Below are 222,562 nucleotides of genomic sequence, written 5' to 3' on the forward strand. Positions count from 1 at the left end.
CACATCGAGACGAACAGGATCGCTCAATTTCAGCACGTGGTCGGAGGTTTCGGCTTGTTGATGCAGTCCGCTGCCAAGTCGCATTTCCGTCATTCACCCAGGCCCCGGTCCTAAAAACATGTAGGCGGCGTTATCTATACCTAAATTCGCAGTAAAAAAGAGAAAAGATCCGGAACAGTTAAGCCCCGGGTCTAGATGTTTGCTTTCTGCTTCGTCTCTGGCAACCTTTTGTAGGTCAGCTTGAACGTCCTCGCACAGCGCGCATGATCAATGCACCGACGAAAAGAATCAAAAACAAGACGAATAGAATCTGGGCCACGCCTGCCGAAGCAGAGGCGATACCGCCAAACCCAAAGATCCCCGCGATCACGGCGACCACGAAAAACATTATTGCCCAATACAGCATATCTTTCTCTACCTTCTGTTGATGCGTTGTGATCGTTCAACCTTTATCGGGTCGTGGAAGTTCCCTTCAACGTGACGCGAAGAGACCGGCGCGCAGCGGAGTTCGGCCTTTGGCGTTTGCAAGTGGTCGCGGAACCTTTTCGCCCTAGCGGTGTTGAGCAAACGAAAAGGAGATACATCATGAGTGCTTCGAAAAACCCTATTCGCAATGGCTCTGGCATGGAAAAAGCCACCGCACATGCCCGCGACGCTGTTGACAGTGCACGTGAGTCGCTCGAGGGCGGCTACACAGAGGCCCGTGAGCACGCCGCACGTGCATTCGATGCTGCAAGTGAAAGCGTCGAGGCCGCATATGAAGAGAGCGCGCTCGCTGTGCGAGATGCGCACGGTCAGCTTGAAACCATGGTGCGTAACAACCCGACCACGGCGTTGCTTGGCGCGGCCGGTGTCGGCTTGCTCGTCGGCCTGGCGTTGAAAGCGCGTCGCTGAGTTTGGCTCTCGCCGTGGACCGTTGACGCGGTCTGCGGCGCAACCCTTTGATAACAGACCGCTAACGGCAAAAGGGGACACGCACCCGAATGACACATCACAATCCATCTGCCGCCGGAATTCCGGCCTATATCGTGGCCCTCATGGAGGAGCTGCGTTCTCTTGTTCGGGTCGAGCTTGCGCTGGCGAAGGCTGAAATGTCGCGCGGCGCGGCGCGCATGGCTGTGGGCGCCGTGATGTTGGTTGTTGCCGCGATCTTCATGTTCGTGGCTTTGATGGTGCTTTCGGCCGCCGCCGTGATCGCCTTGTACGAGGTGCTGGGCTGGACGCTGATGTGGTCGGTTTTGACCGTCGGCTTGTCCGCGCTGGGTCTGGCGGTGATCTTGGCGCTGGTCGGCGCTCACAGGATCAAGCCAGGCGCATTGGTTCCGCATCGTGCCATGGCCAATTTACGGGCCGATCTGTCGGCAACGACGGAGGCCCCTCATGCCAAACCGTATTGATGAACTGGAAGCCCAGGCTGCCGTACACCGCGCTGGCTTGGCTGCGGCTCTGGCCGGGCTTACTCAAAATGCACAACCTGCGGCCTTGATGGGCACGGACATTGCGCAGACGGTGGCTCAAACGGCCCTGAAGACTGCCAAACGAAACCCGCTTGGCGCGGCCTTGATGGGCGTTGGCCTTGCCATGCTGATCGCCAAAAGCAGCCAAGCGAAACCGCCCACGGCGGCAGAGGCCGGGACCAAGGCCCCGACGCCGGATACCGCGCCAACCGCTGAAACAATGCGGCTGACGTTGCACGAGGGGCTGGGGCATTTGCCGCCAGAGGCCCGCAAACGCGTCATTCGTAAGCGGATCGAGGCGATGGAAGCTCAGGAAGAGGTGGAAAAGCGTCCGACCGACCCCTTGGGCGTCATCAAAGAACACAAGATGGTGACCTTCCTGGCCATTGCGGGTATCGGCCTTGCGGCGGCAAGGCTTTGGCCGAGCAAGGGTCTGAAAGCCCAGGAAAAACGCGACCAACACATGCGCGCCGCCGAAGCCCAGCTTCAGGTTGAAGAGGCGCGCACTCAGCCCTTTCCGGGCACGAACCCCGCTGCGAAACCCGCTGCTCAACACGATTTACACGACAGGATCTGATATATGTGGCGGCTCACCAATCGCGAGACCCGAATTGCGGCGCAGGCGTTGATTTTGATTGCAGCGCTCGCAACAATCGCGGCCATGAAACTGGCCGGAGATCTCGTTGCGCCCGTTGCACTTGGTCTTGTTGTGGGCGTCGTGTTGGCGCCCTTCGTAAACCGTCTTGGCAGGCTCGGCGTACCTCGCGCGGTCAGCGCCTCGGTTGCGTTGTTCTTGGCTGTTGTTCTCTTGCTTCTGTTTATTTCCGCTCTTGGCCCGGTCATGTCCGGGCTGATGGAGGAAATCCCGAAGATCCAGAGCGAAATCCGTGACTGGGTCGATGAGATTGTCCGCATGGTTCGCGGGGCAGAGGCCTTGGGGCGTGAGATCGAGGAAACCATTGCCGAAGGCGGTGATGAGGCGGTGAAGGCTGCCGTGCCGACTTTGATCGACGCGCTTTGGATGGCGCCGAACTTTGCGGCACAGGCGTTGATCTTTGCCGGCACGCTGTTCTTCTTTGTTCTGACCGCTGACGAAATCTACAAGTTCATTCCGACGCGCGCTGCCGCACTTCGGGACGCGGACCGCGCGGTTTCGCACTACTTTGTGACCGTTACGTTCATCAATGCGTGCCTTGGCCTTGGGACCTTTGGTGTGATGACCCTGATTGGCTTGCCCAATGCGATGCTTTGGGGCGGTGCGGCCTTCATCCTGAATTTCGTGCTCTACCTCGGGCCGGTCATGATGATGGCAGCCCTGCTGGTCGGCGGCGCGATGCATTTCACCGGGGCGATGGTCGTGGTGCCGTTGGTGGGTTTCCTCTGTCTTAACATGATCGAGGCACAGTTCGTCACACCGTCCTTGGTCGGTCAGCGCCTGCACCTGAACCCGCTGCTGGTCTTTCTGGCGATCCTGTTTGGCTTGTGGCTTTGGGGGCCGGTAGGCGGTATCGTCTCCTTGCCGATCTTGGTCTGGGTGCTGGTGTTCAGTGGTCACAAGACCGAGGCAAGCGAAGAGCCCGCGCCCGATCCTCTGCCGGATGCTGTATAACGCGTCGCACTAGGGGAGCATTTGTGCTGTCTTGAACATCGGATCGCCTCCGGGACTGACGAAAGGTCGCTGAATGACATCGCACTATCCACCCCTTGCTTTGACCGAAACTGCCGAAGGAGAGCCGCGCCGAACGGGTGTCGAGATCGAATTTGCCGGTCTGAATGAGGTCGAGGCGGCGGATGTTGTGTTCCAGACCTTCGGTGGGCACATCGAAGAAGGGGAAAGTCACGAACTCACCGTGACCGGGACCGAGATTGGCGACATTCGGGTCGAACTGGACACGGTTCTGCGGAAGAAAAAGAACATTCCGCTTTTGCAGATGGGATTGGACTTGGCCACGGGCCTTGTCCCGGTGGAAATCATCACAGGGCCCTTGACCCGCGAGAAAGTCGCGCGGCTTGACGCCTTGACCGATGCTTTGCGTCAGGCGGGTGCGACAGGCACGCGCGACGGAATCCTGCTGGGATTTGGCGTGCACCTGAATCCGGAGGTGGTGTCGCTGGATGATCCGCATACCATGCAGACAATCCTTGCCTATGGACTGTTGGAACCTTGGTTGCGTCGTCAGGAAGATCTGAATGTGACACGCCGGCTGATGCCGTTTGTAAACCAGTGGCCATCGGCCTTCGTTACGGAATTGGCGCGGTCGCGACCGTCGTCGCTTGCGGATTTGATGGTTGTGATGGCGCGGCACGTGCAATCGCGCAACCACGGGCTGGACCTGTTTCCGCTCTTTGCGCACGCGAACGAGAGCCTTTACAACCGCATGTTTCCGGAACCGGACAAGACCGCGGCGCGCCCGACGTTTCACTTTCGTTTGCCCGACTGCCGCATAGACGAGGCCGATTGGTCATTGGCGCAAGCGTGGAAGCTGTGGTGGACTGTCGAGGACGTGGCGCAGAATGGCGCGTTGCTGGACTCGTTGCGCAAGGCGTGGATCGACCACATGCACACGGCACCGGGTGCGGACAAGCGCTGGTCTGATAAAGTTGACCGCATGATGAGGGATCATGGCGTCGAGGCTGTACTATGACGCGACCTATCATCGGAGTGACCGTCTCTGACCGTAGCGGATGGCGTATCTTTCCGCTTATCAATTTGAACATCTGGCTGGCGGGTGCCCGTGGCGTGCGTTGGGGGGCCAAGCGGGACTGCGATTTGTCCAAGGTCGACGGTATCGTCATCGGTGGCGGCGACGATATCGGCCCGGAGCTATATGGCGGCACGCTTGGGGTATCTGCGCGGTTGGACCACGACCGCGACGAGTTGGAACGCTCGCTGGCAGAGCAGGCCGCGGATCTGAACATGCCGGTTCTGGGCATTTGCCGTGGCGCCCAGATGCTGAACGTGGCGCTCGGCGGCACGCTGGACCAGAATGCGTGGCAAACCTTTGGCATGGACAACAAGATCAAGACGATCCTGCCAAAACGCGAAATCTGCGTCGACAATGATACGCTACTGGCCAAACACACTGGACCGGAACCGATGAAGGTCAACGCCTTACACACCCAAGCGGTGAAGGAGCTGGGCGAGGGGCTGCAAGTCTGCGCGCGGGACACGGCAGGCATGGTGCAAGCGATCGAGCGGACCTCGGACCCGTTTGCGATCGGCGTCCAGTGGCATCCGGAGCATCTGTTTTACGCCCATCGGCAACGCGCGATCTTTCACGCTTTGGTTGCTGCGGCGCGTGCACGGCGGGAACGTCGCGGCCAGAACGAGGCCGCCCGGGCGGAGGCGCGGCTGGCGTAAGAGCGCCTGGCGGCCACATCCCTGTGATCCTTTGGAATTCGGCGTGGAAATCCGCGTCGAATCCTGTATATGAACCCCTTCTTCTCCCAGAGGATGGCTCTTATGACCGACGCTCCCATCACACAGGACGTGTTGACGATCCCGCGCAAGCAGCCCGAAGGCGGCAAGCAAAATATCATCGGCCTGACCCGTGTCGCCCTGCGCGACGCGCTGATTGCGATGGGCACGCCTGAAAAGCAGGCCAAGATGCGGGTGAACCAGATCTGGCAGTGGGTCTATTTCTGGGGCGTGCGTGATTTTGCCGAGATGACCAACCTTGCCAAAGGGTATCGTGAGCAGCTTGACGCGGCATTCATCATTCAATTGCCAGAGATGGTGTCCAAGCAGGTCAGCGCCGACGGAACGCGCAAATATCTGGTTCGGATCGCTGGCGGGCATGAGGTCGAGGTCGTCTATATTCCCGAGACGGACCGCGGCACGCTGTGCATTTCGTCTCAGGTCGGCTGCACGCTGACCTGTTCCTTCTGCCACACGGGCACGCAAAAGCTGGTGCGTAACCTGACGGCGGGCGAGATCGTCGGCCAGATCATGATGGCGCGCGATGACTTGGGCGAATGGCCCGAGCACGGCATGGGCACCGGAGATCAGGGGCCGCGCCTGTTGTCCAACGTCGTGCTGATGGGCATGGGCGAACCATTGTACAACTTCGACAATGTGCGCGACGCGATGAAGATCGCCATGGACAATGAGGGCATCGCCCTGTCCCGACGTCGCATCACGCTGTCCACCTCTGGCGTCGTGCCCGAGATCACCAAATGCGCCGAAGAGATCGGCTGCCTGATGGCGGTGTCTTTCCACGCAACCACAGACGAGGTGCGCGACAAGCTGGTGCCGATCAACAAGCGCTGGAACATCGAGACGTTGCTGGACACGCTTCGGGAATACCCGCGGTTGTCGAATTCGGAACGCATCACCTTTGAGTATGTGATGCTCAAGGACGTGAACGACAGTGATGCTGATGCGCGCCGCTTGGTGCGATTGATCCAGGGCATCCCGGCCAAAATCAATTTGATCCCCTTCAACGAATGGCCAGGCTCGCCCTACCAGCGGTCGGATTGGGAACGGATCGAGAAGTTCGCTGATATCATTTACAAGGCTGGCTACGCGTCTCCGATCCGCACACCGCGCGGCGAGGACATCATGGCCGCCTGTGGTCAGTTGAAGTCCGCCACAGAGCGGGAGCGCAAATCCCGCAAGCAGATCGCAGCAGAGACAGGCACTGCCTGATCTTGTCCCTGATTGCTGCCTTTGATCCTTTGCGGACGGGTATTTCGTCCTAAGGCGATGAGGCCGTTTATCAGCGATATGTGCTTCGAAGGGGCGGGCATGACCTGCGGCGGCTGCACTGTTCGGTTTCAGTGCTTGACGCCGCGGGTGTAATGACCGGCCTTTGTTTTAATCTGCGGCCTCACGGAACGAAGAATGCATCGGCTTTTGCTCCGTGCTGTGCCGGTCGCTTGATGGCGGACTCGGCACCTCTCCCTTTGTCGGCGTGCGTGGTGGGGGTGCGGCATCGACCGCGCGCCGCACAATACGCGCGATCAAGAGTCGCAAAGGGCGCGGCAGGGCGCCGATTGTTCGCCCGCCGCGCCCTTGCGCAGTTCAATTGCGACGCAGTGCCTCGGCGACTGGCGTGCGAGCAGCCCACCACGCGGGAATCAGCGCAGCCACTGCGGCGGCGGACAGAAAACCGGCCGCAAGGCGCAACTCGGTCACGCCCAAGGCCGCGGGCACGTGCACCCCGGTGCGTGCCGTGAGCACGCTGCTCAACACAGCCGCCGCGCCGTAGCCCAGCAGAACGCCCAGCACGGTGCCGATGCTCAGAAGCACAGCGGCATGCCCCCAGACGACGCTTAGAACAAAGCGCATGGGCGCCCCCACCGCGCGCAGCATTGCCAGCTGGCGCTGGAACAGTCGCGACAGAATCATCAGGCTGACCAGCACTGCGAGGACAACCAAGCCTTGGGTCACGCTGGTCAGAACGGTCACGGCCTGCCGCGCGTCCCCCATCAGTCGGTACAATTCTGCCTGTACCGCGCCGGGCAGGATTGCCATCATGTCGTCAGCTTGGTTCAGCGTGGTGCGCAGGCCGTAGGCCGCGCCCATGCCGCGCGGCACCACCACCACAGCGGGTGTGCCGGGGAAAAGCGCGGGATCAAACGGCGCTCCGATGCGCGTGCCTTCCTCGGCGCCGTGTCCGTTTGCAAGGCCATGTGTCTCCCACACGGCTTCGATAGGCACGATGACGGCTTGGTCCCACGGCGTTCCGGTGAGGGGGAGACGACCGACCACCTGGAATTCAACTTCTTCGTGCGCATCGTGGTCTGCGCCGTGGCCGTGCCCGTGGCTGGGGTGAAAATGGTCACCGATGTGCAGGTCGGATCTTGCGCCCACGACCGCCTCAGAGGTGTTGGCGAACAGGCGTCCTTGCACCGCGCCGCGCGCAAGGTGGGTCACGAAATCCGCCACCGTGCCAACGACGGGGGCGCCGTCATGGCTGTCGCCGAAAGCCAGTGGTGCGGCCAGTTCTGCCCGTGGATCTTCGGCAATACTGGCAAAGCGGTCGCCGTCCAGCAGCCCCACGCGGGAGGGTTGAAGGTATACGCTTGCCAGCATCAGATCCATCTCCGATCCCGGCGTGCCGACCACCAGATCAAAGCCGTCTGCGGCCTGTGCGCTGCCTTCACGGAGGCCGCGCTCTTGCGCCAGCACGGCAATGCCCATGGCCAGAGCCACGGCAATCAGCCCGCCAAACAGGCAGTTCACCAACCGATACCGCCACAGCAGCGCGCGAACCAAGGGACCCGGCGCATACCCGCGGCAGAGCAGAACGGCGACCAGAACAATAGGCGTCAGCAGAAGAACAATCATGCCGGAACCTGTGCCGCCAAGTGCCCATCTGTCACATGCACAACCCTGTCCATGGCGTCGAGCAGATGCGTGTCATGACTGATGGCGATCAGTGTGCGCCCCCTTTCGCGACACGCCGCGACTAGGTCGTGGATGACGCGGTCCGCAGCACGACGGTCCAGTGCGGCAGTGGGTTCATCGGCCAGAACGACAGCGGGATCTGCTGCCAAGGCGCGTGCGAGAGCGACGCGTTGCCGTTCTCCACCAGAGTAGCTGGCGACGTGGCGTTCCGGGTCGGTCAGGCCAAGTTCACTCAGGTGCTGTTTTGCCCGGACGGTGATCTCTGCGCGTTCGGCGCGTGGCGCAAACATGGCCGCGAGACGGGCGTTGTCGTGGGCAGAGAGGTCGTCGAACAGCAGGAAATCTTGAAACACCATACCCATGTTGCGTGCCCGAAAGGCGGTGCGGGCGTGGTCGGATAGTTTGGAAAAATTTGTCTCGCCCCAACGAATGCTGCCTTCCGACGGCACAATCCCGGCAATTGCATGCAGCAGCGTTGTCTTTCCCGCCCCGGATGCGCCGGTGATCCCGAGTAAGGTGCCCGGTGGCACCTTCAGGTCTGCGGCTTGGACCAGGACACGGCCACCGGAGCCATTCACGCAGAGGTCGGTCAGAGTTAGTCCGAGTGTCATCGGATATCCTTTTGTCTCATTCAGGGGCGGCTGCAAACCGGTCGCCCGCTTGTCGCGTTGCCGCAGTATTGAATGGGAACAACGCGACGAAAGCGGTCGGACGATCCGTTCAGCGCCCAAATCATGGACGACATGTACTGTTATTTCATAACGCGCTGCAAGCGAGGTGATGTCCCCGAGCGGCGAAGTTCAGCCTGCTTTGAAAGCGGTGACCAAACCGGCCAATGTCACGCCCTCGGTGGCCGCACTGCGCACCACTGCACCCTGCGCGTCCAAGGCCGCGACATAGGCTTGCCCCAACGAATCGTCGCTCAGCACGACAACGTCCTGGCCCAGCCAGTAGGGGCGGGATCCGGCCAGCTCCAGCCCGATCAAAAGACCGGACAAGCGGGCGCGGGCGTGGCCCTTTGGGGGGTCTTCCAGCAAGTCGCGGGCGCGCAGGCTGAACAGCTCCGCCGCGAACCCCGCAGGGCGGCCCATGCCGTCGGCAACGCCGTCAAGAAACGCGGCCTTATCCCAGCCATCGGCCGTGGAAAACCGCAGCACCGATTGCTGTGACAGCAGGGCAAACATCTCTCCCGTCATGAACGTCCGGAAGGAGACAACCTCGCGCGCGCTGATATGCGCCCATTTGGTGTGCGTGCCGGGGAGGCAAAGCACACCGTCGAAGTCCGCTTGACTGGCCAGAAAACCGCCGATCTGGGTTTCTTCGCCGCGCATCACATCGGCGGGTTTGGCTTGTGACAGACCCGGCAGAATGCGCACGTTCAGGCGCGCATCCTTGGTGGGGACCGCCACGCCATGAACCGGCACTTCGCATGGAACAGGGATGTATGGCGCTTCATGCCAGCCCTGACGTGCCCCGGCCATTCCGCAAATCACGACAGGCAAAGGCACGGGCGCAGTGTCCAGCCAATCGCCGAGCAGGGTCAGCAATGCGGCCTCGAATTCAGAGGCGTGCAGGCGGCCCATGCCCTGATCGCTGTCGCGCCGGGCCAGAATGGTCGCGCCATTCATGGCCCAGACCCGCACATGCGAGGTGCCCCAATCGACGGCGATCCACTCTGGCGCGGTCATGTCGTGTCAGCTGCAGCGTTTTTCGGCGTCTTCAACCGCGGCGGTGAAGCCGAGCAGAGAGAAGGTGTCCTGCGTCTTGGTCCCACGCGCCGACACGGCGGTGAGAACGGCAGATGCGCCGCGCTTCATCTGCGTGATGAGCTTTGAGTCGTCTTGCGGTGTCGCAGGCCAGGCCCATTCGCCCTCTGTGTACATTTCGAATTCGCTGTCATCGACTTTGACGTTCACAGTCGATCCCGGTGCAAAGGGATAGCCGCCGGTAAAGGCCACCTGTCCCTGCACATCAGCGCCGGGGCGATAGAACACCATCAACAGGATTTCGCCCCGCGTCACGGCGACCTCGCGGCCATCCTTGGTGTTGAGCATTTCCTTGTAGGTGGTCACAGCCCAGCATTCGCGCGGGTCTTGTCCTTCGAACACCGACCAGTCGGTCATGGCGTCAACGCGGTTCGTGCTGCTTTCCTGTGCCTGCGCAAAAGAAGCGACCAGCGTCAAAGCAGCCGCAGCAACCATCCGACCAAAGTGAGATTTCATTCGTGCAGCCTCCAGCTGTCTTTAGCCCCAAACCAACCGCGTGCCTGGCCCTGTCCCGACCTTGTCCGACACTGTGGCGGTATATTCTCTCGACGGCGGGACTTTAGCCTGAAAAAACGGAAATGAGAAAGCCCTGTTGGCAGAAACTCGCTCAGGGTTCTAAGGTGCATCGTTTGTTCCCCGGATATGGGGGCGCACTCGGAAAAAAGGGGCAGATCATGAGCGCAGTGGAGATGGTAGAGGTCCTCCGGGGACCATTGGCCGAAAGCCGGCATTTCGGCCATGCGGTGATTTGCGATGCCAGCGGCGAGGTGGTCGAGTCGTGGGGCGATCCCGACCAGCAGATCCTGCCGCGCAGTTCGGCCAAGATGTTGCAGGCGTTGCCTTTGGTGGCGTCAGGCGCAGCGGATGCGCACAGACTGTCGACCGAACGGCTGGCCCTGTCATGTGCGTCCCACCAGGGCGCACCGCTGCACAATGAGGCCGTGGCCGCGTGGCTTTCCGACATTGGCCGCAGCGAAGAGGATCTGATCTGTGGTGCAGAACCTTCCCGCGACAAGGATTTGCGTCTCGGCATGATCCGGCGCGACGAAGCGCCGCGTCGCCTGATGAACAACTGCTCCGGCAAACACGCGGGTTTCCTGACGCTGGCCAGGCATTTGGGCGCCGGACCTGACTATTGCTGCCCGGACCACGCTGTACAGCGTGCGATCAAATCGGTGTTCGAGGAGGTCACAGGGCAGGAAACACCGGGTTACGGCATTGACGGCTGCTCGGCGCCGAATTTTGCCACAACGATGCATGGCATGGCGCGCGCGATGGCGTTCTTTGCCAGCGCCGAGACGCGCGGGGATGTGCTGTCGCGCGCGGCCTCGCGGCTGACGCAGGCGATGATTGCGCATCCGGTGCATGTGGCGGGCCAAGGGCGCGCCTGCACCCATTTGATGCAGGCGGCCAAAGAGCCTGTAGCGATCAAAACCGGTGCCGAGGGCTATTTCATTGCCATCCTGCCGGAGCGCGGGCTTGGAATTTCGCTGAAGATTGTCGATGGCGCGACGCGCGCTTCTGACTGCGCCATTGCGGCGCTGCTGGTTCGCCTTGGTGTGCTGGACGCCGACCATCCGGATGTGAAGCGCTTCATGAACCCCGAGATCCGCAATTTTGCCAAGACCGTAACCGGCGAGATCCGCCCCAAGGCTGATGTGTTCTGACTGCGTCAGCCAAGCCGGACAATCGGATATGTTTTATCGCCTGAAGGCGCAATAAGCCTTAGGGTCCCTTGGTCGGGGGAGGTCTCATGGCACCCCTTGGATCACGGGAGTGCTTTGCCGACCCCCCGTGAGGCGCTTAACGCAATCGCTGTGGCCCGACGTTAAGGTTTTGCGTAGCCTTGGAGGTAAAGCAGCGCGGTGAGATCGCCGTGATTGATGCGCAGATCGCATTCCGCCTGAACCGAGGGTTTTGCGTGCAGGGCAACCCCCATGCCCGCACGGTTCAACATGCCAAGGTCATTGGCCCCGTCGCCCACCGCGATCACGTCGGCCTCGGTGATTTCGAGCCGTTCGGTTATCTGCTCCAGCGCATCGACCTTGGCTTGTTTGCCCAGGATCGGGCGCACGACCTCGCCCGTCAACTCGCCGTCCGCGATGACCAACGTGTTGGCGCGGTTTTCGTCAAACCCCAACAGTGCGGAAACCCTCTGTGTAAAGGCTGTGAAACCGCCAGACACCAACGCCGCGTGGCCGCCGTTTGCATGCATCTGCGCGATCAATTCCTTGCCGCCGGGCATGAGAGTGATGCGGTCGGCGACAACCTTGTCGATCACGCTTTCGGGCAGGCCCTTGAGCAGGGCGACACGTTCGATCAGCGCGCCTTCGAAATCCAGTTCGCCGTTCATGGCGCGCGCGGTGATGTCTTTGACATGCGCGCCGACGCCCGCTTCCTCGGCCAGTTCGTCGATGCATTCCTGTTGGATCATGGTGGAATCCATGTCCGCCAGCAGCATCTTCTTGGCGCGATTTTCGATGGGCACGATGTTCAGATCGGCCTGAGCAGCGACGCTGTCGCGCACCTCGTCAAAGTTCGAAGGACGCGCGGGCAGGGCAAATTCCGCCGCCTCGTCCGGCGCCAGCCAGACCACATCGGCCCCGCCAAAAGCATTGCGCAAGCTTTCCACCAGCGCGGGGTCAAGTGTTCCGGGTTTGGCGATCAGCGAGGCAATGAACATGACGGGCTCCATGAGGCGTTTGCGCCGCATCAAGCACAGAACGCGACAAAGGGCCAGAGGCGGTCACTGCCGCGTGACGCAGCATGTTGCGGTCCCGGTCAGTCGACCCGACGCAAAAGCAACTGGCTGTGCTCGGTGCGCGTCTCAAACACCTTGAGCGCCTTGACCAGATCCGACAGCTTGCGCTTACCATAGGTGCGCGTGTCGAAGTCCGGGTTGGCCGCTGTAATCACCTGCCCGATGTCGCCCAGACGGTACCATTCATCGTCGCCGTCGATGCTGTCCATGGCCCGAAAGATCAGGTCGCGCGCTTCTGTCAGCGGGCGCTTGTCGGTCGTCTTTTCCTTGGCTTCCTCGGGCGTGTTATCGATGTTCTCCAGGTAGATGAAGCGTTTGCACGCCTTTCGGAACGCGTCGGGCGTTTTCTGCATTCCCATGCCGAAGACATCGAGCCCTTGTTCCCGGATGCGGCTCGCCAGACGGGTGAAATCGCTGTCCGAGCTCACCAGCACAAAACCGTCAAAGCGCCCGGTGTGCATCAGATCCATTGCGTCAATCACCAAAGCGATGTCAGAGGCGTTCTTCCCGACCGTGTTGGCAGGTGAGTGCAGAGGCACGAGGCCATATTCTGCGGCAACCCGGCTCCACCCGTTCATCTGCTGGCTGGCAAAATCGCCGTAAACCCGCCGGACCGAGGCTTCCCCCATGGAGGCGATCTCTTCGAAAAGCGACTTGGCGTATTTCGGCGAAGCATTGTCGCCATCAATCAGAACGGCCAGCAGTCTGGTATCTTTGGGCATGAAGCCTCCGTTGGGTGTCGTGTCAATCGGGCAGGTAGCACGTCCACGGGGATTAGCGAACTGGTGTTGTTATAATCGGCGGTACATCACGAGCGCGTCTATGTCGCCCTGGGTTGGATGTGCGAAGGCGCCGGGCAGGCGGCCCACAGTCTCGAAGCCGGCGCGCAGCCACGTTTCGACGGCGCGTTTGTTGCTTTCCAGCACGAAGTTGTACTGCATCGCGCGAAAGCCCAGCTGCGGCGCGATCTCCAGCGAATGGGCCAGCATTGCACGGGCAATGCCTTTGCCCCGCGCCGCGTCTGCGGTGACATACCCACAGTTGCAAACATGCGAACCGCCGCCCTTCTGATTCCTGACGATGTAATAGGTGCCGAGGATGTCCCCGTCATCATAGACGAAAACACGCCGTTCCGGTCCGAACCAATAGCTCAGCGCGTCTTCGCGGCTGATGTCAGGGTCGACCGCATAGGTGTCGCCCGCTCGAAACACGGGTTCAAGAATGGACCAGACGACATCGCGGTCCGCGGTGGTTGCTTCGCGGATCATACGACCCCCTCGGTCTTGATGTTCATGATCTCTCCGCAGTGTTTGCAGTGAACTGCGTCGGCGTCATGCAGGATCAGCCCGCAGTTCTCGCATTCGCAGCGCACCTTGTTGGGGCGGAACAGCACCTGCACCAGCCGCAAGAACAAGGTGATCCCGAACAGCATCACCAGGACAGAAATCATCCGACCCACCGTGCCGGGCAAGGTGATGTCGCCAAATCCGGTGGTCGTCAGCGCGGTGACCGTGAAATACAAAGCATCGGCGTAGTTTTCGATCTCCGGATTTACCCGGTACTGTGTGGCGTAGACCAGACCGGTCATGACAAAGATGAACACGCCAAGGTTGGTGACAGCCAACGCCACGTCAGCATGTCTTCGAATGTAGGGAATATCTCGGCGCAGCTGTTCGCCCAAATGGTAGGTGTGCAGCAGACGCAGGGTGCGCAGAACGCGCAGGAAGCCCAGGCCCTCCCCGGCCAGTGGCGCAAGAAAAGAGCCAATCGCTATGATGTCTGCCAAGGTGGTCAGCCGTGTGAACAGCCGCATCCGGTTTCTCGAAATCCAGACCCGCAGGCCAAATTCGGATAGGATCAGCAAGCCGAAAATGACGTCGATTGCCTCGACGACGGGCCCATGCTGGCTAAAGGATGTGGCGATCACGAAGAGGATCGTGAGAATATCGAAGGCAAGCAGCGCGTATCGGAAACGGTGGGCCGCATCGCTTTCCCCCATATAGAGGGCGCGAATCTTGTTTCTCATGTGGTCCTCCGGTCCTGATGGCGCGCGGCCCGAACTTTGGTTGGTCCTGCGGCAGGTTTCAATGCGCTTCTGCCGGGCGCGCAGTGGCATGACCATTCGGTCGGCACGAAGCTGACTGGCCGGATCATACGTACGGTCCAACGGCGCTTCGCCAATGCCTGCCGTCAGCAGGCCTGCGTTTGGAACGATGTGTCAGGCACTCTACATCGGTCTTTGTGCGCTGCCATTGTGTTTCTGACCCTGCGCATAGGTGCTCAGCTGGGCAACCGCGTCGGGATATGTGCGCCAAACCTGCTGTGAATATCGGCGAAGCCCTTCATCCTCACGCGCCTGCCTTTGCCGGATTGGGGCAACTGGTCGTGACCTTATGGAGAGTGCTGGCGGTATCACATCTGGAATGGCCGACGGTTCAAACGTACAGCCGTTGTGTTTGGGGCAGGTTGCCCTGCCCCAAACGTGCAGGTGTCCTCAGAACTCGACGACGGCGCGGATGGATTCGCCTTTGTGCATCAGCTCGAAGCCGTGGTTGATCTCGTCCAATGTCAGCTTGTGGGTGATCATCGAGTCGATCTCGATCTTGCCGTCCATGTACCAATCGACGAATTTCGGCACATCGGTCCGGCCCTTGGCGCCGCCAAAGGCTGTACCCTTCCAGACGCGGCCAGTGACCAGCTGGAACGGACGGGTCGAAATCTCCGCGCCCGCCGGGGCCACGCCGATGATGACCGACACACCCCATCCGCGGTGCGAGCATTCCAGCGCGTCCCGCATGACCTTCACGTTGCCGGTCGCGTCAAAGGAATAATCGACGCCGCCGAGGTGGTCTTTCTCCGTCTTGGTGAGGTCGACGATGGCCTGCACCGTGTTGTCTACCTTGGAGGGGTTAACAAAATGCGTCATGCCGAATTTCTTCGCCATTTCAGCCTTGTCGTCGTTCAGATCGACGCCGATGATCTTGTCACAGCCCGCCATGCGCAGGCCCTGAATGACGTTCAGACCAATCCCGCCGAGGCCAAAGACCGCCGCCGTTGACCCAATCTCAACACCTGCCGTGTTAATCACCGCACCGATGCCGGTGGTGACGCCGCAGCCGATGTAGCAAATCTTGTCGAAGGGAGCGTCCTCGCGTACCTTTGCCAGGGCGATTTCCGGCATCACCGTGTGATTGGCGAAGGTGGAACAGCCCATGTAGTGATGAATTGGCGTACCATCCAACATCTTGAAGCGCGTGGTGCCGTCGGGCATCAGGCCCTTGCCTTGCGTGTTGCGGATGGCGGTGCACAGGTTGGTCTTGCCTGACAGGCAGGAGGCGCACTCGCGGCATTCCGGAGTGTACAGCGGGATAACGTGATCTCCCGGCTTCAGCGTGGTGACGCCCTCGCCGACCTCAAGCACGACGCCTGCGCCTTCATGGCCCAGAATCGCCGGAAAGATGCCCTCCGGATCGTCGCCCGAGCGGGTGAATTCGTCGGTGTGGCACAGGCCGGTGGCCTTGATCTCAACCAGAACCTCGCCCGCCTTCGGGCCATCCAGTTCAACTTCCATAACCTCAAGCGGTTTGCCGGCCTCCAGGGCCACGGCGGCGCGTGTACGCATGCGATTTCTCCTGTCACATTCTTTCGGGCGGACAATGCGTCACCGGACTGGCAGTCGCAACCGGTTGACCGACCTCTGTGGGGTTCTTTCCGGCATGCCCGCTTGCTGCGCCCGAGACCATTAACCGAATCTTTGAACTTGCCGAGGAGTGTCGAAGGGCAACCAGTGCCGGAGGGGCCATGACCGTTTCATCCCGTATTCCTGTTGACAGCGCGCATACCTGTTCAGAAGAGGCGGCCGTCCATCTGGCCCAGCGGCTTTCCGTGGCCAATCGACCTGATACACTGCGTGAGGATGTCGCGGCGCATTGCGATGACGCGGCGCGTTTGGGAGTGCTTTACGCGTTGCTGATGTCCGATTGCGGGCCAGAGGAACGTCTGTACGCCCGAATTGCCCGGCGACGGGAGGCCATGTTGGCTCTTGATCATGCGGAATTGCACTTCAGCATGCAGGCACGGCAGGCCAGCGACGTGCTATCCAGGCAGTTGGCCGATGCGATGCGTCACGCGGCTAAATCCGGGCGTCAGCAGCTTTCGCAAGAGATTGATGATCTGTCTCACCGCCATGCAGAAGAGGCCGCGTTGCGCGACAGTCTATCTGGCATGACACGTCGCTCGGCCTGATTGGGGCATTTAACCGCAGTTCAATCGTTCGATCAGGTCATTCTCATCAAGAAACACGTTGGTGCGGTGTGGGCGGAAATCCTCTGTCTTCATAGCGCCGCGCGGCAGGATGCGCTTCGGATCGGGGATGTCCTCGGCGGCGCTGGCGGGTTGCCCGACAAGATCGGAAAAATTGCCGGCAGGGCAGGTGGCGTCTGGCAGCTTTTCGCTTTGCTGAGCACCCATTACGGGCAGCACGTTCTTGCCATTCGGGGCATCAAGGTTCGGCAGTAGCGTTGCGCCAATCAGAAGGGCAGCCAAGCTGTGGATCATCTCGTTTCTCCTTTGGAAACAGAAATGCGCTGGTTTGGTTAGCTTGCCAAGCTGCGCGGTTCATCTTGGCAGGAGTTTGCCTGTTGTACGCTCACACCAGAACGGAGTGCTACGGTCGGGACTCGACTCGTAAGTGCGAATTCGTATAGAACAAATAGGGAACAAATTGCTGCCGCCATGTCTGAACGTCGTATCCTTTCGCTCTGGTTTCCTCGCCTTGGTGCCGAGCGCTGGCAGCGGTCGGAGCCTCATCTGCGCGCGGTGCCGCTTGCTACAATTCTGCATGAGGGCAACGCCCAGACCGTGGGGGCGCTGAACGAGGTTGCCAGTTCGGCGGGGCTCTACCCGGGCCAGCCGTTGCGGGATGCTCACGCGGTCTGTGCCGGGCTGCTCACGCGCCCCGCCTGTCCTCATAGAGAAGAGGTCTTTCTTAGCGCGCTGCATCGCTGGGCCGGCAAGTTCTCGCCCTGGGTGGCGGCGCAGCCTCCAGATGCGCTGGTGATCGACCTCACCGGCTGCACGCATCTGTTCGGTGACGAGGTGCAACTGTGCGATCAGGTCACGCAGGAGTGTAGGGATATGGGGCTGACGGTGCGCACCGGACTGGCGGATACGCTGGGAGCGGCCTGGGCCTTGGCGCGATTTTCCAAGGGGGATCAAAGCCATGCACGTAGCGGAGATGCCATCGACCAAGAGGCCCCGGCCACCCGTGCCAAGGCTGGAAAACGACGCCATTGGGAGCGGGGCGGCACCCCGCCGGGCCTGACTACGCGCCTTGCGGGAGATACGCGCATTGCCGGATCTGGCGCCGCTTGGTCGGCGTTGGCCCCCTTGCCCGTTGCCGCATTGCGCCTGTCCCCGCATATGCAGGAGGGATTGATCCGTGTGGGCCTGCGTCAGATTGGCGATTTGCTGAAACAGCCGCGCGCCAGCCTCGCGCGGCGCTTTGGCCGCGGGCTTCTGGAACGTTTGGATCAGGCCGTCGGCAGCGCGCCTGAGCCGATCACCCCGGCTGCCCCGACGGAGCGGTTCACCTTTCGGCTGTCCTTTCCTGATCCCATCGGGTTGGAGGCGGATGTGACCGAAGGTTTTGCCCGAATGGTCGACCGTCTGTGTGCGCGGCTGACAGTGCGAGGGCGCGGCGTGCGCGTCCTGCGGCTGGAGGTCTATCGCTGTGATCACACGATGCATTGGCAGGGGCTGACGCTGGCCAATGCCGTGCAGTCGTCGGACCGGATCATGCCGCTGATCCAACTCAAGATCCCGGAGCTGGAGGCCGGGCCCGGCATCGACATGCTGCGGCTGGAGGCGGTGCAGACCGAACGGATCCATGCGCGCACGGTGGCAGGTCACGCCGAGGCCACCGCGCAGGCTATGCACCGTCGCGATGGCATGCGGGGGATCGAGGATCTGATTGGCCGCCTTGGTGCACGTCTGGGGATGGAGGCGATTACACGCCATCACCCGGCTGACAGCCAAATTCCCGAAAAGATGTGGAAAATCGTGCCTGCCGCGTGGACGGATCCGACAGAGGACTGGCCGAAGGATGACCGTCCGCGGCCTTTGCTGATGTGGCGGCCAGAGCCTGTGACCGCCCCGGACAGTCCGCATATTTCAGAGCAGTTTCGCTGGCGGGGACGAGACTGGAAGACGGCCACTGCGCGTGGCCCTGAGCGCATCGCTCCGGAATGGTGGCTGGAGGACCCGGATTGGCGGTCGGGTCCGCGCGACTACTGGGATGTGATCACGACTCGCGGCGACCGGCTTTGGCTGTTCTACGCCCATGGCGGGGCACTGTCGTCGGGCTGGTTCTGTCAGGGCACTTTTGCCTGAGCGGGTCAGGGCGCCTGCACCGCGACAGCGGCGATGATGGCGCTGACCGTCACGATGCTGGCGGCGGTGGAGATCAGAATGGATGCAGACACGCGCTGCGGCGCGACACCATAATGCTGGGCGAGGATGAACACATTCCCCGCCACCGGCAGCGAAGCGGCGGCGATCAGAACCGAGGCACGATACGCATCCACCGGGAACAGGATGTAGACGCCGATGGCCACGAACAGAGGGTGCAGGATCAGCTTGGCAAAGGACAGCCAGGCGGCAACTTGCAGCTTTTCAGCGCTTTTTCCCGCAAGCGAAGCTCCTATCGCGAACAGCGCGCCCGGCGTAGCGGCGGCGCCCAGCGTGGCAAAGAAGCTGTCCAGCACATCATGTAATCCCAGCCCCGTCGCCGACACGCCCAGCCCCAGTGCAATCGAGACAACCATCGGGTTTTTCAGCAGGCCAATGCCGAGATTGCGAAAGACCCGCAGGGACATGGTGCCTTCGCGTGCGCCGGTGACGATCAGCGTCAGCGCCGAGGAAAACACGATCAGGTCGATGGATAGCACCAGGATGATGGGGCCGACGGCCTCTTGTCCCAACAAAAGCGCCAGCATGGGCACGCCAAGAAAGCCGGTGTTGCCGATGGCCGCACACTGTGCCTCGATCGCGGCAGTGCAGGCATCTTGTCGCCGCCAGAACGCAACGCCCATCCCGATGGCATAGGCAAAGGTCGTGCCCCAGAGGTAGGCGCTGGCCAGTTTAGGGTCAAAGATCTCGTCGATGGTCAGGTTGGCGGAAAACCTGAAAAGCATGGCCGACAGGGCGAAATAAAACACGAACTTCGTCAGGTGAGCCGTGGCCTCCGGGCTGAAAAAGCGTGTGCGCGCCGCGCCGTAGCCCAGCCCGATCAGGCCGAAAAAAGGCAGTGTCTTGAGGAAAATCGCCAACATGGATACGTCGATAGCATGGGGGAGGGCGGCGTCAATGCGCGCCGCGCGGCCTCAGATGATGCTGGGGGCGGATGAGGGCAGAAAGATCACGCCGGTCAGCACATAGCGATGCCGCCCGGTGTCATCCGCGACAGGCAGGAGCACGTCACATGTTTTGTCGTACGCAGGGTCTGGCCCAACGTAGGGAAAGCTGGCGCGCAGCGGCACGCCATCGGTGATGCAGGCTGCAAGCGCGCCCCAGATGCGGGAGCCGGGACCTTTGCCCGGCAACTGTGCGAGTCCCTTGCCGGGGATCTGTTGCGTTCGCCCATTGCGCAGATGCGTGTCGAGGAACAAAAATATAAAGTCGCTGATTGCGCCATCCGCGTCGAAAATGGCTTCGGTCAGGATTGTGCTATGCTCGGAGCCTACGAGGTGATGAACCTGTAACTCGGTCATCCTGGGTGAGCGGCCGTCGATCTGAAGTTCGCGCCATTGGAAATAGAGATTACGCAAGGCCATAGGCAGGGTCGAGGGGCGGACGTCCGGTGTGTGCATTCTTCGCCCTCCTCTAAGTCCCAGTACATCAGGACCCTCGTAAATCAGGCAAGAAAACCAGATTCCCGGTTTTGAATGCAATACTGCCAAGGTCGCAGACACCGACCCGGCGTCAATACACGCAAAGATTGACAGGCCGCCGCCCGCTCTGGATCATTCCCGGTGGAGGACCCGCCATGACCCGACAGCCAACCGCCACCGACCTGCTATCTCGCGGGGAAATTCGTGCTTTGTCGCAACGCTCCGATGTGTGGGGCGTATGGCTTGTTTTCCATGCCTGGGGTCTGATCCTTGGGTCGGTGTGGATGTTTACCTTGTGGCCGAGCGTGTTGACCTTTGCATTGGCGGTCGTGGTGATTGGGTCGCGGCAGCTTGGGCTGGCGATCTTGATGCACGAGGCGGCGCATAACGCCCTGTTTCGCACGCGGCGCTGGAACGAACAGGTCGGCGCGTGGGTCTGTGGGCGACCGATCCTTGCGGATCTGGCAAGCTACCGGCACTACCATCTGCAACATCACCGCCACACGCAAACGGACCGCGACCCGGACCTGAAACTGTCCCGGCCCTTTCCCACCACGCGCGCATCCCTACGGCGAAAGCTGATCCGTGATCTCACTGGACAAACGGGGGTCAAACAACGTGCCGCCCAGATCGCCTTTGCCTTCAGGCTGGTGGGGGAAACGGACGGCGTGTCGAGCCAGGATCTTGCGCAGGCGTTCTCCGGCCCTGTTCTGGGGCGCGCGTTGATGGTGAACGTCGGCCTGTTTGCACTGTTTTGGGCGATGGGGGCATGGTGGTACTGGCTGGCCTTCTGGCTGTTGCCATTGCTGACGTGGTTCCAGCTGGTGCTGCGCGTGCGCAACATCGCCGAACATGGTGCGGTAGAGGCCTCGGACGATCCTTTTCGGAACACGCGCACCACTTTGGCCAATCCCTTGGAGAGGTTGCTGGTCGCGCCTTATTGGGTGAACTATCATCTGGAGCATCATCTACTCATGCATGTGCCTGCCTATCGTTTGCCGCGCCTGCATCGCATCTTGCAGCAAAAGGGGCTGAGCACGCGTATGACTGTTGCACCGGGATATATCGACGTACTGCGTCAGGCGAGCGCCCGCAGGCCTGCGCCGCCCGCATGAACCACCAGCGCTATTCTCGATATGCCATTCTGACCGCACCGGCGCGGCCGTCCCGCGCGTTGTGGCGTCTTGCTTTGGGCTTTGTGCTGGCGGCTGTGGTAATGTTTGGCTTGGCCCGTGGGGTAATGGCGGTGGTCGGCGTTGTTCTCAGCCCCGATGCCGCGTTCGCGCTTGCCACGGCGATCGAGACCTCTGACACGCCCTTCGGCCTTTTGGCGCTGCTCTTCCTGATGGGGGCCATGGGCCTTGGCACCATCGTTGCGACAGAGGTGGTGAACCGTCGCTCTGCCGCCAGCTTGTTCGGTCCGCTTGGCCTGTTCTGGCCACAGTTCCTGCGTGTCGCGGCCGCGTTGATCGTGTTGAATGTCTTGGTCGCCCTGCTGCCGCCGTGGGCATACTATTCGGATACGACACCGGGCGTGCCTTTGGGGAGGTGGGTGGTACTACTTCCGCTGACGATGCTTGCGCTTCTGGTGCAGACTGGCTCCGAAGAGTTGCTGTTTCGCGGTTACCTGCAAAGCCAACTGGCGGCGCGATTCAGCCATCCGGTTATCTGGCTGACCGTACCCTCGTTGATGTTCGCATTGGGCCACCACGCGCCGGAGACTTACGGCAGCAATGCGTGGCTGATCACAGGCTGGGCGTTTGTTTTCGGGCTGGCCGCAGCGGATCTGACAGCGCGCTCCGGCAGCTTGGGGCCTGCCATGGCGTTGCACTTGGTGAACAACTTCGGCGCCATTGCAGTGGTTTCGATGCAAGGCGATATGTCGGGGTTGGCACTGGCGAGGCTGCCATTCGGGCCACCGGATGAGGCCGCGGTCGCCGCGATCCTACCTGTGGACCTTGCCATGATGCTGGCTAGCTGGCTGGCCGCGCGGCTGGCGCTGAGGCTCTGAAACGAAAAACGCGGGGCAGCCGAACTGCCCCGCGTCTGTTTGATCCGAACATTGTCGAAATCAGAAGTCGTAGCCGACAACCGGCTCGAACACGCCGGTCAGGCGGTCAACCGTGGTTTCGCGCGAGGCGGCCTTGTTGCCGATGCTCATGTTGATGCCCACGCGCATGTTGTTCACGTTGTCATCCAGGCCTTCAACGTTGATCGTGCCAAGGTCGGCGAACAGTTTTGCATTTGTACCAACGGAGTAGGCACCGCCGACACGCAGCGATTTCGCCGTCACGGGCGCGCCGATGCCGTCAGCTTCGAGCTTGGACGCGGAACCGTAGGCCATCCACTGCGTGTTGAACGCATAATCGCCAGAGAGGCTGAGTGCCGACAGATCGACGTCTTCGATCGACATGTGCGCAGCATCAAGGTTCGCGGACCAGTTCGACGTGTCGTAGGACACCGACAGGATCGTCAGGGGGTCGAAGTCAACGTTGAGGTCTTCGTTCACGATGTGAGTCGAAAGAGAAGCGGTCACGCCGTAGGTGCTGACGTAGCCGACATGCAGACCGGTCAGGCTGTCGATACCAAGGGTGTCGTTGTTGTCCAGGCGAGTGTAGCTCAGGCGACCGAAATAGGTGCCGTTGTCATATGCGACGCCCAGTTCCTGTGCGCCCAAATCGAGACCAACGCCGCCAAGGCTGATGGACGCATTTGCTTGCGACAGGTCGGCACGGAACGCGGAGCCAAAGGTGTAGCCTGCGCCGATCTGACCGAACTTCAGCGACAAGGAGCCATTGGCATCTTCGGGGTCGATGGTCAGGCTGGTGCCGGACACCCAGGCGTCGGCGGCGCCAAAGCCGATACCGACTTCACCATGGACAGTCGTCAGGCCGAAATCGCCCGCGTCGTCGTTCCGGAATTCGCCGTAGGAGGCTTCGAACTCACCAAAGGTCAACTCTTGGGCGGACGCTGCTGTGGTGCCAAGTGCCGTCGCGGCCAAAAGAATGTAAACAGATTTCATTAGTCGTACTCCATGCGCAAGTGAACGTTGGATGCGCTGTATCGCGGGCCTCTAGATCCCTGAGGGGGCGTGCGGAAGAGATTTTGGGCGGTGGCGCAGGTCAGGCCGCTCTTGGTGTGGCAAATAGGGCGCGATTTAATTTCCGGCGGGTAAACGCGTGTTCGATATGTGCGAATTGCATTTTGTCGCAGGCAGGCATACATGCGGGGCCAAGCTGAACCATCGGGGTCTCCATGAACTGGATCACCAACTACGTCCGTCCGCGCATCAACTCGATTTTTTCCCGTCGAGAGATACCAGAAAACCTGTGGTCGAAGTGCGACAACTGCGGCACGATGCTGTTCCATCGCGAGATCAGCGATAATCTGAACGTCTGCACGAATTGTTCACATCACATGAACATAACGCCGCGCGACCGTTTCCTGTCGCTGTTCGACGGCGGTGTCTTCGCAGAAGTCGCGGTGCCGGAGCCTGTCGCCGACCCGTTGCAGTTCCGGGATTCCAAAAAGTACCCCGACCGGATGCGTGCCGCGCAAAAATCCACTGGCGAGAAAGAGGCCATGCTGGTCGCCGCCGGGGAAATCGGGCGCACGCCCGTTGTCTGTGCCGCGCAGGATTTCAGCTTCATGGCCGGGTCCATGGGCATGTATGTCGGCAACGCGATCGTTGCCGCAGCGCAAGAAGCTGTAAAGTTGCGCCGTCCGTTGATCTTGTTTTCTGCCGCTGGCGGCGCGCGGATGCAGGAGGGGATCTTGTCCCTGATGCAGATGCCGCGCACGACCGTGGCCGTTCAGATGCTGCGCGAGGCGGGTTTGCCCTACATCGTGGTGCTGACACATCCGACGACGGGTGGGGTGACGGCGTCTTACGCGATGCTGGGCGACGTTCAGATCGCAGAGCCAAACGCGCTCATCTGCTTTGCCGGGCCGCGCGTGATCGAACAGACCATCCGTGAAAAGCTGCCCGAGGGGTTCCAGCGGGCGGAGTATTTGCTTGAGCACGGGATGCTTGACCGCGTCACCGACCGTCGGGAGATGCGCAAGGAGCTGATCGTTCTGTGCCGGCAACTGATGAAGATGCCGCCGCCCACATGGGGTGACCTGCCCAAACCCGGCTCGGAAGAGCTGTCCCCAGAGGCCAATATCGCGCCGGACCCCGCCCCGAAGGCCTGATATCGTCAAGGATTTCCAGAGATGGACACCCAAGGGTCTGACCTGATCCTCGAGCGTCTGATGACGCTGCATCCCAAAGTCATTGACCTTGTGCTTGACCGTGTCTGGCGCCTGCTTGAGGCGCTGGATCACCCGGAGCGCAAGCTGCCCCCAGTGATCCACCTCGCAGGCACCAATGGCAAGGGGTCGACCCAAGCGATGATCCGAGCTGGGTTGGAAGCCGCAGGTCAGCGTGTGCATGCCTATACCTCGCCGCATCTTGTGCGCTTTCACGAGCGCATTCGTCTGGCGGGCGATCTGATTTCCGAAGATGCGCTGATGGCAGCGCTGGACGAATGCGAGGCGGCCAATGGCGGTGCGCCGATCACGTATTTCGAGATCACCACCTGCGCCGGGTTGCTGGCCATGTCGCGCGTGCCTGCCGATTACACGCTGTTGGAAACAGGGCTTGGTGGGCGGTTGGACGCGACCAACGTGGTGGCGCAGCCCGCCATTACAGTTCTGACACCGATTTCGATGGACCATGAGCAATTCCTTGGTGATACGCTGGCCAAGATCGCAGGCGAAAAGGCCGGCATCATCAAGCGTGGCGTTCCTTGCGTGGTTGGACCGCAACCCGATGAGGCGCTCGAAGTGATCGAGGCGCAAGCGGCACGGCTCGGTGCGCCGCTGTTGGTGCACGGCCAGCACTGGCACGCGTTCGAAGAGCGTGACCGCCTGATCTATCAAGACGAAACCGGACTGCTGGACCTGCCTTTGCCCTCGCTGCCCGGCGCGCATCAGATCGAAAACGCGGGCGCCGCGCTGGCCGTTCTGCGCCATCTGAACGTGGGCGAGGCGGCCTTTGAAGGGGCCGTGACGGATGCGAAGTGGCCTGCCCGAATGCAACGCTTGCGCCACGGGCCTTTGTCTGAGGCCGCCCCGAATATAGAGCTTTGGCTTGACGGCGGGCACAACCCAGCCGCGGGAGAGGCGATGGCCCGCCATCTCTCAACGCTGAAAAAACGCCCGACCTATTTGATCTGCGGTATGCTGAATACCAAGGATGCGCGCGGATTTCTGCGGCCAGTCTCCCCACAGGCAGAAGGGCTGTTCGCCGTTTCGATCCCCGGCGAAGCAAACACTCTTTCGGCGGAGGACACGGCTGCAATCGCTGCCGAGGTTGGTTTTGACGCTAGGATTTCAGAAAGCGTAAACAGTGCTTTGGCGCATATTTCCGGTGTTTCGCCCTATGCGCGTGTGGTGATCTGCGGCTCGCTTTATCTAGCCGGGCAAGTGCTGAGGCGTAACGGTTGACACATCAAGGGTGATACAATAGCCAGAAATACGTATTTACTGAACTAAGCAAGGGATCGTACCGAAATGCCGTTCCGCCTTGCTTGTTTCTCAGACGCCATGATGCTCGTAACGCACTGGGATGGTCGTGTCACCGTTGGCGATCTGGCGCGAGGCTACGATGCCTACCGGCAACATCCCGAGGTCGACCACGTTACCAAGCATCTGCAGGATTTGCGCAGCGTCGAGGATCTGGCCGTGTTTCGAGACGGGCTGATGATGTTGGCGGATGTGGTGCGGCAAGACAGTGCCAGCAGAGTCATTCCATGCATGACCGCCTTCGTCGTCCGGGATGTGCGTTTTCTTTCCGAACTTCTCAACTACGCCGCTGATTTGTCGCGCGCTCCGGCGCTGACCGCCCGTGTGTTTGACGACCTGGCCGTCGCGCTCACATGGCTTGGTGTTTCCCCGGATTTCGACATCGTTTCCATTTGAGGTCGGCGGAGGCAGGCGGTAGGCATCATCAAATGGTGTGTATGTTGACTGAATCCTGTGCTTTGGCCTATATCTGTGGACAAATACAAGGGTTAGTGGCCTGCCAAGGGCCCGCAGAGGACGAGCAGTAATGGTGAAAGGTCTTTTTCCGACCGTTTGTGCCGCCATGGTCTTGGCGCTGCCCGCCTATGGTCAATCCAGTCGTATCACGCAGGACATGGCCGATTTCGAGACATCGATGAATGGTCACGCCTTGCGTATTCAGCGAAATGGCGCGGCCTGTCCGCCGTCCTGTGTTCAGCCAATGCAGGCGGCCTCGGGCGTTGTGACTGTGGCCGAACTCGAAGTGTTGGATTTCCTCGATCTATTTGTCTCCTCGGGGCAAGGCCTGTTGGTGGACGTGCGTTTCCCCGATGGATTTGCGTCTGGGACCGTTCCGGGCGCGGTCAATGTGCCGGAAGCGACGCTGCGGTCGGACAACCCCTACCGGGAGGATCTGCTCAGCGCGCTGGGCGTGCGCAGTGGGGACTTCTCCAGTGCTTTCGATCTTGTGATCCTTGGCGGTGGTCCGGACGATGCGCAGGCCCCCGAAGCGGTGCGCGCCTTGCTGGAGGCGGGGTACCCAGAGACCAAGTTGAAGTACTACAGGGGTGGCGTTGCCGCATGGCGAGGGCTGGGTCTGGACCTGGCGACGGGCCAATGATGTCACGGTCGGGACGGGGGAAGCAGGCATGATCCGTATGGTCCTTTTCGCACTGGGGTTTTTGGCAATCACGTTGACATTGCTCGTTCTGCAGCCGGGCGCACAGAAATCCGCGAATGATCCGACGTCTGGTCAGGTTGCGGTCACACGCGCGCAACCGGCGTTGACGGCTGTAGAGACTGACCTTGAGGACGCTGTTGCCGCTGCTTTGACACGGCAGGGAATAGCAGACTCCGCGCCAGAGCCAGAAGTCGCTCGTGTTGCGCCCGCCACGCGAAGTCCGCTCCCCTCCGCCGTCGTGCCGGTGGATGATCAGGAATTGCGGCGCATGACATGGGAAACGCTGTCCAGCCTGAACCATGCTACTGGACGTGACAGCGCTCCGGGCCAGCCGGGCAGCCTCCTGCACACGATCGTGCGTCGCTCGCTCGACGGGACATCTGCCAAGGGCAGCACCGCGGAGTCCGGTGTTTACGTGGTGCAGTCGGGGGATAGCCTCGTGTCGATCGCGGAGCGGATCTACGGTGACGTCAACATGACCGGCCCGCTGTTCGCGGCCAATCAAGCGATTCTGTCTCGTCCCGATGACCTCCGCACAGGCCAGACCTTGGTGTTGCCGGAGCGCTAGGGCTCTGCCCTTCGATCAGCGTGATGCGTAATTGGGCACATTTAGAACTTGCATCTATATGTTGACGCGTCACGGGTGATTCGCCTATGCTGTTTGAAACCATGCGGACTGCCAATCATCGCGTGGATTTCGAGGGATGTTTACCATGATTTCGCGCTGCGAATTGTCCGGTCTTCTGGCCGGTGTCGGGCTTGTTGCGAGCTTCGCCACATGATCAGGGCCATTCTCCTGACCGTCGGATTCGCTGCCTGCACCTTTGCGCTGTTGTGGACGGTTGGCGATCTGACTGACAGCGAGCCCCCCACCGATCAAGTCAGCCGCGCCACGCCGGACGTCATGGGCCTTCAGCCTGCTAAAACACCTACAGCCGAGGCCAGCTATACCGAACAGGCTGCGCCATCCGATGTCCGTCCCATGGCGCAGCCGGATCTTCGCCAGCCGCTGCCTGTTCAAAATGCGACCCAAGTGTCTGTTGCGCCACAAGTCGACAACGTCATCGAAGCCATGGGCTACGGTATTCTCGAAGAGCTCAAAAAGCCGTCAAGCCGCACGCTGGCTCGGGTACAGCCACAAGAGGTTGCCGTTGTCGGTCCTGTAAATTCTGTAGACCCGATCAGCGCAGCGCGCAGCTATACTGTCAAACCCGGGGATAGTCTGCCCGGCATCGCCTTTCGGTTTTACGGCACCACTGTCGCTTACTTGCAGATCCTCGACGCGAACCAAGATGTGGTGCGTGATCCGGCCGCGTTGCGCTCCGGCATGGTGCTGACCATTCCAGACTAAATTAGATTAGGCAGAAGAACCTATATCGAGCAAGGACCAAGCAGGGCTCTTCGGAGCCCTGCCGCTCGTTTCAGCCCTCATTTGCGCCCCACTCTGCGGCTTGCATTTCCCGCAAGCGCGACGCCGTGCGCTCAAATTCGAAACTGCCGGCGCCCTCTATATAAAGCGACTCCGGTTGCGCTGCGGCGGAGGCGATCAGGCGCACCTTTGCCTCGTACAGCGCGTCGACCAAGGTCACGAAGCGTTTGGCCTCGTTGAAATTGTGGCGCGACAGTGCGGGGATGCCCTCGATCACCAGCACGCGCAGCGCGTCCGCCAAGGCGAGGTAATCCGCAGGGCCAAGCATCTTGCCGCAAAGATCGTAAAACGACGCCCGAGCCATCGCATTATGATAGCGCGGAAGCTCCAGCTTGCGGCCCTTCACGTGCAGGGTCAGCGTCTCTTCGCTGCCGTGGGTCAGCTCTTCCCAGATGGCGTCTATCTGCTTGCGGGACTCCGCGTTTGCAGGGGTAAAAAACACCTGCGCCCCGGCCAGCCGATCTTGTCTATAGTCGGTCTCGGAGGCGAGTTCACGCACCTCCAGCCTGTCCTTTATCAACTCGATGAAGGGCACAAACAGCTGCCTGTTCAACCCATCCTTATACAGGTCATCGGGGACCCTGTTCGATGTGGTGACAAGAACGGTCCCGGCCTCGAACAGGTGCTCGAAAAGGCGACCCACGATCATCGCATCGGTGATGTCCGTGATCTGCATCTCGTCAAAGGCCAGAACCTTTACGCTGTCAGAAACAGCCTTGGCCACCGGTTTGATGGGATCAGCCACGCCTTCGCCGCGCAGACGGTGCATTTCGGAGTGGATTTCCTGCATGAAAGCGTGGAAGTGCGCGCGCCGGGCCGGAACGTTCAACGTGTCAACGAACAGATCCATCAGCATGGATTTGCCGCGCCCGACGCCGCCCCACATATACAAGCCCTTCGGAGGCTCAGGCGCCTTGCGGAACAATCCGCGCTTGGGCGGCTCCGCCAAGGCGGCGCGGATGCGTTCGAACGCGGGCAAGGCCTCGCGCTGTGCGGGGTCCGGTTTGATCCGGCCAGAGGCGACGCGCGCCTCGTAGTGGTCCTGAACAGTCTTCATGCGCGATCAGATAGCCCGGCGCACTTTGGTTGTGTAGGGGCCTTCGAACAACATATGGCAGATGCTGATGGCATGCATCACATCACGGACTATTGACCAACGGCGCATCAGGCCCGATGCAGGGGCCAATAGCGCGAGGACCGCACGATGGACAAACCTGCCCCAATCATGACCCCGGTGCTGATCGTTGGTTGCGTCATCATCATGATCAGCTTTGCGATCCGCGCCAGTTTCGGTGTCTTTCAGATCCCAATCGCAGCGGAATTTGGCTGGGCGCGGTCGGAGTTTTCCCTTGCCATCGCGATTCAGAACCTCGCGTGGGGCATCGGGCAGCCGCTGTTTGGCGCGTTGGCGGAAAAGATCGGTGACCGGAAGGCCATCATTGGTGGCGCATTGATCTATGCGGCCGGTCTGGTGCTGTCCTCCGTTTCGGAAACTCCTTTCGCCATGCAGGCGTGGGAGGTGCTGGTGGGCTTTGGCATTGCAGGCACTGGCTTTGGGGTGATCCTGGCGGTCGTTGGCCGAGCCTCAAGCGCCGAGAACCGCTCCATGTCGTTGGCCATCGCCACGGCCGCAGGCTCCGCCGGACAAGTGTTCGGTGCACCGGTGGCCGAGGCGCTGCTCTCCATCATGTCTTGGCAAGGTGTTTTCGTCGTCTTCGCCGGGACAATCATCGCCGTCTTGGCCGCGCTGCCGCTGATGCGCGCCCCGGTGGCCAGCAAGACTGAGATCGAGGAAAGCATGGGGACCATCCTCAATCGCGCCTTCCGCGACCCTTCGTTCACTCTGCTGTTCCTTGGCTTCTTCTCCTGTGGTTATCAGCTGGCCTTCATCACGGCGCATTTCCCGGCCTTCGTCACTGAACTCTGCTCCCCCATTATGGCGGGAAGCCTGTTGTCGAACATTGGCATCACCACGACCTCAGCCCTCGGCGCGATAGCCATCTCGCTCATCGGCCTGTTCAATATTGTGGGAACGCTGACGGCTGGCTATTTTGGCAAGCGGTTGCCAAAGAAGTATCTTCTCGCAGGCATCTACACGGCGCGTACCATCGCCGCGGGTGCTTTCATCTTGCTGCCGATTACACCCACATCCGTGTTGATTTTCTCTGCAGTGATGGGTGGGCTGTGGCTGGCAACTGTGCCGCTGACCTCGGGGCTGATCGCGCATCTCTACGGGCTGCGCTATATGGGCACGCTTTACGGGATCGTCTTCCTGAGCCACCAGATCGGAGGCTTCTTGGGTGTCTGGCTGGGCGGGCGCATGTACGACGTGTACGGGGATTACACCCTTGTCTGGTGGTTTGGCGTGGGTGTTGGCGCGTTCAGCGCGCTTGTCCACCTGCCTATCCGTGAAAATCGACCGGCGCCGCCTGCAAGCCCGCTGGCCGCCTGACACTTGTCTGCTTTGCTTTGAAAACACTCGGCGGGTGGGGGAGCACCACCGTCATCCGCTCGCCGAAAGGGCTGGGAAACCGCTCAGCCAGCGTGTCTGTGCCAGAGCAATCTCGTTGTATGTGTGCGTGTAGTACGATCACGGCACGCATCCGGATTTTGACCAATGCCTGACGCCACCAGCCAGAGGCTCACCGCGCCTGCTCGGCGCTCAACAGACCCTCTGCGACCAACCGGTCCGCCCAGCCTTGTGGTCCATCGAACACATGTGTCTGCCAGCCACGCGCCTGCGCGGCATTGATGTTGTCAATCCGGTCATCGGTGAACAACAGCCGCTCCGGCGCGATGCCGCTGTCCGCTTCGACTTGGCGATAGATCTCTGCCTCAGGCTTGATCACGCCCATATGACCGGACACATAGGCCTTCGAGAATTCGTTGAGGAATGCATAGACCGGCGTTGCGATGGCCCATGTGCCGATGCCGAAGTTGGTCAGCGCCAGTGTCCTCACACCCGCTTTGTTCAGCGCCCGCAAAAGGCGAACAGACTGCGGAATCTCAGGCTTGGCCATCTCCAGCCAATCGTCGTGCCACATCCGGATCTCTTTGCGCCATTCGGGGTATTTGTCGGCCCAGGCATAGACCACCGCCTGAAAATCACCGCCACGGTCGATGTCGTCGTTCATGCCGTGCAGATCGACCTCGGCGAACATGGCGCGGCGGCGGTCGGCCCCGATACGCGGATCGTAGTATCGCTCTGGCTGCCATTCAATCAATACGTTGCCAACGTCGAACACCACGGCCTCAACTGCCATCACACAGCCCTCGCAGCTTGCCTCATCACCCGATCCAACGAGTCAAGGAAACGGCTCCGGTCGGCCTTGGAGAACCCCTTGCCGCCGCCTTGGCGAAAGGGGTCGGCGGCCCGAAGATCCGTCATCAGATCGCGCATCGCCAGTTGTTGTCCGATGTTGGCCTGCGTCAGCGCGGACCCGTCGTGACGCAGGACCAAGGCCCCGGCCTCGACACATTTTGCGGCGAGGGGAATGTCGTTGGTGACCACCACATCCCCTGTGCCAGCGCGATCCGCGATCCACATATCGGCCACATCCGGCCCGGCATCGACCACGACGATCTCCACCAGCGGATTGCGCGACGGGCGCAGCCCACCGTTGGATACCAGTTTCATCGGGATCTTGTGCCGGGTGGTGACCCGCTCAGCCTCGTCTTTGACGGGGCAGGCGTCACCGTCGATGTACAGCGTGGTCATCAGGCGAACAGGTATTCCGCGTGAAAGGACACGTGGTCCTCCATAAAGGATGACACGAAGAAGTAGCTGTGATCGTAACCTTGCTGCATCCGGAAGATTCCGTCCTGCCGCTTGGCCATTATCGCTTCGGCCAGTGCTTCGGGCTTGAGGAGGTCAAGGAAGTTGTCCGATCCGCCCTGGTCGATCAGAACCGGGCCGTCAAAGCCCTTTTCCCGCATCAGCAACGTCGCGTCGTGCTTGGCCCATGTGGACCGGTCCGACCCGAGGTAAGCGCCAAACTGCTTCTGTCCCCAATCGGACTCCGTGGGGTTGGCGATCGGCGCAAAGGCAGACACCGAGGTGAAGCGCCCCGGCAGGTTCATCGCCAGCGTCAGCGCGCCATGACCGCCCATGGAGTGCCCGGTGATCGCCTGCCGCTCCATATCCAGCGCAAAGTTATCGCCCAAAAGCGCAGGCAGTTCTTCGGCCACATAGTCCCACATCTTGAAATGCGGCGCCCAGGGGTCTTGCGTGGCGTTTACATAAAACCCTGCGCCCTGGCCCAGATCGTAGGCTTCGTCATTGGCCACGCCGTCGCCGCGCGGCGACGTGTCGGGGAACACCAGCGCGACGCCATATTCCGCGGCCCAGGCCTGTGCGCCCGCCTTGGTCATGGCGTTTTCGTGGGTGCAGGTCAGGCCCGACAGATACCACAGCACGGGCACCGGAATGTGCTTGGCTTCTTCGGGCAGGAACAGGCCAAAGGTCATTTCGCAGTTCGTTGCCGCACTGTCGTGGCTGTACACACCTTGTGTGCCGCCGAAACAGCGGTTCTCGGATATCGTTTTCATGGGTCTCTCCCTAAGGTCTTGTGCGCCACCAACACGGGTCACGCGATGTCACTTTGCGCCGTACCGTGCCATGAAGGTCTGCAAGGCGCCATCAACAATTCGGCTACGTTCCTCGGGGGAGAATTCCGTCTGAATGCCGAACATCAGCTTTACCCAAAGGTCCGCTTTGCACAGCTCTGCGAACTGGTCGGCGGCCAAAGTGAGGTCGTCTGCGACGATTTCGCCCCGTTGACGCGCCACTTCGAGATAGCTGCCAAGCGCGCGGCGGACCATCATCGGCCCGCTTTCATAGAAACGGCGGCCCAGTTCGGGGAAGCGGTCGGCCTCGGCCACGCAGATGCGAAAGATATTCTGCCCGTTGTCTGACAGCATGAAACCCAGCAGCTTGTGGCCAGCGATGGGCAGCACCTGCTCAGGGGGGCGGGCAAAGTCGATGGACAGCAGCGCCTCGTCCGCCTGTGCGTTGCACTGGGCGCAGGCGCATTCCATGAACAAAAGGCGCTTGTCGGGGAAGTAGCTGTAGAGCGTCGCTTTGGAGACACCGGCATTGCGCGCAATCTCGTCGACAGACGCGCCTTCAAAGCCGTCTCGCATGAACACCTCCTGGGCGCCCGCGATCACTTGATCGTATTTGCGTCCCTTGCGGACGTCACGGGCCGCGGGGCCTGCGTCGGCAAGGGATGCTTTGTCGGCGGTCATGCGCGCTCTCCCACGAGTAGGAGGCCTGTATAAACCGTACAGTTCAGTCCGGGCAAGCATTGCCCGTGCGTCGTGCGAGTTATTGCGCAGGATACTGGCAGACATCATGCGTCGGTGCGACGCAGCCTTGGGTCGAAACGTCGGGCTGCTGCACCGGTGCGGGGAAAGTCAGCTCCGGAAGAAAAACAGGGGTGGCGCTGGCAATAGAGGGGGCAAGTGCCATCAGGGACAGGGCAAGCGGGGCGAGGAAGCGGGTCATCGGGATCTCCTTTAATCAAACTAAACCGTATAGTTCATTTAATTGGACCGATGAGTCTGATTTGTCAAGCGCTGCGGTGCGGCAATTTTGGCTGTTTCAACTTTTTCCCTTGCAATAAGGGTGATGCTGCGTACTTTAGAACTGTTCTAAATGTCTGTGATCCCGGGGGTGATCCATATGCGATTTTTGATGCAGCGCCGCAGGTTTGACGATCTTTCCGAACAAGAAGTGCTTGCCCTTGCGATTTCCTCTGAGGAGGATGATGGACGGATTTATCGCAGCTATGCGGAACGGCTGCGCGCCGATTATCCGGACACGGCCAAGGTGTTCGATGGCATGGCCAAGGAAGAGGATGGGCATCGGGCCTCTCTGATTGAGCTGCATCAAAAACGTTTTGGAGAGGTCATTCCTCTGATCCGTCGTGAGCACGTCGCGGGTTTTTACGCGCGAAAGCCGGTGTGGCTGGTGGAAAACCTGTCGCTGGAGCGCATCCGCGCCGAGGCTGAAGCGATGGAACGGGATGCCGAACGCTTTTATCTCGCCGCGGCGCAGCGCACCACGGATGCAGGCACGCGCAAACTGCTTGGCTTTCTGGCTGCCGCCGAAGCGGGTCACCAGAAGGCCGCAGAAGGGCTGGATCAGGCCAATCTGGACGAAGCCGCCCGCGAGAGCGAGGCGGACAGTGAGAAGCGTCAGTTCCTGTTGACCTGGGTGCAACCGGGACTGGCAGGGCTGATGGATGGGTCTGTCTCGACCCTCGCCCCGATCTTTGCCACGGCCTTTGCAACGCAAAACACTTGGACCACCTTCCTTGTGGGGTTGGCGGCATCTGTCGGCGCCGGTATCTCCATGGGCTTTACCGAGGCCGCGTCGGATGACGGTCAACTGTCCGGGCGCGGCTCCCCTGTCAAACGCGGTATCGCCTCTGGCGTGATGACGACGCTGGGCGGCTTGGGACACGCTCTGCCCTACTTGATCCCACATTTCTGGACCGCGACGATCATTGCCTGCGTCGTTGTGTTCGTGGAGCTTTGGGCCATCGCATGGATCCAGAACAAGTTCATGGACACCCCCTTCTGGCGCGCGGCCTTTCAGGTGGTTCTGGGGGGCGCATTGGTGTTTGGCGCGGGCGCATTGATCGGCGCGGGCTAGGGCCGGGACCGGCGCTCGTCGCCTGCGGCAACATCGCCCCGCCCACCGTCCCGTCCGGCGCGCTTGCGCCCCTTGTCGCACTCGGGGTATTCCTTTGGACAAGTCTTTGGGAGGAAGAGGCGCGTGTTCAAAAACGGACAAGACAAGCTGACCGTCCTGCCCTTTCGTGACCGGTCGACGGCACTGGTGGCCCGCTGTGCCGTTCGTCGGTGCGCCGCGATGATATTGGCCGGCGGTGTTGCTGTCTCGCTGATCGGTTGCGAGGCAGTGCCCCCGGCAAAGGGTGGAGGGAAAAAGGCGCTGATCTCGTCCGCGGCAACGCGCCCGCCGCCACTGGCGAAGGTCTCACTCGCGGGCGGGGAGGTAATCGTCGCGGGGCCGAGTGGCTACTGCCTCGATCCGGAAACGTCGAAGTCCGCAGCCGGGCGTGGCTTTGCCGTCATCGCCTCGTGCATGATCTTGTCCGGCGGACAGGTGGGCGAGAATGTTGCCCCGGTCATGGTCACGGTCACGGTCGGCCCGCGGGGCACTGCCAGCGACCTGCCCGATGGCAAGGCACTCGCCGCTGCCGCCGAAGCGCCATTGCTGGCCGCTGGGCATGAAGATGGTTTGGTCATGGCGCACCTAGGGGCAGGCGGCGCCAGCGTTCTGGAGGGCGGCGACACCCGCTACTGGCGCGGCGCGTTCCTGCAAGGCGATCGCGTGGTTGGACTTGCACTGTATGCACCTGACGGAGACGCTTTGGCGGGCAAACGTGGAGCCGCCATGTTGGTCAGCGTCCGCGACAGCATACGCCACGCCAGCGAAGGCGGGTCGGTCACAACCCTGACCACGGCCACCGCTCCGACAAAACCAGCCACGAACAATTCGCTTTCACGTTTATTCGGCGGGTAGTGTTTGCCATACTACTTCCGAATCCGAAAAATATGGTCGGAATCGAGATCGAGGGGTGAAACGTGCTGAAAACAGGCCGCCCCTCAGAGGCGTCGTGGCGGGGAGCGGGATGGCAGTTGGACAACGGAACGGGTGGTTGGACAGGGCGGTCTTTCTCGCAGTGCTTCGACGGTGGTCTGCAATGGCGCGCCGCGCTGACAGTATGGACCTTGCGGCGCTTCGTGAGCACCGTACCCGCGCCCGCCGCCTGCGCACGCAGCTCGATAGATTGATTCACGTCGCAGAGAAGCGCTTGGCCTTGCCTGCGATCGGAAATCAGGCCTTTCCGCGCCCGGTGGATGCGGATTGGGCGTGGCGGCCTGAAGTGTGGTGTGGCCCGCTGCCGGTGCAGGGCATGTCGACGGTGCAATCCAATTCCACGTTGGGGGGCGAGGCCACAGTGTTTCATGACTGCGCCCATTCCGAACTGACCCTTCGCCAGATCCGCAACATGCGCGAGGCGGATCTCGCCGCCTATGGTTTGCGGTTGGACGTGTTTCGCTTTGACGGCTCCTATCTGTCGCTGGCCATCGACCTGCCGGAGGAGGCGTCGAACGGTCTGAAGCGCAACCACCTGATCCGTATCGAAACCATCGTCGAGATGGAAAAACCGATTGAGATCTTCGCCCGTCTGAACATCAAGCATGGGCCAAACACAGAACAGATCGTCCGTGAACTGCCGTTAAACGCGGAGGAAATTCACGTGGAGTTTGATCTTGCCTACACCAAGCTGAACGAAAAGCGCGTCGAGAAGATGTGGCTGGATCTGATCTTTGAGGGGCCTGAAATGAACCAGGTGGTGCTGCGCGATCTGACCTTCAGCCGCCGCAAGCGCGCGCCTTTTTAATGGACGCCAGCAAAGGGAAACTGCACGGATGAGCGAATTCACATTGACCAAGACCCGCTTTGTCGAAGGCGTCTGGGAAGGCTTGTTGACCACGCAGAACGCCTCCGCCGTGCCGGATGTGCAGGTCTCGCTGCGCGATTTTCCGGTGGCCGGCGTGACGGTGACAGAGGTGGCGCCGGACGCCTCGAACCCCGGTCGGCGCTGGTTGGTCAGCATCCCCGTCCCGGCAGAGGCAGTGGGCGACGGCGTGCAAACATTTCTGATCCTCGACGCGAGCGACGACACGGCGCTGGGCAGCTTTACACTCGTCGCCGGGGAGGCTTTGGGCGACGACATCCGCGCAGAGGTCGAACTGCTGCGCGCCGAGTTGGACATGCTCAAACGTGCTTTCCGCCGGCATTGTCTGGAAACGGCCTAAGACGGGCCAACGCCGACGATAACGGAATTTATCCCTTTGGATCGGTGTCTTGTCGAACATCTATAGACTTTAAGCCCGGTGCGGGCCCATGCACCCGGTTCACAGCCCTGAGCACGTGTGGCTGCGACATCCCGGGCAATCAAGGCCAATTTCATGAAGCGTCGCCCGGCCTATTTTGCGTCTCAACGAAGCTGGTTTGACTGCGGATAGAATGAGAGCCGTTCGCCGGCCTGGCGATTGACGAACGTTCACTGACGATTTCGGTGACCTGCAATTTGTGCGTCATTCAACAGGGCAGTGTGATTGACCTTTATCAGGGATCGGTTCACGGTGGCGCTCTAACGAAAGGGTCTTTTGTTATGTCTCCGATGCGCGGCATTGCGCTGAAATTGGCGTCCGTCTTTTTATTCACCATCATGGCTTCACTGATCAAGGCGGCCTCTGACTTTGTTCCCGCAGGCGAGGCGGTGTTCTTTCGCTCGGCGCTGGCGATGCCTGTAATCATCGCATGGTTGGCCATGCGCGGTGATCTGAAAACAGGGTTGAAAGCCAAGCGCCCCCTCATGCACGGCTGGCGCGGATTGATCGGCGTGTCGGCGATGGGCTGCAATTTTGCTGCGCTGGGCCTGTTGCCGTTGCCAGAGGTGACAGTGCTGGGCTACGCCGCGCCAATGCTGACGGTGCTGCTGGCGGCGGTGATGTTGGGGGAGCGGCTGCGGCTGTTTCGCATGACCGCCGTGCTGCTGGGGTTGGCAGGTGTGGCGGTGGTGATGTGGCCCCGGTTGGCCTTCAATGACTTGAGCGATGCGGCATTCTGGGGCGTGGTGCTGATCCTGGTGTCCGCGGTTATGCGCGCACTGGCGCAAATCCAGATCCGGCGTATGGTCGCGGTGGAGGAAACATCGGCCATCGTCTTCTATTTCTCGCTCACGGCCACGATGTTTTCGCTGCTGACGCTGCCGTTTGGCTGGAGTTGGCCGGAACTGCCGGTGCTTGGAATGCTTGTGGCCTCCGGGCTGATCGGGGGCGTCGCTCAGATCTTTCTGACCTCCTCCTATCGCTTTGCGGGTGCGGCCGTTCTGGCCCCGTTCGAATATGCCTCGATCCTTTTTGCCATAATTTTTGGCTATATGTTCTTCGGCGAGGTGCCGACAGTAAACGTGCTGGCGGGCGCGGGGATCGTGATTGTCGCCGGGATCGGGATTATCCTGCGCGAACGGCAGTTGGGACTGAAACGCGGCAAAGCGCGTCCCAATATGACACCGCAGGGGTGAGCGCCGATTTGCGAGGCCATGAAGGATCCGGCGGACCACCCGCCGGGTTGGAGCGCCGGTCGGCGAAGCACGTCTCTACAGATCGAAGGTTTCCGCAAACATATAAGCCGGCCGCAGCAATTGGCGGCGGTATGCCCCGAACGGAAAGCGTTTGGGTGGCTTGGACAGGAAGGCGGGCAAAGCCGGGTCTGCGTCGCCGATCATTTTCTGAGCCAGTCCATGCCCAAGGTAGCTGCCCATTGCGACGCCATTGCCGTGATAGCCGAGCGAAGCAAACAGCCCTTCGTGTTCTGGCACAGCCCCGCAAAAGGGGTGACCGGACGCCATCAGGCACACAAGGCCTGACCATTCATGGGTGATTTCGACATCGCGCCAAGCTGGAAAGGCCGCGTTGAAATCCCGCCGTATGTGCTGCGAAATGCGCATCTGTTCCGCCGGTCTTGCGGTCAGGCCACCACGCATTCCGAACAGGAACCGATTGTCGGGCAATTTGCGAAAGTAGTGCAGCAATTGGCGTGTGTCATAGGCCATCTGCTCGGAGGTCCAGTTGGCCTCCGCCAATTCCGCGTCAGTCAGGGGGCGCGTGACGATGACCGAGCTTTGCACTGGCAGGGTTCGCGCGCGCAGCCATGCGGGCAGGTCCTCGGACGAATAGCCATTGGTGGCGAGGATGACCTGTCGGGCGCGGATGGTGCCCTTGGGCGTCTGCAAATGCCAAAGTCCGTCTCGGTAAAGTTTGGTGACCGGGCTGTACGCGTGGAGGGTCGCGCCCGCGTCGAGGGCCGCTTGCGCCAACGCGCTATGATATTTGCGCGGGTTCAGGGCAAAGCCGGTCGGAATGTGCAGCCCACCATGCCACGTTGTGCTCAAACCTTCGGTCCTCAGGTCCTCGGGCGACAGCAGACGCGCACCGGAATGATCCTCGGCTTCGGCCCTCAGCGATTTGAAGGCGCGGGGGGTATGGGCCAGCACGGTCTCTCCGTGGGAATGCCGATCGACCTTGGCCCCGGTGTGCGACAGGAAGGCATCTACGTGGTCGATGGCCGCCTGTTGTGTCGCCTGCCAGGACGCGGCTTGTCCTGCGCCATGGCGGCGGGCGAGGGTTGAGTCGCCAACCAGCGCGCCACCGATGCAGCAGAAGCCTCCGTTGCGGCCAGATGCGCCCCATCCGGGGTGCTCCGCATCCAGCACGCGCACGTCCCGTCCCGCGCGCGCAAGCGTGATCGCCGCATTTAGCCCTGTGAAGCCTGCGCCGATGATCGCCACATCGCAGTTGGCGTCCTCTGCCACCGGCCACTCCAGCGGTGGAGTGGTGTCTTTCCAGAATGCCCCGGCATCCGCCGCGTAGGCCTGCGCCTCATACAGTCGTTTCACGCGCTGGCAGCTCCGGCACGTTCTTCCTCGGCGCGGCGCACGGCATTGCGTTTGGTCACCAGGGAGGCGGTGATCACACCGATTGTCACCACAACGATCATAAGCGTCGACAGCGCGTTGATCTGCGGGCTGACGCCCAGGCGCACCGCCGAGAAGATCTTGATCGGCAGGGTTGTCGCCCCCGGACCCGTGGTGAAGGATGCTATCACCAGATCGTCCAGCGACAGGGTGAAGGCCAGCAGCCATCCAGAAATCACCGCCGGCAGGATGATCGGCAGGGTCACCAAACGGAACGCCTGAAAGGGTGTGGCCCCCAGATCCCGGGCCGCTTCCTCCAGTGCGGTGTCGAAGGTGGCCAGCCGCGACGACACCACGACAGAGACATAGCACATCGCGAATGTCGTATGCGCCAGCACCACCGTCATGATGCCCCGGTCGATGTTCAGGCCGATGAACAGCAACAGGAGCGACAGGCCGGTGATGACCTCTGGCATGACGAGCGGCGCGTAAATCATACCGGAAAACAGCGTGCGACCCGGAAACCGTCCGGCGTTGATGATCACATGCGCGGCCATCGTGCCCAGCACCGTCGCGATGGTCGAGGACAGGAACGCCACCTGCACAGTCACCCAGGCGGCATCAAGGAATTCCTGATCCTGCAAGAGTGTACCATACCATTTGGTCGAGAACCCCGCCCAGACGGTCACCAGACGGCTTTCGTTGAAGGAGTAGACGATCAGAATGATCATCGGCAGGTAAAGGAACGCAAAACCGAGTGTCAGCGCCGTGACGTTGAACCATGACAGACGTTTCATGCGCGGCCTCCCTCGAGTGTGGACGCGTGGCACATCGGGGTCGGGGCAATCTTGACGCGGATCATTGGCCAGCCTCGCGGGATTTTTCCTCGGACCGCTGGAACAGCACGATGGGAATGATGAGGATCAGCAGCAGGATCACCGCCACTGCAGAGGCTACCGGCCAGTCGCGATTGTTGAAGAACTCCTCCCATAGCACCTTGCCGATCATCAGCGTGCCAGAGCCGCCGAGTAGCGAGGGAATGACGAATTCGCCAATTGTAGGGATGAAGACAAGGAAACAGCCCGCGATGATGCCGCCTTTGGACAAGGGGAACGTCACTAGCCAGAAGGCCTGAAAGCGGGAACAACCGAGGTCTTCGGCGGCTTCCAGAAGACTCTCGTCCAGCTTTTCCAAAGACGCGTAGATCGGCAGGATCATGAAGGGCAGGTAGGTGTAGACGATGCCGATGTAGACGGCGAGCTTGGTGTTCAGGATCTGAAGCGGTTCACCGATCAGCCCGGTCCATAGCAAAAATTGGTTCAGAACACCGTCGTTGCTCAAGATCCCCATCAACGAATAAACGCGGATCAGAAAGGAGGTCCAGAAGGGCAAGATCACCAGCATCAGCAGTGTGGCGTGCCATTCCTGCGGTGCGCGCGCCATGCCATAGGCCACCGGATAGGCGATCAGCAGCGTGCAGGCCGTCGCCACAAACGCGATTTGCAACGAGCTGAGGTAGGCTTTCCAATACAGGTCATCGGAGGTGAGAAAGGTGTAATTCTCGAAATCCAGATCCGACAGGAACGCGGTCAGATTGCTCCAGCCCTCGGACAGATCAAGTTGCGGCATGTAGGGCGGGCGGGCCAGCGCCACGTCCGATAGCGAAATCTTCAACACGATCAGAAAGGGCACAAGGAACAGCGCCAGCAGCCAGACATAGGGCAGGCCGATCACCGTCGCGCCGAGAAACCCGGTGCGCCGGTCCTGATCCATCTTGCTCATGGCCGACAGAGTGCCAGCCGCCAGCGCGATGAAGATGGCCAGCGTCAGGGGAAACCCGGTCGCAGAGGTCGCGTCCCAGCCGTCAGAGGCGAACAATATTGCCAGCCGCGCTGCAAAGGCCGCCAGCGCCAGCAACATGAAACCCAGCGCAAAGTTCATGGCACGAATGGAGGGGGTGTCGCTCACGCCTCGTCCTCCAGCACCACGCCTGCGGTGGCGGTAAAGGACAGCCAGACCTTATCCTCCCATGTGATGCCCCGATTTGCGATCCGGCGGGTGTTGGAGGCCTGCGCCTTGACCATCGTGCCGTCGGCGAGTTTCACATGATAGGTGGACATGTTGCCAAGATAGGCGATGTCGATCACCTCACCTTGCAGGATGTTGACTGCATTGGGCTGGTTGGTGGGCCGTTCCTTCCAGATAGAGACCTTCTCCGGGCGCAGCGAGAGCACGACCTTGTGCCCGGACAGTGTTTCCGGCCCGTTTGCAGCGATCAAAGGCGGCTGCCCCTCGGCCCAAGCGATGTCCAGCCCGCCCTGCGGTACCTCGGAGGCGGGCGGCGTCGGCGCGGGGGCACGGGCCGCTTCGGCCTTCGCTTTTTCGATCGGATCGGGCATGGGCAGGGCTTTTGGTTCGTCGATCCATTTGCCGAATACCGGGGCAAAGAGCTTGTCATGCAGTTTCATCCCCAACGCATTGGGCTGAGGTGTGCGCGCGTCTCTGGTGGCTTGGTCGTTCAACGCTTTTTCGGCCTCGGGGGAGGTGGGTTCCGGGAGAGGTTGAGCCACCGGGTCGATGGCAGGCGGAGGCGTGGTGTCACGGGCCTGCGCCATGCCACGGAACAGGTTCACATCGCCGATGAAACCGGCCACGTAGACCGAATTGGGCGCCTCGTAGATGCGGTCCGGCGTATCGACCTGCACGATCTGGCCGTGATTCATGACCGCCACACGGGACGCGACAGTCATCGCTTCCTCCTGGTCGTGGGTCACGATGATGAATGTGGTCCCGGTCTTCTCCTGGATGTCCATCAGCTCGAACTGGGTTTCTTCGCGCAGCTTCTTGTCCAGAGCGCCAAGCGGTTCGTCGAGCAAAAGCAACTTCGGGGCACGGGCAAGAGACCGCGCCAAAGCCACACGCTGCCGCTGACCGCCTGAAATCTGGTGCGGCTTGCGTTTGGCGAATTGTTCCAGCCGGGTGAGGCGCAGCATTTCCTGCACGCGGGCCTCTATCTTATCCTTGGGCTGCTTGGCGCGTTTCAGGCCAAAGGCGATGTTGTCCCAGACCGTCAGGTGCGGGAACAGCGCGTAGCTTTGGAACATCATGTTCACGCTGCGCTGGTTCGCCGGGATTTGCGACAGGTCCTGCCCGCCGAGCAGGATCTGCCCTTCGGTGGGTTTTTCGAACCCGGCCAGCATCCGCATCAAAGTTGTCTTGCCACAGCCGGACGGGCCAAGCAGCGCGAAAAATTCCTTGGCGTAAATGTCCTGTGTCAGGTCGTCGATGGCGGTGAAGTCGCCAAAGCGTTTGGTCACGCCCTTGAACTGGATCAGGGGCTTTTCGGTCGGGTCGGCCCACGGGGCGAATACATTCTGGCTCATAGCGCCATCCTCAACACGGGGTTAAAAAAAGGCAATATGTCGATTGATGAGCACGTTGGGTTTTTTCGCGGATGCGACTGGCGGTGCGTGATCTCTGGGCGCTCTTTGGACAGCTTGGTGATCTTTGAAAGTAAGTCGTTGACTGCCGGCAAGCAAAGAAGCGTGAGGGGTATGTGTTTCCCCGTAGATGAATTTTGCGTCGCATTCTGCGGTGTTAGAGACGTCATAAGACCCAAGGGACACAGGCGACCATCCCATCCATCGAAGGCAACGAGGGTCAAGAGGCCGACCCAAGGCTGATGGACTTCGACACTGAATATTAGGTCGAGCAAGACAACCTTCGGCACATGATAACCACAACCACGGTGAGCTCGACGCGTCTGTGCCGCAGCTAGTCTTCTGGTGCCTATTCGAGGGGCTTGTTTGCACCGCGCTGCTGCTCGGCGGAGGATTGAAAGCCCTGCTAGGCACTCCGGTCGGAACGCCACAAGCTTTGATTCTGATATATGACCAACGAAAAGGCCCCGCCGATTGGCGGGGCCTTTTGGGTCCATTTGATAGCGCCGCATCTATCGTGCCGTGGCAGCGGTCGGACAGGTGCGACGCTGCGGTTCAGGTGTGCTCAGCACGCGCGTAACAGGATTTGTGCATTGAACCATTCACAGAGCCAAGCTCTTGGTCCGCCAGTGATCTGGCGGCAGCGATCTGCTTTCGTGTCGGCCCCGTGCCCGAAGTTGCTTGGGCGTGGCTGGCCATATCTGTCAGCAGGCACATGACTTTGTCGTAGGTGGTGTTCACGGCGAGTCTCCCAAGGCAGCTTCGGTTTCACGGGAGTTAGCCTAAATTTGGTTAACAGGTCGTGAACACACCTGTCGTATCGGTCAGCCTGTCGCGCAGAAATACGAGGGTTGTTCCGTTGGAAAGCCATGCCGGGACGAAGACATTCGATATTGGTCCGCCAAAAGCCGCAGCGCCCGTGCCGTGGCGCTGAACCCCAATGTCTCGCATTCCATGGCGGCCTCAGACGCGCGTTGCGCCAGGTCCATGTCTCTCAACTGTTCAGTCATCTCCGCCTCATCTTTTGTTAATTTTATAAGATGGTTTTGAATCATATGGGTTAAGTTTGATTTAACGCTCACGGCGACAACGGCACAATAATCTGTGTGCTGGCAGAAAGTTGCCGCTAGATGATGCCCGCCAAAAGGTGATGCCGAAAATGAAAGGGCACGCCAAAATGGCGCGCCCTTGGTGTTCTGTTGAGACGCCTTAAAATTCAGGTGCCAGATTTGATCTTGGTCCACAGGCGGGTCACCACACGCTGCACCTTCGGCGGGTAGGGCGTGGTCGTGTAGGTGTTGTTCATGGTTTCATCATCCGGATAGACCGCAGGATCGCCGATCACATCCTCGTTGAGGTATTCCTGTGAGGCTTTGTTGCCGTTGGCGTAATAGACATAGTTCGACGCGGCAGCCATGTTCTCGGCGTTCATGATGAAGTTGAGAAACTTGTGCGCTCCTTCAGGGTTCGGGGCATCGACCGGAATCGCCATCTGGTCGAACCACATCTGTGCCCCTTCACTGGGGATGATATATGCCACCTCGACGCCGTTGTCTGCCTCGGCCGCACGGTCGCGGGCCTGAAGAATGTCGCCGGACCAGCCGACTGCCACGCAGATATCACCGTTGGCCAGTGCGTTGATGTATTCCGAGCTGTGGAATTTCTGGATATAGGGACGGATCGGCATGTAGACGGCTTCGGCCTTTGCGATCACGTCGGGATCGTGGCTGTCGGGATCTTCGCCAATGTAGTTAAGCGCGGCGGGCAGCATTTCAGCGGGCGCATCAAGGAAGTGCACGCCACATTCAGCCAGTTTTTCCATGTTGGCGGGATCAAAGACCAGATCCCAGCTGTTGAGCGGCGCGTCCTCGCCCAGCAGTTCCTTCACCTTCGGAAGGTTCACACCAATGCCCGTGGTGCCCCACATGTAGTTGATGGCATGGGCATTATCGGGGTCATATTTCGCGGTACGGTCGGAAATCACATCCCACATGTTGTCAATGTTCGGCAGCTCGGATTTGTCCAGCGGCTGGAACGCACCAGCCGAAATCTGGCGTTGCAGGAAGGTGCCGGTGGGCACAACCACATCATATCCAGATCCGCCGGCGAGCATCTTTGTCTCCAGCAATTCGTTGGAATCAAAGACGTCATAGATGAGGTCGATCCCGGTCTCTTTCTCGAACTTCTCCAGCAAGGATTCGTCGATGTAATCGGACCAGTTGTAGACTCGCACCTCTTCGGCGGTGGCCATGCCGGCCATCAGCGCCATTGAGGCGGTCAGGGTCATCAGTGTCTTGGTCATTGGGGTCTCCCGTTGGTCGCGGGCTCTGTCGGCCCAGTGTCAGAATTTTGATCATAAGTTGCAAGCGGAGGCAACTTCGGCGATGGTTTCTTCAGGGCCTGGGGTGCGAAAGTGAAAGTCAGATGGTGAAAACCGAGGCAGTGACCGTGGGGGCCGGGGTGCCGGTACACGAGCAGGTCTACCGTGATCTGCGTGAACTGGTGTTGTTTGGCGTGCTGGCGCCGGGCGAACCGGTGACGATACAGGGGGTGGTGGACAGGCTCGGCGCGGGCATGACCCCGGTACGCGAGGCGCTGCGCCGCTTGACGGCAGAAGGGGCGTTGGAATCGTTGGGAAATCGGCGCATCGTGGTGCCTGTGCTGGATGCGGCGGCGGTAGAGGACCTGACCGAGGCGCGCCTGGCGATTGAACCGCGTCTTGCAGCGCGCGCAGCGGAACGGGTGACGGCGCAAGCCGTTGCCGACCTTCGTAAGATCGATGCCCGGCTCGACCGCGGCATTGCGCGGGGCGACGTGGAGACCTATTTGCGAGAGAATCATGCCTTTCACGCTGCGCTGAATAGCTGGGCGGCAGCGCCTATCCTGACGTCTTTGACCGAGAGCCTCTGGTTGCGATTCGGACCGTCGTTACGTGTGGTCTGTGGGCAGGAAGGCACGCGGGCGCTACGCGATTTGCACAAGGAGCTGTTGGAGGCGTTGCACGATGGCGATGCCGAGGCGGCGTCCTCAGCCATTTCCGGTGACGTCCGTCAGGGCATGGAAATGATTGCAGCGGCGGTCTGACACGGGCGGCGCGGAGCTGTTTGCCAGAGGCAAAAGCGCCCCGCCCGCCCGATGCGATCCCGTCAAGGGCCCCTCGACCCTATTTGCCAAAACCCTGAGAGCAGCACAGCATCTCGCGCTTTCCTGCATGTTTGCCGCCTAAAGAAGGAGTTGTAAGACGGTCTGATTGACTTCGCATAATTTGATCATATTCTGGGGCCAACCTGACGGAGGCGCCCTTTATGACTATCCTGACCCCGAATTCCCCCACTGCTGAACTGCAGGCGCTGGACGCCGCGCACCACATGCATCCCTTTACACACGGCGCGGGCCTTGGCGAGAAGGGCGCGCGGATCATCACCCGTGCCGAAGGCTGCTGGCTCAATGACAGTGACGGCAATCGCATCCTTGATGCTATGGCGGGGCTGTGGTGCGTGAACATCGGCTACGGTCGCGAAGAGCTGGCCGAGGCCGCCGCCCGCCAGATGCGCGAACTGCCCTTTTACAATACGTTCTTCCAGACCTCCCATGTGCCTGCGATCAATCTCGCCGCGCGGCTGGCAGAGCTGGCGCCGGGCGATCTGAACCACGTCTTTTTTGCCAACTCCGGCTCAGAAGCGAATGACACCAATCTGCGGATGGTGCGCACTTACTGGCAGGAGAAGGGTCAGCCGCAGCGCCAGCACGTCATCTCCCGCTGGAATGGCTATCACGGATCCAGCGTCGGTTCCGGCTCTCTGGGCGGGATGAAGGGGATGCACGCGCAGGGCGGCATGCCGATCCCAGGCATTCACCATATTGATCAGCCCTATTGGTATCTCGAAGGTGGCAATATGAGCGAGGACGACTTCGGCCTCGCGCGCGCGCAACTGCTTGAGGAGAAGATCCTCGAACTTGGTGCCGACAATGTGGCCGCCTTCATAGCCGAACCAATCCAGGGGGCGGGCGGCGTGATCGTCCCGCCGGCAACCTATTGGCCCGAAATCCAGCGCATCGTGGACAAATACGGCATTCTCCTGATCGCCGATGAGGTGATTTGCGGCTTCGGGCGCACCGGCGAATGGTTCGGTTCGCAGACCATGAACATCCGGCCCGATATCATGACCGTGGCAAAGGGACTGTCCTCCGGCTACCAGCCCATCGGGGCCTCAATCGTGTCTGATGGCGTGGCAAAAGTCATCGATGGCGTCGAGTTCAATCATGGGTACACCTATTCGGGTCACCCGGTCGCCTGCGCGGTCGCGCTTGAAAACCTGCGCCTTTTGGATGAGGAAGGCATCGTCACACGTGCACGGGATGAGACGGGACCCTATCTCAAGGCGCAGTTCGAAACGCTTACCGACCATCCCTTGGTGGGTGAAGCAAAGATCGTCGGCCACATGGGCTCCATCGCGCTGACCCCGGACAAAGCCTCGCGCGCACGCTTCGCCGGAGAGGCGGGAACCGCTGGTTTCATCACCCGCGAACGCTGCTTTGCCAACAACTTGATCATGCGCCACGTCGGTGACCGTATGATCATCTCGCCGCCTCTGGTGATCTCCAAGGAGGAAATCGACACACTGATCGAGCGAGCGCGGCGCAGCCTCGATGAGGCCCATGCGCAACTCCAGGAGCAAGGCCTGATGGCGGCTATCCCCACAGTTTAAGCGCGAAATCCGGCACTAGGAAATCGCAGGGGCGTCGTGGTACAGGCACCGCGACGCCCCTTTTTTTTGCGGAGACCGCCCATGTCTGACAACAAGCGAATCGTCCTGTCCAGCGACCATGCAGCGATCGAGCTGCGCCAGCAGATCGCCAAGCATATCGAATCGAAGGGCTGGGAAGCGGTCGACATTGGCCCCACCACCCCTGAAAGCACGCATTACCCCAAACACGGCGAAGCCGCTGCGCGTCAGGTAGCCTCGGGCGACTGCCGCTTCGGCATCATCCTGTGCGGCACGGGACAGGGCATCATGATGGCGGCCAACAAGGTCAAAGGCATTCGCTGCGGTGTCTGTGCTGACGAGTTTTCCGCGCGTATGATCCGCGCGCACAATGACGCCCAGATCCTGTCCATCGGCGAACGTGTTGTGGGTCCGGGCCTCGCACTTGCCATAGTGGACGCTTTCTTGGACACGGAATTTGAAGGCGGGCGTCACGGCACTCGGGTCGATATGATCAAGGCGCTGGAAGACTGAGATTTCCAGTCTGAGAGGCCAACAATTGAAGCAGGCCGCGCGCTTGCTTCTTTGCTTTCCAAATTCTCCGGGGAGCGCGAGGGGCCAGCCCCTCGTACGCCTCAATCGCCCAGCTTGGCGTGCACTTCGTCCAGATCGATTTCAGCGGTTGGCATCTTGTTGGCTGGGTTCTCGAAATCGTATTTGAACAGGTCGAAGTCGCGTTTGTAGATCTCGTACATCAAATGCATCGACATATCGTCAAAGTAATCTTCCACAGGGTGCGCGCGCTTGGGTCCATGCCCTTCGCTTTCATTGAACCGAGGGATCGTGCCTAGATCAACGGCGTACGGCGTGTCGATGGCATCCAGCACTTGCTGCATCCCGTCGTTGAACTGTTCGGTCCAGAAAATCTTGTTATAGCGCCCGCCGTTAACGATGAACGTGCTCACATGACCCGACATGGCCGACCAGTGGATATCCGGGTCCATCGGTCGCCGCCAGCGGATCGTGTCGCGCGCGAACAGCAAAAACCGGCGAAAGCTGCGAATCTGGTCGAACTGGTCTTTACCGTCATCGCCGCCCACCTCGATGCCGTATTTCTGCGTCAGGAGCGGCACCAGATTGCCTCGATAACGACGCCCATTCCGCTGAATTCCACAGATCTTGTCAAAGAATGAGGACAGGATTCGTGTGTACGGATTGCGCACGCAGGTAAAGGTGTAGGAGGTCCGTGTCTTGACGTTTGCCTTGATCTTCGGTTGGCTTTCCTCGATGCCCCATTTGTGCAGACCGCTGGTGGCATCGTGGATGTCGCCGTCGAAAAATTTGCCGTGATCGGAATAGTACATGATTTGACCGATGGTCGAGCAAGCGCATTTCGGGACAACCCGATATACCACGCTCTCGCTTTCGGTCATCCAAGTTCCGGGAAACCCCATGAAATTCTGCCTCTGGCTGCTGGCCTCGTGATGGCTGCGCCTGTCTGTTAAGCGCAACAACGCAACCGGGTCAAAAAACCAAAGAATTGTGGTTTATTCAACGCCCGTTCACCTCTAATACCGTAAACAATAGGGCGAAAATGGGGCGAACCGTTTCCTGAATGGCGAAAATTGCCTTCATCCTGCTGTGTCATAAAGACCCAGAAGCCATCATCCGCCAAGCGCAAAGCTTGACCGCGGCGGGCGATTGCATGTCCATCCACTTCGACGCCTCGGCTAAGTCTGAACATTACGACCGGATCCGCGAGGCATTGCGCGACAACCCAAACGTCACCTTTGCCAAGAAACGCATCAAATGCGGCTGGGGGGAATGGTCCCTTGTCGCCGCCACGCTAAATGCGGTCGAAGCGGCCATTGAGGCTTTCCCGCGCGCCACGCATTTCTACATGCTGTCAGGCGATTGCATGGCAATTAAATCGGCCGAATACGCGCACGATTACCTTGACCGCCATGACCGCGACTTTATCGAAAGCTACGATTACCTCAATTCTGACTGGATCAAGACCGGGTGGAAAGAAGAGCGGTTGATCTACCGTCACTGGTTTAATGAACGCACTCAAAAGAAGCGCTTTTACGCTATGTTTGAACTGCAAAAGCGGTTGGGACTGACGCGAGAAATTCCGCATGACATTGATGTCATGATCGGCTCGCAATGGTGGTGTTTGCGCAGGCAGACCATTGAGGAGATCATCGACTTTTCCAAGAAGCGCCGCGATGTGATGCGCTTCTTTGCCACCACATGGATTCCGGACGAGACGTTTTTTCAGACGCTCGTGCGCCATCTCGTTCCCGAACAAGAGATCGAGAGTCGCACACTGACCTTCCTGATGTTTACCGAATACGGGATGCCGGTGGTTTTCTACAACGACCACTATGATCTGCTGCTGTCTCAGGACTTTCTCTTTGCGCGTAAGATCAGCCCGGAGGCGTTGGAATTGAAACGCCGCCTTGGCGTGCTGTTTTCGACAGAAGGGGTAACGTTCCAGATCTCCAACGAAGGGCGCACTCTGTTCAATTTCCTGTCCAACAAGGGCCGGATCGGGCGCAGATTCGCGCCACGCTTTTGGGAAAAAGAAAGCTCCCTTGGTCGTGAGCGCGAGTTGCTGATCATTGTATGCAAGAAGTGGCACGTCGCTAAGCGCATGGTCGAACGTATCCGCCAAATGACGAACATCCCCTGTGTCGAATACCTGTTCAACGACGAAGCCTGCCACCTGCCGGACCTCGGTGGAATTCAATCAACCATGGGCAAGCGGCATCGCCACCGACGTGCGCTTATGCGGATGTTGTTCGATTATTACAAAACCGACCGACTGGTCGTTTGCATGGATCCGGCCAATCTGGACCTGCTGGAGGATTTCGGGCGCGACCGGTCAACCACGAGATTGCTTGAAATCGAGTGTCAGTTCTCCGACGAGTATCTGATCGATCATATCGTGCGCGCCGGGTTGGCAGGGGCGTGTACCCCGCGCGAGAAGGTCGAGCGCCTGTTGCCCACAGTGCGCAACGACATGATCCATGAAAGCGACCAGATGCGCGATGCGGAGTTCGAGAACCATCACCATCTGCGCGAGATGGATCCGAGTGAAGTCGGTGTTCGCGCGGTCGCCGATTTCCTCACTGTGCCAAGCGCCACGGCAGAAGCCATCGTAAACGTGGAACAGTTGTTCGCAGACTGACTGTCTTCAAAGCGCCCCGCTACAGTCGCGGGGCGCTGTTGTCAGGTATCAGCCGAACAACCGTCCTTTTGCGCGCACCAAGGCCACCATAATCACCGCCAGATAGGCCGCGTCCATAATCACCAGCAGCAGCCATGGCCGGGTAAAGATCAGGCCCATGGCAATCACCGTCGCAAAGAACAGAACGGCGACCATCCGACGGGGGACTTTGACACCTTTCGGCGACGGTGTCTTGAGGTTGGAAATCATCAACGCCCCGACGACAGCCAGCCAGACGCAAACCAAAAGCGGCGCGCTGCCCGGATCAATCAGGCCAAGGTTTGACAGAAAGACCGGGAAAAGGCCGAGAAACGCGCCAGCCGGCGCCGGAACGCCAACAAAATAACGCTTGGGCGCTTCACCAGGTTCAGCTTGGCCCGACATCACGTTGAACCGCGCCAGACGCAGGCAGGCGGAAACTGCAAAGATCAGGGCAAAGATCCAGCCAAGCCCGCCGAAATCGCCCAGATGCACTTCGTAAACCAGGATCGCGGGCGCGACGCCGAAGCACAGGAAATCCGACAAGCTGTCAAGCTGTGCGCCCATTTCGGACTGTGCGCCCAGACGGCGGGCCAGCAGCCCGTCAAACAGATCTGCCAGGGCCGAGAGCATGATCAGGATCACGGCCCATGTGAAATAGCCCTCCATGGCAAAGCGGATGCCTGTCAGGCCAAAGGACAACCCCATCAGGGTAACCATATTGGGGATCAACAGGATCAGGCTGACATCACGTCCGCCGGATGTGTCCTGCTCTGGCTCTGTCGGGTCGATCATGGGTTATCCTTCGGACTGGGTGCCGGTGAGGTCGGCGATGACGGTTTCGCCAGCGACCATGGTCTGACCGATGCGCACCGTTGGGGTGACGCCTGCGGGCAGGTAAACATCAAGACGGGAGCCGAAGCGGATCAGTCCAAAGCGTTCGCCGCGGGTCAGCACGTCGCCCTCTTTGGTCCAACACATGATACGACGCGCCACAAGACCCGCGATTTGCACAACGCCGTAACGGCGACCATCGGGCAGGGCGACGGTCAGGCCGTTGCGCTCGTTATCAGCGGACGCCTTGTCGAGCGAAGCGTTCAGAAACTTGCCTTTGCGGTAGGCGATGGTTTCCACGGTACCAGCTGTGGGCAGGCGGTTCACGTGGCAGTTGAACACCGACATGAAGACGGAGATGCGCATCAGAGGCTGATCGCCCAGACCGAGTTCCGCAGGTGGCACCGCAGGTTCCAGCAACGACACAAGGCCGTCTGCCGGGGAGACCATGACATCATCACGCATGGGTGTCGCGCGCTCCGGGTCGCGGAAGAAGTAGTAGACCCAGACCGTCAGGCCGACCCCGATCCAGCCCAGCGGCTCCCAGATCAAAAACAGAACCAGTGTGATCGCGGCTGCAATAGCCACGAACTTGCGCCCCTCAGGGTGCATCGGCTTGACGAAGGTGGACATCATGGAAACGGACATGGGCAGGCCTTTGCATTGGTTGGGGTTGTACCTAGAGGCTGACGCGCCGGATGCAAAGCAAACCTTTGAGCAGCGGAAAGGTTCAGATGCCGTCGCGTGCTTGCGCTGGGGGTGAAATTGCGCCTTCATGCGCGCAAATCCAAGAGGGAGACCCCCATGGCGCATAGCTACGACGACCAGAACATCTTTGCCAAGATCCTGCGCGGCGACATTCCCAACGATACCGTGCTGGAAACAGAACACACGCTGGCGTTTCGCGACATCCAGCCACAAGCCCCCCTGCATGTGCTGGTTATCCCGAAGGGCCCTTACGTTTGCTTTGATCACTTCGCACAGGAGGCATCGGATGCGGAGATCGTCGACTACGTCCGAGCCGTGGGCGAGGTGTGTCGGATGGAAGGACTGGAAGAAGACGGTTGGCGTCTGATTTCCAACGCCGGGGCGCATGGCGTGCAGGAGGTGCCCCATTTACACGTGCATGTTCTGGCGGGCCGCCGTCTGGGCAGAATGCTGCAACCCGCCTGACGGAAAATTCAGCGGAGCGCGCTGTGCGCGCGCTTCGCCTCTTGTCGCTGGGCTGGTGCCGGCGCCTTTCAAAACGCTACGCGCGGCGGGTACTTTCAAAGCAAGGAAACCTGAAGGTTCCGTGCGGTTCTGTGGGCTTGCCTCGGTTGCGGGCTTGGCGCATATAGGCGTCAGAGCATTGCGAAAGGGACATTCATGACCATCGAGGCCCCCGAAACCCGGATCGTTCAGGCCTATCGCATTCCTTGCGACGGTGGCGGCGTGGCACTGGGCCACCCCCGCGTCTGGTTGCAGATCCCCGAAGATAAGGGGTTTGTCGAATGCCCCTACTGTGACGCAAAGCTCGTCCACAAGGATTTCGAAGGCAAGGTCTGAGACTGGCGCGCAAGGCTTGTTGGTTGTCACGGACGGCCTTTGCGCAATTGAAAGTGGAGGGGCCGTCTTTCGGACCCGCCACGGGTGTGCCGGTCAGCCTTGAGGACTGCGAAAGTGCTGCGCTGCCAAACGAGATGTACCGTGCCAATGGCGCGGGCTAAGCGCAGACCCACAGCTTTTGATGGCAAGCCAAGGGGCCGCTTCCAGGACACGTCCGGATCATGGATGTCACTTTTTTCATGTCGTAAGCTTCCTTTCAGGCACTCTCGATACCCCGCTCTGCCGGGAGGTTTTGCAACGAGGCGACGCGCTGCGCACCGCATGGTTATTGCGACGGCGGGCATCAGGAGCCGTTGGGCAAGCGGAGCGTGAGGCGAGCGACGCAACTGGCAGAACGTGCGGTGATCTTCGGGCTGGAAATCACGCTGCCGATTCAGAACATCTCGCCAAGGTGCTTGGCGGAAAGTCCCTGACCGGCCATTCCGCTCTGGCAGCGCAGCGCGTTGCGTGGCACATCATGAAATGGACTTAGAGGAGCGCGCGCCATGGCTTTCGGCAAGGGTTGTCACCTGCATCTGATCGACGGATCGGCTTATATCTTTCGTGCGTTTCACGCGCTGCCGCCGTTGACGCGCAAATCCGACGGGCTGCCCATCGGGGCGGTCAGCGGGTTTTGCAACATGTTGCAGCGCTACGTAGAGGAAAACGCCGGTCCCGATGCGCCGACCCATGTGGCGGTGATCTTTGACAAGGGCTCGCATACCTTCCGCAACGATATGTACGACCAGTACAAGGCCAACCGAGAGGCCATGCCAGAGGATCTGCGCCCGCAGATCCCGCTGACCCGCACCGCGACCGAGGCGTTCAACATCGCCTGTAAGGAAATCGAAGGTTTCGAGGCCGACGACATAATGGCGACACTGGCCTGTCAGGCACGTCGCGCAGGGGGGCGTGTCACGATTCTGTCGTCCGACAAAGACCTGATGCAGCTTGTGGGTGACGGCGTCGAAATGCTTGACCCGATGAAGAACAAGCGCATCGACCGCGAGGGCGTCGAGGAAAAATTCGGCGTCGGTCCAGAACGTGTGGTGGACGTTCAGGCGCTGGCAGGGGATTCCGTCGACAACGTGCCGGGCGCCCCCGGCATCGGCATCAAGACAGCCGCGCTGTTGATCAACGAGTTCGGCTCCTTGGAGGAGCTGCTCGACCGTGCCGAAGAGATCAAGCAACCCAAACGCCGCCAGACCCTGATCGACAACCGCGCGCAGATTGAGCTGTCCAAGAAGCTGGTGCAGCTGGACGAAGGCATGGACCTGCCCTTCTCGCTGGACGACCTGGAGGTGCGTGATCCTGATCCCGAAATCCTGCTCGGGTTTCTCACCGACATGGAATTCCGCACCCTGACCAAACGTGTGGCCGACCGTTTGGGCGCAGAGGCGCCTGTCATCCCGGAAGCCACCGCCGCCGTGACTGAGGAGGCCGCGCCGGACTGGCCCGCCATCGACGCCGCGACCTACACCTGCGTGCGCGATCTCGAAACGCTGCACGCATGGATCGACCGCGCGCAGCAGGTCGGCACTGTCGCCGTGGACACGGAAACCACTGGCCTGAACGACATGCGCTGTGAACTGGTCGGCGTTTCGTTGGCGGTCGCACCGGGCGAGGCCTGCTACATCCCGCTCGCCCATCGGGCAGAGGGCGGGGACGACCTGTTCGGCGCCGACGATTTGGCCGATGGGCAGATCCGCATGCAGGCGGCGCTCGACGCGCTAAAGCCGCTGCTACAAGATCCGTCGGTCATGAAGATCGGCCAGAACATGAAATACGACGCTAAAGTGCTGAGCCGCTATGGCATCGAAATCGCGCCCATCGACGACACCATGCTGATGTCCTACGCCATGCACGCAGGCGAACACGGGCATGGCATGGACACGCTGGCGGAACGCTATCTTGCCCACACCTGTATTCCGATCAAGGACTTGCTCGGCTCCGGCAAGAGCATGATCACCTTTGACCGCGTGCCCATCGACAAGGCCACCGGTTACGCCGCCGAGGATGCGGATGTAACCCTGCGCCTTGCGCTGACCTTCAAGCCGCAGCTGCATCGGGCGGGCGTGACGCGGGTCTACGAGACAATGGAACGCCCACTGGTGCCTGTGCTCAAACAGATGGAAATGACCGGCATCGCCGTGGATCGGGATGTGCTGTCGCGCATGTCCAACGCCTTCAGTCAGAAAATGGCCATGCTGGAGGAGGAAATTCACGACCTCGCAGGCGAAAAGTTCAATGTCGGCTCCCCCGCGCAGCTTGGGGAGATCCTGTTCGAAAAGATGAGCCTGCCCGGCGGCAAAAAAGGCAAGACGGGCAAGTATTCGACCCCGGCCGATGTGCTCGAAGACCTCGCCACCGAACACGATTTGCCAGGCCGCGTTCTGGACTGGCGGCAGCTGTCGAAACTCAAATCCACCTATACCGACGCTCTGCAGGAACACATCAACCCGGACACGGGACGGGTGCATACGTCTTATTCCATCGCGGGCGCCAACACCGGCCGTCTGGCGTCGAACGACCCGAACCTGCAAAACATCCCCGTCCGCTCCGAGGAAGGCCGCCGCATCCGCGAAGCATTCGTCGCGCCAGAGGGCAAGACGCTGGTTTCCCTCGACTATTCCCAGATCGAACTGCGTATCCTCGCCCATATGGCCGACATCGACGCGCTGAAGCAGGCCTTTCGCGACGGTCAGGACATCCACGCCATGACCGCGTCGGAAATGTTCAATGTCTCGATGGAGGATATGACCCCTGATATCCGTCGTCAGGCCAAGGCGATCAACTTTGGCGTAATCTACGGCATCTCGGGCTTTGGCCTTGCGCGCAACCTGCGCATTCCGCGCGCCGAGGCGCAGGGCTTTATCGACCGCTACTTCGAACGCTTCCCCGGCATCCGTAAGTACATGGACGACACCAAGGCCTTTGCCAAGGAACACAAACGTGTCGAAACCCTGTTCGGGCGCCAGATCCATACGCCGGAGATTGCCGCCAAGGGTCCGCGTGCCGGCTTTGCCCAACGCGCCGCGATCAACGCCCCGATCCAGGGCACGGCGGCAGATATCATTCGCCGCGCCATGATCCGCATGCCCGATGCAATTGCCAAGCTGCCGGTGCGGATGCTGTTGCAGGTGCACGACGAACTGATCTTCGAGGTGGAAAACGGCGCAGTGGATGACCTGATTGGCGTGGCCAAGGGCGTGATGGAAAATGCCTGCGATCCGGTGGTCAAACTTGATGTGCCGCTGGTGGTGGATGCGGGGCAGGGCGCCAACTGGGCAGAGGCGCACTGAGGCCTCACGATGCCGTGCGGCATCTTCGCATCGCATGGTTCTCCGGGTATCCTCTGATCTGAGCCGCAGGAGATCAGCCATGCAAACGCGCCGCACCTTCGTGACCACTGGCCTTGTCGCCCTTGGGGCCGCCTTACTCACCGGAGCCTCCGGGCTGATGGTGCCCGCCCGCGCCGCTGGCGTGGCGCCAACCCCGACCATGCGCGGTGGCGCGAATAACTACCGTCCTGGCGCGCCCCTCGTTGACCGCATTGGCAATGGTGGCTTTTGGATGACGGGCACTGTGCGACGCGCGGGTGACGGTGCCCCTTTGCCGGGCCAACGCATTCAGATCTGGGCGCACACCACGGAAGGGCACGAGCGCGACCCACACAGCCACGGCGCCACGCTGACCGCCGCCAATGGAGAGTTCCGCCTGGAGATGCCGCAGATCGTGCCGGCCTTTGGTCAGGCGCACGGGCACCTCGCCTACGACAGCGCTGACTTCGAAACCGTATTCCTGCGTCCTGTGATGCGTAATTCCAAAGACACGACATTGCGTGCCGATTTCGTTCTGCAACCGGCCTGAATGCAGCAGCGGTTTCTGATCTGGCTGGCCTTGGTCACGGCCATCGGCGGCCCTTTGGTGGTGGCGGCCACCAGCCCGCTATTGGCGTGGCGACAGCCGATCTACATCGTCGCAGGTTTGGCAGGTGTCCTGGCACTGGGTGCGTTGCTGATACAGCCTATGTTGCTGACAGGCGCGCTACCCGGTGTAGTCCCGTTTCGCGCCAGACAGGTGCACCGTTGGATCGGCTGGGGGCTGATTGCTTGCGTCGCTTTGCATATTGCGGGCCTGTGGATCACCAGCCCACCGGATGTGGTGGACGCGCTGCTCTATACGTCTGCGACGCCCTTCTCGGCACGGGGAGTGACGGCCATGTGGGCGCTGCTGGCGGCGGCGCTCTTGACCCTCTGGCGCCACAGGCTGGGCCCTCGTGTGTTTCGCCCCGCCCACAGCGTGGCGGTCGTCCTGGTGGTCATCACCAGCATCCTGCATGCGGTGCGGGTCGATGGTACCATGGGCACAGCCTCCAAGTGGATGCTCTGCGCGCTGGTGCTTTGCGCCACCGCAAGCGCGCTGGTCCAACGCAAACCATGGCGGATGCTCAAGCGGCGCTAGCCCTGTTGGCCCTATAGGGCCTGCACCAGCCCGTGGCCGACATCCAACACTGTCTGCCCCTCATGAATATTCATCCGTGTTGCGGTGCTGACGAGCCGCGCGGCCAGCGTCGCAGAGTTCACATCCTCACCCTCCTCGCGCATGTGCTCCGCCCATAGCGCAGCCACCCCTGCCACATGCGCTGCCGCCATGGATGTGCCGTTCAGCGTTCGCAACCCGCCACCTGCGCCGGCAGAGACGATCCCGACCCCCGGCGCAATCACCGCTGGGCCAATATTGGAAAATACCGCCGGTTCCAGCCAATCCCCTTCCGTCCCGCAGGCTCCGATAGCCAGCACATGCCGTGCTGCCGCCGGGGCAGAGGGGCCGGTTTCGAACTCTGGCGAGATCACGCGCAGGCTGTCATTGCCGATCGCACCGATCAACAGAGGGCCTGCTTGCGCGCAGGACATCTCCATCATCAGCTCAAAGATCCGCAGGTTGCCGCGATAAGCATTCACCGCCGCCGTATTGGCCTGCACCAGCGGGTAGCCTGCTGCTGTCAGCGCCTCCACCTGCGCGGCGATGTCAAAGCTCACGGCAAAGGCAATGATGTCGGCCCTTTGCGCCATTGCCCACAACACTGCTTGGAAAAACCCGCCTGTGCTTCCCAGTCCCTTGTCCGAAATCGCCTTTCCCACCAACAGCTTTTTCACCCCACGCGCCACGCCGATCCGCGTGCCGTCGAGATCGCGCCCGATCATGGTCGCAGCCATATGGGTGCCGTGCCCGTTGGCGTCACTGACCCCGGTGCCGACGAAATCGCAGGTTTCCAGCGTTACACCGTTGAACGCCGGGTGCGTCTGGTCGATGCCTGTGTCCAGCAGCGCAAGCGTCACCCCTTTGCCCGACCGGTCTGTACGGTCCGCCCCCACCGCACGCAGGCCCCACCCCGGCTCCACATCATCGCTGCGCAGATCATCCAGCGGTTCGGGATTCACGATGCGGGTTGGCATGGCGGGCGCAATGGTCAGACAAGACCGGTCACGCACTATATCGCGCAAAGCCTCAGGGGACAGATCCAGCACGTCGATGACGGGCTCTGCGGGCGCGTCAGGTGTCACAGGCGACACGCTGGAGGCCAGCGGCACAGCAGTCCGACGCCAATTGTCGGTTCTGTCACGCAGAACAATAAAACGGGTCATCAATGCTCCGGACCAAAATACTTAACCCAAAGCTAACCGTGGCCCGACACGAGGCAAAGCTGGACCGCGTGAAATTCGCGTGAAATCGTCCGGCTCTGATGTGTTTGCGACAGGGAGCCCCCGGCGGACATCTTCTCCGCATCGGGGGCCATTGTTTCAGGACAGGCCGGCGGCCTCGAACAGCGTTTTTACGTCGGCCTCCGGACGTGGACCCATGTGGCTGATGACCTCGCTCGCCGCAATGGTGCCCATCTTGCCGCAGGTTGCCATGTCGTGGCCTTTGACCAGGGCGTAAAGGAACCCGGCAGCGAACTGATCGCCCGCGCCAGTGGCGTCCACCGGAACCACCTTTTTCACGGACACATCGGTGCGCACTCCATCGCGCAGGATGGTCACCCCATCGCCGGAGCGCGTGCAGACCACCAGCGGACAGATTGCGCCCACAGCAGCCAGATCCGCCTCCAGATCCCCGTTTTGATAGAGCGAACAGATCTCCGCCTCGTTGCCGATGACGAAATCCATCTCTTCTTCGATCAGCTTCAGGAAATCTGCGCGGTGCCGTTCCACGCAGAACGGGTCGGAAATTGCGATGCCGGCTATGCCACCGGCTGCCTTGCAGGCGCGTGCGGCTTTCATAAACGCCTGCTTGCCCTTGTCCTTGTCGAACAGGTAGCCTTCGAGGAAAATCACTTCCGCCTCGGCGCAGACGTCCTCGTCCACATCGTCCGGACCCAGCTCCGAGGAAATGCCGAGGTAGGTGTTCATCGACCTTTCGCCATCCGGCGTCACAAAGATCATGCAGCGCGAGGTCGGCAGCTCCCCGCCTTCCACCGGCGTGTTCACAAAGGCGATGCCCTCGTTGGTCATGGCATCGGCGTAGAATTTGCCCAGTGTGTCATTCTTCACCCGGCCGATAAACGCGGTTTTCAGACCCAGCGCGCCTGCGCCCGCCACGGTGTTCGCCAGCGATCCGCCCGGCGTCTGCACCCGGTTGCCCATTGCCGCATACAGCGTCTCGCCGCGTTCCCGTTCGATCAGTTGCATGATGCCTTTCTCGATCCCCATATGGTCAAGAAAGCTGTCATCGGAGCGCGAAATCACGTCTACCACGGCGTTGCCGATCCCGGCGAGCTGGTATTTCTTCATTCGGTCTTGTCCTCGAATTGGCACAGGTCCTTGATGATACAGGCCCCGCATTTCGGTTTGCGTGCCACGCAAATGTAGCGACCGTGCAAGATCAGCCAGTGGTGCGCGTGTTGTTGAAAATCGACGGGGATATGATCTTCGATGGCGCGTTCGACAGCCACCACATCCTTGCCCGGACAGATGCCCGCCCGGTTACCGACGCGAAAAATATGCGTATCCACCGCCTGCGCCGGGTAATTCCACCACATGTTCAGCACGACGTTTGCCGTCTTGCGCCCCACGCCCGGCAAGCTTTCCAAGGCGGCCCGCGAACAGGGCACCTCGGAGTTGTATTGCTCCACCAAAATCTTCGACAATTTGATGACGTTCTTGGCCTTGTTGCGATACAGGCCAATCGATTTGATGTGTTCGATCACACCCTCTTCGCCCAGCGCGAGCATCTTTTCCGGCGTGTCCGCAATCTGGAACAGCTTGTCCGTCGCCTTGTTCACACCCGCATCTGTGGCCTGCGCCGAAAGCGCCACAGCCACCACCAGCGTGTAAGCGTTGACGTGGTTAAGCTCTCCCTGCGGTTCGGGTTCTGACGCTTGAAAGCGGGTGAACACCTCGCGCAGCGTGTGATAATCCATTTGCTTGGCCATGCGCGGGGTTCTGCCCGGTTTTGACAGGTCTGACAAGATAAGCGCACCCAATCTGAAATTGAAAAATCCGGCAAATATGATAGGCTCCATTCATTGTTTCAGTACTTTTTGACCGGAGGGCGCGCCAATCGTTTGGCCTATCCGACCTTGCCGCGTCTGAAACAGACGGCATGCGAGTCGGTGGCATTGACGCGTTGACCGGGCGCAAGATCCCCCGCATCTGGCTGGGCGCGCGGCGCTTTAGGCGCAGGAAACGGGTCGCTTTGAGGCGCTGTGTGGGTATTCTTTCGGAAAAGGAGACGCGCCATGCCAAAAGATGCCCCCGACCGCTACCACTATCACGTCATGGCCCGCGCGATCGAGGCGGTGGACCGGCTTGGCCCGAAGGCGACGCTGGATCAACTCGCAACAGAGATGTCCATGTCGCCCGCACATTTTCAGCGCATGTTCAGCCAGTGGGCCGGTGTTTCGCCCAAGCGGCTGCAGCAATATCTGACGCTCGGCCATGCCAAGGTGCTGCTGGCGGAGCGCTTCACCACGCTCGACACCGCACACGCGTCCGGTTTGTCCGGCTCCAGTCGTCTGCACGATCTCTTTTTGCGGTGGGAGGCCATGAGCCCCGGCGACTTTGCCCGCGCGGGCGCGGGACTGACCATCCGCTACGGCTGGTTCGACAGCCCCTTTGGCCCGGCCTTGGTCATGGGCACGGCCAAAGGCATCTGCGGCATAGGCTTCACCGCCGATTGTACCGAGGCTGAAGCAATGCACGATCTCAGCCGCCGCTGGCCCGACGCGCAGTATGTCGAGGACCCGGAGGCCCTGCGCCCTTGGGTCGCCAGCGCCTTTGGCGCGCAGCAGGGCGAGGTGCCGCTGTATCTCATCGGCGCACCATTTCAGATCAAGGTTTGGGAGGCTCTGATGCGCATCCCCTCCGGCCACGTGACCACCTATTCTGAGATTGCACAGGCCATCGGCGCGCCCAAGGCCGTGCGTGCCGTGGGCACCGCAGTGGGCCGGAACCCAATCAGCTACCTCATCCCCTGCCATCGCGCCCTGCGTAAATCCGGTGGGCTTGGCGGGTATCACTGGGGCCTGCCTGTAAAACGCGCGCTTCTGGCCTGGGAATCCGCGCGGATCGAGGCATGAACCTGGCAATCAGCAACTCCTGAGGACCGTGCCCGTCGAGTCGTCCGACCAGTCGCGCCAGTGTATCTGATGTAAATTGTCAACTTATCTTCAAACTTGTGCAGAACTGCTGTAGCCGGATCCGAAAGCTGGAAGGAGACGCCCACATGTCCGCTTCGGATCTGCCCGCCGGTCTGCCTGACTACGCCGCTCGTGCGCAGGCCATGATGTCGGACGTCAATCGCGCGTACTTCCTGTCCGGCGCGGGAGCCGAGACCACCCTGCGCGCCAACGAAGCAGATCTCGCGGCGCTCACCCTTCGCCCGCGCGCTTTGCGCGATCTGCGCGGCGGGCATACGCAGACCACCTTGCTGGGTCGTAGGCTGCCGCACCCGATCCTCGTCGCGCCCTTTGCGTATCAATCGCTGCTCTCTCCGGACGGCGAATGTGCAACAGCGCAGGGCGCAGAGGCGCAGCAGGCCACGATGATCCTCAGCGCGCAAAGCAGCGAACCCATGCAGGATGTGCGCGCTTCCGGTGCCGCCTGCCGCTGGTTTCAGCTGTACTGGCAGGCCACGCTGGACGGCACATTGACCCTTGCCAATCGCGCCGCTGAGGCCGGGTTCGAGGCTTTGGTGCTTACCATTGACGCGCCTGTAAACGGCATCCGCGATGCGGAAGTGCGCGCGGGTTTTCACCTGCCAGAGGGGACGCGCCCGGTGAACCTGACCGGTCTGCCGCAGCCGCGCTTTGCCCCGTTGACACAGGGCGAGTCGATGATCTTTGACCGTATCGCCCACATTCTGCCCCGCTGGGAAGATGTGGCAGCCTTGTGCAAGGCCAGCCCGCTGCCGATCCTGATCAAAGGCGTGCTCTGCGCCGAGGATGCCCGCGCCGCCGTGGCCGCCGGTGCCGCCGGGGTGATCGTGTCGAACCATGGCGGGCGCGTTCTGGATGGGGCGTGCTCCAGCATCTCCGTCCTGCCAGAGGTCGTCGCGGCCGTCGGCGCAGAGCTGCCCGTGCTGATGGACGGCGGCCTGCGACGTGGCGCGGATGTGTTCAAGGCACTCGCGCTGGGCGCACAGGCGGTCCTCGTTGGCCGGCCTGTCATCCACGGCCTGACTGTTGCCGGAGCCTTGGGCGTCAGCCATGTTCTGCGCCTGCTGCGCGATGAGCTGGAGGTCGCGATGGCCCTCACGGGCTGCCGCACGCTGGACGAGATCACCGCAGACCGTGTCGGCACTACTTGAACGAATAGCGCAACGGCACCATCAATGTGAATTCGGCCCCTTCAAGGTGATTGGGCGGCGTGGGCAATTTGCCGATCTCGTCAAACACCTCCAGCGCCGCCTGATCCAGCACTGGCCAGCCGCTGCTTTGCTCCAATGTGCGGGCCAGCACAGCGCCGTATCGATCGACGGTAAACCGCACCAGCACCTCACCTTCGATCCGACGACTGCGCGCCAGCTTGGGATAGCGCTTGGCCTTGGAAATGCGGACCACGATGTCCTTTTGCCACTCCGTCACCTGGGCCATTTGCTCGGCGGTCAGCCCTTCGTCCTGCGCCTGTGCTGTGTCCGACGTCTGATCGGCAGATACACCGGACACCGACGCCTGCGAGGCCGCACGGTCCTCCGCGCCCATCTGGGTTTCGGCGTCGACCTTCTCCTCGTCATATTCCGTGGCGGCCTCGTGGGCAGTCTCCTCGACCTCCTCCACCGGATCGGGGGAGGCGACACCGAATTTCAGCTCATCATCCTCAACCTCGTAGGGGATTTGTTGCAAGGGCGGCTCGTCTGCAGCCTTGGCCGGATCCACGGCTTCGGCGCTTTCGGTAACGGTGGGCGCGGACACCGACTCTGCCACCTCCGCGCTGTCTTCTCCAGCGTCTGATGGTGCGGTGATGATGTCGGACAAATCGAACAGGATCGCGCCCGTGGCCCCGGCTTGCGCCTGCGCGGGTGGCTCTGTCGCGGGAGGCTGCGCCAACATACGCGCGACGGGGGCCGCGTGCAGCCCGGCGCTGACGGCAAGCGCCAGCCCGGTCCAGGCCATGCCGCGCCACAGGCCGCCGCCCGGCTGGTAGGTCAGGCTCATTCCGTAGCCTCCGCGCCAAGGTCCTCCGGCGGGGCCGCGCTTTGGTCCAATCCCACGAGGCCAACCTTCAGATAGCCTTCGCCCCGCAGAATGTTCATGACCGAAATCAGCTCGCCATACGGCACTGATTTGTCGGCACGAATGTAGAGCCGTGTATCGCGGTTCAAACTTGTGGCGATGCCAATCTCCATCGGCAGGCCCGCCGCGTCGGTTTCGATCTCACCGACGGCCAGCGACAGGTCCTCGGTGATGGTAACAAAGACAGGCTCTGACGGGCGCTGCGGGGCATCTGCCACAGCGACGGGCAACTCGACGGGGATGTCCACGGTGGACAGGGGCGCGGCCACCATAAAGATGATGAGCAGCACCAACATCACGTCGATAAAGGGCGTGATGTTGATGTCGTGGTTTTCCTCGAAATCATCACTGTCGGAAAGACGTCCGGCCATGGTTCACTCCGCCGCCGCAGCAAGGGTCAGGTTGGGGGCCTCTTGTGGCGACAGGTCCAGATCGCGCGACAAGGTGCGTTCCACCAAGGCTGCTGCGTCGCCCAGCATGACTTTGTAGCCGCCCAGGCCCCGCGAAATCAGGTTGTAGAAGATCACCGCAGGGATCGCCGCCACGAGGCCGATGGCCGTGGCCAGTAGCGCCTCTGCGATGCCGGGGGCGACCACGGCGAGGTTTGTGGTGTTGCTTTCCGCGATGGAGACGAAGCTGTTCATGATGCCCCAAACGGTACCGAACAGGCCAACGAAAGGCGCAGTCGATCCGATATTGGCCAGGATGCCGGTGCCTGCGCCCATGCGCCGGGCCGCGCCGACCTCGATCCGGCCAAGGGTCGATCCAGTGCGCTCCTTGATGCCCGCATGCAGGGAGGGGGACGCGCCGCTGCGATCCCACTCGTCCAGGGCGGCGCGCGCCATGCGGCCGACAATGCCTTTGCCCTTGGCCATGCGTTTGGACAGACCTTGCAGACTGCCGGCGCGGTCGAGGGTGCGGTACTGTCGTGCGATGGCCTGACGCCGCAGCGCCAGCGACACAATCTTTGCCGCAAAGATCGCCCAAGTGACGACCGAGGCAAAGGCCAGCGATAGCATGACCCCTTTTACCACCCAATCGGCGGCCATGAACATGCCTACGGGCGACATGTGATCCTCTGCGCCATGCTCCAGCGCGGTCATCAGCGTGGCCTTCATCTGCGCATAATGGCCCCAGATGCCCGACCAAAGCTCCATCATGCCGGTCATTGTCTCAGCGTCTTGCGCCATGGCGTAGGAGGGCAGCAGCGCCAGCCCTGTTGCGATAAGGATCGGTTTCATCAGCTGTCCGCCCACATGCGAATGAGGTTGTGATAGATGCCGGTCAGTCGAACGACTTCCGGATCGTCGGCGCCTGCGCGGACCGCAAGGTCCTGAAGCGTCTGGTCGAGGTCGAACAGGATCGTCCGGTGTTCGTTCGACCGGATCATGCTTTGCAGCCAGAAGAACGACGAGACCCGCGCGCCGCGCGTCACCGGCGTCACCTCGTGCAGCGAGGTCGACGGGTACAGAACCATATGTCCGGCGGGGAGCTTCACCTCCTGCGTGCCGTAGTGGTCCTCCACGACCAGCGAGCCGCCGTCGTAGTCCTCCGGTTCGGACAGGAACAATGTCATCGACAGATCCGTGCGCAGCCGTTCCTGCGTCAGCGGGTTGATCCGGATCGCATTGTCCACATGCATGCCGAATGCCTCGCCCACCTCGTAGCGATTGAACATCGGCGGCAGGATCTTGAGCGGCAGCGCCGCGGACAGGAACAAAGGCGCGGCGGAAATCGATTGCAAGATCCGTTGTCCCAATGCCTGCGCCAGATCGCCGGTGGGCGGCAGCTGTTGGTTATGCTTCACGCGAGCCGATTGCGCGCCCGCAGTCGTCTTGCCGTCGTCCCAATCCGCAGCGTCCAGCAGGTGGCGGAATTCGGCGACCTCGTCCTTGGTCAGAACGTCGGGAATGGTGATCAGCATGGGCTGCTCCTCGGTCTGGGCTTTGGAAACTGTGCCAGGAAAAGAGTGAAGGCAGGCGACCCGCTTGTCGCCTGCCCCCGAGGGACTGATCTCAAAGGATCAGAACTTCATGTCCACCGCGGCCCAGATCTCGCGACCCGGTGCTATATAGGTGAACGGCTCCCCGGAGCGATACGCCGTGTCGTAGTAGGCCTCGTCACCCACGTTTTTGACACCAAAACGCACGTCCGCACGGTCGTTGATGTTGTAGGACCCCACCAGATCAAAGGACCAGTAGGACGGCAGGCTGTTGTCGTTCACTGCAAGAGACCCCAGTTTGACCTCACCCTTCCAGTTGGATTGCACGCCCAGCATCAACGCATTGGTGACGTCATAGGTGGCCAGCAGGTTGAACTGTTGGTGCGCGATGGTCGCCACTTCTTTGCCCACGTCGTCTCTGCTGGCGCTTTCGAGGATTTCGCTTTCCATGAACACCGCGCCACCGTACAGACCGACCCGGTCGACCTTGCCCGCAACGCCCAGCTCGATGCCGCGCAGGCGATATTCCAGTTCATCTGTCGTCACAGCGCTGGACCCACGGCCCTGCGTTTCCCGTGCGTTCTCCTTCGTGGTCTGGAACAACGCTGCGGTCAGCAGCAGGCCTGGCGTGACCTCGTATTTCGCACCCAGCTCAAAGGCCGTGTTGCGCTCTGGCTCGAGATCTTCGCCACCGGTGTCGAGACCGCCGTAGAAACCGCCGCCTGCCGCGATCTCCGACCCCATCGGAGTGGTGGAGGTGGAGGCCGCGCCATACAGCGTCAGCGCATCAGATGGTTTGTAAGTGACGCCAAGGTTGCCGTTCCACATGGTGTCGGTGCGCGACAGCGCATCCGAACCGCTCGATTTGCGTGAAATGTCGTAGTGATCGACACGCAGGCCGGCATCGACGCTCCACTGTTCGTTCAGGTCGATCCGGTCCACAAAATAGGCGGAGATCGTCTTGACCTCGGTCTTGGTTGGCGTGTCCTGACGCTCTGGCATATCGCCGTTCCAGCACACGCTGGTGTCGGGATCGACAACATCGACAGTACAGCCGCGTGAGCCCACCGGGAAATCCTCGGTCGAGCCGGGGTAGGAATCGGCACGAACCCACTCCTTTTGCAGCGTCACGCCGGTGACATAGCTATGGCCCAGTCCGCCCCAGCCGGCTTCGCCAGCCAGTTCCGTGGTGTTGGAGTAGACATCGGTGATCTGGTAGCGGGATTTGTCACGGACGCCCGTTGTCCAGTCGTCGGGATCGTTGGACCCGTTCTCGTCTACCGAACCCGGCGCCGTCAGAATGTAGTCGTTGATCGTGCGCGCCGCACGGAAGGTGTTGCTCAGGGTCAAGCCGCTGTCCATCTCCCACGTCAGGCGGCCTGTGGCCACGTTGCGGGTTGCTTCCTGGAAATCGCGGTCTTCGATGCCGTAGAATGTATCACGGTCGACACCGAATTCAGTCACCGGGCCTTTGTCGCCATTTGGCGCTCCGGTCGTGTAGGGCACGCCCCAGTCCGGCGTTCCGTCAAACTTGGTAAAGCTGTAGGAGCCATCCAAGGTCACGTTGTCGGTCAGCTTGTATTTGATCGCGGCGGCCGCGCCATAGCGGTCATCTTCGACCCCGTCACGCCCGGCGACTTCGCCGTTCTGATACAGGCCGTTGAAACGCAGCTGGACGCGCTCGTTTGTGGCCATATTCTGGTCGACTGTGGTGCGCAGTGTCCCGGCAGAGGTCGCCTCCACACTCAGGTACGTGAAATCCACGTCTTGCGGTTGCTTGGTGGCGATGTTGATCGTGCCGCCTGTGGCGCCCCGTCCGCCGACAGACCCGGATGGGCCTTTCAGGATCTCGACCTGTTCGGTGTCGAATGTCTCGCGGACAGAGGTGCCGGGATCACGCACGCCGTCCACGTAGACGTCGTTGTTCGCCTTGAACCCACGGATATAGATGTTGTCGCCAAAGGCATTGCCGCCTTCACCAAAGCCAAGGCTGACGCCCGGTGTCTGGCGCGCGATTTCGCGCACGGATGTGGTGTGCGTGGCCTCGAGCGTCTCTTTGGTGATGGCCGTGACCGTGCGCGGCATATCCGCGATATCGCCTCGCAGCTTGGAGTTGGTCAGCGTGTTGGCCTTGAACGGAGCATTGGGGTCGGCGTTCGGGTTTGTGCCCGCGCGGGCCTGACGCGCGGCCTCTACGCCGGCGGCCTCGGCTGCGACCTGCGCTGCGGCTGCCGCTTCGGCGGCTTCCTGTTCGGCACAGACCGGTGTGCCCGCCAAGGCCGGGGTGCAGACTTGCGGCGCGGCGCGGCGCGCCGGTGCGGCGGCGGTTCGGCGTGGGGCAGAGGCCGCCGGGCGCGGTGCGGGTGCCGGTTCTTCGGCGGTTTGGATGTCAACCGTGGGCAGCAGGATGACGCTGTCAGCGTCAGCTGTGTCCTGCGCGGCCACCTGCGTGCCCATCAGCGCCACGGCGCATGCGGCAGCTAGGGTTGTGCGGCGGTCGGACACGCGGTCCAACGGAGTCAAAGCGGTTTGCGTGCGGCACTGCGCACGTCGTCCACGAAGCGACTGTGTCATGTGACTGTCCCCAAATGAGATCGACCAGCAAGTCGAATCAAGATGTTATGGAAGTGCTGGCGATGGTCTCTTTTGAGGCACACTAGGCTGGCGCGTTTGGTGCGCCCTGATTGCCGAGTAAATTAATCAGGTACAGAATTTTCGTCCACGCTGTGGCAGAAATGCGCGCTAACGGTGCATCTTCGCAACACCTAAGGGTGGCCCCTTGGCCAACCCAGCATCCACGCAGGCAGACACTCTTATTTGTGAGTCAGATAGGCGTCAGAGACAAAGCCGCGCAGCCCTGGCGCTTGGTCCAGCGCAACATCACACCACCGTGTTGCCCCGGTGCGTTGGCAGTTGTGGACCCGGACAAGCGTGCCATTTGGCAGGCCGACAATCACCAGGAACCCCGTTCCAGGCCCGGCGCGCATTTTCAACATATCGTCGGCGTCCACGCCTGAAACTTCCGCGAGATCACGCCAGGCGGCCATTGCCGGACTGGACAGAACCATCGCCGTCAGAGCGAGTCCCAAGGCGGTCGCCATCACTTTGCGCATGCGTTTCTCCTGCTCGATTGTGTTTTTTTCCAGTCTATCCGGCACGGAGGGTAAAGGAAACGATCAGAGACGTGAGAACCGTGAAAAGGTTAAGTGCCTGTATGTTATAGACATTTTTGCAAGAGGTATGCAAGGTGGGCAATTTGCCGCCAAGGCAGGCATCTGAAGGAGTTTTTCACGGGAACCTAAGTCGCGGCTGTGGCATTAACCGTGAAGGATAACAACGCGCCCGCGCAGGTGGGCCATTCAATTCACGACGAGAGGCACTAAGACACCATGATCCGCTCTTCCCTTATGCTTTCCACCATCGCCGCACTGGGCCTCAGCGCCTGCACCACCGGTAGTGTTGGCTTTGACCAAAACGACCCCAACCGCCAAGCCAAGACCGGCGCGCTGGTTGGTGCTGCCACAGGCGCCATCGCGGGCCGTCTGGCCGGTGGCGACGACAAGGGTGAGCGCAACCGCGCCACCGTGGCCGGTGCTCTGGTCGGTGCCGCTGCTGGTGCCGCAATCGGCAACCAGCTCGACAAGCAGGAAGCTGAACTTCGCCAGCAGCTTGGCAACCAGGTCGACATCCGCAACACCGGCGACCGCCTGATTGTGACCATGCCACAGGACATCCTGTTCGCCACTGACAGCGCCACGCTGCAAGGCAACCTGACCGGCGACATTCGCGACGTGGGCCGCTCGCTCCTAGCCTATCCGAACACCACCACCCAGGTCATTGGCCACACCGACTCTGACGGTGCCGCCGCGTATAACCTGAACCTGTCGCAACGCCGCGCGCAGGCTGTGGCAAACGTGCTGACCTCCGAAGGCGTGCCATCGGGCCGCATTCAGGTTATTGGCCGTGGCGAAGACCAGCCCATCGCGTCCAACCTGACGCCTCAAGGCAAGCGTCAGAACCGCCGCGTGGAAATCGTGATCCTGCCCAACACTTGATTGCGATAACTGACTAAAGGACGAGCGCCGTGGCCTTGCCGCGGCGCTTTTTCGTTTAGATAGTCCTGAAGACCTTTTCAGGAGCATATCCTAATGACCACCCTTTCCGTTGTCGGCCTGTGCGGCTCTTTGCGCGCCGCCTCAACCAATCGTTTGTTGCTGAATGAAGCCGCGCGGCGCTTCGGCGAGGATGCGGCCTATACCGAAATCGATATCCTCTTTCCGCTGTATGATGAGGACACAGAAACAGGCCCAGGCATTCCCGATGCGGTTCAGCACGCTGCTGACCTGATCGCCGGGGCGGACGCGGTTATTATTGCCACACCTGAGTACAACAAAGGCATCAGCGGCGCGTTGAAGAATGCGCTGGATTGGATCAGTCGCACGGAGGGCAACTGTTGGCGGGACAAGCCGGTGGCGCTGGTCTCAGCTGCGGCGGGTGCTGCGGGCGGGCCGCGGTCTCAATCGATGACGCGCCTGTGCCTGACGGCGTTTCGCCCCACCTTGCTGCCGGGGCCGGAGGTCATGATCGGCCAGACCGCGCAGCAGTGGGATGACAATGGACGTCTGACCAACGAGATGGGCATCAAGTTACTGAGCGAATTGATGGCCGACCTACGGAAGGTGGCAGAGGCGCGGGCATGAACTGCCATCTCCTTTTAGACCGAAGCGTGGATAGCATACGGAAGAAGATTGATGTCCGCACCGCTGTGTGAGCCGGTGCGATGTATAAAGCCCGCGCGCAAGCACCTGTAACGACGCCGCTTTCGCGACCTTGCAGGCTGAATTTTGGCAATACGGCGAGCTGTGTCTGCGAGAGATGCAAGACCTGCTTGCCGTAGTCACCCTGATCCAGAAGTGCCACAGTCCATATCGCCGGGCGTGGGTGAAGCCGAAACCGCCTGCTTTGATCCGACGCTGCGTTTGAAGGGCGAGGCGCTCTTTGGGCTAAATATGAAAAGACCCCGCTCACGATACTGTGGCGGGGTCTTTTCATGCGGGCTGCGGGCGATGTTCTGACCGTTTGGATTAGCAGCCGGTGCCGTGGATGACGACGCGGATGGTTTTCATCAGTACTTTCAAGTCAGTGACAAACGACAACTGAGACAGGTAGGCGCTGTCGAACTCTGCGCGCTCGGCAAAGCTGCTCTCGTTGCGCACTGAAGTCTGCCAAAAACCGGTAATGCCGGGGCGGAGTGCGTAATAAGCGGTGCCGGGGTAGATGTCTTTTTGGTCCATCATCATCGGACGCGGACCTACGAGGGACATGTCGCCGATGAAAACGTTCCAAAGCTGTGGCAGTTCGTCAATAGAGCTCTTGCGGATCAGGCGACCGATGGGCGTGATGCGCGGATCGTGACGCAATTTTTGCGCGTGGTTCCATTCCATGCGAGCTGCAGGATTTTCAGCCAGATGACGGGCCAGAAGGCGGTCGGCATCGGGCACCATGGAACGCAGTTTCCACATCCGAAAGGCGCGATCGTTCCGCCCGACGCGCAGCTGAGTGTAGAACGGGTTGTGACCGTCAAGTGCAACCAGCGCGGCGAAGAGCAGCGTCACCAAGATAATTGGCGGAGCGACAAACAATACAATAGCCATATCGAGCGCGCGTTTCATCGCGTGACGGTAAGGCGCGTAGCGCGGTGCGGCGAAGATCGTATCTTCGATCAGCGTCTCTATTACAGCTTGCGCCAGCGGCTGGCGAATATGCAGTGTCAAGATGACAATCCTTACTCATGCGCGACGGGCGGCAAATCTTCGCGAACGGATTTTTGAAGAAGCTCAGCAGTGGTCCAGGCACGCTGGTCCAATCATGCAGGGACGTATCGGCCCTACAGCTGTCATGTTCAAATTTCCGGGCACAACGCAGCAGACATACCCAAAGACTCCCGTAGTGGAAGCACCAACCCCCAAGTGCCGGAAATGTGGACCGTGGCAGAAGTGCGGCAGGTCCACTCGACAAGCCTCTTATGTCGGGCTGCCACAATTCCGTCAATAACGTCCCGGATGCACACGTTTAGGTTGAAAGCTTCGTTATGTCACAAAGTTGACACTTCGTGAAGTAAGGTGAAATCAGCTCTTGGCTAGCGGTCTGCGAGACGGCTTTGAGGGGTGTTTCCATGGCCGTTTCTCGGTTGGTCGAGATTGAAGAGGGGCTTTTTCTCGGGAGCATCTGTTTCCAAAACTGAATTAAAGCTGGATTACCGAAGCTAAAAACACGTAAACTTGCGCTTAAAGTGAGGGTGTTGGGAGTGTTGATCCCGTCAAAATTGTATTGCTCCAGGTGGAATCACTTCAGGCCGATCTGGGGAGCTTGAATTCGTCGCGGCAGACGAAACACTGCGTTCTTAGCACGTTTCAGGCGACTAAAAGCGCTCACGGGTTGTAACAAATTGAAACATTGCGTGATATCCCGCCCGAATCACGGCCTGCAATTACCTTATCTGCGCCCGAATCTGCCGGACCTCTGCCGCATTTGGGCGTCGTTGAGTGAAATGTGTCGAAGTGGGGCGCGTGCTGCAGTTGAAAGCATGCGGGCCCCCGGATATGTCCCACCAAGCGGTGCACATCGGAGGACGCGACATGGCCAACCATCTGCACACAGGTGATCTGCCGGACGGGCTGGACCTGGGGAAATCAGTGGCCATTGACTGCGAAACAATGGGCTTGCATCCGCATCGGGACCGCCTGTGTGTCGTTCAGCTGTCGGCCGGCGACGGGAATGCGCATCTCGTGCAGGTGGCCAAGGGGCAGGACCGCGCGCCGAACCTTGAGCGACTGCTGACCGATCCGACGGTCCTGAAGCTATTTCATTACGGACGGTTCGACATTGCGGCGATGTACCATGCCTTTGGCGCGCTGGCGGCGCCAGTCTACTGTACGAAGATCGCTAGCCGTCTTGTGAGGACCTACACCGACCGGCATGGGCTGAAGTCGCTGACGCAGGAACTCATCGGTGTCGATATCTCCAAGCAGCAGCAATCAAGCGATTGGGGCGCAGAGACGCTGACCCGTGCGCAAATTGAGTACGCGGCCTCTGACGTGTTGCACCTGCATCGACTGCGAGAGGTTCTCGACAAAATGCTGGAGCGGGAAGGGCGGACAGAGATCGCGCAGGCCTGTTTCGACTTTCTTCCGACGCGGTCCACGCTTGACCTTGCGGGTTGGCCCGACACCGATATCTTCGCGCACAGTTGAGGAACCGATATGGCACGTGCTGGCGGGGCCTATTCCCGCGTCATCGCCTGGCTGAAGATCTTGCTGCCGCTTGCCGCGCTGGCCCTGTTGTCGACGCTGTTCCTGCTGTCTGACAGCCGTGACACGCTGGAAAACGTGCCCTTTGCCGATGCGTTGAACCAAGGTGATGTGGCGACGCCGGGCGTGTCTGCGCCATATTACTCGGGCATGACGGACGACGGCGAACTTCTTACAATGACCGCGCGTCGTGCAAGGCCTCTGGCGGGCGGGGATATCGAAACAGATATGTTGGAAGCACGGGTGCATCTGAGCGACGGCAGCACGTTGACGCTGAACGCGCAGATGGCACAGGTCAGTGACAGCGATAATGCGCTGACCCTGGGCGGCGGGGTGACCATCCAGAGCAGTCAGGGCTATGTCTTGCAAACAGACGCCATGATAACGCGCACCGATCGTGTCGAAGGGGAAACCGAAGGGCACGTCACAGGCACCGGGCCGTTGGGCACCCTCGACGCCGGACGGATGAAAATCGTCCCGGCGAATGAAAATGGTGCTGTGCAAATGCACTTCACCGACGGCGTAAAGCTGGTATACCAGCCGCCAGAAAAGGATGACACTCCATGACACGAACGCTCGCCGCGATCCTTGTGACGCTTTTGCCGATGACGGCCCCTGGCGCGGCAACGGCACAGCAGGTGGCGTTTGGAGGGATGCAGCAGGACACCCGCGCCCCGGTGGAGGTGACGGCGGATTCGCTGTCGGTCAACCAAGCGGATGGCACGGCAATGTATAGCGGAAATGTGGTGATTGCGCAGGGCGACATGCGCCTCGCAGCGCCTCGCGTTCTCGTGGTCTATTCCGAGCAAGCCAGCAGTATTCAACGGCTGGAGGCCACCGGCGGTGTCACACTGGTCAGCGGCGAGGAAGCCGCCGAAGCCGAGCGCGCCGACTATGATATAGAGGCCGGAACCGTGGTCATGAGCGGCGACGTGCTGCTGACCCAAGGCACCAGTGCGCTGACTGCGCAACGCATGACGGTCAATCTGGAAACGGGCACCGCCGAGATGGGCGGCCGGGTCAAAACGGTGCTGCAACCGTCCGGTGGCGAGTAATGGTCAAGCCGGAATTGACGGTGACGGAGGGCGACAGCGGCCTGCGCGTGACCCATCTGCGCAAAAGCTATCGCAAGCGGGTGGTGATCCGTGACGTGACAATGCGGCTGGACCGGGGGGAAGTGGTTGCGCTGCTCGGGCCAAACGGGTCGGGCAAGACCACATCGTTTTACGCTATCGCAGGATTGGTGAATCCGGACGCCGGTCAAGTGATGATAGACGGTCGGGATGCGACGTATCTGCCGATGTACCGTCGGGCGCGGATGGGGATCGGCTATCTGCCGCAGGAAATGAGCATCTTTCGCGGCCTGTCGGTCGAGGACAATATTGGCGCTGTACTCGACATTGCCGAACATGACGCGACCCGGCGGCGAGAGCGGCTTGAAGAACTGTTGGGCGAATTTTCCATCGAACATCTGCGCCGCGCGCCTGCGCTGGCGCTGTCTGGGGGCGAACGTCGCCGGGTGGAGATTGCGCGCTGTTTGGCGGCAGATCCGAAATATCTGTTGCTTGATGAACCATTCGCGGGGGTCGACCCGATCAGCGTGGGGGACATTCGCCATCTTGTGGCCGACCTGAAAACCCGCGGGCTTGGCGTGCTGATCACCGATCACAACGTGGCCGAAACGCTGGCGTTGGTGGATCGGGCGTACATCTTGCACGACGGTGCGGTGCTTATGTCAGGCTCCCCCGAAGAGGTGGTGCAGAACGAGAATGTGCGCCGTGTCTACCTTGGCGACAACTTTCGTCTCGCCTGACCTTTACGTTAACCGACGCTCTCAACCTGTTCATCTGTGATATAAATCAAGGGCGGTTTTTCGACTTTGTGACCCCCCGGACATCTCGGTTTCGATTGACAGGCAGAGGCGTTTCACACTCAAATGGTGGTATGGTGCTTTGTATCGCGGCATGGCTGACCGGCACGTTTCCCCAGTTTGGGGAGTGTTTCGATTCGGTCTGTGCAAAGCACTTTTCCTGAACCGATGAACCCACCACCGGGGCTTATCGCCCCGGCCCTATTGTCGGTGCAATAAGAGAAGGACGGAACATGCGTTACCAGATCACGGGCAAACATATCGACATTGGCGAAGCGCTGCAGACACATGTGCAGACAGAGCTTGGCGCGATTTTGGATAAGTATTCCCAACGCCCGACAGACGCGACCGTGGTTTTTTCCAAGTCCGGGCATGAATTTGTCTGCGAAGCCACCATTCACCTGTCCAGCGGCCTGAACGCTGCGGCCAAGGGGCACGCGACGGAAATATATGCTGCTTTCGATGCGTGCATCGAAAAGATGGACAAGCAACTCCGCCGTTACAAGCGTCGCCTGAAGGACCATCACAAGGACCGTACGGAACCCGTTGAATTTATCGGCGGCGCCTCGTATATCCTCGCCAATCAAAAGGATGGCTCGGAAGAATCCGAGCCCGAGTCGCTTCAGCCGATCATCGTCGCAGAGATGGAGACCCAGATCCCGTCGCTGTCCGTGGGCGAGGCCGTGATGCAGATGGAACTGGCCGGGGCACCCGTGCTTGTGTTCCGGAACGAGAAAAAGGATGGGGTGAACGTCGTGTATCGACGCGAGGACGGCAACATCGGCTGGATTGATCCGTGAGACTTCTCATGGATCGCGCGGTGCGTTGATCCTTTATACCCTCAGGGCTTGCACATGAAATTTGTCCATCTGTTGAAACCACAGGCCGTCAAGGCCATGGCTTCGTGTTCCTCGAAGAAGCGGTTGATGCACGACATCGCCGATCTCGCGGGGAGCGCGCATGACCTGAACGCATCGACAGTCGTGGAAGCCCTTTTGGAGCGCGAAACCCTGGGGCCGACGGGAGTCGGCCACGGGGTGGCGTTGCCGCATGCCCGGATTGCTGGTCTGGAAGAGGTGCTCGGTGTGTTCCTGCTGCTGGAAAAACCAATCGATTTCGATGCAGTGGACCGGCAGCCGGTGGACTTGGTGTTTGCGCTTTTGGCGCCAGAAGAAGCGGGCGTTGAGCACCTGAAGGCGCTGGCATTGGTGTCTCGGACGTTGCGCGACCCTGCTTTGTGTACCAAGTTGCGGGCCAATCGTGATGCCGCAACGCTCTACACAATTTTGACCGAGGCCGAGGCAGTCAAGGCCGCCTGAGTTCTTCGGTCGGGCGCGGGACTCTTGCCAAGGCAATTCGCCCGCCCACCGACCCTACCCCTGCGCATGTGACTTGCGGAGCTTTTCGGCTGCAGGTTTTTGGAAGTCTCTTCGGGTTCTTTTGGACGTATATGTCCAACGGTTCTGTCTGAAGGCGTGCGTTCGCAAAACAGAGTGCGCCTTCATCCCCAGTCTTCGAAGCCAAACATGAGATAGTCTCGTTGATAGGCTTCGCGGGCGAGGTGTTCAATCTGATCGTCGTAAATCTGTGCTAGGCTGAAGGGGGCCGAGGTCGGGTGCGGTGCAGGATCAGGCGGGGCGGGGTGTCCGACCTGCATCGCGAGTGCAGGCATGTAGGTTGCGACTTCGCTTTCGCGGATGATCATGTCAGGCAGGGTGAAATCACCCATGCCCTGTAAGCATTGCGCTTGTGTGGCCCAGTGGCCGTCAACGCGCACCGCAGTTTGACCAGAGAGGTTTGCTTTGACCCAGCGAAGCCACGCAGTGAAAGCCTCGCGGTGTGCAGTTTCGTCATAGTCGGGACCGGGCGCAGCTTCAGGGATGGGGAGGCTGTGGGCGCGGCGCAGTGTCTGCCGGATGCCCTTGAAGCTGCCCTTTTCCGTCGAGAGGATCTTGGAGCAAAATGCCTCATGCGCGCGGGCCAGCGGATGTCGGATCACAGTGAAACTGCGGTGGCCGGGGCGCTCTTTCTTCCACGCGCGGAGCGTGCCTTGGGTGAAGTCGCGTATCAGTTGGTTGGGGCTGGCACCGTCCAAGTCGGCCAGCCACTGCTTGACCATGCTTTCGGGACCCGAGCGGATCGGCATGTATAAAAGCGGTGTGTCGCGGGCGGCGACGTAGCCGGGCACCACGGGTCCGCGGCGCGGCTCGAAATTGGGGGTGCGCGTCAGGTTGAACGTGTCCTGCCGCGCCAGAGCACGCTGCATCTCGTCGAAGTTTTCAACTTTGTCTGCGATCGGCTCAGGGTTTTGACGTTTCAACGCGGTATTAAGGCCGTCCTTTTGGTGAGTTGCACCAAGCCAGCGGGCCAGACCATTCATGACCCCGAGGTCATGGAGATCGTCGTAATCCACATAAAAGGCCGTTTGCGCGGTGGATTGCAGCGTGTTCATGATCCGGAGCTGGAAGGCCTGCAGATCTGCCACATGTTCTTCGAATTCGCGAGCGTCGAAGAGGGCTTTTGCCTCCTTGCGGCGCTTGACGTTGGTCAGCTTCCACTGGCCGGTGGCGCGAGCGATCTTCCAGCTGACGTAGCTGTCCACCGGATTGCGGGTCAGCACGATCTTACCGATCTTCGGGTCGGTCAGCAGCGTGTCCAGAACGCGCGGATCGTGGTTATGGAAATAGCGAAAGCCGCCCAATCCGCCCGGCGTGGCCAGCCGAATTTGTTGCAACAGGCGCGTGGGGTCGAGGTCACGTTCAGCCTGCGTGACACCAAGGATGTCCTCGGATTGCGGATAGCCAATAAAATGGGGGTTAAACGCCTCGCCAAAGCAGCTCAGCCCATCAAAGCCGTTGATGTTCGCTTCGAGGAAATTCGAGCCGGTGCGCATTTCGGCAAAGATCACGAAGCAGTCAAATTGGGGCATGGGTGTCACTTTTTGACAAGATAGGGCTTACGTCCACCAGATCGCGTGTTTCGCGGACTGGGGTCAACGGGGAAGTCGCCCATGAGATAGGGGTGCATCCCTTGGTTTTTCAGGTTTTGCAGGAATTGGCCAAACCCAGTGAGGTCTTCGAGCGTCGGCGCTTCGGCGAGACGACGCAGGCTTTTCTGGCCGATTTCATCGATTATGATCTGCAAGGGTTCCATCGGGTTCTCTATGAATTCCGCCATGGACCAGATGCGGATGCGGGCCTTGATCTCGGGGCTGCGCAAGATGTCGAGCATTCGGCTTTCGATCTTTTGCAGACGGGCGGCCTCGGCACGAATGTCGGAAAAGTTGGAGTTCGATTTGAAAAGCGGCACAGCCCAAGCGCCGGAAATCACCGAGATTTGCGCGTTGGGATCACGGGACATGGGCGAAAGGATCTTTGGGTTGTCGTAAGGCCCGTATTGGAAGCACTGCCGCTCACCGCGGGTGTTCCACACGAGATTGGTCAGGAAGGCTTTGGGATTGGCGTCACGAAGGGCGGCGTTGTCGGAGAGAGCGCCATTGATCAGGGTCTGTCCGGAGGTGAATTCAGCCCGTTTGGGTGCATAAAGGTGGCCGTGCACCTGCGCAGCGGTGGCGCGGGCCAACCATTGTTCGAAACAGACGAACAGCTCCGAAAATCCTTGAAAAACGGAGTATTTGCCTGCCGTCACGCCATTTTCCCAGCCTTCATTTGGATAACGGCTTTGCATGTAAAGGCCGGGGCGGCCACGCGTCCGGCGGTCTACAGCCTTGGCAAATATACGGTCGATCTTGCCCGGGTTGGGTTCCTGCCGGGACATGACGCGGTTCGGATCGGTCAAAAAGGCATTATACAGGCGGTCTGCGTGCGGCCATATCTTGCGCGCAACAAAGCAGTCCGAGCGGCGCAGAAGCTGGAGATGGTCATCGTAAAAGATGTGAGGTTTGCCCTGGAAATCGAATTTCGACAGGGTCAAAGAGCGGCTTTCGACCTGTGTGGAGTAAAGCCGCGCGAGCGTCTGAAAGTAGCTCTCGTCAGGTATCCAGACGTGTTTGAAATAAGCGTCGTGGCGGGGACGTTCCGGGTCGTCGAGGATGGCCGACAGGGTTTGGCGCGTCAGGCACCACCATTGGCTGCCCATATGTGGGGTGATGCCTTTGGGGATATGGCGTTTGTAGCCAACGCGGCGCTGCAATTCGACGAATTTGTCAAACAGGAACCGGCTGTTGCGCCATGAAAACGGAAAATGCAGCGTGAAGCGTTCGTGTTCCAGTCCGCCGACGGTCCATGGAACGTCGGCTGTTGTCGCGCTTTCGATGAAGTCGGTGCGGGGGCGTTCGGCGAGGTAGCTGGTCAATTCCTCGACCGGGCGAAGCGGCAGGCAGGCCCCTGAGGCGAGGTAGACGTGGCGCACATCCTTGAAGCTCTTGAGCAGGAGCTCGGCGGCGTCTTGAGTGGCGGCAACCAGTCCCCATGTGCCCCATTCGCAGCGGTGGCGTTTGGAAAACAAAACGTCCGGAAAGTCGGCTAAGCGTTGTCGAAGATCCTCAAAGTGGGCGCGAGGAACCGCATTGTCGACGTGGATCACCACAGGGCAACCGCCGCGCGCCCAATGCCGTGCCACGTCTTCCGCCCGGTTAAAGGCCGTGTGTACGAGCATGATAATGCCGACGCTCATGCCCAGTTGCCTTTGGACATGATGCCGAGGATCTCAAGCTGGCGCCAGTTTATGTATTTTTCCGACCACTTGCACCAAAGGTCAGGGTTCTCCTTTACCCCTTCGGCGTAGGCGATGTATTCGCGGGAGGCACCGTAGTGCTGGCGTCGGTCCACCTCTTCGGCGGCCTTTTCGGTGAATGTCGCAAGGAACTTGGTGTGCAGCAGCGCGCCGGATGCCTTTTCTCCGCCCCATTCGTCGTAAACTTGGTTCAAGCCGCGCGGCAGCAGGTTGTGGGTCGAGGACACATAGGCGTAGCGCCGATCCCAGCGCACCAGTGGCACCTTGTTCAGCGCTGGGGCCAGTTCGGGCTGGTCGGCAAAGAACATGCGGGCGCGGGGGCCGCCCTGAATCCAGAGGTTGCCTAACTTAGGGTTCTTTCTGATCGTATAGTTCCCGGCATCGAACCAGCTTGTCACCTCCAGCGGATTCTGACCTGCGGTATAGGGATGTTGATCAAGCGGACCTTTGGGGTACATGTCCAAGAGCATTGCCGAGAATGATTTTATTGAGGACGCATCAAGCCAGTCTGTCAGCGCGCGCAGTGGGCGTGTGTCGCAAAACGGGTACAGGAACAGCTCATCCGGGTCGACGGTCAGGCACCAGTGATCGTGGCCGTATTTCATCAACAGCCAATTCATCCAGTCCACGCCAAAGCGGGAGCGTTTATAGCTTTGCCGCGTGGTCCAGACCGATACGTCTGCTTGCCGCGCCAGGTAGTCGAGCGAGCCGTCAGAGCTGTCGTTGTCCACGAAGAAGAAATGGTTCACGCCCATGTCGCGGTAGTATTTCAGGAACCACGGCAGGCGGATGCCCTCATTGCGCTGGGTTGAAAACAGCAGCAGATCAGAGGGGCGGATCTGGTCGGTACGGTTGGCGATCGGGCGCAGGTCGCGCCGTTTGCGAAAGGCGCGGATGCGCCAGCGCCTGCGTTGAAGCCTGAGGCTGTATGACTGCCATGCACCCAAAGTGTGTTCTGCCCTCTGCTCGCGTGGGGACGAGCGCGTCTCATGCGGCTATCAGATGCGGGTTAAGGCTGTCTTGAAATGTGCGGCCCATGTGGGGGGGCTATATTTCAAACATTGTTTCCGATTGGCCCGGTAATCGTCTGCCATTTTCTGAATTGTATCATGCCACAGATAGATGCTGCCTGCATCTGCGTAAACTGGAATGTTCCGCAATGTCTCTTCGTAAATCGGGAGATTGTGACACAAGACAGGCACACCCAGCCCGGCGGCTTCCATGGGAGGCAGGCCGTAACCTTCGGCGAGGCTCGGAAAGAGAAAACCGGCGGCTCCTGCGATCAGCGCTGTGACCTGCGGATCGGTTAGGCCAGACAGCTCGTGTACGCGGTGTGGCCGCGCATCGAGCCGGGCGAAGGTGGCGTGATTTTCCCAGCCGCGGTGACCGAGGATCAACAGATCTGCATCGACACCTTTCTCCCACACATCGAGCAGCAAGGCGTGGTTCTTCCGTGGCTCGATGGTGCCGAGCGTGACGAAGTAAGGTACCCGCCACGGGCCGTCGGGTGCCGTGCCTAGGGCTGCCAGATCGACACCCAGCGGCGTGACCAGCGTGCTTGGAACGTGGTGCAGATGCCGATGAAGATCGGTCTCCGTCTGGATGGAATTGCACAGGATAAGATCGGCGTGTCGCCCGACGCGCTGCAGGAAGCTGCGAAAGGTCTCGACTGTGCCCGGACGTTGATATTCTGGGTGATCGAGCGGTATTGTGTCGTGGATAAGCACAGCTTTCTGCGCATCCAAAGAGGTCAGGGCGTGGATCAGGCGACGGGTGAAGTTCGTGTGGCCAAGGTTGATGTACCTCACGCCCTTCGGCAGATGGTTGCGAAGCATCCGAGGCAGACCCGGCGGGAGGCAACGGTCAAGGGCCCGTTGTCGCAGCTCGGCCTCTGCCCCTGCGCGCAACGGGTCCATGTTGCGTTTCAAGCGGGACAAGATGTCTGGTGCCGCCCATCCGCCATGCAGGATGCGCTCCCGTAGAACGGCGCAGCCGTGGCGGTCCAAAAGCATGTAGCCAAATGCGGATCGCACCAGCCCGTACAGCGGGGCGTCCAGTGTCAGAAGATGATCGAGCCAAGCAAATTCCACCCGATCCACGCCGGTCAGCGGGCGTCCGGCACGGCTGACGAGGCGAGACAGGTCGAGGAGGCGGGTCATGACAGGATGCTATATCGCATGGCTGTTTGGGGCCAGTCCGGAATGGAAGGGGAATTGTGTTGTAGCCAGCTGCGGGCACTTCACGGCATGGGGGGAGGATGCCAGGGCGAAAGCGTCACTGCGTGTCCTTCGTTTCAGGTCCAAGTTTTCTGCATCTACGCGGAAAACTACAGCGAACGAACCCTCAGTTCGCCCACCGCTCTGCAAAGGCTGAGGAGTTTCCGCGGCCTGATGAACACTCAGGGCTGAGCTTGGAGTCCTTGCATAAGGCTTTCAGGTGCTTTTTCTCGCCATGCGTCGCAGTGTCGAATGAGGCGGCCCAACTGTACACGGCGACGTGCTATGAGCCGTGGGCCGCCCATTGTTCATTTGTCGTAATGGCCGTTCTTATGCCATCGCCACGCGTCCGCGATCATCTGCGGCATGGTGGAGCGGTCCGGATTCCAGCCCAGCTCGGCACCGGCACGGGTGGAGCCTGAGACCAGCTTCGTTGCGTCGCCTGCGCGGCGCGGACCTTCGGAATGGGGCACTTCGGCATTTGTGACCGTCGCGGCGGAGGTGATGACCTCGCGCACAGAAAAGCCGTCGCCCGTGCCGAGGTTGAACACTCGGCTGCCCTTGCCGTCCTGCAACCATTTCAGACCAAGGATATGCGCGTCCACGAGGTCGCAGACATGCACATAATCGCGGATGCAGGTGCCGTCCTGGGTATCGTAATCGGTGCCGTGAATGGTCAGGGCGGCGCGCTGGCCGTCCACCGCTTCGAGCATGACAGGGATCAGGTGCGTCTCGGGGCGGTGGTGTTCACCGACCTCGCCCTCCGGATCGCCGCCGGCCACGTTGAAGTAGCGAAAGATCACCGAGCGCAGGCCGTCGGAGGCCTCAAAGTCGCGCAGGATGTTTTCGACGGCACGCTTGGACGCGCCGTAGGCGTTCAGCGGCTCTTGGGGCGTGTTCTCGTCCAGCACGACGTTGTCATGTTCGCCGTAAGTGGCACAGGTGGAGGAGAAGACAAAATCAAGACATCCGGCGTCGACGGCGGCTTCGATCAGGGTGAGTGAACCACACACGTTGTTGCGCCAGTACATGCCAGGCTTGGCCATTGCCTCACCTACCTGGCTGAGCGCGGCGAAGTGCATGACGGCGATGGGCTGATATTTGGCGAAAACCTCATCCAGTCGAGCGCGATCCATCAGGTCACCCTGTTCAAAGGGGCCGAATTTTACCGCGTCTTGCCAGCCTGTTACGAGATTGTCGAAGGTGACCGGAGTGAACCCGGCCGCCTTCAGTGCTTTACAGGCGTGACTGCCGATGTAGCCAGCCCCGCCTGTAACAAGTACGTATTGTGTCACGTGTCGCTTCCGTTATTCGGCGGCTTTGCGCGAGGCCATCAGTTCGGTCAGGTATCCTTCGAGATCGTCACGCAGTTCGTCGCGTGCAAGGCCGAAAGCCACGGTGGCCTGAAGAAAACCGGACTTGGACCCGCAGTCAAAGCGCTGGCCACGGAACCGGAAGCCATAAACGCCGCCATCATCCTTGCCGATTTCTTCTGCGATGGCATCGGTCAACTGGATCTCGCCACCTGCACCGGTTTTCTTCTGGTTCAGGTTCTCGAAAATCTGCGGCGACAGTATGTAGCGACCGATCACTGCAAGGTTGGATGGTGCGTCTTCGGGCTCCGGCTTCTCGACCATGCCTTTGACCTTGACGATGGAGCCCATGTCTTCGTCCACGTCGAGCACACCGTAGGATTTGGTCTTTTCCGTCGGCACTTCCATAGCGGCAACCATGTTGCCGCCGGTTTCCTCATAGGCTTCGACCATCTGCTGCAAACACGGCTTTTCGGCGGCGATCACATCGTCTGGAAGCACAACGGCAAAGGGTTCGTCGCCCACAAGGCGGCGCGCACACCAGATGGCATGTCCAAGGCCAAGCGCCTTGTGTTGCCGGATGTAGGCGATCTCACCGGAGTCCATGTTGGTGGCCTTCAGGATCTCCAGCAGTTCGGTTTTGTCTTTTTTCTGAAGTTCCTGCTCCAGCGTCGGGGCCACGTCGAAGTAATCTTCGAGGGCGCCTTTGCCGCGCGAGGTAACGAAAATGAACTCCTTGATGCCAGCAGCGCGGCATTCATCAATGGCGTATTGAACCAGTGGGCGGTCCACCAGTGTCATGATCTCCTTCGGGACCGATTTGGTCGCCGGAAGAAAGCGGGTTCCAAGGCCTGCGACCGGGAAAATCGCCTTCGTGACCTTTTTACGCATCCGCTTGCTCCTTCTCTCTATTAAATCAAATAAAATTTCGACGTTTTGTCGACGTACGGGGACGCTGCGTCGCAGCATCTTGCCGTCGGCGTGACCTTTGCCTTTATAATCGAAAATGGCCAGTGCTTGGTTCCATATAATAGCAGAAAAGAGCCTATTCGCATATCGAGAAGCCATCTGGCCCGCGAACTCTTGCCGTGCGACGCTGTTCAGCGTCACATCTGCGCGCAAAACGCCAAGGTTGCAGCAGGGGCGCGTCCCGCTGGCTGCGTCCCCAGAGGCCTCCGGTCTGCTCCCAAACACCGTCCTGTGTAAAGCGCAGGCGGTGATAACGAGCTGTGGGATCAAGCAAAATCAGGGTGGTGATGTTGCCATTAGCTGCGCTGCGGGCAGCCTCGGCGCGGAGCTTGGCGGCTTGCCAAATTCGACCTGTGAGGGTGTGGCGGCTTGCGCCGGGGCGACCGGGGAAAGCAAGAAATTCCGAAGCGGCACGCGGGATGGAGGGCGTTTCTTTCAGTGAACGTTTCAGGCCGTCGCGCGCGCCTTGATCCAACCCGCGCATGAGGCGGCTCACGTCAAGCGGGTCCAGTGAACCACGCTGCATCGCGCGCAGCAGACGATTGCGTTGTCCGTTACGGAACACCTGCCATGCAGGTGCGCGCGCAGCGCTGCGGCAATGTTTGCGCAAAAAGGCCTGTTGCGACGCGCCGATCTGCGTGAGGTCGCGCGGTGTGCGGTCGGACGCGCGACGGTCGGATGCCTCGAACCCATGATGCACCTGCGCAAGCGGCACGATGGCGGTGGCGTGGCCCGCTTGGGCAAGACGCATGTTCATATCTGTTTCATCAAGGAAAAAGTGAAAGGCCGGATCGAAGCCGCCAAGTCCCGAGAGTACATCTCGGCGCAGCGCCATATTGGTACCTTCGGTCTTGATCGCACTGTCGTGGGCGGGCTGTAGAACGGTGGGATGGGTGTCGGACACGTCGAGCGGTGTGGTCTCGCCTGTTGTGTCCACGGTGCGGGCGCGCCACTGAAACGAAATGCCGTTGCGCCCGATGACGAAGCCCCCGGCCGCGGCGATATCCCCGGTTTCGAAGGGGGCAGCGAGGTGGTGCAGCCAGAGCGGCTCCGGCACGGCATCGTCGTCGATGAAGGCGATAACCTCTCCTGCAGCTTGGGCAATGCCAAGATTGCGGGCCACAGAAATGTTGGGTTGATCGAAAGATATGGTCTTCAAATGGGGCGCATGATCGGTCGACTTGACCGCATCCTGACCTGCGGGGCAGGCTACGATGACCACTTCGAAGTTCTGGTAATCTAGTTGTGCAATCCCGGCCAGGCATCGGAGCAACGCCGCCGGACGATGCCGGCTGACCACCACGATGCTCACCGGGAGAGGCATCAGCCTTGCTTCAGATCCACGCCTGGTGCGTAGGCGATGAAGAAACAGTTTGCGAAGCCGTCTTTGCCGTAAGCCAGCGGTGTGTGGTCGTCGAAACGCACGACCTGTCCCCCAGCGCCAGCGAGCACGGCGTGCCCGGCGGCAGTGTCCCATTCCATTGTGCGGCCGAGGCGCGGGTAGATGTCTGCCTCTCCAGTCGCCACAAGGCAGAACTTGAGCGAAGATCCGGCAGAGCGCATGTCCTTCACATTGTATTTGCTGATGTAATCGTCGGTGGCCTGATCTCGGTGCGATTTGGATGCAACGACCATCAGAGCTTCATTGTCGGGCTCTGTAACGCGGATGTCCTTGGTCTCGCCCTTTGTGCCGGCCTTGAAGGGACCGGTTTCCTCGACCGAGTGGCCGACGGAATTGGTGTAGAACATGCGCTCGCGCGCCGGGGCATAGACCACGCCACGAGTCGGCACGCCGTCTTCCACCAATGCGATGTTCACAGTGAAATCGCCCCGGCGGTTGATGAACTCCTTTGTGCCGTCCAATGGGTCAACGATCAGGAATGTGCGCGCGTCGATGCTGTGGGAGGCAGCCTGCTCTTCGGTTACCAGGGGCACATCGGGGAAGGCCTCGCGCAGGCCTGCGGAAATCAATGCGTCAGCCGCTTCGTCAGCCTCTGTCACTGGCGATTCGTCGGACTTGGTTTTCACTTCGAAATCGTCGGCGTTGTAGATCTCCATGATCTTGTCGCCGGCCTCGATCGACAGGCGTCGCAGCACCGTCATCAGATCGGAATAGTTCATGCGAAATCTCCTTGGGACACCACGGTGCGCGGTTTGTTGATTTGGCTCTATGTTCGTCTTATGGTCGCTATAACGATAAACGGCAAGTCAACCAAATTCGCCCTATAAATAGGCAGGCAGCGGCGAAAATGCCGTGGCAGTGGAGTGGTCAATGTTTCAGACGTACCGCCCGAAATCCAAGTTGGAGTCGGCGCTCAACATATGTGAGCTGATCTACCACAATTCTGTCCGGGCGGTGCGCAAAACGCATGAAAACGCCTTTATGGCGATTTTTATCAATCTGCTGCAAACGATCATTTTTGTGCTCGCATTTTACGCGATGTTTTCGATCATGGGCATGAAGGGCGCGGCGTTGCGTGGCGATTTCATGGTCTACATCATGACGGGTGTTTTTCTATACCTGACGCACAGCAAGACAATGGGCGCCGTTGCCGGGTCAGAGGGGCCGGCCAGCCCGATGATGCAACACGCCCCGATGAACACGATGATCGCTATCCTGTCCGGGATGGTGTCTTCGCTATACATCCAGATGCTATCGCTGATCTTGGTCCTGTTTGTGTATGATGTGGCTTTCAATCCGTTCGTTCTGCAGGAGATCCACGACCCGATCGGATGCATGTTAATGGTCATATTGTCCTGGTTCTCCGGGGCTGCAATCGGGCTGGTGTTTCTGGCGGTCAAGCCTTGGGCGCCTTCGCCTGTTGGGATCATTTCGACAATTTACCAGCGGGCAAACATGATTGCCTCGGGCAAGATGTTCGTGGCCAACACGCTGCCAGGATACATGGTCGTCATGTTCGACTGGAACCCGTTGTTCCACACGATTGACCAGTCTCGCGGATATGCGTTCAAGGATTACAATCCGCACAACTCGAACTGGGAATATCCACTGTACCTGTCGCTGGTGTTGATCATGATTGGCTTGATGGGCGAATTTTACACGCGAAAGCATGCCTCTGCGTCGTGGAGTGCGCGTCAATGATAGCGCGCGCGTACCTCATGCGTCTTGTGATGATCTTTGCGGCTTTGCTCGGCGGCGCTGTTCATGCGCAGGAGCTTCCGGCGATGTTTGATGTGACGGGTGTGCGGACGGACGACGTTTTGAACGTGCGCAGCGGGCCAGGAGTTGGCAATCCTGTGATCGGGTCATTGACCCACGATGAGACGCGGGTCGAGGTGACGGCAATTCAAGGCAATTGGGCGCGTTTCAATCTGGATGAAGGGGTGGGCTGGGCATCTTTGCGCTTCCTTGAGCGCCGGTCGGAGGAAAGTGTCGCCAATGCCCAAGGGCTGCGATGCTTCGGGACAGAGCCGTTCTGGGATCTGGAAATCGTGCCGGAAGAGACTGCGCAGCTGCGCCGTCTCGATACTCCGCTGGTGGATGTGTTCCAGGTCGGAGCCCTGGGCAGGCTGCCAGCCGAGGTGGAAAAATATGCCATGCGCGGCGTCGGGGCCTCGCGCGAAATTGCGGCGGTGATCACGCCGGACACCTGCACCGACGGCATGTCGGACCGTATCTACGGGTTGGACGCGACGGTCTTTGTGACCGGGTCGCAGGGGCCGACTTATGGTGGCTGTTGTTCCCTGACGGACTAGGTCACGACGCGCAACGTCAGGTTCAATCGCCCGCCTTCTGAAAAAAGCGTCGATGAGCCGGGACGTACGCGGTCTACCCCGTGAAAGGCGCGCCGCGATGTGCCAGTCAGCAGCACCACGTCGCCAGACGTCAGCCAGTGAGATTTGGTGCTGTCTTTGCGGTCCTCTCCGCCCATGCGAAACAGGGCGTCGTCCCCCAAAGACACAGACAGCACCGGGCAATCGTAGTCCTGCTCGTCCTTGTCCTGATGCAGGCCCATGCGGGCGTCCTCGGCGTACCAGTTGATCAGGCAGCATTCTGGTGCGCGCTCGCAGTCGGCAAACCGGTCCCAAAGCGCAAGAATGCTCGCGGGAATCGGGGGCCATGCCTGTCCGTCCGGATGGTGCTTTTCGTAGCGGTAGCCGCGCGTGTCGCTGATCCAGCCAAAATCGCCCGCCGCAGACATGCGCACGGACATCGGTCCGCGCCGGGTGCGAGGTCGGACCAGAGGCGCTGCGCGCAGCACCTCGCGGACATCGTCAACGACGGCTAGCTGGGCCGCGCGGTCCAAAGCGCCGGGAAAAATGCGAAACCCTTTGATCTTTAGCTCTGTCATGTCGGGAAAACTGGCCCGTTTGAAACCAGTTGCCAAGGATTTCACGCTATAGCGCCTGAAATTCTCGCCAAAATGGGCGGTTCCCGCGACGTCAAACGGGGCCAGTTGCCTGTTGCAGTAAGAATCCGATGATTTGCGAGGGTCCGAATGCTTGGCAAAGCGCAGGGCGCTCCTTATATACCCTCCGAACGCGGTGGCAGGTCCTCTGCCAGCGTAAATGAATGCGGGGTGTGGTCGCCAAAATGGGTCCATCGCCTCGTTGTATCGCCTTGAGACAGAAAGGGATCGAAATCATGGGTAAAGTGATTGGCATCGACCTCGGGACCACGAACTCCTGCGTCGCTATCATGGATGGCTCGCAGGCACGTGTTATCGAGAACGCCGAAGGGGCACGTACAACGCCCTCCATCGTCGGTTTCACCGAAGATGAACGTTTGGTGGGCCAGCCGGCAAAACGTCAGGCTGTGACCAACCCGGAAAACACCGTATTTGCCGTCAAGCGTCTGATCGGCCGTCGCACCACCGACGCCGAAGTGACCAAGGACAAGGACATCGTTCCGTACAAGATCGTGGACGGCGGCAACGGCGACGCTTGGGTCGAGATCCGTGGCGAGAAATTCTCTCCCTCGCAGATCTCTGCCTTCACGCTGCAGAAGATGAAAGAAACCGCCGAGAGCTATCTTGGTGAAGAAGTGACGCAGGCGGTCATCACCGTGCCGGCGTACTTCAACGACGCTCAGCGTCAGGCGACCAAGGACGCGGGCAAGATTGCCGGCCTCGAAGTGCTGCGCATCATCAACGAGCCGACGGCTGCTGCGCTGGCCTATGGTCTCGACAAGAAAGAAACCCGCACCATCGCGGTCTATGACCTTGGTGGCGGTACGTTCGACGTGACTATCCTCGAGATCGACGATGGTCTGTTCGAAGTTAAATCCACCAACGGTGACACGTTCCTTGGTGGTGAAGACTTCGACATGCGGATCGTGAACTACCTCGCGGACCAATTCAAGAAAGAGCACCAGGTCGACCTGACCAAGGACAAGATGGCTCTGCAGCGTCTCAAAGAAGCCGCAGAGAAAGCCAAGATCGAACTGTCCTCGGCGACGCAAACCGAGATCAACCAGCCGTTCATTTCGATGGGCTCCGGCGGCACGCCGCTGCACCTCGTGATGAAGCTGACCCGCGCCAAGCTGGAAAGCCTTGTTGGCGATCTGATCAAAGCGTCGATCAAACCATGTCAGGCTGCTCTCAAGGACGCGGGCCTGTCCACATCCGACATCGACGAAATCGTCTTGGTCGGTGGTCAGACCCGTATGCCGAAAGTCATCGAAGAGGTGACAAAGTTCTTCGGCAAGGAGCCGCACAAGGGTGTGAACCCGGACGAAGTGGTTGCCATGGGCGCCGCCATTCAGGCTGGTGTTCTGCAAGGCGACGTCAAGGACGTGGTCCTGCTCGACGTGACACCGCTTAGCTTGGGCATCGAAACGCTGGGTGGCGTGTTCACGCGTCTGATCGACCGCAACACCACGATCCCGACCAAGAAGTCTCAGGTTTTCTCCACCGCCGAAGACAACCAGAACGCTGTGACGATCCGGGTGTTCCAAGGTGAGCGCGAGATGGCGGCGGACAACAAGATGCTCGGCCAGTTCAACCTAGAGGACATCCCGCCGGCACCGCGCGGCATGCCGCAGATCGAAGTGACCTTTGACATCGACGCCAACGGCATCGTGTCGGTTGGGGCCAAAGACAAAGGCACCAACAAAGAGCAAAAGATCACGATCCAGGCGTCCGGCGGTCTGACCGAAGAAGATATCGAGCGTATGGTGCGCGAGGCGGAAGAGAACGCCGACGCGGACAAGGATCGCAAAGAACTGGTGGAAGCGAAGAACCAGGCAGAGAGCCTGATTCACCAGACCGAGAAGCACGTCGAGGAGCACGGCGACAAGGTCGATCCATCGACCGTCGAAGCGATCGAATTGGCTGTGGCTGCTCTGAAGGACGATCTCGAAAAGGACGATGTGTCCGCCGAGAAGCTCAAGTCCGGCATCCAGAACGTCACCGAGGCGTCCATGCGTCTGGGTGAGGCGATCTACAAGGCGTCCGCCGCCGAAAGTGACTCGGATGGTCCGCAAGCCGCTGATGAATCGCAGGGGAACGCGGACGACGACACAATCGTCGACGCTGACTTCGAGGATCTGGACAACGACAAGCGGGCCTAAGGCACGCGCCCGGAAAACCGAGAGGGGCCGGTCCGGACACCGGGCCGGCCCTTTCTTCTGACCGTGTGTCAGTCAATTCGGGCCGAGAGGAGGACATATGTCCAAGCGTGATTATTACGATGTGCTCGGTGTGGCGAAGGGGTCTTCGGCGGATGAGATCAAGAAAGCCTATCGCAAGAAGGCCAAGGAACTTCACCCGGACCGCAACTCGGACAACCCCGAGGCCGAGAACCAATTCAAGGAAGCAAATGAAGCCTACGACGTTCTGAAGGACGCGGAGAAAAAGGCTGCCTACGACCGGTTTGGTCATGCGGCCTTTGAAGGTGGCATGGGTGGCGGCGGAGGCCGTCCCGGCGGACCCGGTGGCAATCCGGATTTCGCCAGTGCGTTTTCCGACGTGTTCGACGATTTGTTCGGCGACTTCATGGGCGGGCGTCAAGGTGGCGGTCGCCGTGCGGCGCGTGGCGCAGACCTGCGTTATAACCTGCGCATAACACTTGAAGATGCCTTCAACGGCTTGGCCAAGACAATCAATGTGCCGACCTCGGTGCAATGTAACGTCTGCAATGGCTCCGGCTCAGAAGGCGGGACAGAGCCGACCACTTGTCCGACGTGTTCGGGCATGGGGAAGGTGCGCGCAACGCAAGGCTTCTTCACGGTAGAACGAACCTGTCCGACGTGTTCGGGCATGGGGCAGATCATCAAGAACCCCTGCAACAATTGCCAGGGTGCGGGGCGCGTTCAAAAGGAACGCGCGCTGTCGGTGAACATCCCGGCCGGGGTGGAAACCGGCACGCGAATCCGTCTTGCAGGTGAGGGCGAGGCCGGGATGCGCGGTGGCCCTCCGGGTGACCTGTACATCTTCATCGAGGTCGAGCCGCACAAGATCTTTGAGCGCGAAGCCACCGAACTGCATTGCCGGGTGCCAGTGTCAATGGCTACGGCGGCGTTGGGCGGTGACATTGAAGTTCCGACAATCGATGGCGGACGCTCGCGGGTTAAGATCCCGTCGGGATCGCAATCGGGTCGCCAGATGCGGTTGCGGGGCAAGGGTATGCCTGCGCTGCGTGGTGGTTCCTCGGGTGATATGTTCATTGAACTCGCAGTCGAAACGCCGGTCAATCTGACATCGCGTCAGAAAGATCTCTTGCGCGAGTTCGAAGATCTGAGCGAAGACAATAACCCAGAGAGCAAGAGCTTCTTCAGTTCTGTGAAGCATTTCTGGGATTCCATGAAGGGGTAAAACGACTTTGCGCTTTCCGCGCAGGTCGTTGCCACTTCATTGGAACAAAAGATCAAGGGTTCGGGTTTCATTCCCGAACCCTTTTGTATGGAAAGCACTGCGTATGTTCGACTGGATCACAGGCCTGATCGATTCCATGGGCGCGCTCGGGGTAGCGTTCCTGATGTTCCTTGAAAATGTATTTCCTCCGATCCCGTCAGAATTGATTATGCCGCTCGCCGGTTTCAACGCCGCTCGCGGAGATATGTCGCTATGGGTGGTGATCCTTTCGGGAAGCGCAGGTTCCCTAGCGGGGGCCTACCTTTGGTATTGGCTTGCGCGGCGGGTCGGATTTGACCGCGTCTGTCGTTTGACACACAAGCACGGCCGCTGGCTGGGGGTGTCACCTGATGAGTTGGACCGTGCAAACGCCTGGTTTGATCGCCACGACAGCGGTGCGGTATTGATCGGACGCCTGATCCCAACGGTGCGGACGTTGATTTCAGTGCCTGCAGGCGTGCGCAGAATGAACCGTGCTTTGTTCTTGGGTTTCAGTGCCTTGGGCACTGTGGCTTGGACTGCGGCTCTGACGCTGGCCGGCTACTGGCTGGAGGGCGGATACGAGACAGTGAGTGCATGGTTGGATCCAGTCAGCACCGCTGTGGTCGTTGGCTTGTTCGCCGTCTACCTCTGGCGTGTCGTCACTTACAACAAGCGCAACGGGATCTCGGGCCAGAAAGCCCATTAACCAGTTTTTCATGAAGATCGGTTGAGACTGTGTATATGACACGCTCTCAGCACTTCTCTGACTCCCAAGCGGCGCTTTTCGCGCATGACGAGGTGCCACCGCAGGGCGCGCCTAGAGCAGAGAAGTCGCCTTCCTACATCCGTGATCATCGCGCTCGCCTGCGCGAGCGTTTCTTGGTCGGCGGACCAGAGGCCCTGCCAGATTATGAAATGCTGGAACTTGTGCTTTTCCGAGCTATTCCACGCCGGGATGTGAAGCCTTTGGCGCGGCTGCTGCTCGAAACCTTTGGCGACTACAATGGGGTGTTGTCGGCTCCGACGCATCGACTGTCAGAGGTCGCAGGTGTTGGCGATGCTGTTATCTGCGAGTTGAAGGTCATCGAGGCAGCCGCGCACCGATTGGCTCGATCGCGCGTGCTACAAAAACCGATACTAAGTGGTTGGAATGCTTTGCTGGAGTATTGTCAGACTGCCATGGCGCATGGCGATATCGAGCAATTCCGCGTGCTTTACCTTGACCGCAAAAACGTGCTGATTGCGGATGAACAACAGGCGCGAGGTACAGTGGATCATGTTCCGGTCTACCCCCGAGAGGTCGTGAAACGCGCGCTTGAATTGAATGCCACAGCGTTGATCTTGGTGCACAATCACCCCTCTGGCGACCCGACTCCGTCTGAGGCAGATATCGTGGTGACCGAACAGATCCAGCAGGCGGCGGAGGCTTTGGGAATTGTACTGCACGATCACCTGGTGATCGGCAAGTCGCGGGAATTGAGCTTTCGCGCTGAGGGATTGCTTTAACGCACCCAGACTTCGACTCTGCGGTTCACCTCGCGCCCCCAAGAGGTGTCGTCACACGCCATGGGCATCGCCTCGCCGAAGGCGTCTGAAGAGAGCGTAACGCTCTCGAAATTGGCGGTTTCAGCGGCAAGTTCCACCGCGATGCGTACGGCCTCGGCACGTTTGTGTGCAATGCTCAGATTTGCCTCGGCGGGACCAACCGCATCCGAAAAGCCGACGAAAAGAACTTTGCGCCCGTCGTAGGTGCCGATTTCCAAGGCGCGTGCCAGTTGCAACACGTTGGAGCGCGACTGAGCGTCAAGCCGAGATGAGCCAGTTTCGAAACGAAAAGAGGTTGTGAGCCGTCGCATTGGTAACAAGGTTTTTGTCAGCCGTTGCAGGTTCTTTAGTCCCTCTGCTCCATCGGCCACCAGGATCGCATTTGCGAGGCGGTCTCCTTGCAGATCAGAACGAATCTCCTCCGTTGACTGATCGACGAAACCGGCGCGGCGAATGACGATCTGCGCCTGTGTGCTGCGAGTAAACTTCAGGAAATCGCGGGCCAAAGCGGGCAGTCGCCGCGCTGGCATATAAAGAAAGGCAGGGGTGGTCAGCGGATAGTCCTCTGTCTTTACCGTGCGGCGCGCAGCGTGCAGGTCAAAGCCGCAAGGCCCGGACACCGGCAAGGCCTTCGTGTTCCCGATCTCGGAAAAGCTTGCCAAAGCAATGCCGAAGGGGTCGCGGGCGACGGCGTTTGACAATTCAGTGTTCGAAGCGTGCCGCGTGACCGGGCCAAGGGTGGCACGACCTGGCTTGAGCAATCGATCCTCAACACTTTGCGCCAACCCACTGGCGGCGTCACGCATGTGAACCGTGATCGGCGCGTCAGGTCCACCGAACGCTTTCCAATTGGTTTCCTGACCGGAGAGGATTTTAACCAATTCCGAAACGGAGAGGCGGTCCACGGGATTGCTGGGTGAGATCACGGGCACCAGCGCATCCAGTGCCAAAACAGTCGAGCGGTTTGCAAGTGTGAGGTCACCCAGTCCGGCTTCGCGGGCAAGCTTCGCCTCTGCGGGGCGGATTTCACGCAGGGCCATCACGATATCGGCGTCACGGCTGAGAAGGTCTACAAAGCCGTCGTCCGTGTTTGAGACACGAAAATGAAAGCGCCCGACGGGTTTCGACGTGCGCATATTTGTCAGCGTGTAGGTGAACTGGTTGGCGCCTTCGGTCTCGCGGTGGGTGGCTAGACCGGAGCGCATGGCGAAGGCTTCGATCAGGGCGGGTAGCATGACGCGGCCCAACGTGGCTGAGCCAGATATCTGGAGGTCGGCCACGTAGTCGATCAGGGATGGGCAGCCAATGCCAGTGCAGGACACGCCAGAGCCGTCGACCGTTAGAATGCCAAAGCGGGTGTCGATGCGGTAGAATTCACCGTCGAACCCAAGAAGCGTGCCTTTGAGTTCGATTGATCCGTCGCGTGAGCTGAGAGTGATATCCTGAGCGCGGGCCGAGAATGGAAGGCACAAAAGCTGCAAACAGAAAAGTGCGGCGAAGATCGCCGCACGTTGAATGGTCATGGTGCCCCTCGTGGATCGCCTGATTTTATCTTGCGGCGATAGTCAGGTCTTCGACGAGGTTTTTCAACACAAGAAAGTCACCCGTAGCCTCGCAGCTGGGCATGTCCAGAGTCAGGTTGCGGGTGCGCAGGCCGGCACCGTCACGGATTTCAAGTGTTTGCGCTTCGATTGTGCGGTCGCAGTTGGCGTCGGAGATCTCAGCCTCAACCGTGAGGGTGATGTCGCCGTTGCGTGCCGCCACGCTTTTTGGGAAGGAATAGACCTCCGCCAGTTGCGGATCAGGGATGGCTGGGTTTCCCAGCGGTGTTAGAAAGCCGCCTTCGCCGCGTGCGGTGACCGCGAGGTCGCCTGCAGCATCGGCGTGAATGTGGCCGGGCGCGAAATAGTCAGCGCCGAATTCGCGGGCGTGTAAACCAAGGCCTGTGGTGCCAATCCACTGCACGGCGACGCGGTCGTAGAATGGTAGGGCCGGCACGTCAGCCATGGCTGTTGCACCGTCCCCAGTGGCGAAGGATGCAATGATCAGCGCGGTGTCCGACAGCGCCGGGACCGAAACGGACAGCGCACCTTCGGCGGACGTGATCTCGGTGAACATCATGCCATGGTGATGCAAAGTAACGCGCTCCGACGGGTGGCAAGGAGCCGTTAGCTCAATATCAACCATTGCACCGGCGGATGCTGTCGCGGTCATCACGATGTCGCAGACGGGCAAGGCCGGCGCTTGGCTCGGCTGCTTCGGCAGGTCCGTTTCTACGGCGGCCAAAGTGAGCTTTGCGGGAGCAGTGGTGAAGCTCGGCAATGTTGCGACAGACGCGGTCTGAGGTGATGGCATAACAAGTGCCTCGGGCGACTGTGCGCCCAGAGCGACAGGTGCATCTGCGGCCGAAACCAACGGCGCGCGAGGGGCACCAACCAGAGCGGAAGAAGTCTGATTGATATCGCTGAGCTCCAAATCCTGGGTCGCGACAGCGGGCGCGGATTGGCCCGGCAGGGAGACGCCATATTGCATCATATAGCCCGTCCCCAAAGCGCAAAGCAGGGTGACACCGCCGAGGGTGATGGTTCTCTTGCGATCTTTTGAAGGCACGCTTTGATCTGACATCTGGAACTCCTGCACCTTTTAACTGATGGTCAGAAATCGCGCCGAAACGTGACGAATCTAGGGCGTGCACGCGGATTCATCAGGGCATTTCTCTTTCGATATACGGGCAAAGGCAGATTATCACGCGTTGCTTTCGCCTTTAGGTGGCGCTTGTCGTAAATGAAAATTCAGGATTTTGGCACTGTCGAGGTTCAAGAAGGGGGAACTAAATTACGTTTTGTTTGTTTCTAGATCAGGACACGCAACACGGGAGCACTTGAAATGGAATATGGTATTTTCGGCCTCATCATCCTTGTTCTGGACATCTACGCGATTTACCAGACATTGACCTCAGGCGCATCGACGCTTGCCAAGATTGTCTGGACGCTCGCCATTCTGATCCTGCCGGTCCTCGGCTTTATCGCTTGGTTGGTAGCAGGCCCACGTGGCGGAACTCGCGCACACGTATAAATTGATTTAATGTCTTGAAGAAAGGCGGCTTCTCTTGAAGTCGCCTTTTCTGTGTCCGGTTCGAATTGAGTTGATAAATTGGCTTGCGGCGACTGGGCCTGACCAGCGCTTTTTTGACCCGTGAAAAAGTTACCATCGTCGCGATGCTGAGGATGTTGTTTTTGGTGCCTGCAAAATGAGCGATATCAAGGTCTGGCCCTGCGAAGCCTTTCGATCTCAACGCCGCAGTGGCGGAGGAGGCACTGGCGGTTTCATCGGCCAAGGCCGCGGAGCGCCGTCGTATTGAGGAGTCGGACTTCGTGGCCAGGGAGTTTGACCCAAACCAAACCATGTTTCGGCGGTGATTGATCAATGAAACCACCATGGAGGCGGTGGAGCGCCGGATGTTGGATGCACGGTTTGGCGCAGATCAGGCACGGGAGGCGATCGCCAGTGCCCAATTGGCCTACACCCGCGCCGAAATCGCCGTAGAGATTGTTTAATTGGATTTGAAGACGGCGGAGATCGACCATGCCGCATTGAGATTGGTCGCACCGTTCGACGGTGTTTTGCTGGGCTTTGATGCGCGTGTCGGTGCCTGTGTCTCCGAAGGTGAGCTTGCCGCAGAAAACTATGCTCCCAAACGCAAGGCCGTGGATGTTTATGTTCTCATTTCGCGGCTGACCGGGACTGGCGGTGTTCCCTTGGCGCGTGGGACGGAGGCAAAAGTGGTTCGCGGCAACGGGGAAAGCTGTGCGGGACGCATTGCCTGAATCGACAGCCTTTTGGACCCCTCTTAAGCCGTCCGTAAAATGTGAAGCGGTATCGGACGACAGTTCCTGTGGGTGTTTGTGACCTTTGTGCAAGGATGTTGCGGACGCCCATTTGAGATCGACGGTCCCGCGAGTGACTTGGCAAGAAAGATATCCCGCTCAGTCCTGCCGCAATATCCTTCACGCGCAAATGCGCGATGCCGTCGATTTAGAGGTCCGCTTCCGCTGCGCACCTCAAGCGGATCAGCGCATCGCCGTGTGTTCCTATCTGAAAAGGGTAGGGCGACTTTTGGGCACCGGCCGATATGCTCGAACCGGACATATCTTCAGCCGAACCAAGCCAGATCCATCGCGAGCGCATTCCTTGTTAACCACAATAAGCCAAGGTTGTTTCGCGTATCGTCAGAAGAAATATATTTTCCAAGGCCATGCTCGGGCAGCTTCTCATCCACAAGCGGCGCAAAACATTGGGCTGGCTCCACAGTTTTTCAATATGGTCTTCGGAATGTGAGCAGGAGTATCGCGCTGAACGAGATCACGTCAAACGAAGCTGCGTGATCAAAGCGACCGAAGGCCACGAAATTTCGCCTAATATGCAGATGCATCTACCTTGCGCCAAAGCGCCTACGTAGTCGTTCTTCTCTTGCGGACACAAAGGGATCAGGGGTGCCGTAGGTCCATCTTACGTCAAGATCTGCATAGCAGGAGGTAAGACGCGAAAGTATCTTTTTATCGATCAAACTGCTCATATACCCACGGCCGAAAGGAGCGTTCGCGCCGCCGGTCCAGAGCGACCTGATCACGAGTGTGCCGAGACCTTTGATGCGGATGGGGGCTGCTCGATTTGAAACGGGTGGCGTCTTGACGAACGGCTGAGTGCAGGGGGCAGTGTCATGGCGGCGACCATTTCCGACCACAGGCCTATGGCGGGTTTCGGCTTCCGGAGGGCTCTTCCGTCTTCGTCGATCAGAGACAGCCATGATGTGAGGGCAGACGCAAATTGGAGCATTTGATTGCCGAAAATGCCCACCATCTCTGAAACTATCTTAAAATTCATGCGTTTATGTATCGTAGCGTCAACCTTGAGGTTTTAAGTTACATATCGGTATAGTTGTGAAAGACTGCGCGAACGACTGAAAGACGGAGGCCAGCGCCATACTGGCAAGGTCCGTCGAAAGAGAAGTGTATTAGGCTCTACGTGCGGGTTTGATGCGGAGAATATTCCTGCCGGGGGTAGGGTAACTAATGAAAGGCGTTTTATGGCCGAGAAAAAACTGCGCATTTTTCGGTGCCGGTGTAATCACGAGCTCGCTATGGGAGCAGCCGTTTGCTCCTATTGTTTCAGACCAACTCCGTTACGAAATCGATACTGGTTCTGGGTGCTGACCCTGTGCGCTCTGGCGCTGATCGGCTTAGTCATTTACGAAGCAAGCATTACCTGAGGGAAGTGCGCAGCGCTTGATCTCTCTGTCATTGCAGCCGATGCCATTACACCGCTAGTGTGCCGCTTCTTGACCACGTGCTTCGGCGGAACAAACTATGATCTTGACTCGTAGAAATATGATACTGGGTGCTTCGGCGCTGGGATTGGCGGCCTGCGGAAGCGGTGGCGCTATGCGGGTTGGTCCGAGCGATCCAGCCGCGCTTGGCCCGGAGTTCCGGCCAACGCCGAATGCCTCCTTTGACACCTGGCTACAGGCTTTTCGCGGGCGGGCACAGGCGCGCGGGATTTCTGCCGGAACTTTGGATGTCGCCTTTCGTGGGCAGGGCTATCTGCCCGGCGTTGTGGAGCGGGACCGCAACCAGACGGAATTCAACCGCTCGCTTGAGGACTATCTCGCGCTTGTCGCGCCAGAGGAAAAGGTCGCATTTGGTCAACGGGCCGTTGCGCAACAAAACAGCGCGCTACAATCGGTCGCCGCACGCTACGGGGTCAGCGCGGATGTTCTGGCTGCGATCTGGGGCGTGGAAAGCTATTTCGGCACCCGTCGGGGTCAGATTTCGGTGATTTCCTCCACGGCCACACTCGCGTGGGAAGGGCGGCGCGGAGCGTTTTTTGAATCCAACCTGACGGACGCTTTGCGGATGATCCAATCCGGCGATGCGCGCCCGTCGGAACTGCTGGGCAGTTGGGCCGGTGCGTCAGGCCATACTCAGCTGATGCCGAACGCGTTTCAAAACTTTGCCGTGGATTTCGACGGCAACGGGCGTCGGGATGTTTGGGGTGATAACCCGATCGATGCCTTCGGCACGACAGCGAATTACCTCAAACGCTCTGGCTGGCAAAGCGGGCAGCCCTGGGCTGTCGAGGTGATCCTGCCGCAAGGTTTCACCGCAGGCATTGGCAAGGCGCGCAAGCGCAGCGTTTCTGACTGGCAAAGCCTGGGCGTGCGTGCGGCACGTGGCTCTTTGCCTTCTGGTGGATCGGCGGCAATCCTTGCGCCAATGGGCGTGGGCCGTCCGGCGTTCATGGTGTTCCGCAACTTCGAGGTGATCTTGCGCTACAATCCGTCCGAGAACTATGGTCTGGGCGTCAGCTATTTCGCCAACCGGCTTGCCGGGGGAGGCCCCTTGGTCGGTACATTTGGCGCGGACCGATATGGGCTGACGCTGCAACAACGCAAGGATTTGCAGCGCGGCCTGTCTCAAGCGGGGTTTGACGCAGGCAAACCCGATGGCGTGCTTGGTAACAAAACCGAGGCGGCCATTCGTGCTTATCAACAGGCCAAGGGGATGACCGTGACCGGCACACCTTCACCCGACTTGCTGAGCAGGCTCTAAACTGTCTCGGTCATCAGCTTCGCCTGATACGCTTTGAGTGTCGGGCGGGCAGCTGCGTATCTATTCTGCCCTCGGGCACAGATCAGATCCGGGAAGAGTCGGAAGAGTTCTTCACGTTGCGGGTTGTCCAATCCGGCCAGTGACATGTCTCCCGGCTGAAAGCTCTCGGTCCACGCGCCATCGGAATTCACCAATTCATGCCGATCAAACATGAAATGCACGTAGGTCACGCCCTTGCCCGGGCTGACACGTTTGATCCGGTCGCGGTGGGTCAGGCTGCCAGCGGCCGCCAGCACTTCATCTTCGCCAGTCAACAGCTGCACCAGAGCACCATTCAGCGATACCCGGTGCTGCGGAGAGACCAGCATGTCCCGCTCTGGCATTCCTTGCCCAAAGGCATTGGCGCGAATGTGGATAGGCTGAAGACTGAGGTCATTGTGCAGCTGCCGGCCCGTCAGGGATTTTGAGCCACACCAGCGCACCGTCTGATATCCATTATCGCGTGTCAGGACGCGATCACCGACACGAATGTCGGCCACGTCGGCTTCTCCTGTGGCGGTCTTGATCCTCGTGCCGGGCGTGAAACAGGGCACATAATTGATATTCTCAATCTCGGAAAAGGTCAGCTTTGACCCGTCCAGCCACTTTACGGTGCCCGATTTCGGCCCGATCATGGCGATCGTGGCCGGTCCGGTGATGTTCAGAGTGTCGCCGAGGGTCTCATCCCCTTCGCCGCCAGTGATGGAAAATGCGCCACCGTTGTTCAGTGCGGGACCCGTGTTGAACGTGTCGTCCCCGTCGCCGCCGAACACCGTATCACCGGAGCCTGCCTGAAGCGTATCCGCACCACTGCCGCCATCCAGGCTGTCGCCACCTGCTCCGCCCGACAGGTCGTCGTCGCCCGCCCCGCCAAGCAGAGTATCGCGCCCATCTCCACCGCTCAGGCTGTCATCGCCATCGCCGCCGATCAACGTATCCGCGCCCGCTTCGCCCAGCAGCGTGTCCGCGCCTGCGCCCCCGTCGAGGCTGTCGTCTCCGGCTCCGCCCTCCACGGTATCGTTGCCATCCCCCGCCTGCACGGTGTCATTGCCCGCGCCAGCGACCACGGAATCGTCACCTGCGCCAGCCTCGATGCTGTCGTCATCATTTCCTGCAGCATTGTCGCCTGCGTCCACCCGATCGCCGTCGGGGTCGCCCATGTAGCCGGCGTCTATGGTATCCGCGCCAGAGGTTCCGGTCACGACCTCGTCGCTTGCGGTTGGAATGCCCATGGTTGCCAGAACGGCAGGCGATGCCACCGAGGACGGGGCCACGCCCATAAGCGTCAGGCTTTCGCCATTCGGGAAGCTCAGCACAGCATTGCCTGCACCGTCATCCGTGACTGTCACGTGTGCAGTGTTCACCTGTGCGCCGTCGATGTCGGTCAGGCCGGTGACGTCCAACTGATCGTTGGTGCTGCCATCGCCGCTGTCGGTCAGGTCGAAGCCGGTGACACGGTCCGCACCAGAACCATCGGCCAGCACCAGCGTATCGCGGCCACCACCCAAACGAATGGTCTCGATCTCATTGAAGTTCAGCGTATCCTGGCCGTCTGTGACCGTGCCGATTTCCGGGTTCACATGGGTCAGGTCGACTGTCAGGTCATCGGTGACAGCCGATAGATCCAGCACGTCGCCGTCTGTCTCCGCCACGCCCTCAGCATCGACCGTGTCATTGCCAAAGCCATTCTCGATAACAAAGGTATCGTCGCCCCAGCCGCCCCAAAGATAGTCGTCGCCTGCGCCGCCATGCAAGATATCGTTGTCGTACGATCCGCGCATCCAGTCGTTGCCGTCGCCGCCATACAGCGTGTCGTCGCCTTCGTTGCCCTCGACGGTGTCGTCGCCCGCACCGCCGTGGACCTCATCATTGCCGGTTTCGCCGTACAGGCTGTCAGAGCCGTCACCACCGAAGAGGATGTCGTCTCCCCCATTGCCGTAGATGCTGTCGTCGCCTGTGCCACCGGTGATCGTATCGTTACCTTCGGCACCGCGGAGCGTGTCATTGCCATCGCCGCCATCAAGGCTGTCGGCCCCGGTGGACCCGATCATGCTGTCATCGCCGCCAAGGCCTTCGGCGTTGATCGGGGCTGCCGTCGCAGAGGCGTCTAGCGTATCGGCATGCTCTGTCAGCGTGACGTTTTCAATCTCGGCAAAGGTGCCGCTGTCCACGCCATCGCTGAAGCGCGCCGCCTCGTCCGCGCTGTAGCTGACCTCGACCCCCTTGGTCAGCGCCGAGAAATCCACCTGATCGCCAGAGGTTTCCTCGGCCTCGCCACCAATGAGCGTATCGTCGTGCCAGTTGTCCTCAAGGAAGAACAGGTCATCGCCGTCGCCACCTGTCAGACTGTCGTTGTCGCTACCGCCTGAAAGAGTGTCATCGCCCGCACCGCCATCTACGGTGTCATCGCCGTCACCGCTGTCGATGGAATCGCCGCCATCCCCGGCCATGATGACGTTCGCATCGCCGTCGGCAGTGACCGTATCATCACCCTGGCTCAGTTGCAGCGTTTGGAAGTCGCTAAGGCTTCCGCTACTCAGCGTGGAATCTGTGCCCACGGCCCCCGCGTCGCCAATGGTGAAGGACGTGACACCATCGCTGATCGTCATGACCCCGGCGGCGTCAAAGTCGACGGAAAAGGCCGCGCCCAACGCGCTCATGTCCAGCGTGTCGCCGTTCACAGCATCAATCCCCGACCAGAAGGTCGAGGAGTTCCAATTGCCCGTCGTGACCAAATACGTCGCCATTCTTAGCGCCTTTCACCTGTGCATGCAGAAAACGACCCGATCGGGCCTGTGAGTGGTTCAGTGCTTAGGACTGAGGACCGTATTTCCTGTCATTGCACAATTCATTCCCGTGGAACTTCTGTTCCAGCCTCTAGAAACAGTGCGAATGTGGCTAGAATAGGCTGTTTAGTGGGTAATCTAGAGATACCACAAAGATTGTCTGGAAATTATCACGAATCTTCGAGGTCTCGCCAGGAGCGCTTCACAGCAAGCCGCGCACCGGTTCTAAAAGTCCCTTGTTGCGCAGCGTTCGTACCGGATACGCGGGATCATTTACCATCGCATCAAGCGAAAATCCCGGTTCGATCTTTGCCATCTTTTCGGCAACGCTCTGCGCTTTTTGAAGCTCCCCCGTCGCAGCGTACAGCGCGAGCAAAGAGCGATGCGCAGGTCGTGACAGGGGTGCCGCGCGGGTTGCCGCTTCTGCGGCGATGATCGCCTCGTCGTTGCGGTTGCACGCGATTGAGATGAAGCAATGCCCCGTATCCCAGTAGTGTTTGAACGGGGAGGACCGCGCCACGCTGCACGCCCGTGCCGAGGTGTCAAAAGCCTTTTGCAACTCGCCGGACCCCATATAGGCCTCCGACATGGATTTCAGGGCATAGGCGCTGGTCGGATTGCGCTCCAGCGATGTGCGGGCCAGATCCATGACCCCGGCAGTGTCTCCAAAGGCCGTGCTGCGCACCTTGGACACGATGGCCTGCACAAGCCCGTTGTCGGAATCCAGCTCCATGGCGCGATAATACAGTTCCACTGCCTCTTCCATCAGCGCGGCCTGATCGGCCTCCGCCAATTCCATCATTTGCGTCAGGCGAATCAGGCTGCTCCATGCCAGATACAGACCGTTCTCATCATGACGAAAGGCCTGATCCATCAGCCCATAGGCCTCGCGCAGCGCGTCCTGATCAAAGCTGAACATACGATAAAGGCCCAGACGTGACAGCGCGGTCGAGCGCGTCTCAGGCCGGTCCTTGGCCAGCACGTGCGGCAATTTCCCGACGATCTGATCGGCGGCCTCGAACACGGTCCGCGCGATTTCGGTTTCCGATTGCATGATCGCCTCAAGCCGGTCGATACGCTGCAATTTCGAATACAAAATGCGGGCCGTCGGTTGGTGAATGGCTTTGATGAACAGCATGTGGCCATTGCCTTCATGCACCAGCTGGCTTTGGATCATGACATCTGATTGTGGCGCATCCGTCGAGCCGATCATGTCCGGATCGGCCTGTCGCCATGCACGGACTTGCTCTGATATATTCTCGCCGATCTGGTTGGACAGCACATCGCAGGTCATGCGGTCACGACCTGGCGCTGTCTCATCCACGCGACATGTAATCAGAATACCGCGAATCTCTTTTGGCCCGGCCCGCGCGATCATCGCCTGGAGCTGCGCGCGCTCCTGTCTCAGCCAATCTTCGAATTCCGGATCGCGTGCATCCAGCCCTTCGAGCAGCTCGATACGCTCGTTCCCCGGCACCACTTCTTCAAGCAGATCGACGCGGAGGCGGGCTTCATCCAGACCGATACTGGCACGGTCGGTCTGTAAAAGGTCGGCATCCTCGCCAAGAGCGGTGCGAAGCTTTGACAAGGCTTGCCGCAGATTGGCGCTGGCTTGTTCAGGACCGAAGCTGGACCAAAGCTTGTCTTCCAGCCAGCGGCGTGGACGTTCCATGCCGGGACTGAGCGCAAGGAGCGCGACCAGAGCCTGATTTTTCGCCCCCTTAGGGGTCCGGTCCACACCCGTGACTGAGGTTAACCGCAACGGCCCGAGCACGTTAATCTTGAACAGATTCTGCCTGTACCCCGCCATGTCAACCTCCGAATTACCTTAAGGAAGCTAGCATCGGACCTTCAACCTCGCAACAGGCGTAAATTTTCCGTAAATAGTCTTAGCGTCAAGCGACAGCTTTTGACGCACACTGTGGTGCTGGCCAACATGGCAGCGTTTATATGGAAGGACTTTTGCCATGAGTTTGTTCGGTCTCGACAACCATCAAAATCACCAGAACCATCAGAACCACCAAAATCATCAGAACCATCAAAATCACCAGAACCACCAAAACCACCAAAACCACCAGTCCACCGAGAACCACCAAGGCGGCCCTGACACCGGATTTTCCGGATCGGCTTTGGGAGCTGCGCGGGACGGGACTGTGGGCTTCTGGGATGGCAGCGCTGACCGCGAACCGATGAATGCCAACCGGTCAAGCTGGTCCGCCTTGAAAGCCATGGGGTCCTCGCAGCGGCGCGCGGTTCTGGACACTGTGCTGAACACCCTCTCCGGTGTCGCGCTCGACGACGGCACAGCCGCAAACACCGAAGGGCGGGTGTCGGTGGCCGGGCAAACCGTGGTCACGCTGAAAAAGCCCTCCAACGCGTTCCTTGCTGAAAAGCAACTTCCGTGGCTGCGCACTTATGCTGACCTGCGTGCCGATCGGTTGAACGAGATCATCATGCAGACCGGCGACATCCAGAGCTTCTTTGCCTTGGTCGGCTATATGGCCACGGACGCCACTAAGTGGACGCTTTGCCTGAATCAGGCGATCTACCGGCTGTGTACCGCTCTGGAGATGCCGTTAAAGCATGGCTTCGATGCGGCGCGTCCGATTGCCATGTCCTGTAAAGTGCAGCCAATCATTCAGACCCCGCCGCACGGCACTTGGCCTTCAGGTCACGCGACCGAGAGCTTTGCCTCCGCCACTTTGCTGACGCGCCTGTTTTACAACCGGGGTTTCAACCCCGCCGAAGAGATTGCCAACGGCAACGAGCTGTTCCGCCATGCAGAACGTATCGCCATGAACCGCACCATTGCGGGGGTCCATTTCCCGAGCGACAGCATGGCGGGTGCGGTGATGGGCGTCACGCTGGCCGAAGCATTGGTCCGCTTGCTTGACGGTGAAACGGAAACAACCGCACGCCTCTATCACGGTGACACATACGAGGGCGATTTCACCTTGGCCCTGCTGTCGGATGCGTTCAAGGACGACAGTGTCATCGAAACCAGCACCGTTTCGCTCGATCCCAATCTTGTTCCGGCATGGCTGCGTGACATGTGGCAAGAGGCCAAGGCAGAATGGTGAAGCCACCAACCGCCTGAACGCGGTCAGACAACCGGGGCGCAGGCACGGCGCCCCGGTCGGTGTTTCAGGCGATCTCGGTTTGCGCTTTGCTGCGGGCTGGCAGAGGGACGACGACATAGGCGCCAAGCCGGTCCGCCTGCGGGTCCGGCACCGCGAAAAGATCGAGCACGTCAGGGTCGAAATCGTCCAGTTGTGTGCTCTCTGACTTGAACAGGTTTTCTTGCAGCCGACCGGCGGACAAGGCCAAGGCCCGGGTCACACGGCCTGCGGCTGCACTGGTGCCGCCGATGCGCGCGCGCTGACCGGACAGCAATCCGGTTGCAGCCATGCCGCCAGAGGCTCTGCCGATTTCCACGGGGGCAGAGACGGTCGGTCCGACCAGACCCCAGGTTGCCCCTTGCGCGGTATAAACGGCGGGCTCGTAGTTTTCCGGCGCCTGACCTGCGAGGCGCCCGGTGTACATCGCGGCACCCACCGTCACAACTTGCCGCGCCTGCGCGGTGCACAAGGCGTTGTGACTGCCGTCGCGGCAGACGGGGCCGTTGGGACCGGGGCGGGTGTAGTCGGCCGTGAAGGCGTTCCAATCATACGATCCTGCATGGTCGAAATGCGCCTGACGTCCGCGCAACACGCTGCCCGGCAGGCTGTCGTCGCGCTGGATCTGGACCAGAAGTTCGCCGGGCACGTCAGCCTCTGCTGCGATCGTCCATGCGCCCGGAGGTGCGACGGGTTCGCCTGTTTTCCGGGCGACCGTCGGTGCCAAGGCCAGGACGTAATGTGCCGCTTCGACCACCCCTTCGCCCTGATCGCGAGCAGGCTGATGGTACAGGCGGGCCACCACGTCCCCATGGGCATTTTCGAGGGAGCAGACCTCCCCCTCCGCGACGCTCAGCGGGCCAGAGGCGGTGCCATCGGGCGTGGTGATGTTCAAGGTTAACGCACTGCTCGCGGCGTCCCGCAGATGCAGTTCTACGTAACTGGACGTCATGTCATCGGGCAAGACACGCACAGTGACCTCTGCCGAACCGGGCAGCTCCCAGCGTGCAGTCAGATCGGCGCGGTAGCCGTTGCCAAAGGACCAGACGAGGCGCACGGGCTGGCCGGTCGCGGCCTCCCAGCGTTGAGCTTCGCGGGCCAATTGGCATTCGACAAAGCGCGATCCATCTTTTGGTCCCGCCGACACGCCCAAAGACAGGTTCACGATGACCGGCGCGGAGGGATCGACGCTCGCCGCCAGACGCAAAATCCAGCGAAGTCCTTGCAGGACATAGCTTTCAAACCAGACGCCAGAGGTGTCATCCACTGTCTCCGCCGGGAGTTGGACCGCCAGCAAAGGCCAGTCCGCAACCGGGTCGCCACTGTTCGGATCGGCCCCGGCGGCAAGGTCCAGAACATGGGTGCCATGCGCGCGCGAAACCCGTCCGATGGGGCTATTTAGATAGGTGTCGAGGGCTGCATAGACCTTGGTTTCCCGCTCGGCCAGCAGCGGCTCGATATCGTCGGCGTTCAGGACCAAACCGGAAAGCACGCCGCCCTCGGCGCTGCGGCTTTCCAGCGCCTGTAGCCAGATGGCGTGAAAGCGCGTCTCTGTGCCGCGCCGAAACCGCTGGTTCAAAAAGCCGATGCCATCGTCGATGATCGCCACGATGGGCGTGCCGGGGCTGTGTGTGGCGGACTGGGGCGAAGACTTGGGACCTGGGGCGCTGGGCGTATCGTCGAGGCGGATCGGCACGCCGGTGTCCAAGACCTCGAACAAGGCGGCGTGCTGCGTGTCCGGTGTCCCGACACGACGGTAAAGCGCATATTCGTCCGGCACGCCGCTCAGCATGTTCGGGTCATCAATGCGGGCGTCCAGCGCCTGTGCCTCGTGGGGGTCCATCAGCAGTGTGCTGTCCTGCGTCACCGCTGCTTTGAATGCCGTGCGTGCAGTTTCCGGGGTGTCGCCAGAGAGCCGGATGAAGATCGGTTCGTACTCAGTGCCGCTGTCGGGCCGCGCTGGATGCAACGCGACAGCGCGCTTTGTGAGAAGGCGCGACCAGTCGAGGTAGGAATCTCTGAAATGTGCAGCGCGCGCGGCGGTCCACTTGAAATATGGGTAAGAAGCCATGCGTAATTCCCCGTTGTCACAAAATAAGGCAAGCAAAGGCGGTTCGAGGCGATCGGTCAAGCAAGCCTCTGGGATGTCTTGACCATTTGCGCAGAATTCACGGCAGTTTGCACCGTTTGCGGTGATGGTTACTGCTCACGATGAGACGGATTCACGCTGAAGCCCACTTTTGATCACGCTGCAATCACGCAGGCCTCTCAATGTAATTTTAACGCAACGTCACAAGGCGCATAGCGCAATCGTCCTTTGGGGGATCACATGACCAGCACGCAGACGACAGATAGCGAACGCCCCTTCCGGGTTATCGAAGGCGGTGGCGCCTGCGCCGTTCCGCAAGTGGACCTCGCGCCGCTGACAGTCCCGGAGATGTCCGCCGCTGAGCTGGCGGCAGAGATGGCCGAGATTTTTGCCATGTCGTTGCTCCGCAAGCAGCGGCTGGCCGATTTGCAGGATCCGCACTGCAAGGTTCGTGTGGATGCGGCGATCAGTTTTACTTTGCACGAACTGCTGTGCGAGTTGCGGTCGCTTGCTTGGTGCGACGCAGGCCAACTTCCGGCACGGGACTTGTCTGCCACTGCGCAGGAGCGCCGGGCGTTGCGGTGGAACGGCGAAGGGCAGTTGACGCTGAACACTCTATTTCGTGGTGGTGTGGCGTCCATGGGCGCGGCGCGCCTTTCGGCGCTGTGGCAGGCCGATCACGCGGTGGCCGACCGCGACCCGGCGCAGCGCCCGCCCCACAATGAAGCGCCTATGTCGGCATGGCTTGAGTGGTGTGGCCGGCACAGCGGCGCTGGGCTCTGCATGCCCGGGGATATCGTCATGCCGGAACCGTGTTTGCAAAGCCTGGACGATATGGCCGAACGTTTGCACCACATGCAGCCCGCGCGGCCCTTTCACAATGCGACCCTTGCGGCACTGGCGAACGGTGCGACGTTTGATGGCGGCCTATGTCACGGGGATACGCCGTGGCGGGGCGGACGCTTGATGTCCCTGATGGCGCAGGCAGAGGGGCGGGCGACCCGCGCCACATTGATGCAGGCCCGCGCGCCCGGCAGGTTGCCAAGACCCGGTGTCACGGCCGCCCGGATGACAGTCTGGCTGGCCCGCGAGGAGCGGGGTGATGCGCCCTCTGCCGCGTCGGTGCGGGCGGCGGCAGATGAATTGGCGGCGGCGTCGCCCAACCTGTTGCACTGGGTCAGCCGCACGAATGCTTCCCTGCGACAAAAGCAACAACGCTTTCAGAACAGCCTCTTCCTGCCATTGGTTGAAGCCGACCGTCAGTACATGATGGCGTCCGATTGTGCACCGCATCTGGCCGTTGCCGGGGCGATGGCGACACTGATGAAGGCCGTTTTCGATACCGCGCGCCCTGTGCATTTTCAGGGCGTCGGCACGCAAGGCTCCGCTATGGACCTGGCGCAGGAGGCCGACATGCTGGTGGCCAACATGAGCCTCGCCCGTGTCGTGTCCGGCGGCTATCATCCGGTGGAAAACCTGCGCGATCTGCGCGCGGGAGAGATGATTGCCTTGCAGCTGCTGCGCGACATGCTGGAGGCCGACAATCGCCCTGCCACGCTGGACTTCACTGGTTTCGACGGCAAGCCGCGGCACATCGTGGCACAGCCGCGCCAGTTCGGGCGTGGGGTGGCAAAGCTTTATGGAGAGAGCGGCCCGCTGCCGTGGTCGCAGGAGGAGGCTTGCGGGCCCAAGCACCTGGTGGCCATTGTCTGACACCTTGATGCAGGTCAGGGTCTGACGCCTTGGTCCATGCAATAACGAGCAGGCACCCGACAGGAGGATGCCATGCCAACATTCAAAAGACTTTTCGCAGCGTTCATATGTCTTGCGGGACCGGTGCTTGCACAGGACGCGGACCTCGGGCGCGCGCACTACCAAACGCATTGTGCCACCTGTCACGGGCTCGAAGGCATGGGAAACGGGCCCATGGCCGGTGCGCTGATTCAAAAGCCCGTGAACCTGACCGAACTGACAATTCAGAACGGCGGAAAATTTCCGTTGGAGCGTGTGGTGAAACGGATCGACGGGCGTGAACCGCTTGTCAGCCACGGCTCTCCGATGCCGGTCTATGGCGACTACTTCGAGGGCGTTCTGGACGTCCCGATCAAAATTCCAACGGGCCAGGTGGTTCTGACCTCCCAGCCGGTGGTGGATCTGGTGGCCTATTTGCTGGACATTCAGCGCATCGAATGATGCTAGCGGCAAATATCCTTGGTCTGAAGGCCGGGCCAAGGCACCCGAACGCGCGGTGTGCCGAGGGCGCGGTCCAGTCGGTCTACGGGCATCTCCGCGCCGATCATCGCACGCAGTCGCGCGGTGCGCGGCGCGTCTGGATCAAGCAGGCGGCAACAGACGTATTCCTCCACGATGGCGCCCTGCTGCTCGTAGCCGAAATCAAGGAACCGCGTGTCGCTGTCCGGGTCAATCAGATAGGGGTCTGTCTGCGTCACATGTTCATTCAGCGCCTTGAGCGGTGAATAGCCGGTGCGCTTGCGGTTCTGCCATTGCCAGACGTGCGTCGCCTCATGGGCAAGGAGCATCGCATTATAAAGATTGACCTCTTCAGGGTAGCCTTTGAGGAAATCTTCACGAAAAATATCGTCGCGGATCAGCACCTTGTTGAAAAGAACCGTGGCAGCCGGGGCAACAGTAACCTCTGTCTCCTTTGTCAGCGGCGGCCAGATCCGTTCCTGACACGTGGTGCGGGGGCGCACCGGGATGCGGTAGGTCATCTCTCCCGCGAAGTGCCCATCGACAAGCCGGATCCTGGAGGTGTCCAGATCCTCGCCGTGAATGGCTTGCAGATAGGCGGTTTCGGGGTCCGTCAAGGGACGCCCGCAAGCTGCCAGGAAAAGGAACAAAAGCATCATCGCGCGCATGAGGCAGAGCATCACCCGGCATGCGTGCCTTGTCCAGTCACGACCGCGGTAGGGTCCGTTTTGAATGGAATGCCAATGGCTTTACCCAGCAGACCCGTTGCGTCCCTATTTAGGGCTTTGTAAAGTCGTGGAGCTGTATGAGCGCGGCGACATCAAAATACGGGACCGACATGACCATTACGCACCTCGTGACCCACTCGGGCGGTTTCCACGCTGATGAGCTTCTGTCCTCCGTAATTCTCACCCGGCTCTATCCTGACGCAACCATCCTCCGCAGTCGCGACCCCGAATGGATCAGCGCCTCGCCGGATCGTATCGTCTATGATGTGGGCCGGGAGTATGACGCGGCGCAGCAGGTCTTTGATCACCATCAACGTCCCGCGCCCAGCCGAGAGGACGGTCAGCCCTACAGCTCTTTTGGCCTGATCTGGAAGCACTATGGCCTCGCCTACCTGGAGGCGATGGGCGTGCCGGAGGAGCACCGTGGCGATGTGCACTTTAAGATGGATACGGGCTTTGTCCTGCCCATCGACCTGATGGACAACGGCGCGATGGAACCCTCCGTCGCCGGTCCGCTGGCCGGGTTGACCCTGCCGGTGCTGCTGGAAACGCTCAAACCGGTGTTCGATGATCGCGGAGACGGTGCTGATGATGCGGCCTTTGCCAATGCGTTGATTGTTGCGCGCAGCTTTGTGGAGGCGTCAGTGCGTGGCAAACACGCGAAACTGCGTGCTTCTGACATGGTGAAAGACGCCATCACATCCGCCGGTACGGGGCGCGTTCTGGAGCTGCCGATGGGGATGCCATTTCGCTCTGCCGTCGAAGAGACCGGCGCGGACCGCCTGCTGTTTGTGGTGCACCCCCGCGACGCCGACTGGGCGCTGACCGGCATTCGCGTCAGCGGTGACAGCTTTGAGCAGCGCGCCAATCTGCCAGAAGCCTGGGCTGGGCTGACGGATGAGGCCTTGGAGGCGGCGAGTGGCGTCAAGGGCGCAAAGTTTTGCCACAACGGTCGTTTCATCGCCGTGGCAAGCTCGCGTGAGGCGATTCTGAAAATGGCAGAGATCGCCGTGACCGCGGCTGAGGCAGATACGGCTGCTCACGTAGGTTGAAAGGCGCGCTGCGCTCGGGTTGTTCCCGCTTTTGACCTTATGAGCCCTGCTAATGTCGCAGCCGGATTTTTCTTCCGCGCTTTCATTGATCGTGGGGCGCCTTGTCAGGCGGGCTGTCTAGGGTCAGGACCCTTTGATTTCCGTCCAGCGGCCTGTTTCACGGTTCGAAAAACGCGCGGTGACCATGTCTGATCTCTTCTGGCTGACGCATACGCAGATGGTGCGTCTTTAGCCTTTCTTCCCCAAGTCCCACGGCAAGCCACGCGTCGATGATCGACGTGTGTAAAGCGGCATTATCTTCATTAATCGCAACGGGTTGAGGTGGCGCGACACCCCATCGGCCTAAGGCCCACACAAAACGCTCTATAATCGTTGGAAGCGATGGAGGTGAGTGGCTAACGCCACTGATCCGAGTGCCGCCACGATCAAGGCATCTTCGCCCGGACGATGGTCGGCCTAGCTGCCGAACACGGCGAAGAGACGACTGCGATGATCCCCTCTCGGGCCATCGCTTCGTGGTTCCCTGCCGGGCAGTGGACGCCACCACCTGAAGGCCCACCGTACCGCGACCAGCATGGCCGCGAAAACGGGGGGGCGTTGACGCTTGATCGGTCGCACCAAGGGCGGCATGAACCGTTGTCCGGGGCATTGCGCAGCAATGTCCCGAAAGGGACCAAGTTGCATGCCATCTGCGACAGCCGGGGACGTCCGCTCAATCTGTTCGTCACCATCACATTCCTGATCCTCGTCCTGTTTGGGATACCGCTGGCCTTTTCGCTGTGGGTTTCAGCGCTTACAGTTCTGTGGATGGCCGGGATTGGCGCTCTCGTTTTCCCACCGCGGCTGATGAATGCGGTTAATTCTGTTCTGCTGATCTCCATCCCGTTGTTCATGATGGCAGGCGAGTTGATGCTAATGGGGGGGGAATCATTGTGAGGTTGGTGGACTTTTGAATGCCATCATCGGGCGGACGCGCAGCGGGATGGCTCAGGTGGCGATTGTGTCCGGGGCTGGTCTTGCTTTGGTGCCAAGGGCGGTAGCCGGTACCTCAGCCCTGTCCTCGGCGCTATGGCTCTGCAAGCAGTACGGACTGGGGCTTCCCGTGGTATGATCGCGGCGGCTGACAGCTTTGGGTTCAGTCCGGTGCGATGATCGGCTATGCCTTCATGGTGGGCTCATCCATAAGCCTCGGCGGACACGTTTCCGGCCAGCGTTGTGCCGGCTGATCGCAAGAAGGCGTGGTCTACACCCTGTTCTTCAGGCTTTTGGTCACGCGAAGGCTACAATTTTCGGATCTGCCGGGCGTACTTCTGACCGCAGCGAAAACGTAGACGCTGGTTGCAGCGATGATTGCCCTCGCCTCGACCGTCACGTTTTTGTTCACCGTCGATATGCACGCGTTCCAGCTGGCAGCTCTGCTTCAGGACGGCCCGCGACGCCCATTTGTGTTCCCCTGCCTCCTGGCTGAATGCCATGGCATTTCCATGGAATCCAAAGGGGCCGATATCATGCGGGTGCCTTTTTTCATTCTATCTCTACCAGCCATGGCATTGATCCCGCTGCATTTCGGGGGTCCTGTTCGTTCTGAACCTCGTCGTTGGACTGCTGCCGCCTTCGGCGGGTGTGGCTTTGCTCGTCGTGAGAGCCGTCAGAGCGTTGCATCAACGGGCTTGGCAGGCGTGTGAGCGGGATCAAAACCAACACAGACACAGCTTTGCTGTGGCCGGAGACGGAGGACGCGCAGCATAACCTGTCGAAGGGCATCTGCCGTGGCGTATCAAAGCCCGCAACGTCACACACATGGAACTCATGCGAAGCCAGATGATCTGCGCCGCCCAGTCCCCGTAGGGTCGGCGCAGTCTGGCCCTGGGCGCCCTTGTCGAAGCCGATCGCGCGCTGTCGCTTCTGCTTGATCACGTTTGCAAAGAACGTGGTCACGTCGTGATGGGCGGTGCGTGAGGAATACGTGTTTCCCCCACGCGGACGCGCCCGATATGATGTGCCTTTAGCTTGGCAAGTATTCCTTGCTCCAGCTTTCGCTGACCTGACCGGATTTCAGCATCCGCTCGATGGCCGCGTCAGAATAGCCAAGGTCGTTGAGGATGGTGCGCGTCGAGGTGCCAAACTTTTCCGTCGGTGAAAGCGCGTAGACCTTCCCGCGGGTGGGACGTACCGCGTAGGGGTCCAGCTGGATGATCTCATGGCCGCTGGGGTGATCTGCGTAATGTGAGAAGGAATAACTGCCGTTGTCGGTGCCGGGCGTACCATCGGGTTCGCGCAGGTTCTCGGATCGCAGGGCGTCGATGTTGTTGCAGATCGCACAGCCGATGTCCGCCGCGCGCAGGCGCGTAATCCATTCCGTCGCAGGATGCATCTGAAAGGCCCCGGCGAGGAAGGCCGCGCGCTCTTCTTCGGGGATGTCAGGCAGTTCTTCGAGCCCTTCGACATTTCGGAACCTTGGCAGGTCGGATTCGTAAGCGCAGAGCAACATGTAGACGCCCGACGCCGTGCTGTAGAACCGCGAAAGGGAATCGTAGCCGTTGACCTCTGGTCCCGACGGCTCGTCGAACAAGCCGCGCCCGCGAAAATCATAGGCGAACGGGATCTGCAACAGACCGCTGTTGGCGCTCAGCGACGTGCGCCCACGCCCAATGCGGCCAAAACGGTGCTTTTGATACAGGGCGCTTGCGACCGCCAGTGCTCCGCCAAAGCCGCACATCACGTCGATGGTGCCCACATGCGCGTGCTCTTCGGGGCGGTCCATCGCCCCGCCAAATCGCAGCATGATGCCCGTGGTTGCCTGCACAAGGTCGTCGTAGCCGATGTAGTCGGTCCGCACCCCGCGCCGGACGCCGCTGAAACAGTCCAGCTTGCAAAAGATCGCCTCCGGATTCAGCTTGCGCAGATTCTCGGCGTCCAGTCCCATCCGCTTGATCTGGCTGTCCGGAGCGTTCCAAAAGATCACATCAACGGATTTCACCAGATCTTCGAGCACCTTGCGCCCGTGTTCCGACTTGGCATCCGCGAGGATGGATTTCTTGCCACGCCCTTGGCTCAGCCCATAGGTCACGGTGTTCCAACTGTCATAAAGCGGCACCGCCGGATCGAATTTGATCACCTCCGCGCCAAAACGCGCAAGGTAGCTGGCAGAGTGCGGCCCCGCGATGACGTTGCACATGTCCAGCACGCGTACACCCGACAGCCACCCCTCTTGCGCGATGCCGTCCTCCGGATCCGGGATGTCGGTCCGCAGCTTTTTGAGCTTTTTCAGCGCCTCGTCAAACTCGACCCACCGGCGCGGCGCGGGGCTGAGTGCCTCCTCGCCGCTTTCCTCCATCCAGACGATGGGGCCGGGCTGCGTCATCTCCCCGTATTCCGGATCCCAGACGTCGATCATCAAACCCGCGGCCTCGGCGTATTCGTCGTTGATCCACTCCTGCAGCCAGCGCTGCGGCGCACCGGGAATGCCCGCCCGGCCAAACATCCGCTTCCACTCGTGGGAGGTGCGGGTCATGAAGATCTCTTTCATCCGTGCCGCCAGCTTGTCGGCCCAGAATTTCGGCATGGGATAGACCCCAAGCGAGGTATCGGTTTCCCACTCGGAGACCGGCTTGTAGGTGTCTTCCTCTTCGGTCAGTCCCTCGTCGAGCATTTCCTGATAGATGCCCAGCACCTCAAGGCAGCGTCGCGCATGATGCTTGTGGCTGGGGCAGACGACATAGAACATCCGCCCGTCCTTGCACATGTAGCTGCGAAAGAACGGATCCAGCAGCTCCTGCAAATCCTCGTAGGACACGTTCATTGGCAGGCCCTCGATCCGGCGCCGCTCGATTTCCGTCTCACGCTGGGTCAGATAACGCTCCGGCATGTCCGAGACCTTGATGGAGTTGTAGCACAGCCCCTCCATCACGGCGGCGGCCAACGGCACCTCGATCTGATCGCCAAGCCCGGTCAACTGCCGCGATTGCAGCGCCAGAACCGTGGCCGATGCCGCGATCTGCGAGGCATAGGCGGACGCCAGAGGCAGCGGCGAGAACGAGGGGTTCAGACCCATCAGCACCCGGTTCAACCCCATGTCGGTGAACACGCCAGAGCTGGCCGCAACCACACTTTCAAACGCCCGCTGTTCGCGCCGCTCCTCGTCGTTGGAGGCAAATCCCGGCAGCGAAATGGTGATCAGCTCAGGGCGTTCTTGGCGCATCGTGGCAAAGTCGATCCCCAGCGCGGCCAGCTTTCCGGGGCGAAAGTTCTCGACGATGATGTCAGCCTCGGCACACAGCGCGCGCGCCTTTTCCAGCCCTTCCTCCGTCTTCAGGTCAAGCGTCACGATCAGTTTGTTGCGCATCAGCGTGGCGTTGGCCGGACTGTCCCACATCGGACCATCGGGCGGGTCGATATGCACCACCGTCGCGCCCAGATCCCCCAGCAGCATCGCCACGGCGGGGCCTGCGATGTACTGGCCAAAATCGACCACTTTGACCCCGGTCAAGGGCAGGTTGGAAAATGACTGACGCATGTGGCCTCCGAAGGGAAAGAGAAGGGTCTGAAAGGGTTAGTGCCCCGCCAAGATCCAGCGAGCCGCTTTTTCAGCGATCATCAAGGTCGGTGAATTGGTGTTGCCGCTGGTGATCTCAGGCATGACGCTGGCGTCCACAACGCGCAGACCGTTCACGCCCTTCATCCGCAAGTGCGGGTCCAGAACAGCGCTGTCATCATCGTCGCGCCCCATCTTTACGGTGCCTGCGGGATGAAAGATCGTGCTGGCAATATCACCCGCCAGCCGCGTCAGATCTTCATCGGTCTGATACTGCGGACCGGGTTTGTATTCCTCGGGCTTGTAGCGCTGCATGGCGGGCTGCTCCATGATCTTGCGCACCTGTCGCAGACTGTCGGCGGCGACTTTGCGGTCCTCGGCGGTGTCCAGGTAGTTGGGCGAAATCATCGGTGCATCACGGAAATTGGCCGACCGAATACGCACCGTGCCCCGGCTCGTCGGGTTCAGGTTACACACGCTGACTGTCATCGCCGGAAAGGCATGCAGCGGGTCGCCGAAGGCCTCAAGGCTCAGCGGCTGTACATGGTATTCCAGATTGGCATGGCTGCGGCTCGGGTCGGACCGGGTGAACGCGCCAAGCTGGCTGGGCGACATGCTCATGGGGCCGGTGCGCTTGAACATATACTCCGCGCCGATCATCGCCTTGCCAAACAGGTTGGCGGCCAGAGTGTTCAGGGTCTTTGTGCCGCTGACCTTGTACACCGCGCGGATTTGCAGGTGATCTTGCAGGTTCTCGCCCACCGGCGCATCGCGCAGCACCTCGATACCGTGCTCCTTCAGCACCGCCGCCGGACCAATCCCCGACAGCTGCAAAATCTGCGGTGAATTCACCGCGCCAGCCGACAGCACCGTTTCACGCCGAGCGGTGACGGGCACGGTCCGTCCCTTGTGATTGACCTTTGCGCCGGTACAGCGCAGGCGGCCGTCCTTGGTCTCGAACGTCAGCGTTTCGACCTGTGCTTCGGTCCAGACGGTCAGGTTCGGGCGCTTCTTGGCAGGGCGCAGGAATGCCTTGGAGGTGTTCCACCGCCAGCCGGACCTTTGGTTGACGTCGAAGTACCCCACACCGGCATTGTCGCCGCTGTTGAAATCGTCGGTCTTTTCAATGCCGATCTCGGTGGCGGCGTCGGCAAAACTGTCGAGCAGGTCCCAGCGCAGACGTTGCTTTTCCACGCGCCATTCGCCACCGGAGCCATGCATGTCAGAGAACCGGCTGTTGTCGCCGGTCACCGGATCGTTGCCATCGTCAAGCTTGTGGTGATCTTCATGCGCCATGAAGTCGGCCAGAGAGCGCTCCCACCCCCAAGCGTCGTCCCCCGACAGCTCCGCCCAGTTGTCGTAGTCGCGCGCCTGTCCGCGCATGTAGATCATGCCGTTGATCGAGGAACAGCCGCCCAGCGTCTTGCCGCGCGGATACAGCAGGGTGCGCCCGTTCAGGCCCTTGTCAGGTTCGGTGGAATACATCCAGTCTGTGCGCGGGTTGCCGATGCAATAAAGGTATCCGACGGGGACGTGAATCCAGTGGTAATTGTCAGGCTTGCCCGCCTCGAGCAGCAGCACCTTGTTGGCCGGATCCGCGCTCAGCCGGTTGGCCAGCAGGCACCCCGCAGAGCCAGCACCAATCACGATGAAATCAAATTGCGGTCCCGTCTCGGTCATGGTTGTGTCTCCCTGCATGTTCAGCTGCGAAAGGAGTGTGGCACACAAATGTCCTCCGAACGAGCTGGCGCGGGGATCCATGCGGCTGATGCACTCCTCCCGGCGCTGCAACTTACACTGGAGTAGAAAACTGAATGAGACATTTCCAATGACAAATTTCTAGAGGTGATATTAAAGATTGTAATATGGAGAGAGTGTCGAACCCGAACAGCATATTGGCCTTTGTGACCGTCGCCCGTGAGGGCAGCGTGTCCCGCGCCGCAGACGTTTTGAACCTGACCCAACCAGCGGTCAGCCATCAGATCAGGCGCCTGAGCGAGGACATTGGCCTCACGCTCTTCACCCGCACGCCGCGTGGCCTGGTCCTGACGCCGGACGCCACGGCCATCCTGCCCAAGGCGGAGCAGGTGCTGGCCGCCTTGTCAGAGTTCCGTCGCAGTGCCAGCCAGCAGATCGGGCAGGTCTCCGGGACGTTGCGGATCGGGACGATCGTCGATCCGTCCTTCATCCGGCTCGGCCGCCTGCTCAGCCAGCTTGGGGCAGCGTATCCCCTCATTTCCACCGCGCTGGTGCATGGCGTCAGCGGTGAAATCCTTGAAAAAGTGCAGCGCCATCAAATTGATGCGGGGTTCTTCCTGTCAGACGCGGGCGGTTTCGACACCCTCCCGTCAGAGCAGCCTCTGCATGTGCGCCGCCTGGCCGAATTCAAGTATCGGATCATTGCCCCGCCGGGGTGGGAAAGCCGCGTTGCGGGGGCAGCGTGGCGCGACCTCGCCGCGCTGCCGTGGATCGGGACGCCGCCCGCATCCGTTCACAATCGCCTTCTGTCAAAGATTTTTGCAGAGCATGGATGTGTGCAAAACGTCGTGGCGTTGGTGGACCATGAGGCGTCTATGCTGGAAATGGTCCGCTCCGGCGTGGGTCTCAGCCTGAGCCGGGACTCCATCGCGCTGCACGAACGCCAGACCTTTGGCCTCGTTGTCTGCGACAATCTGAGTGTGCCGGCTTGCCTTGGTATGCTGACGTTGGAAGAGCGTCGCGATACGCCCGTGGTTTCTGCGCTTTTTGATCAACTGGAAGCGGTCTGGCGGCAAAGCCCGAACGGGTCGTCTTTTGCCGCGGAACAGATTTAGCGTCCGCCCGCCCTCAGTTCCGCCAGATGATGGCGGTCGTCCATGGACGATAGCATCACTGCCGCCACGATGCCGATCACCACGCCAAGCAGGGAATCCAGGACTCTTTCCGACGCCAGATCTGCCCCGGACAAACCGGGCGCAGCAAGGTAGCTCATGATGAGCGCCATCGGCGTCACAAAAATCTGGCCAAGCCAGTAGTTCGCGCCGATCACCAGTTCCGTCAGCATCTGCAGAACAAAGATCAGCGCGACCACAGTCAAAGCCGACGGCTCTTGTGTCAGTATGACCCAGGCGAGGATTGATCCGACAATCGCCCCTGCCATCCTTTGCAGGGCGCGGTGCATATTGATGTTCAGGAAAGGCCCCTGAAGCACCACCATCGCCCCCATGCCGGCCCAGACCGGGTGATTTGCCCCCCATGCGTGGCTGACGAACAACGCCAGGCCACAGCCAATCAGGATACGGGCGGAGGCGATCAGGCGATACCGCAGCGGGCGCAATTGTTCCATGGGCAAAGGACGTTCTGCTGATGGGCGCAGGCGCAATCGGTCTGTGGCCACGCAGATCACGAAGGCCAGCAAGGCGACCGCCGCCGTGGCTGCGGTGCGTTCGAATGCGACGGCCACATCGGTTACAGGTGCCAGCGACGCGCCCCCGGCAAAGGCAAAGATCAGCGCGCCGGGAGGACCGAACCGCCCGCTGATGGTGATGAAATAGGCCACGCCAAATGCCAGTGACAGCGCGCCAAGCTGAAACAACGGCTCCTCGTACAGCGAGGCAAGGCTCATGAGCAAAACCATGAGCACCTGCGTCAAACCGGCGAGCGCCACAACCTTTGCCCGTCCCACAGGCGTGTCAAACCGGCCGAACAGCGCGACCATCCCACCCAATGCCGCGTATCCCACCATATGCGCAGCGGGCGACATCAAAATCAGCGGCAGGGCAATTGCGCTCGTTGCACCCGCTTGAAAGCCCGCCAGCAATGAATTGCGCAAAAAGGCAGGCTTCGCGACGGTGAAGCCGGATCGAAGATGATCGGGCGCCATCAGGTGACGAAAGGCTTCGAGGCGCCCCATCGGGGCAATGGCGGCAGCAGTGCTCATGGCTTTGTGCCCTTCCGGTCGGTCTCTGCTGCAACGAGCCGGGCGTCGATGCGTCCAATCAGCGTTGTCATCGTTTCGATCTCATCGTCAGACAGGTCGGCGAGGATCTCTGTCTCCGCCTGAATCAGTTCCGCGCGGATCTTGGCCACCCGGTCCTGGCCTGCGTCGGTCAGGTAGACGAGCTTGGCACGCCCGTCCGAGGAATCAGGGCGACGTTCCACAAGGCCCTCCCGACACAGGATGTCGATGATCCGCACAAGGCTTGAGCTGTCGACGCCCACCAGCAGCGCCAAGGCTTTTTGGGTGAGTCCTCCGCCGGTTTCATGCAGGTGGACAAGCGGCACCCAGATCGCGCCGGTCACTCCGGAGTCCGAGAGATGCGCATCAAGCGCCCGACGCCAGCGCCGCGCAACGAGAGAAAAGCGCAGGCCAAAGCGCGCGCGGGTAGAAAGGTTTTGATCAGACATGCGCCGTGAGTGACGCAAACTAAATTGCATTGCAATTCAAATCATATTTGGATTGCGCGGTGCAGAGCGGAGTTGCGTAGATTTCATGGCTGCAACGCGTTGGGCGACCGAAGCGACGATGCCTATCCTCATGTCACCAAGCGCGGGTATTAATCACTGCTGTCCCTGCCGTCGGGGCGTCCACGCCGCACGAGCAGACGCGACCGGGCAAAAACGCCAGCCGCGAACTCTGCAAGAAATCACGCCAAAGAAAGGTGTTTACCCACCAAAGCCCGTGCGTCCGGAACCTGTGGTGCCAAAGCCGCCACGCGACGTCGCGGTCGCGCGGGACATGGGGGCCTTACCCGCCGTCGAGGTCGGTCGGACGAACTGCGAGGTGCCCATCTTGGTTGCCCCGGAATTGCTGGAAAACGTGCTGGTGCGCGCAGCATTGGTAAATCGCCCATCGGACGTCTTATACAGCGGTTGCGACGCGGCCATGCCGGATCGACCGCTCAGCATACTCCCCATCAGGTAGCCCGCCAGAAGGGGCATGAAGATCCCGCCAGACCCGCCGGACGTCGCCGCGGCTTCGGTCCCGCAGGCCCCTTCGCCATGTTGTTCCTCGCAAACGGTCAGGCTGTCGTACCGCGGCGCGGACTCCACATGCAGCGTCTGCGCATCGGCAAACGCGGTTTCGCAATCCTGAGCGGAAAACATGCCGCCCGGTTGAACCTGGTCCTGGCAGCTTTGCAGGTCCGGAAAGGCGGCGGCATCGACCTGCTCCTCGCGGCAGCCCGCAACGGTAAAGGCGGCGGCGCCGAGGATTGCGATGGCGACATGTCTGGAACGTTTGGTCATGGAAGTCCTTTTCTTGGCCAGAGCGGGCGGGGAGCGTTCGGTCAGGCCGTAATATAATGCGGTTTGAAGCGGGATAAATCCTGAGTGATCCGGGAGCGGTCTTCGCGGATGCCGATCCCGACACAGCTTTGACCCACGATCCATGCGCCGACCACGGGCCGAAACCCGTCGAACTGCGGCAAAGGTGCATAGGCCTGCAGGATGCGGGGATGCTCCGCATACTCGGTATTCGCAGACTGTTCGACCAACTGTCCGGCCTTGAGGATCGACACCGAGGCCCCTTCGCGCGACAGGATCGGCTTCAGCACGTGCCCTGCCTCCAGCTCGGCCTGCGCACGGGCAAAGCTGTCGGCATGCGCGCCGCGACCCGCCTCGAGATCCTCAAGATCGGCCTCGAAAAAAGCGGGGAGCAGATTTGCGTGCCCCTCGAACATTTGCCAGAGCACGGGCAGCAGACCCTTGTTTGACAACAGAGCTTTCCAAGCCGGTTCCAGAAACAGGCAGCCTGATCCGGCAATATGTGCGGCGTAGTCGTCGCGTAGCAGGTCTTCCCACGGATACAGTTTGAACAAGACGCCAATGCGTCGGTCCTGATCGTCCAGAAAGTGACCGTCGTCGCTCAGGCCGATTTTGTCGAGGTCGGCGTAATGCGCCCCCAGCCCGGCTTCGCGGGCGGCCCAGCCCATGGCTTCGACGGTGCCGTAATCCTCGGGATTGCCCCCGACAGCCGTGAAATGCAGATTGCTGTCCTTCTCGAACAGCTCTGCGAACCGCGCCACCAGCGCTTCGTGGATGCCGTTGAACTGGTCTGCACCCTCAGGCAGAACGCCGGCGGCCAGTTGGTCCTCAAGCCATTGCCACTGAAACGCGGCGCTTTCGTAAAGCGATGTCGGCGTGTCAGCGTTGTATTCAAGAAGCTTGGCAGGCGATTTGCCATCATAAGCGAAATCGAACCGCCCGTAGATCTCGGGGTCGTTATTGCGCCAGCTGTCAGCAATCAGGTCGCGATGCGCCTCCGGAATGGCGAGCTTGTCCAGCAGCTCTTCGCTCGTCAGGATGTGCGCCACGGCCTCCCGGCACATACTGTGCAACTCGGTGGCCGGATCTTCCAACCCGGTTTCTATTTGCTCAAGCGAGAATGCGTAGGCCGAGGATTCATCCCAGTAAGGCTCGCCATGCATGTCGGCAAAGGTAAAGCCCACCTCCCTGGCATGCTCCCGCCAATGCGGGCGTTCGGGCAGGGATGTTTTTTGCATCAATAGCTCCTGAGTTTTCTGGCCTGATATAGGCACTCATGGTGGCCGCCACCAGACGCGCGCAGCATTTCAGCCCAGGTCGGTCAGGCCTCTGCGAAGGCATCAAATGGCAGATGCTCCTGGATCGCGTAGACAAAGATGTCGATTTCCAGCGCCAGCCCGACCTCGAACGCGTTCAGTTCGGGCCCGCTCCAGGTGGTCTGTTCCAGCCGGTCCAGCAGCGCCTGCCGGGTCGCTTCGTCCTGGGCTGGCAGGGCCGCTGTCCCGGCGGCGCGCAGCAGGTCGATGCGCTTGTGAACCTCGCGCATCCCCGAAAACGCTTCCATCATCAGGCGCGTCAGGTGCGGCTGTGTCTGCCACGATTGTCCGGCAAAGACCTCCTGAACCACACGATTGCCCGCGCCCAGGCAGTCGTATGCCACGCAGCCCGGCATGCCTTTTTCGGTCAGCCTGTCATGGATCGTGCAAAGATGCCCCGAAAGATTGCGGCATGGTTCGCCAGGGTTCTTGTCGAAGGCGAAATCTTTGCCCTTGTCGAACGCCAGCGCGAGGCAACACAGCGCCGCGCATTTCGAGCAGTCGGTCTTGAGAAGGTCGGTCTGGGGCATGGCGGCTCTCGGTTCCCAACTTTTGCTGGACGGGGGACTGGGCCACGACATCTCTCACATCAGCCGAGGAATGCAAGCCTCGGACCCCTTCCCAAAAGAGCACCTGCGGCGGCCCGGATGGTACATTCTGCCACATTAGAGGACGGCAGGACGCTTCATCTGATCCGGTGGCTCTTCACTCAAGCCACTTCCGTCGCGTTGCAGCGGTGCGGCATGGTCCCCGGTTTTGGACGATGGCCAGTCCTCACATGCGTCTACTCATGCGCCGCCGAAACAGCGGGGGGCATTTGTGCGTGGCTGTTCTTGAACGACGGACCCTTACCCGAGCGTGTCGGCCAAGTTGACATTAAGGGTGCCCGCCAGGCAGCGGGCCAAGAAACGGCCGCTTGGACCGCCGAGCCTCTGCGCCCGCTCAGATGTCCTGCAGCTTGTCCTTCAGCCCGGCTAGACGGTCGCGGTTCAGGCAAGGTTCGGGCAGGGCGCGCGTGTCCTTCGAGGGGGTGGCCAGCCAGTGATCGCAGCCTTCGGCCCATTGGCAGCCACGGCATCGCGTGACAATGCCGGCCCAAGTGTCGTGGTCCAGCACGCCGGCATCCATGGCCCGCACGAGGTCCACGCCCGTCGCCTTGGCCATGCGCTGCACCAGCCAGTAATGATCGATTTCCGCCCCCAGCACAGGCGGATGCGCAGTCCCGTCAGCCATGATCCATCGCCTTGCGCAAGTCATCCAGCATCTCGGTGTTGCGGCAATAGTCCGGGGTGCCCTGTGCAACGCGCTTTTGACTGGCAAGCCAGGAGCGACAGTGTTCGGGGTTGGAACAGCCAGTGCAGCGCAGCACGGCGTCGGCAAGATCGGGGGTGGTCACCCGCCCGCGCATCATCTGCTCTTCAAGGTCGATGCCCTGTGCGGTGGCCATTCGGTCGACGAACTCTGCATGTTTCTTCAAAACGGCTGGGCTTTGCATGGCGCCACTCCCTTGATGTGTCCTGTTGGTGATCACAACCTAGGGGGATGACGCCATGTGCCGCTTTGATTCAGGTCAACACGAGCGAGGGCTGGTCTATTGCAGCTTCGCCGCCGTGCGGCGCACGATCTCCATCCGCGCGGCGTTGGGCGGGTGAGAGCCAAGGAAACGGTTGCCCGGGTCGGGAATGCGGCTGAAGAACGCTGCCCCGCGCACCGGATCATAGCCCGCGCGGTGCGCGATGATGGTGCCGAGCTGGTCGGCCTCAAGCTCGAAATCCTTGGAATAGGTGCGTGCGCCGACGGCGGCCCCCACCTGCTCCGCATTGCGGATAACCTCCACATCCGCCCCCATCACGGCGGCCGTCCCGGCAAAGATGACCGCGCCGAGCGTTGCAGTCTCGCGCGTTTTGGTCAGGTGGCTTTCGATGTGATGCGCAGCCTCATGCCCCATGACAAAGGCCAGCTCGTCGGCATTGCGCACCGAATTGATCAACCCGAGGTTAAAGGCGAGGATCGGGCGGCCGAAACTGTCCACCGTCTGAAACGCGTTCGGCGGCTGATTCAGCCGGTCATCCACCACGATCTGAAAGTCGCAATTCACCCCGCGTGTCTGCGACCGGCACAGCTGTTCAGCCACTGGTTCCACGGTCTCCACCACCTGAACGAATTGCCGGGCGGCGTCATTGGCGCGCAGCTGCGCCGGGCTGGCGTCGCTGCTCATCGGCGAGGGCACAGGCATGTTCGCGGACGGCACGGCACAGCCCGCAAGGGTCATGGCAGACAGCGACAAGGCGGCCAGCAGGCGCAGGGGAGAGAATCTCATTGAATGTCCCAAATCGTCAAAGTGTTGAGTTCAGCATAGGCGGCCCTCGCATGTCGCGCCAGCCATCGTGCTACACAAAAGCGACAGACCGCCGTTTGTGGTTTCGCTCCGCAGCAAGGCGCGCTACGATTCCGTCATGTTCAGCATAGAGCACGAATTTGACGCCACCGTTGTCACCCTCGTCGACGAAGGCAAAGCGCCCCTGCAGGAGGACGTGATCATCACGTCCTTCGAAGAATGCGTAACCGTCGTGCAATACGACCCGCGCACCGACAGGGAGATGTCCGTCACCCTCAGCATCAGCCAGATGCAGGATCTCGTCGCGGCGGTAAACTTGCCTGAGGGGTTGTATCGGCGCGAGGACTAGGCGCGGCTCAGTCGATCCGAAACTGCTTGTCCCGCGCGGTCTCGCCCCGCACCAATGTCACACGCGATTTCGGCAGTCCTAACGCCTTGGCCAGTAATTTCTGGACGGCGGCGTTCGCTTTGCCGCCCTCTGGCACCGTGGTGACATAGACGCGCAGCGTATCCCCGTCGCGCGTAATGGCGTTGCGTGCAGCTTTTGGCGTCACGCGGCAGGCAATCAGCGCACCGGGCACCGCGAGGTCGGACAATTCACCCTTTTGCATGGGGTTGCGCTACCACCCGGAATGACGTTGCGCAACATTGGCGGTTGAATCCGGGCGCCAAACGCCCTTCATACCGTTACAAGACCAGAAGGAGAGGCCCCTTGCCCACGCCCAACACCGCCGCCATGGATTTCCTGCTGACCCGCCGGTCGCGCCCCGCCAAGACACTGGTCGCACCCGCGCCTGACCGCGCCACGCTGGAAACCCTGCTGACCGCCGCCGCCCGCACGCCAGACCATGGGAAGCTGGAGCCGTGGCGCTTCATCGTCCTCGAAGGTGCGGCTCTGACCCGCATGGCGGAGGCGACCGAACAAGCTGGCGTGCGGCTGGGCAAGGACGCGGACGCCATCGCCAAAGCCAAAAGCACGTGGCGCGATAGCCCGCTGTGCGTTGCGGTGATCGAGGTGCAAAAACCCTCCGACAAGGTGCCGCCGGTGGAGCAGACCTACTCGGCCGGGGCCGTCTGCCTCGCGCTGCTGAACGCCGCATTGGCATCCGGCTGGGGGGCGAACTGGCTGTCCGGCTGGGCCAGCCATGACCGCGGTTTCGTGACAGAGGCCCTGTCGCTGGCAGAGAACGAATCCGTCGCGGGCTTCATGCATCTGGGCACCGAACGCAGCGCGCCGCCGGATCGTCCGCGCCCCGACCTTGACCAGATCACCACTTGGGTTGACGCATGATCCCTTCCGCGTTTCTGAAGGCCATCGGCCAGCTCGACGATCCCAAGTTTCGCAAGGTTCTGGCGAAGGGCATCGGCTTTACGCTGCTGGTGCTCTTTGCCTTTGCGGCGTTTCTGGTCTGGGGCGCGGGCTGGTTGGTGGGTGACAGCCTCACCCTCCCGTGGATCGGCGAAATTACATGGGTCGACAACGTGTTGAGCTGGGCCATGGTGCCGGTGACAGCAGTTCTGTCGGTTTTCCTGATGGTGCCTGTGGCCTCTGCGGTGACGGGTCTGTTCCTCGAAGACGTAGCGCAGGCCGTCGAAGATCGCCACTACCCGCATCTGGGCCGCGCCGAACAGGTCCCGATCTCCGAAAGCATCCTGGACGGATTGGGATTTCTGGGCGTGCTGGCGCTGGCCAACATCGTGGCGCTGGTGCTTTATCTGCTGTTTGCGCCGCTCGCGCCTTTTATCTTCTGGGGGCTGAACGGCTTCTTGCTGGGGCGAGAGTATTTCATCCTTGCGGCCATGCGCCGTGTCGGCCGGGTGCAGGCAAAAAAGCTATGGAAACGCCACATCGCCACGATCTGGATTGGCGGCGTGCTGATGGCGCTGCCGCTGACCGTGCCAGTGGTGAACCTGTTGGTGCCCGTGCTCGGGGCCGCGACCTTTACGCATGTTTTCCACCGCCTGACGAACAAGGCCTGAGCGGCAGTGGTCGGGGCCTGGCCCCGACCTGATCGCCGTATCAGTCGACGATCTCCCGATGCTCCATCCGGTTGAACATCCATCTGTCCAGATCGCGCACAGAGATCAGCTCGAACAAGATAATCGACGCGAGAATTCCCCAGATCACGACAGAGATCCCGGTGGTGATCCACGCCTTGCGCTTGAGGTTGTGGACCTCCGGGCTGCCCGCGTGGGTGCCCGGCACGATCTCACCGCGGTCGCCCTGCGTTTCCAGTCGCACAGGAATGACACACAGAAATGTCATGAACCAAATCACGGCAAACAGGACGATGCCCGATGTCACACCCATCAGACCTGCTCCAGTTCCACGAGGCAGCCGTTGAAATCCTTCGGATGAAGGAACAGCACGGGCTTGCCATGGGCCCCGATCTTCGGTTCGCCTGATCCCAGCACGCGCGCGCCGGTTTCTTTCAGGTGGTCGCGCGCCGCAATGATGTCGTCCACCTCGTAGCAGACATGATGCATGCCGCCGGACGGGTTCTTTTCAAGGAACGCGGTGATGGGGCTGTTGTCGCCGAGCGGGTACAACAGCTCGATCTTGGTGTTGGGCAGCTCGATAAAGACCACCGTCACACCGTGATCCGGTTCGTCCTGCGGCGCGCCGACCTGTGCGCCAAGCGCGGTGCGATACTGGTCTGCGGCGGCTTCAAGGTCGGGCACGGCGATGGCCACATGATTTAGGCGTCCGATCATGACAACTCTCCTCTGTCCTGTTGCGGGCTATATGGCCTCGTCAATGGGCAGGGGGCAAGGGCAGGGGGCCGCGACACAGCAGCCCTCACCGGTTCAGGCGTTAAGGAAATGTATCACCTCCGTGCAACCGCATCCTTAGCGAATATCAACCTTAACGCGTTGTTCATCTGACAGGCCGCATCATGGCTGCGACTCGCAAGAGACACACCGCCTGGAGGGAAAGATGGACACGAATTCACACCTTGCCGCGCACCTGCGGCCCACCACGACGCGGCCCCTGCTGGGCCTGACCGTTCTTGTGGTTGAAGACAGCCGCTACGCCTGTGATGCCATGCGGCTGCTTTGCCTGCGCTCCGGCGCACGCATCCGACGCGCCGACTGTTTGAAATCCGCGCGTCGTCATTTGCAGGTCTATCGACCGTCTGTCGTGATCGTCGATCTCGGACTGCCAGACGGTTCCGGGGCGGAGCTGATCTCTGAACTCACCGTGGCCTGCCCGCGTGTGGATGTTGTCATCGGCACCTCTGGCGACAGCTTTTCCGAAGAGGTGGCGCTTGCTGCCGGGGCCGATGGATTTCTGGCAAAACCTGTGTCGTCGGTTTCCCACTTCCAGAACACGATCCTTGCCGGATTGCCGCCGGAACGTCGTCCTACCGGTCCGCGCCTTGTGACCGATGAGCCGATTCTGCCCGATCCCATGGCCTATCGCGACGACATGGCCCATGCGGCGGAGGTGCTGGTCGACCAGGAGAATGAGCGATCGCTGCGCTACGTGACGCAATTTCTTGCTGGGGTCGCGCGCAGCGCTGGCGACGGAGCGCTGCAAAAAGCGGCCGAGGACCTCGCCAGCGCACGGCGAACAGGTAAGCCCACACAGCCGACCATCGCCCGCGTTGCGTCATTGGTCCAAGACCGACTGGCTGATCGGGTCGCCATCTGAGCCGAGTTGATCCCCTGATCCGTCTGGGATGTGATCTTGCGCGGCATGCCTGTCCCACTCGTCAATGCTGAGACAGGCACCAAGGGCAGATTTATATCCGGCCTGCAGCGCAGGATGGCCTGCCCGCCGTTCACAATCGCCAGCAGATTACGTCTCGGCGCGCAGGGGGTCCGTGGCGTTTCGCGGACAGCAGCGCGGCCAGCCACTGTCGTCGGGCTTCTTGCCGCAACGGCGGCAAGCTCGGCCTGGTGCGATCTCGACGAATTTGCCCTCATCTGCGTTCCTGAAGCTGAGCCGCCTATGAAGGCCTGGACCTGTCGATACCCTCTGGCGCGCCGCGCCGCTTACAGGAAAATCGAAATTCGGCGGAACCTTCCCGGCGGACCCGCGTTACCTCGGCGAAACCGCGCAGATCAAGGCGCGCAGGGCCTAGCCAGTGATAAGCCAAGGGACACAAATGACCGATATCTACAGTGCCATCACATCGGACCATGATCGCCACCGCGAGCTGTTGTCCACCATCGAAGACACCTCCGGCGCTTCCGATACGCGCAAAAAGGCGTGGGACGAATTCTACCACGACGTAAAAGCCCACGCCGCTGCTGAGGAAGAGACGTTTTACTCCAAACTGATCTCCGAAACATGGGGCCAGGACAGTGCGCGTCACTCGGTGCACGAGCACCAGCAACTTGACGACATGATGGAAGAGCTCAACGAGATGGATATGTCCTCCTCTGGTTGGCTGAACAAATTCAAGACGTTGCAGCACGACTACCTGCACCACATCGACGAGGAAGAAGACGAAGTCTTCACGCGCGCCAAAAAAGTTATCGACGATGGCGAAATCAAAGGCTATGGCGAACGCTTCCTTAAGCGTAAGGAAGAAGAGTCTGGCCTGATTGAGAAGAAGAAAGAAGATTCGCTCGAAGATTGAGCTGACATTTTCTGGCAGGGGGCTTTTGCACGGGGCCTCTCATACGCCGCCTTCGGTTTCCCGGGGCGGCGTTTGTCGTTCCAGAACCGAAATTTCGTTAAATTTTTGCTATTTGCGTAGCAGTCTGCCGCGATTGTGCCACAGTTCTCCTCAATCCTAGGTGGTATGGGTGGAACGCGCCAGCGGAGGCTTTTGCAATGGCAACTGATGCAGCACTTTTGATGACACTGGCGATCTTCGGCTTTGTCAGCTTTATGCAGATCGGCAAATTGATGGTAAAACGGGTGCTCTGGCGCGAGCTTGCGCCAACTGTTGTGGTCCGCCGGGAACGGGCGATGCGCTTTTTCATCATCGGATCGGCCACGGTGATTGTGGCGCTCGGCGCGGTCGCGCTTGGCCCCGGCGCGGTCGCTGCCGATTTGCTCGCCCTGCACTGATCTCGACGAAAAAGGGCGACCCGAAGGCCGCCCCAATAGCTCGATCTCAACTTCGCGTTTATTCCTGCGGGATCACGCGCAGCCCAAGTTCCATCATCTGATCCGACGACGGATCAGAGGGCGCGTTCATCATCAGATCCTCGGCACGCTGGTTCATCGGGAACATGATGACTTCGCGGATGTTCGAAGTGCCAGCCAGCAACATGGTGATCCGGTCGATGCCCGCAGCACAACCACCGTGCGGCGGGGCGCCGTAATGGAAGGCGCTGAACAGCGCGCCAAAGCGGTTCTTCACCTCATCGGCACCATAACCCGCGATCTCGAACGCCTTGAGCATCAGGTCCGGCTTGTGGTTCCGGATCGCGCCGGAAACCAGCTCGTAGCCGTTGCAGGCCAGATCGTACTGGTAGCCTTTGACCTCCAGCGGATCACCCATCAGCGCATCCATCCCGCCCTGCGGCATGGAGAACGGGTTGTGTTCAAAGTCAATCGCGCCGGTTTCCTCGTCTTTTTCGTAGATCGGGAAGTCCACGATCCATGCAAAGGCAAAGCGGTTTTCATCGATCAGCTTCAGCTCGTGGCCCAGCACGTCGCGCGCACGGCCGGCAACCTTGGTGAAGGACGCAGGCTTGCCACCAAGGAAGAACGCCGCGTCGCCCACGCCAAGGCCCAGCTGTTCGCGGATCGCTTCGGTGCGCTCGGGGCCGATGTTCTTGGCCAGCGGACCGGCGGCTTCCATGCCGTCGCCCTGATCGCGCCAGAAGATGTAGCCCATGCCCGGCAGGCCCTCTTTCTGCGCCCAGGAGTTCATCCGGTCACAGAACTTGCGTGAGCCGCCGGTGGGGGCGGGGATGGCGCGGATCTCGGTGCCGTCCTGCTCCAGCAGCTTGGCAAAGATCGCAAAGCCGGAGCCGCGGAAGTGCTCGGACACGTCCTGCATCTCGATCGGGTTGCGCAGGTCAGGCTTGTCGGTGCCGTATTTCAGCGCCGCTTCCTTGTAGGGGATCTGCGGCCACTCATGCGGCGCGTCGACCTTTTTGCCTTCGCCGAATTCTTCGAAGACGCCTGCGATCACCGGGGCAATCGTGTCGAACACGTCCTGCTGCTCGACAAAGGACATCTCAAGGTCGAGCTGGTAGAAATCGGTCGGTGAACGGTCGGCGCGCGGATCTTCGTCGCGGAAGCAGGGCGCGATCTGGAAATACTTGTCGAAGCCCGACACCATGATCAGCTGCTTGAACTGCTGCGGGGCCTGCGGCAGCGCGTAGAACTTGCCCGGATGCAGACGCGACGGCACGAGGAAGTCGCGCGCGCCCTCGGGGGAGGAGGCCGTGATGATCGGCGTCTGGAATTCGCGGAAGTTCCGATCCCACATGCGTTTACGCATCGATGCCACAACGTCGGAGCGCAGGGTCATGTTCTTCTGCATCGCCTCGCGGCGCAGGTCGAGGTAACGGTACTTCAGGCGGGTTTCTTCCGGGTACTCCTGGTCGCCGAACACGATCAGCGGCAGCTCATCGGATTTGCCCAGCACCTCGAGGTCACGGACGAAAACTTCGATTTCGCCGGTGGGCAGTTTGCTGTTCACCAGCTCGGCATCACGCGCCTTTACGGTGCCGTCGATGCGGATACACCATTCGGAGCGGACCTTCTCGACCTCGGCAAACACCGGGCTGTCGGGGTCGCACAGAACCTGCGTCGTGCCATAATGGTCGCGCAGGTCGATGAACAGGATGCCACCGTGATCGCGGATGCGGTGAACCCAACCGGAGAGGCGAACGGTTTCGCCCACGTTGGCCTTGGTCAGGTCAACACAGGTATGGCTGCGATAGGCGTGCATGATTTCTCACCTTTGAAAAGGGAATGGCTCGGTCACGCGCGGATACACCGTGCCGTGGGGGTGAAGTCAAGCGAACAGCCCGAATTTACCGCAAATGACGCTCGGTCGGAGGTGGAACAGCGCTTTGGAGGCGTCGGGCACCCGAGGCTTCAGGCAAGGTTTTCAGGCGAAATCGCCATAAAGGGCGCTGACAGGCGATCCTTTGTCGTGAGTTTGACATGACAGCCTGCATCAAACGGGCGCCGCCGCAAAGCCGCCCCAATTAACTATTACCCTTTTGGATAATTTTTAATCTATTGCAGAGTTTTTCCAATGAAACGCCGACCTGCCAACCTCATTCAAGGTACACCCGGCCCCGGTTTGACGGCCGAAGCGCTCGACATCATCCATTCCCTTGTCGAGGAGTACAGTGTCGACCCCAGCCCGCCCCGCAGTTCTGCGCCCTCCGCACGTCCGGGCGCGGTGAAAACTGCGGACACCCCAAGATGGAACCGCCCCGCAGCCGCGGAACTGCGCGCCACCTCGGTGCCACCACGGCAAATGTATGCCCCGGACGATCCGCTCCGGGAGCCAGCGCAGCGCTCTGTAGTCCCGCCTGCGCCGGATCCTTCTGTCCTGTCCAATCCGCCCCCCGCACGCGGTCTGCTGAGGCGTTTGCTGCGCCGCGCCTGACGTTGCGCAAAGGCGGGGCGCGCCGGGCGAACGCCCGCCGGCTGCGATTGACCGCTTTGAGGGGTTGAACCCGACCTTGCGATCTCTATAACGCACGACAATTTGGGCGGTGACGGATAGTCATGCGCCCGATGCCCCCTGCCGTGTTGACGAAGAGGTCCTCCCATGCCCAAACGTACCGATATCAAGTCCATCATGATCATCGGCGCTGGTCCCATTGTCATCGGACAGGCCTGCGAGTTTGACTACTCCGGCGCACAAGCGTGCAAGGCGCTCCGCGAAGAGGGCTACCGCGTCATTCTCGTGAACTCGAACCCGGCGACGATCATGACCGATCCCGGTCTGGCCGATGCCACCTATATCGAGCCGATCACGCCGGAGATGGTCGCCAAGATCATCGAAAAGGAACGCCCCGACGCGCTGCTGCCCACCATGGGCGGCCAGACGGGTCTGAACACCTCCCTCGCACTCGAAGAGATGGGCGTACTGGAAAAATACGGCGTCGAGATGATCGGCGCGAAGCGGGAGGCCATTGAAATGGCCGAAGACCGCAAGCTGTTCCGCGAAGCGATGGACCGTCTCGGGCTCGAAAACCCCAAGGCCACCATCGTCACCGCGCCCAAGAAAGCGGACGGCAAGGCCGATCTGGATGCGGGCGTCGCCAAGGCGCTGGAAACGCTGGATTATGTGGGTCTGCCCGCGATCATCCGCCCGGCCTTTACCCTCGGTGGCACCGGCGGTGGCGTGGCCTACAACCGCGAGGATTACATCCATTACTGCCGCTCGGGCATGGATGCCTCCCCGGTGAACCAGATCCTCGTGGACGAATCCCTGCTGGGCTGGAAAGAATTCGAGATGGAAGTCGTCCGCGACAAGGCGGACAACGCGATCATCGTCTGCGCCATCGAAAACGTCGACCCCATGGGCGTGCACACCGGTGATTCGATCACCGTTGCCCCGGCGCTGACGCTGACCGACAAGGAATACCAGATGATGCGCACGGCCTCGATCGCCGTGTTGCGTGAGATCGGCGTCGAAACCGGCGGCTCCAACGTGCAGTGGGCGGTGAACCCGGAAAACGGTCGCATGGTCGTGATCGAAATGAACCCGCGCGTGTCCCGCTCCTCCGCGCTGGCGTCCAAGGCCACCGGCTTCCCGATTGCCAAGATCGCCGCAAAGCTCGCCGTCGGCTACACGCTTGACGAGCTGGACAACGACATCACCAAGGTCACGCCGGCCTCCTTCGAGCCGACCATCGACTACGTCGTCACCAAGATCCCGAAATTCGCGTTCGAGAAATTCCCCGGCTCCGAGCCAAAGCTGACCACGGCGATGAAATCCGTGGGCGAGACCATGGCCATTGGCCGCACGATCCACGAATCCATGCAAAAGGCGCTCGCCTCGATGGAATCCGGTCTGACGGGTTTCAACGAGGTGGACATCCCCGGCGCGCCGGAAAAATCCGCCGTCATCAAGGCGCTGTCCGAAGCCACTCCCGACCGCCTGCGCACCATCGCGCAAGCCATGCGCCACGGCCTGACCAACGACGAAATCCAGGGTGTCACGTCCTACGATCCGTGGTTCCTCGACCGCCTGCGCGAGATCGTCGAAGCCGAGGAAGGCATTCGCAAGAATGGTTTGCCCGTGACCGAAGACGCGCTGCGTGACCTGAAAATGATGGGCTTCACCGACGCGCGTCTGGCTGAACTCACGGGCCGCGAAGAAGGACAGGTGCGCCGCGCTCGTCAGAACCTTGGCGTGAACGCCGTGTTCAAACGCATCGACACCTGCGCCGCCGAGTTCGAGGCGCAGACCCCCTACATGTATTCCACCTACGAAGAACCCATGATGGGCGAGGTGGAATGCGAGGCACGTCCGTCTGATCGCAAGAAGGTCGTCGTACTGGGCGGTGGTCCGAACCGGATCGGTCAGGGCATCGAGTTCGATTATTGCTGCTGTCACGCCTGTTTCGCGCTGAGCGATCAGGGCTACGAAACCATCATGATCAACTGCAACCCGGAGACCGTGTCCACCGATTATGACACCTCCGACCGGTTGTACTTTGAGCCCCTGACGTTCGAGCACGTCATGGAAATCCTGCGCGTCGAGCAGCAGAACGGCACGCTGCACGGTGTCATCGTTCAGTTTGGCGGCCAGACCCCGCTGAAGCTGGCCAACGCGCTGGAAGAAAACGGCATCCCGATCCTCGGCACCTCGCCGGACAGCATCGACCTTGCCGAAGACCGCGACCGGTTCCTCAACCTTGTCAACAAGTTGGGTCTGAAGCAGCCGAAGAACGGCATCGCCTCCACCGACGCCGAGGCACTGAAGATCGCCGAGCAGATCGGCTTCCCGCTGGTGATCCGCCCCTCCTACGTGCTGGGGGGCCGCGCCATGGAAATCGTGCGCGATATGGACCACCTGAAACGCTACATTGCGGAGGCCGTCGTGGTCTCCGGCGACAGCCCGGTGCTGCTCGACAGCTATCTGTCCGGCGCGGTGGAGCTGGACGTGGACGCGCTGTGTGACGGCACCGACGTACACGTCGCGGGCATCATGCAGCACATCGAAGAGGCGGGCGTACACTCCGGTGACTCCGCGTGCTCGCTGCCGCCCTATTCGCTGTCCAAGGACATCCTCGCCGAGATCGAAGTCCAGACCCGCGCGCTGGCAAAGGCGCTCAACGTGGTCGGCCTGATGAACGTGCAGTTCGCCATCAAGGACGGCGAAATCTACCTGATCGAGGTCAACCCGCGCGCCTCCCGCACCGTGCCCTTCGTGGCAAAGGCGACGGACAGCGCCATCGCTTCCATCGCGGCGCGTCTCATGGCGGGCGAAAAGCTCTCCGCCTTCCCCATGCGCGCGCCCCACGCCGAAGCGACCGACTACGACACCGACGTGCCGATGGCGGACCCGATGACGCTGGCCGACCCGAACATGCCGTGGTTCTCGGTGAAGGAAGCCGTGCTGCCTTTCGCCCGCTTCCCCGGCGTAGACACGATCCTCGGCCCGGAAATGCGCTCGACGGGCGAGGTCATGGGCTGGGACAAATCCTTCCCCCGTGCCTTCCTGAAGGCACAGATGGGCGCGGGCATCGACCTGCCGACCACAGGCGCGGTCTTCATCTCCATCAAGGACGATGACAAAGGTCCGATGATGATCGAAGCGGCGCAGACGCTTTCGGCGCTTGGCTTTACGCTGAACGCCACCAGCGGCACGGCGGCCTTTTTGAAAGAGCAGGGCATTCCCTGCACCACGGTCAAAAAGGTCTATGAAGGACGTCCGAACATCGTCGACCTGATGAAAGACGGCGGCATTCAACTGGTCCTGAACACCACCGAAGGTGCGGCCTCTGTGGAGGATTCCCGCGAAATCCGTTCGGTCGCGCTGTATGACAAGATCCCCTACTTCACGACTGCCGCAGGCGCCCATGCCGCAGCAATGGCCATGAAGGCCCGTGAAGAAGGCGAACTGGTGGTGAAGTCACTGCAAGGATAAACAAAATGCCGGGCTGAGAGGCCCGGCATTCGCTTTGGTGCAGCACTGGTTCGCTTGGTCTGCGCAGCCGATGAAAGAAGTAAGGTGGAGCCGAAACCCCACCTTTCAGATCAAAACGCCCAGTCGAACTTTCGGATCAGCATGATCCCGACCGTGCCGGAGTCGCGCTCTTCAACGATGGGGCTGTCGCCCGCGTCACCGACCAGACGGTTCCAGCCCAGCGAGCCTTCGACCGCCCAGGCGTCGTTGTAATCGTGGCGCACGACCATTTCCAGGCCCGCCTTGTACAGACCGCCATCGCCGGAATACTCCGCCAGCGACGCGCCCGCCGGTACGTTGAAATAGGTGTCCATGTATTCGTCATTGGCAAAGGCCAGACGCGGGCCGACCCGGACCTCTGTGCCCTGGCCATAATCGTGAACGAAATCGGACCCGATGTTGCCTGTCACGCCATCATGGCCGGTCACGCCTTTGCGCACCGCACCCCAGACTTCGACCTTTTCCCAGCGATAGGACACGCGCCCGCCGACCTCGAACGCCGCGTCCACGTCATCGATCCCCGCCAGACGGCTGTGGTCGTCTTCGGTCCGCTCGCCGATGTAGCGGAAGGACGGGCCAAAGCCAAAGCCCAGGCCGTCGCCGCGGTCGATGTTCACGCCGAGCAGGTTCAGGCTTCTGACAGCGCCGGTCACGGACGGTCCGGTGGAGTAATCTTCGGAGCCTTCGTAGTCCGGCGCCACACGTGCGCCGAGGCCCAATTCGAACGCCAGCGCACGGTCCTGCGCAAGGGCGGGGGTGGCGACGGTCAGGGCTGCGACAGTCAGGCAAAGGGGCAGGCGCATCGAGGGGCTCCATTCATAAGGGGTTAAGCCTCACATAGCATGGCGGACGTGCGTCGCCACGGGTTTCAGGCCGGTGGTGCAATCTGGCCACAGTGGCGGCGTCTTGGGGGCTGGCCGATCTGGCAACCCCACCGATCCACCCGGACTGGCCGGGTGGATGCTCTGACAGCGGCAGGGTTAAGCCGCCTGCCGATGCGTTAAGCCTTGTGCTCTCCACATCCTCTGCAGGCTCTGCTACACCGCAGCCAAAGACATGTGGGAGAGCCAGACATGAAACCCGTCATCCTCACCATTCTCGACGGCTGGGGCCTGCGCGACGACACGGCAAACAATGCCCCTGCGCTGGCAAAAACCCCGACGATTGATCGGCTTATGTCCAGCTGTCCCCACGCGACGCTGATCACCCATGGTCCGGATGTCGGGCTTCCCACCGGGCAGATGGGCAACTCCGAAGTGGGACACACCAACATCGGCGCGGGCCGCGTTGTTGCCATGGACCTTGGCCAGATCGACCTCGCCATCGAGGACGGAAGCTTCTTCGAAAACAAGGCGATCCTGGATTTCGCACAGACTGTTAAGCAATCTGGCGGCACGGCGCACGTCATGGGGCTGACCTCTGACGGTGGCGTCCATGCCCACACAGATCACATTCTGGCAGCGGTCAAAGCCCTTGTCGATCAAGGGCTTGATGTCGCCGTTCACGTCATCACCGATGGCCGCGACGTGGCGCCGACCTCCGCCGCCGACCAGGTGGCACAGTTTGAGGCGGCCTTGCCCACGGGGGCAAAGATCGTCAGCGTGTCGGGCCGTTACTACGCGATGGACCGGGACAACCGCTGGGACCGGGTGGAAAAGGCCTACCGCGCCGCCATCGAAGGGCAGGGCGACAGCCAGCAGCCCGACTCGGTCACCGGTATCAAGCACAGCTATAGCGCCGACAAGAATGACGAATTTGTCTTGCCGTTCACCGTGGGCGACTATGCCGGTCTGGCAGATGGCGACGGTCTGTTCTTTGTGAACTTCCGTGGCGACCGGGCGCGCGAGATTCTCGCCGCCATTGGCGCGCCTGATTTTGACGGGTTCGATCGTGACCGGAAATCGCTCTCTGCCCTGCTGGGCATGGTGGAATACTCCGACGCCCACAACGCCTACATGACCACCGCGTTTCCCAAGCGGAAGATCGTCAATACGCTGGGCGAATGGGTGGCCAAGCAAGGCAAGACGCAGTTCCGTCTCGCAGAAACCGAGAAATATCCGCACGTCACGTTCTTCCTCAACGGCGGCAAAGAGACGCCGGAACCGCACGAAGACCGCTTCATGCCGAAGTCGCCAAAGGTCGCCACCTACGACATGCAGCCGGAAATGAGCGCCGGCGAAGTCACCTCGAAATTCCTCGAAGCAATCGACCACGGCTATGATCTGATCGTGGTGAACTTTGCCAACCCGGACATGGTGGGCCACACCGGCGATCTGGACGCAGCCATCGCTGCCTGCGAAGCGGTGGACAATGGTCTTGGTCAAGTGGTTGATAAGCTGGAGCAAACCGGCGGCGCACTGCTGGTGATCGCGGATCACGGCAACTGCGAGACCATGGTTGACCCTGAAACCGGCGGGCCCCACACGGCGCATACCACGAACCTCGTGCCGGTGATCCTCTATGGCGCGCCCGAGGGCACGACGCTGAAAGACGGACGCCTCGCAGACGTGGCCCCGACGCTGTTGCAACTCATGGACCTCGACCAACCCGAGGAAATGACCGGGGAGAGCCTGATCAAGTGAGACGGTTCACGCTGCTTCTTGCGCTTTTGACGTCCCCTGCCTTTGCGCAAACGGCGGGGGAGGATGCGAGCCGCGCCGCCGAAGCGCTCGAAGCGGCCTCCGTTCTGCTCGACAGCGCGGATGACGCCTCTGATCGGGTGTCAGCGCTGACCGACACGATCCGCGCCTATGAGGACGGGCTTGCCGCCATGCGCGACGGGTTGCGCGGCGCCGCCATCCGCGAGACGGAGCTGACCAGAAAGCTCGCCGCGCAGGATCAGGAAATTTCCCAACTTTTGGGTGTTCTGACGTCCATGGGCGGGCGCGCGTCACCCGGCGCGATGGTGCATCCGAAGGGGCCGTTGGGCACGGCGCGCTCAGGCATGTTGGTGGCCGCCGTCGCGCCGGGACTGGCGCAACAGGCCGCGGATCTGCGTGCCGATCTCGAAGAGGTCAGTGCCCTGCGCGATGTGCAACAGAATGCCGCGCAACGCCTGTCCGAAGGCTTGCGCGGGGTGCAACAGGCGCGCACCGACCTGAGCCAGGCCATCGCAGACCGCACCGATCTGCCGCAACGCTTCACCGAAGACCCGGTGCGCACCGCGCTGCTGATCTCTGCCACTGAAACACTGGAAGGCTTCGCCTCCGGCCTCACCCAGATCGGCGAGGACGACAGCACCGCGGCCGCGTCCTCCATCGAAGGGCTGCGCGGCAAGGTGCCTCTGCCGGTGCGCGGCGTTGTGCTGCGCGAAGCAGGTGACCCCGACGCGGCGGGCGTTGCGCGCCCCGGTATCGTGCTGGCGACCCGCCCCGGCGCGTTGGTGACCACGCCCACCGCTGCGACGATTCGCTACAACGGTCCGCTGCTGGATTATGGTTTGGTAACCATTCTTGAACCTTCTCCTGACGTATTGTTCGTGTTTGCAGGAATGGACACGGTCTACGGAGAAATCGGAGAGGTGCTGCCAGCCGGCAGTCCGGTGGGCTTGATGCCCGTTCCGACAAACCCGTCACTTCAAAGTGAGGGGGGTGGCGCTGGCCGCTCGGAAACGCTTTACATAGAGGTCAGAGAGGGCGATGCCCCCAACGATCCACTGGTGTGGTTCGCAACCGACAAGGGATGAGATATGAAGAAATTCGTGATGGCCGCCTGCGTGGGCACCTTCGCCTCCGTCGTGGCGACGACCCAGTTCGTCGGGCCGCTGTTGGCGCAGGAGGAAGAGCGTAGCCTGACGGTCTACGAGCAGCTCGACCTCTTTGGCGACATCTTTGAGCGCATCCGCGCGCAGTATGTCGAGGACGTCGATGAAAAAGACCTGATCGAGGCTGCGATCAACGGCATGCTGACCTCTCTGGACCCACACTCCAGCTACCTGCCCCCGGATGATGCCGAGGACATGCGCGTGCAGACCCGTGGTGAATTCGGCGGGTTGGGCATCGAGGTCACGCAAGAGGATGGCTTCGTCAAGGTCGTCTCTCCCATCGACGGCACCCCCGCCATGGAAGCAGGCATCGAAGCAGGTGATTTCGTCACCCATGTCGACGGCGAATCCGTGCTGGGCCTGACGCTGGACCAGGCGGTGGATCTGATGCGCGGGCCGGTGGGCTCCGAAATCCTGATCACCGTGGTCCGCGAAGGCGAAGACGAGCCGTTTGAAGTGTCCATCACCCGCGACACGATCAAGCTGACCGCCGTGCGCGCCCGCACCGAAGGCGACACCGCCGTGCTGCGCGTCACCACCTTCAACGACCAGACTTACCCGAACCTCGAAGAAGGTCTGGCCGAGCAGATCGAAGCTGCCGGTGGCATCGACGCCATCAACGGCGTCGTCCTCGACCTGCGCAACAACCCGGGCGGCCTGTTGACACAGGCGATCCGCGTCTCCGACGCGTTCCTCGAAAAGGGCGAAATCGTCTCCACCCGTGGCCGTGATCCGGCAGACGGCGACCGCTACAACGCGACGCCGGGCGACCTGATTGACGGCAAGCCGCTGGTGGTTCTGATCAACGGCGGCTCCGCCTCCGCATCGGAAATCGTCGCCGGGGCGTTGCAGGATCACCGCCGCGCCATCGTCGTGGGCACGAAATCCTTCGGCAAGGGGTCCGTCCAGACGGTGATGCCGCTGCGGGGCGAGGGCGCCATGCGTCTGACGACCGCGCGCTACTACACGCCGTCGGGCCGTTCCATTCAGGCCCTGGGCGTGTCGCCGGACATCGTGGTGGAACAGCCGCGCCGTGATCCCAACGCCGAGGAGGAGGAAGAAGAGGCCACAAACATCTTCTCCCGTTCCGAAGCAGACCTGCGCGGCAGCCTCGACAACGACTCGCTGACCGAGGAAGAGATCGAGCAGATCGAAGCGGACCGGGCCAAGGCCGAAGCCGCTGCCGCCCTGCGCGAAGAGGACTATCAGCTGGCCTACGCCATCGACATTCTCAAGGGACTGTCGGCGCTGGCCCCACAGGACTAAGTGACGTAGGGCGGGGTCAGACCCCGCCCTTCTTCTATCAGGACGCCTTATATGACCCCCGAAGACATCGCAAAACTGCCCTATCGCCGCAATGTTGGCGTGATGCTGGTGAACGCGGACGGCCACGCCTTTGTGGGCCAGCGCACCGACCGCCAGCCGCATGAACCGCCCGCCTGGCAAATGCCGCAGGGGGGCATCGACAAGGGCGAGGATGCCCGCGACGCGGCCTTGCGCGAATTGCTCGAAGAAACCGGCGTGACCCCGGACCTCGTAACCGTAGAGGCGGAAACCGAAGGTTGGATCGCCTACGATCTGCCGCACGACCTTGTGCCGCGCATCTGGAAAGGTCGCTACAAGGGGCAGGAGCAGAAGTGGTTCCTGCTGCGGTTTCACGGCCAGGACAGCGATGTGCGCCTCGATGCGGACGATCATCAGGAATTTTCCGAATGGCGCTGGTCGCCCGCCGACGAGGTCATCGAAAACATCGTGCCGTTCAAGCGTGACGTCTACGAACGTGTGATCGCTGCATTTCGGGACAAGCTGTGATGCGGTGGGCTGTGGCTCTATTGGTGCTGGCGGCGACGCAGGCCAGTGCCCTGTCCTGCCTGCGGCCCGATGCGGTCGCCGCCTATCAGGCGGCGGATGCGGATGACGCCCGCTGGGGGTTGGTGGTTGGCACGCTCAACTTTGATGCGACAAAGCTGCCCAAGGCCCCCGCAGGGGACCCCAATGACGCGCCGCCACTGACGCAGCTGCGCGCGCGGCTTGACGGGCAGGCGCTTGGGGCGGATGGCTTCGCCACGCCTTTTGACCGCGACATTGACCTGCATGTGCAATGCTTTGGCCCGTGGTGCGCGCAGCCGCAAAGCGCCCAGACCTACCTCGTGTTCCTCGAACATACGGCTGATGGCCAGCGCGCCTATGCCGATCCTTGCGGGACGAAGCTGTTCGCCAATCCCACCGCCGCTGACCTGGCCAGGATGCAAAGCTGTTTCGCCGGGGAGGCCTGCGTTTCCGACCGGCCTTTGCCCTAAGCGCAGCACAAAATGACCAACCGCCACAAGACAGAGGCCAGCCTGATCGCACATGCGCTGTCGCTGGTCTATGACGAGCTGGGGAAGCGCCCGCAGGATCAGGCTTTCATGTCCTCGGCTCAGGGACGACAGATCCTGTTGGTGCTGGAACGCATGTCCCAGACCTCTGCCGCACGTGACCAAAGGCTGGCCGAAGATGCCGACGGCATGGCCCGCGCCGTCCCGGAGGCCATTGCGCACGCCTCCCCTATCGGGCCGGCGATCCTTGACGCGGTCAGAGCGTGGCGACGCTAGGCCGCCACGCCAAAGCTCAGCGCAAGCGCGTCAGAAGCGACATCGACGCATACCCGTCTGGCACGACACCGGCCCGCCGCTGATAGCCGCGAATGGCCGCGACCGACGCCGGACCAATGCGCCCATCCACGCCTTGCGTATCATGCCCGGCCCGCGTCAGCCGCGCCTGCAATTCCTTGCGCTCGGACCGGGTCAGCGGGCGATCCTCCCGCGGCCAGTCGCCCTTGAACGCAGGCCCACCTTTGACGCGGTCCGCCAGATGGCCGACCCCCATGGCATAGGCATCCGCCGCGTTGTAGCGCTTGATCACACGGAAGTTCTTGAACACCAGAAACGCGGCGCCCTTGTGTCCGGCCGGGAGCAGCACCTGCGCCGACCCGTGGTCGGGCACCGGACGCCCGTTCATGCCCATGACCCCAAGTCGCGCCCATTCGGAAGGCATCCGGTCGATCCCGACGTTCTCGTAGTTGAAATTGCGCGGCAAGGTGACCTCGACACCCCAGGGCATGCCTTTGATCCAGCCGTTCTTGGCAAGGTAATTCGCCGTGGATGCCAGCGCATCCGCCGGGTTGTCGCTCCAGATATCGCGCCGCCCGTCGCCGGTGAAGTCCACCGCCAGGCTCTGGAAAGACGTGGGCATGAACTGCGTATGCCCCATCGCCCCGGCCCAGGAGCCTTTCATGTTTTCCGGCGTGGTGTCCCCGGCTTCGAGGATTTGCAGCGTGGCCACCAGTTGCGTCTCGAAAAACGATGCCCGCCGCCCGTCATAGGCAAGGCTCGCCATGGCCTCCACCACATGCTCGGACCCGCGATAGGTGCCGTAGTTCGACTCCATGCCCCAGACCGCCAGCACGATTTCCTTGTCGACGCCGTAGCGTTGCTCGATCTGGGTCAGCAGCGCGCCATGTTTGCGCAGCATCTCGCGCCCGGTTTGAATGCGCGAGTCCGAAACAGCGCTGTCCAGATAGCTCCAGATGCCCTTGGCGAATTCCGATTGCGTCTGATCCTTGGCCACGATGTCGGGATCGAACCGCACACCGGCAAACGCGCGATCAAAGGTGCGCCCGGACACCCCCTGCGCCAACGCCCTTGGGCGAAACCCGCGGATCCAGTTTTGAAATCCAGCGTTTGTGCCGCCGTGCGCCTGCACCGGGGCGCGCAGAACGGCAGGCCGCAAAAAGGGCCGCAGCGATTGCGCCGGGGCCACGAGCGGCACGCTGTCCAGACCGACGGCCCGGCTCACCACCTCCTCGACGGCGGTCAGCTGGCTGTAGGCGCGCGCCTGTGGGCGCAGCGATCTGTCGGGGGGCGCCGCGTGCAGCGCCGCAGTGCCAAGGATGCTAATCCCCAGCGCAAGGCGGATGTGCCTGATCATGTTGTAACCTACTGCTCTTTTATATTTTGGAAACAGTATAGCGATTCTCAGGTGATTTGGGGAGGGGGCTTACCAAGATTGGCCAACTCTTGCGCCCATCATCTCCCGATACACCCGCAACATTGGCACCCGTTGGGGGCGAAACGACCGGCCCGTGCGCGCCATGCCAGTCATGCGATCCAGCCGAAAGGCACGATACTCTTCACGCAGGCAGCACCACGACAGCAGGCAATGGCTTTGGTCGAACAGCATGATGGCGAGCGGTTTGACCTCGCGGCGCGTCGCCGTGCCGTTTTTGTCACTGTAGTCAAAGCTGATCTGCTCTTCATCCCAGCAGGCTTGACGCAAGGCGCCCGCATCGACGGTGGGCGCGGGCGGTGGGGTAAATCTGTGGGCGTGCAGCACAGCGTGCCTCAACCGATGGGCCTGCCGCTCCGGCAGGCGCGCGCGCAGCTTGGTCAATGCGGTTTCGGCGGCCCGTGCCAGCGCCGGATCCCCGACAAAAGCCACCTCTTTCAGCCCTAGGATCAGCGCCTCCAGCTCGTCGTCCTCGAAGCCCAGCGGCGGCAGGTGGGCGTCCTCGATCAGCGTGTAGCCATAGCCCGCTTCACCGTCGATCACCGCGCCCAATTCGCGCAGCGTGTCGATGTCTCGGTACAGGGTGCGCGGCGACACGGCGGTTTCCGCCGCCAGCCGCTGCGCCGTCACGGGCGAGGGCAGGCAGCGCAGGGCCGTCATCAGTTGGAACAGGCGATGCGTGCGGGACATGATCGCTCTATCCTACACGCACTTGTCAGTTTCTGTCAGCAGCTCACTTTTGACGCCGCTGCCGCGTGACCTTGCGTTTGGTCTTGCTGTCCTTGGCCTTCGCCTTGGCCGCTTTGCGTCGGGGGGAGGTGCCGGGCGTCTTGCCGCGTCCCTTGCGGAACCCGCCGCGCCCACGCCCGCCGCCACGGCTTTCAAAGGCTTCGCCCTCCAGCTCCAGCAGCTCAAAGGCGATGCCACCCGTGACCGGCGCGGCCTCAGTCAGCTTCACCTTGGCGCGCATGCCCAGCGCGATCATGCGCCCGGACTGCGACCCCATCAGCGTTCCGGCGTCGCGGTCAAAATCGAAATACTCGTTCCCAAGGGTGGAGATCGGCACAAGCCCGTCAGCGCCCGTCTCGTCGAGTTTGACGAACAGGCCGAACTTGGCGATGCCCGCGACGCTGCCGGTGAATTCCGCCCCGATCCGATCCGACAGGAACGCAGCAAGATAGCGGTCCGTGGTGTCCCGTTCCGCGATCATCGACCGGCGTTCCGTGTCGGAGATATGCGTTCCGGTTTCCTCCAGCCCTTCGATGGCCTCCGGCGTCAGGCCGTCCTTGCCCCAGCCATGCGCGGTGATCAGCGCCCGGTGTACGATCAGGTCGGAATAGCGCCGAATCGGAGAGGTGAAGTGCGCGTAATCCCGCAGCGCCAAACCAAAGTGGCCAAAGTTCTTCGGCCCGTAATAGGCCTGCGTCATGGACCGCAGCGTCGCGAGGTTGATCAGCTCTGCCTGATCCGACCCGGCCGCAGACGTCAGCAGTTTGTTCAGGTGGCGCGTCTGCAAAACCTGCCCCTTGGCAAGGGTAAAGCCCGCCGCGCCGGCGGTCTCGCGCAGCGCCTCCATCTTGTCCTCCGGCGGCTCCTCGTGGACGCGGAACAGCAGAGGGGTCTTCTTGGCAATCAGCGTCTCGGCGGCGGCGACATTGGCCAGGACCATGAACTCTTCGATCAGCTTGTGAGCATCCAGCCGCTCTGAAAAGTCGACGGAAGTCACCTTGCCCTCATCCGACAGCACGATCTTGCGCTCCGGCAGGTCAAGCTCCAGCGGCTGCCGCCGTTCCCGCGCCGAGCGCAGGGCCGCATAGGCGGCATAAAGCGGCCGGATCACGTCCTGCATCATCTCGGCGCAGCGCTCGGTCGGCTGACCGTTCATCGCGGCCTGCACTTCCTGGTAGGTCAGCGAGGCGGGCGAGCGCATGAGGCCGCGCACAAAGGTCTGCCCGGTCTTGTTGCCCTCGGCGTCGATAACCATGCGCACGGCGATACAGGCGCGCGGCACACCCTCGTGCAGCGAACACAGATCGCCCGACAGCCGGTCCGGGAGCATTGGCACAACCCGGTCAGGGAAGTATGACGAGTTCCCCCGCTTGCGCGCCTCCCGGTCCAAGGCAGAGCCGGGTGTCACATAATAAGCCACATCCGCAATCGCGACCCACAAGATGTGGCCGCCCTTGTTTTTCGGATCGTCATCGGCCTGGGCAAAGACCGCATCGTCATGGTCCCGCGCATCACTCGGGTCGATGGTGACCAGGGGCAGCTCGCGCAGATCCTCACGGCCCGATAGTCCCGCAGGCTTTTTGCTGTCGGCCTCGTCCAGAACCTCCTGGGGAAAAGCGTCCGGGATGCCATGCTGGTGAATGGCGATCAGCGACACGGCGCGTGGCGCGGTGGGGTCGCCCAGACGCTCGACGATGCGCGCCTTGGGCAGGCCCATGCGCCCCTTGGGCCCGGCCTGCTCCGCCTCGACCAGCTCGCCATCCTGCGCACCGCCGGTGGCATCTGGACCGACGACCCATTCCTTGTCGGAGCCCTTGTCGATGGGCATGATCCGCCCACCTTCGGCGCCGTGGCGATAGATGCCCACGACGCGGCGCGGGGACACGCCGATGCGCCGGATCAACCGCGCTTCGTAGTTGTGATCTTCCGCTTGCACCTGCTGCAAACGCGCGAGGATGCGGTCGCCATCGCCCAACGCCGGATCGGATGACTTCAGCACCATCAGCACCACGGGCTCTATGCCCTCGCCGTGCCACTCCAGAGGGCGCGCGAACAGATCGCCATTGGCGTCCGGTGTCTTGACCTGAAGCACACTGACAGGCGGCAACCTGTCAGGATCGCGATAGGTCTTGTTGCGTTTCTCCAGATGCCCCTCATCCTCCAGCTCGCGCAGGATACGTTTGAGGTCAATGCGCGCGGCGCCCTTGATGCCAAAAGCCTTGGCAATGTCGCGCTTCGCGGTGAGGGTCGGGTTCTCGGAGATCCAGTCAAGGACCTCCTGCTTTGTCGGCAAGGTGCTCATCCTCCTCAGGTAGCACGGCCCCATGTCGTCGTCATGTCGAAACACGACGAAGTCAAATTGTCAGCTGACAACCGTTAACGCCCGTTCATCCTTTCGTTTCGAAAGTCTTGACAGCCGCGCGCCTCATCCGCCGTCTTGGCTTGCAAGTTACACCGGGCGGGGGAGGCCGCAGGCCGGGGGCAGCGCCCTTATGACCGCCCCAGATCCGCCGCCGTGTCCACGTCGCGCAACACGTCCACCTGTGCCACACGCCAGCCGGGCAGCGTACCAAGGCTGTCGGACAATGCGTGTTCCGTGGACCAGCGCACCGCGCGAAAGAACCCGTGCGGCAGGCGGGAGGGGTGCCGCGCGCCCACCAGCCAAAAGCCGCCATCCGGTGCGGGGCCGAACACGGCATCGTGGTTGCCCAGCGCCTTGAACGCCCGTGCCACCTGCGGGCGTCCGACGTCGGGGATGTCCGCGCCGATCAGGCAGACGGGACCCTCACAGTGGCGCAGCATCCGCGCCATGCGCGCGCCCAGATCGCCGGTGCCCTGGGCCATGCGCGGCACGTGGGCGGGCCATGCGCGTGACGGGACGGCCCGGTCCGGCGCGACGGCCAGCACAACGCGCCAGCGCGGGTCTGCCGTTCGGCGCAGCAGGCGGGTGACCTGGTGACGGAACCACCAGCAAGCGGCCGTATGGCCGATCTCGCGGCCAAGGCGTGTCTTGACCCGACCGGGGCGCGGCTCCTTGACCATGATGATCAACGTGGGTGTCAGAGGTGCAGCTCCATGTCGCGGTGGGACACACTGCCGTCGAGGTAAGGCGCACCATAGGCCACGAAGCCCAAACCTTCGTAAAAGCCCAGCGCGTGCTCCTGCGCGCTCAGGTAGACGCGGGTGACGCCGGGCGTGTCCCGGAACTGCTTGATGCCAAAGCGCACCAGTGCCGCGCCCAAGGACTGTCCGCGATTGGGTTTGAGCACACAGATACGCCCGATCTTGCCGGTCTCGCCGTCGCGCAGCAATCGGGCAGAGGCCACGGCCATGCCTGCCTCGCGAATCACAAGTTGCACCGCCTCTGCGTCGAGGTCATCCCACTCCTCATCCTCGGAGAAGCCCTGCTCTTCGATGAAGACCACGCGGCGGACGTGATGCGGCTCTGCCAGATCCTCGGTGATCTCGACGGTCAGTGAGCCGGACATCAGGCGAAATAGTCCCGCAGCATCCGCCCGTAGATCGCCTTGAGCTGGTCGATCTGTTCGACGCTGACGCGCTCGTCCACCGCGTGCATGGTCTGGCCCACAAGGCCGAATTCCACAACGGGGCAGTGATCCTTGACAAAGCGCGCATCAGAGGTGCCGCCGGTGGTGGACAGGGCCGGCCTCACGCCAATCTCTGCCTCCACCGCACGACCAACCATGTCTGACAGCTCCCCCGGCGGTGTCAGAAAGCTCTCGCCCGAGATCTTGATGGTGACCTCGGTCGCGGTGCCGAACTCGGCGTCCACCTTGGCGGCCTCGGCGCGCAGCCAGTCAGACAGGGCGGCGCCGGTGTGGGTGTCGTTGAAGCGGATGTTCACGCAGGCGCGTGTCTGCGCCGGGATCACGTTGGTCGCCGGGTTGCCGGTGTCGATGGTCACGATGGCGAGCGTAGAGGCATCAAAATGGTCGGTGCCCTGGTCCAGTTCGTGGCTGGCGAGGCGGTCCATCAGCCGCGCCATGGCAGGCATAGGGTTCAGCGCGCGGTGCGGGTAGGCCGAATGCCCTTGAGTGCCGGTCACGGTGAACCAGGCAGACAGCGACCCGCGCCGCCCGATCTTCATCATCTGGCCCATGGTGTCGGGGGAGGTCGGTTCGCCCACGAGGCAGACCGACATGCGCTCTTGCTCCGTCGACATCCAGTCGAGCAGGGCCACGGTGCCATCTGTTGCATCGCCTTCCTCGTCACCGGTGATGGCGAGGATCACCGCGCCATCCGGCGGCGTGTCGGTGACGAAATCCACTGCCGCCGCCGCAAAAGCCGCCACGCCGCTTTTCATGTCGGTGGTGCCGCGCCCGTACATCATGCCGTCCACCACCTCGGCGCCAAAGGGATCGTGTTTCCAGTCGTCGCGGTTGCCGATGGGGACGACATCGGTGTGTCCGTTAAAGCCAAAGGTTTTCACGTGGCCTTTCTGCCCCCAGCGCGCAAAAAGATTGGCGGTGCCGTTGCGGTCCACGCGCGTGCAGTCAAAGCCCGCGCCCTCCAGCAGTTCGGCCAGCAGCACCAGCGCGCCGCCTTCTTCGGGGGTGACAGAGGGGCAGCGCACAAGGCGGGCGGTCAGGTCGACGGGATCGGTCATCGGAAACACTCCAGCGGTTTGCTCTTGGCTACCGCGCGCAACGGGCCTTGGCAAATGTGGCGCAAATACATCGCAATTGAGGCGAAATGTGGCTGCCTTCGAGGGGATAGCCTAACCATTCGTGCGGCTGCGACGTAAGCTTTCGGAAAAGAAGCAGAAAAGCTTCGACAGGCAAGCGGTCTATTCTTAGCATGATCCGGGGTATCCCGGGCCTTCCCTGTCGCGGCGAACACACGAGGCAGGCAATGGGTGCTTTATCAGAGCTGCCACGGCACACCAATGCATCGGCAGGCCAGATGGGGCGGGCCGTTTTTGGCGAGGGGGTGGCAGTGGTTTCCGCAAGGTTCACAGGGGGGTGGCGTGTCTCAGGTGGCGTCAACGGCCCGCGGGCGCGACGCATCCCCAAGACGTCTGACGCGGTTGCCCCGCGCAGGGGCGCCGCATGAGCTGGATCGCGGTTTCCGGTGAAGGGGCGTCCTGGGTCTGCCCGGACCGGTTTGGTGGCATGGCGCACGACCGCGACATCCTGATGCCGCGGGGCTCCATTGTGATCGAGACGCGGCTGAACTCGGACGCGCGCCCGCAGACGCTGTTGGCCTACGAGCGCGTGCACCCGTGGAAAGGGGCGCTCTCCGTGCGCGCCATGCCCGGAGGCGAAATCGTTCTGGAGCTGAGCCAGGGGGACGACGTGGTCCACAGCGTTCTGCAACACGGCCACGATGAACGCACCGACGTGCTGCGCGTGACCTTTTCGTGGGACAGCGAGGCGCGCTGGGGGCGGATCACGGCAGAGCGCCCGGACGCCGACACCATGGTTGTGCAGGACACGCCGCCACCGCCGCCCTTGCTGCTGGAGGACATCTACTCGCTGGTGCGCCGCCCGCAGCTTGTCGAGAAAGACAAGGACGTGGTGTTCTTTGCCGTCTCTGACGCGATTGAGCCTGTGGGGCCGATGCCAACGCTGGTGGGGCAGGTGCCTGTGCTGACGTCGCAGGGCTATCGCCCGATCAGCACGCTGCGCTGCGGGGATACGGTGGAGACGCGGTCGCGCGGCATCGTGCCGGTGCTGGCGCGGGTGACGCGCCGAGTGCCCGCGCTGGGCAGCTTTCAACCGGTGCGGCTGCGCGCGCCCTATTTCGGCCTGCACCGCGATCTGGTGGTCGCGCCCTATCAGCGGTTGGTGATCGGTGGCGCGGAGGTGGAATATATCTTTGGCCGGGAGGAGGTGCTGATCCCGGCGATCTCACTCGTGAACGGGTTTGCCGCAGTCTACCAGCAAGGTGCGCAGATGATCCGCTACCACCAGCTGTTGCTGCCGGGGCATGAGCCGTTTCTCTCCGCCGAGGCGGAACTCGAAAGCCTGTATGTCGGGCGGATGCGGCGACGCAAGGATCTGATCCGCCATAGCCTGCTGTCCGAGGTGCCGGGCAATCTGATCCCGGAACACGCGCGGGCCGGTCTGAAGGTGCTGCGGCCTTTCGAGGCAATCACCTTGGCCGAAGCGCGCGCGGCCTGACATCGCTGCGGCGATCTGTTAGACTCTTGCGACACACAGCGGGAGCGGCGCATGACCATCACCAAGGCAGAAGAGCTCGACGGGCTAAAGGTCATCGGGCGCATCGTTGCGAATACAATGCACGCCATGGCCCGCGCGCTGGAGCCGGGGATGACCACCCGCGAACTGGACGAGATCGGGCGCGCCCTGCTGGAGGCTGAGGGCGCAGAGCCTGCGCCGGAAGCCGTCTATGACTTTCCCGGAGCCACCTGCATCAGCGTGAACGAGGAAATCGCCCACGGCATTCCCGGCGACCGCGTGATCGCCGCAGGGGATCTGGTGAACATCGACGTGTCGGCCTCCAAGGACGGCTATTTCGCCGACAACGGTGCGAGCTTTCGGGTCGGTCCGGTGACGCCTGCGCTGGATCGTCTGTGCCGCGATGGCAAACGCGCCATGCAGATCGGCATCAATCAGGTGGCGGCGGGCAAGCCGTTGGCCGGGATCGGGCGCGCCATCGAACGCTTTGCCGAGGCGCGGGAGTATACGCTGATCCGGAACCTTGCCAGTCACGGGGTAGGGCGGTCGCTGCACGAATACCCCGAGGAAATCCCCACATGGGCCACCACGGGCGACCGGCGACGCATCACCAAGGGGCTTGTACTGACGGTGGAGCCGTTCCTGTCGACAGGGGGCATGTTTGCCAGCGAGGGCCGCGATGGCTGGACCCTTTTCAGCGAACCGCGCGCGGCGGTGGTGCAGTATGAGCATACCGTGGTCGCGACGCAGCGCGGATCCATCGTGGTGACTGTGCCCGGCTGAGCGCAGGATCGCAGGCAAACCGGGTGTTGCGTCACGATGCGGACCAGAAGCGCAGGTGGTCTAGAGCCTGCGGACCATCACGCTGAGCGCAGCGAACGCCGGCTTGGAGTCCCATTTTGACCTTGATCCGACAGGCGAATACAAAGGCTGAATGAAACTGCGTTCGACTGGCTTCAGGCGGCTGACCTGTAGGAAGGAGTGTGAATGGACAAGGACCCGGTCACCGGACAATGCCTTTGTGGCGCTGTGAAATTCCGCATATCCGGAGAATTCGAAAGTTTTTTTCTGTGCCATTGCGCCCGCTGCCGCAAGGACAGCGGTTCGGCCCATTCGGCGAACCTTTTTTCGTCTACGGCTGAAATCACCTGGGTTTCAGGCGAAGAAAACACCAAGGTGTTCCAGCTATCCGGGTCTCGCCATGTGAAGAGCTTTTGCTCCAACTGCGGGTCCGCTCTCCCGGTTTCGCAGCCGGAGATCGGTTTGCTAATGGTGCCGGCAGGGGCGCTTGATAGCCCGATCGACATGAAACCCAACGCGCACATCTGCTGTTCAAGTCGCGCGAACTGGGATAACGACCTGGGCTCCATCGAGAAGATCGACGGACTTCCTGGCTGAACGGTCGGTCCGATGGTGCATCGCTTGCCTCTTCGACTGACAAGTTCGCGGTTTGCGCTTTCGGGCGTGCAGGATCATCCGCGAAGAGGGCGACGCGATGACCGTGGGTGCACACGTGGCCCATCGATGGCGTGGTGCTGACGGGCGCATCACGCCGTTGCTGCCTGCCAGTCAGCCATCGGCGGGACACCTGATCGTGGCTGTCTCAAACCTGCGCCGAACGGGTCCAGGGTTCTGCGCCTTTGACCTCGACGAAGACACGGTAGACCGCAGTAGAGGCCGTAATGAACAGCGATTGCCCGTCCGCCCCTCCGAAACACAGGTTGGCGACCGTTTCGGGTATCAGTATCTTGCCCAGCAGCGTTCCGTCCGGCGCAAAGCAATGGACACCATCCCCGGCCGAAGTCCAGAGGTTCCCGTCCACGTCGACGCGCATTCCGTCCGGCAGGCCACAATCGATCGTTGCAAAAACCCCGGCGTCCCGCAGGTCCGTGCCGGCCACATCGAACTGACGGATGATACTGGGCACCGACGCATCGTGGCTGGAGCCGCTTTCGGCGATATAAAGGCGGGTTTCATCCGGTGAGAACGCCAGCCCGTTGGGCTGCGTGAAATCTGAAACGACGGCCTTGACCGCGCCGCTGTCGGGGTCGATGCGGAAAACGTGGTTGGCCGATTGCTCGGCCGGGGCGCGGTAGCCTTCGAAGTTGGACAGGATCCCGTAGGTCGGATCGGTGAACCAGATGGCTCCATCCGACGACACGACAACGTCGTTGGGCGAATTCAGCCGCGCATGGTCGTGGCGTTGCGCCAGAACCGTCAGGGACCCGTTCCATTCGGTGCGCACCACATCGCGTGGCCCGTGGCGGCAGCTTATCAGCCGGCCCTGACGGTCACGGGTGTTGCCGTTGGTGAATTGCGACCGGTGGCGAAAGACAGTGACGCCGTCCTCGTTGCTCCATCGCAGGATGCGTTGCGACGGAATATCCGAGAACAGCAGGCAGGCGTGATCGCCGATCCAGACGGGCCCCTCGGTCCAGGTCAGGCCGCTGGCGATCCGGTCGAGCCGGGACATCGGATGGACGAGACTCGCAAACCGGTCGTCGTGCAGTTGAAGATGTGGCGGCAGGGCAGTCATGCGCGACCCCTTCTGGTGCTGGCGGCAATGACGATGCCGATGATGATGAGGCCGGTCAGCAACATGCGCACTCCGGCCCCCAGGCCGTAGGAATTCAGCATGGACACGACCAGGAACAGAAACAGTGACGCGCCCCATATGCCGGGGACATTGGAATTGCCACCCGCGATGGAGGTTCCGCCGATCACGACGACGGCGATCGAACTGAGCAGGTATTCCTGCCCCATGTTCAGCGAAGCGCCGCCGGAGAAGCTGGCCAGAAGATAGCCGGCGACGGCGGCCAGCACTGCGACACTTGTGTAGGTCACGGCGCGCACAAGCTGGGTCGGGATGCCCGCAAGGCGCGCGGCGCGCAGGTTCTGGCCGGAGCCCAGCAACCAGCGACCAAAGACGCTGCGTTCCAGCACGATCCAGACGACAACCGACAGCACAAGTGCGATCAGGGCTACATTGGGGATGCCGATGGTGCGCCCCGTTGCGAAATCCGCCAGATCTGCGGGCGGTTTGATCCGCAAGCCGCGGTTCGACCAGATGGCGAGCGACTGGTAGATCAGCGAGGCGGCCAGCGTCGCGATGATGGGCGGCAGGCGAAGCAGGTAGATCAACGCGAAATTCGCCAGACCCGCACCGCAGCCGACGCCGATGGCAATCGCCAGACCCAGCAGTGAGGTGCCGGGATCGGATCCCATCCCCTTCAGCGCCAGCGTGGCCGCAAGGGTCATGGTGGCGGGGATCGACAGATCCACGTTGCCCGGCCCAAGCGTGATGACCATCATCTGCCCAAGGCCGACGATGGCTGCGAAGGCCCCGAAGGACAGGGCCGCGTAGGCCAGCTCTTCCGCGCCGCGCCCTTGCGTCAAGAGCATGATCAGGCCAAAGGCGGCCGCGGCGGCAATCCAGGACCAGATCCAGCTCCGGCCCAGCAAGGTTTTTACCATCGTCATCATCCTTGTGTGCGATCGCGTCGTGTAAAGATCAGCCGTGCCGTCAGCACCAGGATCAGGATCGCGCCCTGTGCCCCGATCTGCCAATCCGGGCTGAGCCTGAGGAACGACAGGAAGGAGGCGGCAAGCGTCAGGGTCAGGGCCCCGATGACGGCCCCGACAGCACTGACCCGTCCGCCCACGAACTCGCCTCCACCGAGGATGACGCCTGCAATCGACAGTAGAGTATAGCGCAGCGCGATATTGGCATCCGCAGAGGTCGTCAGCCCGACCAGCGCCATACCGGCCAGGACACCGAAGACCCCGGCCAGCGCATAGGCCAGCGCCTTGAGCCGCAGCAAGGGCCAGCCGGCGCGCCCGACCGAGGCCGCGTTGCCACCGACGCCACGCAGCACGGTGCCGATGCCGGAACGGATGACAAGGACATGGGACAGGCCCGCGATCAGCACCGCTGCGACCACCGCCATCGGAAACAGTGGCGGTTTGACCGTCATCACCGTCCGCAGCCAGGCTGGCGCAGAGCCTCCGGGGGAGGGCAGGATCGTCAGCGCAAGCCCCGCCCAGACGAAGGACATGCCCAGCGTCACGACGATGGCAGGCAATTCAAGCCAGTGGATCAGGGCGCCCAGACAGGCATAAGCCAGGATCAAGGCGGCAAGGATCGCCATCCCGAGCACCGGCTGGTCATGCAGGACCGTCGCGGTAATGCACGCCACGAGACTGATGAAGGCGCCCAGGGACAGATCGATGTCGTTGACCATCATGATCATCATCTGCGCAAGCGTGGCCAGCGCGATGGGAATGGCCAGGTTGAACAGCAGGTTGATCCCGAAGTAGCTCATTGCGCGGGGTTGCATATAGAAGGTGGCGGCCAGCAGAACGATCAGCGACACGGCCGGCAGCAGGATGCGATGGCGGGCGAACAACCGGATCATGCGGCGGCCTCCTGCATCTGGAAAGAGGCTTCGAGGATGCGGTCTTCGGTGATGTCCGCGCCATCCAGCCGGGCCGAGATCTGTCCGTCGCGATAGACAAAGACGCGGTCGCACTGGCAGACTTCTTCGGTCTCGGTCGAATACCACAGGAATGTTCGCCCACGGGCGGCTTCGGACTGGATCATGGCGTAGACGTCCTGTTTGGTCCCGATGTCGACGCCCCGCATCGGGTCGTCCATGATGACGATCGGCGCATCCGACGCCAGCGCCCGCGCGAACAGGACCTTTTGCTGATTGCCGCCGGAAAGCGACAGGATCAGGTTGCGGACATCGTCGGTGCGGATGCCGATCCGGGTTTTCCACGCGGCGGCGACGCGCGCTTCTGCCGCGCGGTCCACAAGGCCGTGCCGCGCGGTTTGCGACAGTATGGAGACCGTCGCATTGCGCAGGATCGACCAGAGCGGCAGAATGCCGTCACGGCCCCTGTCCCCGGCGACAAAGACAACCTTTGGCACCTTGTCGCCCCACCAGGCAGAGGTCCGGTCAAGGTAAAGTTGCGCCAGCGCCTCGGCCTGGCCGTGCCCCGCAAGGCCCGCAAGCCCCACGACTTCGCCCTTTCTTGCCACCAGCCCGTCACCCGTGTGCAGGACCTCTTCGCCCGGGGCCCTGCGTTGCGCGACGGCGTCCGTGGTTTCTGCCGCGACGTGGCCCATCTGGTCGACCAGGGTCGCACGCGTGAATTCGGCGGTGGGCCGAGAGGCGACGATCCTGCCGTCCTTCATCACCACGATGGTGGATGCGACCTGAAAGATCTCTCCGATCATGTGAGAAATGAAGACGACCGCGCCGCCCTTGGCGCAAAAGGTGCGTATATGCGTCAGAAGCTGCTGCGCGATGCCGGCGTCCAACGACGACGTCGGCTCGTCAAGGATGACAAGCCGCGCATCCCGTCCGCGCGGCGCAAAGCCGATGGCGATTTCCACCATCTGCCGCTCTGCGATCGTCAGGCGGTCAACGGTCGTATCGGCGTCGATGCCATGACCGGGAAAGATGCTGTCCAGGCTGGCTGCGATTTCGGTGTGCGCGCGTTTGCGCCATCCCACGCCGCGAAGATTGTCGTGAGAGATACGCAGGTTCTCGGCGACGGTGAGGTTCGGACATAGCGACAGCTCCTGAAAGACCGACCGCACGCCTGCTTCCAGCGCCCGCGTCGCGCCGGAGGCAGGGAAGGAAACCTCTCCCGCCGAGGGAACCAGCCCACCGTTGATCAGGTTGACCAGCGTGGATTTGCCGGCACCGTTGTGGCCCACAAGTCCGACACATTCGCCCGGACCGATGGAAAGGCTGACACCTGAAAGCGCCCTGACCGGGCCGAAGTGCTTTTCGACGTTGGTCAGGGTGACAATCGACGCGCTGGGCGAAGTCAAAAGCGTCATCGGGGTTATTCGGCCGCTTCGATGACGGCCTGCGCGTCGGCCTGTTCGTAGGTGGTGCTGGCAACAGAGCCTTCGGGGGTTTCAGCCAGCACGTCGTCCAGCGTATCCTGCGTGACGGTCAGGAACGGCACGTTCAGATCCTTGGGAACCTCTGCCCCGTCAAGGATCTGTTGCGCGACCCAGAAGGCCAGCGATGCGACACCCGGAGCAATCGACAGGGACATCGTCTCGTAGCCGTTGGCATCCCGCTGTTCCGCCCACCAGAGCATCTCGTCCTGCCGGTTGCCCAGCACGATCAGGGGTGTGTCGCGCCCGGCCGCGTCAAAAGCCCTTGCCGTGCCATACCCATCACCGCCCTGCGTCACGACGCCGACAACTTCGGGCAGTGACGGCAGGATGCCCGCCACGGCCTTTTGGGCCACGTCCTGGGCCCAGTCGCCGTGCACCGATCCGCTGATCGTGAACTGCGGATTTTCCTCGATCCCCTGTTGGATGCCGGCGGAGATTTCTTCATCGACGAAGACCCCGGCCAGCCCGCGAATTTCCAGCAGGTTGCCCCCCTCGGGAATGCGCTGCGCGAGGTATTCGACCTGAAGGCGGCCCATTTCATTGAAGTCCACGGCAATCCGCCAGGCACAGGGTTCGGTCACGATGCCGTCGAAGGAAACGACGGTCAGCCCGGCATCGCAGGCCTCCTTGATTGCGCCGTTCAGCGCCGTCGGAGAGGCCGCGTTGACCACGATGGCATCATAGCCCTGCAGGATCATGTTCTGGATCTGGGCGGCCTGCTCGGTCGCCTGGTTCTCGGACGTGGTAAAGGCATCGGCGGCAGCCACGATCCCGTTGTCCACGGCCGCGGACCCGGCGTCTTCCCAGGCTTCCAGCATGGCCTGTCGCCACGAATTTCCGGCGTAATTGTTGGACAGAGCGATGCGTTTGCCGGACGTATCCGCCTGGGCACCGGTTGCAGCCATGGCAATGGCTGCCGCGCTAAGCAGCAAGGTCTTCATTGGACGGTTTCCTCCCTTGGGCGCGCCATTCAAGGACAGGCGCTGGTTTCGGGGCCGCCCTCCCAGCGACGCTCCGAGGCAGATGTTCTGCGGCGACGCTTGACCTGTAAAGTAAGGCTCGCGCACAAATTGTGCGGGAACCCGCATCGCAATGAGGCACACACCGGCTATCATCGATCGCAGGAAACATGGGCTGGCCCATGCGGGAGAGGCAGACACCACCATGAAAGATGACGTCGCCAAGGCTGTTGCAGCCCTGCATACCCGCGATATCCTGTTGCGGATTTCGGCGCATCTGGCGCGGGAAACCGAAATTCAGGCGGCGCTGACGACCGTCGCGGATGTGGTCGCGGAAGTCCTGCCGCACACGCATTTCGACATCTGTCTGTCCGACGGCCCCGATTGGCTGGTCTCCTACGAGGTGGGCATCAAGACCCGCTGGTCCCGCCGCCGAACCCGGCTGGGCAACTCACCGCTGCGGGCGCTGTTCTCTGGCGAGCTGGACCACATGATCTGCAGCAATGCGATGGAGGATCCCCGCCAGACCTTCAGCGGGGCCACGAGCGAGCCGATCTTCAACCATGCCCTGCGGTCGCGGGTGCACGTGGGGATGAAGGTCATGGGGCAGCTGATCGGCACGCTGAATATCTCGCATAGCCAGGTGGGCCTGTTCGACGAGACATCCGTGGAGATCGCGCAGCACCTGGCGGACGTTCTGGCACCGTATTTTCATGCGCTGCGTCTGATTGAAAGGGCGCAGCGCGACGCCCGTGAACGGTCAATGGTGAAGTCCCGCGAAGAGGGCCTGCGCCAGGGGGCGTCGCGCCTGACACAGGCGCTGGAGCAGGAGCGGCAGCGGATCGGCATGGATCTGCACGATCAGACCCTCGCAGATCTGACGCGGATCCTGCGTCAGGTCGGCGAGCAGGCGCAGCCGCTGGACCGCGCCGCGCTGAACGACGGTCTGTCCGCCTGCATCCGCGACCTTCGCCGCATCATAGATGAGGCCGTCCCGTCACAGCTGGTGCTTTTCGGGTTCGCACATGCGGTGGAAGAGCATGCGATCAAGGCCATCGGGGCCGATGCCTGTGCCGTTACGGTGGACGACCGGACGGGGGGCGCCATCGACCGTCTGGATCCCACCGTGCGCACCGCCCTGTACCGCATCACGCAGGAGGCCGTGAACAACGCGGCCCGCCACGCCAATGCCAGCCTTGTCGCCATCGAGATGGATCATGCGCCGTCCGGGCCCCTCTGCATCAGCGTGCGCGACAACGGCATCGGCATGGCCCACGGCGGTGGGGCCCGCAGGTCGGGCCTGCTGCACATGGAAACGCGGGCAAGGTTGATCCTTGCGGAACTGGACATAAGGGAGGATGCAGGCACATGCGTGACGCTTACGCTGACACAGGATCGCGGCGCGACCACAACCGGGATCGGCCCGCTGGTATGAAGCTTCTCGTTGTGGAGGATGACCCGCTTCACGCGCAATTCATGCTGGATTCCGTGTCCGCCGCGCTGCCCGAGGTCACCGAAATGACCCACGTCGACACGGGCCATCAAGGCGTGAGCGAGGCGTGCCAGGGACAATACCCAGCGGTCGTTCTGGATTTGCAGATACCCGGGCAGAACGGCGTCGAGGTGGCCCGGAATATCTGGGCAAGGCAACCTGCCACCCGTATCCTCTTTTGGACCAACTACGCGGACGAGGCCTACCTGCGCGGCATCCTGCGGATCGTCCCGGCGCAAAGCGCCTATGGCTACATCCTGAAGACGGCATCGACCAGCCGCCTGCATCTGGCCCTGCGCGCGGTGATGATCGAGGGGCAGATCATGGTCGACCCCGGCGTGCATCGGTTTCAGGTGCGGGCCAGCGCCACGCGCGATGGGCTGACGGATTCCGAGCACAACGTCCTGATCGATCTGGCCATCGGCATGACGGACAAGGGCATCGCCCAAAGGCGCGCCATGTCGGTGCGGTCGGTTCAGAACCGTCTGCTGTCCATCTACCAGAAGCTCGAAGTCGAAGAGGACGACCAGGGCCTGGTCAACAAACGTGCGCGTGCCGTGTATCGGGCGCTTGTGACCCGCACCATCAACGTGGAAACGATGATCGCTGCCGCACGCGCCCTGGAGCTTTGGCTGGAACAGCGTGACCAATAGACCGGTCCTGAGACGAGGACAGCGGGGCTGACCCGAATTGCGAGGGATCAGCAAAGCCGGCTGTGTCAGGAGCAGGCATGGCGTGTCATCCGGTCCGTAAAGGTCGCAACGAGAAACATGCCTTCCGAAAGGCCGGCAGTCCGAAATCGTCTTGGATCGCGACCGCAGCGCTCGGTACGCTGGCACCCGAACGCCTGACAGACCGGTCTGGCCGTTCCGGACGATCGGTGCCGCCTTGTTTCACGATGCCATTGGCCGAGGGTTTGCCCTGCGGCAGGTGTGATCCGCGGCCCGAATGACGCCAAAGCCACCTTGATGTGTCCTCAATTCGAGGGCGCGTTCTGGGCGCCGATCAACCAATCTGGGCGACAAATGCGGGGTTGGTCGGGGAAGCTCTCCGATTCGAGTGACCTCCCCTTTTCTCAGGCCACGAAGCGCAAATTGGCGCAATACCGCAGCATGTTTTGCGTAAGTCCGCATGAAAAGAGAGATTACTCCCCAATTCGGCAAGTCGGGGCACGTGAAAACATTCTCAAGGACACATACGGAATGTTGATATTGAATCGGGTCTATGCCTTATTTGTCCTACCAAAAGGGCTGGAAAGCCCACCCGGCGCTCTGGAGGAGGGGAGCCGGGATTGGATCAAAGGGAGGAAGACATGCATTTCATCAAGAGGCTTTCCGGGCTGGCCGCCGTTACGATTTCGGCGCTGAGCCTTGCCAGTGCCGCGGCGGCGGCGGACTACGACTGGACGTTCCAAACCTCGGAAACCGCCGGCGAACCGGGGTTCGAGAACAAGCAGAAATGGGCTGACGAGGTCGGCCTCCTGTCCGGTGGCCGCATCGAGATCGAGATCCTGCCGATCGGCGCGGTTGTGCCGCATACGGACACGCTCGAGGCGGTTGGCGCGGGCATCCTGCAGGGCCACCTGACCGACCCCAGCTATTTCTCGGGCAAGGACCCGGCCTTTGCCATGATGGGCAACCTCGTCGGAGCATGGAGCGATCCGTTCGAATTTCTGGGCTTCATGGAAAGCGGCGGCGGCAACGAGCTTTATGCCGAGCTGGTCGCGCCCTACGGCGTCCAGTTCATCGGAGCCGCGGCGACGGAGCCCGAAGCCTTCGTTTCGCGGGTGCCGATCCGCACGGTCGAAGATCTGAAGGGCGTCAAGCTGCGCGCGCCCGAAGGCATGGTCTACGAGATCTTCTCGAAAGCCGGCGCCGCGCCGGTGTCGCTGCCCGGGTCCGAGATCTTCTCGGCGCTCGACAAGGGCGTGGTGGATGCTGCGGACAACACCGTCTTTGCGACCAACCAGTCGCTTGGCATGAACGACATCGCACACTATCCGCTCTACCCCGGTTTCCACTCGCTGCCGATGATCGACATTTCGATCAACAAGGGTGTCTGGGACAGCCTGCCCGAGGATCTGCAAGAAATTCTGACGGTCTCGGTCAAGCAGTTCAGCTTCAACCACATCTATTCGGTGCGTCAGCTTGATGCCGCCGCGGTAGAGAAGGCCAAGGAAAACCCCGAGATCGAGATCATCAACTGGTCGGGTGACGAGCGCGCCAAATTCCGTCGCATCGCGCAACAGGAATGGCAGAACTGGGCGCCCAAGACCGAGATGACGCAACGCTACTACGACGCTGTGACCGCCTACCTTGAGGGGCGCAACCTGCTCTGATCATTGTGAAAAAACGACCTCGCCCGGACATCCATCTGCCGGGCGCGGCCCATACAGGCAGGAGGAGAGCCGGAAATGGCCGATCAGAGCGACATAATAGACACAGCCGGGCAGGACGAAGCCGAGATCCGCACAGGACTGGACAGCGCCATCGCCGGATCGACGAAGGTCTTGGCGTGGGCGATCTTCGCCGCCTTTCTCATCACCGTTATCGAAGTCTTCGCACGCTACGTGTTCAACAGCCCGACGTTCTGGGCGCATGAGACGACGTCCTTCCTGATTGCCGGGGTCTTCCTGATCGGCGGCCCGGTCGCCCTGGCCCGTGACAAGCATATCCGGGTGCGGATGTTCTACGATTCCGTCAGCCCGCGGCGGCGGCGGATGCTCGATATCTTCAATTCTCTGGTCGCGCTCATGTTCTTTGCCGGCCTCGCCTTTGCGAGCTGGATCATGGTCAGCAAATCCTGGTTCAACCCGTCGGGTGCGCTGCATCTCGAGGGCACCGGAACGTCCTGGAACCCGCCGACGCCGGCGCTTCTGAAACTGTTGGTGCTGATTTGCGTGGTGGTGATGTTCGTTCAGACCGTCTTTCACCTGATCGCCGCAATCCGGCGCGAAACACCCGACACCTCTGCGACTGAAAAGGGGCACTGACCATGGATCTCAGCTCGATCGGGATCGAATACGGGTCTTACCTTCTTGTTGGCGCGATCTTCCTGCTGCTTCTGACCGGCCAGCCGCTGGCCTGGGTCACCGGCTGTGTCGCGCTTGTCTTCACATTCGGCTGGTTCGGCCCCATGGCCCTGCCGCTGGTGACCTCGCGGATCTTCGGCTTCATCACCGAGTATTCCCTCGTCGCCATTCCGATGTTCATCCTGATGGCGGCGCTGCTGGATCGGTCCGGCATCGCGAAGTCCCTCTTTAACGGAATGCGTATCCTTGCCGGGCGCCTTCCCGGCGGCGTTGCGGTCCAGACGCTGATCGTCGCGATCCTGATGGCCGCCATGTCCGGCGTTATCGGCGGAGAGATCGTGCTGCTTGGCATCCTCGCCCTGCCGCAAATGCTGCGACTTGGCTACGACCGCAGCCTGTCCATCGGCGTGGTGTGTGCCGGCGGATCGCTGGGAACGATGATGCCGCCCTCCATCGTGCTGATCATCTACGGGCTGGTGGCAAATACCTCGATTGCGGATCTCTTTATCGCCGCGATCACGCCAGCCCTGCTGCTGCTGGGGTTCTATGTGGCCTATGTGCTTTTCCTCTGCTGGCGCAACCCCCAGCTTGGCCCGCCGATGTCGCGCGAGGAAATGGCGCAGGAATCCGTGGCCTCTGCCTTGCGCGCGCTGGCGGCGCCTCTGTTCATCGTCTTCGTCGTGCTGGGGTCGATCTACGGCGGCATCGCCTCGATCACTGAAGCGGCCGCCATGGGTGTCTCGGCCGTGTTGATCATCTCCCTGCTGCGGCGCGAGCTGACGTTGAAGATGGTGCAGGACAGCCTTGTGCATACACTTGAGACCTGCGGGATGATCATCTGGATCGGGATCGCCGCCGCCGTGCTTGTCGGCGTCTACAACCTGATGGGCGGCAACCGCTTCGTGGCCCAGGCGATCCTGGGGATCGACGCGGCGCCCGTGTTCATCATCATGGTCATGATGCTGATCCTGCTGGTGCTGGGCATGTTCCTTGACTGGATCGGCATCGCCCTGCTGACCTTGCCGATCTTCGTGCCCATCGTGGTGCAGCTTGGCTACGATCCGATCTGGTTCGGTATCCTCTTTGCGGTGAACATGCAGGTGTCCTACCTGACGCCGCCCTTCGGCCCCGCCGCATTCTACCTGAAAAGCGTGGCCCCGAAGGAAATCACGCTGAAGCACATCTATGTCGCACTTCTGCCCTTTATCGCATTGCAACTTGTGGTCCTGGCGACGATCCTGTTCTTCCCGCCAATCGCCACCTGGCTGATATGAGGGATGTCTTGAGCGAAAAATCCGATGGGTCAGACCTGTGCGACACCTCCGAAGACACCGGGGGAGGATCGGCTGTCGATCAGGTGGTGGCCCAGATCCGCCAGCTGATCGACACCGACGGGCTGACCGTGGGCGACAAGCTTCCGACCGAACGAGAGCTTTGCAGCCGGTTCGCAATCAGCCGAAACACGGTGCGCGAGGCGATGCGGATGCTGAAGGCCTATGGCATCGTCGATGTGCGTCCCAAGGTCGGCGCGACACTTATCGACCAGCGGATCAACCGGGCCTTCGACATCTTCTCGTTCAACGTAGGAGAGATGTCGCGCCGGACCTTCAGCGACATCCAGGGCTTTCGCGAGCTGATCGAAACGGGCACCGCGCTGGCCATCTTCGACGCTGTCACCAAGGACGACCTGGCCGAGCTGCGTGCGCTGAACCGCCAGATGGTTCAGGCGCGCAGCATTGTGGAGGCGTCGGAGTTCGACTTCCAGTTCCACATCAAGCTGATTTCGCTGACCGGCAACCAGTCGATTCTCGATATTTACGGCATCATGAAACCGGTGATCCTGCGGATCATGCAGCACGGCAAGACGCGACGGATCATCGAGGGCGAGACCTACATGGAACATGATGCCATCCTCGAGGCGGTGGCGGCCTCGGATCACCTTGCGTTCCAATATCTTACCCGCACGCACCTGCGAAAGGGTTTGGCGACGTTTCCCGAGCCTCCAAGTGGTCCAGAAGGCAAGGCTGAGGCGCCGTAGGTACAAGGCGCGGCTGCATCGGGGGCTTCTGATCGGATGCACCCGATAGGCAAAAGCGGGCACGCCCCCTGTGACGCGCGACCGCGATCTGGGTTTTCCGGGGCGGTCCTGGGTCTTCATCCCGTGGACGGATGACGTGCAGAGCACTGGTTTGCGACTGGGACAGGCATCGCCGCGCCAATGGTGGCTGTCGCCATCGACAGTCCTGCGCTGTTGCTTTGCAGAGCGGCTTTGGTTCAGCGCCCCGGATGCTCCAGAACCAAGGTATTTGGGACCAAAGGCATCAAGGGTGCAGTTCCAACGCCTTTTGCTCTGATAACCAGCTGAGTTTCGCCCGTTTATCCAAGGCTTTTGCGCGGGGCGCAGCTTGATCCGAGTGCTCGTGCAAAAGCGTGGGTCGCCACCGTTCGCTGCGGCACCTACCCACGTCCAACATGCGCGCCACAGCGCAGGAAGGCCAGGTGTTTAGTCCCGGCATGAGGTGGATCGACCCCAGAGTGAAACAATTTGGCTCTGATGTCGGAGTCGTGCAGCTATATTCGCAAGGCCTGAGGAGGTGGCGGTGTGTCATCTGTATTCAGTAAACGGAGCAGGGTGATCGACACCGCCTCCACCGCGAAGGCGGTTTTGGTTGCGCCTCCAGACAATGCCCGCTTCGTCCCGCCGTCCCGATTTTCGAGCGTGGAACATCGGATGTCTGGATTAAGGCAGAACTGTTTGGCGGTTTGATCAGCTTTGCTGCGCAGGGCCTGCGAAAGAGTCTGACACCTGAACGCGGCGCGACAGGAATGCCGCCGCGCTACGCTGACCCAATGGGGGCGATCAGTCGTAAAAGGGCGTGACCTGCGCCACAATGACAGAGTTCTCGGCAAGAGCGCGGTCCATCAGGTCGGCCTCTTCCTCGTCGATCTCATGCCCTTGGGCGATGCGTTCTTCGCGCGTTCCGTAGCCAGTGACGTCGAGCGGGGCCAGATCGGCCTGCTTGAGAATGGCGACGGTTTCGCGCACGGCCTCTGCCTCGTCCACGCCGGAGGCGTAGCACATCAGCGCGGCGCCAGTGGCCTTGTCGGGCAGACCGTCTTCGGCCTTGCGACCGACTTCGACCAGAAGGGTGTAGACCTGTTGTGTGCGCGTCTTCTTTTCCATGCTGCGCGGATGCGCCGGACGGGCCGGGATGTCAAGCATACAGGCGGGCGAAGGCCCCCCAAAGACGCAAAAGGGCGGCCCGTACGGACCGCCCCCTGTGGATGCGTGATGCGCAGGGTCAGTCGCGCAGCAGTTCGTTGATGCCGGTCTTGGAGCGGGTGCGCTCGTCGACGCGCTTCACGATCACGGCGCAGTACAGGTTGATGCCGTTCTTCGACGGCATGGAGCCGGAAACCACCACCGAATAGGGCGGCACTTCGCCGTAGGTCACGGTGCCGGTTTCGCGGTCGACGATCTTGGTGGACTGGCCGATGTAGACGCCCATGCCCAGAACAGACCCTTCACGGATGATGCAGCCTTCGACCACTTCGGAGCGCGCGCCGATAAAGCAGTTGTCCTCGATGATGGTCGGGCCAGCCTGCATCGGTTCCAGCACGCCGCCGATTCCGACGCCGCCGGACAGGTGCACGCCCTTGCCGATCTGCGCGCAGGAGCCGACGGTGGCCCATGTGTCGACCATGGTGCCCTCATCGACATAGGCGCCGAGGTTGGTGAAGGACGGCATCAGCACCACGCCGGGCGCGATGTAGGCCGACTTGCGCACGATGGCGTTGGGCACGGCGCGGAAGCCCGCGGCCTTCCACTGGTTGGCGCCCCAGCCCTTGAATTTCGAATCGACCTTGTCCCACCAGCCGGAGCCCTGCGGGCCGCCGGACTGCTCTTCCATATCCTTGATGCGGAAGCCCAGCAGCACGGCCTTCTTGGCCCATTGGTTGACGTGCCAGTTGCCGTCTTCCTGCTTTTCCGCGACGCGCAGCTTGCCGCTGTCGAGCGCGTTCAGCGTGTCTTCGATGGCTTCGCGTGTTTCGCCTGTGGTGGCGGATGTGATGGTATCGCGCGCCTCCCAGGCGGCTTCGATGGCGGTCTCGAGCTGTGCGTTGGACATGGTATCCTCTCCCCTCGGGCAAAACTGGTTGAACGCCCTATAGCGATGCAAAGCCCCTTGGGCAATTCGTCAGGTCGGATCGGTTGCGTGTCGCGGTTTTGTCGTTCTGCGATGATGTCCGACAGAAACCGCGCAAGTGCAGCGGTATCGCCTGAAACGGTGCGGCCGAAATCGAGCGCAGGATGAGCACGCCATCAGCGGCCGGCCCCCGATCATCACACCCGTTTGGCCGTTCGAGCGTATGTACAGCGTCTGATAGGCCACGCCCGGCACTGACATGCGCTGTGCGACGCTGTCCTTTGTGTCGCCGCTATCCTGCATAAACTAGGGCGTTCACTCGGCCTATACCGCCAAGGTTCGAGGCGGCGCAGGCGGTCTTTCCCTGCGCGCTCTTGCCCGTGATGATAGTTTCGAGTTTTCCGTGAAAATGCCGGTGCCGCTGGTTTCTTTGCCATGGACGCTATACTTCTGAACCAAAGGACAAAAGCGCGCCGTCCGGGCGCGGTCCCCCGTTCAGGAGACAGGCATGAAAGACTCTCGCCGCAGCCCGCTTCGCGATGCTGGCACCGATATCGACACAGCCCGGCATGTGCCGCAGACGCCGCAGTCTATGTCCCCGAGTTATCAACTGGCGTTCGCCGACGAAGATTTCCTCGCCAAGGATGAGCTGCGCCCGGTGCGTCTGCAGTTGGAATTGCTGAAATACGAGATGCTCATGGATGAGCATAGTATCAATTCAACCGTTGTTCTGTTCGGCGGCGCGCGCATTCCCTCGCCCGAGGAAAAGCACACCGCGCGCACCAAGACGTTGGCGGATCTGTCGCATTTCTATGAAGAGGCGCGGATCTTTGCGCAGCTGATGACCGAGAAATCCCTGAAGACAGAGAACCGCGATTGGGTGATCGCCACGGGCGGTGGCCCCGGCGTGATGGAAGCGGGCAATAAAGGCGCGGACGAGGCGGGTGGCGTATCCATCGGTCTGAATATCGTGCTGCCACATGAACAGGCCCCGAACTTGTTCGTGACGCCGGACCTGGCGTTCAACTTCCACTACTTTGCCATCCGCAAAATGCACTTCTTGATGCGCGCGCGCGCGGTTTGCGTTTTCCCCGGGGGCTTTGGCACGCTGGACGAGTTGTTCGAGGCGCTGACATTGATCCAGACAGGACGGATGCGCCCGGTGCCGTTCTTGCTGTTTGGGTCGGAGTTCTGGCAGACCATCATCAATTGGGACGCCTTGTCCGAGGCGGGCACGATCAGCGCAGAAGACCTGGAGTTGTTCCGCTTTGTGGACAGCGCGCAGGAAGCGGTGGACATCATTGACGCGTGGGAGCCGCAGCCACGTCGGGGGGAGATCCCCGGTCGCTGAAGGTTCAATGAAAAACAGGCGCGAGGTGGTTCAACCGCTTTGCGCCTCGTCCATGCGGGCGCTTTCAACCCAGCGCCCGATGACATTGCGCGCGGCCTCTTCGTCGCCGGTGGTGATGGCGTGCCGCAGATCCTTGAGCGCGGTGGCCATTTCGAATTCAGACACGCTGCTTTCCTGAGCGCGGAGGATTTTCGGGTGCGGCGTGGTGAGCATGTCTGAGGAAATCAGCAGCTCCTCGTGCAGCTTTTCGCCGGGGCGCAGTCCGGTCACCTTGATCTCTATGTCGCCATCGGGTGTGTCGGCGCTCTTGATGGTGAAGCCGGCGCCTTCGATCATCTGGCGCGCAATTTTGCTGATCGGTACCGGGTTGCCCATTTCGAGCACGAAGACATCGCCGCCCCGCGCAAAAGAGCCGGTCAGCAGCACCAGCCGCGCGGCCTCTGATACGGTCATGAAGTAGCGCGTTACGTTTTCGTCAGTGAGGGTGACGGGACCGCCACGGGCGATCTGTTCCTCGAACAGAGGGATCACAGACCCGCTGGACCCCAGCACATTGCCGAAGCGTACCATGGAAAAACGGGTATCGACGCAGCGGGCGGCGAGGTCCTGGATCACGAGCTCTGCCAGCCGTTTGGAGGCGCCCATGACATTGGTCGGGCGCACCGCCTTGTCACTGGACACAAGGATGAAGCGTTCGACACCACTGCGCCGCGCGGCCTCTGCCAGAATCTTCGTGCCAAAGACGTTGTTTTGCAGTCCGACCAACGGGTTGGATTCGACCAGCGGCAGGTGTTTGTATGCGGCCGCGTGCAGGACGACATCAATGTCATGCAGCTCCAATATATCCGTCATCAGGCGCTCATCGAGAACCGACCCAAGCACAGCCGTGATCTGAAGGTCGCGGGCCAGGTCGCGCATTTCCTTCTCGATGGTGTAAAGCGCCAGTTCGGAGTGATCGACCAGCACGACGCTTTGCGGGTGGCAGGCCGCCAGCTGACGACACAGCTCTGACCCGATGGAGCCGCCTGCGCCGCTGACAAGGATGCGCCGGCCTGTGTAGAATTCGGTGACGCCGGGCAGTTCACGCTCCAGCCGCCCACGCCCCAGCAGGTCGTCTATGGAAACGGGGCTGCCCGGTGCGCCGTGCCGATCCTCTCCGATCAGCGCGGCAAAGGATGGCAATGCACAGACTTCGCAGCCGATGGCGCGCAGCTTGTGGCGAATGCGGGCAATATTCGGCTGGCTGACAGACGGCATGGCAAGAACCACGCGGTCAATGCGCTTTTCCGTCACCAAGCGGGGGATGCTGGACGGCGCATGGACACGCAGACCGGACACGAACTGACCCTGAAGGGTGGGGTGGTCGTCGATCATGGCCACCGGAATGATCGAATTGTCATGACGCAGCGCTGCGGCAAACTGCCGGCCAGTGGCGCCTGCACCATAAATCAGGATGCGCAGGCTTTCTCCGCCATGCAGGTAGATCTGTTCGGTGATGTGTCGCAAAATGACACGCCACCCTGCGGAGAGGACAAGCACCAGCAACGTAAACACCACATATGTGCCGACAGGCAGCTGTACGGAGAGGGGCTTTGCTGTCGCTATGCCAATAGTGCCAAGCCAGCAGGCATAGGTGGCGGTCCTGCCGATCCCGCGCATTTCATAGGCTTTCAGCTTCATCCGCGTCAGCCCAAGCCACCAGCCGCTCAAGCAGCCCGCGATGACCAACAGGACACCGAGCGGCCAGATTCTGGACAAAAGGAACACCTGTTCCGGGCCTGTGGGGGTGACAAGCAGCACGGCTATTGCCAGCGACGCGGCGATGACCACGGCATCGATAACGACGAACGCTGCTTGTTTTTGGGAACGGGTCAAGCCCGTCACGAGCCCAAAAAACATCCTCACCTTCCGTTTCCTATCAACGCTTTATCGATCCTTGCGCAAAGCGGAAGATCAATCGCTGTAACTTCAAACACGTGCCGAGATGCCGCAAAACGATCTGCCGATCTAAAGCACGGAACGCGTTAAAAAGGCATTAAAGCTGCCTGCGTCCCGGACCGGCTGTCGACGTTCGTGCCGCTCAAAAACACTCAGCTTTTGAGCGAAACTGGCGATAGGGAATGCGGGATACTTCCGAAGGGGATGCACAACCTCCCGAAAAAACAGGCCTTTCACACACGCCGCAGCTACGGTATGACCCGCGCCTATCGGGCAGGCAGGGGCCTGTTTGATGCCGACACCTTACAGGAGGGGCAAATGGGCTACCGGATCGTCGTCGTAGGCGCCACGGGCAACGTGGGCCGCGAAATGCTGAACATCCTCGATGAGCGGGAATTTCCCGTCGACGAGATCGCCGTACTGGCTTCGCGCCGGTCGCTGGGTACAGAAGTTAGCTTTGGCGACAAGACACTGAAGACCCAGGATCTTGCCACATTTGATTTCACCGGCTGGGACATCGCGCTGTTTGCGGTGGGCTCCGAGGCGACGAAGGAATTTGCACCGAAGGCGGCAAAAGCCGGCTGCGTCGTGATCGATAACTCGTCCCTCTATCGGTACGACCCGGACGTGCCGCTGATCGTACCGGAGTGCAACGCCTCCGCCGTGCACGAAATGAAGAAGAACATCATCGCAAACCCCAACTGCTCCACCGCGCAGATGGTCGTGGCGCTGAAGCCGTTGCATGATCGCGCAAGGATCAAGCGCGTCGTCGTGTCCACCTACCAGTCGGTTTCCGGCTCGGGCAAGGAAGGCATGGACGAGCTGTGGGAGCAGACCAAGGCGGTTTACAACCCGGTGTCCGACGTGCCGCCGAAAAAATACCCCAAGGAGATCGCCTTCAACGTGATCCCGCACATCGACGTCTTCCTCGAAGATGGCTCCACCAAGGAAGAGTGGAAGATGGTCGCGGAAACCAAGAAGATCGTCGACAAGTCGATCAAGGTCACGGCGACCTGCGTTCGGGTGCCGGTCTTTGTCGGTCACGCCGAGGCGATCAACATCGAATTCGAGGACTTCCTCGATGAAGACGAAGCCCGTGACATCCTGCGCGAAAGCCCGGGCATCATGGTGATCGACAAGCGTGAGGACGGCGGCTACGTCACGCCGAAGGAATGCGTTGGCGACTTCGCGACGTTCATTTCCCGCATCCGTCAGGACAGCACGATCGACAACGGGCTGAACCTGTGGTGCGTGTCCGACAACCTGCGCAAGGGCGCGGCGCTGAACGCGGTGCAGATTGCCGAAGTTCTGGGTCGCGAAATCCTCAAAAAGGGCTGATCCAGCCCATCGACGTGAAACGCGTGGATAAAGCGCCCTCGCAGATTGCTCTGCGGGGGCGTTTCCGCTTTTGGGACGGTCCCCTTGCGCGGCACATTTCTCCGGGAAGAGGGTTAACTGTTCCAAGACGGTCCAGTGCTTGTTTCCGGTTTGATATATTGTCGCAGCTTTGGCGTGTGCGATCATCGCAGCCCTATACGTTGGCAGCTGAAACCTCGCCGATTGGGCGGTTTCGATGCGGCTCACCGAGGTGTATAAAACTTTCATCGAACGCGCAGTGACGCGACGCCAGAATGGCAAACGAGATGGCCCGGACATGACCGGCTTCTCTCTCTCCACCTCTCTCTCTTGTCGGGGGATCTGGCCAGACCGTTTCGAAAAATGACAGATGCGGGCAAGTGCGCCCCCGATAAAGGCGCGCTTTTGTTACCCGTCTGCAATTCAATTGACGTCGTCCGCGCTGCGGTCTGCCAAACGCTCTCCCTCGCAGGCCGCAGCGGAATTTTTATCCCCAAATATGATGAAGCCGACCGTTTCGGAAGCCGCGCCGTCTGGGCAAAAGGACGCCTCGGACTGTGGGAAAGCCGCCCAGGGTGTGCGCTGTGGCTTGCCGGTTGAGCGGACGCGCAGATCGATGTCCATGCCGCTCGCAACGTTAGCGCAAGGTTTCTACTTTTCGCAAAAGCTGAGGCAAAAGGAGCGACGCTGCCACATTTCAGCCGCAATCGCTTGGCACGCTTGGAAACGATCAAGGCTGGTATCGGCCCTTGTGGGCGCTATTTGAACTGGCCATGTGAAAAGACGCACGCAAGGAGCGCCGACATGGAACGCCACTCTGACGTATGGTTGCACAGCCCGTATAAAGTGGGACTGCCGATCCCTTTGGATTGCGAAACGCGCGCGATGCTGCGCCTTTTCCTGGCCCCGATCCTGCAACAATCCGAGAGCTGGCAAGACGTTGCCGCGCGCCTTGAGGAGCGGGGCTATGAACTTGGGTTCTGCGAGGGGCGCATGGTGGTTTACAACGACATTGGTCAGGCGCTGTGCACCGGGTCGGACATCGGGATCCCCATGTCGGAGCTGTCGCGCCGTCTAGGACGTCCTTGCATCATTGCGCATCCCGATGGTGAGACGGGCGCACTGCGACGCGCCAAGGCCTGAGCCAAGACGCGTCATCACTCTTTAGATTTCGACAAAATCGCCGCGCGAATCCATGTTCAGCAGGTCGCCTTCGCCGATGTCGGTCCACAGCCCATGCAGCGACAATGTCCCGTCCTCCACCGCCTTCTGGACGAACGGGAAGGTCATCAGGTTGCGCAGTGACACGCGGACGGCCTCGTGCTCCAGCGCGCGCGGCATGTCCGGATCATCCTTCACCGCCTCGTACCCCGGCTTCAGGATATCCATCCAGCGTCCGACGAAAGACGACTCCTCCTCAAGCTCCGGCGCGCGGCCCTGGCACATATCCAGACACCCCTGCACGCCGCCGCAGTTGGAGTGTCCCAACACGATCACATGCGCGACCTTCAGTGCCAGGACGGCATACTCGACCGCTGCCGATGTGCCGTGATGCTGGCCGTCGGGCTCGTACGCGGGCACGAGGTTTGCGATGTTGCGGTGGATAAAGAACTCGCCCTGATCGGCCCCGAAGATCGATGTCACATGCACGCGGGAATCACAGCAGGAAATCACCATGGCACGCGGCCGCTGGCCCTCATCCGCAAGTCGCTTGTACCATGCGCGGTTTTCGGCGTGGGTTGTTGCCTTCCAGCCGTGATAGCGTGTGACAAGGTAAGCAGGCAGGGGCTTGCTGAAAGGCATCTCGGTCTCCGTCTGAAACATGTCGAAAATCTGACGGTCCAACTATGCTGAATTCGCGTGAAATGCGAGGGAATTCGGCTTGTGGAAATAACCTTTTGGGAACGGACTGACGCCATTCTAGGCATCGGCTGTGGGGGCCAAAACATGGGGTGAGATGTGAAACAGGTGACATATCTGTCGCCGGTGGAAAGACCGGATATGGACCCGGCCCAGATCAAGACGTTGTATACGGACCTCGGCCCGCATGCTGCGGAAGACGTGATCTGCCGCGCAATGGAGGAACTGGCTCAACGGCTCTGCCAAGTGCAGGACATGGCCCTGTCCGGTCCCCGCCAGGACATGCAAAAAATTCTGCGCTCGCTGTCAGCGATTGCGGATCAAATTGGCATGAGATCGCTGAGCAAGGTGTCTTACGACGTGATCGACTGCCTTGAACTGGGGGATTTCGTGGCCGAGGCCGCGACTCTTGCCCGCCTCGCCCGCACGGGCGAGCGCTCATTGACGCGGCTATGGGATTTAAATGAGTTCTCTATTTAACGCTCCATCATGCACCCCCAGCAGATCGCAACGAATGGCACTTGCGGTGCCATCCTCCCGCACTAGGCTTGGCGCAACTGTCCCAAGCTGAGGTGCCCCCATGTCTTCCTGTTTTGCTTCTCCTGAAACCGCCGCTTTGCCCCTGCATGTTCTGACCCCGGACGCGCTTGGCGATTGGCTCGCATCACAATCTGACATGGTCCAGACCTGGGTTGCTGCCAGCGGGTTCAGCGGGGCGCTGGGCACGGCGTTGATGATCCCCGGCAGCGACGGTCAGCCTGAGGCCGCGCTGGCGGGCTACGGGACGCCCGCGCAACGGGCGCGCCAGCGATTTCCGCTGGCCGCGGCTGTCCCGGCGCTTGCGCCAGGCCGCTATCGTCTCGCCTCTGGTGATTTGGACAATGCAGAGACCGAGGCGCTTGGCTGGCTGTTCTCCATGTATCGGTTCACGCGCTACAAGGATGCGCCGGAGGCAGATCGGCTGTTGGTCGCACCCGAGGGTGTCGATGCGACCCGTCTGGAAACGATGGCAGAAGCGGAATGGCTGACACGGGACCTTGTGAACACCACGGCTCAGGATATGGGGCCGGAGGCATTGGAGCAGGCGGTGCGCGACCTTGCCGATCGGTTCAGCGCCGAGATGTCTGTCATCACGGGCGAAGACCTGTTGGCGCAGAACTTTCCGATGATCCACGCGGTGGGCCGCGCGGCTGCACAGGCACCCCGTCTGATCGACCTGCGTTGGGGGAGCGAAGGGCCAAAGGTGACGCTGGTGGGCAAGGGCGTGTGCTTTGACACAGGGGGGCTGAACCTGAAACCGGGCAGCTCCATGGGGATTATGAAAAAGGACATGGGCGGCGCGGCCAACACCATTGGACTGGCGCAGATGATCATGGCCTCGGGGCTGAAGGTGCAGCTGCGCCTGCTGATCCCCGCCGTTGAAAACAGCGTCTCCGGCTCCAGCTTTCGTCCCGGTGATGTGCTGACCTCGCGGCTTGGCAAGACGGTGGAGATCAACAACACCGACGCCGAAGGGCGCTTGGTTCTGGCGGACGCGCTGGCCTACGGGGCGGAGGACACGCCAGACCTCATGCTGTCCATGGCAACGTTGACAGGCGCCGCGCGGGTGGCCGTCGGTCCCGACCTTGCACCGTTTTACACCGATGATGACGACGTCGCCGCAGAAGTGGCGGAGGCGGCCCTCACGCAGGCCGATCCGGTCTGGCGGATGCCTTTCCACGAACCCTACGAAACGATGATCGAGCCGGAGATCGCAGACCTGGACAATGCGCCTTCAGGCGGTTTCGCTGGGTCCATCACGGCCGCACTATTTCTCCGCCGCTTTACGGAAGGCGCGGCGCGCTACGCCCATTTCGACATCTATTCGTGGCAGCCGAGCGCCGCACCCGGCCGGTCCAAGGGGGGATTGGGGCAGGGGTCGCGTGCAATTCTCGCAGCCTTGCCAAAGGTCCTCGACCTGTGATCGGCATGCCGGGGTTCGATGATCGCCGGTGCCGCCAGTGGAACGACCGCGTTACGGCGGATTGGCTGGCGGACCGCAACCCGCAGCTTGTTGCGGTGCAACCTCGGGCGCATTTCGTCGCGACGCCGGTTCTCGACCTGTCGCTGGATCCCGGAGGCCGCCGGGACAGGCAGTTGCGCTACGGCGAGGCGTTCGACGTTCTGGAGCTCCGCGAGGGATATGCCTTTGGCACCGCCCGCGCCACGAACTACGTGGGGTGGGTGGACGCCGCCGCCCTGCGCGCCAAAGATGCCCGCCAAGGCGATCTCTTTACGGTCAATGCACGCGCGACACATGTGTACCCGGCCCCCGATTTCAAATGCCCGGAAGGGCCGTCGCTGCCACACGGTGCCTCTGTCCGGGTTCAACAGACGCAGAACCGCTTTTCGCTGACCGAATTGGGTTGGGTGCCGACCGCGCACCTCACGCAGGGCACTGCCCGCGACCCGGTGGCCGTGGCTGCGCTGTACCTGGGGACTCCTTATCTGTGGGGCGCGAACTCCAGCTTCGGGATTGACTGTTCAGGGCTTGTGCAGGCCGCCCTCGCGGGCGTCGGCATGGCTGCCCCCGGTGACAGTGACCTGCAAGAGCGCGCCCTTGGGGATACGCTTGCCACGGGCACGCCGCATGAACGCGGTGACCTGCTGTTCTGGAAGGGGCATGTCGCCTGGGTTGCTGACGCGGAGACGCTGCTGCATGCCAACGCCTACCACATGGCCACCGCCTATGAGCCGATCACTGCCGCCATCGCGCGCATTGAACGCCAGGGGGACGGTCCCGTCACCCGCCATGCACGCCTTGGTGTCTTTGCTTCCCAAAATACTCCGGAGTGAGGCCGCAGGCCGAGGGTCAGCGCCACCGTTCCCTTTCAGAAAGCAACACACCATGTCTGACAGCTTCTTCCATCCCGTGTCCGGATTCGAACTGCCACGCTTTGCGGGGGTGCCGACCTTCATGCGGCTGCCGCTGGTGACCCCGGACCACCCGCGCTTTTCCGAGGTCGAGGTGGGGCTGGTGGGCGTGCCATGGGATAGCGGCACCACCAACCGCCCGGGTCCGCGTCACGGTCCACGGCAATTGCGGGATGCGTCTACCATGATCCGCGCGCAGCATCAGGCCACAGGTCTGCGCCCGTTCGAGGCGGCCAACTGCGCCGATCTTGGCGATGTGGGCCCGAACCCGGCGGACATTCAGGACAGCATGGCGCGCATCACCGATGTCTACGACAATCTGCACGGGGCGGGCATTCGGCCGCTTACGGCAGGCGGTGACCACCTGACCTCTCTTCCCGTTCTGCGCGCACTGGCCCGGGGCGCCCCGCTTGGCATGGTGCATTTCGACAGCCACACCGATTTGTTCCACAGCTATTTCAACGGGCAGATGTACACCCACGGCACGCCCTTTCGCCGCGCGGTCGAGGAGGGGCTGCTGGACCCCAAGCGGATCATACAGATCGGCATTCGCGGCACGATGTACGACAGCGAAGACCGTGACTTTGCCAAGGCAGAAGGCATCCGCATCGTCGAGATAGAGGAATATTTCCAGCGCGGTCATGCCGACGTCATGCAAGAGGCGCGCGAGATCGTTGGCACCTCCGCCACCTATGTCAGTTATGACATTGATTTTGTCGATCCGGCCTTCGCGCCCGGAACCGGCACGCCGGAAGTGGGCGGGCCCAACAGTTACGAGGCGCTACAGGTGTGCCGTGGATTGGCGGGGCTGAACATCGTCGGCGCCGATCTGGTAGAGGTCTCGCCCCCCTTCGATCAAAGCGGCAACACCGCCTACCTCGGCGCGTCGATCATGTTCGAGCTGCTCTGCGCCATGCTGTCGCAGACGCCGGACTGACCATTCGGATCAGTCCAGATCCACCGCGCGTATCAGCTTGCGCTCCAGAACCCGGAGCACGGTTTTCAGATCGTGCCCGCGCTTCAGCATCTGACCATCGGCGCCGATGACCGCGTATTCGCCCTGCTTGGTGCGCAGCTTTGGGCGTTTTTCGATGCGGTAGAGCGGATTTTCCGCGGTGCGTTTGAATACCGAGAAAACGGCCACGTCGCGCAGGGTGGATATCCCGTAATCGCGCCACTCCCCGGCGGCCACCATGCGACCATAGAGGGACAGGATGACGCTCAGCTCTGTCCGGTGAAAGGCCACGACTTGCGGGGCGCTCGACTGTCCGGGAAAGGGTGTGAGACTGTTCATGATGGTAGAGTTGCGCTCTTCTGCCGCCAAATCAAGGGGGCACAGCACGACCCCGCCTTTGGCAGACTTGACCGTCTGGTCGGCCGTGTGCATCGTGCCCGTGGGGAGGACGCCGTCAATGCCACCACAGGACCGCGCCGCGCGCTTGGTGTGCACCGTGCTTGAGGTCGATCCCGCATCCCGGCATCCGGGAAGGGCTTTCAACAGGATCGCCCGCATGGGTCGCCTTGGCGTCTGTGATGCAACGGACACGGCGAGGCGTAGGCGAGCGGTGGCTCTGACACGCCGCATGTGCCGCACTCTCGACGCTGCGCTTTTTGACGAAAAGGCTCCCTGATGGGACGCGGTTTGGCGCGCGATCACGCGGAAAAGCGCGATATCCTGCGCCGGGGGGCGGCGGACTACTTTGCACAAAACGGCTTTGACCGCGCCTCGATGGCGGGGGCAGCCAAGGTTTGTGGTGTGTCCAAGGCGCTGATCTATCATTACTACGACAGCAAGGAGGCGCTGCTTGCCGATATTCTCGCCACGCATTTCCAATGCGTCGTCGAGCGGGCCGAATGCACCGCCTCCAATGGCTTGCGCAGCCTGATGGCCACCCTGCTCGACGCCTTCGAGGATGCGGATGCCGAGCACAAGCTGCTGCTCGAAGCCCTCTCCACCCTGCCTGACGATCTGCAGGAGCCGATCCTGTCGCACCAGCGCACGCTGGTTCGTTTGATGTCCGGCGCGTTGCAACAGCAGCGGCCCGACCTGACCGGCGACCGCCTGCGCGCTGCGACCATGACCGTCTTTGGCATCATCAACTGGGTCTACACCTGGCATCGTCCGGACAAGGGGCTCAGCCGGGCGGAGTTCGCCGACCTCGCCGCCGACTTTGCCGAAGGTGGGCTGAGAAACCTCTAGCCCCGGCCCATTTTCGAAAGCAGGCGAGGGGCAGGCGGAGTGCGGAAATTTCCGATGCACTCCATCCGCACAGTGTAAAAATCAAATACGACACCTTCGGGCCAGAACGCGACAACTTCGCGCTTGCTGCGCCTCATCGACTCGCATAGAGGCATCGGTGGGACACCCTTCCCCAACGAAGGGCATCTATCTGGAAGGTTAGCTCAGCTATGGCTACGAATACTCCGGTCACGCGGCCGAAAAACGCGCGTTTTTCTTCTGGCCCCTGTGCCAAGATCCCCACATTCACGCTGGACAAGCTGTCCGATGCTGCGCTTGGTCGGTCGCACCGCGCCGCCGTCGGCAAGGACAAGCTGAAGGATGCCATCGAAGGCACCCGTGAAATCCTGGGCATCCCCGCAGATTACAAGATTGGCATTGTGCCCGCGTCCGACACCGGCGCGGTCGAGATGGCCATGTGGTCCATGCTTGGCGCTCGCAAGGCGACCATGGTGGCATGGGAATCCTTCGGTGCTGGCTGGGTCACTGACGTGGTCAAGCAGCTCAAGATCGACGCCTCCGTGCTCGAAGCGCCCTATGGCGAGATCGTCGACATGGCCGCCATCGACTACAACACGGACGTTGTCTTCACCTGGAACGGCACCACGTCCGGCGTGCGCGTTGCCAATGGCGACGTGATCCCGGCGGACCGCGAAGGTCTGACCATTTGTGACGCGACCTCCGCCGCCTTCGCGCAGGATCTGCCGTGGGACAAGCTGGATGTGACCACCTTCTCCTGGCAGAAGGTCATGGGCGGCGAAGCGGCACACGGGATGATCGTTTTGTCTCCGCGTGCGGTCGAACGTCTCGAAACCTACACCCCCGCCTGGCCCCTGCCGAAGATCTTCCGCATGACCAAAGGCGGCAAGCTGATCGACGGCATCTTCAAGGGTGAGACCATCAACACCCCGTCCATGCTGGCGGTCGAGGATTACCTCGTGGCGCTGGACTGGGCGCGCTCCGTCGGTGGCCTCAAGGGTCTGATGAAGCGCGCGGACACCAACGCCAAGGTGATCTGGGACTTCTGTGACGAACACGACTGGATCGAAAACCTCGCCGTTGATCCGGCGACGCGCTCGAACACCTCCGTCTGCCTGAAGTTCACCGATGACCGCATCAAGGACGGCGCCGCGTTTGCAAAGGCCGTGGCCAAGAAGCTCGACGCGGAAAACGCGGCATACGACATCGGCGCGTATCGCGATGCCCCGGCGGGCCTTCGCATCTGGTGTGGCGCAACCATCGAGGACAGCGACCTTCAGGCGCTGACGCTCTGGATCAAGTGGGCGTTCGAGGCCTGCCTCGAAGCGCAGTCCGAAGCCGCGTAAGCGTCTGGTGCGCCCGTCGCGGCGCACCTCTCCCCTCCCAAGAACACAGTCCGGTGCGCCATTCCGCGCACCGCCCGCTCCCCCTATATCCAAAGGACCAGACACATGGCTCCCAAAGTTCTCGTTTCCGACAAACTCTCCGAAACCGCCGTCCAGATCTTTCGTGATCGCGGCATCGAGGTCGATTTCATGCCCGATCTGGGCAAGGACAAGGACAAGCTGGCAGAGATCATCGGCAAGTACGACGGCCTTGCCATCCGCTCCAACACCAAGGTCACGCCCTCGCTGCTGGAGCACGCCGACAACCTGAAGGTCGTTGGCCGCGCCGGCATCGGCACCGACAACGTGGATAAAGAAGCGTCCTCCAAGAAGGGCGTGATCGTGATGAACACGCCGTTCGGCAACATGATCACCACCGCAGAGCACGCCATTGCGATGATGTTCGCCGTGGCGCGCCAGATCCCCGAGGCCAGCGCATCGACCCATGCGGGCAAGTGGGAAAAGTCCAAGTTCATGGGCGTCGAGCTGACCGGCAAGACGCTGGGCGTCATCGGCGCGGGCAACATCGGTGGCATCGTCTGCGACCGTGCGCGCGGCCTGAAAATGAAGGTCGTGGCCTATGACCCCTTCCTGTCGGAAGAGAAGGCCGAGAAGATGCAGGTCGAAAAGGTCGAGCTGGACGAGCTGCTCAAGCGCGCCGACTTTATCACGCTGCACGTGCCGCTGACCGATGGCACGCGCAACATCCTGTCCAAGGAAAACATCGCCAAAACCAAGAAGGGCGTGCGCATCATCAACTGTGCCCGCGGCGGTCTGGTGGACGAAGAGGCCCTGGCAGAGGCGCTGAAATCCGGCCATGTGGCTGGCGCGGCCTTTGACGTCTTCGCCGAAGAGCCGGCCAAGGAAAACGTCCTGTTCGGTCTGCCGAACGTGGTCTGCACACCGCACCTTGGCGCGTCGACCACCGAGGCACAGGAAAACGTGGCGCTTCAGGTGGCCGAGCAGATGTCCAACTACCTGCTGACCGGTGCCGTTGAAAACGCGCTGAACATGCCCTCCGTGACCGCACAGGAAGCCAAGGTCATGGGCCCGTGGATCGAGCTTGCCGGACACCTCGGCAACTTCATCGGTCAGATGTCCGACCAGGAGCCGATCAAGGCGATCAACATCCTGTACGATGGCGAAGCCGCGACCATGAACCTCGAAGCGTTGAACTGTTCGCTCATCGCTGGCATCATGAAGTCGGTGAACCCCGACGTGAACATGGTCTCCGCGCCGCTGATCGCCAAGGAGCGTGGCATCAAGATCGCCACCACCAACCAAGCGCAATCCGGTGCCTTTGAGGGCTACGTCAAGGTGACCGTCGTGACAGCCTCCAAGGAGCGGTCCATCGCCGGCACCGTGTTCTCGGATGGCAAGCCGCGCTTCATCCAGATCAAGGGCATCAACATCGACGCCGAAGTGGGCCGTCACATGGTCTACACCACGAACGAAGACGTGCCCGGCATCATCGGCACGCTGGGCAACACCTGTGGCTCGAACGGTGTGAACATTGCGAACTTTACCCTGGGCCGGGCGAGCGCCAAGGGCGAAGCCATCGCGCTGCTCTACATCGACGACGCGATGCCGCAGAAAGCGATCGACGCGCTGAAGGCCACCGGCATGTTCAAGCAGGTGAAACCGCTGGAATTCGACGTCGCCTGATTGGCGCTGTCATGAACGATGAAACGCGGGCGGCCTTCGGGTCGCCCGTTTTTATGTGCGCCTTACGCGGTGTTGCGTGAACGGATCACCACCAACAAGAACACCGCCATGGATAAAAACGTCAGGACCGATCCTATCTTGGCCACTGCGGTGCCGTTGTCGGTCAGGGCCATGACGATGCCGGGGATGATGACCACCACGCCCGCCAGCGCGATGGCGAAATGCACCCATGCAAGCTTTCCTCTGGCCAGCGGCACCACTTGGTAAAACCCGGCAAAGATGGCAAAGCCGACCCAGCCCAGCAGGTTCAGGTGCGCGTGCGCAATGGACAAAGAGTGGTCATCGGTGGCCGACATCTGAATGCCCCATCCCATGCCCAGCAGGGCGGAGACCACGGCGAGCAGCATGAATGCGAGTGAAATTCCTCTCATGACAGGGTCCTTTCGGTAAATGATTGCTAAAAAACAAAGAGCGAAACGACTCTCAGAATGTCAGCTTCCGCCAATCTGACAAGAATTTCTTGGTCGCGGTGATATGGTCGGCCTTGCGCCTGCGTGCTAGATCACCGGCATGACGCAAAAACTCTACGCCATGGGCGACATTCACGGGCAGCGCGAGATGCTGGAAGGCGCCTTGTCGCTGATCGAAGCAGACGGTGGGCGCGATGCGCGCATCGTGTTTCTGGGCGATTACGTTGATCGGGGCCCGGAGTCCAAAGGCGTGATAGAGATCCTGGCACAAGGGGTGGCCGAGGGCCGCAACTGGACCTGCATCAAGGGCAACCACGATCGCCTGTTTGAGTGGTTCGTGACCCCGCCCCATCCGCGCAACGATCCGCATCTGATCATCGGCTACGACTGGACGCACCCCAACATCGGCGGGCGCGAAACCATGCAATCCTATGGCGTCGAGGTGCCAGAGCGCATCCGGTCCAGAGAATTGGCCGACGAGGTGCGCGCCAAGGTGCCGGATCATCATTTGACCTTCTTGAACGGTCTCAAGCTCTCGCACCGCGAGGCGGGCAAGTTCTTCGTTCATGCGGGCGTGCGTCCGGGTGTGCCGCTGGCAGATCAGGTCGAGGATGACATGGTCTGGATCCGCGACGAATTCCTGAAGGATACCCGCGATCACGGCGCACTGGTGGTGCATGGCCACACGCCGGTCGATGCGCCGGAGCTGCACGCCAATCGTCTGAACCTTGATACCGGCGCGGGCAAAGGACACCCGTTGTCCGTGGCCGTGTTCGAGGGCGAAGAGATCTCAATCCTCAGGGAGTCAGGCCGCGTTCGCCTCGGCTGACGGGCCATCATCGCCCGGCGCAGGGCTGAGCGCCTGCCACGCCTGATACTGCGACAGGAAGACCTGACCGCTGAGATCCTGCAGCAGATGCGACCGTTTCAGGCGATCCATCACCGGGCCTTTGACCTCTGACAGGTGCAGCAGGATGCCCATGTCGGACAGGCGGCGGTTCAGCTCTTCCAGCGTGTGCAGCGCGGACATGTCGACCTCGTTCACGGCGGCACAGTGCAGCACCACATGTTTGATCGGCTCATCACAGGTGACGCGGTTGAGCACGTAGTCCTCCAGAAACCGGGCGTTGGCGAAATACAGGCTTTCATCCACCCGCAGCGTCACCAGATGCGGACGGGTTTCCACGTTGTGCCGCAGGATATTGCGGAAATGCTGCGTGTCCGGCACCAGCCCGACCTCGGCCACATGCGGGCGCGACGTCTGGTACAGGTGCAACCCGATGGAGATCAGAACACCGGCGGAGACGCCGACCTCCACCCCCATGACCAGCGTCAGAAAGATCGTCGCGGCCACGGCGGCAAAGTCCATGCGCGAATAGCCCCAGGCCTTGGACAAGATCGACAGATCCACCAGCGACAGCACGGCGACGATGATCGTCGCGGCCAGGGTCGCAATGGGCAGGAAGTACAGCAGCGGGGTCAGCAGCAGCGCGGCCAACCCAATGCCCACGGCGGTAAAGGCCCCGGCGGCGGGCGTTTCGGCCCCGGCGTCAAAGTTCACCACGGACCGCGCAAAGCCGCCCGTCACCGGATAGCCGCCGGTCAGCGCAGAGCCGATGTTTGACGCGCCAAGGCCGATAAGCTCCTGATCCGGAACGATGCGCTGACGTCTTTTCGCGGCAAGGGTTTGCCCCACGGACACCGATTCAACAAATCCGATGATGGAAATCAGGATCGCCGGCAGCAGCAACTGCCCCCACAACGTCCCGTTAAGCGAGGGCAGGGTGATCGGTGGCAGGCCCATGGGCACTTCGCCGACGATCTTCACACCATGTTCATTCAGGCTGAAGGCCCATGTGACCAGGATGGTCGCGGCAACGGCGGCCACGGGACCGGCCTTCGCCATGATATCGGCCAAGCGCGGGGCCAGCCCCTTGGAGATCAGCAGCGGCTTCAGCCCCTTGCGCACCCAGAACAGGAATGCGGTGATTGTCACGCCAATAACAAGTGTGATGACATTGGTCTGGCCGATGTTGGACAGCAGCGCGCCCACCGTATCTATCAGGTTGTGACCGGAGGCCTGCACGCCAAGGATATGTTTTAACTGCGAGGTCGCGATCAGGATGCCCGAGGCGGTGATGAATCCGGCAATCACGGGATGCGACAGGAAATTTGCCACAAAGCCCAACCGCAAAACGCCCATCGCCAGCAGGAACACGCCGGATATGAACGCCAGTGTCCCGGCGGCCAACGCGATCTGCACCGGGTCGGTCAACCCCAGATTGCCGATGGCCGCGGCAGTCATCAGCGACACAACGGCCACCGGCCCAACGGCCAGCGCGCGCGAGGTGCCAAAGAGCGCGTAGGCAAACAGCGGCAGGATTGACGCATATAGCCCCATCTCCGCAGGTAGGCCCGCCAGCAGCGCATAGGCCAGCGACTGAGGGATCAGCATGATGGTCACGATCACCGCTGCCACCATGTCAGATGTCACCTGCTCCCGCGTATAGGCGCGGCCCCAGGTGAGGATCGGCATGTATTGCGTAAAGGTGCGGGCGGACATCCGGGGAAGTTTCATTGAAGTGTCCTGCTATATGACGCGAAAGGTCGCCTTTGTCTTCATATACATTCTAAAAATAGAATTTGAAAGATGCACGGGCTGAATTTTCCGCCAAACCTGTTGGTGCAGGCCCCGACACCTTGCGCCCTGGCGGTCGTGGCGACAACGGCAAAGGCAGTTTGGTCCGCGCCTTGGTCATCGGAGCAGGTGCAGGAGATCGACCGATATCCGGCGCCTGCGATATGGAAGGAGGGCTCGACGGTGATCTGAGCCGAGACAGTGATATCGCCATGTGTCTGTCAAAGGTCCAATGCGCGTCCCTGCGGTCCGGGGAATCGGTCACGGATCAGACGGTCCGATTGGCGATTTTGGCCAGATGAAGCGCACTCCCGCTATGATTGTTCACGCAAGAATCCGCCGACGATCCTAACAAACCGCTAACACACGCGCCGAATGCACGGTTTGGCATGACGTATTTGGCGAAATTAAAGGCTGATGCGCCGGATTCCGTAAATTCGCCTGCTCGGTGTGCGATAGTTTGTCACAATTGAATAACGAGTAAAAAATCAGGGGAGTGACACACCATGTCCGACAAATTTATCGTCGGCTTCGATGGCAGTGAACCAGCACAACGTGCGCTGGAATTTGCCACGGGCCGGGCCGCCGCCCAAGGGGGCAGCGTGCTGATTGCCCATGTTCTTGAGTGGTCGCCTTATTCGTTCCTCACCCCCAACGAGTTGGAGGAGCGCCACGCCCGCCGCAAGGACGAGATGGCCCGCGCCGAAAGCGCCATTCTCACCCCCGCCAAAAAGCAGGTCGCCGCGGCCGGGATCGAGGTCGAAACAGTGATCCGCTACGGCCACATCGCGGAAACGCTCTCCAAACTGGCAAAGACAGAAGGTGCCACGCAATTGGTGCTGGGCCGCGACGGCCAGTCGAGTTTCGGCAGCCGGGTGTTCGGCTCTGTCGCGGGCTCACTGGTCCAGATTTCACCGGTGCCCTGCACGATCGTCCCCTGACGCCAAGCCAAAGGAAATTGCAATGACACGACTTTTCACACGGGTCGCGCTGGCGGCCATGGCGTTCATGGCGCTGGCCCACGGCGCGCAGGCGCAGGACGCGGTCGGCATCGACCAAAAGGTCAACGAGATCTTTGCCGGGGCGACCGGCTGGTTCGTCAACGGGATCTTCAGCCCCATCCCCGGAACGAGCTTTCCCTGGATCGTGGGCTGGCTGGTGGCCGCGGCGACGATCTTTACCATCTATTTCGGCTTCATCCAGTTCCGCGCCTTTCCGCATTCGATCGCGCTGGTGAAAGGCGACTACTCTGACCCCAACGACGCGGGCGAGGTCAGCCACTTTCAGGCGCTGGCCACGGCGCTCTCGGGCACGGTGGGCCTGGGCAATATCGCGGGTGTGGCTGTGGCCGTTGGCATCGGTGGGCCGGGGGCGACCTTCTGGATGATCCTTGCGGGTCTGTTGGGCATGGCGTCGAAGTTCACGGAATGCACGCTCGCGGTGAAATACCGCAACGAGTACCCTGATGGCACCGTCTCCGGTGGTCCGATGTATTACATGGTCAAAGGCTTTGCGGAGCGCTCATTGCCGGGGGGCAAGTTCCTTGCGGTGATGTTCTCGATCTTCTGTATCCTGGGCAGCCTCGGCGGCGGCAACATGTTCCAGTCGAACCAGGCGCACCAGGCGCTGACCGGCGTGCTGGGAGAGTATCCCGGCTGGATCACGGGCGTGATCTTTGCGGTGATCGTGTTCGTCGTCATCGTTGGTGGCCTGAAATCCATCGCCAGCGTGACCGAAAAGGTCGTGCCTCTGATGGCGGTGATCTATGTGGGCACAGCGCTGATTATCCTGATCATGAACGCCAACATGATTGGCTGGGCGTTCGGCCAGATCTTTGCCGGGGCGTTTACCGGTCTGGGTGTGGCGGGCGGCTTTGTCGGGGCGCTGATCCAGGGGTTCAAACGGGCGGCGTTCTCCAACGAGGCCGGCGTCGGGTCCGCGGCCATCGCCCACTCTGCGGTGCGCACCAAGGAGCCGATCACCGAAGGCTTCGTGTCACTGTTGGAGCCCTTCATCGACACGGTTGTGATCTGCACGATGACGGCGCTGGTCATCATCATCACACAGCAGTTGATGGTGGATGAGGCCACGGGCCTGTACATGCTGAACGAGGCGGGCACAGCCATCGCCACGGTCGACGGCAACACCGGTGTCAGCCTGACGGCCGCGGCCTTTGGTGCGACCTTCAGCTGGTTCCCGACGGTTCTGGCCATCGCGGTGATCCTGTTCGCCTTTTCCACCATGATTTCATGGTCCTACTACGGTCTGAAGGCGTGGACCTTCCTGTTCGGCGAAGGCAAGGCCAAGGAGCTGACGTTCAAGATCATCTTCTGCCTTTTCGTTGTCATCGGCGCGGCGGCGAGCCTTGGCCCGGTGATCGACTTCTCCGATGCGGCGATCTTTGCCATGGCGGTGGTGAACATCTTTGGCCTGTATTTCCTGATGCCCGTCGTGAAGCGGGAGCTGGCGAGCTACCAGTCGCGGCTGAAATCAGGCGAGATCCGCAAATTCACCGAGTGATCTTCGCGTAATGCAAAGGGAAGGGGGCGTCGCATCAAGCGACGGCCCCTTTGTATTCGGGCACCTGCGGAGCCCCTTGGGGCGCTGCCCCGAACCCCGAAGTACTTCTGAAAGCAAGGAGGCGTAACGCTCAGGCCTTCGCGAAGCCCGCGTCCAGGGCCGTCAGGATGGTGTCGATTTCGGCCTCGGAAATGGTCAACGGGGGCGACATCAGGATATTGTGGCCGCTGGCGCGGACCATGGCGCCCGCATCGTACGTGGCGTCGTGGATGCGTTTGACGGTGGCGGCATCGAGCGGGGTTTTCTTGGCGCGATCAGACACCAGTTCCAGCCCGCTCATGAGCCCGTGCCCGCCGCGCACATCCCCGATGAGGTCGTGTTTTTCGGACAAGCGCCGCAGACCGTCGTAAAGCTGGGTGCCGCGTTCGGCCGCGTTGTCATGCAGGTTCAGGCGCAGGGTTTCCGACAGGCAGGCGGTGACGGCAGCGGCGCCCACGGGATGGGCCGAATAGGTGTAGCCGTGGCTGATCGTACCGTCTGCGGTGCTGCCCTCGAACACCTCCGCCACTTTGCCGGACATCAGCGCCGCGCCAACGGGGAAGTAGCCGGAGGTGATGCCTTTGGCCGTGCTCATCATGTCCGGTTTCACCCCCCAATGCCGCGCGCCGGACCAATCGCCTGAGCGGCCAAAGCCGGTGATGACCTCGTCAGAGATCAACAGGATGCCGTGACGGTCGCAGATCTCGCGCATCATGGGCATGAAGCTCTGGTCCGGAACAAGCACGCCACCCGCGCCCAGGATCGGCTCCATGATCAGGGCGGCGATGGTGTTGGCCCCCTGAAAGGCAATCTCGTCCTCGAAGGCCTGCGCAATCAGCTGTGCCAGCTGCGCCGGATCGGTTTCGTTGAAGGGGTTGCGGTAGGGGTAGGGCGCTGGCAGGTGGAAACAGCCGGGCAGCAGCGGTTCGTAGTTTACGCGGAACCGATTGTTGCCATTGACCGACGCGCCGCCGAAATGTGTGCCGTGATAGCCCTTTTTCAACGAGATGAACTTGGTCCGCGTCGGCTCGCCCCGCAGGCGATGGTATTGCCGCGACAGGCGCAGGCAGGTCTCCACACTGTCTGACCCGCCGGAGGTAAAGAAGACGCGCTCCATCCCATCGTCGGCAAAAAATTCCTGGACGGCATGGGCGGCCTCGATTGCGGGCGGGTTCGTGGTCCCGGCAAAGGCGGAGTAATACGGCAGATCGTAAAGCTGCTTGGCGATGGCTTCCTTGACCAAGTCATTGGAATAGCCAAGGTTCACGCACCACAGGCCGCCGACCGCGTCCACCACGCTATGGCCGTCGATGTCGGTGATATTGACGCCTTCGGCCCCGGTGATGATGCGTGGCGGATGTGCCTGTGCCTCGCCTGGATGGGCCATGGGGTGCCAAAGCTGGCGGGCGTTGTGTTCCTTGAGAAAGTTCTCGTCCTTCATGGCGCGACTCCGTGACGACTGATGCCTGAATTTGATCAAAATTAGCCACCGACCCGTGCTGATGTCCAGCGAAAGCAACTGGGGGCGCATTTGCAAGCCGTAGGGAATGCCGCCGCACCAAGGCGATTGATGCATTCAGGTGAGCATTCGCAAAACGTTCTCCCTCAGGATGTTACTGCTCGTTAACCAACTTCCGACGTTGCGAGATCGCTGGATGCTGGACTAGGTTTAGGGCGCGCGGCTTCGATCTTAGCGTGATATTCACCATATTGCGGCCGTGCCGGGCCGCGTCACTCGACAGGAGACAGCTTTGCGATGATGCCGCAGGACGCCCGCCAGGACATGCAACTGCTTCATGAAGTGGAGTATGGCGTCCCGCAGGAGCTGATCATGCGCCTCGTGGGGATCTGCGTTGGCGCTGTCATGATGTATATCTACGATGCAAGTCTTTTGCCGGTGGCGTGGTGTCTTGGCTATCTGGTGTCCCATGCGGTGCACTATCGCTTTGTCACGTCGCGGCTGGATCAGGCGGAGCCGCACGATCTGGTGACGGCGGGGGTGTTGTACCTGGTGGTCGTGGTGAGCTTCATGTGGTTGCCATCCTACTACGCCATGCAGCATGATCCGATCCAACTTTACATCGGGACGGTGCTCATTACCTCGACGATGGTGTACCAGATCCGGCGCGGTGACCGGCACCTGTGGCTGAGTTGGGCGCAAATCTTGATCTTTGCGGTGATGGTCACGGTGGTTATGGCCAGCCACTTGCACGATTTCACCAGGCCGATCGAATGGATCGGAGCCATATTCGTCACCTGTGCGGGGTTTGTCTACGTGGGGCTGGCGATGCTCTATTCGCGCAAATCTCGGCTGGAGACGGAAGAGGCGGCGCAGCGGCTGGCGCAGGATCAGAAGATGTCCGCCATCGGCCGGTTGGCCGGGGGTGTGGCGCATGATTTCAACAACATGCTGACCGTGGTGAAAGGCAATCTGGAACTGTACCATCTGCTTGACGACCCGCAGGACCGCGCGGATGCCGTCCACGAGGCCCAGATGGCGGCGGAACGGGCAGAGGAGGTCGTGCATCACCTGTTGGTCTACGCGCGCAAGGCGCCGATGCGGCCGCGGGTGATGGATGCCAACGAGGCGGTGGTCAAGACCATGACGCTGATCCGGACCATGGTGCCCGAGGGGATCGAGAAACAGGTGGACCGTTGGCACCACCGCTTGCCGATGGAGGTGGACGACGGGCAATTTGCGACCGCGCTGCTGAATTTGGTAAAGAATTCCGTGGATGCGATGAGCGGGCAAGGGACGCTGTTGGTCAAGTTGTCGCTTGAAACGATCCCGGAAGAGCAACTCCTGACCAGCGGCACGCGGTTGGCACCCGGTAAATACGTGGCGATCTGCGTGCGCGACAGCGGCAGTGGCATTCCGCCAGAGATTCTCGCCCGCGTGTCCGAACCGTTCTTTACCACCAAGCCGACGGGCAAGGGCACCGGTCTGGGCCTGTCGATGGTCGCGGGCTTCTTGCAATCGGCGGGCGGCGGGCTGTGCGTGCGTAGCGATGCGGCGGGCACCGCTGTGACCATGCTCATCCCCGCGCGCGAAATCCAGGGTGCGCCACTCCCGAACACGAAGGCGGCCGCGTTGGCCGACACTTCAGGTATCGCCCCATAACGAGCGGACTAACGCAAAATGCCGCCCCAAAGGAGCGGCATTTCGACAAATCGAATGGTCGTTCGATCAGAAGCCGAGGCCTTCGTACTTCTTCTTGAACTTGGAGACGCGGCCACCTTGGTCGAGCATACGGCCCGTGCCGCCGGTCCATGCCGGGTGCGCGGTGGGGTCGATGTCGAGAACGAGCGTGTCGCCCTCTTTGCCCCATGTGGTGCGCGTCTGGAACTCTGTCCCGTCGGTCATTTTGACGGTGACGAGGTGGTATGCGGGGTGCAGATCCTTTTTCATCTCGTCAGGTCCTTACGCTTTTGCGCCCTTGGGGGCTTTGTAGTTGGTGTTCTCGACGATACGAGCCGACTTACCGCGGCGCGAACGCAGGTAGTACATCTTCGCACGACGGACACGGCCGCGACGCACGACGGTGATGGATTCGATGTTGGTGGAGTACAGCGGGAAAACGCGCTCCACACCTTCACCGAAGGAAATCTTGCGAACGGTGAATGCGCCCGCGATGCCCTTGCCATGCTTGCGAGAGATGCAGACACCCTCGTAGTTCTGAACACGGGTGCGCGTGCCTTCAGTCACCTTGTAGCCGACGCGAATGGTGTCGCCAGCTTTGAAGTCGGGGATCTCTTTCCCCAGCGCAGCGATTTGCTCCGCTTCGAGTTCTGCGATCAGGTCCATCTGATCTCTCCTTCATGTTACGCGCGGTTTGCCCACGGAAATGTCTGGTAAGCGATTGATCCGCATCGGATTTCAGCCGGCCAGCTATTGGTTTGTTGCCGCGGTCCGCAGGAAACAGGACCGCTAAATCCAAAGGCCCCGAGTCGCCTCGAAGCCTTTGGATGCGCTCTCTTACGCGCCAAACCCTCATGTTTCAAGGGCTTTGAAAGGGCAGGCCCCTCAGTCGCGTTTGATGGGAAAGGTCACGGACACGGTGCTGCCGCCGTCGGGACGTGTCTGGCTGTCGCGCGTGCCGCCAAGGTCGCCGATAAAGGCCGTGATCAGCCGGTGACCAAGGCCGGAGCCCTCCTGGCTGGCGCCGCCGTTGCCATTGTCGCGCACGTCCAGTCGCGCGATGCCCTCTGCCGCGCTGAGGGCCACGGTGATTTCGCCATTTTGGTCGGGGGCAAAGGCGTGTTTCACGCAGTTGGTCACCAATTCGTTGACCACAAGACCCACGTTCACCGCCTGATGGCTGTTCAGAAGGATCGGCTCGACCTCGGTTGTGATGGTCAGTCGACCATGGTCCTCGACGCTGTTGCGCAAGGCGTGGATGATGGACGTCAGATAGTCGTCCATTTGGATGGAATCGATGGTCTGATCCGTGTGCATCGCCGCATATAGCTGTGCCACCGCAGAGATCCGCGCCCGCACCCGATCCAACGCCTCTTTGGCCTCTGGCCCGGCGGAGCGCGCCTCCATCTTTGTAATCGACGAAATCACGGCAAGGCTGTTCTTCACCCGGTGGCCAAGTTCCTGAAACAGCTGCTGCGATTGCTCCAGCGCATGTTCCCGGGCCTCATCCGCCGCCTTCCGGGCGGTGATGTCGCGGAACATGATATACAGTTGCCCGTGTTTCTCTGCCGGGCTGGCCTGAACCTCGAACCAGCGTTTCATGACGGGGGAGTGGTTTTCAAACCGCAGGGTTTCGCGCCCCAATCCGACCCGTGCGTAATAGTCGATCCAGCTGCGTTCCAGTTCGGGCACCATTTCCAAAGCGGTCCGCCCTGTGGCATTCTTGAGACCGGTGAACTCCGCGAACAGATCATTGATGCGAAGGAACCGGTAATCGACGGGGTTGCCATCGGGATCTGTGATGATCTCGGCAAGACAAAGACCGTCTCCGGTCATGCGTGTAATGGCGTTGAATGGGATCTGGCTATACATCACAGTTACATCGTTGAGTGGTGCTCAATTTTCACGAGTTGTGGGTGATTTGCAAGCGGTTACGCGGTACTAGTGCTGCGCGCATCGGCTGAGCGTGACGCCATTCATGGTTTGGGCATTCAGATGCATGGTGATGACCACTGTAACGTCCGGATTGCCCTGCGCATAGGTCAGGATATCGGCACACGCGCCCAGGCCATTGTCTGCTTCCACCAGGAATTCCAGCGGGCCGGACGTCTCTGACGCGAGGGTGACTGCCAGTGTCTCAGGGGCCTCGACCTCTTGGGGCAGTACGGCAAAGGTGGACAACTCAGACCCGGAAAACCGATATTCCACCGTGTGTTCCCAAGCGATGGCAGGCAACGGCAGGACAAGCATCAGGCAAAGGATCGGCGCGCGCATCGGGGTCCCCTCCGGGTTTGGGATTTCAGAAGTGTTGCAGAGCCGCCCGCCTCTGCCAAGCCTTTAGCGCAAACTCGGGCGACAAGGGCGCGCGGAACGAAAGCCGTCTGGTTCAAGTTGACGTTAGAAAACGTTGCAACGCGCCTGAGGCAGGCATCCAAACACATGAGGCCACGATGAGCGACACCGCGAAAAGACCGACCCGTCTGGGGTTCAGCGGCTGGAAGTCTGTCGCCTTTCGGGTGAAGGACGCCATTGACCGCGACCACGTCGGGCTGGTGGCGGCAGGGGTGGCGTTCTACGGCCTTTTGGCGATCTTTCCCGCCATCGCGGCCGTCATGGCCATCGGGGGCCTGTTCATTGCACCCGATGAAGTTGCGGCTCAGTTGGACCAGGTGGCCGCCTTGCTGCCGCAGCGCGCCGCAGAGATCATCACCGAACAGGCCGCCTCCGTCGCCGGAACGGAAAGCGGCGGCCTCGGGCTGACCGCCTTGATCGGTATCGGCCTTGCACTTTGGTCGGCCTCACGGGGGGTCTCCACCTTGGTGGAAGGGCTCAACATCGTTTACGAAGAAACCGACGGGCGCGGCTTCATCAAGGGCAAACTGGTCACTCTGGCGCTGACGGCGATGCTGGTGATCGGCCTTGTGGCGGGCTTGGGCGCGGTGCTGGTGCTGCCCAGTCTGCTGGCGATTTTTCCCCTGGGGGCCGGCACCGAAGCGGTCGTCGGGCTGATCCGCTGGGCGTTGCTGTTCGCCATGACAGTTCTGGGCGCTGCGGTGCTTTATCGTTTTTGTCCCGATCGCCGGTCGCCGCGCTGGTCGTGGACCTTGCCGGGCGCGGTGTTGGCGAGCGTGCTGTGGGTGATCGGCTCCGCACTTTTCGCGCTATATGCGGCAAATTTCGGCAGCTATCAGGAAACCTTCGGCTCGCTTGCGGGCGCGGTGGTGATGCTGTTCTGGTTGTGGATCTCCGCTTGGGTGATCCTGCTGGGCGCAGAGCTGAACGCCGAGCTGGAGGCTCAGGTCCGCCCCGACACCACAACCGGCCAGCCGCGCCCCGTGGGCAAACGCAACGCCGTCAAGGCCGATCAGGTCAAAGGCTGACGCTCACAGCACCCGCTTGAATCCCGCGTGCGAACGGGCAAAGCCGAGGCTCTCGTAAAACCGATGCGCATCGTGCCGCGTCTTGTGAGAGGTCAGCTGCACCATGCGGCAACCGCGCGCCTGTGCCGCCTCGATCGCCCAGATCATCATCTGCCGCCCAAGGCCCTGCCCCCTCAGATCAGTGGCCACGCGCACCGCTTCGATCTGGGCGCGCCACGCCCCCTGATGCGACAGGCCGGGCAGGTAGGACAGCTGGAACGTCCCGACCACGCGCCCGTCCGCCTCTGCGACCATCAGGTGCTGGTTCTCATCCCGCGCGATCGCGTTGAAGGCATCGATATACCCCGCATCGACGGTCTCCCCGACGACCTCGCGCGTTTGGCCCAGCGTATCATTGGCGAGCAGCGCCAGGATCACGCCGATGTCCGTGAGCCGCGCGGGGCGGATCAACAGATCAGTCATTTTTGCGCGCCTGAAAGGCTTCCCACAGGTCGGGGCGGCGGTCGCGGGTCAGCGCTTCGGCCTGCGCGCGCCGCCACTTGGCGATCTCGCCGTGGTTGCCGGACAGCAGAACCTCGGGCACCTTCTCCCCCGCCCAGTCGCTGGGCCGGGTGTACTGCGGATGTTCCAGAAGACCGTGGGAGAAGCTCTCCTCCTCCGTGGACTCCGCGTTGCCCAGAACGCCGGGCAGCAGGCGCACCGTTGCGTCCAGCAACACCTGTGCAGGCAGCTCACCGCCCGTCAGGACGTAATCGCCCATCGACACTTCGGTGATGTCGTAACGGTCGATCACCCGCTGATCGAGCCCCTCGAACCGGCCGCAAATCAGCGTCGCGCCGGGCCGTTGTGCCAGATCGCGCGCCATGCCTTGGGTAAACGGACGCCCGCGCGGGCTGAGATAGATCAGCGGTGCCGCGCGATTCTGCGTGGCGCGCGCGGTTTCGATCGCGGCGGCCATCACATCGGGGCGCAACACCATCCCGGCGCCGCCGCCGGTTGGGGTGTCATCGACGTTGCGATGCTTGCCCTCGCCAAAGCTGCGCAGCGGCACGGTCTGCAACTGCCACAGCCCGTCCTTCAGCGCCTTGCCGGTGAGGGACATGCCCAGAATGCCGGGAAAGGCGTCCGGGAACAGGGTGATGACCTGGGCCCGCCACGCGCGGGCCAGATCGGGCGCAGGTTCCATCAGATCGCGCGGCGTGAGGCTCGGGCGGATGGTCTTGCGGCCATGTGATTTCGTGGGCGTCGACATGGCGTTGCCTTAGCCCGAGCCATGGCCGGGGGGCAAGCGGCCAATGCGTGTGTCAGACGGGTGTGCCCATCTGCGTGGCGGGCTCGGTCGCGGGGTCGAAATAATCTTTGCGCTTCGGCGGTGCCACCATGCGCCCCTGACGCAAATTCCAGTTGGGACGCATCCGGGCAGGGCGGCCCTGACGCGGCAGGAACGCGCCATGCGGACGCGGCCAGTCGCTGCGGGTCAGCGACGCGACCTTTTGCAGGGCCTCTTCCATGCGACTGCTCGCCGCGCTCAAGGCGTCAGAGGCGTCCAATTCCAGCAGCCCATCGCGATAATACCCCGCGTTCCAGCGTTCGATCAGGGTGCGGATCTCGCAGAGGTAGGCTGAATCGCCTCGCTGTGCGGCGGCCACCAGCGTGCCATCCGTGACGATGTGCGCCAGATAGGTCGCCACAGTCGTCTGGTCGCAGGCAGCGTGCCGCAAACACCACAAGGCGGCCTCTCGTTGCTGTGGATCGGTCGAATCGTGGTGCAGAACCACATGGTGCCACAGGTCCACGTCCGCGGGGCCAAGGGCCTGCAGGCCGTCAATCAACCGCCATGTCGTCTGATCGTTGTTCTGGCGCGTCCACAGCCCTTGCGTCGCAAGGAACAGTCGATTGCAGCGGTCCCACTCGGCACGAACAAGGGCCATTTGATCAATCTCGTCGCGCAGGCTCAGCACGCTGTCGGGGCGACGAAAATACTGCGCCAGCCGTCCGGCTTCCCCCGGCGTTGAGGTCAGGAGGCGCTCCAGCATGTACAGGGTGGCAAGGCGGGTTTCCGTCGCCTCCGACAGCGTCATGGGCTGCCAGGCCTGTATCACGCGCAACAGGGTCCATGCGACGGCCTGCTCGCGGGTGGACGGACCGGGTTCCAGCGTTTGCGCTGCTTCCAAGGCGCTCGCGACTGCGCTGCGTTGCCGTGTTTCCGAAGGCAGGTCACTGGGCATGCCGCGCAGGGGCATCATCTTCGTCAGGGGGAGGGGACGCTTTTTGGCTTTGGGGTAGGTCAACGCGGCGAATACTGCCGCCACACCGCCAAATGTGGCCAAAACGGCGGTGGGCAGGTGCGCGCTATAGCCCACGGCGATCACCACTGCGGCAAGTGCAGGGACCAGAACCAGGCTGGAGAGCAGCTGTCTGTGCGACGTCCTATCCACTATAACACTCTCATAAATTGCGACTCGATTAATGGCAAAACTGTACGAAAAGAATGGCGGGAAGTAGACGCGTTCACCGGTTTTTTAGGTTAATTTGGGCGGTTGATTGCACAATCCGGCCTGCATTCTAAAATTGTATTCAATAACGCGACAAAAATGACGGCGAAATCGCGACACGCGTTTCCGTGACGATCAACGTCAGTCCAAAAGACCCTCGGGCGGGTCGGCCACCAGACGCCCGCTTGCCAGGTCGACCGTCGGCACACAGGCCATCGTAAAGGGCAACAGAACGGTGCGAGATTCACCGGGGCGGATGACCTCCAGCAGATCAGAGGCGCCGTGGTTCAGCACGGCCCGCACCTGACCCAGCTCAACACCACCGGTGTCAAAGACGCTCAGACCGATCAGGTCAGCGTGGTAATATTCGTCATCGGGCAGCGAGGGCAGGCGGTCGCGCGGCGCGTACAGGCGCACGCCCTTCAGCGCGTCGGCCTGTTCCTTGGTGCGGACACCGGTCAGTCGGGCGGAAAAGCCCTGCTTGATCTCGCGTGAGATTTCCAGATCGTAGCTCGTGCCGTTGTCGCCGCTCAGAGGCGCGTATTCGGCAATGGCCAGCGGGTCGGCGGTAAAGCTTTTCAGCCGCACTTCGCCGTGCACCCCAAAGGCCCCGGCAATTGCGCCAACGCAGATCTGATCGTCCATGTCATCCCCGTCGTGCATCGTTATGCCTTTCATTTCACGGAACAAAATCCGGACCGCATCCATTGGCCCCCAGATGTGTCACACAGCGCCTGCTGTTGTCCACGCTCATAGAACACGCCTACGGCAAAGGCGATGACCAACAGAATGGGAAGACGGATCAGGCGAAACATGGCCGCAGGTCTGCCACGGCACAGGCCGCTGCACCAGAGGGGCGATGCCCGCGCGTGGCTGATGGTCGACAAACCGCCGATCGCCTTCGCGGGATGCGGCTGCACGACCCCTCAAAATGTAGAAGCCCCGGCGGTCCGCGCGGACGCCGGGGCTAGGGCCTGCCCCCGGTGGGCGGGGGCAGGCTGGGCACGGCCCCGCAAAATGGCGGGAACCGAACCGAACTCATTCCTCGGCGGGAGCTTCTTCCGCTGCGGCGGCCTTGGCGGCCTTCTCTTCTGCACGGTCCTGAGCTTTCTTGCCCGGAACGGCTTTCTTCGGGTTGTTGCGCTCTTTCTTCTCGATCACGCCAGCCGCTTCGAGGAAGCGCGACACGCGGTCGGTCGGCTGCGCGCCGTGGGACATCCAGTACTGGATGCGCTCGATGTCCATTTTCACGCGGTCTTCGGAATCTTTCGCCAGCAGCGGGTTGTAGGTGCCCAGCTTCTCGATGAAGCGGCCATCGCGCGGCATGCGCGAGTCAGCTGCAACGATACGGTAGAAGGGGCGCTTCTTGGAACCACCACGGGCGAGACGGATTTTAACGGCCATTGTATTTCTCCTTGAACTGAATGGCAGGGCCGGACCGGGGTCCGGTTAGGTCTGGGTTAGGCTTGGTGTTCCTTATGGTGTCGGATCACCTCCTGAATGATGAAATTCAGGAATTTCTTGGCGAAGTCCGGGTCGAGATCGGCCCGTTTCGCAAGGTCTTCGAGCCGCGCGATCTGATGCTCTTCGCGCGCAGGGTCGGAGGGCGGGAGGTCGTGGTCGGCTTTGAGCTTTCCAACGGCCTGCGTGTGCTTGAACCGCTCGCCCAGCGTGTAGACGAGGATCGCATCGAGGCGATCAATGGACTCGCGGTGTTCCTTGAGGATTTGCGCCGCGCGGGTAACGTCATTGGGTGCGTCAGTCAATTGCAAAGCCTTTCGGTTTGAACAGCGGGTCCTGGTAGTGGGCGATTTCCATGTCGATGCCGTGGCCGGTCTGACCCTGCAACTGGGCCAGCGTCGGGTGCCGGTAAACCGCATCGCTGCCGTCGATGGAGGGCGCGTCGCGGTCCTTGACGCAGCCCAGCCGCTCGGCCAGTCGAATGGAATCGAGGTTCTTGGGGTCGATGTAGGACACCGCCGTGTCCCACCCCATGTCCTGGTAGAAATGGCGGCGCACCCGGTCGGTGGCCTCCAGCGCGTAGCCCTTGCCGGCGCGGTCGGGCCAGATGATCCAGGCGATCTCCCGCTCCGGCCACTTTGCCGGGAACCAGCCGCCGGCCATGCCGACGGTCTCGCTGGTCTCCTTCAGGTGGATCATCCACATGCCAAAGCCACGGATCTCCCAATGGCCGATCTCTGCGGCATAAAGCATCCAGGTCTCATAGGCGTTCAGCGGCCCGCCCATGAAGCGCGAGCGATAGGACGCAAAAGTCGCCTTGAAATCGGGGTAATCCTGCGGCTGCGGGGCCTTCAGCAGCAGCCGTTTGGTTTCCAGAACAGGGATGTTCACGATGCTCATGCGGCCCCCTGCGCGTGGCGCCAGATGTGCCGGTGGTCGGTCCCCAGGGCTGCCTCGGCCTGCGCGTCACGACGTGCCCCGGAGCGCTTCATCAGGCGAATGCCGCGGTCGTCGTCAGGGGCGACAGAGCTGACCACGCTGTCCCAGTTCAGCGCCGAAAACGCATGGTCGCGCGCGGCCTCCAGCGCCTCCAAGGCGTAGCCCTGACCCTCTGCACCGGCGGACATGAACACACTCAGCTTCGGCTCAGGATCGTCCCAGCCATAGCCCAGTAGCACAAAGCCGGCGGTCGGCGTGGTGGCCGCGTCGATGGTCCACAACCCGTGCCCGTGCAGCATCCAGCAGGCAACGTAATTGGTGAAGTCGTCCCAGGCGTCCTTGCGTGAATACGGGCCACCCCAAAACACCGCCCGATCCGACGTCAGGATATCGGCATAGGCCTTGAAGTCATAGACTCGCGGGCCGCGCAGTTGCAGCCGCCTGGTGTCCAGCACGGGCACCTTGCCGCCCATGCGGGCCGCCGTGCGCGCGGCGGGGCCGGGCCGGTGCTTTTCACAGGGGGCGTGTAGCGTGGGGCGCTTTGCGATCTCCGTCACTGCCGCGCCTCCGGGTGGCGCCACAGGTGCACGGGCCGCCCCAAAAGGGTCGTCTCGCGTTCCGGGACGGCACCAAGCTTCAGCACCACGCCCTGTGCCGCACCGTTGTCCGGGTGCACAAAAGACGCCAGCCGGTTCAATCCATGCGCTTCCCAGGCCCAAAGACGGGCGGCACGCATGGCCTCGGTGGCGTATCCCTTGCCCTCTTCGCCAGCGTCGAAGATGTGGCAGGTCAGTTCCGGTTCTTCCCACATCACGTGGTTCAGCAGACCGGTGCGTCCGATCACCTCGCCCTTGCGGGTGATGGTGAACATGCCGTAGCCGCGCAGACCCCAATGGCCGAATTGCGACAGGAACCCACGCCACATGTCAAAGCGGTCCGTACGCGGACCACCGACAAATTGCGCGCGCTGCGACGCCATGAACCGCGCCACTGCGTCGAAATCTTCTTCTTCCGGGGTGCGCAGCACCAGACGGTCGGTGGCGATCGAGATATGTGCCTTCATCCCAGCACCTCCTGCGCGGACGGATGCCGCCACAGCTCGTCTTCCCCCATGTGTTCGTTGTGATAGGTGCGCTCGTACTGCGCGCCAAGCCGCGCGGCGAGCGCCTTGGACCGGGTGTTCGACGGCACGATGTTCGACGTCAGCGTCGTCATGCCAAGCTCGGTGTAGGCCCAGATGCGGGCGCGCTGGGCGGCCTCGTAGGCCAGGCTGCGCCCCTCAAAGCCCTCGAAGACCACCCAACCCAGTTCCGGTTCGGGCCAGGGCACGGGATTCCAGATGCCGGTGATGCCGCAGGGCTGGCCGCTGGCACGGTCAACGATGGTGAAATAGCCGTAGCCGTGCCAATGCCAGTGGCCGACGTTCAGCGTGAACCAGCGCCACGCATCGCCCTGTGTGGGGGAGGTGCCAAAGCCCGCGCTGCGGATCGGGTCGCGCAGGAAGGTCATGACCGCATCGGCGTCGCCCTTCTCAGGGCCACGCAGCAGCAGGTTTTCGGTCTCCAGAACGGGGGCGGTCACAAGGCTCATGCGTAGGCCTCGGGGTTGCCATCATCGTCATCGGAGGGGTGACGCCAGACCTGCGCCGGACCGCCAAGCAAGGTGGTTTCCCGTTCGACCTGTGCGCCGAGCCGCTGCGCCACGCGCTGCGACGCGATGTTGTCGGGGTGAATATAAGAGATCAGCGGCCCCATGCGCAGGGTGCCATAGGCCCAGTCGCGCACGGCGGTGGCCGCCTCGGTCACGTACCCTTGTCCCTCGAAGCCGTCAAAAAGCTGCCAGCCCAGTTCAGGTTCGTCCCACGCCGGATGCTCCACGATGCCCACGCGGCCCACAGGGGCGTCGTTGTGAAGCACTGTGAAATAGCCAAAGCCCTTCATCGTCCAATGCCCGGCGGAGGCCAGAAAGGCCCGCCACGCCGCATTTTCATCTTCCATCGGTCCGCCCACGTAGGCCGACCGCTCCGAGCACAAGAAGGCGCGCACCGCAGGCCAATCGGCTTGCAGGGGCAGCCTGAGGGTCAGGCGCTCGGTATGGAGGACGGGTTTGGTCATGGTATCGGGGCTTGGGTGCCTGTGTTTGCTGCGGGATGCGTCCGACGGGAGTGTTTCGGACGACTGAAAGCCGAGGGGCGCGGTTGCCGGTCCTTACTTCTTCTTGCCAAGACCGGAGAGGCCGGGGGGCAGGCCGCCCATGCCACCCATTCCCCCCATGCCGCCGGGCAGGCCGCCTTTGGCGCCCATCTGCTTGGCTGCGGCTTCGAGGGCCTTGGGATCCATCTGGGAGGGGTCCATGCCGGGCGGCATCCCGCCCTTGCCGAACATGCCCTTCATGGCCTGTTTCATCATGCCACCTTTGCCCATCTTGCCCATTTTCTTCATCATGTCGGACATCTGGCGCTGCATTTTCAGCAGCTTGTTCAGGTCGGAGACCTCCATGCCCGCACCGGCGGCGATGCGCTTCTTGCGGCTGGCCTGAAGCAGGGCAGGGTTGGCGCGCTCCTTCTTGGTCATGGACTGGATCAGCGCGATCTGGCGCTTGATCATCTTGTCGTCCATGTCGGCGCTGTCCATCTGCTTGGCCATCTTGCCCATGCCGGGCATCATTTCCATCATCCCGGCCATGCCGCCCATCTTGATCATCTGCTCAAGCTGGGTCTTGAGGTCGTTCATGTTGAACTGCCCCTTGGAGAAGCGCTTCATCATGCGCTCGGCCTGTTCGACCTCAAGCGTTTGCTGCGCCTTCTCGACCAGCGCCACGATGTCGCCCATACCAAGGATACGGCCCGCGACGCGGTCCGGCTCGAAGGTTTCCAGCGCTTCCATCTTTTCGCCCAGGCCGACGAACTTGATCGGCTTGCCGGTGATGGCGCGCATGGACAGGGCAGCACCGCCGCGGCCGTCACCGTCCATCCGGGTCAGCACGACGCCGGTGATGCCGACGCGGTTGTCAAAGTTCTCGGCGGTGTGCACGGCATCCTGACCGGTCAGGCCATCGACCACCAGCAGCGTTTCGCGCGGGTTGGCCACGTCGCGGACCGCTTCGACCTGGGTCATCAGCTCTTCGTCGATGGACAAACGGCCGGCGGTGTCGAGCAGGTAGACATCATAGCCGCCCAGACCCGCCTGTGTCTTGGCGCGCTTGGCGATGGCGACAGGGTCCTCGCCCTTGACGATGGGCAGCGTGTCGACGCCGATCTGCGTGCCAAGGATCGCAAGCTGTTCCATCGCCGCCGGGCGGTTCACGTCGAGCGAGGCCATCAGGACCTTCTTGCCGTCGCGCTCCTTCAGGCGCTTGGCCAGCTTGGCGGTGGTCGTGGTCTTGCCGCCACCTTGCAGACCGACCATCAGGATCGGCGCGGGCGGGTTGTCGATCTTCAGCTTGCCGGGATCGTCATCCTCGCCAGACAGCACGGCGATCAGCTCGTCATGAACGATCTTCACCACCTGCTGGCCGGGGCTGACCGACTTGGTCACCGCCGCGCCGGTGGCTTTCTTCTCGACGGCCTTGATGAACTGGCGCGCCACCGGCAGGGAGACGTCGGCCTCCAGCAGGGCCACGCGCACCTCCCGCAGGGCGGTCTTTACATCGTCTTCGGACAGGGCGCCCGCCTTGGTCAGCCGGTCGAACACGCCGCCAAGGCGTTCGGAGAGATTTTCGAACATGGGCTTTACGCCTTTCTTTCTGTCTCTGTTGGTCGCACGTCTACGTAAGACGGCCGGACCGGCATCGCAAATGGACAAAGCGGAAATGCCCCCGTGGGCGCAACGCGCTGACGGAGGGCGATCCCGGGCCATGCCCAAGGGACCGGAAGACTCAACGCTTCCGGGGTTGCGACTGCGGATAAGGGGAAATCAGGCTTTTGTCAATGAGGGGGCGCCTTGGCCCGCGCGGCTCTCATCTGGATAGTTGCGCGGAGGCAGGGACTGCGTGCATATACGTAAAGTCAGCCCTTCATGCCCACAAGGCCGCCCATGCCCGCAAGTTTCAAGATCCTGACGGAAATGAACATCGTTCTGGTGCGGTTCGAGGGCGACATCACCGTCGACCAGAATGTGGACTGTCTCGGAGCCTATCGCGAAGATCCACAGTTCGACGGCGGTCAGCACATCCTTCTCGATGTTGCCAACTGCACGTTCCCGGAAAGGTTCTTTGAGGAAACCCAGCGCCTTGCAGATCGGCTGACCGCGTTTCACACCGCGCGGGATCCTCGCGCACGCACGTCGATCTATGCACCGGGGAAGGTCAACTTCGGGATCTGCAAGCTGTACCGTGACACTGTAAGGGCGCGTATGCCCTATCCGCTGGAGGTCTCGCGCACCGCGGAGGATGCCCTGCGCTACGCGGAGCTTGACCCGCGTGATCCGGCAGCCCGCCGGTTGCTGCACGTCCCGACGATAGGACGCGCAGCATTCTGAACGGCCGCAGGTCTTATGCGGCGAGGTTTTCCAGATCGGTCTCGGCCCGCGCTTTGGACGCCTCGGGGTCCACCGCTTGCTTGTCGGAGCGCACAACCTGAATGTCGGTGATGCCGACAAAGTTCAGCACCTGACGCAGCCAGGGTGTCGCATGGTCGATGGCGCTGTCCACCTCGGTGCCGCCGCTGGCAATGGCCAGAATGGCGCGCTTGCCGTCCAGCAGACCCACGGCACCCGATTCGGTGTAGCGGAACGTGATACCGGCGCGGGCGATCATATCGACCCAGCTTTTCAACGAGGCAGGCACGTTGAAGTTATAGACCGGGACGGTCAGCAGCAGGGTGTCTGCCTCTTGAATCTCGGCGATCAGGCGGTCGGACAGGGCCAGGTGGTCGCGCTGTTCGGTGGTGCGCTCTTCGTCGCTGGTAAAGGCGGCGTGCAGCCAGCCCGCGTCAAGCTGCGGGATCACCTGATCGGCCAGGTCGCGGCGGATGATCTTGCCGGCGTTCAGCTTGGCTTCGATCCGGTCGCCCAGTTCGCGGGTCACGGACCCCTCGTGGCGGGCGGAAGTGTCGATACGGAGAAGTGTCTCGGTCATTGTGTCGTCCTTTCGGCAAAGCAAACTGCTGTTGCGGTCTGTCCTTAAACTTGGCTCTTGCTCGACCGAACGCAATCTGAGCAAAAGGAAGGTCACTGTTTATATTTGCACAGGACGCAAGATGGACAATTGGGATGAAATCCGCACGGCCTTTCAAGTGGCGCGGATGGGGACAGTCAGCGGGGCAGCGGATGTTCTGGGCGTGCACCACGCCACGGTCATCCGCCACATCGACGCGCTTGAGGGACGTCTGGGTGTCAAGCTGTTCCAGCGTCATGCGCGCGGCTACACCGCGACCGAAGCCGGACAGGACCTGTTGCGCGTGGCGCAGACCACCGATGAGCAGTTTCAACAGCTCGAAGGGCGCATCAAGGGGCGCGGCTCTGATGTGTCGGGCGAGTTGCTGGTGACCTCGTTGATTGCCTTCTCGCCGTTGATGGTGCCGGCGTTGACGTCGTTCCGCGCGGCTTATCCGGACGTGGTGGTGCGCTACCTCACCGGCGACCGGGTGTTCCGGCTGGAATACGGCGAGGCGCATATCGCGCTGCGCGCAGGGCCTGCCCCCCAGGAGCTGGACAACGTGGCGCAGTCCTTTGCCAAGCAGGATGTGGCGCTGTACGGCCACAAGGACTATCTGGCGCGCAGAGGCACGCCAAAGGGCGAAGAAGATCTCGCACAGCACGATTTCGTCGGACACGACGACCCGGACAACCGCGCGCCGCATTATCGCTGGCTTAACGCGCGTGTGCCCTTTGACCGGATGGTGTTCCGCAGTGTCGACTCCCGCGTTCTCGAAGGTGCTCTTCTGGCCGGTGCCGGCCTGGGCTTCATGGGCACGCGCGAAGCGGCGCTGCATCCGGATCTGGTTCAGGTGCTGCCCCCCAGCGACGATTGGACCGCGCCGCTCTGGCTGGTGACGCATGTGGACCTGCACCGCACGGCCAAGGTGCAGGCGTTCCTGTCGCACCTCAAGGCATATGCGGGAGAAGGCACAGCGAAGAAGTGAGCGAGGCGGCCAAGGGACATCTCGCGATGCTCTGCTTCGCCGCGCTGGTGGCGGGCTCGTTCCCATTCGGCGCGATGGTCGGGCCTTACATTGATCCGGTGGTGCTGAACGCGGTGCGCTTTGCGGTGGCCGCGGCGGCGATGTGGGCGGTGGCGCTGGCCAGCGGCACTGGCACCGAGGGCGTGTTCCGCGCGCCCTGGCGGTACTTTGCGCTCGCCGGTTTGTTTGCCATCTACTTCGTCACCATGTTCGAGGGCCTGAAAACCGCAGAGCCCGTCAGCATGGCCGCGGTCTTCACCCTGAACCCGGCTTTGACCGCGGTCTTTGGGTGGGTCGTCGTGCGTCAGGTCACCACCCGCCGTATGGCGCTGGCCATCGTGGTTGGCGGTCTTGGCGCGCTTTGGGTGATCTTTCGCGGTGATCCGAACCTTGCCCTGCGGTTCGAGATCGGGCGCGGCGAGCAGGTGTACCTATGGGGTTGTCTCGCCCACGCGCTCTATTCCCCGTTGCTGCGAAAGCTCAATCGGGGAGAGCCGGCGCTGGCCTTCACCGCCTCGATCCTGACGGCGGGGGCGGTGATCCTCGGCGTATACGCTGCGCGCGATATCGTCGAGACCGACTGGGCCGCGATGCCGGTGATCGTCTACCAGGTCATCGCCTACACGGCCATCGTCGCCACCGGCGTGACCTTCCTGATCCTGCGCTACGCGACCCTGCGTCTGCCGTCGGCCAAGGTGATGGCCTATACATATATCGTGCCGTGCTTTGTCATCGTCTGGCAACTGGCGCTGGGGCAGGGCGTGCCATCCGCCATAGTTCTGCCCGGTGTTGCGCTGACCGTCCTGTCGCTTCTGCTTTTGATCAAGGACGAAGAGCAAGACAGTTGAGCATTCAGGAAGCAGAGACGCCAGCACCGTGCCTTGTCTCTCCGCGCCTCCAAGTGCTCACTCGTTCGGCGCGCCTGTGGCCGGAGAAAGCTCCGCTTCAAGGAAGCGCTCGAAGGCATCGAGGTTCACCGGCTCAAACAACCCGAAGCTTTGCATCCAGATGGTCGCTTCGCGCAGGGCGTCGGGTTCCAGCTTGCACCACTTTACCCGACCGCGCTTTTCCTGGCTGATGAGGCCGGCGTTGGTGAGCACGGCCAAGTGTTTGGAGATCGCGGCGAGCGACATCTCGAAAGGCTCCGCCACATCGGTCACGGCCATGTCGTCCTCCAGCAGCATCGACAGGATGCGGCGGCGGGTCGGGTCGCCGAGAGCGGCGAAGGTGGCGTCGAGGCGGGCGGTCATGGGCTTTGCAGATAGACCGGAACGCAGGCATTGCACAGCATATATAAAGAGGAGAGAGCCGCCTGCGCCATGGGGATGCCGGGGCCCGATGGCAAGATCAACTGATGAGTTGAATATGCAAACGCAGCAGGCTGGGGCGCTAACAGGGGTGAGGTGCTTTGAAAATTGTCAGCTGGCAATTTGGAAATGCCATAAATTTCAGAGCCTTGCCGGTTCTGAATAAAGGCTTAACCCGTCGTTGACTCCGGGGGCTGCACCGCCTATTCCCCTCTCGAACTCTGGTGGAGCAAACAGCCCATGAGCGCGCCTGACCCGAAGCGACAGATGCAGGACCTCGAAGCCCGCATCAACGCCTACAAGAAGGCCACGGGGCAGGTGAAGCCTCACCAGGAAGAACACTACAGTCAGGCCAACATGGCGTGGCGCATGGTGACGGAGATGGTTGCCGGACTCGGGATCGGGTTTGGCATTGGCTACGGGTTGGACTGGCTGCTTGGCACGGGTCCCTGGCTCATGGTCATCTTCGCGCTGCTGGGCATCGCCGCCGGCATCAAAGTGATGCTGCGCACAGCGAAAGAACTGCAGGCGAAGCAGGAATTGAACGAGGCGGACGCGCCTGAGGCTGACAAGGGCGCCGCAGGCGGCGCAAACGAGGGGAACACGCATGGCGACTGAGACGCACGGTGCAGAGCACGCGACCGAAGGCACTGGCCTGGTCTTTCACCCGATGGACCAGTTCATCGTCAAGCCGCTCTTTGGCCACGGTGATGTAGGTCTGTTCACGATCACCAACGTGACGCTTTGGCTGTTCCTGGCGATCGTGGCCATCGTGCTGCTGATGGTCGTGGGCACGTCGCGCCGCGCCATCGTGCCGTCGCGCTCCCAGTCGGTGGCCGAGCTGGCCTATGGCTTCGTCTACAAGATGGTCGAAGACGTCACCGGCAAGGACGGTCTGAAGTATTTCCCCTACATCATGACCCTGTTCATGTTCATCGTCTTCGCCAACTTCCTTGGCCTGATCCCGATGTCCTTTACCACCACGTCGCATTTCGCCGTGACCGTGCCGCTGGCATTGGCGGTGTTCATCGGCGTGACCGTTCTGGGTTTCGTGAAGAACGGTCCCGGTTTCCTTGGCCTCTTCTGGGTGTCCTCCGCCCCGCTGGCGCTGCGTCCGATTCTGGCGATCATCGAGGTGATTTCCTACTTCGTGCGTCCGATGAGCCACTCCATTCGTCTTGCAGGCAACGTCATGGCGGGTCACGCCGTGATCAAGGTCTTCGCCGGTTTCGCCGCGCTGGCCGCTGTCTCGCCCATCTCGATCCTCGCGATCACCGCGATGTACGGTCTTGAGGTGCTCGTGGCCTTTATCCAGGCCTACGTGTTCACCATCCTGACCTGCGTGTACCTCAAGGACGCGCTGCATCCCTCTCACTAAGGCGGTGCGGGGCTGATCCCGCGCCTCCCCCGACAGAACAACCAGACTACAAACTTCCAATCGTAAGGAGATACCACCATGGAAGGCATTCAATTTCTCGGCGCAGGCATTGCAGGTCTCGGCACGGGCATCGCGGCCCTCGGTGTGGGCAACGTTGCTGCCAACTTCCTGGCCGGCGCTCTGCGCAACCCCTCCGCTGCTGGCTCGCAGACCGCGACCCTCTTCATCGGCATCGCATTCGCAGAAGCACTGGGCATCTTCTCGTTCCTGATCGCTCTGCTGCTGATGTTCGCCGTCTGATCCACGGAATTTGACGATCCTTACGCGCGGGCGGCCTGACATGGGCCGCCCGATGTAGAGACCAAGTTCCGACGGAGGACGACATGGCGGTTGAACCGTATCAGGAAGAACTGGCTGGCACCTGCGTCGACGCAGGCGGCTCCGCGATCGGGATGCCGCAACTCTGCGGTGACTGGGTCGGCAACCAGGTTTTCTGGCTTATCATCACCCTCGTGGTGATCTACTTTATTCTGGCGCGTGTCGCCTTGCCGCGGATCGCGTCTGTTCTGGCTGAACGTCAGGGCACCATCACGAACGACATCGCCGCAGCCGAAGATCTGAAGTCGAAGGCGCAGGACGCCGAGGCGGCTTATGACAAGGCGCTGGCCGATGCCCGCACCGAGGCGCATGCCATTGCACAGCGCGCTCGTGACGATATCAAGGCCGATCTTGACGTGGAAAAGGCGCATGCCGACGCAGAGATTTCTGCCAAGGCTGCTGAATCGCAGAAGGCCATCGATGCCATCCGCGCCAGCGCGCTGGAAAACGTCGAAATCGTTGCCAAGGACACCGCCGCTGCCATCGTGGCCGCACTGGGCATGTCCGCGGACGAAGCCAAGATCAACGCGGCCGTTGACCGCCAGCTGAAGGGATAAATCATGACTCGTTTCATTCTTCCCCTCGCATTGCTGGCCGCTGCTCCGGCACATGCTGCGACTGGCCCGTTCTTCAGCCTGCGCAACACCGATTTCGTGGTGCTGATCGGCTTTATCCTGTTCCTCGTGGTGCTGGTGTACTTCAAGGTTCCGGGCATGCTGGCCAAGCTGCTCGACAAGCGGGCCGAAGGCATTCAGGCCGATCTGGACGAAGCCCGTCGCATTCGCGAAGAGGCGCAGACCTTGCTGGCCTCCTACGAGCGCAAGCAGCGTGACGTGCAGGACCAGGCGGACCGGATCGTGGCCCACGCCAAGCAGGAGGCCGAACTGGCCGCCGAGCAGGCCAAGGCTGACATGAAGGACTCGATTGCGCGCCGTCTGGCCGCTGCCGAGAGCCAGATCGAGTCGGCGCAGGCCGCAGCGATCAAGGACGTGCGCGATCAGGCTGCCGTGGTGGCCGTGGCCGCTGCGCGTCAGGTCATTGCCGAGCAGATGGATCCGGCGAAGGCCGACCAGATGATCGACAACTCGATCAGCGAAGTGGGTGCCAAGCTGCACTGACCTTGCCATCCATGGCATCGAAGGACCCGGCCGATTGGTCGGGTTTTTCTGTCTCAAGGACCGGGCGGGATGCGCGAACGCACTGTTTCCGGCGCGCCGCCGCATCGCAGCACCTTTCCATGGCCGTCCCCAGCTTATAGGGTGCGGCACAGCCAACCACGGGCAACACGTGGTGTTTTCTGAGGGACGTCGAGCGTGGCACACATCATCGTTGTCGGGAATGAAAAAGGCGGCGCGGGAAAATCCACCGTGTCGATGCATATCTCAACCGCCTTGGCGCGGCTGGGACATCGGGTTCAGACGCTGGATCTGGACTTGCGGCAGCGCAGCCTTGGCCGATATCTGGACAACCGCGCGGCCTTCCTGGCCAAAGCCGGGCTGGAGCTGCCCTCGCCCGGTCATACGGATCTGCCGAACATCGACAAAGAGGCCCTTGGCCCCAATGAGAACGCGAACGACCGTCGTCTGAGCGAGGCTGTGGCCGGGTTGGGCGAGACCAATGATTTCATCCTGATCGACTGCCCGGGATCGCACACGCGGCTGGCACAGGTGGCGCATTCGCTGGCGGACACGCTGGTGACGCCGCTGAACGACAGTTTCATCGACTTCGATCTGTTGGCGCATATCGATTCGGAGGGCGACAAGATCATCGGTCCGTCCGTCTATTCCGAAATGGTCTGGGCCGCGCGTCAGGTGCGGGCGCAGGCCGGGTTGCAGCCGATCGACTGGGTTGTGCTGCGCAACCGTCTGGGCGCGCAGCAGATGGTCAACAAGATGAAGATCGAAAAGGCGCTGGACCGTCTGTCCAAGCGGATCGGCTTTCGCGTGGCGCCGGGCTTTTCGGAGCGTGTCGTGTTCCGGGAGCTGTTCCCGCGCGGGCTGACGCTTCTGGATCTCAAGGATGTGGGCGTGAAGCAGCTCAACATCTCGAACGTGGCGGCACGCCAAGAGCTGCGCGAATTGATCAAGGCGCTGAATTTGCCGGGGGTCGAGGTCACGTTCTGACCTTTCCCGCGTCACGGCGACTGATGGGGCGGGCTTCGTAAATTCGGACGTCTGGTTTGTGGTGGGTGCACAACGGCCTGAGCGGTTCAGTTGCCTGTCTGGTCGCGATTAAGAATTTGCTAACCATCGTGGCGCACGCTGGCCTGATGCGAATGATCCCTTTTGTGCCCCTGATATTGTTAACCGCCTGCGATACGCCCGGTCCGGGCTTTTCTGGCGCGCCTGCGGTCAAGGTGGTTGAGGCGGGCACGTCGTTTACCCTGCGGCGGCGTGGCAACTTCGTCGAGGCTATTCGCACCAGCTCTCATATGCTGCCGAAATTCGAGGATGTCGCCCGAAACGCCGGGGTCGCCACACAGGCGCAAACGGGGTGCCGCGCCGATTGGGTGCTGGGTGATCCGACGATGATGACCATCGGGCTGGAATGCGATGGTCATCGTGCGCCGCCTCTGCCCCGTCGCAAGCACACGCTGTTTTGCGAATACTTCGATGCGGGGCAGGGCGCTTTGGATTTGGAATGCATCCGCGCCTGACGTGTTTCAGGCACCGGTAGAGGCGCTTTAGTCCTTCTTTTTCTTCAGGTTGACCGTGAGCGCCGGGTATTTGAAATCATCCGTTTCGTTATCGGTGTTCGCTGCGGCCACGGCCCCGATGATGATGGCACCCAAGACACCGGCGCCTGCCGCGCTTTGCTGACGTTGCTGGTTGGTGTCGTTGTAGACGTTCACCGTGATCGAGCCGGACTGCGTTTCAGTCTCGCACCGAACGAAGAGCGCCGGGGAGTTCGGGCCGTCATCGGGCACGATGACATTGGCCGGCGTGGTGAAGTTCGCAGCATAGGTGCCGCTGTCGATCAGGCATGGAACGCCGGTCAATTCAGTGCGGCCCTGTTCGCCATTTCCCCAGGTTCTTATCTGAACCGTTTCCTGCCCCCGGAAGCGCGGCACCGGATTGCCCGCTGCGCGCGCGCGCCCGTACACGTCGATGCCGACGGCTGCGGCCCGGTCTTTCGGGACAACCGTGACCGGCGGGGTCGAAATTTCGGCATTGGCGCAGGCCATCAACGATAAAACGGTGCCAAAATCATGAAACGCTTCATTTTCGGTATCCTTGAGCTTTGAACACTCCCAATCGCGCGACGTGATATTTCAAAAACGTGGGCAGAGGCATTCCGTCTTTCATCGTGTTTTGCGTGCACAGCCGGATGCTGTGTTTTGCCACAATATCTTGGGGACAAGTGGCAAGGCTCTGCCAAATCCGGCGCGATCTGATTGACTCGGACCCGATGAAACCGCCAAATTGCAGGTCTCAAAAGGAATCGCGCGCGTGCAGTTTTCAAAGCTCCGTCTGACAGGCTTCAAAAGCTTTGTGGACCCCACAGATCTGTTGATCTCGACCGGGTTGACCGGCGTGGTCGGGCCGAATGGTTGCGGCAAATCCAACCTGCTCGAAGCGCTGCGCTGGGTCATGGGCGAGACGCGGGCCAAGGCCATGCGCGGCGGCGGCATGGAGGATGTTATCTTTGCCGGTGCGGCGTCCCGTCCGGCCCGGAACTTTGCCGAAGTGTCGCTGATCATCGACAATCAGGACCGCCTTGCGCCGGCGGGCTTTAACGAGACCGACCAGTTGGAGGTGGTGCGTCGCATCACCCGCGACGTGGGCAGCGCCTACAAGGTGAACAGCAAGGACACCCGCGCGCGCGATGTGCAGATGCTGTTTGCGGATGCGGCCACGGGATCGACCTCGCCCGCGCTGGTGCGGCAGGGGCAGATTTCCGAACTGATCAATGCGAAGCCAAAGAACCGGCGCAAGATCCTGGAAGATGCGGCCGGGATCGGGGGCCTGTATCAGCGGCGCCATGAGGCGGAGCTGAAGCTGCGCAGCACAGAGGCGAACCTGCTGCGTGTTGACGATGTGGTGGAGCAGTTGGCCGGGCAGCTGGGGCAATTGGCCCGACAGGCCAAGCAGGCCGCGCGCTACCGGGCCATCGGCGAGCAGCTGCGGCAGGCTGAGGGCATGCTGCTTTACCGGCGCTGGCACGAGGCGGATCAGGCGCGGGCCAGTGCGGAGGCTGCGTTGCGTGAGTTGGTGACGGCGGCGGCAAGCGCGGAACGGGACGCGCGCGCGGCGGAAACCGCTCGGGCGGCTGCCGAGGAGTCGCTGCCTGCGTTGCGCGAGGAGGACGCCATTGCCGCCGCGGTGCTGCAACGGTTGTTGGTGCAGCGGGATGCTTTGGCGGATCAGGAAAAGCAGGCACAGCAGCGGATCGAGACGCTGCGCAAGCGCATTGCCCAGCTCGATCAGGACATGGCCCGCGAGGAGACCCTGAACCGCGACGCCGGCGAGACCATCGAACGGCTTGAGGCGGAGGCGCGCGAGCTGGCGGAGGCGTCGGACGGGCACGACGACAAGGTCGAGGAGGCCATCGAGGCCGCCCACGAGGCCTCTGACGTATTGCAGATGCGCGAGGCGGATCTGACCCAGATGACCGAGGATGTGGCGCGTCTGGCGGCCCGTCACCAGTCGGCGCAGCGCTACCTGGCGGATTGTCAGCGCCTGGTTGCCCGCAACGAGGCGGAGGCGGAGAAGGCGCGCGCCTTGGTCGCGGATGTGCAGGACCGGCTTGGCCAGGCGCGTGAGGCCACCGAGGATGCCCGCGCCCGCCAGATGGATGCGGACGCCATGGCGGAACGGGCGGAGATGCTGCTGACCGACGCGGAAAGCGCGCGCGCCGAATGCCAGACGCGCGAGGCGGAGGCACGCGGCGAGCGGTCCGAGGCCGAGGGTCTGATGAACGCGCTGAGCGCCGAGGTGACGGCTTTGGCGCGGTTGCTGGAGCGGGACACCGCCGAGGGCGGTCAGATCATGGACCGGTTGCAGGTTGAACAGGGGTTCGAGAAGGCGCTTGGGGCGGCTTTGGCGGACGACCTGCGCGCGCCCGAGGTGGAGGCCGATGGGCCGTCGGGTTGGCTGGTCATGCCGGGCTACGATGTCGCGCAGCCTTTGCCGACGGGGGTCACCTCGCTGGCGCAGCATGTGTCGGTGCCGGATGTCCTGGTGCGTCGTCTGGCGCAGATCGGACTTGTGGAGGCGGAAGACGGCCCGAGGCTGCAACAACAGCTGTCGCCGGGGCAGAGGCTGGTGTCGCTGGAGGGCGATCTGTGGCGCTGGGACGGGTTCCGCGCCTGGGCCGAAGACCAGCCCTCGGCGGCGGCGCTGCGGCTGGAGCAGTTGAACCGGCTCGAAGGGTTGAAGCAGGAAATGGCGGAGGCCTCGGCGCGGCTGGACGGGACGCGCGCGGCGCATGATGCGTTGGTGGCGCGGCTGGCGGAGCTGACCCGTGCGGACAAGGACGCGCGCGAGGCGCGGCGCATGGCGGATCAGCGCGTCACCGAGGCGGCGCGCGCGTTGTCGCGGGCCGAGGCGGATCACGACATGGCGGGCGGCAAGCTGGAGAGCGCCACTCTGGCGGTGAAGCGCTACGAGGACGAGGGAAGCACCGCGCGGGCGCAGCTGACGGAGGCGGAGCGGGCGCTGGACCAGCTCGACGATCTCGACGAGGTGCGCGCCAAGGCCGAAGACGTGAAGATGACGGTCGAGGCCGCGCGCATGACGATGATGACGCGCCGCTCCGCCGCAGATGAGCTGCGACGCGAGGGCGAGGCCCGCAAGGGGCGGGCGCAGCAGGTGGCAAAGGATCTGTCCGGCTGGACGCAGCGGTTGGAGAATGCCACCGCCCGCGCCGGGGAGCTGGCGGAGCGCAAGGCCGAAGCCGAGGACGATCTGTCCGATGCCTACGAGGTGCCCGACGATCTGGCGACACAGCGCGAGGAGCTGTCTGACAGCATCGCCACGGCTGAAGACCGCAAGTCGCTTGCGCAGGACCGGCTGATCGAGGCGGAGAGCGTGCTGCGGGAGGCCGTGACCTCGGAACGTGATGCGGAGCGTTTGGCCGGTGAGGCCCGCGAGGCCCGCGCCCGCGCCGAGGCCCGTGCGGATGCCGCGCGCGAAAGCGTGCAAGCGGCCACCGCGCGCATCGAAGAGGCATTGGAGACCACGCCCGAAGCGCTGTTGGCGACGTTGGATGCGACGCCCGATGACGTCGGTGATGCGGAGAAGATCGAGAGCGAGGTTGCCCGCCTGAAACGCGCGCGCGATGCGTTGGGGGCCGTGAACCTGCGGGCCGAGGACGACGCGCGGGAGGTGCAGGACGAGCACGATACGCTGGTGTCGGAGAAGAACGACCTTGAAGAAGCGGTGAAGGCGCTGCGCACGGGGATCGCCTCTTTGAACCGGGAAGGTCGTGAACGGCTTTTGACCGCCTTTGAGCAGGTGAACAGCAACTTTACCATGTTGTTCACGCATCTGTTTGGCGGCGGCGAAGCGAGCCTTGTGATGGTCGAATCCGACGATCCGCTGGACGCGGGACTGGAAATCATGTGCCAGCCTCCGGGCAAGAAGCTGTCGACGCTGTCGCTGATGTCGGGGGGGGAGCAGACGCTGACCTGTCTGGCGCTGATCTTTGCGGTGTTCATGGCGAACCCCTCGCCGATCTGCGTGCTCGACGAGGTGGACGCGCCGCTGGACGATGCCAACGTGACGCGGTTCTGCGACATGCTCGACGAGATGTGCCGCCGGACGGAGACCCGGTTTCTCATCATCACCCACCACGCTGTGACCATGGCCCGGATGGACCGGCTGTTTGGCGTCACCATGCAGGAGCAAGGGGTGTCGCAACTGGTGTCCGTGGACCTCAAGCGCGCCGAAAAGCTGGTGGCGTGACAGCGGGTTGGACCGTTTCAGTGAGTGTTTTCCAAGCAAAGAGGCAGGGCGCGTAGGGCGCTTGGCCTGCTCTGCGTTGCGCTGGCAGTGGCTTGTGGCACAACCGCGAGGGCGTGGGGCGGGCCTGTTGGCGCCGGCTTTGGGGGCACGATGATGGGTTTCGCGGGCGCGGCGGTCGGTCTATGGGAGCGCGCATGAGTTTGGACATGACATTGAATGGCGCGCGGGTGCTGACGCCTGAGGGATGGGACAGCTGCGCTGTGCCTGTGAGCGGCGGTTTGATCGCGGATTGCGCCGTGGGGCGCGCCGTCGATCTGTCGGGCTACGACCTGTTGCCGGGACTCGTGGATGCTCATGGCGACGGATTCGAGCGGCATATGGCACCGCGCCGGGGCGCATTGCGTGAACGCGATGCGGGGATGCTGGCGGTGGCCGCCGAGCTTGCGGCCTGTGGAATCACCACGGCTGTGATTGCTCAGTTCTGGTCCTGGGAAGGCGGCCTGCGCGGGCCGGATTTTGCCCGAGAGGTGTTCGAGTCGGTCGATGTGATGCGCGGCAGCGTGCCGGTGGACATGCGGTTGCAGCTGCGGTTGGAAACGCATTTTCTGGATGAGTTCGCGGCGGCCGAGGCGGCCATTGCGCGGTTCGGCATCCGTTACGTGGTGTTCAACGATCACCTGCCGCACGCGCGTCTGGCCGAGGGGCGCAAGCCGCCGCGTCTGACGGGGCAGGCGCTGAAAAGCCGGCGCAATCCAGAGGATTATTTCCGCCTGTTGCTGGATCTTCACGCGCGCGGGCCGGAGGTTGGTCCGGCGGTGGAGGCGCTCTGTGCACGGTTGGTGGCGCAGGGCGTGACGCTTGGCAGTCATGACGATCAGACTGAGGCGGACCGGTCCGTTTGGCGGGCACGTGGCGCGCGCGTGTCGGAGTTTCCCGAGACACTGGAAGCGGCGCAGGCGGCGCGGGACGGTGGCGATTTCACCGTGCTGGGCGCGCCGAACGTGGTGCGGGGGGCGTCCCATGCGGGCAATGCCTCCGCCCAGGATCTGATCGCGGCGGGGCTGTGTGATGCGCTGGCGTCGGATTACCATTACCCGTCCCCGGCGCGCGCGGCGTGGCGCTGTGTCGAGCTTGGGCTGCTGGATGTGGCCGGGGCCTGGGCGCTGGTGTCCAGCGGGCCTGCGCGGCTGTTGGGGCTGACGGATCGCGGCGTGATCGCGCCCGGCCAGCGTGCCGATCTGGTGGTCATGGAGCGCGACAGCCGTCGGATCGTGGCGACCCTCGCGGGCGGGCAGGTGGCGTGGATGAGCGGCCCTGTGGCGGGCCGCTTTGTTGGATAGGGCGCTTAGTCCGTGCGCATGTCCGCCGGGCGGCGCACAAAGAACCCGGCCACGATCAGCAGCAGCGAGATCGCACCGCCGGTCATGAAGCCCGCGCGCGTGCCGGCGGCCGTGGCATGGACGAGATCCGCCCCACCTGCGGTTGCCGCCGCCGAGGCGAGCGACATCACCGAGACAAACAGCGCGATGCCTGCGGCGCCGGCCACCTGCTGCGTGGTGCCGAGGACGGCGGAGCCGTGGGAATACAGCTCCTTCGGGACGGACCCAAGCGCGGAGGTGAACAGCGGCGTGAACAGCAGGGACAGGCCGATGGACAGGATCACGTGGGCGACCAGCACGTGCCAGACGGCGGTTTCAGCATTCAGGGTGGCCATCAGCCACAGGCCGCTGCTGACGAACATCGCGCCGGGAATGACCAGTTTGCGAGCGCCGATCTTGTCGTATTGGCGGCCGACCGTGGGGGCCAGAAGACCCATCAGCAAGCCGCCGGGCAGCAGCAGCAGGCCAGCCTCGATCGGTGCCATGCCAAGGACGTTCTGCATGTAGATCGGCAGCAGGATGATCATTCCGAACAGCGCCATCATGCAAAAACCCATCATCACGACCGACACGGTGAACACGCGGTTGCCAAAGGTGCGCAGATCCAGAAGGGCGCGGCCTTTGGGACCGAGCTTGAGCTGGCGCAGGGCAAAGATCGCGATGACCACGATGCCGAGGGCCAGCGGCGCCCAGACGGGAACCGCGGCGTCGCCGTGGCTTTCGCCGATGGTGGAGAGGCCGTAGACCAGCGCGCCAAAACCGATAGCGGAGAGCGGAACGGAGATCAGGTCAAGCGGGCGATCCTTGGGTTCGTTCACGTTGACAAGGCGGGCGTAGCCAAGCGCAAGCGCGCTGAGGCCGATGGGCAGCACCAGCCAGAACATCCAGCGCCAGTCCAGCACGTTGAGAATGATGCCGGAGATGGTGGGCCCGATGGCAGGCGCGACGGAGATCACGATGGAGATGTTGCCCATGGTCTTGCCGCGGGTTTCCGGGGGCACGAGGCTCATCACGGTGGTCATCAGCAGCGGCATCATCATGGCGGTGCCGGTGGCCTGCACGACGCGTCCGAGGATCAGCTGGCCCAGCCCCGGCGCGGTGGCGCAGACCAGCGTCCCGGCGGAAAACAGGCCCATGGCCATGAGGAACACCTGCCGCGTGGCAAGCCGTTGCAGCAGAAATCCGGTGATCGGAATCACCACGGCCATGGTCAGCAGAAAGGCGGTGGTCAGCCATTGGCCCGCGCTGGCGGTGATGCCCAGATCGGCCATCAGGCGCGGCAAAGCAACGCCCATGATCGTCTCGTTCAGAATGACGGTGAAGGCAGACACCAACAGCAGCAAAATGACCTGCTTGTCACGTTTGGTGTTGTCTTCGACGGGGGGGATGGCATCGGGGGAGGTGGTCACGGACATAATGCGGCTCTTGAAAACAGGAACGGCCCGCAGAGCGGGCCTTTGATCGTGACCTAACCACGCCTGAGCGGTCTGGCAAGAAAATAGATGTTAATGGCAGCTATTTGTTGCTGACATATATGTGAAGTGAGATGTGAGCTGCGGGGCTGTGCCCCGCCCTCCGTCAGCTTGTGACGCGGTTCACATGGCCCATCTTGCGGCCCGGTTTAACCTCTGCCTTGCCATAAAGGTGCAGGGCGCAGGCGCCATCGCGGGCCAGGTCGGGTACGCGGTCCATGTCGTCGCCGATCAGGTTCTCCATCACCACGTCCGAGTGGCGCGCCCCATTGCCCAGCGGCCAGCCCGCGACGGCACGGATGTGCTGTTCGAACTGGTCGACGGTGCAGCCGTTCTGTGTCCAGTGGCCGGAGTTGTGCACCCGAGGCGCGATTTCATTCACGATGAGCTTGCCCGGCGTGACAAACAGCTCCAGCCCCATGACGCCAACATAGTCGAGCGCATTGAGGATCTGCCCCGCCATCAGAACGGCGTCAGTTTGCAGGCGGGCGGGGACCTTGGCCGGAACCGTTGTCGTGCGCAGGATGCCGCCTTCGTGCACGTTCTCGCCGGGATCGAAGGCCGAAACCTGACCGTCCTGGCTGCGAGCGGCGATGACGGAGATTTCCAAAGAAAAGTCCACGAAACCTTCGAGCACCGCAGGCGCGCCCTTCATGTCGGCCAGTGCCTGCTCTGCGTCCTCGGGCGATTTCAGGCGAGCCTGGCCCTTGCCGTCATAACCGAAGCGACGGGTTTTCAAAATCGACGGGGTGCCGATGGTGTCGAGCGCGGCGTCCAATGCTGCCCGGTCGGGAATGTCGGCGAAGGGGGCGACCGTGAGGCCCAGCCCCTGGAGGAAGGTCTTTTCCGTCAGGCGGTCCTGCGACACCCGCAGTGCCTCGCGGTTGGGGTGGATCGGTTTGATCTGTTCGAGGATATCCAGCGCGGAGGTCGGGATGTTCTCGAATTCGTAGGTGATGACATCGACGGACTCTGCGAACCGCTTCAACGCGTCTTCGTCATCGTAGCTGGCCTGCAAGTGGTAGTTCGCCACATGAGAGGCGGGGCAATCGCCGCCCGGCTCAAAGATGACGGTCTTGAACCCCAGTCGCGATGCCGCGACCGATAGCATGCGGCCGAGCTGGCCACCGCCAAGGATGCCTATGGTGGAACCGGTGGGTAGGGGAGTGGTCATGACGGGCCTCCTGTTTGTCAGGCTTTTGGCCCGAGATGACGGGCGAGGCAAGGGGGCGGGGCGCGGCCCGTTGGCTCGTGGCCTCACCCCGGAGGTATCTGGGAAAGCAAAGACGCCGTCTGCATCCCTATTTGCTTTCGCGGGTACTCCGGGGCTGTCGCCGCCCCGGAGCGGTGGCGGCTATGTTTGCAGTCAGTCGCGCTCTGGCGTGTCGGGGATTGAGGCAGACAACGCGGCGCGCCAGTCGTCGAGGCGTTTGGCGAGGCTCTCGTCCTCGTTTGCGAGGATGGCGGCGGCCATCAGCCCTGCGTTTTTCGCCCCTGCGGCACCGATGGCCATGGTGGCGACAGGGAAGCCGCGTGGCATTTGCAGGATGGAATACAGGCTGTCGACGCCGGAGAGCGCCTTTGTCTGGACGGGGACGCCGATGACCGGCACGCGGGTTTTAGAGGCCATCATGCCGGGCAGGTGGGCCGCGCCGCCTGCGCCTGCGATGATCGCCTTCAGGCCGCGGTCGACCGCAGTCTTGCCGTAGTCCCAAAGACGGTCCGGGGTGCGATGGGCGGAGACGATCTTGCACTCGTAGGGGACGCCCAGCTCGTCGAGGACGTCCGCTGCCTCCTGCATGGTGGGCCAGTCCGATTGACTGCCCATGATGATGCCGATTTTGATCTCTGCCATAATTCACTCCGGATCGCGGGAAAGGTGGACTATACAGAGCCTTAGACCGGCGACAAGCCGGATGCGACGTTAGGGAATGCGGATGAGGACCTGGCGCAACGCGATGCGCGTTCTGGCAGACCCTTGGCCTGAGACCAGCGTGCGGCAGGCGCGGATTGCGATGTTGCCGCCTGAGCGGCGCGCGGCCATGGTTCAGGCGCTGAGCCGGATAAATACGTCCCGGATCACCGGCGGCATGGTCAAGGTCATGCGTGCGGGTCAGTGAGGATCAGGCGATGATGTCGGGCAGCAGCCGGTCTTCGATCAGGGCGATCTTGTCCTTCAGCTGCAGTTTCTTCTTCTTGAGGCGTTGCAGGGTAATCTGATCCGCCGTTCCGGTCGTCTGAAGGGCGCGGATCGACTCGTCGAGGTCACGGTGTTCGCGACGAAACACTTCGAGTTCCACACGCAGAACGTCTTCGCTTTTCATAGCGAGTTCCGATGGCGCGTTCATGGCAGTGCTCCTGACAATCCTTGTGACCTTTAACATAGCGAACCGAAGGCTTCACGCAAAGCCCCTTGCACCGAGACAGACCCTTTCCCATATTTGAATAGCAGCGGTTGCCTGACGGGACTGATGCAAAACGGTCGCTTGTATCAAGGACTGAAAGGGACGACATGAGCAAACTCACGTTGGGGTCTTATCCCCACATGCTGGGCTTTGAGCAACTGGAGCGGTTGCTGGAGCGGACGGCGAAATCCTCTGAGGGGTATCCGCCCTTCAATATTGAACAGACCTCTGACAGATCTTACCGAATCACGTTGGCCGTAGCGGGGTTCCGCGAGGAAGATCTGTCCATCACGGTTGAGGACCGCCAGCTCGTGATCCGGGGGCGGTCACGGGATGACAGCGCAGAACGCGTATTTCTGCATCGCGGCATTGCCGCCCGTCAATTTCAACGCACATTTGTTTTGGCAGACAATGTCGAAGTGGGCGAAGCTGTGATGGAGAACGGACTGCTGCACGTCGATCTGACACAAAGCGCGCCAGAGACTGTGGTGCAGACGATCAAGATTAGGAAGGGGTGAGAAAATGCATGTTAAATATGATTTTTCCAAGCTGATGGACGAAGGCAACACGGTTTACGTGCGGTCTGTCCGTGCTGAGGACCTTCCTGAGGATGTTCAGGCGCAGGTTGGTGGGCGTGACACGCTGTATGCGGTACACCGCGCGGATGGTGAGCGTCTGGCGCTGGTCAAGGACCGTCGTCTGGCCTTTGCTCTTGCTCGGCAGAACGATCTTGCGCCGGTGACAGCGCACTGACTTTCCGCGGCCTGTTGCGGCAGGCTGGCGACACACTGGATTCTTCGACTGGGGGCTTTCGGGCCCCCAAATCATTTTTAGGTAGATGACAGGGATGCCGAGTCGCATTCCCGGTCATCCTGCACTGCATTCAGGTGTTATCGAGGCGCGCGGACCTATCGTCTTCGGCGGTTCGATTTCCGGGGTGTCCTGATCGCCGGGGGTGCAGCCCGACACGGGGCTAGGTTCAGGCCGCCGCCAATCTTGTTGTCAGCCATCGGTTAGCGTTCAGGGGCACGCAATTCAGCGCGCGTATTGGCATGCAGTCCCAAACAACTCGTTCAAATCGTAGACGTTCAGATGCAAAAAAGGCCGGGCGCGTGGCCCGGCCTTTTCGCATCCTCAAGCGGTGTGGTTTGTCACCCGGCGATCAGGCCCATGCTTTCGAGCTTCAGAATCACTTGGTGGGCGCAGTTGTCCACATCCAGGTTTTCGGTCTCGACGGCGATTTCGGGGTTCGTGGGAACGTCATAGGGATCGGAGATGCCGGTGAATTCCTTGATCTTGCCTTCGCGCGCGAGCTTGTACAGGCCCTTGCGGTCCCGACGTTCGCATTCTTCGAGCGAGGTCGCGACGTGCACTTCGATGAAGGCGCCGAACTGTTCGATCTCTTCGCGCACGTGGCGGCGGGTGGCCGCGTAGGGCGCGATGGGCGCGCAGATGGCGATGCCGCCGTTCTTGGTGATCTCGGAGGCCACGTAGCCGATCCGCTTGATGTTCAGGTCGCGGTGCTCCTTGGAGAAGCCCAGCTCTGACGACAGGTTCTTGCGCACGATGTCACCATCGAGCAGCGTCACCGGACGGCCCCCCATCTCCATCAACTTGACCATAAGCGCGTTGGCGATGGTCGATTTGCCGGAGCCGGAGAAGCCGGTGAAGAACACGGTGAATCCCTGATCCGACCGCGGCGGGGAGGTACGGCGCAGCTCCTTGACCACTTCGGGGAAAGAGAACCAATCGGGGATTTCCAGTCCTTCGCGCAGGCGGCGACGCAGTTCGGTGCCGGAAATGTTGAGGATGGTGATGTCATCCTTGTCTTCGATCTCGTCGACGGCCTCGTACTGGGCGCGTTCCTGCACGTAGACCATGTGCTTGAAATCGACCATTTCACAGCCGATTTCGGACTGGTTGGCGCGGTACAGATCCTGTGCGTCGTAGGGACCGTAGAAATCCTCACCGGCGGAGTTTTTGCCGGGGCCA

The 222,562-nt window shown here is 61.6% G+C and carries 225 protein-coding genes and 2 pseudogenes (2 of these 227 running past the window's edge); 111 read left to right on the forward strand and 116 right to left on the reverse strand.

Going from position 1 to position 222,562, the window contains the following annotated elements; translation table 11 throughout:
- Together GGQ68_RS01010 and GGQ68_RS01015 are read right to left on the reverse strand one after the other, a co-directional pair.
- Positions 1-93 carry the 5' end (the start) of a GAF domain-containing protein gene (locus GGQ68_RS01010; RefSeq protein WP_183962531.1) on the reverse strand. Its footprint begins 1,071 nt before the window's first position, so the window shows 93 of its 1,164 coding nt (coding positions 1-93); it begins with the start codon at positions 91-93; its stop codon lies off the left edge, out of view.
- A 142-nt stretch (positions 94-235) separates the two neighbouring features.
- The gene (locus GGQ68_RS01015) at positions 236-406 is read right to left on the reverse strand and encodes a DUF1328 domain-containing protein (protein ID WP_183962532.1); all 171 of its coding nucleotides are present in this window, start codon (positions 404-406) and stop codon (positions 236-238) included.
- Between the two features lie 179 nt (positions 407-585).
- On the opposite strand from GGQ68_RS01015, the gene GGQ68_RS01020 reads away from it, so the two are divergent.
- From GGQ68_RS01020 to rlmN, 7 genes are all read left to right on the forward strand, one after another.
- Complete coding sequence (locus tag GGQ68_RS01020; protein ID WP_183962533.1) at positions 586-894, forward strand: hypothetical protein; 309 nt, start codon at positions 586-588, stop codon at positions 892-894.
- A gap of 89 nt (positions 895-983) precedes the next feature.
- Positions 984-1,397, forward strand: coding sequence for a phage holin family protein (locus tag GGQ68_RS01025; protein ID WP_183962534.1), 414 nt, complete (start codon positions 984-986; stop codon positions 1,395-1,397).
- Positions 1,381-2,034 (forward strand): hypothetical protein, encoded by a 654-nt coding sequence (locus tag GGQ68_RS01030; RefSeq protein WP_183962535.1) that lies wholly within the window; start codon positions 1,381-1,383, stop codon positions 2,032-2,034. The genes GGQ68_RS01025 and GGQ68_RS01030 overlap by 17 nt, the downstream gene beginning before the upstream one ends.
- 3 nt (positions 2,035-2,037) lie before the next feature.
- Complete coding sequence (locus tag GGQ68_RS01035) at positions 2,038-3,066, forward strand: AI-2E family transporter (RefSeq protein ID WP_183962536.1); 1,029 nt, start codon at positions 2,038-2,040, stop codon at positions 3,064-3,066.
- A gap of 73 nt (positions 3,067-3,139) precedes the next feature.
- Entirely contained in the window at positions 3,140-4,102 is a 963-nt protein-coding gene (locus GGQ68_RS01040; RefSeq protein ID WP_183962537.1) for an amidoligase family protein, read from the forward strand.
- Positions 4,099-4,818, forward strand: coding sequence for a gamma-glutamyl-gamma-aminobutyrate hydrolase family protein (locus GGQ68_RS01045; RefSeq protein ID WP_183962538.1), 720 nt, complete (start codon positions 4,099-4,101; stop codon positions 4,816-4,818). The genes GGQ68_RS01040 and GGQ68_RS01045 overlap by 4 nt, the downstream gene beginning before the upstream one ends.
- Positions 4,819-4,920: 102 nt before the next feature.
- Complete coding sequence (gene rlmN / locus GGQ68_RS01050) at positions 4,921-6,105, forward strand: dual-specificity RNA methyltransferase RlmN (protein WP_183962539.1); 1,185 nt, start codon at positions 4,921-4,923, stop codon at positions 6,103-6,105.
- Positions 6,106-6,480: 375 nt separating this feature from the next.
- On the opposite strand, the gene GGQ68_RS01055 is transcribed toward rlmN, so the two are convergent.
- The 4 genes from GGQ68_RS01055 to GGQ68_RS01070 all read right to left on the reverse strand — a co-directional run bounded on the left by GGQ68_RS01055 (position 6,481) and on the right by GGQ68_RS01070 (position 10,031).
- Positions 6,481-7,749 (reverse strand): FtsX-like permease family protein, encoded by a 1,269-nt coding sequence (locus tag GGQ68_RS01055; protein WP_183962540.1) that lies wholly within the window; start codon positions 7,747-7,749, stop codon positions 6,481-6,483.
- Positions 7,746-8,420, reverse strand: a complete 675-nt coding sequence (locus GGQ68_RS01060) for an ABC transporter ATP-binding protein (protein ID WP_183962541.1) — start codon at positions 8,418-8,420, stop codon at positions 7,746-7,748. Before GGQ68_RS01060 ends, GGQ68_RS01055 begins: the two co-directional genes overlap by 4 nt.
- 189 nt (positions 8,421-8,609) lie before the next feature.
- On the reverse strand, positions 8,610-9,497 hold the full coding sequence (locus GGQ68_RS01065; protein WP_183962542.1) for a 2-dehydro-3-deoxygalactonokinase: 888 nt from the start codon (positions 9,495-9,497) through the stop codon (positions 8,610-8,612).
- Between the two features lie 6 nt (positions 9,498-9,503).
- The gene (locus GGQ68_RS01070; protein WP_183962543.1) at positions 9,504-10,031 is read right to left on the reverse strand and encodes an invasion associated locus B family protein; all 528 of its coding nucleotides are present in this window, start codon (positions 10,029-10,031) and stop codon (positions 9,504-9,506) included.
- Between the two features lie 218 nt (positions 10,032-10,249).
- Between GGQ68_RS01070 and GGQ68_RS01075 the strand changes: the two genes are divergently transcribed.
- Positions 10,250-11,242 carry an asparaginase gene (locus tag GGQ68_RS01075; protein WP_246429205.1) on the forward strand — a complete coding sequence of 331 codons (993 nt, stop codon included), beginning with the start codon at positions 10,250-10,252 and terminating at the stop codon, positions 11,240-11,242.
- A 161-nt stretch (positions 11,243-11,403) separates the two neighbouring features.
- On the opposite strand, the gene serB is transcribed toward GGQ68_RS01075, so the two are convergent.
- The 5 genes from serB to GGQ68_RS01100 form a co-directional block, all read right to left on the reverse strand.
- Entirely contained in the window at positions 11,404-12,258 is an 855-nt protein-coding gene (gene serB, locus GGQ68_RS01080; RefSeq protein ID WP_183962544.1) for a phosphoserine phosphatase SerB, read from the reverse strand.
- 98 nt (positions 12,259-12,356) lie between these two features.
- Positions 12,357-13,058, reverse strand: a complete 702-nt coding sequence (locus GGQ68_RS01085; RefSeq protein WP_183962545.1) for an NYN domain-containing protein — start codon at positions 13,056-13,058, stop codon at positions 12,357-12,359.
- A gap of 69 nt (positions 13,059-13,127) precedes the next feature.
- Entirely contained in the window at positions 13,128-13,604 is a 477-nt protein-coding gene (locus GGQ68_RS01090; RefSeq protein WP_183962546.1) for a GNAT family N-acetyltransferase, read from the reverse strand.
- Positions 13,601-14,362, reverse strand: coding sequence for a potassium channel family protein (locus GGQ68_RS01095; RefSeq protein WP_183962547.1), 762 nt, complete (start codon positions 14,360-14,362; stop codon positions 13,601-13,603). The genes GGQ68_RS01090 and GGQ68_RS01095 overlap by 4 nt, the downstream gene beginning before the upstream one ends.
- Positions 14,363-14,830: 468 nt before the next feature.
- Positions 14,831-15,958: an S-(hydroxymethyl)glutathione dehydrogenase/class III alcohol dehydrogenase gene (locus GGQ68_RS01100; protein ID WP_183962548.1), complete on the reverse strand. Its 1,128-nt coding sequence runs from the start codon at positions 15,956-15,958 to the stop codon at positions 14,831-14,833.
- A gap of 179 nt (positions 15,959-16,137) precedes the next feature.
- On the opposite strand from GGQ68_RS01100, the gene GGQ68_RS01105 reads away from it, so the two are divergent.
- Positions 16,138-16,581, forward strand: a complete 444-nt coding sequence (locus GGQ68_RS01105) for a hypothetical protein (RefSeq protein WP_183962549.1) — start codon at positions 16,138-16,140, stop codon at positions 16,579-16,581.
- A gap of 9 nt (positions 16,582-16,590) precedes the next feature.
- Here the strand turns inward: GGQ68_RS01105 and GGQ68_RS01110 are convergent, their stop codons facing one another.
- Positions 16,591-16,893: an I78 family peptidase inhibitor gene (locus GGQ68_RS01110; protein WP_246429206.1), complete on the reverse strand. Its 303-nt coding sequence runs from the start codon at positions 16,891-16,893 to the stop codon at positions 16,591-16,593.
- 177 nt (positions 16,894-17,070) lie between these two features.
- Here GGQ68_RS01110 and GGQ68_RS01115 point away from each other — a divergent pair, with 177 nt between their 5' ends.
- Positions 17,071-18,726, forward strand: coding sequence for a Y-family DNA polymerase (locus GGQ68_RS01115; protein WP_183962550.1), 1,656 nt, complete (start codon positions 17,071-17,073; stop codon positions 18,724-18,726).
- A gap of 5 nt (positions 18,727-18,731) precedes the next feature.
- Here GGQ68_RS01115 and GGQ68_RS01120 read toward each other — a convergent pair whose 3' ends face one another.
- Together GGQ68_RS01120 and GGQ68_RS01125 are read right to left on the reverse strand one after the other, a co-directional pair.
- Entirely contained in the window at positions 18,732-19,667 is a 936-nt protein-coding gene (locus GGQ68_RS01120; protein WP_183962551.1) for an AEC family transporter, read from the reverse strand.
- A 51-nt stretch (positions 19,668-19,718) separates the two neighbouring features.
- Positions 19,719-20,204, reverse strand: coding sequence for a hypothetical protein (locus GGQ68_RS01125; protein ID WP_183962552.1), 486 nt, complete (start codon positions 20,202-20,204; stop codon positions 19,719-19,721).
- 176 nt (positions 20,205-20,380) lie between these two features.
- Between GGQ68_RS01125 and GGQ68_RS01130 the strand changes: the two genes are divergently transcribed.
- Together GGQ68_RS01130 and GGQ68_RS01135 are read left to right on the forward strand one after the other, a co-directional pair.
- Positions 20,381-21,340 carry a fatty acid desaturase family protein gene (locus GGQ68_RS01130; RefSeq protein ID WP_183962553.1) on the forward strand — a complete coding sequence of 320 codons (960 nt, stop codon included), beginning with the start codon at positions 20,381-20,383 and terminating at the stop codon, positions 21,338-21,340.
- Complete coding sequence (locus GGQ68_RS01135) at positions 21,337-22,236, forward strand: CPBP family intramembrane glutamic endopeptidase (RefSeq protein ID WP_183962554.1); 900 nt, start codon at positions 21,337-21,339, stop codon at positions 22,234-22,236. Before GGQ68_RS01130 ends, GGQ68_RS01135 begins: the two co-directional genes overlap by 4 nt.
- Before the next feature lie 60 nt (positions 22,237-22,296).
- On the opposite strand, the gene GGQ68_RS01140 is transcribed toward GGQ68_RS01135, so the two are convergent.
- Positions 22,297-23,247 (reverse strand): hypothetical protein, encoded by a 951-nt coding sequence (locus tag GGQ68_RS01140; RefSeq protein ID WP_183962555.1) that lies wholly within the window; start codon positions 23,245-23,247, stop codon positions 22,297-22,299.
- A gap of 233 nt (positions 23,248-23,480) precedes the next feature.
- Here GGQ68_RS01140 and accD point away from each other — a divergent pair, with 233 nt between their 5' ends.
- The 6 genes from accD to GGQ68_RS01170 all read left to right on the forward strand — a co-directional run bounded on the left by accD (position 23,481) and on the right by GGQ68_RS01170 (position 28,303).
- The gene (accD, locus tag GGQ68_RS01145; RefSeq protein WP_183962556.1) at positions 23,481-24,419 is read left to right on the forward strand and encodes an acetyl-CoA carboxylase, carboxyltransferase subunit beta; all 939 of its coding nucleotides are present in this window, start codon (positions 23,481-23,483) and stop codon (positions 24,417-24,419) included.
- 21 nt (positions 24,420-24,440) lie between these two features.
- Positions 24,441-25,715 (forward strand): bifunctional folylpolyglutamate synthase/dihydrofolate synthase, encoded by a 1,275-nt coding sequence (locus GGQ68_RS01150; protein ID WP_183962557.1) that lies wholly within the window; start codon positions 24,441-24,443, stop codon positions 25,713-25,715.
- A gap of 66 nt (positions 25,716-25,781) precedes the next feature.
- Positions 25,782-26,189: a hypothetical protein gene (locus tag GGQ68_RS01155; RefSeq protein WP_183962558.1), complete on the forward strand. Its 408-nt coding sequence runs from the start codon at positions 25,782-25,784 to the stop codon at positions 26,187-26,189.
- Between the two features lie 130 nt (positions 26,190-26,319).
- Positions 26,320-26,892, forward strand: coding sequence for a rhodanese-like domain-containing protein (locus GGQ68_RS01160; RefSeq protein ID WP_183962559.1), 573 nt, complete (start codon positions 26,320-26,322; stop codon positions 26,890-26,892).
- A gap of 28 nt (positions 26,893-26,920) precedes the next feature.
- Positions 26,921-27,520, forward strand: a complete 600-nt coding sequence (locus GGQ68_RS01165; protein WP_183962560.1) for a LysM peptidoglycan-binding domain-containing protein — start codon at positions 26,921-26,923, stop codon at positions 27,518-27,520.
- 210 nt (positions 27,521-27,730) lie between these two features.
- Positions 27,731-28,303, forward strand: a complete 573-nt coding sequence (locus GGQ68_RS01170) for a LysM peptidoglycan-binding domain-containing protein (RefSeq protein ID WP_183962561.1) — start codon at positions 27,731-27,733, stop codon at positions 28,301-28,303.
- A 70-nt stretch (positions 28,304-28,373) separates the two neighbouring features.
- Here GGQ68_RS01170 and zapE read toward each other — a convergent pair whose 3' ends face one another.
- Complete coding sequence (gene zapE / locus GGQ68_RS01175; protein WP_183962562.1) at positions 28,374-29,438, reverse strand: cell division protein ZapE; 1,065 nt, start codon at positions 29,436-29,438, stop codon at positions 28,374-28,376.
- Between the two features lie 147 nt (positions 29,439-29,585).
- Between zapE and GGQ68_RS01180 the strand changes: the two genes are divergently transcribed.
- Positions 29,586-30,833: an MFS transporter gene (locus GGQ68_RS01180; RefSeq protein WP_183962563.1), complete on the forward strand. Its 1,248-nt coding sequence runs from the start codon at positions 29,586-29,588 to the stop codon at positions 30,831-30,833.
- 190 nt (positions 30,834-31,023) lie between these two features.
- Here GGQ68_RS01180 and GGQ68_RS01185 read toward each other — a convergent pair whose 3' ends face one another.
- The 5 genes from GGQ68_RS01185 to GGQ68_RS01205 all read right to left on the reverse strand — a co-directional run bounded on the left by GGQ68_RS01185 (position 31,024) and on the right by GGQ68_RS01205 (position 33,887).
- Positions 31,024-31,644: an HAD family hydrolase gene (locus tag GGQ68_RS01185; RefSeq protein ID WP_183962564.1), complete on the reverse strand. Its 621-nt coding sequence runs from the start codon at positions 31,642-31,644 to the stop codon at positions 31,024-31,026.
- Positions 31,644-32,099: a YaiI/YqxD family protein gene (locus GGQ68_RS01190; protein ID WP_183962565.1), complete on the reverse strand. Its 456-nt coding sequence runs from the start codon at positions 32,097-32,099 to the stop codon at positions 31,644-31,646. Before GGQ68_RS01190 ends, GGQ68_RS01185 begins: the two co-directional genes overlap by 1 nt.
- On the reverse strand, positions 32,099-32,929 hold the full coding sequence (gene fghA, locus GGQ68_RS01195; RefSeq protein ID WP_183962566.1) for an S-formylglutathione hydrolase: 831 nt from the start codon (positions 32,927-32,929) through the stop codon (positions 32,099-32,101). Before fghA ends, GGQ68_RS01190 begins: the two co-directional genes overlap by 1 nt.
- 48 nt (positions 32,930-32,977) lie before the next feature.
- Complete coding sequence (locus GGQ68_RS01200; RefSeq protein WP_183962567.1) at positions 32,978-33,628, reverse strand: TetR/AcrR family transcriptional regulator; 651 nt, start codon at positions 33,626-33,628, stop codon at positions 32,978-32,980.
- Positions 33,629-33,707: 79 nt separating this feature from the next.
- Positions 33,708-33,887 carry a hypothetical protein gene (locus GGQ68_RS01205; RefSeq protein WP_183962568.1) on the reverse strand — a complete coding sequence of 60 codons (180 nt, stop codon included), beginning with the start codon at positions 33,885-33,887 and terminating at the stop codon, positions 33,708-33,710.
- A 177-nt stretch (positions 33,888-34,064) separates the two neighbouring features.
- Between GGQ68_RS01205 and mbfA the strand changes: the two genes are divergently transcribed.
- The 5 genes from mbfA (at position 34,065) to GGQ68_RS01230 (ending at position 38,511) form a co-directional block, all read left to right on the forward strand.
- Positions 34,065-35,039 carry an iron exporter MbfA gene (gene mbfA / locus GGQ68_RS01210; protein ID WP_183962569.1) on the forward strand — a complete coding sequence of 325 codons (975 nt, stop codon included), beginning with the start codon at positions 34,065-34,067 and terminating at the stop codon, positions 35,037-35,039.
- Between the two features lie 123 nt (positions 35,040-35,162).
- Positions 35,163-35,933: a dihydroxy-acid dehydratase gene (locus GGQ68_RS01215; protein WP_183962570.1), complete on the forward strand. Its 771-nt coding sequence runs from the start codon at positions 35,163-35,165 to the stop codon at positions 35,931-35,933.
- A gap of 109 nt (positions 35,934-36,042) precedes the next feature.
- Complete coding sequence (locus GGQ68_RS01220; protein ID WP_183962571.1) at positions 36,043-36,819, forward strand: DUF6478 family protein; 777 nt, start codon at positions 36,043-36,045, stop codon at positions 36,817-36,819.
- Positions 36,820-36,847: 28 nt separating this feature from the next.
- A complete protein-coding gene (locus tag GGQ68_RS01225; RefSeq protein WP_183962572.1) occupies positions 36,848-37,237 on the forward strand; it encodes a hypothetical protein in 390 nt (129 codons plus the stop codon).
- A 359-nt stretch (positions 37,238-37,596) separates the two neighbouring features.
- The gene (locus GGQ68_RS01230) at positions 37,597-38,511 is read left to right on the forward strand and encodes a DMT family transporter (protein ID WP_183962573.1); all 915 of its coding nucleotides are present in this window, start codon (positions 37,597-37,599) and stop codon (positions 38,509-38,511) included.
- Positions 38,512-38,586: 75 nt separating this feature from the next.
- On the opposite strand, the gene GGQ68_RS01235 is transcribed toward GGQ68_RS01230, so the two are convergent.
- The 8 genes and pseudogenes from GGQ68_RS01235 to GGQ68_RS01265 all read right to left on the reverse strand — a co-directional run bounded on the left by GGQ68_RS01235 (position 38,587) and on the right by GGQ68_RS01265 (position 45,645).
- Positions 38,587-39,885, reverse strand: a complete 1,299-nt coding sequence (locus GGQ68_RS01235; protein WP_183962574.1) for an FAD-dependent oxidoreductase — start codon at positions 39,883-39,885, stop codon at positions 38,587-38,589.
- Complete coding sequence (locus tag GGQ68_RS01240; protein WP_183962575.1) at positions 39,882-40,700, reverse strand: ABC transporter permease; 819 nt, start codon at positions 40,698-40,700, stop codon at positions 39,882-39,884. Before GGQ68_RS01240 ends, GGQ68_RS01235 begins: the two co-directional genes overlap by 4 nt.
- Before the next feature lie 61 nt (positions 40,701-40,761).
- Entirely contained in the window at positions 40,762-41,676 is a 915-nt protein-coding gene (locus GGQ68_RS01245) for an ABC transporter permease subunit (RefSeq protein WP_183962992.1), read from the reverse strand.
- A 191-nt stretch (positions 41,677-41,867) separates the two neighbouring features.
- Positions 41,868-42,518: a TOBE domain-containing protein gene (locus tag GGQ68_RS24795; RefSeq protein WP_425502945.1), complete on the reverse strand. Its 651-nt coding sequence runs from the start codon at positions 42,516-42,518 to the stop codon at positions 41,868-41,870.
- Positions 42,510-43,286, reverse strand: a pseudogene (locus GGQ68_RS24800) (ABC transporter ATP-binding protein); the annotation flags it as partial. The pseudogene GGQ68_RS24800 and the gene GGQ68_RS24795, both read right to left, overlap by 9 nt.
- A 612-nt stretch (positions 43,287-43,898) precedes the next feature.
- Positions 43,899-44,084: a hypothetical protein gene (locus GGQ68_RS01255; RefSeq protein ID WP_183962577.1), complete on the reverse strand. Its 186-nt coding sequence runs from the start codon at positions 44,082-44,084 to the stop codon at positions 43,899-43,901.
- An 83-nt stretch (positions 44,085-44,167) separates the two neighbouring features.
- Entirely contained in the window at positions 44,168-44,587 is a 420-nt protein-coding gene (locus GGQ68_RS01260) for a hypothetical protein (RefSeq protein ID WP_183962578.1), read from the reverse strand.
- The gene (locus GGQ68_RS01265) at positions 44,560-45,645 is read right to left on the reverse strand and encodes a polyamine ABC transporter substrate-binding protein (protein ID WP_183962579.1); all 1,086 of its coding nucleotides are present in this window, start codon (positions 45,643-45,645) and stop codon (positions 44,560-44,562) included. Before GGQ68_RS01265 ends, GGQ68_RS01260 begins: the two co-directional genes overlap by 28 nt.
- A gap of 122 nt (positions 45,646-45,767) precedes the next feature.
- On the opposite strand from GGQ68_RS01265, the gene GGQ68_RS01270 reads away from it, so the two are divergent.
- From GGQ68_RS01270 to rpiB, 3 genes are all read left to right on the forward strand, one after another.
- Positions 45,768-46,427, forward strand: a complete 660-nt coding sequence (locus GGQ68_RS01270; protein ID WP_183962580.1) for a GntR family transcriptional regulator — start codon at positions 45,768-45,770, stop codon at positions 46,425-46,427.
- 221 nt (positions 46,428-46,648) lie between these two features.
- On the forward strand, positions 46,649-48,052 hold the full coding sequence (locus tag GGQ68_RS01275) for an aspartate aminotransferase family protein (protein ID WP_183962581.1): 1,404 nt from the start codon (positions 46,649-46,651) through the stop codon (positions 48,050-48,052).
- A gap of 81 nt (positions 48,053-48,133) precedes the next feature.
- Positions 48,134-48,583 (forward strand): ribose 5-phosphate isomerase B, encoded by a 450-nt coding sequence (gene rpiB / locus GGQ68_RS01280; protein ID WP_183962582.1) that lies wholly within the window; start codon positions 48,134-48,136, stop codon positions 48,581-48,583.
- A gap of 101 nt (positions 48,584-48,684) precedes the next feature.
- Here rpiB and GGQ68_RS01285 read toward each other — a convergent pair whose 3' ends face one another.
- On the reverse strand, positions 48,685-49,503 hold the full coding sequence (locus tag GGQ68_RS01285) for a sulfotransferase family protein (RefSeq protein WP_183962583.1): 819 nt from the start codon (positions 49,501-49,503) through the stop codon (positions 48,685-48,687).
- Positions 49,504-49,664: 161 nt separating this feature from the next.
- On the opposite strand from GGQ68_RS01285, the gene GGQ68_RS01290 reads away from it, so the two are divergent.
- Positions 49,665-51,242 (forward strand): DUF5928 domain-containing protein, encoded by a 1,578-nt coding sequence (locus GGQ68_RS01290; RefSeq protein WP_183962584.1) that lies wholly within the window; start codon positions 49,665-49,667, stop codon positions 51,240-51,242.
- Positions 51,243-51,290: 48 nt separating this feature from the next.
- On the opposite strand, the gene pssA is transcribed toward GGQ68_RS01290, so the two are convergent.
- On the reverse strand, positions 51,291-52,055 hold the full coding sequence (gene pssA, locus GGQ68_RS01295) for a CDP-diacylglycerol--serine O-phosphatidyltransferase (RefSeq protein ID WP_183962585.1): 765 nt from the start codon (positions 52,053-52,055) through the stop codon (positions 51,291-51,293).
- Positions 52,056-52,058: 3 nt separating this feature from the next.
- Positions 52,059-52,742, reverse strand: a complete 684-nt coding sequence (locus GGQ68_RS01300; RefSeq protein ID WP_183962586.1) for a phosphatidylserine decarboxylase — start codon at positions 52,740-52,742, stop codon at positions 52,059-52,061.
- A gap of 156 nt (positions 52,743-52,898) precedes the next feature.
- Here GGQ68_RS01300 and GGQ68_RS01305 point away from each other — a divergent pair, with 156 nt between their 5' ends.
- From GGQ68_RS01305 to GGQ68_RS01325, 5 genes are all read left to right on the forward strand, one after another.
- On the forward strand, positions 52,899-53,267 hold the full coding sequence (locus GGQ68_RS01305) for a histidine triad nucleotide-binding protein (RefSeq protein WP_183962587.1): 369 nt from the start codon (positions 52,899-52,901) through the stop codon (positions 53,265-53,267).
- A gap of 195 nt (positions 53,268-53,462) precedes the next feature.
- A complete protein-coding gene (locus GGQ68_RS01310; RefSeq protein WP_183962588.1) occupies positions 53,463-53,642 on the forward strand; it encodes a zinc-finger domain-containing protein in 180 nt (59 codons plus the stop codon).
- A 545-nt stretch (positions 53,643-54,187) separates the two neighbouring features.
- On the forward strand, positions 54,188-56,983 hold the full coding sequence (gene polA / locus GGQ68_RS01315; RefSeq protein ID WP_183962589.1) for a DNA polymerase I: 2,796 nt from the start codon (positions 54,188-54,190) through the stop codon (positions 56,981-56,983).
- A 79-nt stretch (positions 56,984-57,062) separates the two neighbouring features.
- The gene (locus GGQ68_RS01320) at positions 57,063-57,551 is read left to right on the forward strand and encodes a peptidase associated/transthyretin-like domain-containing protein (protein WP_183962590.1); all 489 of its coding nucleotides are present in this window, start codon (positions 57,063-57,065) and stop codon (positions 57,549-57,551) included.
- Complete coding sequence (locus tag GGQ68_RS01325) at positions 57,552-58,145, forward strand: ferric reductase-like transmembrane domain-containing protein (RefSeq protein ID WP_183962591.1); 594 nt, start codon at positions 57,552-57,554, stop codon at positions 58,143-58,145.
- An 11-nt stretch (positions 58,146-58,156) separates the two neighbouring features.
- Here GGQ68_RS01325 and GGQ68_RS01330 read toward each other — a convergent pair whose 3' ends face one another.
- The 3 genes from GGQ68_RS01330 to nth all read right to left on the reverse strand — a co-directional run bounded on the left by GGQ68_RS01330 (position 58,157) and on the right by nth (position 61,116).
- Complete coding sequence (locus GGQ68_RS01330) at positions 58,157-59,329, reverse strand: S8 family serine peptidase (RefSeq protein ID WP_183962592.1); 1,173 nt, start codon at positions 59,327-59,329, stop codon at positions 58,157-58,159.
- A gap of 156 nt (positions 59,330-59,485) precedes the next feature.
- Positions 59,486-60,475, reverse strand: coding sequence for an adenosine kinase (locus tag GGQ68_RS01335; protein ID WP_183962593.1), 990 nt, complete (start codon positions 60,473-60,475; stop codon positions 59,486-59,488).
- Positions 60,472-61,116: an endonuclease III gene (nth, locus tag GGQ68_RS01340; protein WP_183962594.1), complete on the reverse strand. Its 645-nt coding sequence runs from the start codon at positions 61,114-61,116 to the stop codon at positions 60,472-60,474. Before nth ends, GGQ68_RS01335 begins: the two co-directional genes overlap by 4 nt.
- 306 nt (positions 61,117-61,422) lie before the next feature.
- On the opposite strand from nth, the gene GGQ68_RS01345 reads away from it, so the two are divergent.
- Together GGQ68_RS01345 and GGQ68_RS01350 are read left to right on the forward strand one after the other, a co-directional pair.
- The gene (locus GGQ68_RS01345) at positions 61,423-62,262 is read left to right on the forward strand and encodes a methylated-DNA--[protein]-cysteine S-methyltransferase (protein ID WP_183962595.1); all 840 of its coding nucleotides are present in this window, start codon (positions 61,423-61,425) and stop codon (positions 62,260-62,262) included.
- A 146-nt stretch (positions 62,263-62,408) separates the two neighbouring features.
- Complete coding sequence (locus tag GGQ68_RS01350; protein ID WP_246429207.1) at positions 62,409-63,491, forward strand: alpha-hydroxy acid oxidase; 1,083 nt, start codon at positions 62,409-62,411, stop codon at positions 63,489-63,491.
- On the opposite strand, the gene GGQ68_RS01355 is transcribed toward GGQ68_RS01350, so the two are convergent.
- The 6 genes from GGQ68_RS01355 to GGQ68_RS01380 form a co-directional block, all read right to left on the reverse strand.
- Positions 63,484-64,338 carry a TonB family protein gene (locus GGQ68_RS01355; protein ID WP_246429208.1) on the reverse strand — a complete coding sequence of 285 codons (855 nt, stop codon included), beginning with the start codon at positions 64,336-64,338 and terminating at the stop codon, positions 63,484-63,486. The genes GGQ68_RS01350 and GGQ68_RS01355 overlap by 8 nt on opposite strands.
- Positions 64,335-64,787 carry a biopolymer transporter ExbD gene (locus GGQ68_RS01360; protein ID WP_183962596.1) on the reverse strand — a complete coding sequence of 151 codons (453 nt, stop codon included), beginning with the start codon at positions 64,785-64,787 and terminating at the stop codon, positions 64,335-64,337. Before GGQ68_RS01360 ends, GGQ68_RS01355 begins: the two co-directional genes overlap by 4 nt.
- A gap of 3 nt (positions 64,788-64,790) precedes the next feature.
- A complete protein-coding gene (gene exbB, locus GGQ68_RS01365; RefSeq protein WP_183962597.1) occupies positions 64,791-65,657 on the reverse strand; it encodes a tonB-system energizer ExbB in 867 nt (288 codons plus the stop codon).
- Positions 65,657-66,340 carry a Fe2+-dependent dioxygenase gene (locus tag GGQ68_RS01370; RefSeq protein WP_183962598.1) on the reverse strand — a complete coding sequence of 228 codons (684 nt, stop codon included), beginning with the start codon at positions 66,338-66,340 and terminating at the stop codon, positions 65,657-65,659. The genes exbB and GGQ68_RS01370 overlap by 1 nt, the downstream gene beginning before the upstream one ends.
- 99 nt (positions 66,341-66,439) lie before the next feature.
- Positions 66,440-68,932: a TonB-dependent receptor gene (locus GGQ68_RS01375; RefSeq protein ID WP_246429209.1), complete on the reverse strand. Its 2,493-nt coding sequence runs from the start codon at positions 68,930-68,932 to the stop codon at positions 66,440-66,442.
- Between the two features lie 239 nt (positions 68,933-69,171).
- Entirely contained in the window at positions 69,172-69,471 is a 300-nt protein-coding gene (locus GGQ68_RS01380) for an SH3 domain-containing protein (RefSeq protein ID WP_183962599.1), read from the reverse strand.
- 276 nt (positions 69,472-69,747) lie between these two features.
- On the opposite strand from GGQ68_RS01380, the gene GGQ68_RS01385 reads away from it, so the two are divergent.
- The gene (locus GGQ68_RS01385) at positions 69,748-70,413 is read left to right on the forward strand and encodes a YiaD family glycine zipper/OmpA-like lipoprotein (protein WP_183962600.1); all 666 of its coding nucleotides are present in this window, start codon (positions 69,748-69,750) and stop codon (positions 70,411-70,413) included.
- Between the two features lie 93 nt (positions 70,414-70,506).
- Entirely contained in the window at positions 70,507-71,058 is a 552-nt protein-coding gene (locus tag GGQ68_RS01390; RefSeq protein ID WP_183962601.1) for an NADPH-dependent FMN reductase, read from the forward strand.
- 384 nt (positions 71,059-71,442) lie between these two features.
- Here GGQ68_RS01390 and GGQ68_RS01395 read toward each other — a convergent pair whose 3' ends face one another.
- On the reverse strand, positions 71,443-72,132 hold the full coding sequence (locus tag GGQ68_RS01395; protein ID WP_183962602.1) for a sugar transferase: 690 nt from the start codon (positions 72,130-72,132) through the stop codon (positions 71,443-71,445).
- Positions 72,133-72,996: 864 nt separating this feature from the next.
- On the opposite strand from GGQ68_RS01395, the gene GGQ68_RS01400 reads away from it, so the two are divergent.
- From GGQ68_RS01400 to GGQ68_RS01425, 6 genes are all read left to right on the forward strand, one after another.
- Entirely contained in the window at positions 72,997-73,611 is a 615-nt protein-coding gene (locus tag GGQ68_RS01400; protein ID WP_183962603.1) for a ribonuclease D, read from the forward strand.
- Positions 73,612-73,620: 9 nt separating this feature from the next.
- Positions 73,621-74,235 carry an LPS export ABC transporter periplasmic protein LptC gene (gene lptC / locus GGQ68_RS01405; protein ID WP_183962604.1) on the forward strand — a complete coding sequence of 205 codons (615 nt, stop codon included), beginning with the start codon at positions 73,621-73,623 and terminating at the stop codon, positions 74,233-74,235.
- Complete coding sequence (lptA, locus tag GGQ68_RS01410; protein ID WP_183962605.1) at positions 74,232-74,723, forward strand: lipopolysaccharide transport periplasmic protein LptA; 492 nt, start codon at positions 74,232-74,234, stop codon at positions 74,721-74,723. The genes lptC and lptA overlap by 4 nt, the downstream gene beginning before the upstream one ends.
- The gene (gene lptB / locus GGQ68_RS01415) at positions 74,723-75,481 is read left to right on the forward strand and encodes an LPS export ABC transporter ATP-binding protein (protein WP_183962606.1); all 759 of its coding nucleotides are present in this window, start codon (positions 74,723-74,725) and stop codon (positions 75,479-75,481) included. Before lptA ends, lptB begins: the two co-directional genes overlap by 1 nt.
- Positions 75,482-75,771: 290 nt before the next feature.
- On the forward strand, positions 75,772-76,338 hold the full coding sequence (hpf, locus tag GGQ68_RS01420) for a ribosome hibernation-promoting factor, HPF/YfiA family (RefSeq protein ID WP_183962607.1): 567 nt from the start codon (positions 75,772-75,774) through the stop codon (positions 76,336-76,338).
- 54 nt (positions 76,339-76,392) lie between these two features.
- Positions 76,393-76,857 carry a PTS sugar transporter subunit IIA gene (locus tag GGQ68_RS01425; protein ID WP_183962608.1) on the forward strand — a complete coding sequence of 155 codons (465 nt, stop codon included), beginning with the start codon at positions 76,393-76,395 and terminating at the stop codon, positions 76,855-76,857.
- A gap of 182 nt (positions 76,858-77,039) precedes the next feature.
- Here GGQ68_RS01425 and GGQ68_RS01430 read toward each other — a convergent pair whose 3' ends face one another.
- The 8 genes from GGQ68_RS01430 to cysQ form a co-directional block, all read right to left on the reverse strand.
- A complete protein-coding gene (locus tag GGQ68_RS01430) occupies positions 77,040-78,467 on the reverse strand; it encodes a sulfotransferase family 2 domain-containing protein (RefSeq protein WP_183962609.1) in 1,428 nt (475 codons plus the stop codon).
- Between the two features lie 5 nt (positions 78,468-78,472).
- Complete coding sequence (locus GGQ68_RS01435; RefSeq protein WP_183962610.1) at positions 78,473-80,173, reverse strand: DUF5927 domain-containing protein; 1,701 nt, start codon at positions 80,171-80,173, stop codon at positions 78,473-78,475.
- The gene (locus tag GGQ68_RS01440) at positions 80,170-81,180 is read right to left on the reverse strand and encodes a glycosyltransferase family 2 protein (RefSeq protein WP_183962611.1); all 1,011 of its coding nucleotides are present in this window, start codon (positions 81,178-81,180) and stop codon (positions 80,170-80,172) included. The genes GGQ68_RS01435 and GGQ68_RS01440 overlap by 4 nt, the downstream gene beginning before the upstream one ends.
- Positions 81,181-81,231: 51 nt before the next feature.
- The gene (locus GGQ68_RS01445) at positions 81,232-82,392 is read right to left on the reverse strand and encodes a glycosyltransferase family 4 protein (protein WP_183962612.1); all 1,161 of its coding nucleotides are present in this window, start codon (positions 82,390-82,392) and stop codon (positions 81,232-81,234) included.
- A 365-nt stretch (positions 82,393-82,757) separates the two neighbouring features.
- Positions 82,758-83,744, reverse strand: a complete 987-nt coding sequence (galE, locus tag GGQ68_RS01450) for a UDP-glucose 4-epimerase GalE (RefSeq protein WP_183962613.1) — start codon at positions 83,742-83,744, stop codon at positions 82,758-82,760.
- A gap of 12 nt (positions 83,745-83,756) precedes the next feature.
- Positions 83,757-84,653: a UTP--glucose-1-phosphate uridylyltransferase GalU gene (gene galU, locus GGQ68_RS01455; RefSeq protein WP_183962614.1), complete on the reverse strand. Its 897-nt coding sequence runs from the start codon at positions 84,651-84,653 to the stop codon at positions 83,757-83,759.
- A 154-nt stretch (positions 84,654-84,807) separates the two neighbouring features.
- On the reverse strand, positions 84,808-86,055 hold the full coding sequence (locus GGQ68_RS01460; protein ID WP_183962615.1) for a glycosyltransferase family 2 protein: 1,248 nt from the start codon (positions 86,053-86,055) through the stop codon (positions 84,808-84,810).
- Positions 86,055-86,852 (reverse strand): 3'(2'),5'-bisphosphate nucleotidase CysQ, encoded by a 798-nt coding sequence (cysQ, locus tag GGQ68_RS01465; protein WP_183962616.1) that lies wholly within the window; start codon positions 86,850-86,852, stop codon positions 86,055-86,057. The genes GGQ68_RS01460 and cysQ overlap by 1 nt, the downstream gene beginning before the upstream one ends.
- 151 nt (positions 86,853-87,003) lie before the next feature.
- Between cysQ and GGQ68_RS01470 the strand changes: the two genes are divergently transcribed.
- Entirely contained in the window at positions 87,004-87,834 is an 831-nt protein-coding gene (locus GGQ68_RS01470; protein WP_183962617.1) for an ABC transporter permease, read from the forward strand.
- Positions 87,831-88,448 carry an SH3 domain-containing protein gene (locus tag GGQ68_RS01475; RefSeq protein ID WP_183962618.1) on the forward strand — a complete coding sequence of 206 codons (618 nt, stop codon included), beginning with the start codon at positions 87,831-87,833 and terminating at the stop codon, positions 88,446-88,448. The genes GGQ68_RS01470 and GGQ68_RS01475 overlap by 4 nt, the downstream gene beginning before the upstream one ends.
- Here GGQ68_RS01475 and GGQ68_RS01480 read toward each other — a convergent pair.
- Positions 88,445-89,044, reverse strand: a complete 600-nt coding sequence (locus GGQ68_RS01480; protein WP_183962996.1) for an alpha-ketoglutarate-dependent dioxygenase AlkB — start codon at positions 89,042-89,044, stop codon at positions 88,445-88,447. The genes GGQ68_RS01475 and GGQ68_RS01480 overlap by 4 nt on opposite strands.
- A 293-nt stretch (positions 89,045-89,337) precedes the next feature.
- Between GGQ68_RS01480 and dnaK the strand changes: the two genes are divergently transcribed.
- The 4 genes from dnaK to radC all read left to right on the forward strand — a co-directional run bounded on the left by dnaK (position 89,338) and on the right by radC (position 94,033).
- Positions 89,338-91,263, forward strand: coding sequence for a molecular chaperone DnaK (dnaK, locus tag GGQ68_RS01485; RefSeq protein ID WP_183962619.1), 1,926 nt, complete (start codon positions 89,338-89,340; stop codon positions 91,261-91,263).
- Between the two features lie 97 nt (positions 91,264-91,360).
- A complete protein-coding gene (gene dnaJ, locus GGQ68_RS01490) occupies positions 91,361-92,506 on the forward strand; it encodes a molecular chaperone DnaJ (protein WP_183962620.1) in 1,146 nt (381 codons plus the stop codon).
- Positions 92,507-92,609: 103 nt separating this feature from the next.
- Entirely contained in the window at positions 92,610-93,233 is a 624-nt protein-coding gene (locus GGQ68_RS01495; protein WP_183962621.1) for a DedA family protein, read from the forward strand.
- A gap of 35 nt (positions 93,234-93,268) precedes the next feature.
- Positions 93,269-94,033 carry a RadC family protein gene (gene radC / locus GGQ68_RS01500; RefSeq protein ID WP_183962622.1) on the forward strand — a complete coding sequence of 255 codons (765 nt, stop codon included), beginning with the start codon at positions 93,269-93,271 and terminating at the stop codon, positions 94,031-94,033.
- On the opposite strand, the gene GGQ68_RS01505 is transcribed toward radC, so the two are convergent.
- Entirely contained in the window at positions 94,030-95,595 is a 1,566-nt protein-coding gene (locus GGQ68_RS01505; RefSeq protein WP_183962623.1) for a phosphate ABC transporter substrate-binding/OmpA family protein, read from the reverse strand. The genes radC and GGQ68_RS01505 overlap by 4 nt on opposite strands.
- 25 nt (positions 95,596-95,620) lie before the next feature.
- Complete coding sequence (locus GGQ68_RS01510; protein WP_183962624.1) at positions 95,621-96,697, reverse strand: translocase; 1,077 nt, start codon at positions 96,695-96,697, stop codon at positions 95,621-95,623.
- 261 nt (positions 96,698-96,958) lie between these two features.
- Between GGQ68_RS01510 and GGQ68_RS01515 the strand changes: the two genes are divergently transcribed.
- From GGQ68_RS01515 to GGQ68_RS01525, 3 genes are all read left to right on the forward strand, one after another.
- A complete protein-coding gene (locus tag GGQ68_RS01515) occupies positions 96,959-97,147 on the forward strand; it encodes a PLD nuclease N-terminal domain-containing protein (RefSeq protein ID WP_183962625.1) in 189 nt (62 codons plus the stop codon).
- Between the two features lie 482 nt (positions 97,148-97,629).
- Positions 97,630-97,899, forward strand: a complete 270-nt coding sequence (locus tag GGQ68_RS01520; RefSeq protein ID WP_183962626.1) for a hypothetical protein — start codon at positions 97,630-97,632, stop codon at positions 97,897-97,899.
- Positions 97,900-99,438: 1,539 nt separating this feature from the next.
- Complete coding sequence (locus tag GGQ68_RS01525; RefSeq protein WP_183962627.1) at positions 99,439-100,680, forward strand: lytic murein transglycosylase; 1,242 nt, start codon at positions 99,439-99,441, stop codon at positions 100,678-100,680.
- Here the strand turns inward: GGQ68_RS01525 and GGQ68_RS01530 are convergent.
- Both GGQ68_RS01530 and GGQ68_RS01535 read right to left on the reverse strand, forming a co-directional pair.
- Entirely contained in the window at positions 100,677-103,466 is a 2,790-nt protein-coding gene (locus tag GGQ68_RS01530) for a Hint domain-containing protein (RefSeq protein WP_183962628.1), read from the reverse strand. The genes GGQ68_RS01525 and GGQ68_RS01530 overlap by 4 nt on opposite strands.
- 241 nt (positions 103,467-103,707) lie before the next feature.
- Positions 103,708-105,177, reverse strand: coding sequence for an AfsR/SARP family transcriptional regulator (locus GGQ68_RS01535; protein WP_246429210.1), 1,470 nt, complete (start codon positions 105,175-105,177; stop codon positions 103,708-103,710).
- Between the two features lie 295 nt (positions 105,178-105,472).
- Here GGQ68_RS01535 and GGQ68_RS01540 point away from each other — a divergent pair, with 295 nt between their 5' ends.
- The gene (locus GGQ68_RS01540; RefSeq protein ID WP_246429211.1) at positions 105,473-106,585 is read left to right on the forward strand and encodes a phosphatase PAP2 family protein; all 1,113 of its coding nucleotides are present in this window, start codon (positions 105,473-105,475) and stop codon (positions 106,583-106,585) included.
- A gap of 64 nt (positions 106,586-106,649) precedes the next feature.
- Here the strand turns inward: GGQ68_RS01540 and GGQ68_RS01545 are convergent, their stop codons facing one another.
- Positions 106,650-108,692: a S8/S53 family peptidase gene (locus GGQ68_RS01545; RefSeq protein WP_183962630.1), complete on the reverse strand. Its 2,043-nt coding sequence runs from the start codon at positions 108,690-108,692 to the stop codon at positions 106,650-106,652.
- 258 nt (positions 108,693-108,950) lie between these two features.
- On the opposite strand from GGQ68_RS01545, the gene GGQ68_RS01550 reads away from it, so the two are divergent.
- Both GGQ68_RS01550 and GGQ68_RS01555 read left to right on the forward strand, forming a co-directional pair.
- On the forward strand, positions 108,951-110,423 hold the full coding sequence (locus GGQ68_RS01550; protein ID WP_183962631.1) for a bromoperoxidase: 1,473 nt from the start codon (positions 108,951-108,953) through the stop codon (positions 110,421-110,423).
- A 72-nt stretch (positions 110,424-110,495) separates the two neighbouring features.
- Positions 110,496-110,903 carry a c-type cytochrome gene (locus tag GGQ68_RS01555; protein ID WP_183962632.1) on the forward strand — a complete coding sequence of 136 codons (408 nt, stop codon included), beginning with the start codon at positions 110,496-110,498 and terminating at the stop codon, positions 110,901-110,903.
- A 2-nt stretch (positions 110,904-110,905) separates the two neighbouring features.
- Here the strand turns inward: GGQ68_RS01555 and GGQ68_RS01560 are convergent, their stop codons facing one another.
- On the reverse strand, positions 110,906-111,589 hold the full coding sequence (locus GGQ68_RS01560) for a hypothetical protein (protein ID WP_183962633.1): 684 nt from the start codon (positions 111,587-111,589) through the stop codon (positions 110,906-110,908).
- Positions 111,590-111,759: 170 nt separating this feature from the next.
- Here GGQ68_RS01560 and GGQ68_RS01565 point away from each other — a divergent pair, with 170 nt between their 5' ends.
- Positions 111,760-112,701, forward strand: coding sequence for an MYG1 family protein (locus tag GGQ68_RS01565; protein ID WP_183962634.1), 942 nt, complete (start codon positions 111,760-111,762; stop codon positions 112,699-112,701).
- Positions 112,702-112,885: 184 nt separating this feature from the next.
- Positions 112,886-113,430 (forward strand): annotated as a pseudogene (locus GGQ68_RS24200) (transposase); the annotation flags it as partial.
- Between the two features lie 795 nt (positions 113,431-114,225).
- On the opposite strand, the gene GGQ68_RS01580 reads toward GGQ68_RS24200, so the two are convergent.
- The 3 genes from GGQ68_RS01580 to GGQ68_RS01590 all read right to left on the reverse strand — a co-directional run bounded on the left by GGQ68_RS01580 (position 114,226) and on the right by GGQ68_RS01590 (position 118,915).
- On the reverse strand, positions 114,226-114,639 hold the full coding sequence (locus tag GGQ68_RS01580) for a hypothetical protein (RefSeq protein WP_183962635.1): 414 nt from the start codon (positions 114,637-114,639) through the stop codon (positions 114,226-114,228).
- A 67-nt stretch (positions 114,640-114,706) separates the two neighbouring features.
- Complete coding sequence (locus GGQ68_RS01585) at positions 114,707-117,217, reverse strand: CoA transferase (RefSeq protein ID WP_183962636.1); 2,511 nt, start codon at positions 117,215-117,217, stop codon at positions 114,707-114,709.
- A gap of 36 nt (positions 117,218-117,253) precedes the next feature.
- Positions 117,254-118,915, reverse strand: coding sequence for a GMC family oxidoreductase (locus GGQ68_RS01590; protein WP_183962637.1), 1,662 nt, complete (start codon positions 118,913-118,915; stop codon positions 117,254-117,256).
- Positions 118,916-119,100: 185 nt separating this feature from the next.
- On the opposite strand from GGQ68_RS01590, the gene GGQ68_RS01595 reads away from it, so the two are divergent.
- On the forward strand, positions 119,101-120,048 hold the full coding sequence (locus GGQ68_RS01595; protein WP_183962638.1) for a LysR family transcriptional regulator: 948 nt from the start codon (positions 119,101-119,103) through the stop codon (positions 120,046-120,048).
- On the opposite strand, the gene GGQ68_RS01600 is transcribed toward GGQ68_RS01595, so the two are convergent.
- From GGQ68_RS01600 to GGQ68_RS01635, 8 genes are all read right to left on the reverse strand, one after another.
- Positions 120,045-121,154 carry an FUSC family protein gene (locus GGQ68_RS01600; RefSeq protein ID WP_183962639.1) on the reverse strand — a complete coding sequence of 370 codons (1,110 nt, stop codon included), beginning with the start codon at positions 121,152-121,154 and terminating at the stop codon, positions 120,045-120,047. The two genes, GGQ68_RS01595 and GGQ68_RS01600, sit on opposite strands and share 4 nt — an antisense overlap.
- Positions 121,151-121,621, reverse strand: coding sequence for a MarR family winged helix-turn-helix transcriptional regulator (locus GGQ68_RS01605; RefSeq protein WP_183962640.1), 471 nt, complete (start codon positions 121,619-121,621; stop codon positions 121,151-121,153). Before GGQ68_RS01605 ends, GGQ68_RS01600 begins: the two co-directional genes overlap by 4 nt.
- Positions 121,622-121,879: 258 nt before the next feature.
- Positions 121,880-122,461, reverse strand: a complete 582-nt coding sequence (locus GGQ68_RS01610; RefSeq protein ID WP_183962641.1) for a DUF1190 domain-containing protein — start codon at positions 122,459-122,461, stop codon at positions 121,880-121,882.
- Between the two features lie 41 nt (positions 122,462-122,502).
- Positions 122,503-123,717: a glutathionylspermidine synthase family protein gene (locus GGQ68_RS01615; RefSeq protein WP_183962642.1), complete on the reverse strand. Its 1,215-nt coding sequence runs from the start codon at positions 123,715-123,717 to the stop codon at positions 122,503-122,505.
- Positions 123,718-123,800: 83 nt separating this feature from the next.
- On the reverse strand, positions 123,801-124,325 hold the full coding sequence (locus GGQ68_RS01620) for a hypothetical protein (RefSeq protein ID WP_183962643.1): 525 nt from the start codon (positions 124,323-124,325) through the stop codon (positions 123,801-123,803).
- A 412-nt stretch (positions 124,326-124,737) separates the two neighbouring features.
- A complete protein-coding gene (locus tag GGQ68_RS01625; protein WP_183962644.1) occupies positions 124,738-125,028 on the reverse strand; it encodes a DUF6455 family protein in 291 nt (96 codons plus the stop codon).
- Positions 125,021-125,290, reverse strand: a complete 270-nt coding sequence (locus tag GGQ68_RS01630) for a DUF6455 family protein (protein WP_183962645.1) — start codon at positions 125,288-125,290, stop codon at positions 125,021-125,023. Before GGQ68_RS01630 ends, GGQ68_RS01625 begins: the two co-directional genes overlap by 8 nt.
- A gap of 96 nt (positions 125,291-125,386) precedes the next feature.
- The gene (locus GGQ68_RS01635; RefSeq protein WP_183962646.1) at positions 125,387-126,115 is read right to left on the reverse strand and encodes a M48 family metallopeptidase; all 729 of its coding nucleotides are present in this window, start codon (positions 126,113-126,115) and stop codon (positions 125,387-125,389) included.
- 136 nt (positions 126,116-126,251) lie between these two features.
- Here GGQ68_RS01635 and GGQ68_RS01640 point away from each other — a divergent pair, with 136 nt between their 5' ends.
- The gene (locus GGQ68_RS01640) at positions 126,252-126,482 is read left to right on the forward strand and encodes a hypothetical protein (RefSeq protein WP_183962647.1); all 231 of its coding nucleotides are present in this window, start codon (positions 126,252-126,254) and stop codon (positions 126,480-126,482) included.
- Positions 126,483-126,489: 7 nt separating this feature from the next.
- Here the strand turns inward: GGQ68_RS01640 and GGQ68_RS01645 are convergent, their stop codons facing one another.
- Complete coding sequence (locus GGQ68_RS01645; RefSeq protein ID WP_183962648.1) at positions 126,490-126,744, reverse strand: DUF167 domain-containing protein; 255 nt, start codon at positions 126,742-126,744, stop codon at positions 126,490-126,492.
- A 101-nt stretch (positions 126,745-126,845) separates the two neighbouring features.
- On the opposite strand from GGQ68_RS01645, the gene GGQ68_RS01650 reads away from it, so the two are divergent.
- Together GGQ68_RS01650 and GGQ68_RS01655 are read left to right on the forward strand one after the other, a co-directional pair.
- Complete coding sequence (locus GGQ68_RS01650) at positions 126,846-127,424, forward strand: nitroreductase family protein (protein ID WP_183962649.1); 579 nt, start codon at positions 126,846-126,848, stop codon at positions 127,422-127,424.
- A complete protein-coding gene (locus GGQ68_RS01655; RefSeq protein ID WP_183962650.1) occupies positions 127,421-128,113 on the forward strand; it encodes an EI24 domain-containing protein in 693 nt (230 codons plus the stop codon). The genes GGQ68_RS01650 and GGQ68_RS01655 overlap by 4 nt, the downstream gene beginning before the upstream one ends.
- A 40-nt stretch (positions 128,114-128,153) precedes the next feature.
- Here GGQ68_RS01655 and GGQ68_RS01660 read toward each other — a convergent pair whose 3' ends face one another.
- Complete coding sequence (locus GGQ68_RS01660) at positions 128,154-128,444, reverse strand: DUF1467 family protein (RefSeq protein WP_183962651.1); 291 nt, start codon at positions 128,442-128,444, stop codon at positions 128,154-128,156.
- Complete coding sequence (mce, locus tag GGQ68_RS01665; RefSeq protein WP_183962652.1) at positions 128,444-128,848, reverse strand: methylmalonyl-CoA epimerase; 405 nt, start codon at positions 128,846-128,848, stop codon at positions 128,444-128,446. Before mce ends, GGQ68_RS01660 begins: the two co-directional genes overlap by 1 nt.
- Positions 128,849-129,071: 223 nt before the next feature.
- On the opposite strand from mce, the gene GGQ68_RS01670 reads away from it, so the two are divergent.
- The 3 genes from GGQ68_RS01670 to GGQ68_RS01680 all read left to right on the forward strand — a co-directional run bounded on the left by GGQ68_RS01670 (position 129,072) and on the right by GGQ68_RS01680 (position 131,159).
- Positions 129,072-129,788 carry a response regulator gene (locus GGQ68_RS01670; RefSeq protein ID WP_183962653.1) on the forward strand — a complete coding sequence of 239 codons (717 nt, stop codon included), beginning with the start codon at positions 129,072-129,074 and terminating at the stop codon, positions 129,786-129,788.
- Between the two features lie 457 nt (positions 129,789-130,245).
- On the forward strand, positions 130,246-130,722 hold the full coding sequence (locus GGQ68_RS01675; RefSeq protein ID WP_183962654.1) for a hemerythrin domain-containing protein: 477 nt from the start codon (positions 130,246-130,248) through the stop codon (positions 130,720-130,722).
- Positions 130,723-130,919: 197 nt separating this feature from the next.
- The gene (locus GGQ68_RS01680; RefSeq protein ID WP_183962655.1) at positions 130,920-131,159 is read left to right on the forward strand and encodes a hypothetical protein; all 240 of its coding nucleotides are present in this window, start codon (positions 130,920-130,922) and stop codon (positions 131,157-131,159) included.
- 58 nt (positions 131,160-131,217) lie between these two features.
- Here GGQ68_RS01680 and aspS read toward each other — a convergent pair whose 3' ends face one another.
- Positions 131,218-132,999, reverse strand: a complete 1,782-nt coding sequence (aspS, locus tag GGQ68_RS01685) for an aspartate--tRNA ligase (protein WP_183962656.1) — start codon at positions 132,997-132,999, stop codon at positions 131,218-131,220.
- A gap of 312 nt (positions 133,000-133,311) precedes the next feature.
- On the opposite strand from aspS, the gene GGQ68_RS01690 reads away from it, so the two are divergent.
- Both GGQ68_RS01690 and carB read left to right on the forward strand, forming a co-directional pair.
- A complete protein-coding gene (locus GGQ68_RS01690; RefSeq protein ID WP_183962657.1) occupies positions 133,312-133,671 on the forward strand; it encodes a hypothetical protein in 360 nt (119 codons plus the stop codon).
- A gap of 165 nt (positions 133,672-133,836) precedes the next feature.
- The gene (carB, locus tag GGQ68_RS01695) at positions 133,837-137,169 is read left to right on the forward strand and encodes a carbamoyl-phosphate synthase large subunit (RefSeq protein WP_183962658.1); all 3,333 of its coding nucleotides are present in this window, start codon (positions 133,837-133,839) and stop codon (positions 137,167-137,169) included.
- Between the two features lie 110 nt (positions 137,170-137,279).
- Here carB and GGQ68_RS01700 read toward each other — a convergent pair whose 3' ends face one another.
- Positions 137,280-138,011: a MipA/OmpV family protein gene (locus GGQ68_RS01700; RefSeq protein ID WP_183962659.1), complete on the reverse strand. Its 732-nt coding sequence runs from the start codon at positions 138,009-138,011 to the stop codon at positions 137,280-137,282.
- Between the two features lie 270 nt (positions 138,012-138,281).
- On the opposite strand from GGQ68_RS01700, the gene gpmI reads away from it, so the two are divergent.
- From gpmI to GGQ68_RS01730, 6 genes are read left to right on the forward strand one after another with little or no spacing between them, the layout of a single operon-like run.
- Positions 138,282-139,790, forward strand: a complete 1,509-nt coding sequence (gene gpmI, locus GGQ68_RS01705; protein ID WP_183962660.1) for a 2,3-bisphosphoglycerate-independent phosphoglycerate mutase — start codon at positions 138,282-138,284, stop codon at positions 139,788-139,790.
- Positions 139,787-140,893, forward strand: a complete 1,107-nt coding sequence (locus GGQ68_RS01710; protein WP_183962661.1) for a peptidase M23 — start codon at positions 139,787-139,789, stop codon at positions 140,891-140,893. Before gpmI ends, GGQ68_RS01710 begins: the two co-directional genes overlap by 4 nt.
- 3 nt (positions 140,894-140,896) lie before the next feature.
- Positions 140,897-142,237, forward strand: coding sequence for a S41 family peptidase (locus tag GGQ68_RS01715; RefSeq protein WP_183962662.1), 1,341 nt, complete (start codon positions 140,897-140,899; stop codon positions 142,235-142,237).
- A 51-nt stretch (positions 142,238-142,288) separates the two neighbouring features.
- Complete coding sequence (locus GGQ68_RS01720; RefSeq protein ID WP_183962663.1) at positions 142,289-142,783, forward strand: RNA pyrophosphohydrolase; 495 nt, start codon at positions 142,289-142,291, stop codon at positions 142,781-142,783.
- Positions 142,783-143,271 carry a hypothetical protein gene (locus GGQ68_RS01725; RefSeq protein WP_183962664.1) on the forward strand — a complete coding sequence of 163 codons (489 nt, stop codon included), beginning with the start codon at positions 142,783-142,785 and terminating at the stop codon, positions 143,269-143,271. The genes GGQ68_RS01720 and GGQ68_RS01725 overlap by 1 nt, the downstream gene beginning before the upstream one ends.
- A gap of 12 nt (positions 143,272-143,283) precedes the next feature.
- Positions 143,284-143,565, forward strand: a complete 282-nt coding sequence (locus GGQ68_RS01730; RefSeq protein WP_183962665.1) for a hypothetical protein — start codon at positions 143,284-143,286, stop codon at positions 143,563-143,565.
- Between the two features lie 16 nt (positions 143,566-143,581).
- Here the strand turns inward: GGQ68_RS01730 and GGQ68_RS01735 are convergent, their stop codons facing one another.
- The 6 genes from GGQ68_RS01735 to dapE form a co-directional block, all read right to left on the reverse strand.
- On the reverse strand, positions 143,582-144,940 hold the full coding sequence (locus GGQ68_RS01735) for a lytic murein transglycosylase (RefSeq protein ID WP_183962666.1): 1,359 nt from the start codon (positions 144,938-144,940) through the stop codon (positions 143,582-143,584).
- A 69-nt stretch (positions 144,941-145,009) separates the two neighbouring features.
- Positions 145,010-145,708 (reverse strand): helix-turn-helix transcriptional regulator, encoded by a 699-nt coding sequence (locus GGQ68_RS01740; RefSeq protein WP_183962667.1) that lies wholly within the window; start codon positions 145,706-145,708, stop codon positions 145,010-145,012.
- A 43-nt stretch (positions 145,709-145,751) separates the two neighbouring features.
- Positions 145,752-148,049 carry a ribonuclease R gene (rnr, locus tag GGQ68_RS01745; protein WP_183962668.1) on the reverse strand — a complete coding sequence of 766 codons (2,298 nt, stop codon included), beginning with the start codon at positions 148,047-148,049 and terminating at the stop codon, positions 145,752-145,754.
- Positions 148,050-148,237: 188 nt separating this feature from the next.
- Positions 148,238-148,810, reverse strand: coding sequence for a TIGR04282 family arsenosugar biosynthesis glycosyltransferase (locus GGQ68_RS01750; RefSeq protein ID WP_183962998.1), 573 nt, complete (start codon positions 148,808-148,810; stop codon positions 148,238-148,240).
- Entirely contained in the window at positions 148,807-149,235 is a 429-nt protein-coding gene (locus GGQ68_RS01755; RefSeq protein ID WP_246429212.1) for a GNAT family N-acetyltransferase, read from the reverse strand. The genes GGQ68_RS01750 and GGQ68_RS01755 overlap by 4 nt, the downstream gene beginning before the upstream one ends.
- Positions 149,235-150,374, reverse strand: coding sequence for a succinyl-diaminopimelate desuccinylase (gene dapE, locus GGQ68_RS01760; RefSeq protein ID WP_183962669.1), 1,140 nt, complete (start codon positions 150,372-150,374; stop codon positions 149,235-149,237). Before dapE ends, GGQ68_RS01755 begins: the two co-directional genes overlap by 1 nt.
- A 442-nt stretch (positions 150,375-150,816) precedes the next feature.
- Between dapE and GGQ68_RS01765 the strand changes: the two genes are divergently transcribed.
- From GGQ68_RS01765 to GGQ68_RS01775, 3 genes are all read left to right on the forward strand, one after another.
- Positions 150,817-151,890 carry a Hint domain-containing protein gene (locus GGQ68_RS01765; RefSeq protein ID WP_183962670.1) on the forward strand — a complete coding sequence of 358 codons (1,074 nt, stop codon included), beginning with the start codon at positions 150,817-150,819 and terminating at the stop codon, positions 151,888-151,890.
- 51 nt (positions 151,891-151,941) lie between these two features.
- Positions 151,942-152,691, forward strand: a complete 750-nt coding sequence (map, locus tag GGQ68_RS01770) for a type I methionyl aminopeptidase (protein WP_183962671.1) — start codon at positions 151,942-151,944, stop codon at positions 152,689-152,691.
- A 204-nt stretch (positions 152,692-152,895) separates the two neighbouring features.
- The gene (locus GGQ68_RS01775; protein WP_183962672.1) at positions 152,896-153,306 is read left to right on the forward strand and encodes a GFA family protein; all 411 of its coding nucleotides are present in this window, start codon (positions 152,896-152,898) and stop codon (positions 153,304-153,306) included.
- A 205-nt stretch (positions 153,307-153,511) separates the two neighbouring features.
- Here GGQ68_RS01775 and GGQ68_RS01780 read toward each other — a convergent pair whose 3' ends face one another.
- The 5 genes from GGQ68_RS01780 to GGQ68_RS01800 are packed head-to-tail and all read right to left on the reverse strand — an operon-like array spanning position 153,512 to position 158,769.
- A complete protein-coding gene (locus GGQ68_RS01780; protein WP_183962673.1) occupies positions 153,512-154,444 on the reverse strand; it encodes an SMP-30/gluconolactonase/LRE family protein in 933 nt (310 codons plus the stop codon).
- Positions 154,441-155,382, reverse strand: a complete 942-nt coding sequence (locus GGQ68_RS01785) for an ABC transporter permease (RefSeq protein WP_183962674.1) — start codon at positions 155,380-155,382, stop codon at positions 154,441-154,443. Before GGQ68_RS01785 ends, GGQ68_RS01780 begins: the two co-directional genes overlap by 4 nt.
- Positions 155,383-155,387: 5 nt before the next feature.
- Positions 155,388-156,323, reverse strand: a complete 936-nt coding sequence (locus GGQ68_RS01790) for an ABC transporter permease (RefSeq protein ID WP_183962675.1) — start codon at positions 156,321-156,323, stop codon at positions 155,388-155,390.
- Positions 156,320-157,759, reverse strand: a complete 1,440-nt coding sequence (locus tag GGQ68_RS01795; protein ID WP_183962676.1) for a sugar ABC transporter ATP-binding protein — start codon at positions 157,757-157,759, stop codon at positions 156,320-156,322. Before GGQ68_RS01795 ends, GGQ68_RS01790 begins: the two co-directional genes overlap by 4 nt.
- Positions 157,760-157,764: 5 nt before the next feature.
- Positions 157,765-158,769 (reverse strand): ABC transporter substrate-binding protein, encoded by a 1,005-nt coding sequence (locus GGQ68_RS01800; RefSeq protein WP_183962677.1) that lies wholly within the window; start codon positions 158,767-158,769, stop codon positions 157,765-157,767.
- A 223-nt stretch (positions 158,770-158,992) separates the two neighbouring features.
- Between GGQ68_RS01800 and GGQ68_RS01805 the strand changes: the two genes are divergently transcribed.
- The 6 genes from GGQ68_RS01805 (at position 158,993) to GGQ68_RS01830 (ending at position 165,348) form a co-directional block, all read left to right on the forward strand.
- Positions 158,993-160,222: a GAF domain-containing sensor histidine kinase gene (locus GGQ68_RS01805; protein ID WP_183962678.1), complete on the forward strand. Its 1,230-nt coding sequence runs from the start codon at positions 158,993-158,995 to the stop codon at positions 160,220-160,222.
- Complete coding sequence (locus GGQ68_RS01810) at positions 160,156-160,932, forward strand: response regulator (protein WP_246429213.1); 777 nt, start codon at positions 160,156-160,158, stop codon at positions 160,930-160,932. Before GGQ68_RS01805 ends, GGQ68_RS01810 begins: the two co-directional genes overlap by 67 nt.
- 659 nt (positions 160,933-161,591) lie before the next feature.
- Positions 161,592-162,617: a TRAP transporter substrate-binding protein gene (locus tag GGQ68_RS01815; RefSeq protein ID WP_183962679.1), complete on the forward strand. Its 1,026-nt coding sequence runs from the start codon at positions 161,592-161,594 to the stop codon at positions 162,615-162,617.
- A gap of 75 nt (positions 162,618-162,692) precedes the next feature.
- Positions 162,693-163,271, forward strand: a complete 579-nt coding sequence (locus GGQ68_RS01820) for a TRAP transporter small permease subunit (protein ID WP_183962680.1) — start codon at positions 162,693-162,695, stop codon at positions 163,269-163,271.
- 2 nt (positions 163,272-163,273) lie between these two features.
- Positions 163,274-164,584 (forward strand): TRAP transporter large permease, encoded by a 1,311-nt coding sequence (locus GGQ68_RS01825; protein WP_183962681.1) that lies wholly within the window; start codon positions 163,274-163,276, stop codon positions 164,582-164,584.
- A gap of 8 nt (positions 164,585-164,592) precedes the next feature.
- Positions 164,593-165,348: a FadR/GntR family transcriptional regulator gene (locus GGQ68_RS01830; protein WP_183962682.1), complete on the forward strand. Its 756-nt coding sequence runs from the start codon at positions 164,593-164,595 to the stop codon at positions 165,346-165,348.
- An 822-nt stretch (positions 165,349-166,170) separates the two neighbouring features.
- Here GGQ68_RS01830 and GGQ68_RS01835 read toward each other — a convergent pair.
- Together GGQ68_RS01835 and dapD are read right to left on the reverse strand one after the other, a co-directional pair.
- A complete protein-coding gene (locus GGQ68_RS01835; protein WP_183963001.1) occupies positions 166,171-166,494 on the reverse strand; it encodes a hypothetical protein in 324 nt (107 codons plus the stop codon).
- A 118-nt stretch (positions 166,495-166,612) separates the two neighbouring features.
- Positions 166,613-167,440 (reverse strand): 2,3,4,5-tetrahydropyridine-2,6-dicarboxylate N-succinyltransferase, encoded by an 828-nt coding sequence (gene dapD / locus GGQ68_RS01840; protein ID WP_183962683.1) that lies wholly within the window; start codon positions 167,438-167,440, stop codon positions 166,613-166,615.
- A 526-nt stretch (positions 167,441-167,966) separates the two neighbouring features.
- Here dapD and GGQ68_RS01845 point away from each other — a divergent pair.
- Complete coding sequence (locus GGQ68_RS01845; RefSeq protein ID WP_183962684.1) at positions 167,967-168,809, forward strand: LOG family protein; 843 nt, start codon at positions 167,967-167,969, stop codon at positions 168,807-168,809.
- A gap of 30 nt (positions 168,810-168,839) precedes the next feature.
- Here GGQ68_RS01845 and GGQ68_RS01850 read toward each other — a convergent pair whose 3' ends face one another.
- Positions 168,840-170,708: a polysaccharide biosynthesis protein gene (locus GGQ68_RS01850; protein WP_183962685.1), complete on the reverse strand. Its 1,869-nt coding sequence runs from the start codon at positions 170,706-170,708 to the stop codon at positions 168,840-168,842.
- A gap of 357 nt (positions 170,709-171,065) precedes the next feature.
- Here GGQ68_RS01850 and GGQ68_RS01855 point away from each other — a divergent pair, with 357 nt between their 5' ends.
- Both GGQ68_RS01855 and GGQ68_RS01860 read left to right on the forward strand, forming a co-directional pair.
- A complete protein-coding gene (locus tag GGQ68_RS01855; protein ID WP_183962686.1) occupies positions 171,066-172,085 on the forward strand; it encodes an aspartate-semialdehyde dehydrogenase in 1,020 nt (339 codons plus the stop codon).
- A gap of 822 nt (positions 172,086-172,907) precedes the next feature.
- Positions 172,908-173,246 carry a hypothetical protein gene (locus tag GGQ68_RS01860; protein ID WP_183962687.1) on the forward strand — a complete coding sequence of 113 codons (339 nt, stop codon included), beginning with the start codon at positions 172,908-172,910 and terminating at the stop codon, positions 173,244-173,246.
- Positions 173,247-173,267: 21 nt separating this feature from the next.
- Here GGQ68_RS01860 and GGQ68_RS01865 read toward each other — a convergent pair whose 3' ends face one another.
- A complete protein-coding gene (locus GGQ68_RS01865) occupies positions 173,268-173,906 on the reverse strand; it encodes a carbonic anhydrase (protein WP_183962688.1) in 639 nt (212 codons plus the stop codon).
- 198 nt (positions 173,907-174,104) lie between these two features.
- On the opposite strand from GGQ68_RS01865, the gene GGQ68_RS01870 reads away from it, so the two are divergent.
- From GGQ68_RS01870 to speB, 4 genes are all read left to right on the forward strand, one after another.
- Positions 174,105-174,443 carry a hypothetical protein gene (locus GGQ68_RS01870; RefSeq protein WP_183962689.1) on the forward strand — a complete coding sequence of 113 codons (339 nt, stop codon included), beginning with the start codon at positions 174,105-174,107 and terminating at the stop codon, positions 174,441-174,443.
- 100 nt (positions 174,444-174,543) lie between these two features.
- The gene (locus tag GGQ68_RS01875; RefSeq protein WP_183962690.1) at positions 174,544-175,926 is read left to right on the forward strand and encodes a leucyl aminopeptidase family protein; all 1,383 of its coding nucleotides are present in this window, start codon (positions 174,544-174,546) and stop codon (positions 175,924-175,926) included.
- A gap of 5 nt (positions 175,927-175,931) precedes the next feature.
- Positions 175,932-176,798: a C40 family peptidase gene (locus GGQ68_RS01880; protein ID WP_183962691.1), complete on the forward strand. Its 867-nt coding sequence runs from the start codon at positions 175,932-175,934 to the stop codon at positions 176,796-176,798.
- 52 nt (positions 176,799-176,850) lie between these two features.
- Positions 176,851-177,813, forward strand: a complete 963-nt coding sequence (speB, locus tag GGQ68_RS01885; protein WP_183962692.1) for an agmatinase — start codon at positions 176,851-176,853, stop codon at positions 177,811-177,813.
- Positions 177,814-177,822: 9 nt separating this feature from the next.
- Here the strand turns inward: speB and GGQ68_RS01890 are convergent, their stop codons facing one another.
- Positions 177,823-178,170 carry a DUF2794 domain-containing protein gene (locus GGQ68_RS01890; protein ID WP_183963002.1) on the reverse strand — a complete coding sequence of 116 codons (348 nt, stop codon included), beginning with the start codon at positions 178,168-178,170 and terminating at the stop codon, positions 177,823-177,825.
- 336 nt (positions 178,171-178,506) lie between these two features.
- Between GGQ68_RS01890 and GGQ68_RS01895 the strand changes: the two genes are divergently transcribed.
- From GGQ68_RS01895 to serA, 3 genes are all read left to right on the forward strand, one after another.
- Positions 178,507-179,076 carry a TetR/AcrR family transcriptional regulator gene (locus GGQ68_RS01895; RefSeq protein WP_183962693.1) on the forward strand — a complete coding sequence of 190 codons (570 nt, stop codon included), beginning with the start codon at positions 178,507-178,509 and terminating at the stop codon, positions 179,074-179,076.
- A 209-nt stretch (positions 179,077-179,285) separates the two neighbouring features.
- On the forward strand, positions 179,286-180,440 hold the full coding sequence (locus GGQ68_RS01900; RefSeq protein WP_183962694.1) for a phosphoserine transaminase: 1,155 nt from the start codon (positions 179,286-179,288) through the stop codon (positions 180,438-180,440).
- Positions 180,441-180,545: 105 nt separating this feature from the next.
- Positions 180,546-182,144: a phosphoglycerate dehydrogenase gene (serA, locus tag GGQ68_RS01905; protein ID WP_183962695.1), complete on the forward strand. Its 1,599-nt coding sequence runs from the start codon at positions 180,546-180,548 to the stop codon at positions 182,142-182,144.
- Positions 182,145-182,206: 62 nt separating this feature from the next.
- Here serA and GGQ68_RS01910 read toward each other — a convergent pair whose 3' ends face one another.
- Positions 182,207-182,575, reverse strand: a complete 369-nt coding sequence (locus GGQ68_RS01910; RefSeq protein ID WP_183962696.1) for a hypothetical protein — start codon at positions 182,573-182,575, stop codon at positions 182,207-182,209.
- 139 nt (positions 182,576-182,714) lie between these two features.
- On the opposite strand from GGQ68_RS01910, the gene GGQ68_RS01915 reads away from it, so the two are divergent.
- On the forward strand, positions 182,715-183,443 hold the full coding sequence (locus GGQ68_RS01915; RefSeq protein WP_183962697.1) for a metallophosphoesterase family protein: 729 nt from the start codon (positions 182,715-182,717) through the stop codon (positions 183,441-183,443).
- On the opposite strand, the gene GGQ68_RS01920 is transcribed toward GGQ68_RS01915, so the two are convergent.
- Complete coding sequence (locus tag GGQ68_RS01920) at positions 183,420-185,192, reverse strand: SulP family inorganic anion transporter (protein WP_183962698.1); 1,773 nt, start codon at positions 185,190-185,192, stop codon at positions 183,420-183,422. The genes GGQ68_RS01915 and GGQ68_RS01920 overlap by 24 nt on opposite strands.
- Positions 185,193-185,758: 566 nt before the next feature.
- Between GGQ68_RS01920 and GGQ68_RS01925 the strand changes: the two genes are divergently transcribed.
- Together GGQ68_RS01925 and GGQ68_RS01930 are read left to right on the forward strand one after the other, a co-directional pair.
- Positions 185,759-186,193, forward strand: a complete 435-nt coding sequence (locus GGQ68_RS01925) for a universal stress protein (RefSeq protein WP_183962699.1) — start codon at positions 185,759-185,761, stop codon at positions 186,191-186,193.
- Positions 186,194-186,215: 22 nt separating this feature from the next.
- Positions 186,216-187,772: an alanine/glycine:cation symporter family protein gene (locus GGQ68_RS01930; protein WP_183962700.1), complete on the forward strand. Its 1,557-nt coding sequence runs from the start codon at positions 186,216-186,218 to the stop codon at positions 187,770-187,772.
- 130 nt (positions 187,773-187,902) lie between these two features.
- On the opposite strand, the gene GGQ68_RS01935 is transcribed toward GGQ68_RS01930, so the two are convergent.
- Positions 187,903-189,252, reverse strand: coding sequence for an aminotransferase class III-fold pyridoxal phosphate-dependent enzyme (locus GGQ68_RS01935; RefSeq protein ID WP_183962701.1), 1,350 nt, complete (start codon positions 189,250-189,252; stop codon positions 187,903-187,905).
- 315 nt (positions 189,253-189,567) lie between these two features.
- Here GGQ68_RS01935 and GGQ68_RS01940 point away from each other — a divergent pair, with 315 nt between their 5' ends.
- Positions 189,568-190,932 carry a sensor histidine kinase gene (locus GGQ68_RS01940; RefSeq protein ID WP_183962702.1) on the forward strand — a complete coding sequence of 455 codons (1,365 nt, stop codon included), beginning with the start codon at positions 189,568-189,570 and terminating at the stop codon, positions 190,930-190,932.
- A gap of 66 nt (positions 190,933-190,998) precedes the next feature.
- On the opposite strand, the gene rpmE is transcribed toward GGQ68_RS01940, so the two are convergent.
- The 4 genes from rpmE to GGQ68_RS01960 all read right to left on the reverse strand — a co-directional run bounded on the left by rpmE (position 190,999) and on the right by GGQ68_RS01960 (position 193,224).
- Positions 190,999-191,220: a 50S ribosomal protein L31 gene (gene rpmE, locus GGQ68_RS01945; protein WP_183962703.1), complete on the reverse strand. Its 222-nt coding sequence runs from the start codon at positions 191,218-191,220 to the stop codon at positions 190,999-191,001.
- Positions 191,221-191,232: 12 nt separating this feature from the next.
- Positions 191,233-191,616, reverse strand: coding sequence for a 50S ribosomal protein L19 (gene rplS, locus GGQ68_RS01950; RefSeq protein WP_183962704.1), 384 nt, complete (start codon positions 191,614-191,616; stop codon positions 191,233-191,235).
- A 219-nt stretch (positions 191,617-191,835) separates the two neighbouring features.
- Complete coding sequence (locus tag GGQ68_RS01955) at positions 191,836-192,822, reverse strand: sensor histidine kinase (RefSeq protein ID WP_183962705.1); 987 nt, start codon at positions 192,820-192,822, stop codon at positions 191,836-191,838.
- A 69-nt stretch (positions 192,823-192,891) separates the two neighbouring features.
- The gene (locus GGQ68_RS01960; protein WP_183962706.1) at positions 192,892-193,224 is read right to left on the reverse strand and encodes a hypothetical protein; all 333 of its coding nucleotides are present in this window, start codon (positions 193,222-193,224) and stop codon (positions 192,892-192,894) included.
- 176 nt (positions 193,225-193,400) lie between these two features.
- On the opposite strand from GGQ68_RS01960, the gene GGQ68_RS01965 reads away from it, so the two are divergent.
- Positions 193,401-194,330 carry a YihY/virulence factor BrkB family protein gene (locus GGQ68_RS01965; RefSeq protein ID WP_183962707.1) on the forward strand — a complete coding sequence of 310 codons (930 nt, stop codon included), beginning with the start codon at positions 193,401-193,403 and terminating at the stop codon, positions 194,328-194,330.
- Positions 194,331-194,333: 3 nt separating this feature from the next.
- Here GGQ68_RS01965 and GGQ68_RS01970 read toward each other — a convergent pair whose 3' ends face one another.
- From GGQ68_RS01970 to ffh, 12 genes are all read right to left on the reverse strand, one after another.
- A complete protein-coding gene (locus tag GGQ68_RS01970) occupies positions 194,334-194,792 on the reverse strand; it encodes a GNAT family N-acetyltransferase (RefSeq protein ID WP_183962708.1) in 459 nt (152 codons plus the stop codon).
- On the reverse strand, positions 194,785-195,582 hold the full coding sequence (trmD, locus tag GGQ68_RS01975) for a tRNA (guanosine(37)-N1)-methyltransferase TrmD (protein ID WP_183962709.1): 798 nt from the start codon (positions 195,580-195,582) through the stop codon (positions 194,785-194,787). Before trmD ends, GGQ68_RS01970 begins: the two co-directional genes overlap by 8 nt.
- Before the next feature lie 52 nt (positions 195,583-195,634).
- Positions 195,635-196,768, reverse strand: a complete 1,134-nt coding sequence (locus tag GGQ68_RS01980) for a hypothetical protein (RefSeq protein ID WP_183962710.1) — start codon at positions 196,766-196,768, stop codon at positions 195,635-195,637.
- A 198-nt stretch (positions 196,769-196,966) separates the two neighbouring features.
- Positions 196,967-197,470 carry a ribosome maturation factor RimM gene (gene rimM / locus GGQ68_RS01985; protein ID WP_183962711.1) on the reverse strand — a complete coding sequence of 168 codons (504 nt, stop codon included), beginning with the start codon at positions 197,468-197,470 and terminating at the stop codon, positions 196,967-196,969.
- 393 nt (positions 197,471-197,863) lie between these two features.
- Entirely contained in the window at positions 197,864-198,229 is a 366-nt protein-coding gene (rpsP, locus tag GGQ68_RS01990; RefSeq protein WP_183962712.1) for a 30S ribosomal protein S16, read from the reverse strand.
- A 56-nt stretch (positions 198,230-198,285) separates the two neighbouring features.
- Complete coding sequence (locus tag GGQ68_RS01995; RefSeq protein WP_246429215.1) at positions 198,286-198,591, reverse strand: chorismate mutase; 306 nt, start codon at positions 198,589-198,591, stop codon at positions 198,286-198,288.
- On the reverse strand, positions 198,584-199,186 hold the full coding sequence (locus GGQ68_RS24205) for a GNAT family N-acetyltransferase (protein ID WP_246429216.1): 603 nt from the start codon (positions 199,184-199,186) through the stop codon (positions 198,584-198,586). The genes GGQ68_RS01995 and GGQ68_RS24205 overlap by 8 nt, the downstream gene beginning before the upstream one ends.
- Complete coding sequence (locus GGQ68_RS02000) at positions 199,183-199,782, reverse strand: GNAT family N-acetyltransferase (protein ID WP_343055810.1); 600 nt, start codon at positions 199,780-199,782, stop codon at positions 199,183-199,185. Before GGQ68_RS02000 ends, GGQ68_RS24205 begins: the two co-directional genes overlap by 4 nt.
- Positions 199,779-200,288, reverse strand: a complete 510-nt coding sequence (locus tag GGQ68_RS02005) for a GNAT family N-acetyltransferase (protein WP_183962714.1) — start codon at positions 200,286-200,288, stop codon at positions 199,779-199,781. Before GGQ68_RS02005 ends, GGQ68_RS02000 begins: the two co-directional genes overlap by 4 nt.
- Positions 200,285-200,815, reverse strand: coding sequence for a GNAT family N-acetyltransferase (locus GGQ68_RS02010; protein WP_183962715.1), 531 nt, complete (start codon positions 200,813-200,815; stop codon positions 200,285-200,287). The genes GGQ68_RS02005 and GGQ68_RS02010 overlap by 4 nt, the downstream gene beginning before the upstream one ends.
- Positions 200,812-201,339, reverse strand: coding sequence for a GNAT family N-acetyltransferase (locus GGQ68_RS02015; protein ID WP_183962716.1), 528 nt, complete (start codon positions 201,337-201,339; stop codon positions 200,812-200,814). Before GGQ68_RS02015 ends, GGQ68_RS02010 begins: the two co-directional genes overlap by 4 nt.
- Positions 201,340-201,432: 93 nt before the next feature.
- The gene (gene ffh / locus GGQ68_RS02020) at positions 201,433-202,950 is read right to left on the reverse strand and encodes a signal recognition particle protein (protein ID WP_183962717.1); all 1,518 of its coding nucleotides are present in this window, start codon (positions 202,948-202,950) and stop codon (positions 201,433-201,435) included.
- Between the two features lie 309 nt (positions 202,951-203,259).
- Here ffh and GGQ68_RS02025 point away from each other — a divergent pair, with 309 nt between their 5' ends.
- On the forward strand, positions 203,260-203,703 hold the full coding sequence (locus GGQ68_RS02025) for a hypothetical protein (RefSeq protein WP_183962718.1): 444 nt from the start codon (positions 203,260-203,262) through the stop codon (positions 203,701-203,703).
- A gap of 13 nt (positions 203,704-203,716) precedes the next feature.
- Here the strand turns inward: GGQ68_RS02025 and GGQ68_RS02030 are convergent, their stop codons facing one another.
- Positions 203,717-204,301, reverse strand: a complete 585-nt coding sequence (locus GGQ68_RS02030) for an FMN-dependent NADH-azoreductase (RefSeq protein WP_183962719.1) — start codon at positions 204,299-204,301, stop codon at positions 203,717-203,719.
- 121 nt (positions 204,302-204,422) lie between these two features.
- Between GGQ68_RS02030 and GGQ68_RS02035 the strand changes: the two genes are divergently transcribed.
- Positions 204,423-205,307: a LysR family transcriptional regulator gene (locus tag GGQ68_RS02035; RefSeq protein ID WP_183962720.1), complete on the forward strand. Its 885-nt coding sequence runs from the start codon at positions 204,423-204,425 to the stop codon at positions 205,305-205,307.
- Positions 205,304-206,194, forward strand: coding sequence for a DMT family transporter (locus GGQ68_RS02040; RefSeq protein WP_343055813.1), 891 nt, complete (start codon positions 205,304-205,306; stop codon positions 206,192-206,194). The genes GGQ68_RS02035 and GGQ68_RS02040 overlap by 4 nt, the downstream gene beginning before the upstream one ends.
- Positions 206,195-206,251: 57 nt before the next feature.
- Here GGQ68_RS02040 and GGQ68_RS02045 read toward each other — a convergent pair whose 3' ends face one another.
- Positions 206,252-206,596 (reverse strand): ArsR/SmtB family transcription factor, encoded by a 345-nt coding sequence (locus GGQ68_RS02045; RefSeq protein WP_183962722.1) that lies wholly within the window; start codon positions 206,594-206,596, stop codon positions 206,252-206,254.
- Positions 206,597-206,893: 297 nt separating this feature from the next.
- On the opposite strand from GGQ68_RS02045, the gene GGQ68_RS02050 reads away from it, so the two are divergent.
- From GGQ68_RS02050 to GGQ68_RS02080, 7 genes are all read left to right on the forward strand, one after another.
- Complete coding sequence (locus GGQ68_RS02050; RefSeq protein ID WP_183962723.1) at positions 206,894-207,271, forward strand: AtpZ/AtpI family protein; 378 nt, start codon at positions 206,894-206,896, stop codon at positions 207,269-207,271.
- Positions 207,261-208,031: a F0F1 ATP synthase subunit A gene (locus GGQ68_RS02055; protein WP_183962724.1), complete on the forward strand. Its 771-nt coding sequence runs from the start codon at positions 207,261-207,263 to the stop codon at positions 208,029-208,031. The genes GGQ68_RS02050 and GGQ68_RS02055 overlap by 11 nt, the downstream gene beginning before the upstream one ends.
- A gap of 78 nt (positions 208,032-208,109) precedes the next feature.
- Complete coding sequence (locus GGQ68_RS02060) at positions 208,110-208,331, forward strand: F0F1 ATP synthase subunit C (RefSeq protein WP_183962725.1); 222 nt, start codon at positions 208,110-208,112, stop codon at positions 208,329-208,331.
- Positions 208,332-208,414: 83 nt separating this feature from the next.
- The gene (locus GGQ68_RS02065) at positions 208,415-208,966 is read left to right on the forward strand and encodes a F0F1 ATP synthase subunit B' (RefSeq protein WP_183962726.1); all 552 of its coding nucleotides are present in this window, start codon (positions 208,415-208,417) and stop codon (positions 208,964-208,966) included.
- Between the two features lie 3 nt (positions 208,967-208,969).
- Positions 208,970-209,527, forward strand: coding sequence for a F0F1 ATP synthase subunit B (locus tag GGQ68_RS02070; protein WP_183962727.1), 558 nt, complete (start codon positions 208,970-208,972; stop codon positions 209,525-209,527).
- Between the two features lie 195 nt (positions 209,528-209,722).
- On the forward strand, positions 209,723-210,532 hold the full coding sequence (locus tag GGQ68_RS02075; protein WP_183962728.1) for a division plane positioning ATPase MipZ: 810 nt from the start codon (positions 209,723-209,725) through the stop codon (positions 210,530-210,532).
- A gap of 164 nt (positions 210,533-210,696) precedes the next feature.
- Complete coding sequence (locus GGQ68_RS02080) at positions 210,697-211,065, forward strand: hypothetical protein (RefSeq protein WP_183962729.1); 369 nt, start codon at positions 210,697-210,699, stop codon at positions 211,063-211,065.
- Positions 211,066-211,092: 27 nt separating this feature from the next.
- Here the strand turns inward: GGQ68_RS02080 and GGQ68_RS02085 are convergent, their stop codons facing one another.
- Positions 211,093-211,593 (reverse strand): hypothetical protein, encoded by a 501-nt coding sequence (locus tag GGQ68_RS02085; RefSeq protein WP_183962730.1) that lies wholly within the window; start codon positions 211,591-211,593, stop codon positions 211,093-211,095.
- 265 nt (positions 211,594-211,858) lie between these two features.
- On the opposite strand from GGQ68_RS02085, the gene GGQ68_RS02090 reads away from it, so the two are divergent.
- Positions 211,859-215,314: an AAA family ATPase gene (locus GGQ68_RS02090; RefSeq protein WP_183962731.1), complete on the forward strand. Its 3,456-nt coding sequence runs from the start codon at positions 211,859-211,861 to the stop codon at positions 215,312-215,314.
- Between the two features lie 194 nt (positions 215,315-215,508).
- Positions 215,509-216,654, forward strand: a complete 1,146-nt coding sequence (locus GGQ68_RS02095) for an alpha-D-ribose 1-methylphosphonate 5-triphosphate diphosphatase (protein WP_183962732.1) — start codon at positions 215,509-215,511, stop codon at positions 216,652-216,654.
- Positions 216,655-216,659: 5 nt separating this feature from the next.
- Here GGQ68_RS02095 and GGQ68_RS02100 read toward each other — a convergent pair whose 3' ends face one another.
- The 3 genes from GGQ68_RS02100 to purE all read right to left on the reverse strand — a co-directional run bounded on the left by GGQ68_RS02100 (position 216,660) and on the right by purE (position 220,020).
- On the reverse strand, positions 216,660-218,108 hold the full coding sequence (locus tag GGQ68_RS02100) for an MDR family MFS transporter (RefSeq protein WP_183962733.1): 1,449 nt from the start codon (positions 218,106-218,108) through the stop codon (positions 216,660-216,662).
- 163 nt (positions 218,109-218,271) lie between these two features.
- Positions 218,272-219,339, reverse strand: a complete 1,068-nt coding sequence (locus GGQ68_RS02105; protein WP_183962734.1) for a 5-(carboxyamino)imidazole ribonucleotide synthase — start codon at positions 219,337-219,339, stop codon at positions 218,272-218,274.
- A 192-nt stretch (positions 219,340-219,531) separates the two neighbouring features.
- On the reverse strand, positions 219,532-220,020 hold the full coding sequence (gene purE / locus GGQ68_RS02110) for a 5-(carboxyamino)imidazole ribonucleotide mutase (protein ID WP_183962735.1): 489 nt from the start codon (positions 220,018-220,020) through the stop codon (positions 219,532-219,534).
- A gap of 82 nt (positions 220,021-220,102) precedes the next feature.
- On the opposite strand from purE, the gene GGQ68_RS02115 reads away from it, so the two are divergent.
- Positions 220,103-220,285, forward strand: coding sequence for a hypothetical protein (locus GGQ68_RS02115; protein WP_183962736.1), 183 nt, complete (start codon positions 220,103-220,105; stop codon positions 220,283-220,285).
- A gap of 3 nt (positions 220,286-220,288) precedes the next feature.
- On the opposite strand, the gene GGQ68_RS02120 is transcribed toward GGQ68_RS02115, so the two are convergent.
- Entirely contained in the window at positions 220,289-220,513 is a 225-nt protein-coding gene (locus GGQ68_RS02120; RefSeq protein ID WP_183962737.1) for a YdcH family protein, read from the reverse strand.
- A 164-nt stretch (positions 220,514-220,677) separates the two neighbouring features.
- Here GGQ68_RS02120 and GGQ68_RS02125 point away from each other — a divergent pair, with 164 nt between their 5' ends.
- Positions 220,678-221,088 carry an Hsp20 family protein gene (locus tag GGQ68_RS02125; RefSeq protein ID WP_183962738.1) on the forward strand — a complete coding sequence of 137 codons (411 nt, stop codon included), beginning with the start codon at positions 220,678-220,680 and terminating at the stop codon, positions 221,086-221,088.
- A gap of 4 nt (positions 221,089-221,092) precedes the next feature.
- Positions 221,093-221,323, forward strand: a complete 231-nt coding sequence (locus tag GGQ68_RS02130; protein WP_183962739.1) for a DUF1150 family protein — start codon at positions 221,093-221,095, stop codon at positions 221,321-221,323.
- Positions 221,324-221,721: 398 nt separating this feature from the next.
- Here GGQ68_RS02130 and GGQ68_RS02135 read toward each other — a convergent pair whose 3' ends face one another.
- Positions 221,722-222,562, reverse strand: the 3' portion of a protein-coding gene (locus GGQ68_RS02135) for a bifunctional sulfate adenylyltransferase/adenylylsulfate kinase (protein WP_183962740.1). 1,247 nt of this gene lie beyond the right edge of the window; the window shows 841 of its 2,088 coding nt (coding positions 1,248-2,088); its start codon lies beyond the right edge, outside the window; it ends in the stop codon at positions 221,722-221,724.

This window comes from Sagittula marina, assembly GCF_014196795.1.
In the GTDB taxonomy this organism is placed as follows: Bacteria; Pseudomonadota; Alphaproteobacteria; order Rhodobacterales; family Rhodobacteraceae; genus Sagittula; species Sagittula marina.

Excerpts from the sequence above, each read along its gene's own strand:
- GGQ68_RS02055 (WP_183962724.1), top strand. The coding sequence starts at position 207,261 with ATGGCGACTGAGACGCACGGTGCAGAGCACGCGACCGAAGGCACTGGC.
- GGQ68_RS01055 (WP_183962540.1), bottom strand. The coding sequence starts at position 7,749 with ATGATTGTTCTTCTGCTGACGCCTATTGTTCTGGTCGCCGTTCTGCTC.
- GGQ68_RS01025 (WP_183962534.1), top strand. The coding sequence starts at position 984 with ATGACACATCACAATCCATCTGCCGCCGGAATTCCGGCCTATATCGTG.
- GGQ68_RS01815 (WP_183962679.1), top strand. The coding sequence starts at position 161,592 with ATGCATTTCATCAAGAGGCTTTCCGGGCTGGCCGCCGTTACGATTTCG.
- GGQ68_RS02030 (WP_183962719.1), bottom strand. The coding sequence starts at position 204,301 with ATGACCGAGACACTTCTCCGTATCGACACTTCCGCCCGCCACGAGGGG.
- GGQ68_RS01300 (WP_183962586.1), bottom strand. The coding sequence starts at position 52,742 with ATGTCCGTTTCCATGATGTCCACCTTCGTCAAGCCGATGCACCCTGAG.
- GGQ68_RS02120 (WP_183962737.1), bottom strand. The coding sequence starts at position 220,513 with ATGAACGCGCCATCGGAACTCGCTATGAAAAGCGAAGACGTTCTGCGT.
- GGQ68_RS01345 (WP_183962595.1), top strand. The coding sequence starts at position 61,423 with ATGCCAAAAGATGCCCCCGACCGCTACCACTATCACGTCATGGCCCGC.
- GGQ68_RS01795 (WP_183962676.1), bottom strand. The coding sequence starts at position 157,759 with ATGACGCTTTTGACTTCGCCCAGCGCGTCGATTGTCACCCTGACCAAC.
- accD (WP_183962556.1), top strand. The coding sequence starts at position 23,481 with ATGAACTGGATCACCAACTACGTCCGTCCGCGCATCAACTCGATTTTT.
- GGQ68_RS01335 (WP_183962593.1), bottom strand. The coding sequence starts at position 60,475 with ATGAAGAAATACCAGCTCGCCGGGATCGGCAACGCCGTGGTAGACGTG.
- GGQ68_RS02085 (WP_183962730.1), bottom strand. The coding sequence starts at position 211,593 with ATGGCCTGCGCCAATGCCGAAATTTCGACCCCGCCGGTCACGGTTGTC.
- GGQ68_RS01230 (WP_183962573.1), top strand. The coding sequence starts at position 37,597 with ATGTCTCCGATGCGCGGCATTGCGCTGAAATTGGCGTCCGTCTTTTTA.
- GGQ68_RS01350 (WP_246429207.1), top strand. The coding sequence starts at position 62,409 with ATGTCCGCTTCGGATCTGCCCGCCGGTCTGCCTGACTACGCCGCTCGT.
- GGQ68_RS01370 (WP_183962598.1), bottom strand. The coding sequence starts at position 66,340 with ATGCTGATCACCATTCCCGACGTTCTGACCAAGGACGAGGTCGCCGAA.
- GGQ68_RS01940 (WP_183962702.1), top strand. The coding sequence starts at position 189,568 with ATGATGCCGCAGGACGCCCGCCAGGACATGCAACTGCTTCATGAAGTG.
- GGQ68_RS01180 (WP_183962563.1), top strand. The coding sequence starts at position 29,586 with ATGGACAAACCTGCCCCAATCATGACCCCGGTGCTGATCGTTGGTTGC.
- rimM (WP_183962711.1), bottom strand. The coding sequence starts at position 197,470 with ATGGACGATCAGATCTGCGTTGGCGCAATTGCCGGGGCCTTTGGGGTG.
- GGQ68_RS02115 (WP_183962736.1), top strand. The coding sequence starts at position 220,103 with ATGAGGACCTGGCGCAACGCGATGCGCGTTCTGGCAGACCCTTGGCCT.
- GGQ68_RS01965 (WP_183962707.1), top strand. The coding sequence starts at position 193,401 with ATGAGCGACACCGCGAAAAGACCGACCCGTCTGGGGTTCAGCGGCTGG.
- GGQ68_RS01715 (WP_183962662.1), top strand. The coding sequence starts at position 140,897 with ATGAAGAAATTCGTGATGGCCGCCTGCGTGGGCACCTTCGCCTCCGTC.
- GGQ68_RS02010 (WP_183962715.1), bottom strand. The coding sequence starts at position 200,815 with ATGAGCCTTGTGACCGCCCCCGTTCTGGAGACCGAAAACCTGCTGCTG.
- speB (WP_183962692.1), top strand. The coding sequence starts at position 176,851 with ATGTCTGACAGCTTCTTCCATCCCGTGTCCGGATTCGAACTGCCACGC.
- GGQ68_RS01890 (WP_183963002.1), bottom strand. The coding sequence starts at position 178,170 with ATGAACAGTCTCACACCCTTTCCCGGACAGTCGAGCGCCCCGCAAGTC.
- GGQ68_RS01860 (WP_183962687.1), top strand. The coding sequence starts at position 172,908 with ATGGAACGCCACTCTGACGTATGGTTGCACAGCCCGTATAAAGTGGGA.
- GGQ68_RS02130 (WP_183962739.1), top strand. The coding sequence starts at position 221,093 with ATGCATGTTAAATATGATTTTTCCAAGCTGATGGACGAAGGCAACACG.
- GGQ68_RS01040 (WP_183962537.1), top strand. The coding sequence starts at position 3,140 with ATGACATCGCACTATCCACCCCTTGCTTTGACCGAAACTGCCGAAGGA.
- GGQ68_RS02095 (WP_183962732.1), top strand. The coding sequence starts at position 215,509 with ATGAGTTTGGACATGACATTGAATGGCGCGCGGGTGCTGACGCCTGAG.
- dnaJ (WP_183962620.1), top strand. The coding sequence starts at position 91,361 with ATGTCCAAGCGTGATTATTACGATGTGCTCGGTGTGGCGAAGGGGTCT.
- GGQ68_RS01240 (WP_183962575.1), bottom strand. The coding sequence starts at position 40,700 with ATGAAACGTCTGTCATGGTTCAACGTCACGGCGCTGACACTCGGTTTT.
- GGQ68_RS01505 (WP_183962623.1), bottom strand. The coding sequence starts at position 95,595 with ATGACCATTCAACGTGCGGCGATCTTCGCCGCACTTTTCTGTTTGCAG.
- serB (WP_183962544.1), bottom strand. The coding sequence starts at position 12,258 with ATGTTCATTGCCTCGCTGATCGCCAAACCCGGAACACTTGACCCCGCG.
- GGQ68_RS01320 (WP_183962590.1), top strand. The coding sequence starts at position 57,063 with ATGCAAACGCGCCGCACCTTCGTGACCACTGGCCTTGTCGCCCTTGGG.
- GGQ68_RS01680 (WP_183962655.1), top strand. The coding sequence starts at position 130,920 with ATGGCAACTGATGCAGCACTTTTGATGACACTGGCGATCTTCGGCTTT.
- GGQ68_RS01700 (WP_183962659.1), bottom strand. The coding sequence starts at position 138,011 with ATGCGCCTGCCCCTTTGCCTGACTGTCGCAGCCCTGACCGTCGCCACC.
- GGQ68_RS01310 (WP_183962588.1), top strand. The coding sequence starts at position 53,463 with ATGACCATCGAGGCCCCCGAAACCCGGATCGTTCAGGCCTATCGCATT.
- GGQ68_RS01495 (WP_183962621.1), top strand. The coding sequence starts at position 92,610 with ATGTTCGACTGGATCACAGGCCTGATCGATTCCATGGGCGCGCTCGGG.
- pssA (WP_183962585.1), bottom strand. The coding sequence starts at position 52,055 with ATGATCGACCCGACAGAGCCAGAGCAGGACACATCCGGCGGACGTGAT.
- GGQ68_RS01690 (WP_183962657.1), top strand. The coding sequence starts at position 133,312 with ATGAAACGCCGACCTGCCAACCTCATTCAAGGTACACCCGGCCCCGGT.
- GGQ68_RS01075 (WP_246429205.1), top strand. The coding sequence starts at position 10,250 with ATGAGCGCAGTGGAGATGGTAGAGGTCCTCCGGGGACCATTGGCCGAA.
- GGQ68_RS01900 (WP_183962694.1), top strand. The coding sequence starts at position 179,286 with ATGGCTACGAATACTCCGGTCACGCGGCCGAAAAACGCGCGTTTTTCT.
- GGQ68_RS01360 (WP_183962596.1), bottom strand. The coding sequence starts at position 64,787 with ATGGCCGGACGTCTTTCCGACAGTGATGATTTCGAGGAAAACCACGAC.
- GGQ68_RS01635 (WP_183962646.1), bottom strand. The coding sequence starts at position 126,115 with ATGAGATTCTCTCCCCTGCGCCTGCTGGCCGCCTTGTCGCTGTCTGCC.
- galU (WP_183962614.1), bottom strand. The coding sequence starts at position 84,653 with ATGCGTAAAAAGGTCACGAAGGCGATTTTCCCGGTCGCAGGCCTTGGA.
- GGQ68_RS24795 (WP_425502945.1), bottom strand. The coding sequence starts at position 42,518 with ATGGCGCAGGCCCGTGACACCACGCCTCCGCCTGCCATCGACCCGGTG.
- GGQ68_RS01225 (WP_183962572.1), top strand. The coding sequence starts at position 36,848 with ATGAGCGAATTCACATTGACCAAGACCCGCTTTGTCGAAGGCGTCTGG.
- GGQ68_RS01380 (WP_183962599.1), bottom strand. The coding sequence starts at position 69,471 with ATGCGCAAAGTGATGGCGACCGCCTTGGGACTCGCTCTGACGGCGATG.
- GGQ68_RS01090 (WP_183962546.1), bottom strand. The coding sequence starts at position 13,604 with ATGATCCGCGAAGCAACCACCGCGGACCGCGATGTCGTCTGGTCCATT.
- GGQ68_RS02045 (WP_183962722.1), bottom strand. The coding sequence starts at position 206,596 with ATGACCGCCCGCCTCGACGCCACCTTCGCCGCTCTCGGCGACCCGACC.
- GGQ68_RS01620 (WP_183962643.1), bottom strand. The coding sequence starts at position 124,325 with ATGCCCCAGACCGACCTTCTCAAGACCGACTGCTCGAAATGCGCGGCG.
- GGQ68_RS02050 (WP_183962723.1), top strand. The coding sequence starts at position 206,894 with ATGAGCGCGCCTGACCCGAAGCGACAGATGCAGGACCTCGAAGCCCGC.
- GGQ68_RS01275 (WP_183962581.1), top strand. The coding sequence starts at position 46,649 with ATGACTATCCTGACCCCGAATTCCCCCACTGCTGAACTGCAGGCGCTG.
- GGQ68_RS01480 (WP_183962996.1), bottom strand. The coding sequence starts at position 89,044 with ATGACAGAGCTAAAGATCAAAGGGTTTCGCATTTTTCCCGGCGCTTTG.
- GGQ68_RS01880 (WP_183962691.1), top strand. The coding sequence starts at position 175,932 with ATGCCGGGGTTCGATGATCGCCGGTGCCGCCAGTGGAACGACCGCGTT.
- GGQ68_RS01630 (WP_183962645.1), bottom strand. The coding sequence starts at position 125,290 with ATGCAAAGCCCAGCCGTTTTGAAGAAACATGCAGAGTTCGTCGACCGA.
- fghA (WP_183962566.1), bottom strand. The coding sequence starts at position 32,929 with ATGAAAACGATATCCGAGAACCGCTGTTTCGGCGGCACACAAGGTGTG.
- mbfA (WP_183962569.1), top strand. The coding sequence starts at position 34,065 with ATGCGATTTTTGATGCAGCGCCGCAGGTTTGACGATCTTTCCGAACAA.
- GGQ68_RS01625 (WP_183962644.1), bottom strand. The coding sequence starts at position 125,028 with ATGGCTGACGGGACTGCGCATCCGCCTGTGCTGGGGGCGGAAATCGAT.
- GGQ68_RS01535 (WP_246429210.1), bottom strand. The coding sequence starts at position 105,177 with ATGGAACGTCCACGCCGCTGGCTGGAAGACAAGCTTTGGTCCAGCTTC.
- rpiB (WP_183962582.1), top strand. The coding sequence starts at position 48,134 with ATGTCTGACAACAAGCGAATCGTCCTGTCCAGCGACCATGCAGCGATC.
- GGQ68_RS01375 (WP_246429209.1), bottom strand. The coding sequence starts at position 68,932 with ATGACACAGTCGCTTCGTGGACGACGTGCGCAGTGCCGCACGCAAACC.
- GGQ68_RS01740 (WP_183962667.1), bottom strand. The coding sequence starts at position 145,708 with ATGTCCCGCACGCATCGCCTGTTCCAACTGATGACGGCCCTGCGCTGC.
- GGQ68_RS01820 (WP_183962680.1), top strand. The coding sequence starts at position 162,693 with ATGGCCGATCAGAGCGACATAATAGACACAGCCGGGCAGGACGAAGCC.
- GGQ68_RS01655 (WP_183962650.1), top strand. The coding sequence starts at position 127,421 with ATGATCCCTTCCGCGTTTCTGAAGGCCATCGGCCAGCTCGACGATCCC.
- GGQ68_RS01270 (WP_183962580.1), top strand. The coding sequence starts at position 45,768 with ATGGTGAAAACCGAGGCAGTGACCGTGGGGGCCGGGGTGCCGGTACAC.
- rlmN (WP_183962539.1), top strand. The coding sequence starts at position 4,921 with ATGACCGACGCTCCCATCACACAGGACGTGTTGACGATCCCGCGCAAG.
- GGQ68_RS01185 (WP_183962564.1), bottom strand. The coding sequence starts at position 31,644 with ATGGCAGTTGAGGCCGTGGTGTTCGACGTTGGCAACGTATTGATTGAA.
- GGQ68_RS01200 (WP_183962567.1), bottom strand. The coding sequence starts at position 33,628 with ATGACCGCCGACAAAGCATCCCTTGCCGACGCAGGCCCCGCGGCCCGT.
- GGQ68_RS01855 (WP_183962686.1), top strand. The coding sequence starts at position 171,066 with ATGGGCTACCGGATCGTCGTCGTAGGCGCCACGGGCAACGTGGGCCGC.
- GGQ68_RS01265 (WP_183962579.1), bottom strand. The coding sequence starts at position 45,645 with ATGACCAAGACACTGATGACCCTGACCGCCTCAATGGCGCTGATGGCC.
- GGQ68_RS01205 (WP_183962568.1), bottom strand. The coding sequence starts at position 33,887 with ATGACCCGCTTCCTCGCCCCGCTTGCCCTGTCCCTGATGGCACTTGCC.
- GGQ68_RS02015 (WP_183962716.1), bottom strand. The coding sequence starts at position 201,339 with ATGACCAAACCCGTCCTCCATACCGAGCGCCTGACCCTCAGGCTGCCC.
- GGQ68_RS01960 (WP_183962706.1), bottom strand. The coding sequence starts at position 193,224 with ATGCGCGCGCCGATCCTTTGCCTGATGCTTGTCCTGCCGTTGCCTGCC.
- radC (WP_183962622.1), top strand. The coding sequence starts at position 93,269 with ATGACACGCTCTCAGCACTTCTCTGACTCCCAAGCGGCGCTTTTCGCG.
- carB (WP_183962658.1), top strand. The coding sequence starts at position 133,837 with ATGCCCAAACGTACCGATATCAAGTCCATCATGATCATCGGCGCTGGT.
- GGQ68_RS01955 (WP_183962705.1), bottom strand. The coding sequence starts at position 192,822 with ATGTATAGCCAGATCCCATTCAACGCCATTACACGCATGACCGGAGAC.
- GGQ68_RS01125 (WP_183962552.1), bottom strand. The coding sequence starts at position 20,204 with ATGCACACACCGGACGTCCGCCCCTCGACCCTGCCTATGGCCTTGCGT.
- GGQ68_RS02025 (WP_183962718.1), top strand. The coding sequence starts at position 203,260 with ATGCCCGCAAGTTTCAAGATCCTGACGGAAATGAACATCGTTCTGGTG.
- GGQ68_RS01600 (WP_183962639.1), bottom strand. The coding sequence starts at position 121,154 with ATGAGCACTGCTGCCGCCATTGCCCCGATGGGGCGCCTCGAAGCCTTT.
- GGQ68_RS01645 (WP_183962648.1), bottom strand. The coding sequence starts at position 126,744 with ATGCAAAAGGGTGAATTGTCCGACCTCGCGGTGCCCGGTGCGCTGATT.
- GGQ68_RS01540 (WP_246429211.1), top strand. The coding sequence starts at position 105,473 with ATGAGTTTGTTCGGTCTCGACAACCATCAAAATCACCAGAACCATCAG.
- GGQ68_RS01330 (WP_183962592.1), bottom strand. The coding sequence starts at position 59,329 with ATGACCCGTTTTATTGTTCTGCGTGACAGAACCGACAATTGGCGTCGG.
- nth (WP_183962594.1), bottom strand. The coding sequence starts at position 61,116 with ATGGCCAAGCAAATGGATTATCACACGCTGCGCGAGGTGTTCACCCGC.
- GGQ68_RS01305 (WP_183962587.1), top strand. The coding sequence starts at position 52,899 with ATGGCGCATAGCTACGACGACCAGAACATCTTTGCCAAGATCCTGCGC.
- GGQ68_RS01870 (WP_183962689.1), top strand. The coding sequence starts at position 174,105 with ATGGACCCGGCCCAGATCAAGACGTTGTATACGGACCTCGGCCCGCAT.
- GGQ68_RS01550 (WP_183962631.1), top strand. The coding sequence starts at position 108,951 with ATGACCAGCACGCAGACGACAGATAGCGAACGCCCCTTCCGGGTTATC.
- GGQ68_RS01730 (WP_183962665.1), top strand. The coding sequence starts at position 143,284 with ATGACCAACCGCCACAAGACAGAGGCCAGCCTGATCGCACATGCGCTG.
- trmD (WP_183962709.1), bottom strand. The coding sequence starts at position 195,582 with ATGTCGACGCCCACGAAATCACATGGCCGCAAGACCATCCGCCCGAGC.
- GGQ68_RS01475 (WP_183962618.1), top strand. The coding sequence starts at position 87,831 with ATGATAGCGCGCGCGTACCTCATGCGTCTTGTGATGATCTTTGCGGCT.
- hpf (WP_183962607.1), top strand. The coding sequence starts at position 75,772 with ATGCGTTACCAGATCACGGGCAAACATATCGACATTGGCGAAGCGCTG.
- GGQ68_RS01060 (WP_183962541.1), bottom strand. The coding sequence starts at position 8,420 with ATGACACTCGGACTAACTCTGACCGACCTCTGCGTGAATGGCTCCGGT.
- GGQ68_RS01755 (WP_246429212.1), bottom strand. The coding sequence starts at position 149,235 with ATGTCCGGCTCACTGACCGTCGAGATCACCGAGGATCTGGCAGAGCCG.
- GGQ68_RS02070 (WP_183962727.1), top strand. The coding sequence starts at position 208,970 with ATGACTCGTTTCATTCTTCCCCTCGCATTGCTGGCCGCTGCTCCGGCA.
- GGQ68_RS02125 (WP_183962738.1), top strand. The coding sequence starts at position 220,678 with ATGAGCAAACTCACGTTGGGGTCTTATCCCCACATGCTGGGCTTTGAG.
- GGQ68_RS01170 (WP_183962561.1), top strand. The coding sequence starts at position 27,731 with ATGATCAGGGCCATTCTCCTGACCGTCGGATTCGCTGCCTGCACCTTT.
- GGQ68_RS01065 (WP_183962542.1), bottom strand. The coding sequence starts at position 9,497 with ATGACCGCGCCAGAGTGGATCGCCGTCGATTGGGGCACCTCGCATGTG.
- GGQ68_RS01085 (WP_183962545.1), bottom strand. The coding sequence starts at position 13,058 with ATGCCCAAAGATACCAGACTGCTGGCCGTTCTGATTGATGGCGACAAT.
- GGQ68_RS01435 (WP_183962610.1), bottom strand. The coding sequence starts at position 80,173 with ATGAGCGTCGGCATTATCATGCTCGTACACACGGCCTTTAACCGGGCG.
- GGQ68_RS01605 (WP_183962640.1), bottom strand. The coding sequence starts at position 121,621 with ATGTCTGATCAAAACCTTTCTACCCGCGCGCGCTTTGGCCTGCGCTTT.
- GGQ68_RS01735 (WP_183962666.1), bottom strand. The coding sequence starts at position 144,940 with ATGATCAGGCACATCCGCCTTGCGCTGGGGATTAGCATCCTTGGCACT.
- rplS (WP_183962704.1), bottom strand. The coding sequence starts at position 191,616 with ATGGACCTGATCGCAGAACTCGAAGCGGAGCAAATCGCTGCGCTGGGG.
- GGQ68_RS01325 (WP_183962591.1), top strand. The coding sequence starts at position 57,552 with ATGCAGCAGCGGTTTCTGATCTGGCTGGCCTTGGTCACGGCCATCGGC.
- exbB (WP_183962597.1), bottom strand. The coding sequence starts at position 65,657 with ATGAAACCGATCCTTATCGCAACAGGGCTGGCGCTGCTGCCCTCCTAC.
- GGQ68_RS01780 (WP_183962673.1), bottom strand. The coding sequence starts at position 154,444 with ATGACTGCCCTGCCGCCACATCTTCAACTGCACGACGACCGGTTTGCG.
- GGQ68_RS01595 (WP_183962638.1), top strand. The coding sequence starts at position 119,101 with ATGGAGAGAGTGTCGAACCCGAACAGCATATTGGCCTTTGTGACCGTC.
- GGQ68_RS01835 (WP_183963001.1), bottom strand. The coding sequence starts at position 166,494 with ATGGAAAAGAAGACGCGCACACAACAGGTCTACACCCTTCTGGTCGAA.
- GGQ68_RS01220 (WP_183962571.1), top strand. The coding sequence starts at position 36,043 with ATGGCAGTTGGACAACGGAACGGGTGGTTGGACAGGGCGGTCTTTCTC.
- serA (WP_183962695.1), top strand. The coding sequence starts at position 180,546 with ATGGCTCCCAAAGTTCTCGTTTCCGACAAACTCTCCGAAACCGCCGTC.
- GGQ68_RS01385 (WP_183962600.1), top strand. The coding sequence starts at position 69,748 with ATGATCCGCTCTTCCCTTATGCTTTCCACCATCGCCGCACTGGGCCTC.
- GGQ68_RS01850 (WP_183962685.1), bottom strand. The coding sequence starts at position 170,708 with ATGTTTTTTGGGCTCGTGACGGGCTTGACCCGTTCCCAAAAACAAGCA.
- GGQ68_RS01920 (WP_183962698.1), bottom strand. The coding sequence starts at position 185,192 with ATGAAACTTCCCCGGATGTCCGCCCGCACCTTTACGCAATACATGCCG.
- GGQ68_RS01775 (WP_183962672.1), top strand. The coding sequence starts at position 152,896 with ATGGACAAGGACCCGGTCACCGGACAATGCCTTTGTGGCGCTGTGAAA.
- GGQ68_RS01670 (WP_183962653.1), top strand. The coding sequence starts at position 129,072 with ATGGACACGAATTCACACCTTGCCGCGCACCTGCGGCCCACCACGACG.
- GGQ68_RS02005 (WP_183962714.1), bottom strand. The coding sequence starts at position 200,288 with ATGAAGGCACATATCTCGATCGCCACCGACCGTCTGGTGCTGCGCACC.
- GGQ68_RS24205 (WP_246429216.1), bottom strand. The coding sequence starts at position 199,186 with ATGAGCATCGTGAACATCCCTGTTCTGGAAACCAAACGGCTGCTGCTG.
- map (WP_183962671.1), top strand. The coding sequence starts at position 151,942 with ATGACCATCACCAAGGCAGAAGAGCTCGACGGGCTAAAGGTCATCGGG.
- GGQ68_RS01525 (WP_183962627.1), top strand. The coding sequence starts at position 99,439 with ATGATCTTGACTCGTAGAAATATGATACTGGGTGCTTCGGCGCTGGGA.
- GGQ68_RS02035 (WP_183962720.1), top strand. The coding sequence starts at position 204,423 with ATGGACAATTGGGATGAAATCCGCACGGCCTTTCAAGTGGCGCGGATG.
- GGQ68_RS01515 (WP_183962625.1), top strand. The coding sequence starts at position 96,959 with ATGGAATATGGTATTTTCGGCCTCATCATCCTTGTTCTGGACATCTAC.
- rnr (WP_183962668.1), bottom strand. The coding sequence starts at position 148,049 with ATGAGCACCTTGCCGACAAAGCAGGAGGTCCTTGACTGGATCTCCGAG.
- GGQ68_RS01930 (WP_183962700.1), top strand. The coding sequence starts at position 186,216 with ATGACACGACTTTTCACACGGGTCGCGCTGGCGGCCATGGCGTTCATG.
- GGQ68_RS01135 (WP_183962554.1), top strand. The coding sequence starts at position 21,337 with ATGAACCACCAGCGCTATTCTCGATATGCCATTCTGACCGCACCGGCG.
- lptB (WP_183962606.1), top strand. The coding sequence starts at position 74,723 with ATGGTCAAGCCGGAATTGACGGTGACGGAGGGCGACAGCGGCCTGCGC.
- GGQ68_RS01355 (WP_246429208.1), bottom strand. The coding sequence starts at position 64,338 with ATGAGCCTGACCTACCAGCCGGGCGGCGGCCTGTGGCGCGGCATGGCC.
- GGQ68_RS01045 (WP_183962538.1), top strand. The coding sequence starts at position 4,099 with ATGACGCGACCTATCATCGGAGTGACCGTCTCTGACCGTAGCGGATGG.
- GGQ68_RS01615 (WP_183962642.1), bottom strand. The coding sequence starts at position 123,717 with ATGCAAAAAACATCCCTGCCCGAACGCCCGCATTGGCGGGAGCATGCC.
- GGQ68_RS01030 (WP_183962535.1), top strand. The coding sequence starts at position 1,381 with ATGCCAAACCGTATTGATGAACTGGAAGCCCAGGCTGCCGTACACCGC.
- GGQ68_RS01105 (WP_183962549.1), top strand. The coding sequence starts at position 16,138 with ATGACCGTTTCATCCCGTATTCCTGTTGACAGCGCGCATACCTGTTCA.
- GGQ68_RS01875 (WP_183962690.1), top strand. The coding sequence starts at position 174,544 with ATGTCTTCCTGTTTTGCTTCTCCTGAAACCGCCGCTTTGCCCCTGCAT.
- GGQ68_RS01555 (WP_183962632.1), top strand. The coding sequence starts at position 110,496 with ATGCCAACATTCAAAAGACTTTTCGCAGCGTTCATATGTCTTGCGGGA.
- dapE (WP_183962669.1), bottom strand. The coding sequence starts at position 150,374 with ATGACCGATCCCGTCGACCTGACCGCCCGCCTTGTGCGCTGCCCCTCT.
- GGQ68_RS01285 (WP_183962583.1), bottom strand. The coding sequence starts at position 49,503 with ATGGGGTTTCCCGGAACTTGGATGACCGAAAGCGAGAGCGTGGTATAT.
- dnaK (WP_183962619.1), top strand. The coding sequence starts at position 89,338 with ATGGGTAAAGTGATTGGCATCGACCTCGGGACCACGAACTCCTGCGTC.
- gpmI (WP_183962660.1), top strand. The coding sequence starts at position 138,282 with ATGAAACCCGTCATCCTCACCATTCTCGACGGCTGGGGCCTGCGCGAC.
- GGQ68_RS01430 (WP_183962609.1), bottom strand. The coding sequence starts at position 78,467 with ATGCCCCAATTTGACTGCTTCGTGATCTTTGCCGAAATGCGCACCGGC.
- GGQ68_RS02100 (WP_183962733.1), bottom strand. The coding sequence starts at position 218,108 with ATGTCCGTGACCACCTCCCCCGATGCCATCCCCCCCGTCGAAGACAAC.
- GGQ68_RS01660 (WP_183962651.1), bottom strand. The coding sequence starts at position 128,444 with ATGGGTGTGACATCGGGCATCGTCCTGTTTGCCGTGATTTGGTTCATG.
- GGQ68_RS01590 (WP_183962637.1), bottom strand. The coding sequence starts at position 118,915 with ATGACCGAGACGGGACCGCAATTTGATTTCATCGTGATTGGTGCTGGC.
- GGQ68_RS01190 (WP_183962565.1), bottom strand. The coding sequence starts at position 32,099 with ATGACCACGCTGTACATCGACGGTGACGCCTGCCCCGTCAAAGACGAG.
- GGQ68_RS01805 (WP_183962678.1), top strand. The coding sequence starts at position 158,993 with ATGAAAGATGACGTCGCCAAGGCTGTTGCAGCCCTGCATACCCGCGAT.
- aspS (WP_183962656.1), bottom strand. The coding sequence starts at position 132,999 with ATGCACGCCTATCGCAGCCATACCTGTGTTGACCTGACCAAGGCCAAC.
- GGQ68_RS01640 (WP_183962647.1), top strand. The coding sequence starts at position 126,252 with ATGTTCAGCATAGAGCACGAATTTGACGCCACCGTTGTCACCCTCGTC.
- GGQ68_RS01035 (WP_183962536.1), top strand. The coding sequence starts at position 2,038 with ATGTGGCGGCTCACCAATCGCGAGACCCGAATTGCGGCGCAGGCGTTG.
- GGQ68_RS01400 (WP_183962603.1), top strand. The coding sequence starts at position 72,997 with ATGGCCAACCATCTGCACACAGGTGATCTGCCGGACGGGCTGGACCTG.
- GGQ68_RS01070 (WP_183962543.1), bottom strand. The coding sequence starts at position 10,031 with ATGAAATCTCACTTTGGTCGGATGGTTGCTGCGGCTGCTTTGACGCTG.
- GGQ68_RS01865 (WP_183962688.1), bottom strand. The coding sequence starts at position 173,906 with ATGCCTTTCAGCAAGCCCCTGCCTGCTTACCTTGTCACACGCTATCAC.
- zapE (WP_183962562.1), bottom strand. The coding sequence starts at position 29,438 with ATGAAGACTGTTCAGGACCACTACGAGGCGCGCGTCGCCTCTGGCCGG.
- GGQ68_RS01110 (WP_246429206.1), bottom strand. The coding sequence starts at position 16,893 with ATGATCCACAGCTTGGCTGCCCTTCTGATTGGCGCAACGCTACTGCCG.
- lptA (WP_183962605.1), top strand. The coding sequence starts at position 74,232 with ATGACACGAACGCTCGCCGCGATCCTTGTGACGCTTTTGCCGATGACG.
- GGQ68_RS01160 (WP_183962559.1), top strand. The coding sequence starts at position 26,320 with ATGGTGAAAGGTCTTTTTCCGACCGTTTGTGCCGCCATGGTCTTGGCG.
- GGQ68_RS01915 (WP_183962697.1), top strand. The coding sequence starts at position 182,715 with ATGACGCAAAAACTCTACGCCATGGGCGACATTCACGGGCAGCGCGAG.
- GGQ68_RS01675 (WP_183962654.1), top strand. The coding sequence starts at position 130,246 with ATGACCGATATCTACAGTGCCATCACATCGGACCATGATCGCCACCGC.
- GGQ68_RS01925 (WP_183962699.1), top strand. The coding sequence starts at position 185,759 with ATGTCCGACAAATTTATCGTCGGCTTCGATGGCAGTGAACCAGCACAA.
- GGQ68_RS01020 (WP_183962533.1), top strand. The coding sequence starts at position 586 with ATGAGTGCTTCGAAAAACCCTATTCGCAATGGCTCTGGCATGGAAAAA.
- GGQ68_RS01720 (WP_183962663.1), top strand. The coding sequence starts at position 142,289 with ATGACCCCCGAAGACATCGCAAAACTGCCCTATCGCCGCAATGTTGGC.
- GGQ68_RS01560 (WP_183962633.1), bottom strand. The coding sequence starts at position 111,589 with ATGCGCGCGATGATGCTTTTGTTCCTTTTCCTGGCAGCTTGCGGGCGT.
- GGQ68_RS01935 (WP_183962701.1), bottom strand. The coding sequence starts at position 189,252 with ATGAAGGACGAGAACTTTCTCAAGGAACACAACGCCCGCCAGCTTTGG.
- GGQ68_RS01565 (WP_183962634.1), top strand. The coding sequence starts at position 111,760 with ATGACCATTACGCACCTCGTGACCCACTCGGGCGGTTTCCACGCTGAT.
- GGQ68_RS01095 (WP_183962547.1), bottom strand. The coding sequence starts at position 14,362 with ATGAGAAACAAGATTCGCGCCCTCTATATGGGGGAAAGCGATGCGGCC.
- GGQ68_RS01790 (WP_183962675.1), bottom strand. The coding sequence starts at position 156,323 with ATGATCCGGTTGTTCGCCCGCCATCGCATCCTGCTGCCGGCCGTGTCG.
- GGQ68_RS01800 (WP_183962677.1), bottom strand. The coding sequence starts at position 158,769 with ATGAAGACCTTGCTGCTTAGCGCGGCAGCCATTGCCATGGCTGCAACC.
- ffh (WP_183962717.1), bottom strand. The coding sequence starts at position 202,950 with ATGTTCGAAAATCTCTCCGAACGCCTTGGCGGCGTGTTCGACCGGCTG.
- GGQ68_RS01725 (WP_183962664.1), top strand. The coding sequence starts at position 142,783 with ATGCGGTGGGCTGTGGCTCTATTGGTGCTGGCGGCGACGCAGGCCAGT.
- GGQ68_RS01100 (WP_183962548.1), bottom strand. The coding sequence starts at position 15,958 with ATGCGTACACGCGCCGCCGTGGCCCTGGAGGCCGGCAAACCGCTTGAG.
- GGQ68_RS01545 (WP_183962630.1), bottom strand. The coding sequence starts at position 108,692 with ATGGCTTCTTACCCATATTTCAAGTGGACCGCCGCGCGCGCTGCACAT.
- GGQ68_RS01150 (WP_183962557.1), top strand. The coding sequence starts at position 24,441 with ATGGACACCCAAGGGTCTGACCTGATCCTCGAGCGTCTGATGACGCTG.
- GGQ68_RS01425 (WP_183962608.1), top strand. The coding sequence starts at position 76,393 with ATGAAATTTGTCCATCTGTTGAAACCACAGGCCGTCAAGGCCATGGCT.
- GGQ68_RS01530 (WP_183962628.1), bottom strand. The coding sequence starts at position 103,466 with ATGGCGACGTATTTGGTCACGACGGGCAATTGGAACTCCTCGACCTTC.
- GGQ68_RS01155 (WP_183962558.1), top strand. The coding sequence starts at position 25,782 with ATGCCGTTCCGCCTTGCTTGTTTCTCAGACGCCATGATGCTCGTAACG.
- GGQ68_RS01765 (WP_183962670.1), top strand. The coding sequence starts at position 150,817 with ATGAGCTGGATCGCGGTTTCCGGTGAAGGGGCGTCCTGGGTCTGCCCG.
- GGQ68_RS01460 (WP_183962615.1), bottom strand. The coding sequence starts at position 86,055 with ATGCCTCTCCCGGTGAGCATCGTGGTGGTCAGCCGGCATCGTCCGGCG.
- GGQ68_RS01845 (WP_183962684.1), top strand. The coding sequence starts at position 167,967 with ATGAAAGACTCTCGCCGCAGCCCGCTTCGCGATGCTGGCACCGATATC.
- GGQ68_RS01970 (WP_183962708.1), bottom strand. The coding sequence starts at position 194,792 with ATGACTGATCTGTTGATCCGCCCCGCGCGGCTCACGGACATCGGCGTG.
- GGQ68_RS01120 (WP_183962551.1), bottom strand. The coding sequence starts at position 19,667 with ATGTTGGCGATTTTCCTCAAGACACTGCCTTTTTTCGGCCTGATCGGG.
- GGQ68_RS02065 (WP_183962726.1), top strand. The coding sequence starts at position 208,415 with ATGGCGGTTGAACCGTATCAGGAAGAACTGGCTGGCACCTGCGTCGAC.
- mce (WP_183962652.1), bottom strand. The coding sequence starts at position 128,848 with ATGATCGGACGCCTAAATCATGTGGCCATCGCCGTGCCCGACCTTGAA.
- GGQ68_RS01015 (WP_183962532.1), bottom strand. The coding sequence starts at position 406 with ATGCTGTATTGGGCAATAATGTTTTTCGTGGTCGCCGTGATCGCGGGG.
- GGQ68_RS01785 (WP_183962674.1), bottom strand. The coding sequence starts at position 155,382 with ATGGTAAAAACCTTGCTGGGCCGGAGCTGGATCTGGTCCTGGATTGCC.
- GGQ68_RS01810 (WP_246429213.1), top strand. The coding sequence starts at position 160,156 with ATGCGTGACGCTTACGCTGACACAGGATCGCGGCGCGACCACAACCGG.
- rpmE (WP_183962703.1), bottom strand. The coding sequence starts at position 191,220 with ATGAAAAAGGATCTGCACCCCGCATACCACCTCGTCACCGTCAAAATG.
- GGQ68_RS01470 (WP_183962617.1), top strand. The coding sequence starts at position 87,004 with ATGTTTCAGACGTACCGCCCGAAATCCAAGTTGGAGTCGGCGCTCAAC.
- cysQ (WP_183962616.1), bottom strand. The coding sequence starts at position 86,852 with ATGAACTATTCCGATCTGATGACGGTGCTGCGACGCCTGTCGATCGAG.
- GGQ68_RS01245 (WP_183962992.1), bottom strand. The coding sequence starts at position 41,676 with ATGGATCAGGACCGGCGCACCGGGTTTCTCGGCGCGACGGTGATCGGC.
- polA (WP_183962589.1), top strand. The coding sequence starts at position 54,188 with ATGGCTTTCGGCAAGGGTTGTCACCTGCATCTGATCGACGGATCGGCT.
- GGQ68_RS01895 (WP_183962693.1), top strand. The coding sequence starts at position 178,507 with ATGGGACGCGGTTTGGCGCGCGATCACGCGGAAAAGCGCGATATCCTG.
- rpsP (WP_183962712.1), bottom strand. The coding sequence starts at position 198,229 with ATGGCCGTTAAAATCCGTCTCGCCCGTGGTGGTTCCAAGAAGCGCCCC.
- GGQ68_RS01825 (WP_183962681.1), top strand. The coding sequence starts at position 163,274 with ATGGATCTCAGCTCGATCGGGATCGAATACGGGTCTTACCTTCTTGTT.
- purE (WP_183962735.1), bottom strand. The coding sequence starts at position 220,020 with ATGGCAGAGATCAAAATCGGCATCATCATGGGCAGTCAATCGGACTGG.
- GGQ68_RS01585 (WP_183962636.1), bottom strand. The coding sequence starts at position 117,217 with ATGCGTCAGTCATTTTCCAACCTGCCCTTGACCGGGGTCAAAGTGGTC.
- dapD (WP_183962683.1), bottom strand. The coding sequence starts at position 167,440 with ATGTCCAACGCACAGCTCGAGACCGCCATCGAAGCCGCCTGGGAGGCG.
- GGQ68_RS01140 (WP_183962555.1), bottom strand. The coding sequence starts at position 23,247 with ATGAAATCTGTTTACATTCTTTTGGCCGCGACGGCACTTGGCACCACA.
- GGQ68_RS01390 (WP_183962601.1), top strand. The coding sequence starts at position 70,507 with ATGACCACCCTTTCCGTTGTCGGCCTGTGCGGCTCTTTGCGCGCCGCC.
- GGQ68_RS01510 (WP_183962624.1), bottom strand. The coding sequence starts at position 96,697 with ATGTCAGATCAAAGCGTGCCTTCAAAAGATCGCAAGAGAACCATCACC.
- lptC (WP_183962604.1), top strand. The coding sequence starts at position 73,621 with ATGGCACGTGCTGGCGGGGCCTATTCCCGCGTCATCGCCTGGCTGAAG.
- GGQ68_RS01445 (WP_183962612.1), bottom strand. The coding sequence starts at position 82,392 with ATGACCCGCCTCCTCGACCTGTCTCGCCTCGTCAGCCGTGCCGGACGC.
- GGQ68_RS01610 (WP_183962641.1), bottom strand. The coding sequence starts at position 122,461 with ATGACCAAACGTTCCAGACATGTCGCCATCGCAATCCTCGGCGCCGCC.
- GGQ68_RS01130 (WP_183962553.1), top strand. The coding sequence starts at position 20,381 with ATGACCCGACAGCCAACCGCCACCGACCTGCTATCTCGCGGGGAAATT.
- GGQ68_RS01115 (WP_183962550.1), top strand. The coding sequence starts at position 17,071 with ATGTCTGAACGTCGTATCCTTTCGCTCTGGTTTCCTCGCCTTGGTGCC.
- GGQ68_RS01290 (WP_183962584.1), top strand. The coding sequence starts at position 49,665 with ATGGCGAAAATTGCCTTCATCCTGCTGTGTCATAAAGACCCAGAAGCC.
- GGQ68_RS01165 (WP_183962560.1), top strand. The coding sequence starts at position 26,921 with ATGATCCGTATGGTCCTTTTCGCACTGGGGTTTTTGGCAATCACGTTG.
- GGQ68_RS02105 (WP_183962734.1), bottom strand. The coding sequence starts at position 219,339 with ATGACCACTCCCCTACCCACCGGTTCCACCATAGGCATCCTTGGCGGT.
- GGQ68_RS01910 (WP_183962696.1), bottom strand. The coding sequence starts at position 182,575 with ATGAGAGGAATTTCACTCGCATTCATGCTGCTCGCCGTGGTCTCCGCC.
- GGQ68_RS02060 (WP_183962725.1), top strand. The coding sequence starts at position 208,110 with ATGGAAGGCATTCAATTTCTCGGCGCAGGCATTGCAGGTCTCGGCACG.